Source organism: Endozoicomonas montiporae CL-33, assembly GCF_001583435.1.
Lineage (GTDB): Bacteria > Pseudomonadota > Gammaproteobacteria > Pseudomonadales > Endozoicomonadaceae > Endozoicomonas_A > Endozoicomonas_A montiporae.
In genome coordinates, this window is the sequence record NZ_CP013251.1 from 2,976,229 (window position 1) to 3,206,914 (window position 230,686).

Sequence of the window (230,686 nt, forward strand, 5' to 3'; positions counted from 1 at the left end):
TGCAAGGCCAACATGCTTACATCAGAAATCAACCATCTAATCATCCGTCCTTTGAACATATGACTGATCAGTTTTTCCATTGGCTACACCAACAGTGTCCAAACCCAAATACCAGCTGGCTTATGCCTGAGAGTGTTCAGGGCGATGAAAAAATCACTGTTCCAGCAGGTCGCTACAATACTCCTCCCCATGCCGAACAGATTGGCTTAATAAGCAAGGGGGGCGATGTGTCAGAAGAATTCTCATGGCCTGCTCCGAAGAAAAGCCTTATTCGGGAAGGTATTGACGAAGAGGCGGTGCTGATTGATACAGAGCTCATGAAACAGTTATTTAAAGAGTTTCTTGAATCCCGTACCCAATCTGAACTTAAACCGCCTATCGCTCAACGCAGTCTTGCCAGGAACGGTTAATCAATAAACTTAATGATTAAACGCGATCTTTTTGTGCTATGATCCGATCCATTCAGAGCCTTATGGCTCAGGGTGATGGAGTTCCACCTGCTAACCGCTCCCATAGCTGATTCACATAGCTTTGGCAGCTGATGACTCCTGTGTATTGATTCCCGACCGGGGATGGCACAGGATCATTGTAGCTGTACCTTCCCGGTCTTCGACTGACACCACGGAGACCTTATGAATCTCGGTATTCTCTTTTTTCTGATTCTGTTTGGCGGCTGGACGGCTGGCAAACTGACACAACGCATCAAACTACCTGCTGTACTGGGCATGGTTCTGGTGGGAGTGGCAATAGGCTATTTTTATGGCAATAGCCTGCCTGCATCACTGGATGAAAGCTCAAGCTTTCTCAAAACACTGGCACTGATCATCATATTGCTCAAAGCCGGTCTTGGCATCAGCCGTTCAACATTGAACCGGGCAGGCTTATCTGCACTGCTGATGACGTTTATTCCCTGCATTTTTGAAGGTGCTGCACTCACTGTCATCCTGAACTACTTGTTTGGATTTGACTGGGCAGTCGCCGGATTAACCGGTTTTATGCTGGCAGCGGTATCCCCCGCCGTGGTGGTACCTTCCATGTTAGAGTTACAGTCAAAAGGCTATGGACAAAAAAACGCAGTACCCACTATTGTTCTTGCCGGAGCATCCGTAGACGACGTCTTTGCCATTACCCTGTTTTCGGTCTGTCTCGGGCTGGCCACCGCTGAACAGAGTGTCAGCGTCAGCTCGGCATTACTGGCCATCCCGGTATCCATTATTACCGGACTGGTGCCCGGTATTGTGACAGGTCTGTTGCTGGCATGGCTGTTCAAACGTTATAAAATGCCAACGGTTGAAAAGGTGCTTATTCTTCTGACGATTGCCGTAGTCATGGTCGAACTGGGAGAAATGATCGAAAGTGCCGCCCTGCTGGGCGTAATGACTGTCGGCTTTCTGCTTCTCGAACGGGCTGAAAGCAGTGCAGTCGAACTGTCCAGTCAAATGGGTAAAATCTGGTTTTTTGCCCAGATCATTCTGTTTGTACTGATCGGGATGTCCGTTAATATTGAAGTGGCTATGGGCGCAGGGTTGACCGGCCTGCTGGCCATTACCGCAGGCCTGTTATTCCGATCTCTTGGTGTATTAATTGCCACACAATTCTCTGATCTGTCGTTTAAAGAACGGATTTTCTGCGTCATTGCCTACTGCCCCAAAGCAACGGTGCAGGCAGCACTGGGTGGTGCTGCATTGGCCGCAGGCTTGCCAGAAGGTGAAGTGATTCTCGCACTGGCGGTTCTCGCCATTGTATTTACTGCACCATTGGGGCTAATAGGCATAAACGTCTTTGGAACAAAGCTGTTGAGCAGAGACAACTGATTCTGCCAGACCGTTTTGAAAGTAGACTCCGCTGGTTGGAAATAGCCCCCCAACCAGTCTTCCCAGTCAGCCTCCTAGCGTCTCTGAACAGGACTTTTGCCATCAAGATCTTTTAAAAAGGCCAGCTTGTCCCTGATCTTTATTTCCAGCCCTCTGTCGTTTGGCTGGTAGTAATGTCTTGGCTCCATCCCATCAGGAAAATAGCATTCCCCTGCCGCATAAGCTCCCGGCTCATCATGGGCATAGCGATACTCAGCACCATAACCCAGCTCTCCCATCAGTTTTGTCGGTGCATTGCGCAAATGCAGAGGCACTTCATGGGATGGATTGCCGCGCACATCATCCAATGCCGCTTTCCAGGCCAGATAAACCGCATTGCTCTTGGCTGCACAGGCACAGTAAACGGTAGCATGCGCCAGAGCCAGCAAGCCTTCCGGAGCACCCAGTCGCTCAAAGGCCTGCCAGGCGTTCATGGTTATTTCCAGTGCCCTCGGGTCAGCATTACCAATATCTTCACTGGCAATCGCCACCAGACGGCGAATGATGTACAACGGGTCAGCTCCGCCATCCACCATTCGTGCTGCCCAGTACAACGCAGCATCAGGATTGGAGCCGCGAACCGACTTATGAAACGCCGAAATCTGGTCGTAAAATGCTTCTCCGCCTTTATCAAACCGACGCCCACTGTCTGCAAGAATATCGGTGACGCTGTCTGAACGTATAACCCCGTCATCACTGAGATCAGCGGCCACTTCCAGGATATTCAGAACCCGTCGTGCATCTCCATCGGCATAGCGGATCAGAACCTGCTCTGCCTCCGGTTCCAGCGTGATATTTCTGCCTGCCAGTCCTCGCTCGTCTTCCAGTGCCTGCTGAATAACAAGCTTGAGATCATCGGGCTGCAATGAACGCAATACATAGACCCGGGCACGGGACAAAAGCGCATTATTTAACTCAAATGACGGGTTCTCAGTGGTGGCTCCGATAAAGGTGATGGTGCCATCTTCAATATGGGGCAGAAATGCATCCTGCTGTGACTTATTGAAACGATGCACTTCGTCCACAAACAGAATGGTTTTTCGGTTGTGCATCAACTGTTCGTCTCTTGCCCGATCAACCGCTGCACGGATATCTTTGACGCCGGACAATACGGCAGACAACGTTTCAAAACGGGCATCACACAAACCGGCAATTAATTTTGCCAGTGTCGTTTTGCCAACACCCGGTGGTCCCCAGAACACCATAGAATGAACCGCACCCTGCTCAAGGGCTTCCCGCAGAGGCTTCCCACGGGCAAGAATGTGTGCTTGCCCAAGGTATTCATCCAGATTTCTTGGTCTCATTCGAGCCGCCAGCGGCTCGAAACGAGTAGAATGGTTAGCAGGAGTATCAAAAAGTGATGCCATAGTAACTATTGCCCAATGTAGCTATTGCTCAATGCTATTGCTCAGTACTAGCGGTTTGATCCAGTACATCATAGCCTTTGGGAATCTCTACCCTGAAATCACTGTCACTGATCATGCCATTAAAGTTCACATCGCTCAGTTCTACACGACGGCGACCGCCCAATGAATCCCGCAGTTCAATACTGTTCAACAGGCCATTGCGAAACACAATATCCAGTTTTTCAAACAGGTCAGAATTTCCATCAGGCGTCAGTGCAAATCGTTCCTGTTTATCATCCTGATACAGTCCGATCCGGTAATCTTTCAGAAACTCTTTGGCATCACCACTCAGCAACTGTGCCGGGGTATTGGACATACGGTCATCCTGAACCTGAATAATGACCTGATGCAGGTCTCGATCCACCATCCAGATTTTTTTATCAATAGCCACTACTTCCTGCTCAAACGGTGATGCAGTATTCCAGCGAAACTTGCCCGGACGTTTGATTTGCATGGAACCTGACTCTTCGCGAATACGTCCATCAGAACCAATGGACTCCTGCTTGAACTTTGCCGAGATAGTGCGAATTTTCTCAAGTTTGCGAGTCAGTTTTTCAGCGGCTTTTGCATCATTTTCCTGAACGGCGGCAGTCACTGGTTTAACAGGTGCAGCACCTGCATTCATCACAAGACCAGAGGAACACAGAACGGCAGAAAACAGGGCAAGGTTTTTTAAATGTTTCAACATAAAAGGTAGTAATAACAACTCTAACAACAATCGGTTAATTTTTTACCGGTGGCGGCGCAATGACTTCCCGACCACCATTGTTTCCGGCAGGACTGATGACACCGGCCTGCTCCATCGCTTCAATAATATTGGCTGAACGGTTGTAGCCGATTTTAAATTTACGCTGAACCGAAGAGATAGACACTCGCCGACTTTCAGTCACAAAAGCCACGGCTTCGTCGTATAACGAATCTTGCTCACTGTCACCATCCAGACCGGCACTAAAAGCACTGCCATCCGATGAACCCGCATCCACACCGTTAAGAATGTCTTCAATATAATCAGGGGAGCCGCGTTTTTTCCAGTCTGCTACCACTCTGTGAACTTCATCATCACTGACAAAAGCACCGTGCACGCGTATCGGTACACTGGTTCCCGGCGGCAGGTACAACATATCGCCATGCCCCAGCAACTGTTCAGCGCCACCCTGATCGATAATGGTACGGGAGTCAATTTTACTGGACACCTGAAAACTGATTCGCGTGGGTACGTTAGCCTTGATCAGGCCGGTAATCACATCAACAGAAGGCCGCTGGGTGGCCAGAATCAGATGAATACCTGCGGCCCTCGCCTTCTGGGCAATTCGGGCGATAAGCTCTTCCACCTTTTTGCCAACAATCATCATCATGTCAGCAAATTCATCTACGACCACCACAATAAACGGCAATGTTTCGAGCTCGGGAGGTGCTTCACCACCCAGCGATAACGGTTCAAAAAACGGATCACGCAGAGGCTCGCCCTGACTTCTGGCTTCTTTAACCTTCTGGTTATAGCCTGCAATATTACGAACCCCGAGCGCCGCCATCAGCTTATAACGCCGCTCCATTTCTGCCACACACCAGCGTAAGGAATTGGCGGCTTCTTTCATATCGGTGACAACCGGTGCCAGCAGGTGTGGTATGCCGTCATAAATAGACAGTTCCAGCATTTTCGGGTCGATCATAATCAGCCGCACATCTTCCGGCCCTGCTTTGAACAGCATGGACAGAATCATGGCATTGACGCCCACGGATTTACCGGAACCGGTGGTACCGGCCACCAGCAAGTGCGGCATTTTAGCCAGGTTCACCACCACCGGCTGACCGCTGATGTCGTGACCTAAAGCCAGTGACAATGGAGACTTGGCATGGTCAAAAGCTTTGGCTGAAACCACCTCACTAAAGTAAACAATCTCCCGGTCGTCATTGGGAATTTCAATGCCCATGACGGACTTACCGGGAATGACTTCCACCACCCGAACACTGATAACAGCAAGAGAGCGAGCCAGATCTTTGGCCAGATTACTGATTTTGCTGGCCTTGGTACCCGGTGCCGGTTGAATTTCATAACGGGTAATCACCGGTCCCGGATGCGCTGCCACCACTTCGGCATCCACACCGAAATCTTTCAGTTTGAGTTCCAGTAAGCGGGATACCGCATCCAGATCATCCTGGCTGATCCCCCCGTTAGAGTTAGCCACTTCATCCAGCAAACCCACCGTCGGGAATCGACCTTCCGGCAATTCTTCAAACAAGGCTTCCTGACGTTCTTTACGAGGGTGATTTTCTACGATGACGGCAGGCTGAGGTTTTATCTGAATCTCGACCTTCGGTTCTTTCGATGCTTTCGACCCCAGCGCAACAGGCTCAAGAACCGGTTCTATTTTGTCTTCATCTTCAATTTTGGCTTGCTCTTTTTCCTGAATCTTGCGGGCTTTGGCTTCTGCGCGCCGGTCTTTCCAATGATCCAGAGCATTACGCAGCTGGTTATAGGCAATGATTGCCCAACGTCGTCCATAACTCAGACAACTTGTTAACGTCCAGATCACCAGTCTTCCTATAAGATCAATCACCCGAAACCAGGAAATATCGGTATAAAGCGTCAGACCGGTAATAAACACCGCCAGCAACAACAGGCTACTGCCAACTGCATTAAACACCGGCAAAAACTGTTGCAGAATAATATGACCAACAATCCCACCGGTAGACGACGGTAAGCTGAACAATTCCGGAAAATACAATCCGGCCAGTGCTGCACCCGAGCACAATGCCAGCACCATACCAAAAAAACGCACTGCGAACAGGCTGGGGCTCCACTGCCAGGTTTCGTACCGATAGCGAATAACCAGTGCCACTTTGCCAAACAACACCAATGGAATCATCCAGGCAAACAGCCCAAACAGGGAAAACAGAACGTCGGCAAACCAAGCCCCTACCGAGCCTGCCGCATTGACAACATCAGCGTCAGAGCCTGCAAAACTCCAGCCTGGATCAGACGAAGTATAAGTAAGTAGCGCGGCAGTCAGAAACCCGGCCATCACCAGAAGTACCAGCATGCCAGCTTCCCGAAGACGCAAAGCAAGGGCGTCATTCAGCGACTCGCGAATGGATGATTTCACAAACTTTTTCTTTATTTTTGCCGGTTGTGATCGTTCCGTAGTACTGCGTTTTTTGCTCGAATTCTCAGACATTCCCAGTCTATTAAAAAATAGCCTCGCAAGGGTCCCGGCAACAGGGACTGTTTATGTGTAAGTACTCAACCATACGAAATCATATTTTCTGACTCATTGTTCAGGCACTCTGACTGCGTTGCAACTCTGGTCACATAGCTTGCTATGCTCCCGCCGTTACGCCTTGCAGAGCACCTGCCCAATAAGCCAGAAATCTTCGATTCCGTATGGTTGAGTACTTACATTAAACGATAACACGAGGCATTGACCCGTTGCTATCCAACAGGTCAATGAAAACGGAATCAAGCTTTGCCTGTACAATCAATTCAAGGCAGTGAAACCAGCTTTTCTGCCAGTCGCATATAAAAGTCCGAATTATTCAGATCTTTCACAAAACGTTCCGGAATCCCCTGAATACCATTCATCGCACCCAGCAGAGCCCCCGTCAGAGCCGCTCGTGCCATATTATTACCGCCACCATTAACGGCCGACAGTACACCTTGTTCATAGTTATTCGGGAACCGGTGCATCAGATAATAAGCAGCAGGCAGCAGGTGAGTTAACTGACAATCCATGCCATACACCTGGCTGACATGCAATGCCGGTTCAATTCGAACGACGTCCGGCTGCCAGGCAATGGCACCATTGACAACGGTATGAACGTTATCAAAACCACCGATTAAGGAGCGAATGACAGGATTTTTCAGCTGTTTGTAAAGATATTCCCGAAGCTCTTCAAGCTGCACACCTTTCATAATGGCTTGCAGGGTCAGGGCGTAAACCACCTGATTACTTCGAATAAAATCACTTTCAAAGAATGGCTGCATCAGGTTATCGGCTTCAACAGCCAGGGTTTCCGGATCATCGTAAAACAGCGCAAGAACGACCGCGAGTTGCGCCCCGTCGGAAGTATCCGAGTCTGAAGCCAGTTTACGATCTTCCCAGCTGATTCCTTCATTCCGTCGTTTGATCATGTGCCTGATGATGGATTCCGTGTAGCGACCAGAAAATGATTCACCTGAAAGTGTTTTGAAGAATCCGTCCAGTCTGTGGTGAAAATCAGCCTCGTTGTATTGCGCCGTTGCGACGACAGACTCCAGCAGGAGTGTAAATAATTGTCCTGTTTGGGAGATATCACCTGCCCTCACTCCCTGTTCATGGCGATAACGGCTGATGTCTGCAAAGCTGTGGCTGCCTTTCAGCTTGGGGTCCTGATAATGATCAATCCAGTCACCAAAGTCGTTTCGCAACTCGTTGAGATTGTAGTACCAGTGGGTTCCGAGACCCAGCGCATCACCGGCCAGATAGCCAAAAATTGCACCTTTAACCCGATCGCTGCGATTAATATTATCCGGATAGCGTTTAACGACAGGTTCAGTTGTCTCGCTGACGTTCATACTCTGCACCTCCTCGGTAGCACCGTTATCTTGTACCACCGGACGATCACACCCTACAAGTAACATAACCCAGACTGACACTATAAAAGCTCTGCCTATCAGGCCAGGCTGTCGGTTACCGGTCATTCTCATACTTACTTTCATGGCAGTTCGCGGCTCCGGGCAACACACCGAAAAACATTGAGCATAGAACATCCGGCAAAGGCACGTATTAGTACTTATGTTTTATTTCTAGGTCGGCGGTATGTTAACCCGTTTGTCGTGCTATTTATCAGGAACCGAAAATGCAAGATTCCATCCACGGTCACAACGTTCTTAATCTTATCCGTGAACATAATCAACCCGTCAATATAGACGAACTTTTAACCGCTATCAGTCAGCATTTTGGTACTGAGAGCCGTTTTCATACTTGTTCAGCCGAAGGTCTCAGCGCTGATCAGCTGGTTGAGCTTTTTCTCGCCAAAGGCAAACTGGTACTTGAAAATGAGCAGATTCACTTTGTTGGTTGCCGCTGCAAACACTAATTGACCTGCGTCAGAAGTTCCTGCAATTACACCAAGGGCTTAAATAATCACCGGCCTGACTGTAATCCATTGAAAAACAATAAAAAACATAAAATCACTTAATCAATTGTCATGGTTGGCTCTCTTTTAATGAGAGTCAACAATTGTTCACACCCTTGACATAAGTACTACAGGTTATAATCTGGTGTCATACCCGGACGGTTTAGGGTAGAACTCACTAGAGCCCTGCTATGGTGCGTTATTGGATCTGCGAACTGATCTCATCAGTAAACAGGTCATTTAGTCCTGAGCAAAAGACTGCCAGGGTTATTTTAAATAACACTCTGACTTACTGATGCCCCAGAACGACGTAATCCTGATGACGTTCGATGTTTCTAAGGCAAATGGTCGAGTTTAAAAACGTCATTATTGGAGACCTTCTTACCATGCAACAGAACAAACTGTTTGTAGGTAACCTGCCTTTCAGCGCGAATGAAAATGATTTGCAGATTGCTTTTGAGCAATTTGGAGAAATTGATGAAATCCGTGTCATTATTGACCGGGAAACAGGCCGCTCCCGTGGTTTTGCTTTCGTCACATTTGCTGAAAAAGATTCAGCCGACTCTGCTCTCAGCATGGACGGTAAAGAATTAAATGGTCGTAACATGCGGGTTAATTTTGCGACTGAAAGAAATGGTGGACGCCATAACAACAATAACCAGAATAACAATCGCCGTTTCAACCAATAATAACGATTTTACTTAACTCACCAGTTCAGTGTCTTTGTTATTCCCCTGAGAGGATAACCGGGCTACCGGTTATCCTTCAGCTTATGCAGTGTCATCATTTGATAAACGAATCACACAATTTTCCCTGCGTGCTTTCTCTGCCGCAAAAACCATCTGATGACTTTCCAGTGTTTCATCCGGTCCACTCAGAATGAGATCAGGATTATTACTGGCAACCGCTGAAACAAATGCTTTCACCAATTCGTTATCCCCTCCTGCATGGCCACCTGCTGCAGAGCTGTCTGAAAAAGCATGAGTGTCATAAACCGTTTCCGTGCGTGAAAGAAAATCGTAACAGCGCAATACTTTTCCATCGCCTTCTATTCTTCCATGACTACCAAATACGCTGGTTTTACGATCACTGAGCGGGGTAAAAGCAGTCATCGTAAAAGAAGCGGTCATACCGCCTTCAAATTCCATATTAACCACCTGATGATCAACCACATCATTATCGCAGGCATAGACACATCGACCATAAGGACCGGTTCGCAGGGCTTCAACAATAGTCTCGTAGGAAGGGTCGGGAGTCAGCACATCCCATGGCCACTGCTTCACAAAAGCTTCATCTTCTGCAAAGAACTGTTCAGTCGTATTGTCTTCATCACGGGGCTTATAAACGTTAACAAGATAAATATTTTGGGCTGAGTAAGGACAGGACTCAGACAATTGACAATCAAGGCACCGGTCGCTGCTACCAGCGGGTTTCTGTTCCGGACGAAAATGACTCAATCGGCCAAAGGAAGAAACCTGCCGACAGGGCTTTCCAGCCAGATATCTTAACCAGTCAAGATCATGGCAGGCTTTGGACATTAACATCGGACTGCTGTTCGCTTCATTTCCCCAGCTTCCTCTGACAAAAGCATGAGCCTGATGCCAGTAACCCACTGGCTCAAGATGCTGGATAGAGTAAACTTCTCCGATAACACCGTCATCCAGCAATGCCTTTAACTGCATGGTGTATTGAGTGTAACGAAGCACATGGCAAACACTCAGCAATACGTTATTCTTTTTTACGGCCTCGACGATCGCCTGACATTCCTCAAAGTCCGGCGACATGGGCTTTTCCAGAAGCAGGTGATAACCTTTATTCGCCAACGCCACAGCAGGCGCCTTATGCATATCATCCTGCGTACAGATGACTGCGCTGTCAGCCAGCTTTTTATGCTTCAATAGCGACTGCCAATCAGGAAACACCATTTCATTTTCTATTCCATGCTGCCTGACAAACTGTTCCCTCTGCCCTGTCCTTGGTTCAGCTATCGCCACTATTTTCAGCTGTTCCGGGTAATTCAACGCGTAATTGGCATACGCCTTGCCGCGACTGCCTGCTCCAACAATGACCATGGTGACGGGTTTCATTTGAACACTCCATCCTTGTTATTCATCAATACTGTCGGCTTCGCAAGCCATCAGCATAAACAAGAGCAATCCACGAACGAATCTCTGGTCAACAAAAAAACGCCATGCTGATTACAGTCATGGCGCCGAATAAAACAATCAAAATTAATTTTACTAATTACGCAATCATTTGAATGAAATTTTATCTTTATTTTTTTCCAGCAACGAAGAGCCTACATATTTCACTTCATCAAGACACTCCATTGTCTTGTAAGGACCATGAGTTTCCCTATGATTTACGATTTCCATCGCAATTTTAGGGCCCACTCCGGACAGAGACTCATTAAGCTGCTCGGCTGTAGCCTGATTAACATTCACTTTATTATGGGAAGTTGATGGTTCGGCAAAAGCCGGGATAGAAAAGGTAAAAATCAGAGAGGTAGCAATTGCAGTGATGGTCTTCTTCATAGCTTTTACTCCGTTATCAGCCAGAAAATAAACGAACTCTTTGATCAAGTTCTTATTTAAGGTTTAGATTAATTTGCGGAACGATGCAAAATTTCACTCCCCCTCAATCCCCTGAACGGGTGCAATTGCTCCCCACGAATGACAACCAGGACACATCCAATGCATTTCTTTACCAGAAAAACCACAGGAACTGCACTGATATACCGGCTTTAACTCAAGCATTTTATCGGTCATCTCTTTCAGCAGACGAATACTTTCCAGACTCCCGACTGCAGGATTTCTAAGTTGCAGATTCATCAGGGCATTCAACCCTTTCAGAGAAGGATGCTTTCTTAACTGATCCGTCAGAAACTTCAGTGCCTGCTCATCACCACGATCACTGGCCAGAACCCGGGTCATCGCAAGAATAACAGCTGCCCCCGGTCTTTCATTGAGACAACGTCCAAGATAGGCTGTAAAACCGCGTACATTACCTAAGCGATTATAAGCCTGCTCAAGCAAATCAAGCGTTAACGGAACGTATCGACTTTTCTGCAAAGCCACTTTTTCCAGCGCCTTGATGCAATCGCGATAACGGGCGTCGTCAAACTCCATTCTTGCCAGCAACAATGAAGCCCTGACACAGTTCCTGTCCCGTGTGAAAGCCTGCCTGATCGCTTTTCGGGCAGAGACACGATCATTACGATCAATACAAATCTGTGCACCTTCGCAGTAGAAGTGCGCCAGATCCACTGCGTACTGGTCTCCACCGGATTTTCGTAGTTCTTCCCCGATAGCAACAGCTTTCGACCACTCCCGCTCCTGCTCGTAAATTTTCAGCAGTTGCTGCAGGGCCTCAGAACGATACTCATGGTGGTTTCTGACCATCTCCGACAACATAGCTTCAGCCCGGTCCAGCAAACCGGCCTGCATAAAATCTTTTGCCAGCTCCAGCTGCACCCGAAGCGACTGTGAAGCCGTAAGACTGGGTCTGGCGAGAAGATCCTGATGCACGCGTATAGATTTCTCAACCTCACCACGCCGGGCAAACAAACTGCCTAACGCCAGATAAGTATCGACGGTATCGTTATTCAGATCCAGAGCCTTGATGAATGTCTCAATGGCCTCATCGGTCTGCTCATTTAACAGGTAGTTAAGGCCAACGAAATACTCTTTAGACAGAGGTTGACCTGAGGATCGGGATTCGTTTTTTTTCCGAAGGTCTCGTCGCCCCAACAGATAACCTGCCAGCATGGCCACTACAATCAGAGCCAGCAGTGCAACATCAGGCATTAACTCAGTCCCTTTAGGGCGTTTGCTCTCAACTTCTGCAGCTCTGCATCCCGACGAGCCAGTTTGCGCTGAAAACTGGCATTAGCCAGCCGCAGCTTACCAATCGCTACGAAAGACGCCAGCAAGCCACACATGCCACCGACGATGAAGGCAAAAATAACGGCTGTCGAGGCTTTAAGTTCAGGCAATTGCATACCAGCCAATTGAAATCCAACCAGCTGCGGATTGCTGATCACAAAGTTGACCAGAACGACCAACAAAAAAACCAGCAGAATTAAAACCAGTAGACGCTTCAGCCAAGCTCCCAGCACTGAAACCATAGTAACAACAAACTCCAGATTAATTGACCGGCTCCGAGGCCAGCCAGTTTACTCTTGTCATGCCGGTGAAAAAACGGTTAGACGGAATTATTCACCCTGTCACGCATCTCCTTGCCAGGCTTAAAATGCGGGACGTATTTTCCAGCCAGAGAAACAGACTCCCCGGTTTTCGGGTTTCTGCCGATTCTCGGCGCCCGGTAGTGAAGTGAAAAACTGCCAAAACCGCGAATTTCAACGCGTTCTCCATTGGCCAGTGATTGTGACATTTGTTCTATTATTGCTTTGATAGCCAGCTCAACATCTTTTACAGACAGCTGTTGTTGCTGCTCTGCAAGCCGCTCAATCAATTCAGACCGGGTCATTGCCATGGTTCCTTTCCCCTGCCACTCCCTGATGGAAAGTACTCACCAAACGAAATCCTGCTACCTGACTGATCGGACAGAAATTCCAATTTCATTTGGTAGGTGCTTATTAAATTCCAAAGCCCGTCAACCATTGAAACGCGTAAATACCAACCTATCTCAGTTCTGTTGTGATTTACCCGCGATCGACTTAGGGCATGAAGCCAGTACAGACGATTCCTACCCTAGCTAACCCAAATCAAGAAATCAAGCAAGCTATTGATAAGCCTGCCGAAAATAGTCTCCCAGCGGCATGGCTTCGCATTTTCATCAGACGAAAAAAAACCGCAGGTTTACCCTGCGGTTTTTTTTCAAGCTTTATGGCTTAACAGTCAGATTCTGGATCTTACTTGTTTTCCATCTGGGCTTTGATCAGGTCACCGATAGTGGTAGGACCGGCAGCTTCAGGAGCAGTGTTACGCAGTTCCTTGATAGCCGCTTTATCGTCAGCTTCGTCCTTCGCTTTGATGGACAGGCTGATGTTACGGTTCTTACGATCGATGCTGATGATGCGAGCTTCTACTTCTTCGCCTTCCTTCAGGACGTTAGTCGCGTCTTCAACGCGGTCACGGCTGATTTCGGAAGCTTTCAGAGTAGCCAGAACGTCTTCTGCCAGCTCAACGGTAGCAGCCTTAGCGGTTACTTCCTTGATAACACCCTTAACGATAGAGCCCTTCTCGTTCAGACCAGCGAAGGCGTTGAACGGATCTTCAGACAGCTGCTTGATACCCAGGGAGATACGCTCACGCTCAGCGTCGATAGCCAGGATAACCGCTTCAACTTCGTCGCCCTTACGGTACTGACGAACAGCTTCTTCACCCGCTTCGTTCCAGGAGATGTCAGACAGGTGAACCAGACCGTCGATACCACCGTCCAGACCGATGAAGATACCGAAGTCAGTGATAGACTTGATCTTACCAGCCAGCTTGTCGCCCTTGTTGAAGGAACCGGAGAAGTCTTCCCATGGGTTGGTCTTGCACTGCTTGATACCCAGAGAGATACGACGACGCTCTTCGTCGATGTCCAGAACCTGAACTTCAACTTCGTCACCCAGAGCAACAACCTTGGATGGGTGGATGTTCTTGTTGGTCCAGTCCATTTCGGAAACGTGTACCAGACCTTCAACACCTTCTTCCAGCTCAACGAAGCAGCCGTAGTCAGTCAGGTTGGTTACGCGACCGGAAGCACGGGTGCCTTCCGGGAAGCGGTTAGTGATAGCTACCCATGGATCTTCACCCAGCTGCTTCAGACCCAGAGATACGCGGTTGCGCTCACGGTCGAACTTCAGAACCTTAACGTTGATCTCGTCACCAACATTAACGATTTCGCTAGGATGCTTGATGCGCTTCCAGGCCATGTCAGTGATGTGCAGCAGGCCGTCAACACCACCCAGATCTACGAACGCGCCGTAGTCGGTCAGGTTCTTAACGATACCCTTAACTTCCAGACCTTCCTGCAGAGTGCCCAGCAGCTCTTCACGCTCAGCGCTGTTTTCAGCTTCCAGTACGGAACGACGGGAAACAACAACGTTGTTGCGCTTCTGGTCCAGCTTGATTACCTTGAATTCCAGCTCTTTGCCTTCCAGGTGAGCAGTGTCACGTACTGGACGAACGTCAACCAGAGAACCAGGCAGGAACGCACGGATAGTGTTAACGTCAACAGTGAAGCCGCCTTTGACTTTACCGGAGATAACACCTTTAACAATTTCTTCAGCTTCGAAGGCTTTTTCCAGCTCGCCCCAAGCTTCCATACGCTTGGCTTTTTCACGAGACAGACGAGTTTCACCGAAACCATCTTCAACAGCGTCCAGAGCAACCTGAACTTCATCGCCAACAGCGATGGTCAGTTCGCCCTGTTCGTTCAGGAACTGAGCTTTAGGGATAACGCCTTCAGACTTCAGACCAGCGTGTACAGTCACCCAGTCGTTGTCGATATCGATTACCTGGCCGCTAACAATAGCGCCCGGCTTCATTTCGATTTCTTGCAGGCTTTCTTCAAACAGATCAGCAAAGCTTTCGCTCATGGTCATTCCTATCAATTCGACAGTGTAGTCAGAGCACCCCCGGGGCGGGATGTTGTTCTACCTGCCGGCCACACCGCCAGTCAGTGTGGGTTAGTTTCATTCAGTCCGGAGCTGGAAACACTGGCATTCAGCCAATTCCGGACTCTTTGGATTAATACAGACAACAACCGATCATCTGTACTTTAAAAATAACAGGCTGCCTGACACTGCCAGACAGCCTGTTTATTATTCTCTCATGCTGATTCAGGATTGAACCACCGGGCACGTCAGCTCAGAGCTTCGGATACCGGTCAATCAGATAAGACCTTTCTGTCGCATACCATCCAGTATACGACTAAATACTTCCTGAATGGTCAGACGGGTGCTGTCCAGTTGCAGGGCATCGTCAGCCGGTTTGAGCGGAGCCACTTCGCGATTCATATCGCGCTCGTCCCGCGCCTGAATGTCAGCTAAAAGCTGATCAAAACTAGCATCAATTCCTTTCAGTTGCAACTGGTTTTGTCGGCGTTTTGCCCGCTCTTCGGCACTGGCCGTGAGATAGACCTTGAAGTTCGCAGCCGGGAACACAACCGTTCCCATATCACGACCATCAGCCACCAGACCCGGCGCATGGGCAAAATCTCGCTGACGCATCAACAGTGCCGCGCGAACCTTGGGCTGTGTTGCCACTTTCGATGCCTTTGCACCGACTTCCTCAGTGCGCAGGTTGGCTCCGACCTTTTCCCCTTCGAGAATAATGGTCATACCTTCCCCGTCCTGACCCGGCTCAAACTGCACATCAAGGTGCCCCGCCAACACTTCCAGAGAAGCTTCGTCAGCAAAATCAACACCATGATTAATAGCAGCCAGAGCGGTCAGTCGGTACAAAGCACCACTGTCCAACAAATGCCAGCCCAGCTCTTTTGCCAGAAGGGCTGCTACTGTACCTTTACCGGACCCGCTGGGACCATCAATGGTCACAACGGGCGCATTCGTTCTGTACACCTGAGGTTCAGCACCTCTGCCAGAAGACTGCATGTCCAGCTCAGGGTTATCAGAGTTACTCACTCGTCTTGTCCTTCAACAGATAATTTCAGGCCGACATGACTGGCCAGCCTGACAAAATTCGGGAACGAAGTCGCTACATTAGCGCAATCCTTGATGCGGATAACACCTTGCGCCTGCAGCGACGCTACCGCAAACGCCATGGCAATTCGATGATCTCCATGGCTTTCTACGGTTCCTGCCGCAAAAGGTTTGCCACCTTTGACAATCATACCATCCGGCAGAGCCTCGGCATCAATACCCAGAGCCTGCAAACCATCGGCCATTGCCTGTATCCGGTCGCTTTCCTTGACGCGCAACTCTTCAGCACCGCGCAGAATGGTCTCACCCCCGGCACAGGCTGCTGCAACAAACAACACTGGAAACTCGTCAATAGCCAGAGGCACAAGGTGCTCGGGAATTTCAATCCCTTTTAGCGGCGCGTAGCGCACACGAATATCGGCAACCGGTTCACCACCCACCAGCTTCTCATTCGACAGACTAATGTCCGCACCCATAAGACGCAGAATATCCAGCACGCCGGTTCGGGTCGGATTAATACCCACATGAGGCAACAGCAGATCCGAACCTTCCGCGATACTGGCTGCCACCATAAAAAACGCAGCGGATGAGATATCAGCGGGCACATCAATTTTGGTAGCGGTCAGCTTACCGCCCCCGCAAACAGATACCCGGTCACCATCAACGGCAACAGGATACCCGAACCCGGACAACATTCGATTCGTATGATCACGCACAATTCCCGGAGCAACCGTAGACGTTTCACCTTCCGCATACAGTCCGGCCAGCAGCAGGCAGGACTGCACCTGTGCGGAAGCTACCGGCAAATCATAGTGAATGCCGGACAGTTTTTGACCACCTTTAATCACCAGAGGCGGACGACCACCTTCTGACGTTTCAATGGCAGCGCCCATTTCCAACAGAGGTTTAACCACACGATTCATGGGCCGACCCGACAAGGAGGTATCGCCCGTCAGGGTGACATCAAACGATTGCGCAGCCATCAGTCCGGACATCAGACGCATGGCTGTTCCGGCATTGCCCAGATAGAGAGGCCCCGGAGGTTGCTGCAGACCGTGCATACCGACGCCATGAATGGTAACCCGTCCATCGTGCGGACCTTCAATATCCACCCCCATGTCACGAAAGGCCTGCAACGTGGCCATGGCATCCTCGCCTTCCAGAAAGCCATCCACAACGGTTTCGCCCTCAGCGAGGGCCCCCAGCATAATAGAACGATGGGAAACCGATTTATCACCGGGAACTCGCAGTTCACCAGAGACTTTACCACCCGGCTGGGCAACAAAGGTTTGCTGTACTTCATTCATAGTTTTAGAGTCACTCAGCGTGGTCATATAGGCTCTTCTTTCCAACAGGCTGGTAAAGTGTCGCCGAGCAGTGGATGCCCGTTCAAAAATACCCAGCATGCGTTGGCTGTCTTTATTAATAATGGCGTTCCGAAGCCCTTCAAGACCTTCTGTAAAACGATCCAGCGCCTGCAACACGGCATCCCGGTTACCCAGGGCAATATCATGCCACATAGTCGGGTCACTGCCGGCAATCCGGGTAAAATCCCGAAAACCTCCGGCAGCGTAACGAAATATTTCCTGATTCTCCCGGTTCCCTGCCAGCGTATCGACCAGAGAGAAAGCCAGAAAGTGCGGCAAATGACTGGTCAAGGCCAACACTTCATCATGGTGAGCCACAGCCATGGTATCGACGTGCGCCCCACACTGCTGCCACAGCGATTTAACCAGACCGATTGCATGAGCATTCGTGTGCGGAAGCGGTGTCAGTATGACTTTATGACCTTTAAACAGATCAACCTGCGCAGCCGTGACACCACTTTTTTCAGAACCGGCAATCGGATGCCCCGGAACCAGACTTGCAGGCACTTCACCAAACAGTTGTCGTGCAGATTCAACCAGGGAACCTTTGCAACTTCCAACATCGGTAATGACCTTATCTTCAAGAGGCACCGCCAGCAGCTGCCTGAGCACTGCCGGCATGGCCAGCATCGGAACCGCCAGCATAATCACATCTGCACGGCTCACACCCTCCTGAAGGTCATAACAGGGAGAGTCAATCAATCCGGTTTCAACAGCGATATCAACAGAGTCCCGGTGACGATCAAAACCCGCCACCTCATTACACACTCTTTTTGCCTTTAACGCTGCTGCAAAAGAACCGCCAATAAGACCCAGCCCCAACACCAGAACATTAATGCTCTTGTCCTTCAACGTCCAATTATCCACTAGATTACCGCTTCTTTTACTTCAGCCAATGCTTGCAGAAAACGATCATTTTCTTCCGGCAGACCTATGGACACCCTTAAATGCCGCAGCATTCCATAATTGGCAACAGGGCGAACAATCACCCCTTTCTCCAACAACTTCTGATAAACCACCATGGCATCGCCACCGGTATCAAAAGTAATAAAGTTTCCTTTAGAAGGTATGTAGGCAAAGCCCTGATCCTGAAGACCAGTAGCTACCTTTTCCAGCCCTTCAGAGTTCAATGACCGGGAGCGAGCCAGGTAGTCCTCATCTTCCAGAACAGCAACCGCTGCCGCCTCACCCAGATTATTCACATTAAACGGCTGTCGTAGCTTATTTAGCACGCTGGCAATATTCTTACTGGATACGGAATAACCGACTCGACTACCCGCAAGGCCATAGGCTTTAGAAAAGGTTCGCGTCACCACCAGATTGGGGTATTGGTTCAAGAGAGCGATACCGTCAGGATGTTTTTCATCCTGCACATATTCAAAATACGCTTCATCCAGAACAACGATAATATCGTTACGCACCTTGTCCAGAAAACACACCAGCTCATCCCGGGAAAAAGCGGTTCCTGTCGGATTGTTAGGATTGGCCAGAAAGATCATGCGGGTATCTTCCCGAACCGCATCAGCCATCGCTTCCAGATCATGCCCCCAGTTTCTGGCTGGCACAACAATACTTTCGGCACCGGCTGCCTTCACAGCAATCGGATAAACGACAAACGCATATTCCGAGAAAACAGCCGACACTCCAGGTTTTAACCATGACTGCGCCAGCAGCACCAGTACGTCATTGGAACCATTGCCGAACGTTATCTGCTCCGGCAGAACCTGCAATTTCTGACTCAAAGCCTGACGCAGATTAAACAGGTTACCATCCGGATAACGGGCAATATCTGACAGTTGTCGCTTAATTGAAGCCAGCGAAGAAGGTGCCGGCCCCAATGGATTCTCATTACTGGCCAGCTTGACTATATCCGCTTCATCCAGACCCTGCTCTCTTGCCAGCTCCTCTATCGGTTTACCCGGCAAATAAGGGCTCAACGACCTTACCCCCGAAACGGCCAGCTCGACGAAATCACACCCCATAAATCACCTGTTCACTTATTTTTAAAGTACACCTTTAGGGTAAGAACCCAGCACCTTCAGATCGTTAGCGCGCTCTCCCAACCGCTCCAGAACAATATTGACCACAGGGTCATCGATATGCCCTGAAAAATCGATAAAGAAGACATAATTCCAGGTACCACTGCGCGACGGTCTGGTCTCAATTCGGGTCAGGTCAATATTGTGCACCTGAAAGACCTCCAGAATAGCATGCAGAGCACCGGGCTGGTTTCTCATGCTAACGACGATGGATGTTTTATCCGCACCACTGATCTGCACATCCTGATTACCAATAATCAGAAAGCGGGTTGAGTTATCTGGCTGATCTTCAATTTTCTCGGCTATTTTTTCCAGACCGTACATTTCTGCGGCCATATCTCCGGCAATAGCTGCGGCATTCCACTCACCCTTGATTCGGCGGGCAGCTTCAGCATTGGAGTTGACTGCAACGCGTTCCGCCATTGGCCAGTGAGCATCCAGCCATTTACGACACTGCGCCAGTGACTGGGCATGAGAATAAATACGGGTGATATGATCCCGACGGGTGTTTTCCGACACCAGCATGTGCTGGTGTATTCGCAACACCACTTCACCACAGATTTTAAGATTGGAATCCATAAAGCTGTCGAGGGTATGACTGACGACACCTTCCGTGGAGTTTTCCACCGGTACAACGCCATAATTGACCGCACCGGCGGTCACTTCACGAAACACCTCATCGATGGCTGACATAGGTACACAGACAGCCGAATGCCCAAAATGCTTAATCGCTGCCTGCTGAGTAAACGTACCTTCTGGCCCCAGAAACGCCACCTTTACCGGTTCTTCCAAAGCCAGACAGGCCGACATAATTTCCCGAAACAGACGCGCCATTTCTTCGTCATCAAGTGGCCCGTCGTTGCGATCCATTACACGACGCAAAACCTGTGCCTCACGTTCCGGACGGTAATAGACAGCATCCCTGTTTTGCTGCTGCTTAACCTGCGCCACAGCCTGGGCACACTTTGCCCTGTCACTGATCAGCTTCAGGATTTCACCATCGAGCTTATCGATGCTCTCGCGCAGCTCTGCCAGCTTGTCATCTGTCATAGTTATTCTCAGCTCTTTTTACTGCAATCAAACACTTTCAGACAGCCTGATGTCTGCCATCTGAAAGCCGGATAGTTGACCAAAACCTGTCAGCCATAACGGCGTTCAAATTCCTGCATAAAGCTCACCAGCGCATCCACATGGCTCTCCGGTACTGCATTATAGAGACTGGCTCTCATGCCGCCCACTGCCTTATGCCCCTTGAGATAAAGAAAACCTTCCTTTGCGGCCTCTACCAGAAATACAGCGTCCAACTCCGGATCTGCGAGAGTAAAAGGCACATTCATACGGGAACACCAGCAGGGATCAATATTATTGCTATAAAAGCGCGTACTTTCTATCTGCCCATACAGCTTGCGAGCCTTTCGCTCGTTAATTTTATCCATTTCCGCCAGTCCGCCCCGACGTTTCAGCCACTTAAACACCAGCCCTGCCAGATACCAGGCGAAGGTCGACGGCGTGTTGTACATGGAATCCTTACTGGCCTGCGTGGCATAATCCCAGACTGCCGGGCAGGCAGAGGTATGCTTTTCCAGCAGGTCATCGCGCACAATCACCACCGTCAAACCAGCTGGACCGATGTTCTTTTGGGCACCGGCATAAATCACACCAAACTTGCTGACATCAATGGGTCTGGACAAGATGTTGGAAGACATATCGGCTACCAGTGGCACATCACCGGTTTCAGGAATATAGGGAAATTCCAGGCCACCGATCGTTTCATTCGGCGTGTAATGCACATAGGCCGCATCACTACTGAACCGCCACTGCTCCTGTGAAGGCATCTGCCGGAATCCGGACAGCTTGCCATCAGCAATAATATTCACATTCAGGTAACGCTGGGCTTCCTTGATGGCAGACTGCGCCCAGTGACCACTGTTGACGTAATCCGCACTTTTTTTACTGCCCTTGAGGTTCAGGGGAACCGCGGCAAACTGCCCACGGGCACCACCCTGCAGAAACAACACCTTGTAATTGGCAGGAATGTTCATCAGATCACGTAAATCCTGCTCGGACTCTTCCGCGACCTTAATAAACTCTTTCCCCCGGTGACTGATTTCCATCACCGAAGTTCCCATTCCATTAAAATCGAGCAGCTCTTCTCTGGCCTGCTCCAGCACTTCTCTTGGAATAGGCGCAGGGCCGGCAGAAAAGTTAAATACCTGTTTATCTATTGTTTCCGGATTATCCATCGTTACAGGACCAATAATATTATTCACAATTTACTCTCCAGACTGACTCCAAGCCGCCGCATCCATTACCTCCCCAGTTGTAACGGATATACCCATCGCCTTTGAAGATGTGGGGGGTGTTGGCTGCTCACGGCAACTGCTCCTGCGTTGCTCTAGCTCCTGCATCCATGCAGTCGTCACTCACCCCGATCACCTACTATTCGTAGGCTCACGGGGCTTCACTCCTTTGCCGCCTACCCACATCTCCAAATCCAACGGGTATATAGAAATTACGACAGACAAACCAATGGTGACAGACAAAAACGCCAGCATTGAACGCTGGCGTTTTATTCAGTCAGACCTTTCAGTCATCTTGCCCGGTAGTGCCGGTTTCTTCAGTATCTACAGAGACTTCTTCTGCATTTACGTCTTCACCATCTGGCACTTCACCATCCAACACTTCATCATCCAGCAAGCCACCTTCTTCAGGCTCTTCCACCCGGGCAACGCCTACCAGCTTCTCGCCTTCCTGAACCTTGATCAGGGTGACGCCCTGGGTATTACGACTCATAACAGAAATTTCGTCAACACGGGTGCGCACCAGGGTGCCCTGATCGGAAATCAGCATCACCTCTTCGCCATCCTGCACCTGAATCGCACCAACGATATGACCATTACGATCAGTACACTGCATGGAGATAACGCCCTGACCACCACGACCGGTGATTCGGAAATCTTCCACACAGGTGCGCTTACCAAAACCATTTTCACTGGCGGTCAGAATCTGCGCACCGTCTTCTGGAATAATCAGGGAAATGACGCGCTGATCATCGTGCAGTTTGATACCGCGAACACCACGGGCGGTACGTCCCACCTGACGCACATCGGTTTCTTCAAAACGAATAGCCTTGCCCGCATTGGACAACAGCATGACCTGTTTTTCACCATCCGTAATCTGGGCTCCAACCAACGTATCGCCTTCTTCCAGACCCAGCGCAATCAAACCACTGGTACGTGGACGGGAGAACTGCTCCAGCGGCGTTTTCTTCACGGTACCCTGGGCAGTCGCCATAAAGACGTAATGCCCTTCTGTATACTCTTCCACAGGCAGCATGGCAGTGATGCGCTCACCTTCTTCCAGCGGCAGAATATTCACAATCGGACGACCACGGGAGGTACGACCGGCTTCCGGAATCTGGTAGACCTTGAGCCAGTACACCTTACCTTTACTGGAGAAACACAGAATCTGGGTATGCGTGTTCGCCACCAGCATGTGTTCAACATAATCTTCTTCTTTCACAGAAGCCGCTGACTTACCACGACCACCACGACGCTGCGCCTGATAGGTATCCAGTGTCGTCGTTTTCGCGTAACCGCCATGAGACAGGGTCACCACCATGTCTTCTTCATCGATCAGGTCTTCAACGGTCAGATCGCGTCGGGAGCTGGTGATTTCAGTACGACGCTCGTCGCCGTATTCTTCCTTCACTTTTTCCAGCTCTTCACGAATCACTTCCAGCAGACGAGCCGGACTGGCCAGAATGTGCAGCAATTCGGCGATACGCTCAATCAGATCACGATACTCTTCCAGCAGCTTATCGATTTCCAGACCGGTCAGGCGGTTCAGGCGCATTTCCAGAATCGCTTTCGCCTGTGCCGGAGACAGGTAATACTTACCGTCTTCACGCATTCCGAACTGCTCTGGCAGGTCCTCAGGGCGACAGGCATCAGCCCCTGCACGGGAAGCCATCTCGTTCACATAACCCGGCTCCCAACCTTGCGCCATCAGTTTTTCCTGAGCTTCGCTGGAGGTCGGAGAAGCTTTGATCAGCTCGATCATCGGATCAATGTTGGACAGCGCGACTGCCAGACCTTCCACCAGGTGACCACGTTCACGGGCTTTACGCAGTTCGTAAACGGTTCTACGGGTCACTACCTCGCGACGATGGCGGATAAAAGCTTCCAGCATCTGCTTGAGGTTCAGGATCTTCGGCTGACCATCCACCAGTGCGACAATATTAATGCCAAACACTGATTCCAATTGGGTCTGGGCGTACAGGTTGTTCAGTACCACGTCAGCATTTTCACCGCGACGCAGCTCAATAACAACACGCATGCCGTCTTTGTCTGATTCATCCCGCAGTTCGCTGATGCCTTCGATTTTCTTGTCTTTGACCAGCTCGGCTATTTTTTCGATCAGACGCGCTTTGTTCAGCTGATAAGGCAGCTCAGTAACAATAATCGTACTTTTATTACGCTTTTCATCGTGTTCAATGTCAGCACGGGCACGAATATAGATACGACCACGACCTGAACGGTAAGCCTGCAGAATACCCGCACGGCCATTGATGATGGCTGCCGTCGGGAAGTCCGGACCCGGAATGTATTCCATCAGGTCATCAACAGACAGGCTTTCATCATCAATCAATGCCAGACAGCCATTAATGACTTCGGTCAGATTGTGAGGAGGAATATTGGTCGCCATACCCACAGCAATACCGGCCGAACCGTTCACCAGCAGGTTTGGAATACGGGTAGGCATAACGGCAGGAATTTGCTCACTGCCGTCGTAGTTGGGTACGTAGTCAACGGTTTCCTTATCAAGATCCGCCATAATGTCATGGCTGATCTTTTGCATACGAATTTCCGTATAACGCATGGCCGCTGCGGAATCGCCGTCAACGGAACCAAAGTTACCCTGGCCGTCCACCAGCATGTAGCGCATGGAGAAAGGCTGGGCCATACGTACGATAGTGTCGTATACCGCGCTGTCGCCGTGGGGGTGATATTTACCGATTACGTCACCCACCACACGGGCGGATTTTTTATAGGGCTTATTCCAGTCATTGCCCAGTTCGTTCATCGCGAACAGTACACGCCTGTGCACAGGCTTCAGCCCGTCTCGCACATCAGGCAAGGCTCGCCCGACGATAACACTCATGGCGTAGTCCAGGTAGGACTGCTTGAGTTCGTCTTCGATGTTTACCGGAAGAATCTCTTTAGCGATATCTGTCATGGAAACCCAGTCGTCCTTTTGCTTGCGTCTGCCAGACACCTGCTGGCATCCATTCCGAACCCCTTTCAGCAAATAGCCCGGAGCTATCGACTGAAAGCAGCCCTACGTGCGGCAGACTTGAAACCCGGAGATCGATCGATGAAAACTGCCAGACCAATGATTTAACATGTTGTTTCCCCAGCTACGTTAACAAACGAACTGCCAACAAACGGGGTATCACGATAAAACGGTGCAGCTTGCGATTCTTTCGGTACTCTGGTTCCGATTCATTCGGTCATCGTGGTTTCAGAAGCAAAACCCGACCTGGATGACCGGCAACAAAATTTGGTGTCAATAAAGACGAAATAATACCACAGACCTGCCTGAAACTGCGAGTCAAACACACTTCAGGGCAACTAACAGAGGTAAACTATCGTTCAACTTCTGGTTTGAGTCTGTGAAATCGTGGAATACCTGAAGCTTGTGCCTGAATCATTCTGAACCACTGACTGAACTATCTACTGAACTATCTACTGAACTATCTACTGAACTATCTACTGAACTATCGCATCAGCATAGGTATAATCCCCAAAATACAAACAATGATGTTCTGCAGAGCTTCCCGACAGAGAACGCCTCGACAGAATAGCGACAAGACCGGAACCCGTTGTACTATGACGCACCCTTCAGATCCCCGTTCACCCAAGCCAGAGAACCATTCTGTGAATAATGTTGATCCAGCCGAGATCGCCAAGTTTGAAGAGCTAGCCAGTCGTTGGTGGGATATGGAAGGCGAATTCAAACCACTGCACGAAATCAATCCGCTTCGTCTGAATTACATTGATGAACGGGTCGGTCTGGCCGGCAAAAAAGTACTGGATGTCGGTTGCGGTGGTGGAATTCTCAGCGAATCCATGGCGCTGCGCGGCGCCGATGTCACCGGTATTGATATGGGCGAAGCGCCTCTGTCGGTTGCACGCCTGCACAGCCTTGAAAGCGAAGTTCCCGTGACTTACCGGAAAATAACGGTTGAAGAACTGGCCGAAGAAATGCCCGGTAGCTTTGACGTGGTGACCTGTCTGGAAATGCTGGAACATGTGCCGGATCCCGGTTCTGTGATTCGTGCCTGCAGCAAACTGCTTAAGCCCGGTGGACAGATTTTCTTTGCCACTATTAACCGCACACCCAAGGCCTGGCTATTTGCCATTGTCGGGGCTGAGTATGTACTGAATTTGCTGCCCAAAGGCACCCACGAACACGGCAAATTTATAAAACCCTCTGAACTGCACGCCTGGATGCGTAAAGCGCAATTGCAGCTACACCATATCACTGGCATGGTGTACAACCCGCTGACCAGAATTTATCGGTTAAAGGACGGTGATACGGATGTTAATTACCTGATGCACGGCAGCAAACCCGACTGACTCTTTCAGATAGAATCTTTTTTCTGCTGCAATCCTCAAAGTTACTCTACACGGAGACATTATGCCGCACACGAAATATGCCATTGAGGGCATATTATTTGACCTTGACGGAACGCTGATGGATACCGCCAGTGACTTTGTGACAGTGGTACACCAGATGCTGAGTGACGACAAGCTACCTTTAATGGATGCCAGCATCATTCGCAATAATGTATCCGCTGGTTCCCGTCGTCTGGTTGAACTGGCTTATCAACTGGAACCGGGCACCGATGACGTTGAACATCACCGCAACAGGCTACTGGACTACTACGACCGTCTGATCAAACAATCTGACCGCAGCAACCCTGCGAAGCTCTATCCGGGCATGCACACACTTCTGGACGAACTTGATAACAAAGGCATTCCCTGGGGCATTGTCACCAACAAACCCGAACCTTACGCCCACATTCTGGTTGAACAGAGCCAGCTGATGCAACGCTGCCATACCCTGATCTGCCCGGAAAATGTCAGCCAGGCCAAACCCTCACCTGAGTCGTTGCTATTGGCCAGCAAGCAGGCAAAGTGTTCACCCGAAGCCACTGTTTATGTCGGTGATCACGAACGGGATATCATTGCCGGCAAACGTGCCGGAATGTTTACTGTCACCGCCCACTATGGCTACATCACGCCCCGGGAACAGCCGTTCAGCTGGCAGGCCGATCTGGATATACAAAATGCCGACGAGCTATTGCCCTGGCTGAATACACACCATTGGCAGATTCCGGCTAACCGCTAAACAAAAAAGGAGTTATCCACGATGTTTAAGTACGACGCTCCACCCGCACTATTAAAAGACAAAATTATTCTGGTGACAGGAGCCGGAAGTGGCATTGGCCGGACCGCTGCCCTGACTTATGCAAGTTACGGTGCAACTGTCGTTTTACTGGGACGAACCACCAGCAAGCTTGAGGCTGTCTACGACGAGATAGAAAGTAACGGCTGGCCACAGGCCGCTATTTATCCCATGAATCTTGAGGGTGCCAGTGAGCAGGACTATGCCAACCTTGCAGCCACTCTGGAACAGGAGTTCGGTCATCTTGATGGCCTTCTGAATAACGCCGGACTGCTGGGTGAACTCAAACCCATTGCCCAGTACGATGCGGAGACCTGGCAGCGGGTCATGCAGGTGAATCTCAATGCGCCGTTTCTACTGACCAGAGAGTTACTACCACTGCTTCGCAATGCCGACCACGCTTCGGTGATTTTCACTTCCTCTACCGTCGGACACGAAGGACGCGCCAACTGGGGCGCTTACAGTGTTTCCAAATTTGCTACAGAAGGATTAATGCAGACACTGGCGGATGAAGAGGATGGCATCAGTCAGGTGCGCGTCAACAGTCTGAATCCGGGCGGAACCCGAACCGCCATGCGCGCCACCGCCTTCCCCGGAGAAGCAGCAGACGCCAGACCGGCTCCGGAAGAGATTATGCCACTTTATCTCTACCTGATGAGCACTGACAGCATCAATGAGAGTGGCAAGGCTTTCCACGCTCAGCGCTAGGAGCCTGTCGTACTTACCACTGTCAAAAAATATTTGTCACAATTAACCCATTCCTGAGCCCTCGACTAGTTTTATTCGTCTAACACACCAAACAAACGAATAAGCTACCGAGGGACATATGCTGACTATCAAAACAGCGTCAACATTTCTGTTTTGCGCTGCCCTGTCCGCCCTGTGTTGGTCAGACCAACCCGACGACTATTCACAAAAGGACCTGAACGAGGAAATCGTCATTGCCGGTCACTGGCAACACTATGCGCCGGAATACGACGCCCTGTTTTATCAGGCGTTCAACACTGCCCGGCAAAACCTGCCTGAGCTTATTCAAAAAGCCCCTCAGGGCAAAAAGCTCGCCATCGTCACTGACATCGACGATACCCTTCTTGAGGGTGTCACCTATTTCACCAGCCTCCGGGGAACCGACCAGCAGCGAACCACTGAACGCTCGATCCGGTGGTGGCAGAATCAACCGACCTACGCCCTGCCCGGCACCGTGCGTTTTTTTAACGACGCGCACAACCAGGGCATTGAAGTGTTCTACATCAGCGGTCGTTACAACGAGGTCAAGGAAGTCACGATCAAACGATTAAAAGAGTTTGGCTACCCGGTGATCGATCAGAACCATGTATTACTGCAGGAAACGGACTACAAAGTCCTTAGTAAAGAAGGTAAACGACAAGCCATCCGGGATCAGGGTTATCAGATACTCATGGTGTTTGGTGACCAGCTGTCCGATCTTGGCGAATCGCCCGATCACGACTACCGACTGAGGCGTCAGTGGGTCATTGACAATAAAGCGCATTTTGGTCGCGACTGGTACCTCTTACCCAATGTCGCGTATGGCGCCTGGGAGGAATCACTTGCCCCTGATTACAGCAAGATGACACCTCAGGAAAAGCACGACAGCCGCCTTGCTGCTCTGGGCAACAGCCGTTTTCATGTGATCACTGATCAGGATTACGCCCGGCACCTGACCCTCGCCAGTGTCTGGACGCACACATCAGCCGATTTCACCGCCCTGTGCTATCAGGCTTATAACCGGGCCGGGCAGTTAATCAGCAAAACGTCATCCGACCTCTATAACAACCCGGTTATCATTGCCGACATTGACGGAACCGTGCTTGACTTCACCCCTGCCAAAGCCAATCTGACCAATACTCCCGCTGACATCCGGACTCCCTTTGAACAAAACGGGTACCTGACAGAACATCAATATTCCAAACCCATTCCGGGAGCTGTCGATTTTCTCAATGCTGCCAGCCAGAAGGGGTATGAAATCTTCTACGTTTCGTCTCGCCCGCTCTCAACCACGCCTGCCCCTGAAAACAACAACATTGAAAAAGCCACCATCGACAAACTTTCTGAATTCCACTTTCCCTTCGCCGACCAGCAGCATGTCCTTTTGAAGGAGGAATTCTGTTCGAGCCACGGGAAGGAAGACTGTCGCAAAGAGCACAAACGTACCGCCATCCGGAACGGTGCAGTCGATCACAAAAAACACGACATAGTGATGATAATTGGCGACTTCATGTCCGACTTCAGCCTGACTGAACAACAATTAAGCCCAGACCAGAAAGAATCGGTTGCGGCTGCTGCACAACAGTTTGGCAACGACTATATTGTTATACCCAACCCTCTGAACACCATCTGGCAGCGACAGTTCTACAGCAGGGAAGCCAACAAGCAGGGCAAGGATTTCAAACGGATGAACTGGTCAGAGCAAGCAGAAATCCGACGTTCACTCACTCGGGACTGGCCTGACAAGTTTGCGTCAGACCATAAATCAGAGTGATATCGATTTGGCAGGACCGGATACCATGAAATTCTTCAGAAGCTTCACCTGGATACTATTCCTGATAGCTCAACTTGTTCCTCCTTACGGACGAGCTCAGTCAGAAGTAAAGCTTTCTTCTGGTTATGGGTTTCCGGGCGGTGGACTGACGATCAATGAAGGCATCATCAAAAAACACTGGTTTCTTTATTACCCGGTGCCGGAGGCAGGCTCAACAGCAACAGATACCAATGTTAAAGACATGCACGCAGCACAGATTCACTGTGAAGCGCCTTCTGCTCAAGCCATGACAAGCGATCAGACGGGAAATCTGAGATGCTCTGTCGTCTATTACCTTCAGGGAAGAAACGAAGCCCGATTTGATGGCAAGGGGTATGCATTTGAAGTGACAGCCTCAATGAATGCCGATATTACCCAGTCAGCCAAGCCTTTTGAAACGTCCATTAATGCGTCCAAGGTGCATAGCAGCAAACTGATCGACCCGGTGTTAATCCGCTACAAAGACTACCGCTTTGTGATTGGCAGAAAATCCTGCGCGCCCGATACCATCAGCGCAATCCAGGGCTCGACACCCGATGCTGCAGAGAAACGTAAACTTCTGTTCTGCGGTGTCGGACTTAGTATGAAAAAAGATCACAGCACAGGCGCACTGAGTGACTGGATTGAGCTTGACGATCCCTTGCTGTCAAAAAGCGACAGTGACAATATTGCTCCAGAAGTGTTCTGGACTATTCGTAATAACCACTTAATTCTGGGAGGCCGACAGTGGCACCAGGTCATAGAACCAAAGACCAGCTATGAAGTCAGTAAAGCCACCTATATGGAAAAACTCAACTGGGTATCAGAAATTGACCAGGCCATTAAAAATGACAAAGAGCAACCTCTCGACGAGACTGACCTGAGTACATTGAAAAACCGTATTACCAAAGCATTCAGTAACTTTGAGATTTTCCCCCTTACCTGGGCCGAAAGAATCAACGCTCCTGACCACATTCTGGGCTCCGGCAATTATATAACCCTGCAGCCAGACATTCTTTTCCCCAACGACTTCCCCGGACACATGCTGGTTCACGTCCGCACTCGTATTGAATTCCCCGGGGAAGAAGCACAAAAGGCAGCGCCTATACCCTTTCCCGAACAAAACGGGATGGCTTACTCAGTCATTCTGAAATGCCACCACCACTGGGGAAAAATGAACTGCATCCCGGTATCTGTATTCGATAACCCGTGGACAAAGAACACTCTGCAGGCATTTAATGATGACTTTAAGCCACTTTACTTTATTGGTCATATCGCACCATCCGGTTCATTCAAGCCCGGCAACAGGCATCAGCTGTACCTCTACAGTACCCGGCTGTACCAGCATTTCACTGCCGATGACTTCTCTTCCAACACGATTGATAAAAACAACAAAACCCTTCTGTTACAGGTGCCTCCCGCAAACTCACAGTTCATTTCTGACACGACTTATCCGTTCTTTGACCCGTTCACGACCAGCAATCCGGCCTATGACTGCGCCCTGTTTGCCACTACGATACGAACAAAAAATCAATCCGGAATCGCTATCCTGTGTCTGGATAAAAGCAAGCTACCACCACAGAAAACACACAGATAAACCATGTGAAAATCATCACTTCCCTACCCCGTTCGGAGGCAGTGGAACGCTCTGCTGCTATCATTTTATAAGAGTTTAAAAATATTACTTTAATATCAGGGAGTTATAAAACGCATGTCAGGCTCAGGCTCAATTGATTCAGGAAGAATTTCTCCAGCCAATCTCGGCTTGAAACCGGATGTATCGCCTGTCTCCGAGAAAAGTGTCTATGTACCACCAATAAACCGGCAGGTACGGCGCTCAACAGGAGGAAAAATCAAACGCCCGGCACCGCCTCGTCCGCCCGGACCTCCAACAAACATTCAAGATCGGCACACAACCAAGGTGCCCGCAGATCAGGTCAAAACGGTTTTACCTCGTCCGCAATCAGCAGTACAACAGCCTGATCAGCCAGCAACACCCCAACCTGCAAATCCATCACCTCAGCAACGCCAGCTTTCCTCAAAATTAGACAATTTAAGCGGCAGGCTGGAGAAACTGCATGACGGGAGCACTGAAGTCACGGACAGAAGCTCAGCTTCCGGGCATAAGAGCCAGGTCAAAACCATGGAGAGTCAGGTTAAGCAGGCAAAAGCAACTGTCAACGAACTCCACAGCCTGATTAAAGAGATGGAATCCGCCGAACCTCCTGTACCTCAGGACAGCATCATGCGCGCCAAGGGGAAAGCATTAACCGCCCGAAAAACCCTCGGTACAGCAGAATTCAAATTGAGAGACGCCAAGGCCAAACTGGAATTTTTTAACTACCACAAGAAGCAGACATCAGAGCTCGGCAAAAAGCAGCGGAGTTTAAAAAACGATTTTGCCCAGCTTGATGTCAGCATCAACAAAAACGCAAACTCATCAAAAGAACATCAGGTTGTCGTTAAATTCTATGAAAAGCAGGTATCCATTGCTAAATCAGCATTAAGCAATGCAGACAAGCTGATGAAGGCTGAAGGTAAAGCCCATGAAAACAAAGTTGATATGGGTAATCACTTTCGAAGTGAAGTTCAAGATATAAAAGCCAGCATTAAAAACAGCAAGCTGCCAGCACTGCAGCGACAGCTAAAAGCTGCCAAAAAGAACCTCTCTGAAGCAAAACACAGGGAGAACAATGAAAAGCAGCAGGAATTAAAACAAAAGAAACAGGAGAAACAAGAAGCTGCCCGGAGAAAAGCAGAAGAACAGCAGGAAGCAGCACAGAGAAAAGCTCGTCAGCACCAACCGGATCAAACCAGAAAACATCAGGCGCCAACAAAGCCGCCTGCAGAGCAGCAAAAAGCTGCTGCTCCAGCACAAACAAATCAGCAACGGACATCCAATGACTCACGCGCCAAAAGAGTTGTCAAAGCGATAACCCCTAATATGCAGAACTTTTTGAGGGGCGTAAAAGGCATGTCCGCAACCGCTGTACCATTGAGAACCGTGATGCGAATGGCTCAAACACCAAACGATTTCAAACAGGCTCTGGCCGATATTCGCGAATCGGTAAGAAGCAATACTATCGACAAACAAACCGCCGCGCGCTTACGATCTCAATTGTGCCAACAAGCTGCAACCAAGATGAGCAACCCTGATTTTGTCAAGAAAATCGATAGCGTCTTTGTTCGACATATGATGTACGGCCAGCATCAGGAAAAAATGCTCGACAACTACGCCGCATCTGTAGAGACTCTGGCGAAACGACTTCCCAGGGGCTAACCCACTGCTTCCAGACTGTCATATAGTCCATTTAAACATTGTCCGCTTTTGGTGAATTGATTAGCTTATCTGCCAGCGACCCACAGAATAACAATAATCAGGAGCAGCCCTGCAAAACAGTCCGTATCTTTTGCAGGCAGATAACAACAGTCATGAATAATCTTCTGAACAAAGCCTTTAGCCCGGCCAAACTGGGTAATCTTGAACTGCGTAACCGCATTATCAAAGCCGCTACGTTTGAAGGAAAAACTCCGGGCGGTATTCCCGGTGATGCCCTGCGCCATTTCCACAAGCAACTTTGTAAAGGTGGCATTGGTATGACCACCCTGGCGTATTGTGCGACAGAAGCCGATGGCCGCATCAATAATAAAATGATGTATATGGGAGATCATATTCGCCCCCAGCTGACCGATATTATTTCCGACCTGAAATCAACTGGCGCCAAAGTGTCAGGGCAGATGGTACACTGCGGGCACTTTTCCAAAAACACCGATCTGCAACGACTGAAGCGCCCCAAAGGCCCCTCACCCATGTTCAGTGGCATCGGACTGACTGCCGGCATGCCATGGACTGACGGCATGACGGAAAAGGACATTGATTACCTGGTTGACACCTATTACAACGCCGCCCTGTTTATGAAAGAAGTCGGGTTTGACGCTATTTAAGTGCATTTCGGTCATGGTTACGGCATGAGCCAGTTTATCAGCCCGAAAACCAACAAGCGCACCGATAAATACGGAGGCAGCCTTGCCAATCGTATGCGCGTCCCGCTACGAGCACTGGAAGCCGTGAAGAAAGCAGTAGGCGACGATATTGCCATACTGGGAAAAATGAGTCTGACCGATGCGATAAAAGGCGGGCTGACGGAAGATGAAGCGGTAGAAGTAGCGGCCCATCTCGACAATGGCGGCATTGATGCCTTAATCACCAGTGGTGGCACCAGCAGTTACAACGTGATGTATATGTTCCGTGGTGATTCCATTGCCGACGGCATGGCAGAGATCATGCCAAACCGTATCATGAAGTCAGTATTCAAAGTCGTCGGCCCCAGAATCTTCAAATCCTACCCTTATGAAGAACTCTACCTGCTTGAGGGTTGCAAACGGGTTCGGGACCGGGTTAAAAACGCCCAGCTTGTTTACATCGGCGGTTGCCATACGCCAGAAAGCATTGAAACCGTCATGAGTGAAGGTATCGACTTTATTCAGCTTGGGCGCCCCCTGCTGAAAGATCCAAACTTCGTTAACAACGCTATGGCTCAGGGCAAGAAATACGTCAATGGTTGTACACACTGCAACAAGTGCGTGCCTACCATAGAAGCACCGGAAGGTATTTCCTGCGCGCTAAATCACTGACCATTTCGCCCGTATTTGCTGAATGAGTACGGGCGACATTAATACAACCACCACTCTTATTTTCAGTGTCCGTAAGCAATGCATAAATCCATTACACATTTGCTATCACCTCTGGTATTCCTGTCAGGCTGCTTTTCAGTTCAGGCAGAGACACTGCAACCGTCCAGCGCTGAGATACAGCCTGAACAACCCAACATCATTATCATGGTGGCAGACGACATAGGCTTTGCTGATCCGGGCTTTCGTGGCTCGGGCATAGAAACACCCGCCATCGACAGTCTGGCGGCAGACGGTGTGACCATGAACCGTTTTTACACCGCTCCCATTTCATCACCCACCCGGGCAGCATTGATGACGGGAAGAGACCCGATCCGACTTGGTGTCGCCTATTCCGTGGTTCTGCCTTGGGACAGTGGCGGAGTGCACACCAGTGAGCATTTCATGCCGGAAAGCTTTCAGGCAGCGGGATACCAGACCGCCATGATGGGCAAATGGCACCTTGGGCACTCTCAGGAAAACTTTCTGCCCAATCGCCGTGGCTTCGATTATTTCTACGGACACCTGCACACCGAAGTGGGTTACTACCCGCCCTTCAGCCTGCTCGGTGGCAAAGACTTTCAGGAAAATGGCAAAAGCATCGATGCTCCGGAAGGCGCAGAAGGCTATTCCACATTTTTGCTGGCAAACAAAACCTCTGAATGGATTAAGGAACGGGACAAGAGCAAACCATTCTTTCTCTACCTGCCTTTCCTTGCGCCCCATGAACCGCTGGAAGCACCCCAGACACTCATTGACAAATACGCCGACCTGAAGGATGAGCGCGGGCCAGCCCGAAGTCCATCAGACGACATATCCAAAGTATCAAAAATGACTGGCACCAAAAGCCGACGACCACTCTATGCGGCTGTGGTAGACGCCATGGATCAGGCCGTTGGCAAAGTTCTGAAAACACTGGATGACGAGAACATTGCCGACAACACGATTGTCATGTTTTTCTCCGACAATGGCGCTACCCGGGTTCATGGTCGCGGAGGCGGTGATAATGCCCCATACCGGGGTGGCAAAGGTGAAGTTTACGAAGGTGGAATTCGGGTTGTTTCCGTCATGCGCTGGCCCGATAAAATCAAATCCGGCACAATTCTGAACGATACCATGACCGTCATGGATGTTTTTCCAACCCTGACAGCTGCCAGTCGTGTAAAACCACTGAATGACTACAAGCTGGACGGTATCAACATGCTGCCAGCCCTGACTGAAGGCAAAACCGTTAAACGAAAAGAGCCTGTCTTCTTTACATCGGAGATTCCGCTGTACAACTCTTTTGGTTACACCACAATCGATGGTGACTGGAAACTGGTGCAATGGGTGACTCAGGAGCCAATGTCCACCTCGGTCACACAAGAGCTTTACAATCTGGCGGATGATCCGGGTGAATATAATGATCTGTCCAGCAAAGAACCCAAACGCGTTGCCAAAATGAGTCAGCAGATTCTGACTCGCCGGGCACTGCATCCCATTAACGGCGTTCGGGCAAGAATTTCCTCGCCTCCCGGCTGGCGTCCACCCCTCGATTGGGCAACCTATCCCAGACCATCAACAGAGCTTCAGGAGATTCCTGCTACCAGCATGGCCCCAACCAGAACGTCGGAACATGTGCTGGACTATCTGCATGACGAACGCGGGCGGCTCATTTATAACTGCGAACCGACCCATGTGCCTTTTGTTGGAGGTGTGTGCATCCCCTGATTTATCTCAGGTTCCAGCAGAAGGAATAAACGAGAAGAGGGCTCACTGCCACCCAAAGCATGCAGCAATGCTGACAGTGAACCATATAGTCTGCTTTTAGCTGACTGCTGCCGCAGCAGCTACACCTTTTTCGGAATAAAGCCCCTGCGTCTTCGCCATTTTCCGGGCAATCAATGGTGCCGTCCACAATGATGGCAACAGTACCAGCGACACCGGTACCGCTGTCACAACAATGAACGACTGCAGAGCCGATACACCACCATCGCCCACTGAAATCAGCAGTGCTGCCACAACGCCCATGATAATGCCCCAGAAGATTCGTACAGACGACTGTGGACTGTCATGACCGGTCATTACCATGGAAATGGAGTACGTCATGGAGTCGCCGGTAGTCGCCACAAACAATGTGGTTAACAGCAAAAAGAGTACAGATATCACTGTTCCCATGGGTAACTGCTGGGTAATGGCAATCAGCGCCGCGGGCATATTCAAACCGGTGAAAGGCTCTGAAATGACGCCCGGATCTACCATCTCAAACTGCAGACCACTGCCGCCAATAATCGTAAACCAGAAGCAGGTAATGACCGGAGCCACCACAGAGATCATCAGTACCATTTGACGAATGGTACGGCCACGGGAAATACGTGCCACAAACATAGCCATCAACGGGCCATAACCCAGGAACCAGCCCCAGAAGAATACGGTCCACCAGCTCAGCCACTCGGTATCACCACGAAAGGTAGCCATCTGGGCAAAGTTTTCCAGATACAGGGCAAAACCGTTAAAAAAGCCTTCAAAAATAAACGCCGTCGGACCAAAAATCAGTATGTAGGTAATCAGCAAACCGGAAAGGACAATGTTTGTCCGGCTTAAAATCTGAATGCCCTTGTTTACACCACTGATAGCAGACAGTGTATAGATAGCAATCAGTACCGCCAGAATCATCAGCTGTGTCGCGAACGTATCAGGAATACCAAACAGCGCCTCAAGCCCAAAACTGACCTGCAAACCCAGAAAGCCAATAGGACCCACGGTTCCGGCCACCACCGCGATTACGCACAAAGCATCAACGGCTGCCGCTGCCCGGCTGTTCATAATTTTATTGCCGAAAACAGGATAGAGCAGCGTACGAGGTTTCAGAGGCAGACCTTTCTCATAATGGAGATACATATAAACGATCCCGGTCAGGCTACCCAGTATCGCCCAGGCCAGAAACCCCCAATGCATAAAGCTTTGTGCCAGTGCCTGATAGGCTGCGTCTGTCGTACCGGCATCGCCACCAAACAACGGCGGCGGAGCAACAAAATGCGCCATGGGCTCTGCCGCTGCCCAGAACACACCACCACCGGCCAGAAGCGTACACATCAAAATAGACAACCATTTGAAGGTGGGTATCTCGGGTGTTTTCAGCCCACCCAGTACCACAGACCCCGTGCGCCCGACTGCCAGCACCAGCGCAATAATAAACGTCAACAACAACAACGCCTGCCAGTATGCGCCAAAGTAATGAGTTGCCGCCGCAAAGGCGTTATTGACCCAGCCTGTCACCAGCCCAAGATCATACAGCGCCAGAACAGCAAACAGCAGCAGTGCCCCGCCACTGATCATAAACACTGGCAGGTCAACACCTTCCAGCCATTTGGGCTTCATGGGCTTGTCTATACAGACAGCGTTGGAATTTAAAGCAATATCGCTCATATTTACTCGTTGGTTTTTAAGTATTCTAAAATTCGGTCTGCCAGAAATGAGGTCTTACACTGCGCACGGATACCGTATACTCGCGTTCAGGGAGTATAGTGGTGAATTAGCAGTAGACGAGTAGCCTCGGCAATAAGGCAGCGATCAATGATTCGGATGGGATAGCAACATCAGCAGGCTGCTGAAGTTCGCAGGGGGAAACTTTGCCGAAAACCGACAACAGACAGCTCTCACCAGAACCTGTTAACGGTTCGGGTTCAGAGATCAGAAATCTGTCTCGGGTGCATAAGATCAGGAAGGATGGGCAATAAAAGCCTGAATTAGAAATTAAAATAACTCATGTTACGCACCCCTTCATCGACTGAAGTTTCTGGAACGATGATTTCAATGCAGTGAGATAAAGCTTTGCCCGCAACTCAAAATGGTTTAAATCAAGCTTATTAGCCAGCACCTCGAGACGAAATGCCGAATATATCGACATAAACAGATGATTACTCTGCGTCAAAACTGTATAAGTCGGTGACTTGGCCATTGACGCATTAGATTTGAGTGTTTTATGGAAGACTTCAACTTTCCACCGTTTTTTGTAGATCGCCTTCAAAGCCTCTGCGTCACACTCAAGATCACTGCATATCAGATAGAGAATGCCCTTACTGCCATCTTTGTTTGTAAAGACCTGCCGGAACAGCAGAACGGGGAAGTCCACGCCTGCAATCCAGCCTTTGATAGGCTTTTCTTCTGAGAAATCAATGGAATCTATGCGCTGTGAGCGCCCCCGACTTTTATCTTCCTCACTCAGCGAAACCTTCCGGTTTGACTTGCTGGCCATGACAAAATGCTTATCGCATTCGTGTCGTATATACAGCATGTTGTCGTTAGAACAGAACCAGCTATCTGCCAGCACGTAACGAAATTTGAGCTGATTATCACAGCAAACTTTCAGCATCTCCCGAAAGTCTTCGTTCTTGGTGGTTTCAGCCTTGCGTTTAACTTTTTTAGTTTTTACGTCGGAGTATTGAATAGGCTTTTCGATAAGCTTGTAGGCCACGGGAATAGAGATATCACCGACATGGTAAACAAAGTTGAGAAGGTTGATACCTTTTACCGAACGACCAAAGGTGTGATCAAAGTGCCATGCAATCAGGTCGTTCTCATCAGTGTAGAGTTTCTCCTGAATAGTGTCGTCGGCAATAAGTACTCCATCATCGCGCTCTTCCTGACGCACAACGGCTTTAACATGGTGCCAAAGAGTCTTACTGTCGAAGTGATTACGGGACAGAAGGCGTGTTACCTGATCATGGCTGTATGCGCCGTCCAGCAAAGATGACAGCTGTGTAGCTGTCGTTTTGCCGAATGAGGACAGCAGGTAATCGCTATACAGCTCAAACAGCTCTGTGTTCATGCTCTAAAGCATGGCAGATTTTTCTGGGTGCGTAACATGAGTAAAATAACAATGCGCCGGCAGCCAGACAAAATAAGTGGATCTTCATAGTGCTATCACCTGTAAACTTCACCATTCTGGCGAGGGTTGTGAATACCAAGAAGATCTTAAACTGCCCTGGCACTGTCTGCGACTGCCCTAACAGCAGCCCTGAAGGCCGAGTATATTAAAGGATTTTGACCAAAAAACAAAGGTGACCCGACACCTACCACAATATCGAGCCACCTCCTGACCGTTTCCGGTCGTGGCACTGCTTACAGTGAAGCAGCTGTAAAACCCGGCTTCATAGTATCACTCAGAAAACAATCCCCTATCGTCAAAAACCGTAGATAAACCTGTCAAAATCGTTCAGTCTGCACGAACTTTCCCTCAAACCACTCCGCCATACCTGCATATAAAGTCATACACAAATCACTCCAAACTCCTTGCCCTTCGGTGATGAAATGGTTTTATGGTAATTACACGATAACAATACAACCAATCGACCAGACAACTGCAAAAAACCTTTACGCCTTCCCTGCTGTTTTTCATAATCAACGATTAACCTCATTCAACTTGTAAGCCCCTGCTGACAAACAGGCTTACCTGCTTATCGGAGTCAGGATTGAACCCCACCCGAGACATTCCCGCGCTGGTCAGCGAGATTCTGACCAGCGGACAGAAAATTCAGTTACAACCGGCAGACCTTGCCTTTCTGGCAGCACTACGGTTCTGGAAAGATCAGGAATCCCAGCCCGAGTTCAGTGAAGAAGAGCTGCATCTGGTGTTTGAAACCGTTGACCGTCAGGATCTCGGTGCTCTGGAAGACAGCCGGCAACGACGTTGTAACGACACACTCCGCCGGTTGCTGGAACAGCACCTGCTGATCTGCCTGGAAAGCGGAGGAAAACGCCCACACGCCTACTTGTTACCACCCGTGTCAGAACAGATCGTTGAATCCATCTGCACCGGACTGGATGCCTCTCAAACCGCGCTGCGAACATTGTTCACAACGGTTGCCGGGCATTTGCAGGAGATTCACGAGGCCGCCCGACAGGACGGTAATGACCAGTTCTGGAAACTTCAGATCGAAGCACCACTGGACATCACAGTACGTCAACTGGTCACGGCCATCGACCACCGCCAGCGCCAGCTTGATACCGAAGCCATTACCACTCGAAAAGAAGTGGTTTCACTGTTAAAACACGATTGGCAAAACGCCATTGCGCGGTGTGAAGCCCTTCTGGTTGACACACAGGAACGCCTGCAGGATCTGCAACAATTACTCTTGGCTTCCTGTCATGAACTCCGACAACTGCTGGAAAGCATTGGACAACATTGCGAAAAAGCACAGCGGCTATCAGCAGTGCAGTCCGTTGTCCGGTTGGAGCACCATCTGGATCGTATTGAACACTGGAGCAGTGAGCGGCTGGAACACTGGGAAAACTTCCACCAGCGAACCCATCAATACCTGCGTCAGTTTATCAATATGGACGAACGCAAAGCCCTGATGGAGCGCACTCTGGATGCCCTTCAGCGCTACGATCAACACCCCTGGCACTTGCGCTGTGCCGGCGATGAACCACTGATCCGACTGCGTGAAATCGAAACGTTCAGTCGCCAACAAGACAACACCGGCATCATTTATGAAGACGACACCATGACGGAAATGGATGATCTGGATGCCCTGAAGGAAGAGGTGGTCTGCTGGCTGAGAAACCTTGTAGACGACAAGGGCTATCTGCCCAGTTATGAAGAAGCCATGTCACAGCTAGCCGGTGAAATCCCCGTTTACCGCCTGCACCAGTCGGCTGGCTGGCTGTTTGAAGCGATGACACGACTGGGTAGCCAGCAGGACAGCAAAAAGATACCTGACACGGTCTGGCATGAAATTCTGGCCGGCTTTGAAGTAGAAAGCCTGACTCTTGACCGCCACAAGACCCCAGAAAACGAATACAGAGAATCTGCCCTTGAACATTGAGCATACATTGGCTGAGAGTCAGAAAGACTCGCCCTATAACAACCTCGCTGACATTATAAACGACGACCTGTTTGCCGAACTGGACAGCCGCCTTCGCCGCGGTGAACATATCGACAACCGTCACACCCACTTTTACGCCATGCTGCAAAATGGCGAACACTGGCTGATGCAGCACTACCGTCGCTACGGTGTCGATCTGGTCAGAGCACAGGAAGACTTTTACTATCTGCGCCCCAATCTGGGCAGTAAAAACCTGATTCGCTCCCGCAAAATAGACGAACTTGGCATGTTACTGGGGCAGCTGCTGGCACTGTACCATCTGGACCCTGAACAACTGGAAGGCAGTGGCTGGATTACCGCAGATGCCATTTACGAACGCTTGCGCCTTCTGATCGATGAAGAACGACTGGCAAAACTGCTGGATCGGAAAAAACTCGACACCCAGCTGGATCGCGACAAAGGCATGGAGGTCCTGAAACGCTCCCTGCGACAACTGGCACGACTGGGCATGATTCGTCTGGAAGGTATTCGTGCCGACCAGATTCAGACCCAGTCTCCCCTGATGCGTTTTATTGAGCCAGTGCGTTCAGCAGCTCTGACCCGTGAAGCACTGGAACAACTGGTGGCCACCGGCAGTGTTTGTCTGGAAGCTGACGATGAAATCGCAGACGACGACCAACCTGCAACAGCATCAACCAAACAGCAACAGCAAACGACAGAACCGGAAGCACAGCAGGAAGTCACTGAAGGCGGCAGCAAATGAGCCAGAACCCAAAACGTACAACGATTAAAAGCCTGACGCTGGTCAACTTCAAGGGCATCTTCTTCAAAACCCTGTCCATGCACTACCTGATGAGTAACCTGATAGGTCATAACGGTGCAGGCAAAACCACAGTAATGGGAGCCCTGCTGATCAACCGGGTACCCGACAATCGTCTTATACGTCTGCGTAACAATTCGGACAGCGGCTCCGATCGCAGCGACAATGGCGTCTGGGGCCGGATTGATCAGGGCGTTTGTTATACAGTTGTTGATTATGAACGTTACGACGGTCAACGTGTTATTGCTGTCGTGCAACTGAAACGACTGGGCAAGCCCAGAGTTGAAATCAAGCTGTCTGCGATCACCGGCATTGATCACGACCTTCCGGTACGAGACCTGCTGATGAAACCAACTGGCGAAGGACGTTATGAACCACTTGAAGGCAAAGCCCTGAAGCAACACATTGCATTACTGGGCGGTCATCACGAAAGTTTTAAATCTCTCGGCCTTTACATGGCCTGGCAGTTTGACCAGCGTATTCTGCCACGCCGCATGGACAGCAGTCAGGATCGTCAACGTTACTATCGAATGCTGGAAACCAGCCTGTATGGCGGCCTTTCCTCAGAGCTGCAAAAAGGCCTTCGGGATTACCTTCTACCCTCCGACAATCATGTCCGCACTTCGGTCAGCTCCATGCAGAACGCACTGCAGGAAACCCGAAATACACGACAACAGATCGATTCAAGCCGAAGCAAGCGGGAGTTCATTAAAACCCTACTCGAATCCAGCTACGCTCTGGGAGAAAACACTCTGGCACTGGCAGAGCAACGTCACAACCAGTTGCAACAACAACTTCGTCAGGCTCGTCAGGAGCAGGACCATCTGGAATTTCAACTGGCTGCCGGTCAGCAACAGATTGAAGCACTGGAGCAGCAGTCAGAACAACAGAATGAGACCCGGGAACAGCTGCAACAGCAAGAGCAAGTACTGCGAAACAGTGTCGAACAGTCCCGAGAACTGGATCGCCTGCACACCGAACTTGAGCAACTGGGAGATGAAACGACCCAACTCAGGGAGCACCTGCAGGAACAGTACGGTCACCAGGCCCTGCTGAATGAACAAAAGCAGCAACAGTCCAATGTCGTTCATCAGTTAGATGAAGACCTGAACAGTCTGGTCAAACAATTATCGGATGCCAAAGCGGCTTATTCTGAAGAACTGAGAAAAGCCGGTCTCTATCAGGAAGCCGTTCGCAGCCTGGATGAATCCCGCGAATTACTCAACGAACCTACGCTAGATAGCGAAAACCTGACTCACTTCCTGCAATCCATTGTCACTGAGCAGGACAATCTGCAGGATCATTACCACCACCAGCAACCCATGCTGAAACAGATGGAACGTATTCGTCAGCAGTTTGATCAGGCCAGAAGCATCTTACATACTTTTGATGCCAACAATGACCAGACAATCACAGACGATACGATTTCCTCGCTGACAGATCAGTGGTTGCAGTCCGGGCGAGAAAAACGCCAGCTTGTCAGCCAGAAAGCACAACTTCGTCAACAGCACCTGACACTGAAGCAACAAGAACAACGTCGTCAATCCCTGCTGGACGAGATGAAAAAGCTGCCAGATTTATGGCAAAGCTCACTCAAGGACGAAGACAGCTGGCAGGCCACCCTGGCACAGGCCAATGAGCAGCAGTCTGAACAAATCGCGTTAAAAGAAACCTGTGACTTCCAGCTGCAGGACAACCGCGTGCGTGAAATACAGCTTCGCAATGAGCTGAAACAAGCGACAGAGAACCACCGACAGTGGTCAGACTTTCAGCAGTTGTATGAAGCGTTTCAGGGATTATTGCCTGAACAGGCTTTAACACAAACTAAAGACCTCAGTCAGGCCCGTCAGTACATTAGCTCAGAACAACAACACCTGAACCGGCTTGATTTACAGCAAGAGACTCGTCTCGCCACAACCCGCCAGCACCTGCGGGGACTGGAGCAACTGGAATCAGAAGACGATTCTCAGCTGCAACGTCTGGCAGAACTGACCGGTGGGGAAATTGTCAGTCGCTACTTTGATGACGATGATATTTCCATGGAGGAAGCCGCATGGCTGGAAGCCAAGATGGGGCCGCTGCGTCAAGCTCTGATGGTCAGGGATATTGAAGCTGCCGCTAGTATTATTCGCAATGAAACCGAAAGGCCAGAACATGTCTGGCTGATACAGGGATCAGCTGGCGACAGCTTCAGTGAAGATGACTTTATTACTGCACCCATCGATCAACCGGAAGACGGCAACATTCTCGTTAACCTGTCTGATCGAATAGCCCGAGTCAGCAAAGAACCCGAGTTCCCGACCATTGGCCGACTGGCAAGAGAGAATCAACGACAGAGACTGATTGATCAGGAAGAACAACTACTGGATGAGCGACAGGCTCTGGCGGTCAAGCGCAAACAGTTGCAACAGGCCAGTGACCTTCTGGATCAGCTGGCAGGTGTCAGCCGCTGGCTGGATCAAAGCGAACCACCGGTTCGCAAACTGGAAGAGCAGCTTGAAACCGTGGAGAACACGCTTCACACACTCAATCATCAAAACAACCAGCTTCAACAGCACCTGAATAACCTGCTACCCGTCATTCAGTTTCTGGAATATCGCCAGCCTGATGCCAGCCTGCTCAGTACTGCGCCCCTGAAAGATCATCTGACGTCTATTGAACAACAGCTGGAACAGATTCATCAGGCTGATGACTGGCTGGCACAGTTTAATGACTCGCTGAATCAGCTGGAACAGCTGCGACTCTATCTTGAGCAAGCTCCTGTCAGCAATCTTGAGCAACAACGGCAGAAGCTCAGTGAAATGCAGTCCAGAATCAGCCTGCTGAGCAAACAGAAAGATCAGCTGCAAAGCACAGAACAAAAGCTGCCCTATTTACGCCACAAGGAATCGGAGTCCCGTAAAAACAGCACCAGCGATATACAACTGAAGATCAGGACAGAGTGGGAAGAAAAAGACTCCCGCAAGCGTTTCCAGCAGCAGGAGCTGGATCAACTGAATGGACAACTGCAGGCGCTTGACAGAAACATTGCCACGGATGAAGAAATCATCAAACGCAATGAAGGTCAGATCCTGCTGAAGCACAATCAGATAAAAGGAATTAACCTGGAGTGGTCCTCTACTCTGGTCGATGAACATCAGGATGCGCTTGAGCTGCTGCTTACCCAAAAAAGCGACCATGATCGTTCAACTCAGCACCTTGCCACAGAGCTGGCTAACCAGAAGCTTCAACAAAAGCAATGTGAAGAACAGGTAGCGACTACCCAATCAAAGCTGAAAACACTGGAACCTGCCAGCAACCATGCTACTGAAGACTGGAACAGCCTGCTTGAATGTGCTCGTGAAACCGGCCTTTATAATCGTCTTTATAAACAGCACCTTCAGGAAAATGACACTGACTTTCTGGTCAATCACATTGCCAACGCCCGGGCCAGCTTACAGAATGCATTGAAATCGGAGAGCCATTCGGCACTGTACCAACAAATTCAGTCCGCAGAAGCTGGCAACCTGCCCCAGCTGTTTAATTTGGTTTCTGCGACACAAATATTGCTGAACGAGCGAATGGACAAGAGTCTGGCAACCGCTGATGATCCATTAGAAGCTCTGAACCAGCTGGAAAATCATTTAACCAAACTGGAAACCCGGCTGGGTGATGCTGAAAGTCGTTTTCTGGCAGAAAGTGACAGCATGGGTCGTCATATTGAACAGAAAATCAATATGCAACGACGGCAGATTATGCAACTCAACTCCGCACTGTCGAGCGTGCATTTTGGTACGATCCGATCAATCAAAGTCGAGCTTGAAGTAATCGAAACCCATGAAAAGGTTCTGAACGCTCTGCAAAACCGCTTTTACGGCGACCTGTTCAGACAGTCCGATCTGAGTATCGAAGACGCCCTTGCGGAAATCTTTAAAAAAGAAACCGGCGGTACGATTACGGGCGAAAGACTGCTGGATTATCGGGAATACATTCGCCTTAAAGTCTTGATTAAACGAGCGGGCAGTTCACAGTTTGAACCCGCCAACCCAACCAACCTGTCTACCGGTGAAGCCATTGGCACCGGTCTTGCTGTACTGACCATGGTGCTGCACTCATGGGAAGTCGCTACACAACGCAATCACCAGAAAGGACACTGCGCCAACCGCCTGCTGTTTCTGGATGAGGCTGCCCGTCTTGATGCTCGGGCATTAGCAACATTGGAAGAACTGTGTGAAAACCAGTCTCTGCAACTACTGATTGGCGCACCGGATAATGTGCAACCCAAAAATGGCGTCACCTATCGTATGGTTCGCTTAATGGAGCCTCATGAGCATGTTATTTTCTCGGCGGTCAGAGGCAAACTGCCGAAGGTAGAAGTCGCCTGATAAAAACATTTCCGGCTGATCGCTTAGCGGTCAGCTGGAAGCCATGCCACATGGGTTTTATTCAAATCAGACACAACGAAAAAAGCCCTGCTAATTTCTTAGCCCGGATATTTCATAAACAAGCAGCAACTACCATCCCATCCTCTTAATTTTGGACTTTTCCGCAAGCCTGTTGCTCTGTTAACCATGTGAAAGACATTGCAGCCCATACTTGCTTACAGATTAGACGCTAATCAACGAATCCTGCTATTTCAGGATAACGGAAAGCCCCAAGGCTCTTTCATCTGGTTGCTATGTACCTTGATTGAGTCTTATGAAAGTTGCTACCCCGGTCGAAGTATCGGCATCTGGTAAAAGACTTCTGTCACATGCTGCAAAAGCCTCTTGAATGGGCAGCTACGCGGCAGATGAAGTTTAATTCGGTCTTTATATTCAACCACTTTGACTGCAACTTTACAGAGCTTCATGATCACCGTTGATGGCTGCGCTTTTTCCAGCTCCGTACCTTTCAAAGTCTTGGTTCTTAACTCATAGTGCAAAACATAAGCGGCACAGGCATAAAACATTCTCAAATGGTTAGCCAAAAAGCCCTGATCGGACAATCTGTCGCCGGACAGATCACTTTTCAGATGTTTGATGAAGTTCTCATCCTGTCCTCTTGGACAGTAAAGCTCTTCATAAATTACCTCTGGAGAAGCTTCCTTCATCGACGTCACAATGAAACGAGGGTTGTCGCCTTTTTGGTTGACCTCCGCCTTGTAAATTATCCGGGTATCGAGACCTTTCCAGCTCTTGGCCTGGTATTCTGCTTCCCCGTAAAGTCTGAGCCGATCAGGTTCTGGCATGTTGTTCAGTCTTGCCAGCTCAGTCTTGACCTTCAGAGCTTGACGCGCTTCATCCAACAACTCTTTGGCTTTTGGCCGCAAAGCCGTTTTGTGGCCTGCACCTTTGCCCAGGACATAATCCGAATGAGGGGCATTCTGAACCACCCACATTAACTCCGGTTGAGCGAAGTGGCTGTCTCCCCGAACCAGTAGATGGGTTTTCGGCCACTTTTTCCGAAGCAGCCGAATGACCCGTTCGAGAATGGCTGCATTTTCCTTGCCCGTTGGGGTTTTCCCCGGACGAAGAATCGCCGTAATCAGCTTGCCGCTGAGTCCCTCAAAAATCATCAGGGGCAAGTAGCAGTAGTCCTGATATTTGGCATTAAACAGGTTCATCTGCTGGCCACCATGAGTAATGGCCGGTGTATGATCAAGATCGATAACGATCACCGGAGGTGGCAGCTTGTAACTGCTGATAAAGTGATGCACAAATGCTTCAGCCATCCTGTAAATGTCGGAGCGGGTCATAGATTGTCCCAGCCGGGTAAAAGTGGGCGCTGATGCGAGATGGTTATCGCTGTCCAACGGATTGCGACCAGTGGCCAGTTTGAACATAGGGTCTTTACGCAAACGGTTACTGTCGTTGGCATCTTCATAGCCGCAGGCCATTTGCAGAACCCGCTGAACCAGAAGTTCTTTCAGGGAGTGGTCGATATAGGATTGATGGCGTCTGTCATTGATGGCATCAGTCATTTTGCAGATAAGACCGCTCTGCAGAATGGTTTCCCGTAGCAGCAGAGTGCCAAAGTCAGAAGATAACTCCCCACCATTGAAGTCTGCCCGGATGGTTTTTCCATTTGAGGGATGAAAACGAAGCTGTTCTTGTGTAGATTTGGGCATGGCAAGTTCCGGTTTGCTTCTTCCGAAGCTTTCTTTTGTTCGACCCAATTATATCAAGTGATTGGGCGGAACTTGCCTCCTTTTATGAAATATTCGGGTTAGCAGGGCTTTCCAATATGGCGCGCTCGGGAGGATTCGAACCTCCGACCGCCTGGTTCGTAGCCAGGTACTCTATCCAGCTGAGCTACGAGCGCGCGAATTTTTTTCATTTAAGCAATCTGGCGGTGAGGGAGGGATTCGAACCCTCGATACGCGTTAACGTATACACGCTTTCCAGGCGTGCTCCTTCAGCCACTCGGACACCTCACCGTTTTGCTGTTCGCCTCAGCAGCGAACGAGGCGTAATGTATAGAAACGACGATCAGTTCACAACCACATTTCGTTAAAATGCGGAAAATAACTAGACACGCGTTTTAGAGGCAACCAGTTGATATTGCTATTAAAAATATCTTTTAACAAATCATTGGTCTATGGAAAGCCCGTCTTGTGCAACGGAAACAACACTGATTTAATGCGCTTTCATTTGCCCAAAGGTTGCTGCCCGCAGTTCAATGAATGTCTTAACCAGTACTCCCGTTGCCCACTCTGACACTGTTCACAGAATGCCAGAGTATGCTCCTGAGACTCTGGATCAATACGATCTTCAGATCTGGCACAGCCGTTATCACTGCCCACTGCACACCTGGTTATCACAGGCCAGAGTCAAAACGAACAGCAACTCGATAACCTGCTATTTCATTCTTTATATTGAGTATCGGGACTTCAGCCGCGCCAGCCGCTATAGCGAATTCAGTTTTAACTCTCTGGAAGAAGCTCTCAGGTTTCGTTCAGAGCGGGCCGAGACGATTGAACTGAAAAGCATCAGTCCCAAAATGACCAGCCGCTACCCCATTATACCAATTCCGCTTTCTAAATGTGACTATGAGCAAGTCATTCTGGGTCGCGGTACAATACCCTAAAGGGCATAAAGGCGGAACGACGAGTAATAGCCAGCTATTGCGAGGAGTTCCAACGCAGCTACCGTGATTCAGAATGGCTGCGCAATTCATGTTTAGAAAGTGGAATTGGTATTAAACCCTTACCGGATAAACCCTCTTTTTAGAATGAAGAACCGGGCTGACTAAGAAATGTCAGCTCTTCCGGAGTGCTTTCCCTGCCGAGAATCTCATTGCGATGTGGGTAGCGCCCGAATCGCTGCACAATGCCCTGATGCTTTCTGGCAAAATCCAGTGATCCGGACAGGTATTCCTTTAGTGCCCCGTCAGTCTGTTCCACCAGACGTGCAAACCATTCAACACAGTCATTTTGATCCGACAGTTTTTCGCTGTGCATCAGGGGCATAAAAAAGAAAGTCTGCCACAGGGGTGGCAAATCAGAATAAGCGCCTTCGTTGATACCCTGCTGACAGAGTTCAAGAGCTTTCTGATCATAATAAAAAGACCGGGGGTCTCCACGGTACATATTGCGGGGAAACTGATCCAGACAGATAATGGCAGCTAACCGGCCTTCAGCCTGTTCCGACCATTTATCGCCAAGCTGTTGGTGTACGTCTGTGACCAGTTCGGAAAATCTTGAGGTTATCTCCGCATCGGCCGCCGGGTCTTTATGCCACCAGCGTTTGATTTGCGCCTTTCCCAGTGTTTCACCTGCAAACCAGAAATCCAGAACCTGCTGACTGCTCATTAATGTGTCTCCTGTAAGGGCATCACTTATCCATGGCAAGCACGATTCAGTAAACCATACTTAAACACAATCACTATTGAAATTACTCAGGATGACTCCAAATAGTCATTATCCGTTTCAACTTATCAAACCGGCTATCGAACATCATGACAGACCAGGAACCCATCGATCCAGAAGTTATTTCTGCTGATGAGCAGGATGTAGAAACAGGCACCACACTGGTTCTTCCCGAGCACGCCCTTCCCGATAAACTGTATCTTATCCCTGTATCCAACCGGCCGTTTTTCCCGGCACAGGTACAACCGCTGGTGTTCAGTTCGGAAGACTGGGAAGAAACCCTGCAGCGGGTTAGCCAGAGCCCCCATAAAGTAGTGGGTCTGAGTTATGTCGCAGGCATGCCGGGGGATGGCAGCAAGATCGATCCGGAAGAATTTCCCGAGATGGGCTGCACGGTGAAAATTCACAATGTCGTCGGCGAAGGCGATCAGATTCAGTTTATCGCCCTGGGCATGCAACGTTTCCGTATTAAGCAATGGTTGCGCAAACGCCCGCCTTATCTGGTTCAGGTGGAGTATCCGGATAATGTTCAGGACGACAGCGATGAAATTAAAGCCTATGCACTTGCTCTGATTCAGGCCATTAAAGAGCTGATTCCTCTGAATCCTCTCTACAGCGAAGAACTGAAAAACTATCTGAACCGATTCAGCCCCAAGGATCCTTCTCCACTGGCCGACTTTGCAGCTGCCATCACTACCGCACCCGGACAGGAGTTGCAGGAAGTGCTGGAAACCCTGAAGGTTCAGCGCCGTATGGAAAAAGTGCTGGTACTGATTCGTAAAGAGCAGGAAGTCGCACGACTGCAGGGCGAAATCAATGCCGAAGTGAATCGCAAGATCAGCAAACATCAGCGCGAATTTTTCCTGCGCGAACAGCTGAAAATCATTCAAAAAGAGCTGGGCATTTCCAAGGATGACCGAACTGCTGAAATTGAAACCTTCGAGTCGCGTCTGGAAACCCTTGAAGTCCCCGAAACTGCCCGTAAAAAAATTGACGAAGAACTGAAAAAACTGTCCATTCTGGAAGTGGGTTCACCGGAATACGCCATCTGTCGTAATTATCTGGACTGGGCGACGTCTGTTCCATGGGGACGCTACTCGGAAGACAACCTTGATCTGGACTTTGCCCGCAAAGTGCTGGATGAAGATCACGACGGTCTGGGCGATGTGAAAGACCGGATCATTGAATTTCTGGCAGTGGGTGCTTTCAAAAAAGAGATTTCCGGTTCCATCATGCTACTGGTTGGCCCTCCAGGCGTTGGTAAAACCTCTATTGGGCGGTCAGTCGCCAAATCCCTCGGGCGCAAGTTTTATCGCTTCAGTCTGGGCGGCATGCAGGATGAAGCCGAAATTAAAGGCCATCGTCGTACCTATGTTGGTGCCTTGCCCGGCAAGCTGGTTCAGGCTTTGAAAGAAGTCGATGTTGCCAATCCGGTCATTATGCTGGATGAAATCGACAAGATAGGCGCTTCCTATCGTGGCGATCCTGCCTCGGCGTTGCTGGAAGTACTCGACCCCGAGCAAAACAGTGAATTTCTTGACCACTATCTGGATATGCGCATAGACCTGTCCAAGGTCTTGTTTGTCAGCACCGCCAATCAGCTCGATACCATTCCCGGTCCGTTGCTGGACCGGATGGATACCATTCGCCTGTCCGGTTATATCACTGAAGAAAAGCTGGCCATTGCCAAACACCATCTGTGGCCAAAACTGCTGAAAAAGGCAGGTCTGAAAAAGGCTCAGTTAAAGATCTCCGACGCCACACTCAAAGTCGTGATTGAAGGCTATGCCCGTGAAGCCGGTGTTCGCCATCTGGAGAAACTACTCCAGAAAATCATTCGCAAGGCCGTTGTGGTGCTTCTGAAAGGCAAGCAGAAAAGCCTCAGCGTCACTATCAAAGGTCTTGAAGAGTACCTGGGCGCGCCTTATTTCCGTCAGGAAAAATCCATTGAAGGCGTCGGTGTTGTGACGGGCCTGGCATGGACCTCCATGGGCGGTGCCACCTTGCCCGTAGAAGCCGGGCTGGTTCATCGTCATCGGGCAGGATTCAAACTGACCGGCAAGCTTGGTGATGTGATGAAAGAGTCGGCAGAGATTGCTTACAGTTATGTCTCCAGCCAGACCAGCCAGTTTGGTGCCGACGAAAACTTCTTTGAGAAAGCCTTTATTCATCTGCACGTACCGGAAGGCGCAACACCCAAGGATGGCCCCAGTGCCGGCGTAACCATGGCAACCGCCCTGATATCTCTGGCACAGGGCAAACAACCCAAATCCATTGCCATGACCGGCGAACTGACGCTGACCGGACGCGTTCTGGCCGTTGGAGGCATTCGGGAGAAAGTGATTGCGGCACGCAGGCAAGGCATTTCAGAACTGATCCTGCCTGAGGAAAACCGTCGTGATTACGATGAGCTGCCGGACTACATCCGCAAAGGCATGAAAGTCCATTTCGCCAGCGTTTACGATGATGTTTATCAGATCATGTTTGCCAGAAAAGGCGCTCGCAAGGCAGTAAAGAAGAAAACCAGACGCTAGGGAATCGTCTAAAAATAACTTCCCGATTTGCTGCAATCATCAGCCAGTAATGGCTTGAGGTAAGTGATAGTGAAATACGGAACTTATTTTCAGACAAATCCTAAAACATACTGTGCCGCCAGTATAAGGCGGCACAGATTTTTTTCTTACGCTCTAATGAACGAGGGCAACCCCCGTTTGGACACATGAGTGAGCAGGTATATTTATAACGCTTCCCACTCGTTCTGTCCAAAAATCCCCGAGACTAAAAACGCATATAAAACCTGCTTTTTATTTATACGATTGATCAGGTTACAGGTTGCTAGACTTTACGAAGGTGCACACACAACACATAACAACAGGACAAGGCTGTTTTCAGCCCGACAAGCATGGAACCAAGCAGCAAATCAACCTCATCGATACTCTATGATGCACTGGAATACCAGCCTCTTGAAGACGACCCCTCACCAGAGTCCCCATCACCAGAGGGGGCACACAAGCACAGAAACGTTGATACCATTGATCTAAGTCAGGTATTCAAACAAATCCCCAGCCAGAAAGATGATGGAACCCATGGTTCTTTTACCCCTCTGCGGAAGAAGCAGGTTGATGTCCAGACACCTCAGCCCGGACGATTGCAACAGGCAATGGGCTGGATTTTAGGCAAGCCTTCTGAACATGCCTCAGCAACAGGAAAACCAGCCCGTCAGGACATCGATAAGCCACATAAGGAAGGCATACAGTCCCACTGGATCGTTGAAGGCATCAAGAATTATCTGGTTCGCCCTGTCGCAGATTTTCTGGTTAAGCCGCTGGCTGAACGAATCGTAAAGCCGGTAGCCAATCAGGTCATTGTCAAACCGTTCAAAAAAATTATTTTGCCTCAGGCTCAGAAGCAATTTGCCAATCTGGTCAGACACCAGTTACTGGATAAATGGGCCGGTGTCTCATTTGATATGAACGATGAGATGTGGCAGAAAATATTCACTGATTTGCTGCTGACCACATTTAAGGATCTTGATCCGAAAAAAGTCGGAGTCTACCAGAACGTTAATATTCCCAAACTGACTATCCAGACCCAGAACGGGCCACTGGTTGTATCCAATCTGTCGTTGTCGGTCTGCCTCAAACCGCCCGCCAGTGAAAGCACAGACATTGCAGATCAGCAACGTCAGACGACTATCAGCATCCACCGGGTACGCTGCGAGGTTGACATTCCTGTGGAGTATCAGGAGGAACCTGTTTCCCTCAAGCTGTCCACCAACCGTGGCAAGGTTCACATTGGTACCGATATCGGTAAATTTCTCAATCTGACATCCGCTTACACCTGGATGAGAGAAGGCAAGAACAGCCCAAACCTGCCCCGTGACCAGACCGCTGTTCAGATTTCAGTGAAAGAACTAAAGGTGGAATACAGCAATACCAATACAGCTTATGACGTTGACGGAAATTATATTGACCCGACCGCTAAACATCCTGTACTGACGGAGTTTGGCAAAGGGACGGCGACATTCAAAGACCTTGACCTCCGCAGAAAAGTTAACCTGATCCATCAGGATGCAGAGCAATCAGCGGTCACCACACTGGGCGGTATGGCCGTTGATTTTGACAGTGATCAGGCACGACCGGCTGTGGTTGCCCTGAACAAAATAGAACTGTCTGATATGGACGATGATCATAATGGCTCTCTGGGCTGTGAACTCACGCTTCAACCAAAACACCTCAGGCAATCATCTTCCATTCTTATGCGTCTGGTAGGCGTATTACTGGGCGGTACGACTAAAATTTCCCTTCATGCTCCAGTACGCGGCGGGGATATTGCCCTCAAAAACCTTAAACACACAAAGAAACAACTGGAACAGTTACCCGAAAGCAAAAGACAGGGTAAAGGTTATATCGATATTGAAAGCAGTAACCCGATCATTAAATTGATACTCGGCCCGCTTTTGCGTTCAAGGTTCACAAAAATTGTCAAAACATCAGCCGGAACCGCCATTCAAGTGGGCGCCCAGATGGAGGTTCAACTACCAGGTTTAATTCCCGCCAGTGGGCAAAAAGACGATGATGGCAGTTTTGTTATGACCGAGCTGTTTGACCAGATTGGCGGCGACTTACTCAAGGGCTGGTCTTTAATTAACTCAAGACTACTGATCTGCCCGAAACGACTGGAGAAAATGTGTGTCGAAGCCAGTCGGGAAAAAGTAACAGACTCCTCCCGACCCAGAAAGTCAAGCGCACTGATGAGATACCGCAAAGAGCTGAAGCGTCGCCAACACCATAACGAAGCACTCAGAGCCAGTCTTGCTATCACCACGCCCAGTTATCGAAAATTAATACAGAGCTGCGAAGATCCGGCTGAACGAGCTGAATACTATAAGATCGCCCATGAACTGGCAGAGGTAGACCCGCCAAAATCGATCGCGATATTTGCGGCACTGTTGCAAAGAAAACATTATGCCGAAGAGCCCAAAACCGCTGACCCGGGCTGGTTAACCCAAATAGCTCTGGATATTGACCGCGAAGAACCTGATAGCATTGAACTGATCATTGATACATTGTCATTCGCTTACAAAACCGACCCTTTTGCCGGCTCAGATGCCCTCTGCCATCTACTGCGTCTGGTTAAAGACGGCCGATGCCCTGCCAGCGTTGTCACTGAACTGGTTCATCAGAATATCAGAATTGGTCGATTTGATGACTCTCCCAAAGCACTGGCGCAGACTGTCACTGCCATTGAGCAGGTCGTTGGTAAACAGATTCGCGGGCTTCTGAAGAATTACCCCACCAGCGCCCTGGTCAAACTGTCAGATAACGATGCTGAAGCTGCAACACTGGTCGATCAAACCAGCAACCTGATGCAACGGTATAACCTGCCCGTTCCGGCGGCTAAATTGCATCTGGAAATGAATGAAGAGTACGCTGCTGAACGCATTCTCGAAGCCGCCATCCAGAACAATGATCCACAGGCTCTCAGAGCCCGGATACGCTGGGAAGTCGCGGATGGGATGATTGGCCAGCCAAGGTATGAAGACGCAGCCAAACTGTTGCTGGAAACGCTTTCACAGCCGGAACTGCCAGAAGACATGATGAAAGCCGGGCAAGAGGCTCTTCAGGAACTCTGGGAGACCGCCCATGACAACCCAGACGTTGCGGCAGCATTTTGCTGGCCATTTTTCACGAAAGATGACCACCCCTACAACCAGTTCGTTCAACAACTATTTTCGATACCTCGCGACCTGACACTTGAGCCTTATGACTTCGTCAACCGAATACATGAAATTCGTCCATTGTTGGCAGACGCCATCAAGTCAGATGACATTTCATACAGTCAGCAAAAAATTCTAAGACATTTCGATAAGCTGCTTAACAACCTTCAAGCGCAATATGACAAAGCCCGACTGTCGGGCCATTTAAAACAGCAGTTTTACAGAATGATTGAGGCTGGTGAGAACCCTCCGGCACTGGCCGGAGCCACAATCAGAATCAATATGAACAGGGATAAGAACCCGACCGAAGACGTCTTTAGTCCGGAGGCTGAAATCAGCACACCGACAGAAGACCCGTCAACATTACCACCGAAAGCAGGGATGCTGTATGAACAGGCTTGGGCAAAACAAAGGCGCCACGTCCAAACTACTGACAACCGCCGTAAGGGCTGAAGACGAAACACCGCTACCCGATAAAGGCCGGCTCCCTAGCGGGCAGGAAGTCATGCCTGCAGAAGTCTCAGCACCTCTCTCAAAAGCAGCTGCTAAGGCAGAGTTTCTGGACGGAATGCCAGACCTTGAACAACGTCGTATTGATAAGCGGGAGCAGGAAATCAACCGACTGAGGGTTGCTGTCGAAACGCCAGACAGTGCACTGTTATCACCACAAATTACACCAACGACAAAAAACCATGAGGCTCAGGCTGAGCCAGAGTCTGATGCAGACAATTCTAATCATGTTGAGAGTGCCCCGGAGGCCAAACTGGAGCCTGTCGCCTATCAATCTAAAAAAACCGTTTTATCAAAACTGATCCGTAATATTGCCAAAAAAGCCATCGCCTCTACGGATCTGCTAGGCGACAGCAAAGACATTGAAGAAAGCAAAAAACGTAAAAAGGCCGCCAAAAAGAATTATGAAAAAGCGCGCGAACTTTGTGTAGCAACAGAGGATCGTATTGAAACACTTAACAAAAAAATTAAAAAACTTGAAGCTAAATTAAAAGAGTCGAAACTTTTTACCTCATCCAGAACCAGAAAACTTCAGGAAAAAAGGCAGGAGCTGGCAGAAAAAAATAAGTCATTGCCAACACTACGCGAACAGACCGCCCTCTGTTTTGGCCAGTTTAACGCAGCCGTTCAGTCCTATGACACTCTCGCTGGCAACGGCAAAAAGCTGATTGATTCTCTGTCCAGATTTCTGGCTTCTGTCAGAAGCTTTTATGCCGCCACTCACTCCAAACAGGAAAAAACCAAAGATGTGCGCATGGACATTCCTGTAGATCATCTGGTGCTTAATACACCTGACGGACAGGTTCAGCTCAATAATGCCAGACTCAGTATCGCCGGTATCGATTTTGTCAAAGGCCCCGGCGGCAAGATGTGTCCTGTTTTCAAAATCGCCCAGCTGGAAGCCACCACCGCTGTTGACATGCCGGATGGCGAGGTCATTAATGCCAGGATCTCCGCAAAAGGCTTAAAAGCAGGACTGTCAGGCAGCGTTGGACAGATGTTGTTTAATTACATCACCGCTTCTAACCCGCTCTCCGCAGGCTATGGCTTGTTGACAGAGATCGGAAATGTCACTCAGGTACCGGATTTTGTGTCCCTGAGTGCACAGGATATTAGTATTGAATTACCAGAATTCACCACGGGAACCGCTGCCTCCATTATCAAAAACATTCAGGCATCCCCCGAACCCGGGATTGATGCTTTATTTAAAAAACTCAACTTCCGGCTGTCAGCCAAAGTGGATAATGTTTCCGTCAGCACCCGCGGTAACCTGAAAGCAGGCGGCACATTTTCTGGCATTGAAGTCGATTATCGTCCTGAAATCCCTACTGCACAGGCAACATCGAAAAAAGGCACCACTCCCGGACAGTTATGCGTTCAATGCAGTAAGGCAGAAGTCGGAATGAGCAACGCGCTGGCTGCAATCAACGAACTTCAGCAAGTACTGACCCCATCCAGTCCTTTTGGTCAGTGGCAGAACATTGCCCTGCCCTTGAATCAGCCTCCGCCTTACGCCGATGGTCCGCCTCCACCTTATTCTAAAACCGAACCGGACAGTCCCGAGTTTCCCGGCTTGAATCCCGACACCGAACGCCCGGCTCAAACAAAGACCATAAAAGCCGGTGACCTGATGTCATTGACGGGAAGAACAGGTTTCTCGGCCAGCGACATAACACTGACCATGAAACGGGCCGTAGAAGGCGTTGGCACTCAAAATGTACGCCTGTCAGGCAATGACCATATTGATGCCAGCATAGACAAGCTGACTGTGATGAATCAGGGTGATATGGCAGCAACTCTCATCGCTTCAGACATCAACAGTCATGTCACCCTGAGTGATGGCACTCCCCTGACAACGACTAATGACCTGAACCTTAAACCCGCTGAACTGAACGCCGATATTGCCGCAGGGCACGTGAAAGTCAACATCAGTGCCCCCACCGGTAAAATGGTAGAAAGCGCTTTGGGTGACAGTACTTTTATCAAAGGACAGCTGGAACTTGAAGCTGTTGAGCCGTTCAGCGCGAGTTGTATCAAACGGGGTGACCAGCTCACCGTTAAAAGCACTGTGCCAGCACTCAGGGCTGATGTGACACAGCCCTTTTTGCTTTCCCGAAACGGCAATGGCGTGCACCTGCCCGAGGGGCATGTACAACTGAAAGGCAATGTCGAAGTTCTCAGCAATAAACAGGTGGCCACCATCAAGCCGAATCTGGCTCTGAACAGCGAGGACAACCTGGAACTACTGATCGACGGCCACAATATTCCACTGGAACTCAGCACAGCCATCTCGGTGGAAAAAGCATCCCCCCGGTTATTTGTTCGGGAAGACCCGCAAACCGCTGTAAAAACCATGACACCGGTTATTTCCAGGGGCGAACTGAATTTTGACCGTTTAAAGGCCGGTCCCATTAACATTGGTCAGATAACAGTGGCACTGGATGGGGAGAACTTCGGCTCACTCCATATCACAGAAGCCGATGTCAGCCTCAAGGCTGTGACCGACCTGATCTATCCACCCGTTCAGGAAAACAGTACCAGCGCCATTGAACTGCCAGCGCCCATGAAAAACCCGATTGTCAAATGGCTCATTAAACGCATTGCCCGACATCAACATCTTGTTTGTGATGCCCAACTGAAGATCATAGGAGGCGCGGTAGACTTAAAGCAGCTGGATAAAATCGATCTGAAGCTGGTACCAACATCGGAATCGCGCTTTAACCGCTTTATCAGCTGGGCGCTTAACAAAGTCGTACGCCGCTACACCAAACAATTGCTGCGCTTTTCACTGGCTGTTGAAGAACGAAAGTTTGATTCTTTAACTGACGGCTCTCAGGCAACCGCAACGGAACATTCGCTCTCCGCAGGATCTGAATCCAGTTCCAAAACAGACGTTACGGTTCAACGTGTACCTGTACTGAAACTACCAGCGCCCATTGGCATCGATGTTGCGCTGCCTCTGCCCGTTGATTGCTTCCGGACCGAAGACAAAACGATTTCCCTGTCTTCCCTGCTCAGGCAAAACACGGGAGCACTGGTGGTCGCCGAAGCCGATATTGAAGCCTTTGAATCCGCATTGAAAGAAGTCGATGCTGGCAACCCTGCCGCGGTTAACCGGCTAATGGAGTTCATTGAACAACATCATAATGACCCGGCCTATCAGGGATTCATTCACCTGATCGCCAGACAGTTCCCGATTCAGGCCATTGAACAAATGTTTCAGAAACAACCGGACATTAAACAGTCTCTGGCTCCAAAACTTCTGGAGTGTGCCGATAAGCTGCTGTCACACCCGGAACTTTGCATGGAAGCGGCTCACATCAGTCAACTGGCAGGACAGCCCCTTAATCTTGCCAGAATTAAACAGGTCATAGCGCAGGCAGATGACAACCCGCACATCAACCTGACCGGGCTGGCTATGCAGCTGGAGACAGCACTCAATAGGCCGGATCTGGCGAAATCCTGTTATGAAAAAGCCCTTGAGCGAAACCCTGAAGACCCTCTGGCCAATCGTTGTCTGGGGAAACTGTTACTGAATGAACAATGCCAGAGATTCAATTTCAATGATGTACACGCCGCTTATGAGCACCTGCTAACGGCATGGCGGGCTGGCGACCGAACCATAAGCCGGGAGCTGGAACAGCTTGAGCACTTTAACAGCCAGAATCTGGATGCCGCACACAATGCGATCATCGGCAGAGCAGCCAAGCTGAGGCTGGGTATGATCTGTCTGGAAGAAGAAAAGGATCATCACGACTTTACCATGGGTATGTCGCGTCTCGTAGAACTGGCGCGCCAGACCAATGATCCCCTGATACAGCAACAGGCCGTTAAACTGATTGAACACAGACGCTCCATTGGCGACCTGACCTTCCACACCGTCGACCCGAAGGTATTTCAGGAAACCCGGAAGCAACTCGATGCGGCTTATCAGCACCTCAGAAAGCTGAACATCAAAGCCCTGCAGCCGTTCGCCAAAGAACTGGGCATTAAGTGCCTGTACGGCAGTCACGGTGCAGTACAGAATCTTGATCTGGCTTATCAGTTATTGCTGGTTGCTGACAGTCAGGGTGACCACGAAGCGCATTTCCATCTCAGGCTGGTGCAATCCGCATTTAAGCCCAAAAAGCAAAGGTTTTATGACCAACTGAAAGCGGCTGCGGCTTCCGCCGCCTGAAACGGATATTCAGGAACGCCCGGATTTCAGATAGCTTTTAACCGTGTTAACAACGGCCTGTGTCTGGCTATCTATCTCGAGATTAACCCGGTCTCCAACCTGACACCGTCCAAAGGTAGTGAGCTTCAGGGTTTCCGGAATCAGGTGCACACAAAAACGGTTGTCTTTGACTTCCTCACCAATCGTCAAACTGCAACCGTTCAGGGCAATGTAGCCCTTGGGAAGAATATAATCGGACCAGCGGCCATCAAACCGGAAAAACACGGTGGTGTTGTCAGGCGTTTTAATGACCTCGTCAATCACTACCGTATCGTGAATGTGCCCGGACAGCAGATGCCCGCCTATTTCATCACCAAACCGGGCTGCACGCTCAATATTGACCGGAGTACCCTGTTCCAGGTCGCCCAGATTGGTAACGCGGAGTGTTTCCTGCATGGCGTCAAAGGTGACATCCGAGTCATTGAAAGCCGTTACGGTCAGACAGGTGCCGTTAATGGCAATGCTGGCACCGGTTTCCAGACCTTTCAGAAGCTCTGCCGGTAATGCCACAGAAAGCGTGGCAAACTGCTCCTTTGATTCAATACAGCTGACTGGAAACACACCCTTGACGATTCCGGTAAACATATAATTTCTCGTTACTGCCTGAAAAACAAGAAGATCATCTTAACACCCCTTTTCTTCAGCTTGCTACTGCCTGAACAGCCATAAGGCGCTCCAGAGCGGTTATGCTGTCAGGTGTATAATTTCTGTGAAAGCGATTGGACAGAATATGTTCCGGTTTTTCACGTATCACCGCCGCCACTTCTTCTTCCTGCAGTGTCAGCTCACCGTCATACTGACAGCTGTACACCTTCCCCCAGACCCGACAATCGTCACTGTGAAAATAAAAATGGCAATGCGCCGTCAGAGGGACACCGGAAATACCCAGCTCTTCTTCCAGTTCGCGGTAAGCGGCTTCATCATACTCTTCCCCTGCTGCCACAACACCTCCGGTGGCCGGATCAAAATAGCCGGGGAACAGGTCTTTGGTCATGGTGCGTTCCTGCACGTACAACCGACCCTGAGTATCAAACACAAAGACGTAGGTTGCTCTGTGACACAACTTTTCAGCTCGCATCTGCTGACGACTGACGACATCGGTAATATGATTATGTTCATCAACCACAACGACCTTTTCATCCGCAGGCTTTTCATCCGCAGGCTTTTCATCCACATTGGATAATTTGCTGAAGCTGGAGGGTTGACTGTTCTCGATACGACGGTCTGACATCGGACTGCATCCTCTGGGCAATTGTTATTATTGTTGTTCTGGTTTCCAGACTGAAAAACTCAATCATCATACACTGGCAACCCACATATTAGAGAGCAAAACGACATCAGGCAATAGCCGCCCGCTGTTGTTCTGTCAGTACAACAGGGCGTACCAGCTCAGTAAAATCTTCCCACTCCAGTACCAGCAGTTCTGAAGCATCACCACTGTTAAAGGCCAGTGTTTTACCTGCTTTCAATGTCTCCATGGCATAGACCGGTAACCCGTACAGATTTCCAAACGGCGGCACCGCACCCGGTTCACAGGCAGGAAAATGGTTGGCAAACTCGTCTTCCGTCGCCAGCTCTGCCGTGTGGCTGCCTGCCGCGTGACGCAACATGCTAAAATTGACCCGCTCCGTGGCTGGCAACACACACAGAGCCATTTTTCCATCCAGTTTAATCACCACCGTTTTAGCCACCTTGTGACCACTGATATGCGCCTGTTCAGCCACTTCCTGGGCAGAAAAAGCAGGCTTGTGTTGCTGAGTCCTGTAGGATACATGATGAGCCGCCAGGAACTCGGCTACTTTCTGAACCAGCATGATGGATACCTCACGGGCAATGGACATCGAAAAAGGAAAGCAATCAGGATAAGAGACGAATGATCAGGATGTCCGGAGTGGAAAAAATTCCGAGTAAAGCACGGGAACATAAAGCAGAGAAAGTAAACCCAAACACTCTGAATTTGTCAGAGGAATCACGATTCGTCAAGACTGATAAATTTTATACCAGACTCATATAATGAATCGGTAGTCGATACATTCCCGACCAATGACTTCAGAGGGCTCCATGACAGTCAATAAAACCTCTATCTACACCGTCACCACTACGGTTAACCCAGTGGGCACCATGCGTGTATTATCCAACCGGGAAGTACAAAAGCTGCAGGATACCAGCAAACGCGGCTTACACAGACTGTTCAGGCAATGTGCACTGGCCGTGCTGAACGGTGAACATGAAGGCGACAGCGCCGAAGAGCTGATGGCCATGTACAGGGATTTTGATATTCGCATCATTCAGGAACAGAGAGGTCTTAAGCTTAAACTCCTTAACGCACCGGCAGACGCATTTGTCGCGGGGAAACTGATTCGCGGTGTGCGTGAAAACCTGTTCTCGGTTTTGCGCGACATTCTTTACGTTTCGGCTCACATTACCGAAGACCCGCGCTTCGACGAACGCAGCACCTCCGATATCACCCATATGGTGTTTGAAATTCTGCGGAATGCCGACGCCTTTCTTACCAAACATCTGCCGAACACTGTCGTGTGCTGGGGAGGGCACTCCATCAGTCGGGAAGAATATGAATACACCAAACGGGTTGGCTATCAGCTTGGGTTGCGGTACATGAACATCTGCACCGGTTGCGGTCCCGGGGCCATGAAAGGCCCGATGAAAGGCGCTTATATTGGTCACGCCAAACAGCGGGTAACATCGAGCCGCTTCATTGGCCTGACAGAACCCGGTATCATTGCCGCCGAATCACCCAACCCCATCGTTAACGAACTGGTCATCCTGCCTGACATCGAAAAACGCCTGGAAGCTTTTGTACGACTGGGACACGGTATTATTGTCTTCCCCGGCGGGCCTGGTACCTGCGAGGAAATTCTCTATATTATTGGCATACTGCTGAATCCGGCCAACAAGGACATTCCATTTCCTCTTGTATTTACCGGCCCGGCATCGGCAAAGCCTTATTTTGATCACATCGACAGTTTTATCGCCAAAACGCTTGGCCCTGAAGCCCAGGCACTGTATCAGATCATTATCGACAATCCGGTTGAAGTCTCCCGAACCCTGCGTACAGGACTGGAACAGGTGACCCGGTTCCGACGCAAGCACGGTGATGCCTATTACTTCAACTGGCTACTGACCATTGATGAGCAGTTCCAGAAAACCTTTGAACCCAACCACAACAGCATGTCAGCCCTGGAACTCAGTCTGTCACTGTCCACCCATGAACTGGCTGCCAACCTGCGCAAAGCCATGTCCGGCATCGTCGCAGGCAACATCAAGGAAGAAGGCGTGGCTTCTATCCGTGAGCACGGCCCTTTCCAGCTCAGCGGTGACGAAACGTTAATGAAAGAGATGGATGCCCTGTTGCAATCGTTTGTTGATCAGTATCGAATGAAGCTTCCCGGCAGCCATTATGAGCCCTGCTATGAAATCGTCAGCAGCTGATCACTGAATGTAAGAAGCCGTCTGACAAACAACTGAAAGAGAGAGAACGGGCGAGTGACCGAACCAGCCACTTGCCCCTCGCCCATAGTTCGACAGTGCGGCTTCCACTTAACTTACACTGCACTATCCGATATACTGCCCGCGCCACCGGAGTCGATGGTCAGGTTTTCAGCCCGAAAAAACCATAAAGCAATCAACAATGCCCTGCCACCGACAACACTGGCTCAGCCGGTTGCCAGCCTCCATAAAAATACAAATAACAGGGCGACCGGTACAGGACTGAAGCACTCAGCCCTGTTTTATTTACAGCTGCACAAGGACCTGCAGTAACTGTGCAAAACATAATTTTCATCAGGAACATCTGCATCTGATCGCCATCGCGTCCTCACTCGACGAAACATCACGATCAGGCAGCACAGATGAGAGGGTATATACGTGCTAGAAGCCTACAGAAAACACGTCGCAGAGCGTGCTGAAGAAGGTGTCCCACCAAAGCCGCTGAATGCTGAACAAGTCACCGGCCTCATAGAGCTGCTCAAAAGCCCTCCTGCCGGTGAAGAAGCGTTCCTGCTGGAACTGCTGGAAAACCGTATCCCTCCCGGTGTCGATGAAGCTGCTTATGTGAAAGCAGGATTTTTGTCCGCCATCATCAAGGGGGAAGCCCAGTCACCGCTGATCACTCACCAGAAAGCCGTTGAACTGCTGGGTATGATGCTGGGCGGCTATAACATTGAAACACTGGTTGGCCTGCTCGACAGTGCCGAGCTGGGTGAACTGGCTGCCGAACAGCTGAAGAAAACCCTGCTGGTATTCGACGCCTTTCACGACGTTGAGGAAAAGGCAAAAGAGGGTAACAGCAATGCCGTTGCCGTCCTGAAGTCGTGGGCGGAAGCCGAGTGGTTTACCCGGCGTGAGGTGGTGCCTGAAAGCATTAAAGTGGCCGTCTTCAAAGTGTCTGGCGAAACCAATACCGATGACCTGTCACCTGCTCCGGATGCCTGGTCTCGTCCGGACATTCCCCTGCACGCACGCGCCATGTACAAAATGACGCGGGACGGTCTGGAGCCGGAAGAACACGGCGTCACCGGTCCGCTTGAGCAGGTTGAAGCGGTTAAAGCCAAAGGGTTGCCTGTTGCCTTTGTGGGTGATGTTGTAGGCACCGGTTCTTCCCGTAAGTCAGCCACTAACTCTGTATTGTGGTTCTTTGGTGACGATATTCCGGGCGTACCCAACAAGCGTGCTGGCGGCATCTGCATTGGTGGCAAGGTAGCTCCAATCTTCTTCAACACCATGGAAGACGCTGGCGCACTGGTGTTTGAAGCACCGGTTGAAAAACTCAATATGGGCGATGTGATCGAAATTCGTCCTTATGATGGCAAAATCCTGTCTGAATCCGGTGAGGTTCTGTCCGAGTTCGCCCTCAAATCCGACGTCATTCTGGACGAAGTTCAGGCCGGTGGCCGTATCAACCTGATTATTGGTCGGGGGCTCACCGAAAAAGCCAGAGAAGCTCTGGATCTCGGTCATTCCGAAGTGTTCCGTCGCCCAGTTTCACCTGAAGATTCCGGCAAAGGTTTCACTCTGGCTCAGAAAATGGTCGGCAAAGCCTGTGGTGTCACCGGTATTCGTCCCGGCACTTACTGCGAACCCAAGATGACTACCGTTGGCTCGCAGGACACCACCGGCCCCATGACCCGTGACGAGCTCAAAGACCTCGCCTGTCTTGGATTTTCTTCCGATCTGGTCATGCAATCCTTCTGTCATACGGCAGCCTACCCCAAACCTGTTGATGTCGAAACACACCACACGCTGCCTGACTTCATTATGAATCGTGGCGGTGTGGCACTGCGTCCGGGTGATGGCATCATTCACAGCTGGCTGAACCGGATGTTACTGCCTGACACGGTAGGAACCGGTGGTGACTCCCACACCCGTTTCCCACTGGGCATTTCTTTCCCGGCCGGTTCCGGTCTGGTGGCTTTTGCTGCGGCTACCGGCGTTATGCCTCTGGACATGCCAGAATCCATACTGGTGCGTTTCAAAGGAGAAATGCAGCCCGGTGTCACACTCCGGGATCTGGTTCATGCCATTCCTTTGTATGGCATTAAGCAAGGCCTGCTGACGGTTGAAAAGAAAGGTAAAAAGAATGCCTTCTCCGGTCGTATTCTGGAAATCGAAGGACTGGAAGATCTGACGGTTGAACAGGCATTTGAATTGTCCGATGCCTCGGCAGAGCGCTCTGCAGCGGGCTGTACCATCACTCTGTCAGAAGCTTCGATTACTGAATATCTGAAGTCCAACGTCACCATGTTGCGCTGGATGATCAGTGAAGGCTACGGTGACCCACGTACTCTGGAACGACGCGCCCGCAAGATGGAAGAATGGCTGGCAAATCCATCCATGATGCGTGCTGACAAAGATGCCGAATACGCGGAAATCATCGAAATTGATCTGGCGGACATTAAAGAACCTATCTTGTGTGCCCCGAATGATCCGGACGATGCCCGCACGCTCTCGGATGTGGCCGGTGATAAGGTGGATGAAGTGTTCCTGGGTTCCTGCATGACCAACATTGGTCACTTCCGCGCTGCCGGTCGCCTGCTGGAGCAGAACACCGATCCGTTGAAGACCCGCTTCTGGATGTCTCCGCCCACCAAGATGGACAAGGCACAACTGGAACAGGAAGGTTTCTACGATATCTACAAAGCCAGCAATGTCCGGACAGAGATACCCGGTTGTTCACTGTGCATGGGTAACCAGGCACGGGTAGAACCCGGAGCCACGGTACTGTCCACCTCAACCCGTAACTTCCCTAACCGGTTGGGTGATGGTGCAAACGTCTACCTGTGCTCGGCGGAGCTGGCATCCGTGGGGGCAATCCTTGGCAAGATTCCAACCGCTGAAGAGTACATGGCATTTGCCCGAAACCTGGACGCCATGTCTGCTGAAGTTTACCGGTATCTGAACTTTGATCAGGTCGAGTCTTATCAGAAGGCGGCAGACGATATTATCGCCAGGGCCAGCTGACTTAATAAATAGTAAGCCCAACCCGGCATTTAATGATTAACGCCCCATAAAACCCCTGCTCTGACAGGGGTTTTTCTTACCGATCAGGAGCAGGCTATGAAATCGCCACAACTGACACAGGCATTCGCAGACTGGGTACTGGAAGAAATTCCTCTGCTAAGGGCGATGGAACTGACGCTGGACGAATTCAAAGACAACCGGCTGACCCTGAGCTGCCCACTGGCACCGAATATCAACGACAAAGGCACTGCATTTGGCGGCAGCATTGCCACCATTGCCACCCTGTGTGGCTGGGCGTTCACCATGCTGCATGCCAAAACCCTTTGTGACGAGCCTGATGCGGTGATTGCCGAACAAAGCATGCAATACCTCAAGCCCGGCCACTCTGCGCTAAAGGCCGTTTGCAGCTCAACCGTTCCGGACACCTTCTACAGCCGTTTACAAGAGCAACGCAGTGCACGTCTGGAATTGGAGGTTGAGGTATTCAGCGACAGTCAATTGATAGCCACTTTTTCCGGTCTTTATGTTGCCCGCCCGCAACGGTGACAAATACCCAACAGTTTATACTTTGGGTATTACAAGGACTTCATTATAAAAATGTTATGACCCCCCTGTCAGGCAGCCGAGCGCGTCCAAAATTTCAGAGGCTCAAACAAGGGCTGGCGAATCTATTCAAAGGATGGTTTAAAAACAAGCCTGTTCGTGTGTTGCCCAGTCATGTTGGTCGTTCGCTCAGTGATGCACCTGACTTGAGTAACCCGCAGGATCTGAGAGAACGCGCTACCAGCAAGAAGAGACCGCTTTTCGGCTTGTCTTCCCGTTCACACGCGCGGAATCACGATCAGGCATATCACCACCATTTAACCAACGCCCGGCAATTGATCTCTGATATAGCCAGAGAGGCGTTCAAAGCAAAAGTAAAGGCCTATAAAGACGGCAATGTCGGGCTGATGAAGCTGATGAACCAGCTAAAGAGCCATGCAGATCAACAGGACTGGGAATCCGTAGAGAACCTCATTGAAGCTCATCAGGAGCGTTCGGCGATTAAACCTTTTTCGATCTATCGACGACAATGCAAAGCGCTGGCTGAAGCAAAACGGCTTACCCCAGCACCTGCTGAGGAAACCGCTGTCCCTGACATTCGATTAAAAGAGCGCAACATTTCCCATACTCCGGTCGCCATGCCTTCAGCAACACTCTCTTTGCTGAGCTTCAAAAACGGTCAGCTCAACCTGTTCGGCGGTGACATTACAAAAATCAATCATAAGGTTCATCCCAATATTAATACCATTGTCTGCCCGCATCGTTCAGACAAACGACAGACAACACCTATTCTCGACACTCTGGCAGGCGTGGAACCCGGACTCAGACAACGCAGCCTTCTCGATCAGCTGGATAGACTGGAAGCCGGTCAGTCACTGTTCACCGATGCCGGAGATACATCCAAATTGGGATTCAGACAAATTGTACATACTTTACTGCCCGAACCCTGGGACAGCCAGCCGGAAGCCCGACTGTTCAGCGCTTATATCAACGCCATTAAAACCGCTCACGAGCAAGGTTCCAGAAGTATTGCCATTCCGATACTTAGTCGCTATCTGAACCTGTCGGTACAAGATGAAGCCAGAATTGCCCACCTCGCTATTACCTACTATCTGAGCGATCCTGATACCAAACCATCGCCACCCTCCATCTATCTGGCCTTTCCGGAAAACGAGGTAGGAGACGCGCTTCGGGAAGAACATTACCAGCTCAATATGAAAGATCCTGTCCCTGACAAACAGCCCGCTTCCCCGTCACCATTGATGGTTCAAGCCCAGCTGGAGCATGCACTCAAGGACATTTTGCCTGAAAAAGATAATATGCCCATTGCAGGCAGAATGCGATGGCTGACAGAAGAAGTCGATCGTATCATTGAACTGATCAGAGACAATCAGGATCCCGGGGCTGCGAGCGATGAACTGATCCAATATCTTGATTCGGCAGCACTCTATTTAAATGTCAATGCACACCACATGAATCCGGAAGACCAACTGTTGGCTCGTAAATTTCTTGGTGACCTGAATATAAAGCTTGCGCCTTATTACAACGCTGGATAGCTGCCCCAATTGAGAATGATGTCAGAGTGATTTCAGCTTGTTCTTCAATTCATTGATATAACCGGACTCTACCGGCTCTTTACTGGCATAACGACACTGAATGTATTCTTTTACAAATGCCCACACAGCTTCAGACAGTTCAGGATGTTCCGCTTCAATACGCTTTGCCAGACTCCATTCGCCTTCACCCGCTTTTATCTGAACGCCTGAACGTTGTAGCCTGCCCAGAAACTGACTGTATAACCGAGTCAGTTCGTCTTTGCTATCCCGGTGGTATAACAGCATTAGACTGCTAACTAACAGCACCATAAAAATAACCGACACCAGCAAGCCGGTTTGCTGCCATTGAGGATATCCACCCCCAAGTAGCCCTTTCAGTAAAGCCTGCTGCTGTTCACGTTGATAATCAATGACTGTTCGCTGCCAGCGATACTCGAGGTTTTCATAAAACAGCCTGAACTGATTCAACAAGGTGACATTACGAAAATGAAAAAGCGACAATGGCTGTTCATCAAGAAAACCGCCACCCAGACCCAATGCTGACTGCAAACCCCCTGAAATACGCTCTGGAGCAATCGCATTGGTCGGGTCATAACGCACCCAGCCTTTTCCGGACACCCAGATTTCAGCCCAGGCGTGGGCGTCAAACTGTCTTACCTGAATCATATTCTGCTCCGGCTTGAGTTCCCCCCCCTGATAACCGGATACCACTCTGGCAGGCACTCCGGCTGCCCGCATCATAAAAACAAAAGCGCCCGCATAATGGGCACAAAACCCCTGTCTGGCAGAAAACAGAAAGCGATCAATACTTTCACCCGCCATCAGTGGTGGCGACAGGGTGTAAGCAAAGTTCTGCTCCTTAAAGTACTGCAGTATACGTTCAGCCAGTTGTTGTGGCTGACCTTTGACCGACAACATCCACCGCCTTGCCATTCTTCGGGTTTGGGGATTACCTCTGGGTAACTGCAGATTATGCCTTCGCAACCAGTCAGGCAAAACCGTCGAAAGCCCTGACTCTTTGCCTGAAAACGTGCTGCTAGAAAACGTGCTGCTGGAAAAGGAATACACCTGACGTTCATACAGCTTGCTGCCAGCCTCAAGTCGTAACGTTCGCATCAGCAGATAGTTTTTCAGGTTCCGGGTAGCAGGCCCCAGAGTCACCAGCCAGGGATTACCGGTTGCTTCAAGCAATACCTCGTAACGATAGCCATCCGGCTGCGATGACCACCATTCCACCGGCTGTCGCTGATCCTGCTGCCATTCGGTGACAGCAACGCCTTTGCTGACCAGATCGGCCGTTGACGACTGATACCAGCTTTTTCCATCAAACTGATCCAGCACCACCATGCGCCAGTAGCGTTCCTGCGCCATCGGCAGACTACCTTCAAACACCGCGCGGAATGCCAGTTCGTCAGACTGACTAAGTCGGGCGATATCCCCGGGAGCCATACGATCACTGACGCCTGTAGTGGCACTGTAATCCGGCTGAGGTACCGACCATAAAGGATCAAGCCGGGGAACCAGAACAAACAACACCACAGTCAACGGTGCTGCCTGAAGTACCAAAACCAGACCGTACTTTAAACTGTTTTTTACCGGTAAAAGTTCATTACGACGATACAGTCCCTGCTGGGCAGCAATCAGTATCACCAGACACAGAACCAGATAACCCGCCTGCAACAGACTCTGGGAAAACAGTGCACTGGTGGTCACCACAAAGAAACCGATGTAGACCACCACCAGAGCGTCACGCCGTTGTCGCATTTCTAACAGTTTGAGCGAGTAAGCACCGCCCAGCACCGACACCATCGACTCCAGTGTCCACAAGGGTTGAAAGCTGACGGCCACCGTTCCCAGTGACAGGGCAATCAGCGCTGAACGCAACCAGAGGGGCGGCCAGAACAAGCGCCCGTACCATAACGCCAGCCGCCAGATAAAACAAAACAGAGCAATGACAAACAGAGGGATGGGCAATACGTCCCGCAACGGCAACAAAACCATGACCTGAGCCACCAGCAGCCAGACCACTGACGTACGACTGATACTCTGTTCCAGTCTGTGCCCGTCAGACATTCTGAGTATCCAAATCGGTTTGAAACAATGAAAGAGACTGCAGGCAGTCATACAGATGTCGCTGTCCCGTAGCCGGGCTGATCCAGACACCAGGCAGTTCAAGCCCATAAGGCTGCTTCTGTCGTTCACATCGCAGACACCAGCCCGTAAGAACGGATAATTTAGCTTCCACCCCATAGCCTGGAGCGTCGTTTAATGACAAAACACAATCCTGGCCTGCAGGCTGATCAAAGGTTTTCGTGTTCAGCTCATGGCGACGGGCATAGCCTTTCCAGTCCACATGCCCGCTGGAATCTCCAGCCTGATAGCGACGCACACCGGCAAACTCTTCCAGTCCGGACATCATGGTTCCAGCCCGACTGCCATCGGGGTTCCGGCTCGAAGGAAGTGGGTGACCATCATCAATCAACGGAAAAACCAACACACCCGTGTCCAGAGGCTGCCAGCTCCAGGTTTTGCATAATCCCAGAGGATAAAGGCTCTCAATCCGCAGTAGTCCCGGCGCCAGCCAGCCCCGCTGATGCCCTGTAACATGCAGGTCGATCTGGGTAGCTCCCCGAGTATCAACGATTAAATATTCATGTTCGGGCCAGCCCAGTTTAATAGCAACCCGTTCGCGATCATGCCCCTCAATCTCAACGGTGACTCTGACTGCCTGTCCAACATGAGCCGCCTCACCACCAAGGCTACGAATGGTCAGTCCGGCCAGGTTCCTCCAGGTGTGGAATATGGCGAGCATAAACAGACTGACCATAAAAAATGCCATAGCCAATGCAAGACTGTTGACGTAATTCACTGCCATCAGAAACAGTAGTAAAGCGACCAGTAGCCAGATCATTCCGGGCAGGCTGGGCAGAATGTATATACGTCTCTGATCTAATGTGACCTGCCTGACAGGTGTCCTTTTTCCCAGAATGAATTGCGAAATCCGTTGCCGGGCTTTATGCATTCGCTGTTTAAATGGCCTCATGCTGAAACACCTCAGCCTGCCACATCAACACTGGCCAACAACGCCTGCGCTGACATTCCGGCTTCACGCCCCATCAGGCGATGTTCAGCCACTGAAGAAAAGACTGCCTGCAGGTCTTCGGGAATCGCGTAATCTCTGTCGTGTAACAGCGCCCAGGCTTTACTCGCTTGTAACAGCGCCAGACTGGCCCGCGGAGACAAGCCGGTCACAAATTCACTGGAAAGTCGTGTGGCAGTGACAACACGTAACAGGTATTTCAGAAAATGGTCACTGGCATGAACGGCTTCCGTCTGCAGCTGAGCATTTTTCAGCCCATCGGAGGACAATACCGGCTGACATTGCTGCAGCTGGCTGCGTCCGGCTTCACCTTTCAACAAGGATAATTCTGACGCCTGATCCGGATACCCCAGCTGAATGCGCATCAGAAAACGATCCAGCTGCGACTCAGGAAGGGCAAAGGTTCCCTCCTGAACGGAAGGGTTCCGGGTCGCAATCACAAAGAAAGGCGATGGCAACGTCAGGGACCTTCCCTCAACCGTCACCTGTCGTTCTTCCATCGCTTCCAGCAGGGCACTCTGGGTTCTGGGCGAAGCCCGGTTGATCTCGTCAGCCAGTACCAGCTGGGAAAACACCGGACCTTCATGAAAGCGGAAGGACTCGGTCTGTTTCTCAAAAACAGAGACACCAATGATATCCGCTGGCAACAGGTCACTGGTAAACTGTATGCGCTGATAGTCCAGCCCCATCACGGTCGCCAGACCATGAGCCAGTGTAGTTTTGCCCATGCCGGGCAGGTCTTCCACCAGCAGATGTCCTCCCGAAAGAAGACAGCAGACAGCCAGTCGCACTTCGTGCTCTTTACCCTTAATCAGATCATTAAGACCATGAATGCACTGGTGCAACTCATTCATTCAAGTGAACCTGTTATTGTTATTGGTGGTTATGAGAGAGACCTGCCGATTATTATCGGCAGGTGAGGCTGGTTTCAAGCAACTCAGGAGCCTGTCCGAGATTCGTATCATGAAAGCACAAAAGCCTTTCTTCAAATTTTTGGCATTAAAGCTGGCTCAGTCCCCTTTCAAGATCACGCTTGAGGTCCTCAATATTCTCCAGACCAACCGCAATGCGTACCAGATTTTCGGTAATACCTGAGCGAGCCTTGTCTTCATCAGACAAACGACAGTGTGTCGTGGTTGCCGGATGAGTGATGGTCGTCCGGGTGTCTCCCAGATTCGCGGTACGGGACATGATCTGAACATTGTCCAGAACCGTCCAGGCCTGTTGGCGCCCGCCCCTGACTTCAAAGGCCAGTACACCTCCAAAGCCTTTTTGCTGCCGTCTGGCCAGCTCGTGGCCGAGATGTGAAGGTAGCCCCGAATAATGCACCACCTCTACCGCCGGATGCTCATTCAGCCACTGTGCCAGAGCCAGAGTATTACGACAATGGGCTTCCATACGCAGGCTGAGTGTTTCCAGCCCCTTATAAAAGTTCCAGGCATTGAAAGGGCTGAGGCAGGCACCGGCGGCCCGTTGCCATAAATGCATCTCTTCGATCAACTCTGCCTTGCCCACCGCAACGCCACCCATACAACGCCCCTGACCGTCAATGTATTTGGTGGCAGAATGCACAACAATGTCAGCACCCAGTTTCAAGGGTTGTTGGAGCGCAGGCGTGCAGAAGCAGTTATCAACCATCAAATAAGCGTCGTTTTCATGGGCAATGCTTGCCATGAGTTCGAGGTCAACCACTTCGCCCCGCGGATTGGAAGGCGTTTCAAGAAACAGTAACTTTGTTTCCGGGCGCATGGCGTTGCGCCACTGTTGGTAGTCGGTAAAGTCAACAAACGTGGTTTTGACGCCAAACTTGTCCAGGTATTTGGCAAAAATCGTGAAGGTCGTCCCGAACACACTGCGGGAACAGATAACGTGATCGCGAGCCTGCAACAAGCCCATACACATTCCCAGTATGGCTGCCATGCCCGACGACGAGGCACAGGCCATTTCCCCACCTTCCAGTGCCGCCATACGGTCTTCAAACATTTTGATGGACGGATTGGTATAACGGGAGTAAACATTGCCCTCTTCGTCACCGGCAAACACAGCCTGCGCCTGGGCAGCACTGTCATAGGCAAAGCTGGAGGTAAGATAAATCGCCTCGCTGTGCTCCCTTTCACCGCTGCGAATCGATCCTGCACGAATAGCCTGTGTTTCAAAGGCCCAGTCCGATGTTATTTTGTCGTTATCTTTCATGGAATTTCCCGAGATCAGAGCTGACAGCCCGTGTCTGAACACCTGTAAAAATAAAACAGATCTAATACCAACCCGTTCGCAATAGCGAAGGAAGTTTAAAATAACGAAATTAATCCGGCATTAACAGTACCAATTAGGTAGATTCCGATAATTCACCGAAAAGCTGTGACTGGTTGTAATATGTTAAACTGTTCTGTTTTTTTGAATGTATATCTTGCGCTTCTATAGCTTTATAGCAGTGCCAGTTCATTGAAACGCATCAGGAACCGGAGTCATGCGCCCTCACCTGTTATTAATCGATGCCCTGAATCTTATTCGCCGGATCCATGCGGCTGTAAAAGCGCCCGACGACAGCAGCCAGGTGGACGGAGCTATTTCTTCAACGGTTTCATCTCTGTCAAGAGCGCTGCATGACAGTCAGCCCAGTCACGCTCTGGTGGTTTTTGATGGCAGCCCGCCCACCTGGCGACATGAGTTGTACCCGGACTACAAGAGCCAACGCAAACCCATGCCAGACGTGTTGTATAACCGTCTGGGTGATTTTAATCACGCCTTTTTGCAGATGGGTATCAAGACCTTTCGGCGTTCCGGTCTGGAAGCCGATGATGTAATTGCTTCCATAGCCTGTAAAGCCATGGAGGCAGGGGTTGCCGTGACTATTCTCTCGACAGACCGCAGCTTTCAACAGCTATTAACGGTTCCCGGCATAAGATTGCGAGATCATTTCCAGAAGCTGGATCATACTACTGAAACGGTCTGCCAACAGATGGGCTTAAAGCCTGAGCAACTGGTCGATTACTGGGCCATGGCCGGCAACGGTGATATCCCAGGCGTCCATGGTGTCGGCAATAAAGGGGCAGCCAAACTGATGCAGGAGTCTGGCAGTCTGGAACACGTTTTTCAGCAACAGGAACCAAAAGGAGCTGCAGCCAAGGTCTGCGATCAAAAAGATCAGGCTCTGCTGTCACAACGTCTGGCAGCGCTGGCGACCACTCTGGAGCTGGGTGTACGCCTGAAAGACCTGCGCTATGTCAGGGAGTGACATCCTGTTTGTCCTCAGCCGGTAAATCCTTTCGCCACCAGGTACTGAAAGGCGTGGAATAAACCGGTGATGTTTTCGGCCAGGCAAAGACATCCCTGTGGGCAACCCGCATCGAATCGGAATACCACTTGGGAATACCGTAATGTTGCCAAAGCAACATTCGATCAAGGCTCCGGGTCAGCGATTTCAGTTCGTCACTGCTTTTCGCCTGAGGAATTTTGTCCAGTAACACGTCAATGGCCGGTTGTTTGATACCGGCAAAGTTGTGACTGCCTTCGGCATCTGCACGCTCTGAATGAAAATAGTCAAACAGCTCGGAATCCGGTGCCAGCGACTGGGGGAGTATGCGTTCGACCATATCATACTCGTGCGCCCTGAGCTGGCGAATGTACTGTGCAGCATCGGCTCTGACCAGAGTCATTTCAATTCCAATGGTTGCCAGATTCTTTTTCAATGCCGTCAGGTAAGTTTCCGAGCTGGCCCCTTTTTCCAAAAACGAAAAACGCATAGGTTTACCGGTTTCCCTGTGTATCAGGGTGTTACCTTTCAGCGTCCAGCCTGCGTCTTTTAACAGTTCAAGCGCCCGCTTCTGCTGTTTTCGGACAGAACCGTCGCCTGAGGTAAAAGAGGGTTTGAAGGGTTGTGTTAATAATTCAGGCGGTTGTTGTTCTTTCGCGAGCTTCAGCCACTTCATTTCTTCCTTGTCCGGCACACCGGTTGATGACATGGGTGAATTGGGAAAATAACTGGCAGAACGCTTGTAGGCACTGTAGAAAATGGACTTATTGACCCACTCATAATCAAACATCAGGCTGATGGCTTCCCGAACCCTCCGGTCATCGAACGGTGCCCGGCGGGTATTAAAAAACATAAATGAGCTGCCATAAGCCATCTGATGGGGAATCAGCCTTTTTCTGATCTTCCCTTCCCGAACCGCGGCAAAGTCATAGCTGGTATTCCAGTGTTTGGCGATGACTTCAAGGTGCAGATCATGCCCACCCGCCTTGAACGACTCGAAAGCCATGTTGTAATCACGGTGGAAGTGAAGCGTGATTTTGTCGAAGTTGTAACGCCCTTTGTTGACGGGCAGATCTTTGCCCCAGTAATCCTTGACCCGACTGAAGGTTACCGAAACTCCGGGTTTTACCCGGGTAATTTTATAAGGACCACTGTGCAGCATGGGTTCCAGTGTTGTCTTGCTGATGTCGTGTTTGCTCCAGTAGTGGCTGGGCAGCACAGGAAGTTCAGCCACCCGCAGCAGTTGTGACCGGGTGCCGGTCTGTTTGAAGTTAAAACGAACCTTATGCTCATCCAGTTTTTCTACGTTTTTCACCGGTTCCAGTTGCATTCTGTAGCGGGGGTGGCCTTTTTCGCCGAGTTCCCGAAAAGAAAACACAACATCGTCTGCAGTAATCGGCTTGCCGTCGTGGAAGCGGGCTTCCGGACGAAGTTCGAAGACGATCCAGCTATTATCGTCGGCGTATTCTACCGATTTGGCGATAAGGCCATAGGCTGTCTGTATTTCATCACCGGAAGGGCTGTACTGCCCGGTTCCTACCATCAGCGGCTCATTGAATTCGGAAAAGCCATAACGCATGTAGTTGTAGGAAGGCGCAAGGGCAGGCGTGACACCTTTGGCTGAATAGGGGTTCAGAGAATCAAAGGTACCGTGAACAAACAGGCTGACGTCACCGCCTTTTGGGGCGTCGGGGTTTACATAGTCAAAATGTTTAAAATCAGGTGGATATTTCAGCTCGTCAAATCTGGATAAACCATGGGAACAGTGGGCAACAGGAGGCAGTGGTTTGGCACCAGCAATGGCTGCATAGCCAACAATGAAGAGTATCAGAACCGAAGACAGCGCCAGCCTGAAGCAAGTAAGTAACGGCATATTGACTCGTATTATTTTTTTAACGAAGAGTCACTATAGCAGCTCTTTAACGCCCCAAAACTGAAAAGAGCCAACCTCCCGAAAGAAGTTGGCTCTTTTCTTATGAAACAGTTCAGTGTTGCGGTGTTAAGCGACTGCGGGCTCCAGATCAGCCTGAAGCTGCCGCGATTCGTAACGCGTCCACAGTAGTTTTGCCATACCAAGATAAAAGGTCAGACCACCAAAATTCACCAGCAACGTAAACACTGGATGAGCCTGATCTCCCAGATCCTTTCCATTGAGCCAGTCAGCCATCAACTCTGGTGCAGGAATACTGGTCACTACGGCTGCCAGCAGAAAAACAGCCAGCATGGCCGCGGCAATAAACAACGCCAGCTTGTCGGACTGAACCATTTTGAACTCTCTGGGCATGGCTTTATTGCCGATTCTCAGGCCCATATAGCCAAGAATCAGGAAAATGGTTGGCACCAGCAGGTTAAGCGCTGACATGGAGATGATGGTCTTCATCAGGGTTTCCACCGAGTCAATACCCAGTGTCGGTACCATAAACAGTACACTGACCACCGCTGCCTGAACCCAGAGCGCATTGGCAGGGATATCATTATCATCACGTTCAGTCAGTTTCTCTGGCAATATACCTTCCGGCAGTTCCGAGAACATCACCTGAATGGAAGAGTTCACCCACACTGCCAGACCACCCAGAGTAGCGATCGCCAGGGTAATGCCGACAATATTGACGATCCAGTGGCCAATACCCAGCTGCTCACCTAACAAAAGGAACAGGGTAAAGATGCCATTGGTCAGATCCAGATTATGCTGTTCAACGATGAGCGAAACCGCATAGCCACCCAAACAGTAAAGTGCACCAATCATCAATGCCGCAACAGTGATGGCTTTAACAAAGGTTCTGCTGCCACCTTCAGTGTCGCCAATATAAACACCTATGCCTTCACCACCCGCGAAAGCAAACAGCAACCAGCCAATCATCACCAGCGTGTTCCAGTCGGAAAAACTGGGCAGGGTGTCTGTAACGGTGATGCTCTGTGCAGGTGCATTACCCATGACAAACACGGAAACGAGAGCAGCGATGATAAATAGCAGAGACAGTCCCATGGAAGCGACTCCCGCCACCTGAGCCAGTTTGGACAGGAATCCAACACCTTTGGTCACTGCAAAGGTCACCAGCCAGAAAACGGCAATGCAGGTTATAGCCAGCGCAAGTGCAGAATCCTGTCCAAAGAAGTTACTGCCCATTATCCCCCAGCTGAAATACACCACGAGAGTGCTGGTGAGGACAGTAAAATAAAACATGTTGGCAAAGAAATAGGTCCAGGAACCATAAAACGCCCACTTGGCACCCATCGTGGATTCAATCCAGCTGTATATACCGGCTTTTTTACCGGCATTGGCGCTGGCCATTTCACCCATCATCAGCACCATCGGCAGAAAGTAAACGACTGTACCCATCAACCACAGCGAGATACTTGCCGGACCCAGCTCTGCATACTGGTTAATGACATTGCGGAATCCGAACACACAGGTAAGCGTCATCATGACAAGGGTGCTGAATCCAATGACTTTCCGGCTCTCTGACATAGTAATCCTGTATTCTCATGCACGGCCGAAAGAGTATCTGCCGTTATATCACGGCAGTGATTATGCAGATTAATAGAATAATTATTCATAAGAAGTAATCCTTAATCTACTGTGTAGTAATTACCTCTGGCTACCAATCCCCCGTTTGGATGTAGGTCATTATACGAACATTCAGATAGTCTTACGCTCGTAAACCGGAATGCTGACTTTTAATAAACCAAAAAAAACCTGCACGACGGCAGGTTTTTTGGTTAAGCAGTAGTGTGCGTTATTCAGACCACTTCTTCTTCATTATGAATATCCATAATTGAATCGCTCTGCTCACAAGCACGGGTCTTCTCGTTTCGGTTGGCAGCCAGTCGGGACAGGTACTCATGATTAATGCCACCTGCGACATACTCACCATCAAACACCGAACAGTCAAAGTCATCAATATGCGGGTGCAACGATGAGACCGTCTTCTTCAGATCCTTAAGGTCCTGATAAATAAGACGATCGGCACCGATCTCCTGCTCTACTTCCTTTTCTGTGCGATCATAAGCAATCAGTTCTTCGGACGTAGGCATATCAATGCCATAAACATTGGGGAAGCGAATCGCCGGAGCGGCAGAGCAGAAATAAACCTTACGAGCGCCACTCTCCCGGGCCATTTCAATAATCTGCTGGCAGGTGGTGCCCCTGACAATGGAGTCATCAACCAGCAGGACATTCTTGCCTTTGAATTCCTGACCAATCGCGTTGAGTTTCTGCCGGACACTTTTCTTTCGGACTTCCTGACCGGGCATAATAAAGGTACGGCCGATGTACCGGTTTTTCACAAAACCTTCACGGTAAGGCAACCCTAACCGGGTAGCGATTTCTAATGCTGAATTACGGCTGGTATCAGGGATGGGCATAACTACGTCAATGTCGTGATCCGACCACTCGCGCAGAATTTTGTTTGCCAGAGTTTGTCCCATGCGAAGATGAGCCTGGTAAACAGAAATGCCATCAATGATTGAGTCGGGGCGAGCCAGATAGACATATTCGAACATACAAGGACGATTCACCCCTTCAACACACTGGAAAGTATGAAGATGGTTATTTTCATCAACATAAACACACTCACCGGGCAGAACATCGCGCACCCGTTCAAAACCCAGTGCAGTGATGGCCACCGACTCTGAAGCAAACATATACTCAGCGCCGTTTTCAGTCTCCCGTTTGCCAAACACTAGCGGCCGAATGCCATACGGGTCACGAAATGCCAGCATGCCATGCCCATTAATCATGCTGACAACGGCATAACCACCTTCGCAGCGCTGATACACCTGCTTAACCGCTGTGGATATGTCTTCAGGCCTTAATTCGAGCTTGGCCACTTTAGAAAGTTCGTGAGCCAACACATTCAGAAGCACTTCAGAATCAGAGCGGGTATTGATATGTCTAAGATCGGTTTTGAACAATTCTTCCTTAATGGCCTCTGCATTGGTCAGATTACCATTGTGTGCCAGTGCAATGCCGTAGGGCGAATTGACATAGAAAGGTTGGGCTTCTGCAGAGCTGGAAGTCCCGGCGGTGGGGTAGCGCACATGGGCAATACCCACATGACCACTCAGTTTTGTCATATGCCGGGTACGAAATACGTCTCGCACCAGCCCATTATCTTTTCTCAGGAAAAAATGACCATCACCCAGAGTCACCATGCCTGCTGCATCCTGCCCCCTGTGCTGAAGCACGGTCAGTGCGTCGAACAACAGCTGGTTAACATTCACCGTTGCCGAGATACCGACAATTCCACACATTTAAAATATCCTCAGGCTTGATCAATGGTGCTGAGCAAAACGAAGGTTGAATGCCCCATGGGGCTTAGAACTCGTCAAGGCTCATAAGTTCCGAACTGCTTGGAACATGACCAGGATGACCGGATAAGCTCTGGAAGAATTTGCCTGTTCCCTGAAGCTTATTCGGTTATCACTGGAAAGAGCCCGTAAAGTACCACGACTGAGGAGATTAGGACAGTCACAAAGACGGCAAGCGATGATAAGTCGCCTGCGCCCGGTTTCAAGGTTGGAGGGTATTAAAAGGAAGTAGCAGGAGTGGTTTGCATCACCGGAGAAACGATCTGCATAACCGTCTGCTTTGACCAGTCAGCAAGCATCATAAAATGAGGAAGAAGTGCTGAATTCTTCCAGGCAAGATCATCTTCCAGTGGTGCAAAGCTCATCAGACCGACCAGAAGTATAACCATCAGGCAGCCCCTTAAAGCCCCAAACACCATGCCCAGAAGCCGGTCTGTTCCCGTTAATCCGGTAGCCTGAACCAAGGTGGCAAATATTTTATTGACCAGACCACCCACCAGTAACGTTGCGATAAACAGCAAGACACTTGCTGTGATCAAGCGTAAAGAGGGGGTTTCGATAAAATCATTCAGATAAAGCGAGAGACTGCCACCAAAAGACCAGGCAATAAACAGGGCTGCAATCCATGTTAACAGCGAGAGAACTTCTTTAAAGAAGCCACGTTTGAGACTGATCAGTGCAGAGACAATGACAATGGCAGTGATGATCCAGTCAATCCAAGTGAAAGTCAAAAGTCAGGTTCCCCAAGGCTGATGATGAGAAGTCTATTACTGTGAAAAGGGTTAACACCGGTAACAAACTCTCTCTTTCTAAAGAGTTCAAAAATCTACTGGCTCACCAGAAGACTCATCAGCAGGTATTCTATACAACTCACTATAGGTGTGACCAGTCACGCTCGAATCAACTCTCGACTCCCTGTGAGGTTAGCCAGAAATAATGGCAGAGTAAAGGCCAGCAACATTCCTCCCGGATACTCATAGAACCGGTTGCCATCAAACAGCAGTGTGACCATCATCCCGATGACAACATAATCCCAGGCATTTGCTTTCTGCTTTCTTAGAAAAATGTCACAGGGACGCTTGAAAACACACAGCAGAAAAAGTGCTAACCCAATAAGGCCTCCAAAAAATAATGTACTGATGTAAATGGAATGCCAATGAGCGATTTTCATTCCACGCCACACAATATTGCTTGGGTCTGCTGCAATGCCATGTCCAAACCACAATGTCTGCCATGATGCAGTAATCACTCTATACGCTTCTTGATAGATCTCGAAGCGACCTGCGTCGGCTCGAACAAGCAACTCCTGTAAATAAAGGCTAAGTCCGAGTTTTTCCCCGAAAAAAAGATAAAATAACCAGCAAACAACAGCCCCAAAGGTAATACAAAGCAGAATTAATTGATGCGAGAATCGATGCCATACACTGCTGAAGAGAAGCAAGCCACAGCCAGTAAACAGACCTAACAATGAACCTCGGGATTTAAAACACAAAATGGCAACAATAAGAGCAAGAAAGAGTGCTCCTGCAAACCACTTATATAGACGATTCTGGTCAATCATTAATGAACAGGCAATAATACCCGCTGCAGCCAAAAACCAGGTAACCACATTATAATAACCAAACACTCCAAATGGAGTACCTGAATAGTGTTGCTGTATAGATCCCCATTTCATGATTATCATCACGACAAGTATGACTGCAGCCACTACGAAGCACCATTGCAACACAACTAATTTATTTGTCTGATATCGAATCACACTGAACACAAGATACAGCAGAGCAACAGTCGCCAGCAATTTTGCAGCCATGTTATGCAATTTATGAGAGTCAGACCAGTAGAGACTTATGGTCAACCAGAGAGTCAGCAAAAGGAATAGCTGTACAAACCTGACACTCAAAAATTTTTGCGCATCTTTCCAGCGAATACATAGCAATACAGGTATACAAATCCATATTCTGTAAAAATTAACAACCGTCTTTCCATTATCTAGTAAAACAGATATGGCCAGAAGAAAGAGTACAAAAAACCAGCAAAAGGTTACTGTTATCTTCTCTTTTAGAGAATGAATAAAATGGAAGAAAGCATTCAAAACCGCACTCCAGAATTCAGCCATATTTAATATGCATTTGGACCAGTGAAACCCCTAAAAACAGTTAAGAAAATAATTTTCAAATCCAGTAAAACAGACCATGAATTAATATACTTTAGATCCATCTCGACACGTTTCTGCATTTTCTCAAGAGTATCTGTCTCGCCACGATAGCCATTGATCTGTGCTAACCCCGTAATACCTGGCTTGACCTTATGGCGTTTCATGTAGGAATCGACCAACTCTTTATAGTGTTCATTATGTGGAATAGCATGAGGCCGTGGGCCAACAACAGACATACTACCCTCAAGAACATTAAAAAACTGAGGCAGTTCGTCAAGACTGGTTTTTCTTAAAAAGCTACCCACCGGAGTTAAACGTCGATCGACCTTTACAGCCTGTGTAACTACTCCCTGATCTTCACTATGGACATGCATAGTTCGGAATTTATAGACATTAATATTTTTGCCGTTAACACCTAAGCGTTTTTGTTTAAAAAATATGGGGCCATTTGACGTCAGTTTAACAATCAAGGCAACAGGTACCATGATAGGAAATAGCAAAATAATAGCTATCATGGACACAAGAACATCTTCAATGCGTTTAACAGCTGAAGTCCATTCGTTCAAAGGCGAGCAACTCAGATCAAGAGAGTAAAAGCCAGCAATAGGTGTTATACGATGATTAAGTAATTCTATATCCCTTAAACCTGGCATGTAACGTATGTCCATTGTATAAAAGCGAAGAGTAAATAAAAGCTCCTCAATAACACTGCTGTCTTTTAACGGTAGACATATCCAACACTCATCAAAATCGTGATCGGCGTCAACTTGCTTCTTAACTAGTCCTGTAAGCGCGGATAAATCACTATATTCAAGGCAAGCATCCAGCCTGTACCCCCATTCATTATGCTCACCTATTTCACTCACAATCGAATGAAAGTTACGCCCTCTTCCAATGACTAAAACACGTTTTGAATTTCTGCCTCTGATACGAATTGAACGCAAGAAGGCTGTTATCAGAATTCTAAATAAAACACTGAATAAAATAGAAGAGATAATCCACGAGCCCAACCACAGGCGTGAATATTGTTCTGTTGATTTTGTCATAACTAAAAAAGCGACCAGCAGAATGAAGGATATAACCCAACTACAAACAACTATTGTAAGAAAATAAGATAAGGATCGCCCCCTCCAGGACTGGTAAACTCCAAGCAAAATGGAAACTGAAACCACCAAAAAAGCATGGATAACACTGAGCGATTGATAGTCAAGACTGGTTACCACATGACCAAACCTCAACCACAGAACCGTGTTGCCGGTCAAATAGGTTATTATGACATCTAATAAAACAAATAGAATTGCAGGAATATTAGAACGACTTAACGAGAATTCGTAAGACATATTATTATATCTGTTCTCAGCATAATTTATGTGTGTGATAACTCAGTTGAGAAATTATCAGAATAGTGTTTATCCCAACATTGAAAAGCAAATTGTAAAAATTCTTGCCGAAATCGCTCAGAAGAAAACTTCAGTGCATGCTCTCTTATTTCTTTGGGAGAGAGCAAAACCGTTCTATCAAAATCCAAGACTGCTTTTTCTATTGATTTTGCACTCTGTTCGTAAAAGAATATTCCTGTCTTTTTATGAATAACAGTCTCTAATAAGCCACCTTCTCCATAGGCTATAACGGGGGTACCACAAGCCATAGCTTCGACTGGAGCTATACCAAAGTCTTCCTCCGCCGCAAAAACAAAAGCGGAAGCTTTTTTTATTAAGTCTTTAAGTACTGCAAATGGCTGATGCCCTATCAAGGTTATATTACTCGATTGGAGAGACTGTAACTTTTTATAATCAGGCCCATCACCTATTACAATAAGCTGTTTATCCGGCATTCTCGAAAATGCTTCAACAATCAAGTCAACTTTTTTATAAGGTACAATTCTGGAACATGTCACAAAGTAATCTTTTTTAATTTCACTCAATTCAAAATCATCAACTGATACATTAGGGTATATTGTGTATGAACTTCTAAAATAAGATTTTTCTATCCTATTGGATATATAATCTGAGCATGCAATAAAATAATCGACATTTTTAGAGTTCGCTCTATCCCACATCCTGAATCTACTTAGATAATGACGCAAAATAAATATTTTTATACTACTAAAACCAGTACCCGATAAGTATTGCTTTTGCAAATCCCAAGCATATCGAGCAGGTGTATAACAATAGCATATGTGTAACTGGTGAGGAGCTGTAGAAACACTTTTTGCAACGCAATGACTGCTTGAAATTACAATATCGTACTTCTGCAAATCAAATTGCTTTATAGCGATTGGAAAGAATGGCAGGTAGCTGCGATAATTAGATTTTGCCAGAGGGAATGACTGTATAAATGTTGTTTTAACCTTTTTATTTCTTATAAAGTCCCTCTTATCATCATCAATAAAGTCGATTAATGAAAACAGGTCTGCTTCAGGGAAAATATTTAAAATTTGCTCAAGAACTCTCTCAGCTCCTCCATAAGTCACTAACCAGTCATGAACAATTGCCACTTTCAATTTTGGGACATTACAGGTGCCCTCTTCTTTCTTCAAAAGCTTTCTGTAAAACAAGCTGCACCTCCTCTGCTCTCCTTTACCAGGTAAAAGCCATAAAAAAACCGTTAACATTTAACTTCAAAAAGTACTCCTTTTTACTTCAAGAGCTTCTTCAAAAACCGACCATAAATCCCTTGCTGCTTTTTCCCAAGTAAACCTTGTAGCATTGTTTTTAGCTCTCGCAGCCAGCAAATCTCGCTGTTTTGAATCCATCATAGTTCGCAACCCTGATGCAATAGACCTGATACTGTATGGATCAATAAGGATACCAGCATCACCGGCCACTTCGGGCATAGATGAGGTATTGGAAGTCAATACAGGGACACCAAAGGAGTTAGCTTCCACTATTGGCAGGCCAAATCCTTCATAGAGTGCAGGCATCACCAAAAAGCTGGCATGGGCATAAAGGTTAGCCAGCTCATCTTCAGATACATAACCCAGTTTACGTACATGGTTTGACAGGCCATAACGAGTAATCAGGTTTTCAACGTTCACACCACCCCATCCCTTGCCACCAACAATGACCAACGGATACTTTTGCTTTAGATCTTCATCAAGGATTGCATAAGCCTGTAAAAGTCGATTTAGATTTTTTCTTGGCTCAAGCGTCCCCACAAAGAGGAAGTAATCCCTTTGAATGGCAAATTTATCCAGTATTTCAAACGTTCCATGGGTTGGTAAAATAGATACGCCAGGATAAACAACCCGAACCTTATCAACGGCAAAGGGGTATTCTGTGACTATAGCTCGCGCAGTACTTTCAGAATCCGCCACAATCCGGTCAGCCAGTTTAACCGCCTGAGGCATTAATAATTGCTCCATCATTCGGCTAAGCGGTCGCATAGTCTCTCCGGCATGTTTCCAGACTAAATCATGGATCGTCACAACCTTGGCCACTGACTCAGGCAAAAACTTTGGCAAACGGTGAGTAGCTCCCCAAAATACATCTACATTATCCTGGTTAGCCCAGGTTGGCAGAGTTGTCTGGGACCAGAGCATTCGGGCAGCTCTGTTTTTGGAGTTAGCGGTTCGCAGGGTGACATTTTCTGTAGTCCAGTTATATTGACCAACTGGACTACCACAGTAAAGAAAAAACTCTCCCGGTAAGCTAACCAACTCCCTGCTCAGCTCTCCGGTATAGCGACCAATTCCTGTTATTTGCTCCGATAGAAGACGGGCATCAATCCCGATACGCACTTCACTGACCTTCTTTATACATCCATTCCAAAGTTTCACGCAGGGGAATAGTACCAATATTGCCTACTGCTTCCAAAAGCTTGCGGTTATCGCCACGGAGAATTTTTATCTCATTATCCCGAACAAAAGCAGGGTTCACATTAATGCTTATGGAGTAACCAGCAATATCAGCCATCATAGATAAAATTTGTACCAGACTGGCCGCAACACCAGAGCACACGTTGAATGTTTCTCCTGCATAGCAACCATTCAGAAGGCACTTATAAACGCTGGCAACCATTCTGACATCAGAAAAGTCTCTGGAAATATCGATATTCCCCAATTCAATGCTTCTTTCACCACGCTGAAAATGAGAGACAATTTTGGGAAGTAGAAAATTATGAGACTGACCCACGCCAGTATAGTTAAACGGCCTGACAATTGTTAAAGGGAGTTTATCCATCCATAACCGAGCCATATACTCCATGGCCAGTTTGCTTATGGCATAATCATTAACAGGCTCTGGGTAGGTCAATTCATCAATAGGATCTACCACCGCATTTCCATATATATTGGCACTGCTTGTCAGTAAGATAGATTCTGGCACTTTACTGGACTCAGAAAGAGCCTGTAGTAAATTCCTTGTCCCTACAACATTTGTGCGGTACATGGCATCAGCGTCATCATGGGCAACAAAAGTTACTGCAGCAAGATGGGCAACATAGTCAGGTTTAACCTCACTGACAAGATTGCGAACCTGCTCAAGGTTACAAAGATTTACTGCATATTCCCCCGGCAGCAGGCATGGCTCGTGACCATACACCGTACCAAATACCCGATGGCCAGAGGCCTCCAACTCAGCCGCCAGAAACCTCCCCGTGAATCCCCTTAAGCCGGTGATGAGTACGGATGGCATTTTAGAAAGAGCTCCCCTCTTGAACACGACGCAAATCGGCTTTTACCATCATGGCACACAGTTCTTCCAGCGTGGTTGTCGCTTCCCAGTCCAGATTTTTTTTGGCTTTTTCCGGATTACCAATCAAAAGGTCTACCTCTGCCGGACGATAGAATCGTGGGTTGACGCAGAGGATCGTCTGACCAGTAGCGGTATCAATGCCCACTTCATCAACACCCTCACCTTGCCACTCGATATTAATATCCAGAGCCTTGCAAGTCATTTCAACAAAGTCACGAACCTTTTCTGTACGCCCGGTCGCAAGGACATAGGTATCAGGCTGTTCCGCCTGCATCATAAGCCACATGCCTTTTACATAATCTTTGGCATAGCCCCAATCTCGTTTAGCTTCCAGATTTCCGAGATCAATGTGAGATTGCATACCGAGCTTTACACGTGCCAGACCATCGGTAATTTTGCGGGTTACAAACTCCAGCCCACGCAGTGGAGATTCATGGTTAAAAAGGATGCCACTGGCACCAAAAATATCGAAACTTTCACGATAATTAACCGCCATCCAGTGGGCATAGACTTTTGCACAACCATAAGGGCTTCTAGGGTAAAGCGGAGTAACCTCGGATTGGGGAACCTCCTGAACAAGGCCGAACATCTCAGAGGTGGAAGCCTGGTAGAACTTGATCTTTGGATTCACGATACGGATCGCTTCCAGAAGATTTACCGGACCAATACCTGTGATCTGAGCTGTAGTTACTGGCTGGTCAAAAGAAACGCCTACGAAGCTCTGAGCTGCAAGGTTGTACACTTCATCTGGCTGAGTTTGTTCCAGCAAACGGATGCTTGAGCCAAGATCTGTTAGATCATATTCCAGAAGATGCAGGTTAGGGTGATTACGGATTCCAACTTCTTCGATACGCCAGAAGTTTGTTGAAGCAGTTCTTCGGTAAGTACCATAAACTTTATGACCCTTCTCTAAAAGTAATTGCGCAAGATATGCGCCATCTTGTCCAGTAATACCGGTGATAATAGATGCTTTCAAAAGAAATCCTTATTATTTAAATAATTAAAAACGTATATTAAGTTAAAAGTGACCAGTTCATTAATACCGTAAATATGTTAATTAACGCAAACTGCAACATGGCAACCAATATTCTATGAAGCATATACAAACAATTTACCGTAACGATATAATGATGCATTTTTGTATTGAGGAGATAACCGTAGGGAGATCAACAGTTGTATTTCAGCACGCTTATTAGTATTGTCTATCATCATACTATTATGATCAACAAAGATTATTGAGAGTTAATAGAATTAATTGCATTATAAACAGAAGTTGCTGTTTCACTCCATGATTTTGTTTTATATTCATCTTTAATACGCTTTGTAAGTTTTATCCTGTAATTTTCATTACTAATCAAATTCATTATTGTTTCCGCCCATTGATCTGGCCTCCATGGGTCAGCGTACAAAACTAAGTCTTTGCCTACTTCAGGGAGTGAACCTCCATTGGAACAAACTACTATTTTACCTAAAGACAGAGCCTCTCCAACTGGTAGACCCCAACCTTCATAAAAAGAAGGGTAAACGCAAAAAACAGCATTTTCATATAGCGTTAACAATTCGGCATCTGAAACACTGTTTAATTGAATAATAAGGCCCTGAATACAAGGGTCAAGATCAATATCATTCAGTAAGTCATTAACACCCCATCCTGGCATACCAACAAAAACTAGTTTAGGTAATTTTTCATAGTCTCCATTTTGACAAAGCATATGATAAGCTCTGTACAACACTTCATGATTTTTTCTTCTCTCAATAGTTGATACATAAAGAATAAAAGGCTTGCTAACAATATTTTGTATAGTCTCACTAATATCAAGTTTATCAGCCTTAGTCACTGTGTCTCCTAATTTAATTACTCCCGTTGGAACCTTGCATCCACCAGTTTTATCAAGAAATACTTTTAAATCATTTTCACTTTGTTGAGATATGCATAGTATTAAATCAGAGCCATCAGCCACGTCAAGAAAATATGAAGGAAATATTTTAGCGATATTTTCAAGGCAATATTGTGGATACAAAATAGGTATAAGATCATAACAGCATGTGATTATCTTTATTTTTTGTTCTTTTCTTAAATAGAAAAAATTCTTGTAGTACTCATAGTTCCAATCAGCACCAAAAGAAATAAAAATGTCTCCTTCATGGAAAATAGATTTTGACTCTGTCACTAATTCAACTTTATTTTCTTTGCAAGCTTCCAAAGATTTTTTTTCAAAGGACCAAATTCTTTTCTTTATATTGCGAAAAAAGCTGAAAATTTTAAAAAGAGGAAAATATAAATTTCTCATTAAATGAAATAAATAATATTTACTCCACTTAGGTGATAGATATACAATGCCATGTGCGATAGATAATAATGCATCCCTTTTTGATGTCACTGTGGATGAAAAAAACTTATTTTCATCTTTTATTTTATCAACATGGTCTGAAGTAGATAAGCTTGGTTTTTGATCATATTCAACAAAGGAATTTCCATTCCATAAGCACTCTCCAAATGAGCCTTGAGGGTATAGTTTTTTTAAATGCCGCTTTAGCTCAGCTTCAACGCGTACAATGCCAACCGCCGGGCGGTTCCATGCAGCACTTGTTGTTACGTTTATCCATATTTTTTGCCTTCTTTCAGATAACATGCTCTCATCACTTTGTTAAAATATTTTTTGCCAATATAGGTAAGTTTTTTAAACAGTTCTTCCATAGAACACGCTGTCGTTTAGATTTAGCTTTTTCACTTAATACAAAAGGTTTAAGATTCATAATATGGCGCAGAGCTTTCTTAAAGTCAGCTGGGCCATCTGCTATAAAAACGCCCTCATCTCCAATAAAGTCTTCAAAACCTCTCATAGCTACTGAAGTAGAAATAATGTATTTACCTGAAAGTAATGCCTCTGCTGTTTTAAGATTTGTCCCTCCCCCCTGTGTTATAGGGAGAACACAACAATGTGACAGCTCTACGAGACTGCAGAGTAGTGGCTCGTCTACTTCACCTGTTATAAGCAAACGTTCTTTCAGATTGGCTGATTTAGCTAGCCTTTCATCAGCCATGACAGCTGGTCCTACATTCCCTACCACAACAAGTGCTTCTTCTGGGTTCAAAGACCCAAAACCGTCACCAAAGATTTTATAAAACCCTGTTATATTTGGAAGATGAGCACTACCACAGAAGATGGCATACTTCTTTCCTTGAGTTGCCTCTCTGGCCTGAGCAATGCTATCAACTGACACTACCCTATCACTAACACCATTTTGTGCAAGAATAGTTGGTTTATCTGTTTGCTTGCGCATCCATTGTAAATCATTTTTTGAAACGCAAATAACACCATCTACATTATTGATAACTTCTTGTTCAAGACACCGAACTAAAGAAGCAGCTTTCTTAGCTGTGCTTTTGCCCAGAAATGTCTCTATAATTTCTTCTTTGAGTTTGTATTCAATATTCTGTGAGCCATAAATTATTTTGGTATGAATTTTTTTTTCTTCAATATATCTTTTCAAAAAGGAATAAAGCCAAGGCTGCTCTAAATGAATTATGTCAGGATTAACACGTATTTTGGCTAAAAGTTTATCGTACCAAGCATTGTCAGATAAAAATAATTGGTTCGTAGCATAATCTTCCATGTAGCGAATATCTTCAACCACGTTCCTTAACAGATCAAAGCCAGGGAATTCCAAAAAACCTTGTTCTTCGGGATAGTGATCATTCCCTAAAACCCCTGCGACATCGACATTATAACCAGCCGCTTTATAAGTCTTAACAATATTGTGAACTCTTAACTGCCCACCATGCAGTGGGTTCTTAATTGGGTAATTACAAAGAACTAGTATATTCATCATTATTTATTGAAAGACCTAGTAAGATTAGATATTTTTTTCAGTGCACAAGTGATTTTCCATGACCTACTCAGTAGTATCTCATTCTTGAATTCAGATAAAGATTCAACTTCTTGTAAGAGCCTTTCTATTTGATAATCTTGCTTTTCAATATTCTTGGACAAACAAGCAACATCATTGGACAAATGAGCAATATCATTGGATAAATGAGCAACACATGATTTCAACTTTCTATCCTCCGTATCATAACCCCAATAACCAAAAACATCTCTAAGGAGGTTAGTTGTTATTACAGAAGAAAGTTTTTTACCTTCTTGGCTATTCTCTAAGTTGCAATCAAGTAGATCACTTAACCATATGCTCTTTTTATTTATAAGGCTTTTATAACTGATAGCGTTTCTAAAACGTTTGGCTCTATTTTCAAGGTAAAAACTTTCTAATCCAAAGTATCGCGCCTCAACCAGAATAGAAGAACTAATAGCGCAAACTGCAGAAACTCTATTTGAACAGAGTAACTCATATGCAGATGAGGAATCGTCTATTTCAACATCATAACGGTTGCTTAATTTTTCATATAGCTCATTGTCATGAACATGAGGATGTTTACGGTATAAAATATGAGAATACTTTTCCGCTAAACTATCAAGAGTATCAAAATAAGACTCTACTGTTTTGAACTCATTATCAAACCACACACTTTTATCGTGTGGCATTTGCCCAAAAAAAAACAAGGATGACTTTTTTTTACTGTTATTTATATTGCCATATCTTAGCTGCAAAAGGCTGGCACATAAATTAATATATTCATCAGTTATTGAAAGGCTGTTAGTATTGCATTCAAATGAAGAGTCTAAAGAAAAGTATAAATCATCTAAAAACCGTAATGGATGTATAGAAAAATTAATCCACTTGATGTTTTTTTTATCTAAGTATGACAAGTAATAATCTGGTAATTCAAAACCAATAATGGCTGTGTCAACCAAGTCAATATTATCTAATCGATGTATTTTTTTGTTTTGAAAAGCCTCCATCCATATTTTTATTTCAATGTCAGATTCTTTAAATACTTTATTCTCATCAGTAACAAGACATGAGCAATCAACACCTAGACTAGAAATAATGGGGGAAAATAAGTGATACAGTCTATATACGTTACGATCCTGACAGCTCCTATATAAATCACCTAGAAAAATAACTTTACGTATCATTCAAAGCCACCTTCTGTAGCAGATATATATTAACCTGTCCCTCTACCCCTGGAATCAATTCCATATCTTTGCTCTGCAATAGCTCGAAGGTGTTCACACCCGAAGATGAGAATTTATAAACATTTTGGCCGTAGGTTTTTTTTACTTTAAATTCATTAGGTAAGAGCTTCAAAAAGTCTGAGTTCTTATAATGCCTAAAATGAAAGTGATGTGGATTCTTTTCTAGAGGATGTATGTTCTGGTTAGGGATAGATACTAAGAGCAGCCCACCAACCTTCAAACTACAAAAAATATTATCAAGCATTAATCTATCATCTTCCACATGCTCTAAAGACTCAAAACATATTACAACGTCAAAAATATTTTCTGGTAACTTAAAGGGAAATAACTTGTATGAAAATAGTGTGTTTGGAAGAGAATAATACTTATTAGCTGAATCAATTGCTTCCTGGGAACCATCTATTCCAGTTATATGTAAATTTTTAATATCGTTTGCTAATGAGTATACACCGTATCCATTACCACAAAAAACATCAATAGCACTTATTTGTTTATCGCCAAAATATTCTTTGATGACCTTCTTGGCGAGTTCGTATCGTACTGTGTGATCAAGCCGAATATCCTCAAGAGCTATTCCAGTTTGCCTTTCACCGCTATGTAATGAATAATCTTTTTCTGAGACAACATTATTTGATAATTTATTTGATTCCATTTCCTTATTATCAAAGTGATAGCTTATGAATTTCAACATCCGCCGGAGCATAAAAAATACCACCAAAATTATTATTCAAAAGTTCAATTGGAGTATTTATTGCTATTTTTCTAGCACAAAATACTCTGTCGTAAAAAATCGGAGAATTAAAATCAGGTTTTATTCCTATATCAATCCGATAATCGCCAGAATAAAAAGGGATAATTATTTTCCACGTAATAACAATGCAGTCACCTCTTTGCATTGATGGTAGTTTCTTAGAATAATAATTTGAATTGCAACTCAATATTGGATAACCTGACTGATCACCTAAAAGTAAACCGACAGAAGCTCCTTCATTTACATCAGCGTTAGCTTGTATTGATGCTCTAAAGATAACGGTGTCTTGGGGGTTGCAATTATTAATTGCACAACCATTCTCGTCTAATGCCTGAAATGATTTAAATTCTAATTCCATAGTGCCAGCTGATTCAAGAGCAACAGAATTCTTTCTTAAATCTTCATCAATTTGGTAATGATTTGTTTTTTTACTATCAAACACAACCTCTTTATGATTTTTTCTGCTTACTTTCAAAGCTTGGTCATTTTGATACAGGTCACATATCTTATCAGTGTTGCCGTACCCTTTTACATAACTATCTGCTAAATATAAAGTTCTATTGCAAAACTTCCTAACTTGACTCAAAGAATGACTCACAAACAAAATAGCCACTCCTGAATCAAGTAAATTTTTCATATGTTGTATGCATTTGGCCTGAAACGAAAAGTCACCCACACTTAAAGCTTCATCAACAATCAAGATATCGGGAGAAGTCATTGTCGCAACAGAAAAAGCAACCCGTGCCTGCATACCACTGGAATAAACTCTCACAGGTTGATCTATATAGTCACCAACCTCAGCAAAGGCTTCAATCTTCGGCATCAGGATTTGAATATCTTCAATACTTAACCCCATCAATTGTCCAGACATAAATATATTTTCACGTCCAGTAAAGTCAGGATGAAAGCCCATGCCTAACTCTAACAGTGCAGCTACTCTACCATTGACTTCTACGGTTCCTGTTGTTGGCTGCGTTGTGCCAGTTATCATCTTTAACAGGGTACTTTTACCTGCCCCATTTACGCCAATGATCCCTACCGCTTCACCAAGCTGAATTGTGAAGTTAATATCCTGCAGCACCCAGTGTTGGCTGTGGCGTTGTTTTTTACCAGGCAAAAACCATTCCGCTAACCGATCCCATTTACTGTGGTATTGCTTATAAGCTTTGCCTAAATTCTTAACGGTTATAGCATTCATCAAAGCTCATCCACCATTTCACTAGCATGTTTACGGAACAGAGTAAAACCCAGGCCACAAAGCAATATTCCCAAACTTAAAGCTGGAAGCAACCCATACCAGTCAGGCCATACTCCATCTACAAGAATGGTTTGGCATGCTTTTATTACACCTGCCAAAGGGTTAAACACCATATAGGGCTTTACCCACTCCGGAAGAATTGATGGCGGATATACTATAGGGGTAAACCAAAACCAGAATTGCAAGATAACTTCAAACAAATGCCCAATGTCACGGAAGAAAACATTCAGTACACCCAAGGTTATACCTAAGCCAATAGCAAAACTGACCATAACCAGCAGAACAGGGATAAGTGCAAAATACACAAAACCCGGAAATAGCCCGGTTACTATGAGAAAGACGGTAAAAATTGAAAATATAATCAGAAAATTCAATAAGGCATTACACACCACTGTGACAGGCAAGCATAGCCTTGGAAAGTTTATCTTTTTTAATAAATTAGCATTTCCAATAAATACATTTTGAGCACGGCTGGCAATTTCTGAAAATAAGCCCCAAGTCAAAATACCAGCACAGAGAAATACGCTATATCCCATACTGTGATCAATATTTGGTAATCTGGCATGCATTACTTGAGAGAAAACGACAGTGTAAACAATAATCATGGCGAGCGGGTTTAGCACACTCCAGGCTGCACCCAAAAGAGAGCTTCTATATTTCATCTGAAACTCTCTTTTTATATTGCTAAGTATAAAGCCACGATATGCCCACAGTGATTTACAGACAACAGTTAGCATTGTTTTATATTTACTCTAATTTTTTAAGTGAAATTGGATATAACAGCTTCGATATCAGCCAATTTTTTATGAATAATGCGATTATCTGCTTTTGTTTCTATATTAACTCTTAGTAATGGCTCAGTATTTGACGTTCTGATATTCATACGCCAATTACTAAACTCCATACTTACTCCATCACAAGAGTCAATTGTTAAAACCTCCTTAGAAAAGTGAGTTTTAACCGCATCAATACAAAGTGTACTATCTTTTACTCTGTAATTAATTTCACCACTGCACAGGTATGCCTGCATACGCTCTTCCATAAGTTCAGAGAGAGTCTTAACGGTCGTGCAAAGCAGTTCAGCCACAAGCAACCACGGAATCATCCCACTATCACAATAAGCAAAATCCCTGAAATAATGGTGCGCACTCATCTCACCGCCATAAATAGCATTTTCCATACGCATCCGTTCTTTAATAAAAGCATGTCCAGTCTTTGATTGAATCGGAATGCCATCATTCTTTCTAACTATATCTATAGTATTCCAAGTTAGTCGAGGATCATGAATAATTTTCTCACCTGGAGATTTTTTTAAAAATGCCTCAGCCAGAAGCCCAACAATATAATAACCTTCAATGAAATGACCATTTTCATCAAAGAAAAAGCAACGATCAAAATCACCATCCCACGCAATACCCATATCAGCCCCGTGTTCTTTTACAGCTGACGAGGTTGCTTCACGTTTTTCCGGGAGCAAAGGGTTGGGAATACCATTTGGGAAAGTTCCGTCTGGTTCATGATGGATTTTAATGAATGTAATCGGTATATTTTCTTTTTTAAACCGCGATTCTATAGCATCAATAACATGACCAGCAGTGCCGTTTCCGGCATTTACAACCAGCTTCAAAGGTTTAATGTTCTTATAATCAATAAAGCCCAGCACATGTTCTACATAAGCATCCAGTATGGAAAGTTTTGTTAAAGAGCCCCGGGTAGCTGATGTTGTAAAGTCCTGATTTTCAGCAATTCTTTTTATTTCTTTCAACCCAGTGTCTCCACTGACAGGCTGAGCACCTCTCCCCACAAATTTCATGCCGTTAAAGTCAATCGGGTTATGGCTGGCAGTGACTTCAATGCCGCCATCTACATCAAGATGAAACGCTGCAAAATAAACTTCTTCTGTACCTGTAGTGCCGATATCAATAACATCAGAGCCTGCATCCATCAGACCTTTGGCAAGGGCTAGTTTCAACGCCCCACTACTCAGACGAACATCACTGCCAACCACCACTTTTTTAGCGTTTAAATGCTGAGCATAAGCACGACCAATTCGATATGCGATTTCTTCATTTAACTCTGTTCCCAGCCTGCCCCGAACATCATAGGCTTTAAAACATGTAAGACTTGTCATTCCGCCCTCCCATAAAGATCATTCAAGCGAACAATATCATCCTCTCCAAGGTAGCTGCCTGTCTGTACTTCAATGAGCTGTAAAGGAATTTTACCCGGATTCTCAAGCGCATGAACTTCGCCAACAGGAATATAGGTTGACTGATTTTCTGTTATTAAAAGCTCTTTATCCCCAAGTGTCACTTTCGCAGTCCCACTGACAACAACCCAATGCTCTGCCCTATGGTGATGTTTTTGAACAGATAGTTTCTCACCAGCATTAACCGTAATTCGTTTTACCTGAAACCGTTCTCCTGAATCAACCGAGTCATAAAAACCCCAGGGTCGATAGACTTTTCTATGCACCAGGGCTTCAGCCCGGTTGTTTTCCTTTAATGTTTTTACAACCTTTTTAACATCCTGAACACAGTCTTTATGAGCAATAAGAAGAGCATCGTCGCTTTCTGTAATAACAAGATTTTCGACTCCAATAGCTGCAATAAGGCTTTTCTCAGAGTGTACATAACAGTTTTCTACATTATCTAAAATAACATCACCCTGAACCGTATTATTGTTGTCGTCTTTTTGTCCTAACAGCCATAAAGCTGACCATGATCCTACATCACACCACCCTGCATCCATGGGTACAACCACTGCACTGTTTGTTTTTTCCATAACAGCGTAATCAATGGAGTTATCGGGACATTGTTCTAATGCCTCTTCGCTCAGGCGAATGAAGTCTCTGTCTTTAACTCCTGCTTGATAAGCACTGACACAGGATTCATGTATGGAAGGCTCCAGAATGTTCAACTCACTCAAGTACTGTCTTGCACTGAATAAAAACATTCCTGAATTCCAGTAATAATCGCCTGAAGCTACGTAATTTTCTGCCGTGATTTTATCTGGCTTTTCTACAAATTTTTCAACAGGCTGAACGCCACTGTTACCTTTGGACTTAATGTATCCATAGCCCGTTTCAGCGTGTTCAGGTACTACACCAAAAGTCACTAACTTGCCTTCAAGAGCAGATTCTTTTGCCAGCAGTACAGCCTGCTTAAATGCGTTGGCATTGATTATTACATGATCTGCAGCCAGAACTAACAACAGTGCATCTTCCTCAACATCTAGTGAATCTAATGCGTTAAGTGCTGCCACAGCCACGGCAGGTGCAGTATTACGAGCAAGTGGTTCAAGTATGATACTGTCTAAACAGATACCTGCATCGCGACTCTGCTCAGCAACAATAAACCTGTGCTCTTCATTCGCCACTACAACCGGCGGTGAATATATTTCAGATTCACAAACTCGTTCCAGTGTGTTCTGCAGCATAGTCTTATCACCGAACAGTGATAAAAACTGCTTAGGATAAAAAGCCCTGGACTGAGGCCAAAGGCGACTTCCATTGCCACCCGATAATATTATTGGTGTTATTTTCATGTTGATAACCTTATTAGTGCTTATGCATCAACTTTAATTTGGTAAAACGAAAAGCAAAGCTGCTCTTCAATTCTGCACTTTGAAAACCCTTTTTATACTCCTGCATTCTTATATGGCTATAATGACAATGTTCAAACGGCAGCATAATAGAAGGAGATCAGAATATGCATGATGAGACTCTGTACGAAAAAGATTTCTACCAGTGGACACAACAGCAAGCCGCACTCATTCGTAAGGGCCGACTGGGAGAACTTGATTTGAACAATATTCTTGAGGAAATCGAAAGCATGGGCAGAAGTGAACATCGCCAGCTGGGTAACTGTCTGGATGTTTTACTGATGCATCTTCTGAAATGGCAATATCAGCCCGATCACCAAAGTTCTAGCTGGAGAGGTTCTATAGAAGAGCAACGAGTTAGAATTCGTAAACTCATCAAGGAGAACCCAAGCTTAAAGCCCAAAGTACACGACACTTTGCAGGAAGCTTATGCGCTGGCAAAAATTGGTGCCTACAAGGAAACCGGGCTCTCGCAGGACGTTTTTCCTAAGCACTGTCCTTGGGATTACGATCAGATTATGGATGAAGCTTTTTGGCCTTAGAAGGTAGTCACCGTGTTGGGAGGCGCTTCGCTTGTCCCAACCTACGGCTTGAACAGCCCTTCAAGATCATCCAAAGAATAACCTTTATAGTTAATCTCATATCCCTTCAGTTGCTGGCAAAGCTTAACGGCTTTTTCGCGTAAATGGCTTAGCCGAATATTCTTTGGGTTTCGCTTAACCTCTGCGATCAATACTTTCTTTTCCAGGTCATTCACCGCTACCACATCAATTTCATTCTGATTGCCGCGTTCCCAATAACTGCCCACAATATTGTAATCGCCACTTTCAGCCAATGTTTGCCTTATGACCTGCTCAAGCCATTGGCCACTCCAGGTGGGGTAGTCGCGTTCAATCACCTGATGAATAAAACGGTAATTACCAATTTCAATAGCACTGCGGTAGCGGTAAATAAAACGAAACCAGAATGCAAGAAAAGCATCTGCAATTCGGTACTTGACTAAGCGTGTACCTGGCTTTGAGAGTACTGGCCTGTGTCGCTCTATAATGTCAAACTCATTTTCCAGCCTGTCCAATTGAGGCCCTACCGATACTTCCAGTAACGACTCTATTTCCGGACGACTCGTAGAGCCTGAAGCAATTGCGGCAAGAATGGAAAAATAGGAGCCATGTTCAGGGCCAAATTCTTCTGCTAAACGATAATGGCCTTCTTCTATGATCAAGCTGTGCTCATTGATGAGCCCTTGCCAAAATCCCTCAGTCGTTTGTAGATTAGCTAACCATTCAAGGTATTTAGGTACACCACCACTCAGCATGTACCATTGTAATAAGGTTTCGGGAGAAAACTGTTTTCCGTCGTGTAAAATTTCAGCTATATAACGCGGACGCAAGGGTTGAAGGTTAATTCGATGATCCGCACGACCAAACAAAGGTTCCCGGCTGTCCTGAAACAGCCTCGTCATAACACAGTATAAAGAGCCACAACAAATCAGATGCATACGGCTCTGTTGTTTGTAGCGATCCCATAAATCCTGAAGCTCTGAAAAAAATGCTTTATTGACTCGATTAAAATCCTGAAATTCATCAAGTACGACTGTCAGTGGTGAGGTACAGCTGTATTGAAGCAGGATTTCCATCACCTCCCGCATTCGCCTTGGCGTACCAAACACAGGAACGTTCAGTACTGTGCGAATTTGTTCTGTAAACTCTTCACACAGTAAAGGCTCCTGCTTGCGGGAGACAAACAAATAAATAGAAGGATGATTTTGGTCTTGTGAGAAAGCCTGATTCAGTAACGCGGTTTTACCTACACGTCGCCTTCCTACCACCAGAGTCATCGCCGCTGATCCAGAGCTAGCTTGATGACTCCAGTCTATGAGCTGCTGGAGCTCGTACTCTCTGTTATAAAATTTCATTAACATTACCGTAACTTTCGCTACAGTAAGTTTATGATATTTTTACTCGGTCGTCATTTCTGAGTCATACTTCTGGCAATAAATCCTTACTCTATTTGCAATATCCAACAACACTGGTGTGTACTGCAGTACTTTTAGAAATATAGAACTCAGCGCTTCAGACTGATATTCATGAGCAATCGTATTACGAAGCTCACGGATATCGATGAACTCCATTGCATCATCTATCAAGCCTTTCTTTTCGGCTCGGTTTATACGATCCCGAACAGTTCCAGAATGATCAAGATCGATAGTGTCAATCAATCGGAAGATCTTTTGCAGCAAAATATCATCAAGTCTTGCAAAGCGAGCCGTTAGTGATTCAAACTTTTCAAGATCTTCAAGCTTTGGCAGAATATTTTTTTTCAGCTCCAGCTGCTGACATCGTGCATAAGACCAACTTAACAGCGCTTCCATTTGCTTCATGGATTCCAACTGCTGGTTCAATAGCAGAAATTGATTCACCTTCTTATTGGGCACTTCTCTTTCACCCTCTAGCTTACTCATAAGCGTACCCCTTCCGACAAGGCTATACGAGTAAAGGGGTCACTATCATCAGCCGCAATCACAAGGTCAATCTTCTGCTCACCGATCAGATCATAAAGCCCGATGCGAATTTTCGACTTATCCATAAATGTCAGTATCTCTGACATGATTAGCAAATCGATATCACCACCCTTGGCCTGATCGTCCACTCTTGACCCGAACAACCAGATTTCAGCGTTCGGGTCCAAGCCATATATCACTTGCCGGATTGCATTTAATTCGTTCTCTGTCAGCCGCACAATTCATTACCTGTATTGATAATCGGGCTATAATAACAACCTCGTACAGAAGCTGAAAACGCTTTATCGCTTTAGAGAACGGTTAAATAACATTCAGATACTTACTCACGGTTTGGAAAGAGCCAACGATTAATAATCGATCAGCAGAGGAGAGGTCATTGATGATATCATCCCTATCAAGGGCTTCGTCCACGCTACCGCCACAAGCCTCAATGGCATCTTTCAAATCAGACGCACACAGGGCTCGTGGCGAGTCGAACTCGCTGACAATCCACTCATCAATAACAGGCGTTAATGTGCTGACTACAGATTTATAATCTTTGTCTCTGTACATCGCGATCAACGCACGGGTTTTGCCCGGCACAGGGTCTTGTTCTAGTTTCTCTCTCAGCATGCGCGCAGCTTGCGGGTTGTGGGCCACGTCAAAGACTACCTGCACATGGTCGTTATTTTTATTGTTTACGACCTTTTTCGTATATCTGCCGGAGAGATGCGCTCTGGCTATCCCTTCATTTAGTTGATCATACGACACCGGATAAGGCAATAGTTTGACCGCCTGAACAACGGTTGCTGCATTATCGATAACCAATTGTGGTGTGGGTATTTCTTGGATATTTTCTTCAACCCCTTGCCAGTTCTTGCCTTGCCAGCACCAACTTGTATTTTCATCGGTTAATGTAAATTCCTGCTCTCGCCGATAAAGTGGTGCACCAACCTCTTTTGCGTGTTCAATAACGGACTCGGGAACCGGTGAGTCACCATAAATAGCTGGAACATCAGGTCGCATAATACCTGCTTTTTCTTTGGCAATTTTCTCAATCGTATCCCCTAACCATTCCTGATGATCGAGGTCAACTGTTGTGATTATTGAAAGGTTGGGATCTATGGCATTGGTCGCATCCAGCCTGCCGCCAAGACCCACTTCCATAATGGCAATTTCAACACCGGACTTTTTAAAACAACAGGCAGCTACCGCGACTGCAAACTCAAAGTAAGTGAGCCAGTCACCCTGCCTGTGCTTGTCTACAGCGCAGAAAGCTTCGTAAAGGTCTTGGTCTGAAGCTTCTTCATTATTAATGTTAATTCGCTCATTAAAGCGGTGAATATGAGGGGATGTGTATGTGCCGACAGAGTAACCGGCACCTGTTAACACGGACTCTAACAAGGCAACGGTTGAGCCTTTGCCATTAGTGCCTGCAACGGTTATGACATAGGGAGCTGGCGTTAAAAGCTCTGCACGAGTTAGCACATTGGTGATTCTGGTTAACCCAAATTCTATATTGGTTTCCGGGTGTGTGGTTTCCAGCCAGTAGAGCCAGTCGTTTAGATGTGTGAATGATTTTCTAGACATAAATTAACGAATTGTGATGAATTTCACATTCTCCGTAGCATTGAAAAAGTCAGGCCTGAATAATACCAATTCCGCTTTCTAAATATGACGATGAGCAAGTCATTCTGGATCGCGGGACAAGGCGGAACGACGAGTAATAGCCAGCTATTGCGAGGAGTTCCAACGCAGCTCCCGTGATTCAGAATGGCTGCGCAATTCATGTTTAGAAGGTGGAATTGGTATCATTACATAATGAGCATGAGCCAAAATCGCTTGCTTAAACTCGTCAGAAACGTCTTTCCAGACAAAGAGGTCAACTCTGAAAGGCAGATTACTTTCTTCAAAGGCCTCACGAAGCTCTGATACTTCGGATGCTCGCTGGTTTGAAGTGAATAAACTAAATCAAGGTCTGATGACTCAGTAGCCAAACCATTCACGCGAGAGCCATAAGCCCAAACCTTGTTGTCAGGTATAAACATTTTTAGTAATGACTCCAGTAGCACCTTCTGCTCTGGAGTGATACCCATTCTATTGTTCGACTTCATCGTTCCGGCTCTGTATTTTTCATGACTACCGATTACCAGTCATTGTCTGATAATATTCAACGCAATGACTGCATAACATAAGAATAACCAATCCGCTCCTGCTCTAACCTTAAATTTTCACCTTGTCGGTTATTTTGAAGGTCATCAAGCAGCTGGGATTCAGGCTGTGTCAAGTTATCGGGCGAGCCGTTAAATCGTTTGGATTCAGCCTCCTGAACACAAAGGTGCTTATGCTCATCCAGTGTTGTCTGATCCATTAACAACGATTGGGTTTGAGGGAACATACTCCGAACCACCGAGAGAATGGAAAAACCGTGAGTGTCAACATCGCCCCAGTAAGTGATCTGTTTGTCTTTCAACCATTCAACAGAACCAAGAGAGCGAATACCGTAGCCCAAACCAAATATCACCATGGCATCTGTCACAGCTGGAAAGGTCAAACCATTCACCTTATTTTCAGTGATATATACAGTACTCACCGGTTGCTCAACAAACTGTGATAAAGGAACGCTCATATCCGTAACGGGTTGATCACTGTCGAGCAGCCTGAAACGAATTAATGACTCATCAAAGCGCAAACCATAACGGCGTTCAAAGCCGTTTTCAGACAGGCCTGTCACTGAATCATCAAAGTCTTCCTCTTCGAGCACCAGGGTCAAGAGTTCTGTCAGTATGCCCTTGTGATTTTCAATAAACTTGGTATCGACTCCCTGTATATCAAGCTGTCGTATATAGCGATCAGGTCTTGGTCGAATCTGAAAGTATCGACAGACCTTAATGAGTTGATGCCAACTTTCAGCGTATTCCAGAGCTTTGAGTGGTTTTCGGGATAAGAACTGCATTGCATCCGGCAACTGTCGCCGCGTCATACCCGCTATTTCATCAAACTGTCGGAAGGCTGTTTTTCTTCCAATAAAATCCAGCCAGTCGTTCCGATCTTCAAAAACAATTTTATGGGGTAAACGCTGTTGACCCAGCTGATTATGGTTAATGGTTTTGTATTCCAGCTGGTAACCGGTTCCCTTTTCACTTTTTGAATGGCTGCTCAGCGTTGCAATCCAATCACGTATTTTGCCAAAATCGCTGGTTAGCGTTCGGCCTGACGGAGTCTTGAACGGTATCTCCAAAGGAAACACCGTTTCATTTGCCAGCCATTCTCTTAAAAAGCCCCCGGTTGACCAGGGGCGCATCGCTTTCTTCAGCAGTTCCTTTTGAGTGATCATCTTAATTCAATACAACTTCTTCAGATGCCTGCTTTTGTTCCGCTATTTGCTGCTTCTCTTTGCGGTATTGCTCAATGGAAAGGTTTCTCAGTACCGAGTTGCAACCACCTTCGTTATGAACAAAATGCACCGAACTGACATAGTCTTCGATGACATGAATCTTTTGCAACGGCGTCACAATCAGTAACTGCAAATTGAGCTTTCGGAACAGCTCCAGTCCATAGCGTGCCGATTCGTCCGACCCACGCCCGAAGGCTTCATCAATCATGACAAAGCGGAAGGATCGTGAACGGGTTTCACCCCATTCCAGCCCGAACTGATAAGCCAGTGCCGCCGCAAGAATCGTGTAGGCCAGCTTCTCTTTTTGCCCGCCGGACTTACCTGCGGAATCCGAGTAAAACTCTTTTTCAGAATCATCTTCACGATAGCGTTCTGAAGCATTGAACAAAAACCAGTTACGAACATCGGTGACTTTCTTTGTCCATCGCTTATCCAGATCGGTCTGCCCTTCCCTGCCATTAAACCGTTCTATGATGTCTTTGACCTGAATAAACTTGTTTTCGGCATAGGTTTCCGTGTCATCTGACGACAGCGTACCTCCAAGGCAATTTCTCAAATCAATTTTAAACTGATTAATTTCGGCATCCCGGTGATTATCGGCCACCAGCCGGATATACGTGCCATCGCTGTAGTCTATGGTCGAAAGCGAGCGGTTGATGGTGTCAATCTTATCCCGAATGGTTTGCTGCTGCTGATCCAGCCAGTTCTGGAACATCGCCATATTGTGAATGGTGCCTTCATTCAACATTTGCTTGAAGCGCCCTTCATGCCTTGGCAAATCTTCACCCGCCAACGTCTTGAGCATTTCACCAAATTCACCGGCAGAAGCCATAGAAGCATCCACTTCTCTGGTTTCATTCGGATAAGCATTTTTATAATCAGCCATCTGTCCGGTAATGTTGGACGACAGATTTCTTGCACCACGCTCTTTAGTGTCAAGCCGGTCTTGCAACCATCGACGCAGTGTTACCTGAGAGCTGTCACAGTTTTCGATAGTGATTTTTTTATTATCCAGCGCCTCCTCTTCCAACTCTTCCAGTCGTTCAAAAATGCTGGCTTTCACATCTTCAGGCAAATCACCCAACTGTTGTTCAGCTTGCTCTTTCAGGGTTCTGTCTTGCTTCAGCTTCTCAATGGCGGCACCAGACTCTTTTGTGAGTTTGCGCTCGAGCGTTTCTTGCTCACGAATTTGAGCTTCTGTCGTGATCAAACGCTCCCTGAGTGTTTTGAGAATATCCGAACCTGCTTCCAGTTCTGCTTTTTCTTTTTCCAGCGATTGAATGGTTAAAGCTAGTGGCTGCCAGTTAATATCCCCAAAAGACTGGTAATTTAGCAGCAGTTCCAACTTAATCTGACTGTCACCAAGCTTTTTAAGCCTTTTTGTAAATTCACTCTGGATACCGGCAGCAGTCTGAATCTCTTTTTCCATGAGATTGCGCTGAGTTTCCAGCGCTAATATCTTCTCACGGTTACTCCAGCCCAAAACAAAGCGAGAGCGATCATCAATACGATATCGGTCGTCCTTTTCATGACGGCTGCCACTGCTTTTAATCTGACCTGTCGCAGTGATGCAGCGGGACTCTTTTCGGAATTCATCAAGAGTATCGCAGCATACATAATCAAACCGTTGCAGTATTTCCTGTTCTAGCCAGGTGTAAAAACCACTGTCGGTTTTGATAGAAATTTTCCGGCTGAGTGATCGCTTATCGACTGTATTATGGGGGTGCTTGGCAGGCGTGCGTACACGGTAATACACCAAACGCCCTTTCAGATGAGTCTTGTCCACATAATGTGCAACCGCATTATAATGTTCATCAGGTACCAGCAAGCTGAGTGCAAAGTTATGCAATACACGCTCTACAGCGCCTTCCCAGTGCTTTTCTTCCTCTCGAACCTGTAATAATTCACCTGCAAAAGGCAGCGTGTCTTCGGTCAAATCAAGAGCACTGCATAAAGCTTCCCTTATGGTGAGGTTTCGACTGGGAATATTGGATTTACGACCTTTCAGGGAATCTATTTCTTTTGACAAGCTTTTATGCTCATCTCTCAGCTGCTTCAAGCCAACCGCTTGCTCTACCTGCTCGTTTTGTAAATCAGTTTTCTGCTTTTCCAGTCTTTCCTGACTTTCTGTTGCTTCTTCACGGTTAGAAAAGAATTCGTTGTCGTCTTTTGGGTCTGGCATATCCAGAAAACGACAGAGTGCTAAATAGTCATCATTGCTTTTAACCAGCCGGTCTTTTTCACGTCCCAAGCGGTCAATTTCCGTTTTTAACTCGGACAGCCGCTGACCGCCATTTTGCTCAATGGATCGCTCGGTTTCCCGCAAACCCGCCCTGAGATTCTCCAAAGAGTGCAGCACTTCATCTAAACGACTTTCCAGCTTTTTCTGATCCAGCTCCCGTCTTTGAATGCGCTGACCCAGCAAGGCAATCTTTTTGTCCGCAAAATAGGCGTACAAAGCATCCCGACACTGTTTAAAAGACTGAATTTCACTTTCCAGCGTTTCATAGCGCTGACAGTCGTCCACCATCGGCTGCAGCTTTTCAATTTGCTGACGAGCCTTTAACACGGCTTCATGGGCACGATTGAGGTTGTCAAACTGACGACTCAGCTCTTCTACCCGTTCTTCAACATCGGTACTTTCAAGCATGTGATGACGAACAAAATCAGTAAGATTGCCCACCGATTTCATGGATACCGTCTGATACAGCAAATCCATCGCCTGATCGTTTTCAATACCCATCTGACGACGAAATTCAGCCTGATACTGAGAGAAGCTTTCAAATACTTTGGTATGCTCAAGCCGCTTTACTTTCTTTTTAAGGTCGGTAATGTCGCTGCCAAAGCCACTAAAATGCTTGCTGATGGTTAGCGGCTTACGAGCCACAATAAAAAATCGCTCAGGCGAATTGTTATTGTCCCTGCTCCAGAACACCTGGGCTAACGTGATGGTTTGATCAAACCCTTCATTCACAAAGCGAGCCAACAAAACGCTGTAACTGTTGTGATCACGCAACGCAACCGCTTTGGCTGACAAGGTGTCATCGTCTTTGGCGCTCTTGAAATAACCTCTAACGTAAGAGGTCATATTACGTTCACGTGTCTCTGCGCCTGCTGCCTTGTTGTAGGTAATCTTCTGACTGGGCACCAGCAAAGTGGTCATCGCATCCACTAGCGTGGACTTGCCTGAACCAATATCACCTGTCAGCAGACTATTGTTGCCATCGGGTTTGGTTTTCCAGATTTTTTTGTTGAACGTGCCCCAGTTCAACACTTCCAGTCCGTGTAGACGAAAACCAGCTTTGGACTGATCTTGTGAAAAATCAAGCGATTGATTCTGCATGATCCTGATATACCTTTAACTTTTCATTAAAATCTGCCAGCCAGTCAGCATCCACCAGCGCCTTGATGATTCGTCGAACTTCCCATGCAGGGGGATTGGTGTTCAGCTTTTTCAAAAAACCAAATTCAGTGACTTTGTTTATATAGGTGTCTATCTGATCAAACAGCCGTGCTTCATTGGCTCTATCTGGAAGAAACACCCGCATCATTTCGACAATTTGTTCACGCGTTAAAATCAAACGGGCTTCACCGCCTCCTGCGTCTTGTTCTACCATTTTTTTGCGCAGCAACACACACAACAAGCTGATTGGGAAACTCAGAGGTCTTCGGGCCACAAGTTTTGGAACGTCACGTTCTTCGTCGTTCAGTTGTTTGAGAAAAGCATAGCCTTCCGCTTCATCGACAATCAGATCCAGCCCCATTACGGCTAGATAGTCAATGACTCTGGCATACAGTTCTTCCAGTTGTTGCCAGACATCGGGGTTTTGATCCCGGTAGACCACCCCTTTCATCAAGTTGACCACTACAGTGCCCAATACAGGATCATTACCCGATGAATCATTACTCTCAACATTCGTGCTCACTTACAGTTCACCTTCTTTGGGAGGCCGGGAGCCTAAGTCATCCCCACGAAAGTGGGAATCCACCACGAACAGTGAATCCCCGCCTTCGCGGGGACGACGCGGCTATATTTTTACCTGCCGCTAACCTTAATGGGTAAAAATCACCAATGGCATGGCGGCTTCTTTTTGGTGCCCACCCGTATCGTGCCAAACAATAATTTCAGTCTCATCCGAATTAACAACGGCATGATCAGACTCTGAAGCAATGTGCAAATAAGCCACCACTTCACTCAAACCTTTTTCAACAGGATGTAATTTCACCAACTCTGCCAAACTGATTTGTTTCCGGTTCTGGAGGGCAAAACGAATACGTGCCTGCAATGCCCTTTCATCCACATAATGCTGCGTATACAGAGCGCTGGTATCAAAGTCTGCCTCGCCCTCTTCCGGAGTTTCGCTAATAACAGGTCGAACCGCAGGACGGAACAAGCCTCTGGACATAGGTAACTCAACCGCCGGTTTATTTAATGATAAAGTGGTAAACAGCTTATCGGGTGGCGGGCTTTGTCGAACAGCAATCGCACTTTGTTCTATCTCTCGAACAATTTCCATAATACGGCGGTTTTCCAGCCATGCCTGATCATCGAGATAACGTCTTAATTGTTCAACCAGCTGAGCACAAGTGCTATTCACTTTCTCACCGGCTTCCAACAACCTGAAGCGAATCTTTCCCAGCAATTCATCATGCTGCAAGCTTTGAATTTCAGGTAGCGCCAACACTTTCTCCAGTGTTTGTTGCAACTCATCCTGACTGGCCGGTGACATCAGCCATGTCCAAAACGCTTTAAAGCTTCGCCCCTGATCCGATTCACTGATGGCATCCTGCTCGGAGAATATGTCATCCAGCATTTGACCTTTGCCACTGCTGGCGGTAGTGATACGCTCTCTGACACCACGGTCAAGGTTTCGGAAGTTTTCTTCCACCTGCCTGAAATCAGACAACAGCTGTCTGGCAGTATCTTCTGCCTGAAGGAATTTCTCTTTCACACGAGTCGGATCATGAGGTGCCACATGCCCGCTTTTAAGACTGGCAATTTCTCGTTCAAGCCTGGCTTTTTCCTGCTCCAGACGATCTATTCTTTGTTGTGGATCAGTTTCTGTGTCTCTCGCCACTTCACTGAGTAAGCGAAAGACTGTCAGCAATCGGGACTCGGTACCCACAAACTGTTTATGCTCAAAGCTGCTGACCCATTCTATAGCCTTTTCCGTAGAGGGCGTTAGGTCATAGAGAGGTTCATCACCGACTGCGGCAGCCGGATAATATTTTCTAAGGTAGCCTTGCTCACCAGAAGCCCAATCGCTTAAATACTCACGACCTTTTCTGGGAAAGCGGTTTTCTCCGGTAGACTCACGCAAATGATGCAAGTAGTCGTCCAATTGAGTCGCCAGAATTTCAGCAGCAATAGAACGCTTATTCGTAAGAATAAAGGACTTATAGAGGAAACTGATAATTAATGGAGCGCTATCTGCTTGCAACAAGCGCCATGAAGGATGTGTTCGAAGACCAACGAGACGATTAAAATCCATGTTCTTTGATAATCAGGGTGAAAGAGTTATAGGGCAAGATAGCAAACTTTAAGAAGGGCTGACAGTTGTCATGTCGGGAGTCGCTTCGCTCGTCCCAACCTTCGATCAGATCACGCTTTCATCAAACCTCTGCAGCTATAACATCATAGTCAGAAGCTTCTTCAAAGGCACTGTCTGCTTCAGATTCTTCAGCCGTCATACCCACCATCTTTCTGTAGATTCTGGCGATGGTTGAACGCATTTCAGAGCGATCAACAATCATATCAATCGCGCCATGTTCCAACAGAAACTCACTGCGCTGGAATCCTTCGGGCAACTTTTCCCGAACCGTCTGTTCGATGACTCGAGGACCCGCAAATCCGATCAAAGCCGCAGGCTCAGCAATGTTCAAATCCCCAAGCATGGCCAGAGACGCTGATACACCGCCGTATACCGGATCGGTCATTACCGAGAAGTAGGGAACACCCTTTTGGCGCATTCGCTCCAGTGCAGCACTGGTTTTTGCCATTTGCATCAGCGAGAACAAAGCCTCCTGCATGCGTGCTCCGCCACTGGCAGAGAAACAGACCAATGGAATTCGCAGCTCAAGAGCCAGTTCCGCAGCGCGGGCAAACTTCTCTCCAACCACCGATCCCATTGAACCGCCCATAAAGGCAAATTCAAAAGCACAGGCGACAACCGGCAGATTTTCCAGTTTCCCCTTGCAGACAACCAGCGCATCTTTTTCACCGGTGGCTTTCTGTGCGGCCGCCAGCCGGTCTTTGTACTTTTTGGAATCTCGAAATTTCAGTTTATCGACAGGTTCAATATCGGCAAACAGCTCTTCGCGATTTTCCTTATCCAGAAAATAATCCAGACGTTTGCGGGCAGATATGCGCATATGGTGCGAACACTTGGGGCAAACATCCAGGTTCCGCTCCAGCTCGGGGCGATAAAGTACAGAGTCACACTTTACACACTTTCGCCACAGCCCTTCAGGCACGTTACTGCTGCGTTTCTCACTGGAAGAACGCGACAGTGAAGGAATCAGCTTATCGACCAACCAATTACTCATTAATGCTTCCTGTCTGTTTCTCTGAAAGCACGACAGCATCCGGCCACCATGCTCCCAACAGCAGGGCGCACCTGCTGCTTCATATCGACTCTGTCAGCGGTTATCCATGGCATTACGCATCTCAGACACCCGAGAGCCTACTCGCTGCATACAGGCTTCACCTTCCTGATCGAACTTGGCCAGCTCAGACACCAGGGCCGTGCCAACAATCACAGCATCTGCAGCCTGACTGATCGCTGCTGCAGACTCACCATCGCGAATACCAAAACCAACACCCACAGGCATATCGGTAAACTGTTTAATATGAGTCACTCGCTGCTGTACGCCGGAAATATCCAGCTTTGCTGAACCGGTAACCCCTTTCAGGGAGACGTAGTAAATAAAGCCCGAAGCCACTGAACAGATTGTCTTGATTCGTTCATCCGATGTCGTTGGTGTGATCAGGTTGATCATATCAATGCCTTTCGGTTTGATCTGTGCTACAAAGTCATCAGCAAACTCTGGCGGCAAATCAACCACCAGCACACCGTCTACACCGGCTTTCGATGCTTTTTCGGCAAATACCTCATAACCCATGATTTCAACGGGATTCAGGTAGCCCATAAGCACCACCGGAGTCTCATTATCGTTCTCCCGAAAGAGACTTACCATTGAAAAAACGTCATTCAATGTAACACCGTGTGATAAAGCACGCAGATGAGCTTTGGCAATCACCGGTCCGTCAGCCACCGGATCAGAGAACGGAAAGCCCAGCTCAATCACATCGGCTCCGTTCCTGACCAGCTCATGCATCATTTCTACCGTGTTACCGGCCGGATCTCCTGCAGTAATGTAGGGCACCAATGCTTTACGGCTCGCTGAGCGCAACTGGTCAAAACGTTGTTTAATTCTCATTATTACTGCTCCTTATCCCTGCAGACCACTTTTACCATCAAGAGCAAGACCATCAATAGCCGCAACGGTATGGATGTCTTTATCTCCACGACCAGACAGGTTGACCACAATCACCTGATCTTTTTCCAAGGTCGGAGCCAGCTTCTCAACATAGGCAAGAGCGTGAGAACTTTCCAGTGCCGGCATAATACCTTCCATCCGGGTCAGGTTGCGGAATGCTGCTAACGCTTCATCATCGGTAGCGTAAACATACTCCGCACGCCCAATTTCCCGCAGATAACTGTGTTCAGGGCCGACACCAGGGTAATCCAGACCGGCAGAGACCGAGTAACTTTCGGTAATCTGACCATCGTCATCACACATCAGGAAACTGCGCTGCCCCTGGAATACGCCTTTACGATCACCCGCCATGCGGGCAGCATGCTCACCAGACTCTATCCCGAGACCGCCGGCTTCAACACCGTAAATTTTAACGTCCTGATCGTCAATGAACTCGTAAAACAGCCCCATGGCATTAGAACCGCCACCAACACAGGCCACCAGAGCATCAGGCAGTTTGCCGGTCATTTCCTGGCACTGCTGTTTGGCTTCACGACCAATAATACTCTGGAAATCACGCACCATTTCAGGATAAGGATGAGGACCACATACTGTGCCAAGAATATAGAAAGTCTCTTCCGGTCTGGCGACCCAATCTCTCAGTGCCTCATTGATGGCATCTTTCAATGTCTGGGAACCACTGGTGACCGGGATAACCGTAGCACCTAACAGCTTCATGCGGTAAACGTTCAGCGCCTGACGTTCAACGTCTTTAGCACCCATATACACCACACACTCCAACCCAAGACGCGCTGCAACCGTAGCAGTGGCAACGCCATGCTGACCAGCACCGGTTTCAGCGATAATACGGGTTTTCCCCATATGCTTTGCCAACAGAGCCTGACCCACAGCATGGTTAATCTTGTGGGCACCGGTGTGATTAAGGTCTTCACGCTTCAGATAAATCTGCGCACCACCCAGCTTTTCAGACAAACGTTCGGCATGATACAGAGGAGAAGGGCGACCTACGAAGTGTGCCAGATCCCGGTCAAAGTCTGCCTGAAAAGTCGAATCCCGCCAAAGCTCTCGATAAGTTGCTTCCAGCTCCTGCAGGGCGCTGGTCAGTGTTTCTGCAACATAGCGACCACCGAACTGACCGAAATGGCCACTGTTATCCGGCTGTTGGTACGTTTCCTTATCAAGTGTCTTTTGAGACTTGCTCTGATCCGACATTTTCTACCTGCTATTGCGCCTGCAATTGTGTCTGCTGTGCGCTAATTAGACCATTCTCACTCACGACCGCCCGGACAAAGGCCCGAACCGCATCGTGATTTTTCACTCCGGGTTTCGTTTCCACACCGCTACTGACATCGACGGCATAGGGTGAAACCCTTTTAATGGCTTCAGCAACGTTGGTTGCCTCCAGCCCGCCAGCCAGAACGACCGGCTTTTCCAGAGAGTCGGGGATTAAACGCCAGTCAAATGACTCCCCTGTTCCTCCCGGGACCCCTTTGCGATAAGCATCCAGCAACACCCCGCTCGCTCCGGGATATTGCGCTACCGCTTTTTCTAACGACATTTCCGGGCGCACCCGCAACGCCTTTATATACTGTCGATTCCACTGCTGGCACCAGTGATCCGGTTCATTTCCATGAAACTGCAGCAGGGTCAGTGGCACCTGTTCGAGCACACTTTGCACAAAGTCATCGTCTGCATCAACAAACAAACCCACCACTGAAATAAAGGGCGGCACACAGGCTGCAATTTCCCGTGCCTGCTCGATGCTGACATGCCTTGGGCTTTTTGCATAGAACACCAGACCGATTGCATCGGCACCTGCATCAACAGCTGCCAATGCATCCTCAACCGTGGTAATACCGCACACTTTGATCCGGGTTTTATGAACCGTGCTGGCTAAATTCATCGAAGAAGTCAGAGACATCGCCTTACTGCAGAATGGTAAAGAGAATCGATAGTAGCAGAAACCGAACTTTGTTGTCTTCCATCAATTACACAGCCTTCAAACCATCACCAGGGCAACAGTGGTGCAACAAAATGCGGATTCGGCTCGCTGTCCGGCAGTCCAAATACTTCAGGATAACCCACATCCACAAAATACAGACCGTAGGGAGGCGCAGTCACACCGCCTTCAGTCCTGTCTCTTGCCTCCAGTACTGTTTTTGCCCAGTCCGGTTCATGCTTGCCGGCACCAATAGTCATCAACACACCGGCAATGTTTCGAACCATATGATGCAGAAACGCATTCGCCTGAATATCAAGCACAACCAGGTGGCCATGACGGCTAACCTGCAAGCGGCTAATGGTACGAACGGGATTTTTGGCCTGACACTGAACTGCACGATAAGAGGTAAAGTCATGTTCACCCACCAGATGACAAGCTGCAGATTGCATCCTTTCAATGTCCAGCGGGCGATAATTCCAGGTCACACCTTTAGGCAAATAAGCCGGACGAATCGGGTGGTTATAGATCACATACCGATACCGGCGCCACTGAGCTGAAAAACGGGCATGAAAGTCATCCACTACAGGTTTTACCCAGTTGATGGCCACATCATCCGGCAGATTGGCATTTGAACCATAGGTCCAGCCACGTTCACTGCGCACAGAATCCGAGTCAAAATGAATAATCTGGTTAGAACCGTGCACGCCAGCATCGGTCCTGCCTGCACACACGACAGAAACCGGATGGTTGGCCACTTTAGACAGAGCAGCTTCAACAGCAGCCTGCACAGTAGGCAAACCGCTCTTCAGGCTCTGCCAGCCATGATAATGGGAACCGTCGTATTGAACACTGGCTGCGTAACGGGGCATGAACACTCAACTTGAATACAAAAACAGCGAATGTAATAACTGATGCTGCATTTTGCAAACCGCATTTACCGTCAGCGAAGCTTCCCCAGCGAAAAAGCATAAAAAAAACCGGCTCTTCATGACAAAAAGCCGGTTTCCTGTTTAGGAGACTGAGTGATTGCAGTCAGCTATCAAGTCCTTGGAACAACGCCTCGGCTTCTTCTTTCTGCTCATCGCTGCCGCTTTCCAGAACTTCCTGAAGAATCTCGCGAGCGCCTTCCTGGTCACCCATATCAATATAAGCCCGGGCCAGATCCAGTTTGGTAGAGACTTCGTCCTCGTCGGACAGGAAATCCAGATCATCATCTTCATCCAGCGCTGTCTCAAAGTCATACATACTCTCGGATATTGCTTCATCGACTGCTGCCTCATCGTCATCAGGCAGGAAATCAAGTTCACCTGAATCCGAAGACTGCTGATTGGTTTCGGCATCATCTTCGAGCTCCAGATCATCTTCAAGTTCTAAGTCGTCCAGATCAAGATCGGGCAGATCGCCATCAACTTCATCATCCCCGAGATCAAAGTCCAGATCATCGCCGGGTTCATTTTCTTCGGGCTCTTCATCCCCGTCCAGCTCTCCCAGATCAAACTCCAGCTCATCACCGCTATCTTCACTGAGATCAATATCACCCAGACCATCAGCAACCGGCTGCCCTCCTTCCTGCATAAAGGCATCTGCAGAGAAGCGCGCTTTGAATACATCCGCCTCGCGGTTAGCTTCTTCATTTCCCAACGCTTCCAGATCCGCCAGTGCGCCCCTGAAGCTATCCAGGTCATTGGCCTCGGCATGGACTTCCAGAAGTTTCAGGCGCAAGTCAGTGCGCCCGGGCTCGGCCGCGATTGACTTGTTCAACAACTCAGCCGCTTGCGGGAAGCGACCATAGGCAATGTAAATATCCGCTTCACTCAACACATCCTGAGTCTGCTGTACAGTTTCTTCCGGCTCTTCTTCGATGAGAGCTTCTTCGTCAATTTCCAGAGACTCATCAAGTTTCAATTCATCATCATCTGAAGCCAGGTCGTCTCCCGTTAACGGGATATCTTCCACCACATCGTCTTTGTCATCAAAAAACTCTTCATCCTGCGATTGCTTGCGACGACGGTAAACAATAAAGGCGGCAATCAGACCAACGGGAATCAGGGCAGCCAGTGCCAAAAACAGCAGATTACCTGTCAGAAAACCCATAAACCCATCATCTTTTGGTGCAACGGGTTCAACTGCCGGCTTTGCTGGTGCGGGCGCTGCTTTTACCTCATTTTCAGTCGTTGTGGTTGAAGCCTGAAGCGCAGCCATCTGATCATCCTTCAGAAGGATCAGCTTTTTCAGGGTTGCGATCTGTTCCTCCAGATCCCGGAGTCGGCTCTTCTGTTCATTGTTCTCACGACTCAGGTTATCCATCTGTTCCCGGGTCATTCGGAGCTGATTCTGTAAGACGGCGTTTTCAGAGCCGTTACCACCACCGAGATCCTGCCCTGCACCGGCAGAATTATCCGAACCAACAATGCTCAACCGACCATCGTCTGACGCACCACTGCCGGTACGGTCCGCAGTTGAACGACGACTGGCGTCCAACTGTTCCATACGGGCCTGCCATTCACGATTCTGCCTTGCCACATCCGCAACAGATTCCTGATAACTGACAGAGGTAATTTCGTCATAATCAGGAATACGCAGGACCTGCCCCTTCTTGAGCTCATTAATATTGCCCCGCATAAAAGCCCCGGGGTTTTTACGCTGTATGGCCACCATGGTCTGCTGCACTGACAGCTCTCCGGACGGCCTGACAGCCCGGGCTATGCTCCACAGGTTGTCATTAGGCTGAACCTTATAACTTTTTTCCGCTTGTACGACAGAGCCATCCTGTCCGGAAGACATGGCCTGACGTGCATTTGAAACAGGCTGATCATTAATCGTCCGGGTTTGAGGCTGGTAAACCGGTTCTCTGGGAGGAAGATAGTCTTTCCTCTGAATACTTGAAGGTTCAATATAAGGTCCGGGTTGCTGAATGGGCGGGCGGGTTCTGGCTGGTTCAACCGGTTGCGCAGGCGCTTCACTGAACGAAGGGGGGTCAAGCAGCAACGTATACTCTCTGAGCAGCCTGCCGCTGGGCCAGTAGACTTCCATCAAAAAGTTAAGATACGGTTCCCGAACGGCGTCAGCACTGGTGACATGAATATATCCAGTCCCATCTTCACGAATTTTTGTTTTGAAATTAATACCTGACAAGGAAAGAGGACGATCAATGCCTGCCCGCTGAAAATCACTGCGACTGGCCATGGTGGGCAGAATTTCGTTGCGGGTAAGATCCCTGAGTTGCAGTAGTTCTATTTCAGCGTCCAAAGGCTGGTTCAGGGTTGAATGCAAGGTCACTTCACCCAGCCCCAGAGCCTTTGCCAGGCCCGGAGCCAAAGCCACTGCTATAGCCGTAACTACTACAAGCTTCTGTAGTTTCATCATGAATCCTTGTTGTTTTTTACTGGAAAAGCCTGCAGACATCGCAGTAGGCCTCTCTCTTTTCCAGAATTCAACCTGCCCCTTTTTTGCAGATGTAGTCTTCGTCGGCAACCACGACAAAAACTACAATCTGGATTTATTGTTCTTTCTTCAAACAGGAACAATTCGGGACTCTAATTATTAAAGCTAAGGTATCATTTTAAAAAGTCTTTTAGCAATATTTCTGCCATGTCAATAGTGCTCATGGCCGCACGACGTACAGGGTCTGCCACCAGCCACAACGCCAGCTGCCCGGCAAACCTTGCCTGCTGCCGGATTCGCCCGACAACAATGGTATCGTTTCCGGCAACGGTCTCAACGGTAGGAAAGTCATCTCCTGCCGTCAGCTCCACGCCCTGAATATCTGCCAGCAACTCCCTGACTGTATCTGCCTCAGCCGGTTTATCGAGTTCCAGTTGAATGGAAAGGCTGTCACCAAAAAAGACCGGTACTCTGACACAGGTTGGATTGATCCGAACATCTGAACTGCCAAGACCTTCAATCAGTTCGGAAATCATGCTCTGTTCTACAGAAGTACTGCCGTTACTGTTTAGCTCGCCCACCTGTGGCAACAGGTTAAACGCCATGCGTCCGCCGGATACAGGTTTGCCATTCAGCAACTCGATGGTCTGCTTTCTCAGATCATTAATGCCATCATTACCCAGACCCGATACCGACTGACACACAGTGACACTGACCGAGTCAATACCCAGAGCTTCTTCCAGCGGTTTAAGTACGGGCAGCATCAACGCCGCCGGGCTGGACGGAACAACCGCTACTTTTGCTTCTCGTGCAGCTTCTATCTGGTCGTCATTAATTCCGGACATCATCAATGGCCCGGCCTGGCTGCCGGATCGGCCATCCATCACAAAACACCCAGCCTCAGTGGCTCTGCCAACCAGTTCATCAGAGGCTTTGCAGCCAACTGGCAGAATCAGCAGGTCAGCATCGATAAATTCGAACCCTTCCGCCTTCAGCAGCTCGACCTCCTGATCCTGAAAGCTGACGGCAGCATCCGACTCCGGGTCTTGTGCAATGGCATACAGGTTGCCAACCGGAAACACACGTTCATCCAACAGAGCCAGCAGGGCTTCACCATTCAGGCTTTGTGCGTCATATACCACTACATCGAACAGTTTGTTCATGCTTTCTCTCTACTTACTAGTGCTGAAAAGCGCTAATATCCATACATCATTATACTTGCAGAGGTCGAGCCCTATAAGTCCACTTGAAAGGCTTGGCCATCCTCTCATTGAAGAAATCTATAAAGCCATGAAGTCTGGTTTTCAGGTCTTCAGTTGATGTAAATGTGCCTCTTTTCAAGAACCGTCTCACCAAAATTGAAAACCAGATTTCAATTTGGTTCAGCCATGACGCATGCTTTGGTGTGTAATGGAATATAACTTTATGGGATGGGTCACTGAGGTAAGCCGCCCGAGTCTCCATATTTTTCAAAATACCTGACTTACCCTTGACGCCGAGTTCATCCGCTGGTGTGTTTCGATAGCTGCAACCTTCATGACAGCCGCTTCTGACATATGGGTATTCAATCTGTCCATGACCAGGTGCCAACCTGCCGCATTTGGATCGCTGGTTAAAACAATATCCAGCCAGTCAGAAAAATCTTGCTCCGTTCGAGTATCTCGAATAAGAGGAATTATTTTTCCTGTAACCACATCCATACCGGCCAGCAAAGCCTGCGTACCATGACGTGTATACTCAAATTCACGCTTTTCTATGTGACCCGGTTTGACCAGTTTGTTTGGTTTCACCGGCTCCAAAGCTTGCATACCTGTCTTTTCATCAAAAGAAACGGTATTGATGCCTTGTTCAGCGCGTTCAACTGCTTTCTGGTAGGTGTCACATATATCAGCGCAACGGATTTCAAACTCCTCGTCTTTTGGAGTATCAACCCAACCCTTGACCTTATCTGGACGAATGTCGGCCTGATTTTAAAAAACGCCCCACCTGCCTTTGTGAGATAGATGGGACGATTTTTGTGTCAACTGCCGCCATGGCTAATGAGTTTTCTGACCAGTGGCTGAAAGGGTAGCCATGATCTTCTGGCTTGTCGCAAGACAGAGCAATAATCTGGCAAATCTGCTCAGCAGTAAACTTAGGTGGAGTGCCTGGCCTTGGGGCTTCTTTTAGCTTTTCCAGAGTGGCCTGTTCATCGGATCGCTCGACCCAGTGTTTACGCCAGCGGGTAACTGTTTCTCTGGTGCATTTTAATTTTTTAGCTGTTCCGAGTAAGCTTTTTCCTTCTGCGCCGGCCAGTATGATTTTAGCCCTGAGGACAAGTGATTGACCACTTTTGCGCTTTCGAATTATGAGTTCAAGGTCTTTACGCTGTTGGTCTGACAGGTGGATTTTCTGGGTGTGTTTTGACTGCATCCGTGCTGCTTCTAACAAAGGAAAAGTTGTAAAACGGGTGCAGATCAAAACACAATTTCAGGTGCATGCATATTAGAGCTTTCCAGCACTAGGTATTGCTTTTCTCAAAGGCGCGGAATGTATCAGAAGCCACCACAAAAGTCGTGTTCAGCGAGTCATACCAATGCCGCTTTTTAAATATGACCATGAACAAGTCATTAAGAATCGCGGGACAATCCCCTGAAGGGCATAAAGGCGGAACGACGAGTAATACCAATTCCGTTTTCTAAATATGACCATGAGCAAGCCAATCCAAATCGCCGGGCAAGGAAGAACGACGAGTAATAGCTAGCTATTGCGAGGAGTTCTGACGCAGAACCAGCGGTTTGGATTGGCTGCGCAATTCATGTTTAGAAGACGGAATTGGTATAATAGCGAGCTACTGTCGAGTCAGCGGTAGGAACCTCCCCTTCCGCTGCTCACAGAACCGGACTTGAAAGTCTCCCCTCATCCGGCTCTTCTTATCCAACCGTTGGTCTCTGGCAAATCCGCCAGTGAACCATTAACGCGGGGACTCTTTTCGCAATACTTGCCAGCCATCGACCGGCTCTGGTCTTGCGTCCCCTCAATTTCTTGTATTTACCCATAGCCCGGCGAACGAGGGTGTCCTCCACATAGTGTCCTCCACATAGTAAAGGGCTTTCTTCGCAATCGAGTGCCAGAACTTACCAAAGTAGCCTATCCAGCCCCGCACACCATACTGGAAAAAGGCCAGTGGCAACAGGTTCAAACCCTTGAAATACCAAGCGATGGTCTGGATGCCCGGCTCAAAGATTTTGGCTATGTCAAGTTGTTCAGGACGATACTAAGAAGCTGTTCATGATCTTTTGAGGAAAGCGAAAATGGTGAGAAATTGTTGCTGTTTTTTGATCTCATGAGGCGCGTAGTGGTGCTACGCAACGAATGAGATCAAAAAACAGGGGCAATTTATCGACATTTGCAGCCCTCAATAAGATCGTGAACAGCTTCTAAAAGACCAGTGTCGCCATTACGTGATTTACTTGCCGGAAAATGCGCCTTTTCAACGCGATGACTTCATCCTGATCCATGATCGGCACTGGCAGATTGAGCAGTTTCACAGAGCAATCAAAAAAAAAGTATGTCAGATAGAGCATTTTCAGGTACGTAATGAACAGCCCGTAAGGACTCACATATTTGCCAGCATTTGAGTTTTGTTTATCTCCGGAAGATGCAGATAGCGCAAGAGTTTACGAATATTTATCCGCACCAACGAGGGTTGTTTAAAGAGGTGGTTGGCGCTTTCATTAAGTCTTTTGCAAAGGGAAAAGACTCCCTGCTACCAAAACTGCAGGCTCCATCAATGCGTAAGTCCTGATAGGTTATAAAAAGCTGTTTTATAACTCATATTTATACTATTCGCCGTAAAAATAAACACTATAATCTGCGCACTTTTCCTCAGGTGTTATGGATTCTGTATTTATGTTTAATCAGGCAGTAGCTGGCAAGGTGGGTTTCCAGACAAATCTCCCTGTAACTCGATACTGCGCACAGGTTGAATTTTGGTCATTGTTAGTTAAGGAGTCTAAAAATGAAACGGGTCTTAAAGGCTTTACCGGTTTTAGTGTTCTCAGTTACCTGTATGCAACTTGAAAAGTCCTATGCGAAAGGTGAAGAATCTGAACTCTTTACTCCTTCATCTTATTATTCTTCAAAGCGAGGACGAGTTTTGTCGCAAGTGGTTTCAAGTTACTTGTCTGTATCTTCACTAAGTGTTTACAGGGCTCTTGTGATCTCAGGAATAAGTCTTGGAGCAGGTTTTGGAATAGGTTATTCCGTAAAAGCATCTGAACATTCAAACCCAGAAGGATCATACACTGCTGATACCGCTGAAAGTATGCATTCCCCTGATAAATACAATCACACCGGGAATAGCTCTGCCGAATGTACTCACAACCAGTCTGGCCACGCCATGCCGTTGGTTCCCGAGGATTATCAGCAGTCCATCATCCAGCAATACAAGCTGATTCGTTTTGATATCAGTGATGACACACACAATTCTGACACAAAGAAAAAGCCAGGATATTTGTGGGCACGGGCTACTTTTCTTGATGCCCGTCCTCAGCACCTTGATCAAGACGACATCCGGCCAGCACTGTTTCCATTGAACAGTGGCTTTGATCCGGCTTTTCCCTATGGGAGGGCAAAGCAACTCTGTACTTCTCCATTACCGGAGCCTTTTACCAAAGATTTACGCTGCAATGATAATGAGCTAACCGGATTCTGTCGTATCAAGTTCCTTCAGGATGATGGCGAATTCGGAACACTGGTGGGCATGCTGGCCAATACTCCGGATGCTTACAGTGGGTGTCTGTTATCAAGCCGAGAGTCAGATCGATTTCTGGAGTCGCTGGGGGCTGAAACTCTGGTTCCAAGGGACATACTGGTCACTGATCGAGAGTATTACCAGATTAATGTCTTTACTAAAAAGGTGTCCTATGAATTTCAGGATCAGCCCAGAAAGCAGATACCATTTGCATCAACGGTACTGCTGTCTGGAAGTCTGCGTCACGAAACCTTATGTAAAAACGATGGTAGTCCCGGAACCCAATGGTACACCGACGGTGTTGCTGGTGATGGATATGGATGTGCAGGCTTAACGCCTTACGGGGACGAACTTGGCGATATTTCCTATTTTGTGCCGGTTCGACTGAAAGCCAGTGCCGTCAGGCGATCTGCTGTAACCTGGCAGGAAGTGCCATCAGAGAAGTGGCAAGCACCTGCTAACGAAGAAGTTAAGGAGTACTTCTGTTCCCCCAGAAAACCGTTCAAAGAATTCATTCTCGGTTCGGTGGGTGGGGAAAGAGGACGTAAGTTTTGTCGGTACATCGATACTACAGGAGAAAACGGCTTTGTCGCTACTACTAAACGGGGACGTATCGCGTCTGATTATCTGACCCCTCATATTGATAAAAACGTCGGCTGGGAGGCTTTTGCTGGCAATCTGCCAGAAAAAGCCGTTATTGCTGGTTTCAGTTTCTCAAATCCCAACAAAGTCAGCACGGATCCGGTCTATTTTTGCCGTTTTACGAATAACGGGTTCAGTACTTACGGCAAATATTTTGAGAAGGGCAAAGTCTGCAAATCTTCATTTGCAACGCCGGGCGGAAATTCGCATGCTCTTGTCGATTCAAAAAACTTTGAGATTTTGGTCACGCAATAACTGGCTTTGCCAATAAGGAATAGTCTAAAAATAACTTCCGCATTTCCGTCATCCCCGCGAAGGAGGCTGTCGCAAAACCCTACACAAGCAAGTATGATTCACCCATACTTGCTCTCTTGCCTGTCACATGACTACCAAACAAAAAAAACTGATAGATCGAACACCCCAGTTCAATCTTTTCCTTCAGGAACATGATTGTCCGGAAAAGCCTGAAGCAACTATTGCGTTTACAGGAGCTGAAAGGCGTTTTGTTGCCCCCAATCCTGAAGATATCACGGTGGGAAACGTCCTACTAAAACAGTATCTGGAGCAGGCCGGGCAGCGAACACCCAAGATTGTTGCTGACATGCTTGATCAGCAAAATTGGTCGGCCTTTGAGGAGCGTTACGCCAGCTCAGGCCGGCCGCCCTAAGCACCACGCAGCATGATGGGGCTTATTCTTTACGGCATTATGCAAGGCGTAACCCCATTACGTGCACTCGAAAGACTGGCTCGGCTGGATCTGGGTTGCATGTGGGTCAGCGGAGGTATTCACCCAGACCATGCCAATATTGGTCGTTTCATCAATATACACGAAGCTTCATTAACCGGTGATTTCTTTGATGAAATGGTTCAGTCTGTTCTGAAGGAAACAAACTCAGGAGGTCAGCGCCTGGCAGGAGATGGCACGACTATCGAGGCAGCTTGTTCCAACTACAACCTGATTAAAGAAGAAGCTGCCAGAGCTGCACAGGAAGAAGCCCGCAAGCAAGCAGACAAAGCCCCGGAAGATCCCAAATAGCAAGCACATCTTGAGCACACGACAAACGTCTTGGACACTCTGGTTGAGCAAAAGCAAAGCTGCGAGAGTCACGGACGAAAAGCAGATCAGACCAAAGTTAGCCCAACAGAACCGGAAGCCACTGTTCAAAAAATGAAGCGTAATCGGGGTTACGCACCCGGTTATACACCATCCATCCTGACGAACGAAAAAAGAGTAGTAGTTGCTCTGGCCGTTGACCCGACCAATGAAACTGCTGTGGTTCCGGAAATGCTGGATCAGACGGCTCGCACAACTGGTCAGACCCCGGAAGAGTTTTTGGTGGACGGCGGGTATTGCAATGAAACGGTTATTTCAACCACTTTAGAAGGGACATCAGCCTGCTTTGTTCTGCCGGTAAACCATCTGAAAAGCCTGTAAAGTGTAAGCGGTTCCATAAGATCCACTTCCGCTATGATCAGGCTGAAGATTCTTATATTTGCCCTGCCAGCCAAAAGCTGACGCTCTTGTACCCCCCTAAAGATCCATCTGCACCCAGCCGCCAAAGAGGTGTTCAGGCAAAGGAAGGCAATGGTTGAACCCGTTTTTGGCTACCTTAGAACCGTACAAAATCTTAACCGCTTTCGACATCGGGGTTTGAGCTCAGTTAAGCTGGAGTGCAGTTTACACCTGCTGGCCTACAACCTTAGCCGGGTTGTAGCAGCCCGTTTTTGGATTTATTTGATGCTGTTATCAGGCTATCAACGCCATAAAAGCCTTTTTGCGGTCTCTGGTATTGGATTAGACAGCCTCAGGCAGAAATTTGTATAAAATTACAGCATTTTGTGCTGAGACTGTTTTCGCCAGCGAAGTAGGGCTTTTGCAACAGCCTCCTTCGCGGGGATGACCAGCTGAACGGAAAAATGGGGAAGTTATTTTCAGACAAATCCTAAGCGTTTACAGCCTCCTCCTTTTTTCGCAGAGGATCAGAGGGTTCAATGTCTGACTCCAGTTCAGTAATTTCACGGCTAATAGTTTTCTGATCACAGCCCAGCACTTGGGATATATAACCAATGCCACCATGACCGAGTTTGAGAGCTTCAATAGCAGCATAGTGCCGACGATCCCTTTCGTTGAGCGATCGATAAAAAGTTCTCATGCGTTTTTTCACTAATGAGGGGTACGTGGCCATAGTCACCTCCAGCAATGGTTCAAAGTATTGACCATTGTCTGAGAGGTGCAAATCGGGAAGTTATTTTTAGACTATTCCTAACTCATGAATCAGAAAGAGACAAAGCGATTGCAACTCATTCGCTTTGTCTCTGCAGGCAGTTAAGTCTCTGCAGGCAGTTAAGAGGTTATATCAGGAAGGAATGCGAGTACCCTATACCAGTATATTCAACATTCTGCGCAGTGGTTCTGCCGCTCCCCACAGCAACTGGTCACCCACAGTAAATGCCGACAGATACTCATTACCCATATTCAGCTTACGCAAGCGCCCTACCGGAATATCCAGTTTGCCGGTCACGGCAGCCGGGGTCAGTTGTTGCATGGTGACATCGCGATCATTCGGCACCACAGATACCCAGTTGTTTGACTCAGCAATAATGCTTTCAATATCCGACATGGGAATATCCCGATTCAGTTTCAGAGTCAGTGCCTGACTGTGGCAACGCATGGCACCAATGCGAACACACACGCCATCAATGGGAATAATGCCACCGTTGTATAAGCCCAGAATCTTGTTGGTTTCTGACTGGGCTTTCCACTCTTCACGACTCTGACCATTATCCAGCTGCTTGTCGATGTAGGGAATCAGGCTACCTGCCAGCGGTACACCAAATTCACTCTGAGGCAAATCGCTACTACGCAACAGCTCCGAGGTTTTCCGGTCAATGTCCAGAATGGCACTGGATGGATCGGCCAGTTCACTGGCAACATTGTCACGAATACAACCCATCTGGTTGATCAGCTCACGCATGTTGCGCGCACCGGCACCACTGGCGGCCTGATAGGTCATGGCACTGACCCAGTCCACGAGACCTTCCCTGAACAATCCACCCACTGCCATCAGCATCAGACTAACCGTACAGTTACCGCCAATATAGTTCTTAACACCCGACTCCAGCGCCTGATCAATCACATGCCGGTTGACCGGATCCAGAACAATCACACTGTCGTCATTCATACGCAGGGACGAAGCCGCATCAATCCAGTAGCCATCCCAACCGCTGTCACGCAATGGCTGAAACACCTGTCCGGTGTAATCCCCACCCTGACAGGAAATAATGATATCCATTTCCCGCAGCGCATCGATAGAAAAAGCATCCTGCAAAGGCTGAACCGGCTTACCCACATCCGGGCCAGGCTGTCCATGCTGGGACGTGGTAAAAAACACCGGATCAACGCTGGCGAAATCATTCTCTTCGCGCATGCGCTCCATCAGCACCGAGCCAACCATGCCCCGCCAGCCGACCAGTCCGACTTTTTTCATACTACTCTCCTTGAAATTCAACGGTTCCCGTCCCTGCAAATCAATAAAGACGGGAACTTACTCATTTTTTCAGCAATATTATTCACTACTGCAAGCATTGAACCACAGCGTCACCCATCTCAGCCGTCGTCACTACACGACAACCTTCTGAGGCAATATCACCCGTGCGCAAGCCCTGATCCAGTACTTCACCCACCGCCTGTTCAATGGCATCTGCCGCCGCTATTTCGCCGAGAGAATAACGCAGCAGCATAGCCAGAGACAGTATCTGCGCCAGTGGGTTCGCTTTGCCCTGACCGGCAATATCAGGAGCAGAGCCATGCACCGGCTCATACATACCCTGATTCTTTTCATTCAAGGAAGCGGAAGGCAACATACCAATGGAACCGGTTAACATTGCCGCACAGTCGCTCAGAATATCGCCGAACATATTGCCGGTCACCACCACATCAAACTGTTTTGGCTCACGCACCAACTGCATGGTGGCGTTATCAACATACATATGACTCAGCTCAACGTCACTGTAATCATCTGCCATGCCTGAAACCAGCTCACGCCACAACGCAGTTACTTCCAGAACGTTGGACTTATCCACCGAACACAGTCGTCCATTGCGTTTCTGCGCCGCCTCAAACGCTACTTTAGCGATGCGTTTGATTTCCGATTCCCGGTACACGTAGGTGTTGTAACCTTCCCGTTCACCATTTTCCAATGTGCGCACACCGCGAGGCTCACCAAAATAAATACCTCCGGTAAGCTCCCGAACAATCAGAATATCCAAACCGGCCACCAGCTCGGCTTTCAGGCTGGACGCTGCAGCCAGCTGTGGAAACAGAATAGCCGGACGCAGGTTGGCAAACAGGTCAAGTTCAGAACGAAGCCCCAGCAAGCCTTTTTCCGGGCGGTTTGCCATGGGCTGATCATCCCACTTTGGACCTCCCACGGCACCAAACAGAATGGCGTCGGACTGTTTTGCCAGTTTCAGTGTTTCTGCGGGCAAAGGTGTACCTTCGGCATCAATGGCAGCACCGCCCACCAGCGCATGACTGACTTCAATATCCAGACTGAAAAGTTGTTTAATAACATCCAGCACTTTCAGCGCTTCCGCTACAATCTCGGGACCAATACCATCACCGGGCAAACATAAAATCTGGCGACTCATTATTTTTTTCTCCTTAGGGGGCTGTGCGAGAATAGCGCCCGTAGCGAGGATGGCAGAAAATTGAGAATGAAAAGTCGGTTTTGTGAGGAGAATAGCAAGCTATTTGACGAACAAAAACGACTTTTCAGACCAATTTGCTGCCACCGCAGTAGGGCAGTCTATTCTCGCACAGCCCCCAAGCCTTTACTTAATTAAACAGCCATGGCTGTGCGTCAATATGCTTTTGTTCAAACGCCTTGATGGCATCACTTTCCTGAAGGGTCAGCCCAATGTCGTCCAGACCTTTTAACAGGCAGTCACTGCGAAATTCGTCTACGGTAAACGACATCTCCTGACCATCTTCGAGCACCACTATCTGACGCTCAAGGTCAACGGTTAACTGATAGCCTTCATTACTTTCCACCAAAGCGAACAACTGTTCTACCTGCTCTTCAGACAGCGTGATCGGTAACAGACCATTCTTGAAACAATTGTTATAAAAAATCTCGGCAAAGCTCGGTGCAATCACGCAGCGAATACCAAAATCATCCAGCGCCCAGGGAGCATGTTCACGACTGGAGCCGCAACCAAAGTTCTGACGCGCCAGCAAAATAGAGGTATCCAGATAACGAGCCTGATTCAGCACAAACGATTCATTCAAAGGTCGCTGACTGCAATCCTGACCGGGCTGACCTTCGTCCAGATACCGCAGTTCATCGAACAGGTTAGGACCAAAGCCTGTCCGCTTGATGGATTTAAGAAACTGTTTGGGAATAATCATGTCGGTATCGACATTGGCACGATCCAGCGGTGCCACAATACCCTGATGAACGGTAAATGCCTTCATGACTTAAACCCCTTCTTCCACAACTTGTTCCATAAATGGTGCCATCAATTCACGAACATCCGTGAAGTGCCCTGCCACTGCTGCCGCTGCTGCCATAGCCGGACTGACCAGATGCGTGCGACCACCAAAACCCTGTCGTCCTTCGAAGTTTCGGTTGGATGTCGAAGCACAATGTTCGCCAGCGCCCAATTTATCGGCATTCATTGCCAGACACATGGAACAGCCCGGCTCACGCCACTGAAGCCCCGCTTCGGTAAAGATAAGGTGCAAACCTTCCTGTTCAGCCTGCGTCTTGACCAGACCGGAACCCGGCACCACCAGTGCTTCTTTAACACTCTGCGCTACCTTACGACCTTTTACGACAGCTGCCGCTTCACGCAGATCTTCTATACGGGAGTTAGTGCAGGAGCCAATAAAAACACGGTCAACCGGAATATCAGTGATCTTCATACCGCCAGTTAGCCCCATGTATTCCAGCGCACGACCATAGCCTTCTGCTTCGCTCGCCTCTGGCACACAGGCATCAACAGGTAATACCATTTCCGGTGATGTGCCCCAGGTGACCTGAGGCTTGATGTCTTCCCCTTTGAGCACCACAACCTGATCAAATACGGCATCATCATCAGAGTGAAGATCAGACCAGACCGAAACGGCCTGTTCCCACTGTTCACCAGCTGGCGCAAATGGACGACCTTTGACGTATTCCAAAGTGACGTCATCCACTGCCACCATACCGGCACGAGCACCTGCTTCAATGGCCATATTACAAATGGTCATACGGCCCTCCATGCTAAGAGCCCGAATCACATCACCACCAAACTCAATGGCGTAACCCGTACCACCGGCAGTGCCGATCTCTCCAATAATCGCCAACACAATATCTTTGGCAGTGACGCCGACACCCAGCTCACCGTCCACACGTACCAGCATGTTTTTCATTTTTTTGGTCACCAGGCACTGGGTGGCCAGTACATGCTCAACTTCCGAAGTGCCAATACCATGAGCCAGCGCACCAAAGGCACCGTGGGTTGATGTGTGGGAATCACCACACACCACCGCCATACCCGGCAGGGTGGCACCCTGTTCCGGGCCAATCACATGCACAATACCCTGACGTCGATCCTGCATATCAAACTGGGTAATGCCAAAATCATCGCAGTTCTCATCCAGTGTTTTAACCTGAATTCTGGAAATGGGATCAGCAATCCCTTCAATGCCACTTTCACGTTCAGCTGCCGTTGTCGGCACATTGTGATCCGGGGTAGCAAGATTGGCATTGATGCGCCAGGGTTGGCGACCCACCAGTCGTAATCCTTCAAAGGCCTGCGGAGAGGTCACCTCATGCAGCAGATGACGATCAATATAAATCAGGGCAGAGCCATCTTCCCGTTGCTTGACGAGATGACTGTCCCACAGCTTGTCGTACAGGGTTTTGCCTGACATAGCGCTTCCTCCCATTGACGATTCCCCTTGTGAACACTGCTTTGCTGCTACGAAAAAACAGTAGCGAAAGCAGCATTAATAATGATTATCTTTGTTCTGGCTCATCCTAGAGCGAATCATTGAATTACTCAAATTCATCTTTTTTATGCTATTAATAACAATATGGAATAGTTAAATCTCCACGAGACTAGAACACCTTTTTATGGATATTCCCAGCCTTACCGCCTTTTTGTCGGTTGCCGAATGTGGCTCCTTCTCCATGGCTGCCGAACAGCTGCATCTGACCCAACCCGCCGTCAGTAAGCGGATTGCCAGTCTGGAGCAGCAGCTGGGCACGCCCTTGTTTGACCGGAAAAAGTTTGACCGGAAAAACACCTCCGGCAGTCGGCGAACCCACCTGAATGAAGCCGGTCGCACATTGTTGCCCAAAGCCCGACAGATGCTTGAATTGATGCAGGATACACGACAGCAGATAACAAACCTCAAGACCCAGATCAAAGGACCGCTGCGTTTAGCCACCAGCCATCACATTGGTTTAAGACGTCTACCTGAAGTCCTGAAAAAATTTGCCCGAACCTGGCCAGATGTGACACTGGATATAAAATTTGTCGATTCAGAAGCGGCTTATGAACTGTTGCACCGGGGCGAAGTGGAACTGGGGATTATTACGCTGGCGCCCGCGAATCCGGAAGGCGTTCTGTCCCAGAAGTTATGGAACGACCCACTGGTCTTTATGGCTTGCAGGGAACATCCGCTGGCGCAGATAAAAGACCGGATCTCACCCAGAGCTCTTTGTCAGTATCAGGCGGTATTACCCGATCCCGGCACCTTTACTTACCGACTGGTACAAAACCTGTTTGACCAGCAGGGACTGCCCCTGCAGACCGCCATGTCTTCGAATTATCTGGAAACCATACGAATGCTGACCGCTATAGGCATAGCATGGAGCCTATTGCCCAAATCCATGCTGGGTGAAGACCTGGTTGAATTAAAAACCGGTGTTAAACCACCGGTCAGGGAGTTAGGCTACATTCGGCATGAGCACAGAACCCTGTCGAATGCAGCCAGAGTCTTTCTGGAGCGGCTGGATAATGCTCAAGTGGAAGTGACGGAGGTGACGGTCACCGACACGTTATCCTGAGAGCCTGCTTTGTATGCCAATTCCGCAAGATGCGCTGCAATGGCAGCATTGGTCATATCTTCCTTACCAAGGGCATTGGTGACCACCTTACCCACGGTTTCAGAAGTGGCAACATCAAACAAACCATCACAAGCCTGTACCAGTTTAAAACCTGCCCAACCAGCAGCGGGCCTGGTCAGCTTGGTCACCTTGGGTCTGGCACTTATAGCACCATAGGAATAGTGATCCCCCATACTGCGTGCAACGGCAGAGCCGCCACTGACACGCCATGCACCAGACATGGCCTGATAGGCCTCACCACCACGCTTTTCAATACCTTTCTGGTATTTTTTATCATCAGGCTTCGCATCTTCACTAAGCTGTTTCACACCACCATCGGGTGCTATCAGAACCGCCCTGGCGTCGCCGAGGTTGGCAGTCCAGAGATCATCACCGACCTGAAGCACCACGTTAGCCGTTGTACCTGAAATGGGTTGATCCGCAGGCGGTTTATAACTATTACTCGCATCCACAAAGGCTAATTTAAGGGCGTTCATCATTCGGGTATCATCAAGAGACCTTGGGTTACCTTCCTGCAGGCGTTTTTTCAGGAACCTGACCAGATTTGTTTTCGCATGCCTTGCCGCCACATCACCACCATGACCGTCAAATACCCCGGTTAATTTGATGGTTTTTGTCCCTTCACGGGTTTTTATCCGGAATGTCGTGCAAAGAACCTCATCTTCCATCTCTTTGCGGCGACCTTCACAATGCGCAACCCCGGTAGATGTCTGGGCTTCGGTATGAAATTCAGACGCCCTTTCCCTTACATCACCGTCCTTGACCTCAAAAGGTTCTAACTCGATTCGCCCCTGTTTCAATCCGGCAATGTCACTGATTCTTTCGTCAGATGCCTTTCCCCATCGCTCATCCGCCAGTTTGTCAAACTCAACAGCTGCACGGATTTTAAAGTCCTTGATATCTTCTCCCTGTTTAATCTTCTGTTTAGCTTCTTCAAGCAGCTGATTCTCTGTCTTCTGCTGATTATCTGCAGCTTTCATTTCATGTTGAAGTTTCGAGGCAACCACTTCAGGATCAGTGACAACGGCATACTCAAGCTCAAGGTTGTCCTCTATTCTCAGAGGGTCAATTTTTTTATCTCTCCCAGTCATATACGCACGCCAGTTATCTTTTACCGTTACCGGTATGACCCAGGTGTTTCGAGCCGCAGTTTCTCGGGTAGTTGAGTGCGCTTCAATAAAGCTAGCCGCTTCTTTGACCGTAACGACTTTTGAGTCTTTAGAAGTCACGGAATCATCAGGGCGAACAGAATTCTGTATCATGTAGCCCAGGTGTCTGACAGCAGCACTCCGCTGCTGGAGCGTCTTGTTCTCAAGTTCTTTCAAGGTGTAATCAACCCGACCCTTCAGTGCCGGGATCACTTTAGCCACCACTTTTAGAAACCTGGCTTTCCATTTACCTGCCTCACCGGTGCGGAAGTGACCATTATCAAGCCTCAGTAACGCATCCTCACTGCCAGCCGTCCTTTCAGCCAGTCTTTTTAACTGCGCCGTATTTTCCGAGAATTCCTGCCGCACCGGCGGTAGAGAGGGCTTCCTGATCATAGCCCGAATATTTCATAAAAGGAGGCAAGTTCCGCCCAATCACTTGATATAATTGGGTCGACCAAAAGAAAGCTTCGGAAGAAGCAAACCGGAACTTGCCATGCCCAAATCTACACAAGAACAGCTTCGTTTTCATCCCTCAAATGGAAAAACCATCCGGGCAGACTTCAATGGTGGGGAGTTATCTTCTGACTTTGGCACTCTGCTGCTACGGGAAACCATTCTGCAGAGCGGTCTTATCTGCAAAATGACTGATGCCATCAATGACAGACGCCATCAATCCTATATCGACCACTCCCTGAAAGAACTTCTGGTTCAGCGGGTTCTGCAAATGGCCTGCGGCTATGAAGATGCCAACGACAGTAACCGTTTGCGTAAAGACCCTATGTTCAAACTGGCCACTGGTCGCAATCCGTTGGACAGCGATAACCATCTCGCATCAGCGCCCACTTTTACCCGGCTGGGACAATCTATGACCCGCTCCGACATTTACAGGATGGCTGAAGCATTTGTGCATCACTTTATCAGCAGTTACAAGCTGCCACCTCCGGTGATCGTTATCGATCTTGATCATACACCGGCCATTACTCATGGTGGCCAGCAGATGAACCTGTTTAATGCCAAATATCAGGACTACTGCTACTTGCCCCTGATGATTTTTGAGGGACTCAGCGGCAAGCTGATTACGGCGATTCTTCGTCCGGGGAAAACCCCAACGGGCAAGGAAAATGCAGCTATTCTCGAACGGGTCATTCGGCTGCTTCGGAAAAAGTGGCCGAAAACCCATCTACTGGTTCGGGGAGACAGCCACTTCGCTCAACCAGAGTTAATGTGGGTGGTTCAGAATGCCCCTCATTCGGATTATGTCTTGGGCAAAGGTGCAGGCCACAAAACGGCTTTGCGGCCAAAAGCCAAAGAGTTGTTGGATGAAGCGCGTCAAGCTCTGAAGGTCAAGACTGAGCTGGCAAGACTGAACAACATGCCAGAACCTGATCGGCTCAGACTTTACGGGGAAGCAGAATACCAGGCCAAGAGCTGGAAAGGTCTCGATACCCGGATAATTTACAAGGCGGAGGTCAACCAAAAAGGCGACAACCCTCGTTTCATTGTGACGTCGATGAAGGAAGCTTCTCCAGAGGTAATTTATGAAGAGCTTTACTGTCCAAGAGGACAGGATGAGAACTTCATCAAACATCTGAAAAGTGATCTGTCCGGCGACAGATTGTCCGATCAGGGCTTTTTGGCTAACCATTTGAGAATGTTTTATGCCTGTGCCGCTTATGTTTTGCACTATGAGTTAAGAACCAAGACTTTGAAAGGTACGGAGCTGGAAAAAGCGCAGCCATCAACGGTGATCATGAAGCTCTGTAAAGTTGCAGTCAAAGTGGTTGAATATAAAGACCGAATTAAACTTCATCTGCCACGTAGCTGCCCATTCAAGAGGCTTTTGCAGCATGTGACAGAAGTCTTTTACCAGATGCCGATACTTCGACCGGGGTAGCAACTTTCATAATACTCAATCAAGGTACATAGCAACCAGATGAAAGAGCTTTGGGGCTTTCCGTTATCCTGAAATAGCAGGATTCGTTGATTAGCGTCTAATCTGTAAGCAAGTATGGGCTGCAATGTCTTTCACATGGTTAACAGAGCAACAGGCTTGCGGAAAAGTCCAAAATTAAGAGGATGGGATGGTAGTTGCTGCTTGTTTATGAAATATCCGGGATAGGTAATGTCCTTGGTTTTCAGTTTATCCAGAGTCACTACTCTTTAATCTAGGAGGCTGACCGAGAATAGCGCCCGTAGCGAGGATCGTAGAAAATTGAGGATAAAAATTCGGTTTTGAGAGGAGAATAGCGAGCTATTTGACGAACAAAAGTGGATTTTTAGACCAATTTACTACGACCGCACGACGGCATGGATGCCGGAGCTAGGAGCCTGTCGGACTTACCACTGACCTACTGCGAAAAAGCCGGATTTGGCCATTTTTGACGATCCTTTTCGTTGAATAGCTCGCTATTCGCCTCAAATGATCGTCAAAACTGTCTCAAACCGGTCTTTTTCTCGCTACGGTCGGCTAAGTCCGACAGGCTCCTAGGGCAACGCAGGAGCAGTTGCCGGTAGGGCAGACTATTCTCGGACAGCCTCCTAGTCGTCCGTTCATCAGTATTTCCAAGGGTTAACGCAAATCAAGATTTTGCAGCTTCAGGACGATATTAATACCAGAGTATATATTTGCTTCGGAGGCAGCTTTGTCATCACCTGTTCAACCCGGACCCGGTAGCTCAGGCCAACTATTCAATACCAGTGACAACAATTCTGGTTCTGAAGAAAACAGGAAAGCCCCTGACCGGAAACAACTTCCCGGGAGCAATGATGATTATCCAACAGCTTCGAGCAAACCTGTCCGGAAAAGAAACGTCAGTATCGACGACAGGGCTTCAAAATTATGCCGTACAAGGTCAGACTCCTTTTCAGGTATGTATACGTGGAGTCATCCTACCCAGTTGAGTCGCTCTTCTTCGATTGATAGCATCAAAGAGCTGTATAGCGATCCCTTTGATACAGACTTTTCAGGTTCTGACAGTGAAACATCTGTACCTTTCAAAACAGTTTCCGTAAAAGACGATGAACAAACGATGACTGTCGCAATGTCTGCGAAGCGCGCGCAACTATTAAGTGAGTTAGCCACAGGTCTGTCAAGTGATGTGGATTTAAGCAAGGAATATGAAGCAATGGTGAATAGAGTGAAAAGCTATTCTGCCTCTTCCGCCATATTAAAGCAGCCTGACCAATGGCCTGAACAGGAAATCATAAGTCTGTGTCAGGAGGCAATCGATTACACGCGCACCCAGAAACTCGCAGAGCCTACGCACTCAAGAGACCCAAGATGGCCATCTCTGCCTTCAGATGAAATGACTGCATCGGACAAAACTTACATTCATGAAATGGTAGTGGGCCAGAACTGTTATATCGCGTGAATATTGACCCCAAACTCAACTTTATTAATCAATAATCCAATAACAATATCGTGCATCTTTTCGAGCTTTGAAAAACAAATTGTCTTTCTGGCCAACCGTTTAATCCAAGTCCGAAAATTAAGGTTTTTACGCTCTATCTTCTGAGTGTTTGCTTTACCAATAATATGCATGTTTTCATCAAGGTGTCGCTCATAGGCTCCCCAATCATCGGTGTAAAATTTATTAATACCAAATGGCTTCAGAAGTGTTTTGAGTTCTTTAAAAACTTCATCTTTCCGTTTTCCGAAAACATAAGCAAGCACGGTATTTGTAGCGTGATCAACAGCATACCAAAGCCAGCGTTGGTTCGATTTATCATGAACATACGACCACTGCTCATCTAGCTCAGCCTCTTGGCAGACAAGCCCTACATGAATAATCGCATCTGACTTGAGATCAATAGTTTGAATATTTGGGTTGACCTTTACCAGACCGCTTTCTTTTTTTTTAGAGTCTTTATTACTGTTGTCTTGCTTATTCCGAGTACTTTACTTGTATCCCTGATTCCGCTGCCATTTATTGCCATATCGATGATTTTTTCTTTAACGCCAGGCTCACAGGCCTTGTAGCGATATTCAAGCATGAAGGTTTTGATTTCACATTTGTCATTACAGCAATAGTATCGTGGAACATCATGAGTGCTGTATCCGAAAGGCCGAACTTGGTTACTGCCACATGTTGTACAGAGGACTTGCGTAAGGCACATTTTTAAACCGCATTTTTCAAAGTTGCCGAATGTCGTATTTTAGCAGACAGGGCTAGAATCACAGAACTGTGCCACTACCCATGAAATCAATCCTCTTCTTAATCTCTGCCACGAGATTGCTTTTTTTTCCAGTGAGAAGGTATTAACGGAAAATCAGCGAAACCACCTTTTCTCGCAACTGGTATCCTACATTGTTACGGATCAGAAGCTGGCAAAGTGTGGCGATTTCGCACATGTAGCGGTCAGCCATCTGCTGCCCAGGTTAACTGAATATCAACTGCCAGCCCGTCTGGTGATGATGAACATGATTTTTAAGAGGAACCAGCGGACAGACCCAGACGAAGCTGAAACGTTTACAGGCAATCATATTGTCCTTCTTGTTGTGCCACAAACGGATAAAGTAGATGGCAACGAGCTTGATAACCCTGATGCCATCATAGTTGACCCCATGCTGGGAGTCATAACAGAAAAAAGAGAGCTGGAGATTAGCTATGCCATCAACATTGAAAAAGAAATGAATTTTTCCGACATTGACCAGTTGCTGCTCTCATATGCCTTTTTTGATGAAGTGGAAAAGCCAGAGAGTCTGTGAAATACAATACTCTCAAGGATATGATGGGATGGCATTAGCAAAAATCAGTTTTCACATGACTGAATGAAGCTGTTTATCTGCCCGTTCAAATATTTTTTCAACGCATGACTTATTTTCACTTTCATTAACGCATCGACCAGATTATAGTCACTTCGCAATTCATACACATGGAGTCTGTCGCATGTTCAAAGCACTCGTTCTTGAACAACAGGACAAACAAACCCTGTCTTCCATCCAGCAACTGGATGAATCCACCTTACCGGAAGGTGACGTACTGGTCGCCGTCGATTACTCATCCCTGAATTACAAAGACGGACTCGCCATTACCGGCAAAGGTAAAATTATTCGCGACTTTCCCATGGTACCGGGCATCGACTTTGCCGGCACCGTGATCGAATCCTCCGGCAGCGACTTCAGCGAAGGTGACAAGGTCGTGTTAACCGGCTGGGGTGTCGGCGAAAATCACTGGGGCGGTATGGCTGAAAAAGCCCGTGTCAAAGCCAGTCAGCTGGTTAAGCTGCCCGCCGGGCTGGATGAACGCAAAGCGATGATGATTGGCACCGCAGGTCTGACCGCCATGCTGTGTGTCATGGATCTGGAAGCAGCTGGCATTACGCCTGAAAAAGGTGAAATTCTGGTCACCGGCGCCAGCGGTGGTGTTGGCAGTGTTGCGGTCAACCTGCTGGCGACACTGGGCTATGACGTAGTAGCCGTTTCCGGTCGCCCTGAAAACACCCCTATGCTGGAAGCACTGGGTGCCAAACGCGTGATGGACCGTTCCGAATTTACTGAAAACGCCCGTCCGCTGGATCGCCAGTACTGGGCAGGTGCCGTAGATACAGTGGGCAGCTCTGTACTGGCTAAAGTTCTGTCTCAGGTAAAATACGAAGGCGCTGTCGCAGCCTGCGGTCTGGCTGGCGGTTTTGATCTGCCAACCACTGTCATGCCTTTCATTCTGCGTGGCGTGAAGCTGCTCGGCGTAGACTCTGTCATGTGCCCGCTTGCCAAGCGTAATGAAGCCTGGAAGCGACTGGCCGAGTTGCTGCCGGAATCCTATTACGAAGCCGCCTGTACTGAAATTGCTCTGGAACAGGTAGCAGAACAGGCCGAAGCCATCACTCGCGGTCAGGTGACTGGCCGTACCCTCATCCGTCTCAAGTAAACCTTTGACGACCATGGATTGAATGCATTAACCAATGTATTCAATCCATAAGCCACCTGCCGTATTTTCTTCTAAGATTATCCTCAGACACTCTCCTAGTCTGTCGCACATTTCACTGCACGGACTTCCCGTATCTGATGCCGGATAATGAACATACGCCCCGTTCTCTATGTTATTGGTCTGTTTTTAACGGTTCTCTCGCTGCTCATGCTGGTGCCTGCTTTTTACGACTTTCTGGTTCACGAACCAGGTAAGTTTGCATTCGTCTGGTCTGCAGCCGCCACCGCTCTCACAGGGTTAATACTGTACGTCTGCTGTCGAACAAAAGAGTTCAACCTGAAATCGCGGCAGATTTTTCTGCTGACGAACCTCACCTGGCTGACCCTCAGTGCCTTTGCCGCCCTGCCCTTGTGGATACAGCTGGACATCAGTTATACCGATGCCTTTTTCGAAACCATGTCCGCCATCACCACCACCGGTTCAACCGTGCTGACAGGGCTCGATAACATGAACAAAGGTGTGTTGCTGTGGCGCTCATTATTGCAGTGGCTGGGTGGAATCGGCTTTATTGTCATCGCTGTCGCGGTTCTGCCTTTTCTCAAAGTGGGCGGCATGCGCCTGTTCCAGAGTGAATCATCAGACTGGTCAGATAAAGTCATGCCACGCTCTGGCAGTATTGCCAAGCGCATTGTTTGCATTTATCTCGGGCTAACCATTTTTTGTGCTTACCTGTTTTTTCTGGGCGGCATGAACGGCTTCGAAGCCATTAATCATGCGATGACCACCCTGTCCACAGGCGGTTATTCCACCTCGGACAACTCAATGGGGCAATTCACAAACCCCTTTATTCACTGGAACGCCACCCTGTTTATGCTGTTAGGCGGCTTACCCTTTGTACTGTTTGTGAAGTTTCTCAAGGGTGACCACAAAGCGCTTATAGAAGACACTCAGGTGGTAAACTTTGTGCAGTTTTTGCTGATCATCTGGATTGGTTTCAGTATCTGGCTGTTCATGCACTCCAGCTACAACTTCTTGGAATCCCTGACACTGGTTGCCTTTAATACGACATCCGTCGTCACAACCACGGGCTATGCCCTGACCGACTACACCTTGTGGGGTGGCTTTGCCGCCACCTTTTTCTTCTTCCTGACTTTTGTGGGTGGCTGCTCAGGCTCGACCGCCGGAGGCATAAAAATATTTCGCTTTGAAATCGGTGCAAAACTATTGATGATTCAGCTCAAACAGCTGGCACACCCCAGAGCCTGCTTTGTGCAAAGCTATAACGGACAGCAAATTGGCAGCGATATTTTACGTTCACTGATTGCTTTCAGCTTTTTCTTCGGGCTTCTGGTCAGCCTGCTGACCCTGTTGCTTAGTCTGCTTGGACTGGATCTTGTCACCAGCTTAAGTGGCGCAGCCACCGCCATTGCCAATGTTGGTCCCGGTCTTGGTGACATCATCGGGCCTGCCGGAAACTTTGCCTCTCTGCCGGATGCAGCCAAGTGGTTACTCAGTCTGGGAATGCTGATGGGACGGCTGGAAGTTATCACCGTTCTGGTGCTGTTTACGCCTCAGTTCTGGAAGGGCTGAACCATCAGATTATGGCTAAAACACATTGTTACAAATGTTACAGAGCCTTACGGCAAAAAATGACCTAAATCATGCGGGATTCTAACGCGATCTTGTAGTATCCTTGCCGAATTCCCATTTTGTTGTTGTATTTTCATTCGTTTTGAATCGTCCTGAAAATACTCTGTAGACCGAGTCCCTCAAGCGAACCGATGAACAATATTCTTCCTACCCACCTGGTCAGCCAGTTTCGTCAGCGCGCGGAGCAACATCCTGAAAACATAGCTCTGCGTTATTCCCGTGGCGACCACTGGCATGACATCCAGTGGCGTCAGCTCCTCGAGTCTGTGAATCAGACCAGTCTGGCTCTACTGAATGCCGATCTGCCCATTCAGGGTAATGTTGGTCTGTGGTCGCGTAATATGCCCGAGTGGACGATTACGGATTTTGCCTGCATGCAGGTACGTGGCGTCAGTGTGCCACTGTACCCGACCAGCACTCCGGATCAGGTGCTTTATATTATTGATGAAGCTGAAGTTGAAATACTGTTTGTTGGTGAACAACCCCAGTTCGATGGCGCTCTGGAGCTGCTCGGTAAAGCGATCCATCTGAAAAGCATCATTGTTTTTGATGACAGTGTCGATCTGAAGGGCTGTGAAAGCGCCCAGTACTTCAAAGACTTTCTGGCAAACGCCAAAACAGCTACTGCCCAGCTGGAAGATCGTCTAACCAGCCGCAATATGGACGACCTGTTTACCCTGATTTACACCTCCGGCACAACAGGCAATCCCAAAGGCGTCATGCTGGACTATGCCAATATGGCCGCTTCATTCGATGCCCATGACAAGCTGATTCACGTCGATCATACAGACTCCTCACTGGCACTGCTGCCTTTGAGTCATATCTTTGAACGTGGCTGGTCTGGTTACGCTCTGTGTCGTGGCGTGGTGAATAACTATGTGCGCGATCCGGCAGAAGTTGCCAGCATGCTCAAGGCCGTCAAACCTACAGTGATGTGTTCAGTACCCCGCCTGTTTGAAAAAATCTACACCGGCGTTCACACCAAGGTCGCTCAGGGGTCGCTGGCAAAGAGAATGATTTTCAAACTGGCAGGCAAAATCGGTTACAAAACCATGGATCTGCATCGTCAAGGCAAACCGGTACCGGGCTATTTACAAAGCCTGAACCGGTTGGCCGACAAGCTGGTATTCAGCAAGATCAAAGAAGGTCTTGGTGGTCGCATCCGCTTCATGCCTTGTGGCGGTGCGCGACTGGACGACGATATCTGTAAGTTTTTCCACGCCATGGGCATCAACGTCAAAATCGGCTACGGCATGACCGAAACCGTTGCCACCGTCACCTGCTACCGGGATACCGGCTTCCAGTTTGGCAGCTGTGGCAACCCACTGCCGGGGGTTCAGGTCAAAATCGGTGACGGCGGTGAAATTCTGGTGAAAGGCGGTATCGTGATGCGCGGTTACTACAAGAAACCCGAAGAAACGGCCAAAACCTTTGATGCCGATGGCTGGCTGAAAACCGGCGATGCCGGTCTGGTTGACGAAACCGGACAGCTGCGCATTACGGACCGCATCAAAGAGTTGATGAAAACCTCCAACGGTAAGTACATTGCGCCTCAGCATATTGAGGGCACGCTAGGCAAAGATCGCTTTATTGAGCAGATAGCAATCGTTGCTGATGCGAAAAACTATGTTTCAGCTCTGATCGTACCTGCCTTTGAAGCACTGGAAGAGTACGCCAAGGAAATGAACCTGAAGTACGAAAACAAGATGGATCTGATTCGCAATACTGACATCCAGAAACTGTTTCAGGAGCGTCTGGACAGCATTCAGAACGAACTGGCCCGTTTCGAACAGGTGAAAAAGTTCACGCTGCTGCCTCGTGAGTTCTCCATCGAACTGGGTGAAATCACTCCGACCCTGAAGCTGCGCAGAAAAATCATCATGGAGCGATTCAAGAAGGAAATCGACGCCATGTACGGCAAGCCAGCCACCAGCCATTAAGCAAGCTTTTCTGTAAAGTCCTTTTGCGTTCATGTTAAGGCTCTGAACGGATGTTCAGAGCCTTTTTCAATTCTCAAGCCTGCAATCTCGCCAAATAGCGGTAATCGCTACTTGAACAAGATTCCAACGTCCCCTATTCTCCGCGCCTTTATATTTTTGTTAGGAAACAGGCAACGAATATGGAAACTGTGAAGAAGTACAACTTCACTTACGAAGACATCCACAGCACCATCAAGGATGCATCCGAGAATATCACCGAGACCGGTTACCAGCCTGACTACCTGCTGGCAATTGGTGGTGGCGGCCTGATTCCTGCCCGCATCATGCGTACCTTTATCACCCGTCCCATCCTGACCATTGCCCTGTCACGCTACAGTGACGAGATCGGTACGGCTCCGGCTGATACTCCGATCAAGCTGCAATGGCTGGAAGGCGAAGTGAATCTGGATGGCAAGAAGGTTCTGGTGGTCGATGAAGTAGACGATCAGCGTACAACTCTGGACTTCACCCTGAACGAGCTGATTGAACACTACCCGAATACCGAATTCTCGGCATTTGTAGTCCACAACAAACTGAAAGAAAAGAAAGGCCATCTGCCGAAAAAATTGAAGCACTTTTTCGTCGGCAAGGACATCAACGATTACTGGATCAACTACGCCTGGGATGCAGAAGACATCTCCACGTTCGGCCAGTAATAGCAAAAAGCCCGCAACTGCGGGCTTTTTTATGGCTAATAATTAATCAGCAACCGCTGGCGGAATCAGCGGCGCACTACTGACCACATCCGCATTCTGCGCCCTGTGACGCATAAAGTGATCCATCACAGTAATGGCCATCATCGCTTCAGCAATAGGCACTGCACGAATCCCCACACAGGGATCGTGACGTCCCTTGGTCACGACTTCTATAGGCTCACCATCAACATTAACCGAGCGTCCCGGAGTGGTCATGCTGGACGTTGGTTTCAGAGCGATATGGGCAATCAAATCCTGCCCGGAGCTGATTCCGCCCAGCACGCCACCACCGTGGTTGGATGTAAATCCTTCCGGGGTGATTTCATCGCGATGTTCGGTGCCTTTCTGCTCGACACAGGCAAAACCGTCACCAATCTCCACACCCTTCACGGCATTAATGCTCAACAATGAATGCGCAAGATCCGCATCCAGCCGATCAAACACCGGTTCACCCAGACCAGGCTGAACACCGGTCGCCATTACAGACACCCTTGCACCGATGGAATTGCCATCGCGACGAAGGTCATCAATCAACTGTTCCATGTCCGCTACCTTGCTGGCATCCGGACAGAAGAACGGGTTCTGCCGTACCTGTTCCCAGTCAAACTGCTCAACTTTGATCGGCCCCAGCTGCGACAGGTAGCCTTTAATCTCTACGCCCCGGGTTGCCAGAAACTTTCGGGCAATGGCACCGGCTGCCACACGCATGGCAGTTTCCCGGGCCGATGAACGACCTCCGCCGCGATAATCGCGAAAACCGTATTTATGAGCATAGGTGTAGTCGGCATGACCGGGACGATAGCGATCCATGATGTTGGAGTAATCTTTGGAGCGCTGATCCACGTTTTCAATCAGCAGACCAATAGGTGTGCCGGTGGTTTTACCTTCGAACACACCGGAAAGGATTTTCACCTGATCCGGTTCTCTACGCTGTGTCGTGTATTTCGAGGTACCGGGTTTGCGTAAGTCCAGATCTTTCTGGATATCGGCTTCCGTTAACGGCAAACCGGGAGGGCAACCATCCACAATGCAACCCAGTGCAATACCATGCGATTCACCAAAGGTGGTCACCTTGAACAGTTGACCAATGCTGTTCCCCGCCATCGTCACTCCTGTCAGGCTGCTGCAACCGAGCAGCCATTTATCTTGTTTTTAAAAAATGAGGTCAATTCAGGCTGTCATACGACTTTTAAAGATATCCTGATGCTCACGACACTGTTCAGCAGTCAACACCAGCACGCCATGACCACCTTCGGCAAACTCGGGCCAGACAAACGGCACTTCCGGATAAACCGCCTGCAATGCCCACTGACTGTTGCCTACTTCCAGTACCAGCAAACCACTGTCTGACAGAAAATCGGCCGCGCGCGCCAGAATAATACGGGCCATATCCAGACCGTCATTACCGGCAGCCAGACCCAGCTCCGGCTCATGCCCGAATTCTTCCGGAAAGTCTGCCATATCCTCCGCATCCACATAGGGCGGATTGCTGACAATCAGCTCGTAACGCGGGTGCTCCGGACTGTTATCCAGCGCTTCAAACAGGTCAGACTTAACCGCCTGCACCCGCCCCCAGAGTTCATGCTGGTCAATATTGATATGCGCCACGTCCAGCGCATCATCGGAAATATCCAGCAGATCCATCGACGCTTCCGGCCACTGATGAGCCATGGCAATACCGATACAACCAGAACCCGAACACAAGTCCAAAGCACGATTCACTTCAACATCGCCCAGCCACGGCTGAAACTGGTGATTAATCAGTTCGCTAATGGGAGAGCGCGGCACCAGTACACGTTCGTCCACATAATAAGGCTGACCACAGAACCATGCACGATTCAGCAGATACGCCAGAGGTTTGCGTTCCTCAATACGACGCCTGACCAGTTCGGCCACCGACTGCTGCTCTTCCGTCGTCAGACGACAATCCATATAAGATTCGGGCAAGTCCCAGGGTAACTGCAGTACCTGCATCACCAGATGCATGGCTTCATCCAGGGCATTATCACTGCCGTGTCCGAAAAACAGTTCAGCTTCATTAAAACGGCTGGCAGCCCAGCGAATAAAATCCCGGATACTGGCCAGACCATCATACGACAGGTTTACAACCTGTCCGTTTGTTTGTCCGCTATGGGATGATATGGATTGAGTCACAAAGTCTCCTACGGGAGGCAAAACACCATAGTCTTGCATAGAACGCAAAACCAGCCCCCCTCTCAAGGCAAGATGCGCCAAGATAGCACAAAGCGGGATTTGACGGCAGTGTTTTCCCTGAAAAGCCAGGACGCTGTCCGAGAAAGGAATCGTTCGATAGCGAGGAAGAAATGTACTCGTCTCTGTAAATAGCGGCACAGAACAAGGTACAATTCCCTGATCCAGATCAAACTGCTAACGACCAACGTGTGCCCATGTCCGACCATGACAATGATGAAGACCCTCAGCGCCTGTTTGAACAGGCCATGCAGGGTGTCCAGCCCATCAAAAGTAAAAAACGCCACGACCAGCAGCGCAAGCCGTCTGCTGGGATTCCCATAAGTACACTGAATACCCGGCGTGCTGCGGCACAACGAGCCGACAGCGGTGGCGGCGCAGCACTGTCAGAAGCCTGGGTAGAGCCGGTTGATCCGGAGCAGCGGCTTGATTTCGCCCGCCCGGGACTGCAGTTGACCCGGCTGCGTCAGCTACGTCAGGGAATGATCTCCATCCGCTACCAACTGGATCTTCACGGCTACAAGATTGAAGAAGCCCGGGATCTGATCTCGGAGTTTCTGTATTTCAGCAAAAGTCAGGGGTATAACTGCGTTCGTATTATTCACGGTAAGTCACATCGCAGCACCGACCGGCAAAACACTCTGAAAAGTCATGTGAATCATTGGCTCAGACAGATTCCGGATGTGCTGGCCTTTTGTTCAGCACCGCCATCAGAAGGCGGCACTGGCTCGGTACTGGTATTGATCAGAAAAAAATAGTCAGAAAAAAACAGTCAACCTTCACATTCAGCATCTGCTTCCAGCAGATGCTGAATCCCCTGATTGGCTTCCCACTCGTCCAGTGCGGCAGCGGCTCTTTCCTGCCCGGTTACCACCACTTCCTTAAACCGGTGAAACTCATAAAACTGGCAAATGTTTTTAGGCACAGTCACCAGAATATCCGGCACGTAACCGGCCATCTTGTAGCGGGTCAGTGATTGCTGCATAAGCTCCATGGACTGGTTACTGACATCCAGCAGCCCCATGGATTTTTCCAACCGTTTCTTTTCATTTTTCTGCTTGGGCACCCAGCGATTCAGCAAGCCGGTAAATAATGCGCCCTCTTCTTCATCAGGAGTTTCCTGTCGATCAAAGTCCGGTTCAGGCTCACCCAGCACATTCACCGCAATCACCAGATCGGCCAGTGCAGCCCCTGCCGGAGCAAGAGGTAAAGGATTAAGCACTGCGCCGTCTACCAGTAACTGATCGTGCATTTTCACGGGTTTGAATAAAGAAGGGATGGCACAGGAAGCACGAATGGCAGTAATCAGATCACCGCGCTGAAACCAGACTTCTTTGCGGGCAGTCAGGCTGACAGCAACGGCTGTATAAGGCACTGGTAAATCCTCTATACGACGGTCACCAACAATCTGCCGGATACGATCAAACAGCTTGTCACCTTTAATCATGCCAGGGTCAAGCAGGGAGACATCCAATAGCCGGATCATATCAAGATAAGCCAGCTTTTCCGCCCACTCACAGTATTCATCCAGTTTGCCTGCTGCCCAGACACCACCGATCAGAGCGCCCATGGAAGCGCCTGAAATCGCTGTAATCTCATAACCTCGTTTAAGCAATTCCCGAATAACACCGACGTGGGCGATGCCTCTGGCACCGCCACTTCCCAGAACAAGGGCGACTCGCTTAGCCATAATAATTCTCGATAATCTTGTTTTGATTCAGCATGAGTAATTCATCTTTAATAAAAACAAATGCCTCAAAAGAGTCAACCGACATTACCTGACGTATAAGTTTGAAACACACCTTCCTTTCTTTTGTTCTACTCTAGTTATTCACTGTTTAACTTTCTGTTTTTTTATCAGACCGTCCATGAAACGAACCGTTCCGTCACCTCTTTACCCCGTCGAAAGGTAAGGAAAATGATACGCCCCCACCTGCCCCGATTTCTGACAACAGGGTTAACCATAGCGTTCGTCGTCTATGTACTGACGGGCTGCAGCTTTGAGTCTTCTCCCATTCTTCACCCTAAAGGGCCAGTGACTGAAACCGAAAGGGATCTGATGCTGCTGGCAACAGGGATCATGGCGTTTACCCTGATCCCTGTCTACCTGCTGACCTTCTGGTGCTGCTGGCGTTATCGGGCAGACAAAAACGGTTGTTACCGGCCGGACTGGCACAAAAGCTGGCAGGTTGAACTGTTCATCTGGACCGGCCCGGTGGTGATCGTAGCGATTCTTGGCTACCTCGTGTATGTCTACACTTACCGCCTTGATCCGTACAAGGCATTAGACAATCAGCAAAACACATTCAAAGTACAGGCGGTTGCCCTGAACTGGAAATGGCTGTTTATCTATCCGGAACAGAATGTGGCAACGGTGAATGAACTGGTCTTCCCCAGCCACCGCACATTAAGTCTTGAAATCACTTCGGATACCGTCATGACGTCGTTTATGATTCCGGCTCTGGGTGGCCAGATTTACGCCATGGCGGGAATGACCACTCACCTGAATCTCCAAAGCTACAAATCAGGGCGATTTACCGGCAGAAACACCCAGTTCAGTGGTCGCGGCTTTGCAGGCATGGTGTTTGATGTGCAGGCTCTGTCCAGGCATGACTTTGAACGCTGGCTTGAAACAGTCAGACGCGCAGACAACACCCTCGACAGCCAACAATATCTGAACCTGACTCAGCCCGACACCCATCACCCCGTTGAATACTTTTCTGCGGTAACGCCAGACCTCTTTGACAAAATCATTGCCCGATACGATGAAAAGGCTGATGAAAAAAGCAGCGCCCTTCCCAAGCCTGAACCCTATAACGTGGAGTAATGCATGTTTGGCCGACTGACGCTTGAGGCTTTGCCATTTTACAGCCCGATTGCCATTGCCGGTGCTGTGGTAACGTTTTCCGGCTTTGCAATGGTTGTACTGCTGGTGAGCTGGAAGCGGCAGTGGCGTTACCTCTGGTTTGAATGGCTGACCAGCGTTGACCATAAACGCATCGGCGTGATGTATATCGTTCTGGCGCTGGTCATGCTGGTGCGAGGTGTCATTGAAGCCGTCATGATGCGGGCACAGCAGGCCATGGCGTTGAATAGCGAAGGTTATCTTCCTCCAGAGCATTTCGAACAACTGTTCAGCACCCATGGCACCATCATGATTTTTTTCGTGGCGATGCCTTTTCTCACCGGTCTTATTAATGTGATTGTTCCACAACAGCTCGGTGCCCGGGATGTTGCTTTCCCCTTTATGAACTCGGTCAGCTTCTGGCTAACAGCGGCAGGAGCAGCACTGGTGGCTATTTCATTGGTCATTGGTCGTTTTTCTACCGCAGGCTGGACAGGGTACCCACCCTATTCCGGTATTGGCTACAGCCCCGGGGTCGGGGTGGACTACTGGATCTGGGCGCTACTGATCAGCGGCGTAGGCAGTACGCTGACCGGCATTAACTTTATCGTCACCACGCTTAAATGTCGGGCACCCGGCATGAGCCTGATGAAAATGCCGATGTTTGTGTGGACATCATTTTGCACCAGCATACTCATGGCGTTTTCTTTTCCGGCGTTAACCGTTGTCGCCATTATGCTCGGGCTGGACAGAACGCTGGGAATGCACTTTTTTACCAACGACATGGGCGGCAACATGATGAATTTTGCCAACCTGATCTGGATATGGGGACATCCTGAAGTCTATATTCTGGTGCTTCCGGCTTTTGGCGTGTACTCGGAAGTCACCGCTGTCTTTTCAAAGAAAAGACTGTTTGGTTACCGTTCTCTGGTGTATGCCACCGCAGCTATTGCGCTATTGTCGTTTACAGTCTGGCTGCATCATTTCTTCACCATGGGGTCCAGCCCCAATGTTAATGCCGTGTTCGGGATAGCTACCATGATCATTGCCGTTCCAACCGGTGTAAAAATTTTCGACTGGCTATTCACCATGGTGCGCGGACGCATTACGTTTCATCCGTCTTTGCTCTTTACCATCGGATTTATTCTTACCTTTGTGATAGGTGGTATCACGGGGGTCTTGATGGCAATTCCGCCGGTGGACTACCTCGTACATAACACGACCTTTCTGGTGGCGCATTTTCATAACATGATTATTCCCGGGGCACTGTTTGGTTATTTTGCCGGTGTTCAGTACTGGTTTCCCAAAGTCTTTGGCTTCAAGCTGAATGATTTCTGGGGCAAGCTGGTGTTCTTCTTCTGGTTTGTCGGGTTTTATCTGGCCTTTATGCCTCTGTATGCCGTTGGTTTGCTGGGTATGCCCAGACGACTGGTTTCTTATACCAACCCCGACTGGCAGCCTTTTCTGATCACTGCCTTCTGTGGCGCCGGATTTATTCTGGCAGGGCTTTGCAGCCTCTTTATGCAGTTTTATGTCAGTTACCGTGATCGCGAGAATAACCGCGACCTGACCGGTGACCCATGGGATGGCAGAACGCTGGAGTGGGCAACATCTTCCCCACCGGCACCTTACAATTTTGCACGCATTCCAGCAGTCACCGATGTCGATGCTTTCTGGGTGATGAAACAAAACAGTGACTTAAATTCCGAACCCAAACCCGGGCACTATGAATCCATCGTTATGCCAAAAAACACCGGAGCAGGTGTCATCATTGGCGCATTTAGTTTTGTGCTGGGGTTTGCGGCTATCTGGTACATCTGGTGGCTGGCAGCAGTAGCGACTCTGGGAGCGATAGCGATGCTGATTATCAGAAGCTGCAATGATCATTCTGAAGACGTTATATCGTCAGCTGTCGTATTTAAAACAGAGCATGATCGCTGGTTGCTGGCGCAGACTAAAGGGCAACCAGCCTGTGATGGAAAACGACTATGAATGCCAATGCAAATCAGGCACTACTCACCGAACATCAGACTGAAAGTCTCAGCAACAAAGCCTTTGGTTTCTGGCTTTACCTTATGACCGATGCTTTGATTTTTGCTCTGCTGTTCGCCACCTATGTGACCATGTTCAGAAGTACTGCGAGTGGCCCGGAGCCATCGGAGCTGTTTGATCTGAAGCATGTTTTTCTGGAAACCGTTTGCCTGCTGCTTTCCAGCATTACCTTTGGTTTTGCCTATCTGGGAGCTCTGGGCAAACACCGATGGCAGTCGGTTAACTGGTTGCTTGTGACACTGATCTTAGGTGTTACTTTTGTTTATCTCGAAGTGGTCGAGTTCATCGGGCTTATCGAGAACGGTGCCGGACCACAGGCCAGCGGTTATCTGTCTGCTTTCTTTACGCTGGTCGCCACCCACGGGATACACGTCTCTGTGGGTATGCTGGGCATTATTATTATGATGTTCCAGATTCTGAATAAAGGTCTGACGCCTTCGGTCAATTCCAGACTGTTTCGTCTGGGGCTGTTCTGGCACTTTCTGGATATCGTCTGGATTGGTATCTTTTCCATCGTCTATTTGCCGGTGTTTATTTAAATTCTTCAAATAGCAAACACTGTTAAGCAGGGGTTAAATTGTGAAAATTCTGGAAGTCACCAGAGATAACCATCATATATACGCGAATCTGTATCAGGGTTACTCTGCCGAATTCTCGAAAATTGTTCAGGAGAAGCCGGATAAAAATGGTTTATATGAAATAGAGCCAAAGATCGAAGGTCATGTATCCGGATACTTACTGTTTATTGATGACACACCGGCTGCACTAACAGCCATTGCCAATAAGCCGGACAAACGCTTCGAAGTCTGTGACTTCTATGTGCTGCCCTATTTCCGTAAAAACAAAGTGGGCAAACGCTTCATTTCAGAACTCTTCAAAAAACTGGGCGGAAGCTGGGAAATTAAACAAGTCGCCGGTGCAGACCATGCAGTGAGTTTCTGGCGTGATGTCATTAACGACTATACATCCGGAAATTACCTGGAAGATATCTATCAAGATGAACGCTGGGGAACTGTCACAAGACAACGCTTCACTCATCCGAATAACCCCTGAGGCTCACCAGAAGAGCTAACGAAAAGAGCCCCCCGGAGGTAGCCATGGAAACACATCAACACAGTTTGAAAGACTATCTGACCGGGCTATTGCTGGCCGCTGCCCTGACACTGATTCCGTTCTGGGTGGTCTGGACCGGCGGTTGGTCAACCCGGGCCATGTTTACCACCATTACAGCGTGCGCATTGGTTCAGGTACTGGTGCATTTGCGGTATTTTCTCAATATCAGCGTTGCACGCACAGGCAAGGATTATCTGTCAGCGCTGTTGTTTTCCGGCGTGCTGATCATTCTGATGGTAGGGGGAACCATCTGGATTCTGTTTGACCTGAATTTCAGAATGATGTGACGGGTTGTCAATACAGACCTGCCAGAGAAACAGGCCTGTTGCGCAATAATCAGTGAGTGATGACCAGCGGACAATCATGGGCAGGATGCCTGCTGACAGACACCTCGATATCAAACACTGAGCGTATAATGTCCGGCTTAAGAACCGTATGAGGCTCCCCCTGTGCCACAAATTCACCCTGTTGCAGTATGAACAACTGATCCGAATAACGGGCAGCAAGATTAAGATCGTGCAGAATAACCAGCACACCAACGCCTTCATCATCAGCCTGCTGACGAGCTACCTTCAACGTTAATTGCTGATGAGCAGGGTCCAGTGCTGATGTCGGTTCGTCCAGTAACAGGAATCGATCTCCGTGCGAACACTTATCCCAGATCTGTACCAGCACTCTCGCCATATGAACCCGCTGCCGCTCACCACCAGACAAGGTTGTGTAATGCCGGTAGCGCAGATGCAGCCCGTCTACTTTCTCCAATGCCTGTTCAACGGTTTCAAGATTGCGCTGATGATCAGTGGAACAGGGCGTTCTGCCCAACAAAACAACCTCTTCCACCGTAAAAGGAAAGCTGAGAGACGAAGACTGCGGTAATACGCCCAACATCAACGCCTTTTGCTGCAAAGGCCAGTCGTCTCTCCCATTGACAAGAACAGTGCCAGACGACAATGACATTTCACCACTGACCGTCTTCATCAGAGTACTTTTACCCGCGCCATTAGGCCCCAGCACTGTGATCACCTGACCCGGCTGAACCTTCAGGCTGATATCACTGAGCAGTGTTTTATCGCCAATAGTTACTGTGGCCTGTCGTATATCCAGTGTCATCAGGCAATCCTCTTGCGTTGCTGCCACAGCAGGGAAATAAAGAAGGGGGCCCCCATCAGGGCAGTCACAATACCAATGGGCAGTTCAGCCGGACTGACAATCACTCTGGCAATCATATCTGCCACTAACAACAATGCGCCTCCAAGCATGGCTGATGCCGGCAACAGGACTTTATGATTGGGTCCTACCATCAGTCTGATAAGGTGCGGCACCACCAGTCCGACAAAACCGATGACACCAGCCACCGAGACAGATACGCCCACAGCCAGCGCCGTCAGCAATATCAGTTTAACCTTTACCACCTGTACATTGATGCCAAGGTGACGTGCTTCAGACTCTCCCAGTAACATGGCATTGAGCACATCACCATAGCGGCAAAGTAACACAACCACCGGCCCCAGCAGAGTCAACGACAGCAATACGCCATTCCAGGTCGCCCCGGCAATACTGCCCATTTGCCAGAATGTCAGGTTACGAAGAGAGCTGTCATCAGAGATATACGTCAGAATGCCCAGACCTGAGCCAGCCAGTGCGGAAATGGCAACCCCTGCCAGAAGCATGGTCGCTACCGACGTGCCGTTTGCCGTGGTGCCCATTTTGAACACCACCCAGGTAGTGATCACACTGCCAGCAAAGGCCATAAAAGTGATGGTGTAGTTTTGCAGCAGTGGTGGCAGGCTTGAAAAGATCAACCCTCCCAACACAATGGCAACACCGGCTCCAAGCGCTGCACCACTGGCAACACCGATAATACTGGGGTCCGCCAGAGGATTCCGGAACAACCCCTGCATGGCGGCACCACCTACTGCCAGAGAGCTTCCCACCAGCACCCCAAGCATCGTTCTGGGTAGTCGGATAGATTCAATAATCAGACGGGTGGATTCGGGAAGGTCGGCACTGATAAGCCCCATACGATCCAACAGAAGGCTGACAATATCCTGTGGGGCGATAAAAACCGGACCAACACCGATGGACAAGACAACCGTTAATGGCAGGATAATCCCAAGCCCCAACAACAGCCCTTCAGACTTTCGACTACGATTCATTTTGATTATCCGGGAAATTCCTGTTCCATGACTCGATGACTATTTCAACAGACATACGTACTCAGCTACAAAAGCAGCCGGCCAAAATACTAAATGATAATCAGTTGCACTACCAGCAGGCCGTTAGATTAAACACTGATTGTTCCAGTTAATGATCTTGCAAAGACCCGACAAATAAGAAGCATTACAGACAACATACGCAACAGGTTAAGGACATTCACGTAAATTCGCTTTTAATCAATGATTCTGAATCTTCATTCTGACAAAATGCACTTCCGGCACTATTGTTCAAAATTTCAGCTGTCATTTTCAATAAAATGAATTCATCATCTATATTCATCAGCCAGATTGATGCATTCATTTTTATAACCCGCGACGGCTTAACGGAGTTTAAATGTCGGAACTTGCTCAGGACTTTGCGCACTCAACCGTACCAGAGTCGTCTCGCAAAGGATTTTTCCCCATTCTTGTGGTCATGGTTGGCTTTACCTTCTTCTCTGCCAGCATGTGGGCCGGTGGCACTCTCGGTCAGGGGCTGACATTCAGCGAGTTCCTTCTGACCGTTATGGCAGGTAATCTGCTACTGGGCATTTACACTTCTGCACTCGCCTTTGTGGGCAGTAAAACCGGCCTTTCCACACACCTTCTGACCCAATACGCCTTTGGCAAGCTGGGCGCAAAGTTTACCTCACTGTTACTGGCTTTCACCCAGGTAGGCTGGTTTGGTGTCGGGGTCGCCATGTTTGCGCTGCCGGTGAATCGCGCCACCGGCATTGATGTCAGTACGCTTGTTGTCGTATCTGGCGCACTGATGACCGCCACCGCCTTTTTTGGCTTCAAGGCTCTGACCATTCTCAGCTTTATTGCCGTACCCGCCATTGTTCTTCTGGGTGGTTTTTCAGTCAGCCAGGCTATGGCCGAGGCCGGCGGTCTGCAGGGATTGTTTGCTATCAGTCCTGAACACAGCATTGGTTACGCCGCTGCGATCAGTATCTGCATCGGATCATTCATCAGTGGCGGTACACTCACTGCCGACTTTACCCGTTTTGCCCGCACCCCGAAAATTGCCGTCACCGCCACACTGCTGGCTTTCTTCCTTGGCAACACCCTGATGTTCAGCTTTGGTGCGATTGGCTCCATGGTCGTCGGACAGGCTGACATTGCCGAAGTGATGTTTATTCAGGGACTGATTCTCCCTGCCGTCATTACCCTTGGTCTGAACATCTGGACTACTAACGATAACGCCCTGTATGTCTCCGGTCTGGGTCTGGCATCCATCACCGGTAAAAACAAAAACCTGATTGTTATCATCAACGGTATTCTCGGTACCGCCTTTGCTATCTGGCTGAACAACAATTTCGTTGGCTGGTTAAGCCTGCTGAACCTGACGCTGCCACCCATTGGTGCCATTCTGCTGGCCGATTACCTGTTTGTTCGCAAAGGGCATTACCCGGCCTTTGAACATCATCGTTTTGATGCACTTAACCTGAACGCCATTCTGGCCTGGGCTCTGGGTGTGCTGGCAGCGGGTTATCTACCGGGCATTGCTCCGATAAACGGTGTACTTGCAGCCGCTGCCTGTCATATCCTGATGCAGAAATTTCCTCTGACCCGTAACTGGACACTGACTGATGCGTCTTGAAAACGTTCGCCTGCACCAGCAGGCTGACTTATACGACATTGTTATGGAGAATGGCTGCATCCAGTCCATTTCTCCGGCTGGCTCTGACCGCAACGTACCGATGGATTCAATGGATGCCAAGGGTCGCCTGGCACTGCCACCATTCGTTGACCCTCATGTTCATCTGGACACCTGTCTGACGGCGGGTGAACCGGTATGGAATCGTTCGGGCACACTGTTTGAAGGCATTCAGAACTGGTCTGAACGTAAGAAAACACTGACTCACGACGATGTAAAGTCCCGCGCCACCCGTGCGCTGAAATGGTACATCGGACAAGGGGTTCAGCATGTCCGCAGCCATGTTGATACCACTGACCCAAGCCTGACCGCTCTGCATGCACTGCTGGAACTGCGGGAAGAAATGCGCGAGCTGATCGACATCCAGCTGGTTGCCTTTCCGCAGGAAGGTATTCCTTCGTTCCCTAATGGCAAGCAACTGCTGGAACAGGCCATGCAGCTCGGTTGCGATGCCGTGGGTGGTATTCCGCATTTTGAATACACCCGCGAATACGGCATTGAATCTTTGCATACTGTGTACGAACTGGCAGAGAAATACGACGCCCTGATCGATATTCATTGCGATGAAATTGATGACGAACAATCCCGCTTTGTAGAAACCGTTGCCTGTCTGGCTCTTGAAAGAGGCATGGGGCAACGTGTGAGCGCCAGCCACACCACGGCAATGCACTCTTACAACAAAGCCTATGTCGTAAAACTGATGCGCCTGCTGCAAAAGTCCGGCATTCACTTTATTGCCAATCCGGTGACCAACCTGAATCTTCAGGGGCGAATGGACACTTACCCCAAGCGTCGTGGCATTACCCGCATTGAAGAACTGCTGGGCGCCGGTGTAAACGCCTGCTTCGGTCAGGATGACATTGTTGACCAGTGGTTCCCGATGCAGGGCGGCAATATGCTTCAGGTGTTGTTTACAGGACTGGTTGGCTGCCAGATGACCGGCCTGGACCAGATTAATCAGGGTATTGAACTGATTACCAGCAACAGTGCCAAAGCCCTGAATATTCAGGATCAATACGGTATCGAAACCGGCAAACCCGCCAACCTGATTCTGCTGGATGCCGAATCAGTGTTTGATGCCGTGCGCCGTCAGGCCGTTGTGACTCATTCCTTCCGCAAGGGCAAGCTGATTGCCTCCACCCAGCCTGCCACCACCCTGATTCATCATAATGGTCAGCAGGCGGTTGATTTCTATTACAATCAGCGCTGATACCATCAACGAAGTGGGCATTACCCACTTCGCCAAACCTTGAACTAATACCAATTTCACCTTCTAAACATGAATTGCGCAGCCATTCTGAATCACGGGAGCTGCATTGGAACTCCTCGCAATACCCAAAGAGCACAAGTAGCTCTCTATTACTCGTCGCTCCGCCTTTATGCCCTTCAGGGAATTGTCCCGTGACCCATAATGACTTGCTCATGGTCATATTTAGAAAGCGGAATTGGTATAATACAGATTGCGAGAACAACACAGAAAATAATTGGTGTGAGTACTGGAACGACTCATAGAAATTTAAGGTTTCGTACAATTAGCTGCTAATGAATAAGCAACCGTGATATTCAGACAACAACCGACTTTGTATTCTTGATTCTAGGAGCCTGTCGGACTTACCACTGACCTACTGCGAAAAAGCCGGATTTGGCCATTTTTGACGATCCTTTTCGTTGAATAGCTCGCTATTCGCCTCAAATGATCGTCAAAACTGTCTCAAACCGGTCTTTTTCTCGCTACGGTCGGCTAAGTCCGACAGGCTCCTAGGCAGGCAATTAAATCTGTGACTATATTGGAAGCTGTTATTAAAAATCACATCAAATAAGATGCTTAAAGTACACGGTTCACTGCCGGTTCTCAGGTTTCTTTGTCTCTGCTTTGTGATGCAGCAGGCAGTCGCCATGAGCAGTCATGCTGAGCACAAATCCTATAATATGCTGATACCCATGCTGGCTATGAGCTACTGGCATGCTGCTCAGAATAAGCCACTCATTCCAAAACTTAATCAGGCATCACTGACTGAGCAACAGTTCCCGAAAAACTCATGCCCGGTTGATAAGATCGTTTCCGTCGTTGCTCCACACTATCATCAGAAGACGCTGGAAGTATTTCTGGCTAACCATTATTTCTGGCAGTCTTCAGGACAGAACACCTTTTTTGAACTGAAAGCATTTCATTTGCCTTACTCCATGACATACGTTGGTCCAGATGGACACTGCCACCAACATTGGATTATTCAGGGTAGCGCCAAGCAAAACACCTTAACTGACATTGACCCCGGGGACCCGGAAAACAGCAACACGGAATTATCCTTGAATGATAAGTCGGAAGTCCCCCTTCCATTTAATGTTACCCGATCATTAGAGAACCATTATGACCTTGATCCAATAGAAAACCCGTTAACGAATCTTTTTCCAGATCCCTATCCCCTTACAATCAAATACTCTGATTCAGGCATTCCTGTTTCATTTCAGGATTCCATCTGGTTACGGATGAATCCGGAAGAATCGATAATTCTGTTAGCTTCAGAGTTTCCCGCAGTAGTAAAAGTTAGTCATCTAACCGATGAAACCCGGCCTCAATTCATTGCAGCCGAGTCTATCGATAATGCCACCGGCAATATCCACCCAGTTTTCAGGTTATATAACAAAATACAGGCTCAGGTATCCGAAGATCCACTGCTAAGGTTTCTGGCACTGATTTACGGGGCTGCCTTTCATGTGCTGGATAATAATGGTCAGTCATCGTACATCATCCATCGCAATGGCAAACTGGTCTTCATCAGTCAGGCTGTGTTGCGTCTGTGGCTTAGTCGGTACCGTCAAAGCCGGCTTGAATCGCTGTATCCGGAAATTTTCGGCCCACAACTACCAGCGGGTGGCGGCTGGCATGAATGGAACCGCTATGTTCGCAAGAAACCTGTCGGAGAGGGACAATCAAGGAAAGGGGGTAACCCCGGGGATAGGAATAGGAATAGAAACGATGCTCACTCAGCAAGACGGCCCGTACCGGTGAAAAACAATGCCCTCCCTCAAGACCCTGCCAGACAGGCCCGCTTTGTAACTTCAGGAAAAACCGGCGGCAAACCATCCATTGAGCTCAGAGAAATTTCTGAGCAACTGAAGAACGCTGAACAACTATGCGATGCCAAAGAGTATGACCGGTCTATTGGCGTTCTGATTCGAACCGCCTTACGCATGAATAGCGCAAACATCGATAAACGTCATGACCTTCGTAAAAAGCTGAATGGCATCCTGAACAAAGCCATACTCAAACAAATGAAGACCCATGTTTTTGGTGAAGCCAAGCGCAATAATCATCAACAGGCTATTCAAAACTTGCGCGCACTGAAAATAATCCCCTTTGATATGCTGTCTGAAGGCCATATTGTCAGTATGGAATCAGCAGCCCATGTCAGTGGAATAAAGCTTTTCGAAGCAAAAATTGACGGCTTACATAAGCAATTAAATGCCGGTGCAGACGAAAACCAAATCAGACAAAAGGCTATGGCTCTGTATCAAAGCCATCGACAAGTCCTGTCAGAAGTAAGGCGTAACGGTCTTGCCATAGCCTGGTGTCAGTCGTTGAGACCCTTGCTTGATGAAATCAGTGAACTTCAGAATAACGAACCACTGCGGGCCTTCAATAAACTCGGCCCTAATGTCATCCCTTATGTCGATTTACTTGGCTCAGATCACAATTCTTGCACAGTTACTCGACGAAGGGTTCGGGCAATTCTGCCAAATGTCATCGACCAAACTCTGACTGCTCTCGAACAGGATCCGACACAACTCTCACGTTTGCTTGAATTCCGTATAGAATGGGTACTCATTACTGCCAAACAAAAAAGATTGATTGATGAAACGGCGCTGGAAAAATTAACAACTCGACTAAGCACCCTGCAACAATCCTATTCTGTATCCCCTGAAAAGCACTTTCAGATCAGATTCAGGGCACTGTACGAACAGAATCATTCTGAACAGGAAGCAGAACATCAACTTAAGGGCTCCGTTCTTTATCTGATGAATCAGGTGGATAACTATCTCACAAAGGGTGACTTCGGTAAGGCCATGGGGCTGATTATTGCAATCCATAAAGAGACTAAAAATGCACTGCCTTACGGTACCAAAGCAAGACTGTACAACCAGTTGCGCGCGGCAGCCTACCCGTTGCTGTACGATTTAACACTGGTCATCAACGCCCGTTCAGCCCTCGTTAACGTCCCGAATATCTTTAACGAATTAAAAAGCAGACTTGGCGAACTCGATCTACAACTGGCAGCTTCCCAAGTTTATAGTTTGTCCTGGATGGGTAATTTGTTTGTTTGGGTGAAAGTCTCATACTGACCATTTTTTCTGGGCTTGCCGTCCGTGGTTTATACAGCAGCTACAAATTTTCTCTGGACTTACATAGGAACGGCCAAACACCGCTATGATCGTTACTGTAAAAGATACCGCAACAGTGAAAGGCCGCCCCGATGCAAGTATGTCAGCCACTAGCTGAAGCCGCCAATTTTTCTTGTCATGCTATCCAACAGCTTGAGCAAAAACTGGCCGTTCTTCGTCAGGAACACAGCCCAATCAAGCACTTTGAAGACTATGAAGGTGAGATCCATAAACTCTTTATCGAAGCAGAGCAAAGCGTTCTGGCAGAAGACCTGACCGGGCTTGATATTGACGTTCCTGCGATTGAGGTAAGCGGTGTCTGTTACCATCGGGTGTTGCGATCTTCAGAAACTTATCAATCCGCTGTCGGCCCTGTCCGGGTTTTGCGTACGCTCTATCGTAACGGTAAGGATCACTCTATCATCCCTTTGGAGCTACAGGCAGGTATTGTAGAGGGGTATTGGACACCAAAAGCAGCTAAACAAGCTGTCTGGATGGTTGCGCAAATGCCTCCCGGAGAGGCTAAAAGCCTACTTGATCTGATAGGGAACATGACGCCCTCGGAAAGCTCTCTGGCCAGACTACCCAAAAAGTTCAATGCGCAGTGGGAACCCAATAGGGAAGCCTTTGAAGACTTTCTCTGGGAAAGCGTCAAGGTTCCTGAAGAAGCTGTGACTGCCGCCGCTTCTCTTGATGGCGTCATGTTGCCGATGAAAGATGGTAAACGTCAGGAAAAGCGGGAACAGAATAGAGTCGATGGCAAGCGAACCCGTGGCCCTGCTGGCTGTCAGGAGGCCAGTTGTGGAACATTGTCGTTTTACGATGCACAGGGTGAACGCCTCTCAACGGTCAGGATGAGTCGAATGCCTGAAAGCAAGAAAGTGACTTTGAAACAATCACTCTCCGCACTCCTGAGCGAAGCTCTTCGACAGAGGCCAGATCTGACGCTTGTTAAAGTCGCTGATGGGGCAAAAGACAACTGGACCTACCTTGCCAATGAACTCCCTGAAGGTCACGAGGTTGTAGACTTCTATCATGCCGCAGAGCACCTGAAGAAAGCGTTTGACCTGTCCTATGGTGAAAACAGCAACAAATCCAGAGAAAAGTTCATCACCTATCGCCACATCCTCAAAGAGGAGCCCGAAGGTGTTGAAAAAGTCATCAAAGCTCTGGCTTACCAGCATAAACGACACCCTCGTCGATCGAAGTTGAAAACAGAGCTGGAGTACTTCAGAAGTAATCGAACCCGCATGAACTATGCTGAACACTTGTCGCACAACTTGCCAATAGGCTCAGGGGTTATTGAGGCTACTTGTAAAACCTTGGTAACGCAGCGAATGAAGTGTTCTGGAATGAGGTGGCGGCATCCCGGAGGCCAAGGTATTTTGACAGCAAGGTCATTAATTCAGAGTGGCATGTTCGACAATGGCTGGAAGTTACTGGCGGTGACCTACTGCGCCAAGGTCACGGAAGTGGGTATGGACAATGTCATCCCATTCCCCATGCAGAAAGGTGACTTGGAATTATAGTACCAGTCAATATGAGACTTTCACCCATTTGTTTCCTGCCAAACCTGCTACAAGGGTTCAGGAGGTTCTGCACAGCCACCATCAGAGGCTTCTGGAAAGTCAGAGGCAAATCGATGCAATAAGCATACTACTGGAACAGGAAAACTGGCAGGAACATCTGCCATCAATACCGGATGGCAAAGCTATTCACAGCGAACACCTTGAACAATGGCGCAATCTTGTCAATCAATTTGTCAGTAAGGTAATCAGTGCCAGTCAGGCTCAGGAGAGCCTCAATGAACTGAACCGGGCTATGGAGCTACTGAATGTGCCTACCCACCTTCAACCATCTTGTACAGAGAGCACCAGAGAACAGATAGAGACCCTGAGACAACGGCTGCAAATGAGTATAACCATTCAGGCTCAGCTTCAAGACATTCAGGCGAATAGGAACAGTGATGTCAATGTTGCAGTTCAACAATTATTTCAACTGGGTACTCTGTCTCAGCATCCCGTATCTGATCAGACCCAACAAATGATCGCTCAAGAAACAGAGGCCGTTGCCCGGGAAATGATCCGTCAACTAGAGCTGAATCTTCAATATTCACCACTGGACAACTCTCCTCTGAATCACTTGAAAAAACTTGAGTCAATTCACCCTGAAACCTTAAGCCAACTACACAACAGCATTGAAGCACTGTCAGAGCAATACACTCAGACAATCCGGCTTGATGCGAAACTGGATCAAATTAGCAGCATTGAAAACCCTGGAACTCTGCTGGAAAACCTGAAGACTGTGATCAATCAGCAATTCCCGACGAATTAATTCAGCCCAACAGTACCAAGGTCTGAGAAGGACCCATAAAAAAGCAAATTCCTGAACTTTGAGCTAAATTTCATGCAGTACTCATTCACTGTCGTATTTCTATGCCTGCTAAGCAAGACAAAATTTTGGTCGATCGGTTAATCAATACTGTTCGCCAGCAAGCATCCCTAATACCTGATCATCGTCCCAATAATTGCAAGGAAAAAATTCTTCTCTCTGATGCAATAATGTCCGGTCTGGCTGTGATGCACATGAAATGCCCTTCACTTCTGAGCTTTGAGCATGAATGTAAAAATCCAAGGGTTGTTCACAACCTGCGCCAGATGTACGGCGTTCAGCGTATTCCCAGTGACACCCATCTGCGGGAGATACTTGACCCTATTGAAACTGATCATTTCAGGCCATTTTTCAAGTCACTCTTCTCTTACGTCCAGAGTTCGAAGTGGCTAAAAAAGTTTCAGTATTTTGAAGAAGGCTATCTGGCTCCAGTGGATGGTACAGGGCATTTCGCTTCAGGCAAGATTAGCTGCCCTGAATGTTGTATCAAAAAAGCCGATACTGATACCCCCCAGTATTACCACCAACTGTTGGCTATATGTCTGGTCAAGCCCGGACAAAAAGAGGTCTTGCCTCTGATGCCAGAGCCTATTACCAAGCAGGTCAATGCTTCTAAAAACGATTGCGAAAAAACCGCACTAAAGCGGTTGCTGGAAAACGTCTACAGAGAACATCCCAAACTAAAACTGGTACTGACATTTGATGACCTGTATTCAGATGGGCCGACGATAAAAATGGTCAAGTCTTATGGGTACAGCTTCATTATGGTGGCCAAGGACAGCGACCATGCGTCATTGGTTGAGGCGGTTGATACTCTGGATGCCAGGGGTGAGGTTAACCGTTATGAATACGTTGATGAGGACGGCTACCGGCACTGGTTCAGATACGTCAACAACGTTCCCATCAACAAGAGTCACAAGGATGTTCTGGTCAACTATCTGGAATATGTTGAGATTAGCCCCAAGGGCGAGAAATACACCAATGTCTGGGTAACAGATATCCAACTGACTGACGACAGCGTCACCAGAGTGATGCGCGGAGGCCGTGCGAAATGGAAGATTGAAAATGAAACCTTCAACACGCTCAAGACACAGGGTTACCACCTCGAACACAACTACGGACACGGCAAGGAGCATTTGGCTACAAACTTTGCCTGCCTGACGTTTACCGCCTTCCTTATTGATCAGATAGAACAGTTAGGGTGTTGCTTGTTTCAGAAAGCCTGGACGGCAAGCCACTCTAAAAAAGCGCTTTGGGAGCATATGAGAAGCCTGTTTCAGTGGTTTTTCATTGACTCTTGGCGAGACTTTTTTATGGCAATAATCTCAAGAACCTCTGAAGGAGTTGGTCATAATATCCGTTCTGTTATTCCAGATACTTCATAGCTGCCGGGGTGAGCCTGTGTCTGAGCGAAAAATTCATCCAGAATGTCAGCTTTGGGCTGAAGGTTGTTTGCTGCAAATCCGAAAAATGGTTCACCCTGCAGCAGGGTATACGTCTTAAGGCGTATATTTGTCGGGAATTGCTGGTGATCAATTCATATGACACGGATACTCTGCACAGAAGAGCAGAACCATTAGATAAACTGCTGCAACGTGTCATTAAACACCAAACAGTCACCATTTCGGAAACAAGTCAACTCAAAGATCAATGGCATACTGGCGTTGAAATGTTGTCTTCACTTCAACAGTTAATAGAATTACAACCGACTCTTACCTTGCCTCAAAGTCAAAGGCTGCAGCAGGAATTGGAAGAGCAGCTTTGGACTAACTTTACAACACTGTTTTCTATCACTACTCACCCAGCAGCAACTATTTTTGTAAGACAGCATACTGGCAAACTGTACCCAAACCCCGAAGCTGTATTCTATCTGGCCAAATTAATGGAAAATAAAGATTATCGAGGTGCTGCACATGGCCTTTATAGACAATTGGCAGAAAAATCGGATGATCAGGCCATTAAGGAACGCTGTAATGGGAATATGCAAAGACTTAAAAACAGCAGTACTTCAAACCGTTGAACTCTCGTTGAACTCTGCTTTTTATACCAATTCCGCTTTCTGAATATGACCATGAGCAAGTCATTATGGGTCACGGGACAATACCCTGAAGGGCATAAAGGCCGAACGACGAGTAATAGCGAGCTACTTGCGCCCTTTGGGTATTGCGAGGAGTTCCAACGCAGCTCCCGTGATTCAGAATGGCTGCGCAATTCATGTTTAGAAGGTGGAATTGCTATTACTTGTCGATTGAACACTAAAAACACCGAGGTTAGGTTAAATCCTGCCTGGCTCATACGACCACTACTGTACATAAAGCACTCTGCCAGTTATGAACTAGACTTCCTCCCGTGCATAAACATTTATGAAAAATAGCATCGGGAGACGCTAAGGATGTACCCTTCGTTTTTGACTAATCCAGTATTCAGATATCTTGCCATGGCAGTTTTGATGATTGCCGGCTCCAACGCTTATTCTTTGTCACCAGAGACGAGTGACCAACCAAGCATTGCCTTTGTTGGTGCCAGCTTCACCGCAGGAAAGGGTAATGATCTCGATTTCCACACGACTATGAGCGACTATTTCAAGAAGCTACATTATAACCAACCATTACAGATACACAATTTCAGCCCGAATGGCAGCTTCAATCCTGTATTTGCCGCCCTTGCTTTAATGGACATTATCGATAAGCCTGTAGAAAGCTTGAGCCAACAAATTACAGAGGCAGCTAAGAAAAATCCTCAATTCATTATTTCAATTGACGGACTGTTCTGGGTCGCTTACCACTCTGAAAAAGACGTTATGCAAAGACTGGAAAAAGCTCTTGCTTTTTTATCAGAATCAAAACAGAACTATGTTCTCGCCCTGTTACCTCACACAACGGTCACATCACTCATAGCTGATTACACTCTTGAGCCGTCAACGGTTGCAAAAGCCAACAAAAGACTGAAAGAATGGGCCCTTGAGCAAAACAGTAAAGGCCAAGCAAAAAGCAAGATACTCTTGCTGGATTTGAATCAATATTTCACACATACAAAAACGTTCAACTGTGGTGTTGAGTTAGGCAAAAAAACCAAAAAATCCATCACTTCCAAAGACGGCCTTCACCCTAACGAATCTGGCTACTTATGCCTCACCAGCAGATTGCTCGATGAACTCTTCAACAGTGATATGAAACTGTTTAACGACATAGCTTCCTATCTGGATCGCTCAAAGCTGCAACGCTTTAATCAGGCACACAGTGAACTTTAACCTTTGTCTGCTGTTATAACCGAACTTACCCGCTAAAATGATCAGGATAAAATTCACCCGAACATCACAATAACAACTGATCACCCATGGAACACAACAGCTGGCAAAACCGCTTTCAAACCATACGCTCAAACAAAGTGTTTGAGCTTACGGTCATTTCCATCATCATCTTTTCGGCTCTGGTGATTGGGGCGAAAACCTACGATATTCCTGATGATGTCTCTCGTCTGGTCACTATTCTGGACTGGGGCATCACCCTTTTTTTCCTCATCGAAATCAGCATCCGGTTTCTGGCAGAAGAGCACAAGAAGAACTTCTTCAAATCAGGCTGGAATATCTTCGACACACTGATTGTCGTTGTCAGCATCATTCCCATCGAGAACACCGATATGGCACTGGTTGGCAGGCTCGTTCGTATCTTTCGTGTACTCAGGATGGTCTCCATCATCCCCGAATTACGATTACTGCTGAATTCGCTGCTGAAAGCCTTACCCCAGCTAGGTTATGTGCTGCTGCTGATGTTTATTATTTTCTACATCTATGCCGCCATTGGCAGCACATTTTTCTACGACATCAACAAAGAACTCTGGCGCGATATTGCCGTGAGTATGCTAACCCTGTTCAGGGTCATGACGTTTGAAGACTGGACCGATGTGATGTATGAAACCATGGAAGTCTATCCATTGAGCTGGGCGTACTTCCTGAGCTTCATCTTTTTTACCGCCTTTGCTTTCCTGAACATGATCATTGGTATCGTGGTCAATGTTCTGGAGGATGAACGACAGAAAGATCGTAAAAAAGCACAGGAGGAAAGGGGTGAACCCACACTGTTGGAGCTGCAGCAGCAACTGGATGAGATCAAACAGTTACTGCATAAACAAAAACAATAGCTTACGACGCGACCGGATGGCTCTCACTAAAGACTTCAACCAGCGCCTCACGGCTTAGCTGTCCCTGAAGGTCGCCATGCTCGTCCACCACTGGAAGATGATGATCCGCTTCCAGAGTATCGGGCAGAGCCTGTTCAATCAGCATATCCGGCGTGACCACTGGCCAGTCTTCAAACAGATCCGGCACCAGCTCGCCATGGGCGTTTTTTCTCGCTGCCTGCTCTAGGGTTTCCTGCAGCAGGCCACCCTGATAGCCTTCTTCCGTGACGTAATAGCCGTAATCTTCCGGCAGTTTTTTCATCTGATCCAGCGCTTCACCGATGGTTTTTGCAGTGATGCGGCTGATCGGCGGATTCATTACCGTTTCCACGGTCAGGGCACGCGCCCGATTGACATCCCGAACAAAGGCTTCAACGTACTCCGTTGCCGGTTCCAGCAAGATCTTTTCCGGTTTTCCGACCTGCTGAATGGCACCGTCTTTCAAAATGGCAATACGATCTCCAAGCCTTAACGCTTCATCAAGGTCGTGAGTAATAAACACAATGGTTTTATGCAGCCGGTCCTGAAGTTCTATTAGCAAGTCCTGCATTTCACTGCGGATTAGTGGATCCAGCGCCGAGAACGCCTCGTCCATTAACAAAATGTCAGCATCGGTACAGAGCGCCCTTGCCAGACCAACCCGCTGCTGCTGACCACCCGACAACTGACTGGGATAATGCTGCTCATAGCCCGCCAGCCCTACCGTTTCCAACCACTGCTGTGCCTGTTGCAGTCGTTCCGCTTTTTTAATGCCCTGCACTTTCAGCCCATAGGCAATATTTTCCAGTATGGTCTGGTGCGGCATCAGTGCAAACCGCTGGAAGACCATGGACAACCGATGGCGGCGAAACTGTACCAGCTCTTTGTCAGACAACTGCAGTACATCCTGACCACTGACCACCAGCTTGCCACTGGTAGGTTCAATCAACCGGTTGAAATGTCGGATCAAGGTGGACTTTCCTGAACCGAACAGCCCCATAATAACAAACACTTCACCGGCAAAAATGTTCAGATTAATCGCCTGCAGTGCCAGTGTATGACCTGAATCCTGCAACAGGCAATCTTTATCAACCCCTGATCTGACCCGCTTTAACGCCTCTTCAGGATGAGCACCAAAGATTTTGTACAAATCCGTGATACTAATGAGTGGCTCGCCCTTATTGCTCAAACTGCTGCCCTCCATACTGCTGCGCCCGCTTTGCCCAGGACTGGGATACCCGGTCGAAAATAATGGCAAGCGCCACGATGGCCAGACCATTTAATAATCCCAAAGTGAAATACTGGTTAGTAATGGCTTTCAATACCGGTTGCCCCAGACCTTTTACCCCGATCATGGAAGCAATAACAACCATCGCCAGCGCCATCATAATAGTCTGATTAATGCCTGCCATAATGGTCGGCATCGATAAAGGCAACTGCACCCCCACCAGCCGCTGCCAACGGGTGGCACCAAAAGCTCTGGACGCTTCCAGCACTTCTTTATCCACCAGTCGAATACCCAGGCAAGTCAGACGAATAACCGGAGGAATGGCATAGATAATGACCGCGATCAGCCCCGGTATTTTGCCAATGCCCAACAGCATCACCACCGGAATCAGATACACAAAAGCGGGCATGGTCTGCATCACATCCAGCAGTGGCGTAACGAGCTTCCGAACCCGATCCGACAGTGCCATGGCGACCCCTACCGGTATGCCCAGTACAATAGCCAGCAGGGTGCATACGGTAATCATACTCAGCGTTCGCATGGTGTCCTGCCACATGCCAAAGTAACCGATAAGTAACAGCACGACAGTGACCGCCGAAGTCAGTTTCATTGAACGACTGGCAAGAAAAACAATACCGGCAATAACACCCAACACCAGCCACCAGGGAGAACCGGTGAGTAACTGTTCAAACCAGACCAGAAAGTCCAGCAAGGGATCAAACAGGGCTTCGATGGAGTCACCGTGCTCTCTGGAAAAATCGCGATAGAGTCCATCCAGCGTTTTTCGGATAGACACCAACTGTTCGCGTTCCATCTGCGGAAAGCGGTTCCACCAGGTTGATTCGGACATTCTATAAACCTCCGAAACTTATAAGCGTTTTAATGCCTGCAACACCTGATCAGCCTGTGCGCGAGTCAGCCAGAACTGCCAGACAGCCTGATGCTCTTTGAGAAAATACTCCATGGCCATTTCACCATCGGCCTGGTTGTCTTCCATCCACGCCAGCAGTTCATTCATCTGTTGATTGGTAAAAGAACGCTTGCCCAGATACTCAAGAGCCTCGGGGGACTGTCCGGCAAAATCAGCCGTTACCAGCGTATTAACCGGCGACGGTGGGTACATAGTTGCTTTTGGTGTCAGACAGTCGGCCTGCGTTGTACAGTTAAGAAATTCTTCCGTATCAGCTCCGACACCAAAATCAACCTTCACCATTTTGTACTTGCCCAACACGGCAGTGGGTGCCCAATAGTAACCAAACCAGGGCTTCTGTCGTTCATAGGCACGGGCGATAGAACCGGAAAGCGCGGCACCGGAACCCGGATCGATCAGGTCAAAGCCTGCCTGATCCAACTCCAGAGCCCTAAACAGGTTGCCTGCGGAAATCTGGCAGTTCCATCCTGCCGGGCAACCATAAAACGCCGACTTGTCCTGATACTCGGGATGGCTGAATAAATTCGTGTGTTTAAGAACACCGTCAATGGTTTTCAATTCCGGATATTCCTGCACCAGATAGTCAGGCACCCAGAAACCTTCCTCACCGCCCTCAGACAGTGTTTTACCCACCACAACAAGACGTTTTTCGCTGATTCCCTGATCAATGGCCTCCTTCATGGAATTACTCCAGAATTCAGGCGCAATATCTGGCTCCCCTTTTTCGATCATCGAGGCTCCGGTGGGCATGGTATCACCAGGCACCAGTTCAGCTTTGCAGCCAAAAGCATGATTTAGTACAAACTGATCGATGTGGGCCACCAGAGTGGCAGAGCTCCAGTTCATATCCGCCAGTGTCACCGAGCCGCATTGGCTTTTTTCCGATGCGGCAAACAAGTGAGCAGAGGCTGACAGGGTGAGAGTGAGACAGGCGAGACGGGTAAATTTCATAATAAACCGGATGTTTTTATTCTTATTGACTATCTGGCCTTCAAACTTACACATCAAATAGTTTTAATTCAAACAATTATGATGGTTATTTTTCAATGGCGCTCTTTTCGATGACGCCCTTCTCGATAAGACTTCCGATAACACACTTCCCGATAACACAGTGCTGGTTGGGTTAAACCGGCGGGGTTTCGATATCCAGCAGAGGCGCCGCATCAATATCTTCTGCATCCATCATACAGGCAACCCGTTGAAGGGAAGACAAAAGCTGGGTTTTCTCCCAGCCATCCATCGCTTCAAAACGTTCTATAAATTTGTCATGCAGCAGAGTAGGCGCTTGTTCCAGAACCGTGCGACCTGTCTCTGTCAGACGAGCATTGACGATTCTGCGATCCACCAGACTGCGAACACGCTCAATATAACCACGCTGTTCCAGCCGGTTCAGAATGGTGGTAACCGTCGCCTGGCTCAACAGTACATGGTTGGAAATCTTCCGGACAGTCACATCGCCCAGCTCTTCGATTGCCTTCAGAATCATAACCTGAGGCGTTGTTAAGCCACACTCCCTGATCATTCGCTTGGAGTGCAGGTCTGTCGCGCGGATGATGCGCCGCAATGAAACCAGAACATCGTTCAGGTAGCAGGTTTCCGACATAGAGATCTCTAAAAACTCGAGTAAACAATTAGGAACGAAGGTCCGTAACCACGTTCACGCAAATATAATAATGACAGAAAATCTTATAACGCTAATCACACAGAAAAAACAATAGATATTTTCTGCGACACATAACCACTCAACAAATATAGTTTGACCTCTAATGATTTGATCTATAATATTTCGGTTCCCCTACCTCGGATAGACAAAAACACCTACAGCCCTGTCCTCTGGTTGTCCACTCCCTTCATCAAACAAACCCTGCATTATGCAAAACACCTCATCATCAAAATCTATAGATCATACTCTGAATCCACCCGTTTTTTTCGGTTCCGCCATTCTGATATTTGCGCTGGTTGTCTATGCCGTTGCTTTTCCTGCCAGCGCCAGCGATTTGTTTTCCCGGATGCAGGCCAGCATCAGTAACAACGTCAGCTGGTTTTATGTACTGGTCGTTGCCCTGATCCTGCTCTGTGTCACGTTCCTGGGTATCTCCCGCTATGGCGACATCAAGCTGGGACCGGATCATGCCGAACCTGACTTCAGCTTCGGCTCCTGGTTCGCCATGCTGTTCTCGGCCGGCATGGGTATTGGTCTGATGTTCTTCGGCGTTTCGGAGCCGGTCATCCATTTCATCAGCCCACCAGTGGGTGATCCCGGTAATCTGGAAGCCGCCAAGCAAGCAATGACGCTAACCTTCTTCCACTGGGGTCTGCACGCCTGGGCGATTTATGCCATTGTCGCACTGATTCCGGCCTTCTTTGGCTATCGCCATGAACTGCCTCTGACCATGCGCTCTGCCCTCTACCCCATTATTGGCGACAAGATTTATGGCCCGATTGGTGACGCCATTGATATTTTCGCCATCCTCGGAACCGTTTTCGGGGTTGCGACCTCATTGGGACTGGGCGTTATGCAGGTGAACTCAGGTCTGAACTATCTCTTTGATCTGCCTGTTAGTCCAATGACCCAGGTCGTGCTGATCATCTCCATCACCGCTCTCGCTACAATCTCCGTAGCCACCGGCCTGGACAAAGGCATTCGTCGCCTGTCCGAAGCCAACCTGTTACTGGCTGTTATTCTGGTCGCCCTGATTATTATTCTTGGGCCCACCGTACTGTTACTGCAGATGTTTGTGCAGAACACCGGCGGCTACCTGTCCGGCATTGTTGATAAAACCTTTAACCTCTATGCCTACGAAGGCAACGATTGGATCGGCGGCTGGACCCTGTTCTACTGGGCTTTCTGGCTGTCCTGGTCACCGTTTGTCGGCATGTTCATCGCGCGGATTTCCAAAGGCCGTACCATTCGCGAGTTTGTCACCGGCGTTCTGTTCGTACCAACCGGCTTAACCTTTTTGTGGATGACCGTGTTCGGCAACACGGCTATCCACGCCATTATGAACGACACTGCCGGACAACTGGCAACCGTCGTACAGAATGATGCTTCGCTGGCTCTGTTCACCTTTCTGGAGATGTTCCCATTCTCTGAAGCTCTGTCGTTTATTGCCATTCTCATGGTGGTCATTTTCTTTGTGACTTCATCCGACTCCAGCGCCATGGTGATTGATATTCTTGCTTCTAACGGCAACGACCACCCGCCACTGTGGCAGAGGGTATTCTGGTCTGTCCTGATTGGTGCGGTCGCCATGGCGCTGATGCTGGCCGGTGGACTGGAAGCACTTCAGGCAGCGACCATTGCCAGCGCCCTGCCGTTCTCGATTATTCTGATGATGTCTACCTATGGATTGCTCAGGGCGCTGGCGATTGATGCCGCTAAAAAGGAAAGCCTGAGCCAGACCAATCTGGCACCGGTTATGTCACAAAAATCCGTTTCATGGCAAACCCGCATCAATAATCTGGTTCACTTCCCCCGTCGGGCTCATGTGAATCGCTTCAACGAACATGTGGTTATACCCGCCATGGAAGCCGTTGCCGGTGAGCTGACCAGTCAGGGTATTAACACATCGGTTGAACTGGAGTCTGAAAGCTCTGCACCCACCCTGAATATCTTGCACGGTGAAGAAACCGACTTCAGTTATCAGGTGTATCCAAGGGCGTATCTAAAACCCAGCTTTACACTGGATGAAGACGACGATGAAGAGCGCAAATACTTCCGCGCCGAAGTCTTTCTCAGAGAAGGCGGACAGGACTATGACATCATGGGCTGGAGCAAGGAACAGGTGATTGCCGATATTGTCAGCCAGTATGAAAAGCACCTGCATTTCCTGCATATGGTGCGATAAACAAAACAGAGACCTCTTATAAAAAAACGGGAATCAGGTTCATACCTGGTTCCCGTTTTTTATTCGTATGGTTGAGTAGTTATCAGAACAGACGATTAATGCCGTCTAATGCCGCCACCCGGTAGGCTTCTGCCATGGTGGGATAGTTGAATGTTGAATTTAAAAAGAAGCGTATGGAGTTAGCCTTGCCTTTCTGAGCCATCACCGCCTGCCCGATATGAACAATCTCTGACGCCTGGTCACCAAAACAGTGTATACCCAGCACTTCTTCGGTATCCCGGTGGAAAAGGATTTTCAGCATACCCACCTTTTCACCTGTAATCTGCGCCCGCGCCAATCGTGAGAATAACGCCTTGCCCACTTCATAGGGAACCGAAGCAGCTGTCAGCTCTTCTTCCGTTGCACCCAGCGAACTGATTTCCGGAATGGTATAAATACCTGTCGGCACTTCACTGACATAGCGCCATGCCTCACTGCTGCTGGCATTGCCTGCTGCAGAACGCCCCTGATCATAGGCCGCACTGGCAAGACTGGGCCAGCCAATCACATCACCGGCCGCCGAGATATGGGACATGTTGGTGCGGTACTGCTGGTCCACTTCCAGTTGACCACGACTGTTGGATTTCAGCCCAATCAGTTCCAGTCCCATATTCTGGGTGTTGCCGGTTCGGCCATTGGCCCAGAGCAACAGATCCGCTTTCAGTTTTTTGCCACTCTTCAGGTGCATCACCACACCATCATCCAGAGTCTCAACTTTCTGGTACTCTTCGTTGTGACGAATGATCACATTCATTTTACGCAGCTGATAGCCCAGAGCATCGGAAATTTCCTTGTCGAGGAAAGACAGCAAGCGGTCACGGGTATCCACCAGATCAACCAGAACACCCAGACCGGAAAAAATAGAGGCGTATTCCGAGCCAATGACACCGGCACCGTAAATAATCATACGACGGGGGGTATTGGTCAGTTCCAGAATGGTGTCACTGTCAAACACTCTTGGGTGAGTAAAATCAACATCCGCAGGGCGATAGGGTCGGGAGCCGGTGGCAATCATAATATTGGTAGCATGAAGGCGCTCGATATTACCGCCATTTTCAATCACCTCAATGGTATGCTCATCCACGAATGTGCCGCGACCGAAATAAAGGTCAATACGATTACGGGAATAATACATGGTGCGTGACTGCACCTGCTTCTGTATGACTTTTTCAGCACTTTTCAGTACTTTCGGAAAACTGAACCAGCGTGGATCACCAATCTCCCGAAACAGTGGGTTGGTGTTAAAATCCATGATCTGTTTGACCGAATGGCGCAGCGCCTTGGAAGGAATGGTGCCCAGATGGGTACAGCTGCCACCGACAAACGGACTCTGCTCAACAACCGCAACCTTTTTTCCCAACTTCACCGCATTCATCGCGGCACCTTCTCCGGCAGGGCCGGACCCCAGGATCACCAGGTCGTAGTTGCTCACACCCATCCTTTAATTACCCCTTGAGATTGCCGCTTTTATCGTTGTATTGATGTCTATATATAATAATGCGTTTTTTTATTATACAAAGTGCAGGATTTATGAGTCTGACACTCCCCGCCCGACGCTTCGCTTTGGGCGAGGGTTCTTGAATCACTCCAAGAACCTTCCTGTTTCAACACGCCTTCCCTAGGAGCCTGTCGGACTTACCACTGACCTACTGCGAAAAAGCCGGATTTGGCCATTTTTGACGATCCTTTTCGTTGAATAGCTCGCTATTCGCCTCAAATGATCGTCAAAACTGTCTCAAACCGGTCTTTTTCTCGCTACGGTCGGCTAAGTCCGACAGGCTCCTAGATGGTTGCTTATACCCTAAAGGGCACAAGCGCAGCTATCCCCGTTCCAGTCGCTCCACAGGCTAACCCCGCCAGTCCGGCGGTTTTGATGTTAATTGCTGCCGCTATATCTCTATCCCAATGGGTTTTGCACTCAGGACAATCCCATTCACGGACAGATAGCGGCATACTTTCATGGACGAATCCGCAACTTGGACAACGCTTTGAACTTGGGAAGAACCGGTCTATCTGAACAACCAGCCTTCCTGCCCACTCAGCCTTGTACTGCAACTGGCGGACAAATTCACCCCAGTTTGCATCGGCTATATGCTTTGCCAGTTTCGGGTTCTGGATCATGCCTTTCACATTCAGGGACTCTGCACAAACAACTTGGTTCTCGTTTATGAGTTTGCGGGATGCCTTGTGGGTCGCATCCATCCGGCAGTCAGCGATCTTCGCATGGAGCCGAGCAACTTTGAGCTTTGCTTTAGCTCTGTTGCTGCTGCCTTTCTGCTTTTTCGCCAGCTTACGCTGAAGGTAGGCGAGCTTTCGCTCGTAGCGTTTGGTATGCCTTGGATTACCGGATTTTTCGCCGTCTGAAGTGATGAACAGATCATTCAAACCTAAATCAATGCCCACTGTCTTGTTACTAATGGGCATTGGTTTAGCTTCAAATTCACACAGCATGGAAATAAAGTACCTGCCTGCACGATCTTTGCTAATGGTGATACTGGAAGGCTCTGAGGATAGCTCCCTGCTCCAGCGTATATTCAAAGCCTCTTTGCTCTTGGCAATGAATAGCTGACCATTTTTTACACTGAAAGCTGCTTTGGTTAAGCGAATGCTCTGCCTTGCATTCCTATTCTTGAATTTTGGGTATTTGGCTCTGCCAGCCCAGAAATTCTTGAATGCTTCCTGCTGATCTCTGAGCGTTTGTTGCAGGATGACGCTGGAAACATCTTTCAAAAATGGAAATTCGGACTTAAGCGACACAAGACGTTTTTCAGCTTGAGAGTGAGAAATGCTGCTTCCGTCCTTGTAGTATGCGTCGGTACGAAAACGCAGAGTATCGTTGTAGACAAAACGAGCGCAACCAAACGACTGAGCAAGTAGCTGTGTTTGCCCAGGTGTTGGATAGAATCGTTCTTTATAAGCTCTCTTTATCTTCATACGAGGCATTTTACAAAAAGCACTAACTTTCGTAAAGTCTGATAGTTCTTATCAGTCCTACGGACTGACCGCTTGTATCACCGCCCGATTGGGCGATGCTTTACGCGGAGTTTAATAAACACTTCGTCTTTAAACTGTGGTCAAGAGTCACTTAGTGACTCCCGACTACGGTTTAAGTCCTTTTTCCATCAGACTTTTTTGTGTGCGGTCGCGTCGTAGAACATATCGTCCATATCCACCTCGTCAAAGGCATCGCGGAACGCTTTTTCTTTTTTATCGCCACCGCCACAAATCACACAGCCATCTTTCAGTCCCAGTGTGCTGAGACCACCACAGGAGCCTTTGATGGGCTTGTTGGAAAAAATGACACCAACAGCCATCATGGCGATCAGTGCCAGAAAGACACAGAATGTAACCAGCATCATAGTCATGGCCAGTACCTCCTACTCTAAGTCAGGACAGAAGGCAGTTTGTCATGGGCTGCCTTCATCGAAATTTCACAAAACAGCAAAAACCACGCTGCTTCTACTTTTTACGTCAGTTTTGCAGATAAGGTTTAAACGCCTCACTGCTCTGTGATTTAAACCCGCCATCCTCTGAATGATAGGTGAAGTAAGCGGCTATCCCTTCGCGGTTTGCCAGCGCCAGCCCTTTTTTGTCCCCCAGCACCATAAACAGGGTCGCCAGAGCATCACCATCGGCTGCCGTATCGGCAATCACGGCCACTTCTGCCAGACGACTGACTTCAGGACGGCCAGTATGGGGGTTGATCATATGGGAGAACTTCTGACCATCAATCTCAAAGAAGTTCAGGTAATCGCCAGAGGTCGCCAGAGCCCGATCACCAATGGTCACCACCAGAGCCGGCATTCCACCCGCTGTCATCGCAGGCCCCCGAATACCCAGACGCCAGGCTGTTCCATCAGGCTTGCGACCATTCACCAGCACCTCACCGCCAATTTCAACCATGAAATTATTGATACCACGATGCTTCAAAGCGTCTCCGGCTTTATCAACCCCGTAGCCTTTGGCAATGGAACTGAGATCCACAAACAGGTCTTTTTCCCGGGTCAAGATGTCCTGCGCCGTGTCAACCGTCAGGTATTGATACCCGACACGATCCAGCGCTGCATTAATGGCATCATCGCCTGGTACTTCTGTTGGATAGTTTGCCAGCATCCAGAGTACCGGATCAACCTGTCCGTCCTGATCGGCCGGTAGCTTTTTTTTCGGCTGTTTTTTGTCTTTATCGCTGGGGCCAAATCCCCAGAGGTTCACCAACGGGCCAACGGTGACATCATAAGCACCATCGGAAATTCTGGAAAAGTGCAAACTGCGATGCACCAGATCCACCAGTTCATCGGATGCCTTAAACGGCTTACCCACCGGCGCACGGTTGAACTGCATCAGTTCAGAGTCCGGACGATAGGTAGACATCTTGTCGTTGATATCTTCCAGAGCCCTTTCAACATCTGCCTGCACGTCTTTCACCGGATCAGAAAACAGTGTCGCTGCATAGGAAACACTGTAAGTGGTTCCCATGGTATGTCCATGAAAGTGCTTGAGCCTTGGCCGGCTGCCAATAACATAAAGTGCCGCTATAAGCAGGACCATGCCCAGTAGCAGCGATCGTTTATAAGATCGGGTTAACAACATCTCACCTCTGCGTATTCTTCCCGTTTTATCCGGGGAGCGCAGTTTAACACCGTGATGCGACGGCCGTCATCCGTACAGTTCATACCCTTTCCGTTTTCTGATCGGTTGACCGGGCTATCAACTTACAACGTCAATTCTTCCTGAACCTCTCCCAGCACATGACTGGCTTCATCAAAGTCATAGTTTTCAACGCGCCTGCACAATTCATCCAGCTGCTCCTGCCTGACCATACCCGACAGTCCCTGCATCAGTTCCGGTAAAGAGTCAGCCGCATCGGCATCGCCTTCCTGCAGCAGAGTCTGCATATGACTCAGCAGGAACGACAGTCGCTCGGTTTCCACCCGACCTTCGCCATAGCTGTAGACCGCAGGTTCGGATTCGGCCGTCACAGATTGCAACCCGCCCATCACTTCATTAAACCGATTGTGCAAGTTGACCAGCAGTTGCTCCGACGGTCTCTGGTCTGAATTGCGTAGCTCGGCTTCCACGGCACCGGCTGCCTGTTGCAGGGCTTTCGCACCCAGACTGCCAGCCGCACCTTTCAGTCCATGGGTCAGAAAGCGCGCACCATTCCAATCGTTGCGGTCAAGACACTCTTCCAGCTCCTGCCAGTCGGTGTGCTGATCCTCATAGAAGTTTCTTAACAGACGATCATACAGTTTGCGATTGCCCATTACCCGGGCCAGCCCTTCTTCTTCATCGATACCGGGCAAGCCATTTTCTGAAGTAGATTCAACAGAGTCGGTGGGCAGTGGTTCAGTGCTAACAGAATTAACCTGAGCCATTGCTGCTGATGTACTCTTTTCAGCCTGAAGCCACATTTCCAGCTTCTGTCCCAGCTCTTTGGGGTCTAGCGGCTTGGCAATATGATCATTCATGCCCACCTGCAGACAGCGTTCGCGGTCACCGGTCATGGCATGGGCGGTCATGGCAACAATGGGCAGGTCACTCTTGCCCGGCAATCGTCGTATAATCCGGGTGGCCTGATAACCGTCCATTTCCGGCATCTGAATATCCATAAAGACCAGATCGTAATGGTGCAGCTCAATGGCATCCACGGCTTTCTGCCCGTTGTCCGCCAGCGACACCTGCAGTCCGAAGCCCTCCAGCAACTCCCGCGCAACCTGCTGGTTGATTTCATTATCTTCCACCAGCAAGACGTGCCCGCTGAATGTTCTTTCAGCATCTGAATCCGTATCGGCATCTCTGCGCAACAACAGCTGCTGACGATCCATTGCCCTCAACATGGTTTCGATCAGTACCGAACTGCTGACCGGCTTAATCAGGAAAGCGTCCACCCTGCCAGTGGCTCGCGCCATGACTTCTTCACGCCCATAAGCCGACACCATAATTAATGATGGGCATACGGTCAGATTCATGTTGCGGATGTGCTCTGCCAGTTCCAGGCCATCCATATCCGGCATACGCCAGTCCAGCAACGCCAGGGTAACGGGGTCATCACCCTGCTGGTTATGCTCTCTCAGAAGCATCTGTGCCTGCTCACCATTTTCAGCTTCCAGCACCACACAACCAAACACTTCCAGATGACTGGTCAACAGAGCGCGGGCGTCGTCTTTATCATCAACCACCAGTACTTTTATTCCCATTAATGCAGAGGCAGACGATTTAAGCGATACGCCACGCCCCAGATCAATGACAAATCGAAAAGTACTGCCAACGTCCAGTTCGGAAGTGACAGAGATTTCACCGTTCATCATTCCCACCAGACTGCGACAGATAGCCAGCCCCAATCCGGTACCTCCAAATTTACGCGTGGTCGAGCCATCGACCTGAGAAAAAGACTCAAACAGTCTGGACTGATGTTCAGGGCTGATACCAATACCCGTGTCTTCTATTTCAAAACCCAGACGAACGGACTCGTCATCGCCGGATTCCAGCTTCACACGAACCTGGACACTGCCATTCTGGGTAAACTTGACCGCGTTATGGGTCAGGTTCAACAAAATCTGCCCCAGACGCAGCGGGTCGCCTTTTAGTAACCGTGGCACATCAGGGGCAATGTCATAGCTGAGGTCGATGCCTTTTTCGTCGGCTTTAAGAATGGCGACATTGTACAGATCCTCGAACACATCACCGAGATCAAAATCAATGCGTTCCATGTTTAACTTGCCCGCTTCGATACGGGAAAAATCGAGAATATCGTTGATAATCCCCAGCAGCGCATGCGCCGAGGATTGAATCTTGGACACATAGTCATTCTGTTTGCCGGTCATTTCAGTCTTCAGAACCAGATGACTCAAACCAATAATGGCGTTCATGGGCGTGCGAATTTCATGACTCATATTGGCCAGGAAATTACTCTTGGCCTGATTCGCCTGGTCCGCTGCTTCCTTAGCTTTATGAAGGGCTTCTTCCGCCTGTTTGCGATCAGTAATATCGCGCCCTGTTGCAAACAAAAAGCCTTCGCCTTCGTACTCCATATAGTTAGCCGTCACTTCCACCGGAAACACCCTTCCATCCCGTGTTTTCCGAAGTGTTTCATAGGTCAGCGCCTTGCGCAGGGTCAGCTGATCCCACAAGCGGCTCCAAGAACTGGCGGTAACCGCCGGGTTAATGTCCATGATGGTCATGTCCATCATTTCATCAAGGCTATAACCCAGCACTTTACAAACAGATTCATTGACATATTTATGAGAACCATCACGACGGAACCAGTGAATATGGTCGCCGGCATTGTCCAGCGAAAAGCGCGCCATGGACAATTCACGTTCACGGATCCGCTGTTCGGTAATATCGATCAGGGTACCAACTGCACGAAGCGGCATGCCGCGGCTGTCACGGAAAACCACCTTGCCCTTACTGCGCACGGTGGCGTAACTGCCATCTTTGCGTCGTATACGGTATTCACACTGGAAGCTTTCATCGGAATGACTGAACTGGCTGTTGAAAAAGTCTAATGTTGCCTGCTTGTCATCCACATGTATCTGACGACGCCACGCCGTAGGCGTGTTGCCCAGCTCACCGGGCTGATAGCCGAGCATGGTCTGATACCTTGGACTCAGGTAGATTCGCTCATGGACGATGTTCCAGTCCCACAGGCCATCCGAGGCGGCATCCATGGCCAGCTCATAACGTTCTTCACTCTGCCTGAGTGCATTATCAGCCTGCTGCCGCGCCCGTGCGACGGCAATCAGTTCACCGCCACGACGCAGCAGTTCAATCTCATCAGCTTGGGGCAATGCACTGCTGTTACGATTCAGCAGGCACAACCCGCCCACCTCATCACCAAACAGCACCATCGGGACATAGACGACATTCTGAACTTTTTCAGCGTCCCAAATAGCCTTGCACTCATCAGGCATTCGGGTGTTATCGGTTTTATCACTGGCATAAAGAATGTCATCACTCAACAGATGCAGATAATCTTTCAACCGGTAACGACTTGCCGGATCGTAGACATGCGGATCAAAGGAGACTCTTTGAGACCAGAAGTGTTCAATAAGTCCATTTGGATAACTGCCAGTGACCAGCAGGCAACTCTCAAAACCAAGGTTCTCGCCAACACTTTTCAGGAAAAAGTTGATGGAATCATCCACTGAACTTTCCATAAACTGCCGGGAAATATGGCTGAACAATCTGTCCAGGTCAGCTCTTGCCTTAAGCTCTTTTTCAGCCCGTTCACGCTCGGCAATTTCCAGGGTTAAACGACGATTCCAGTAAATAATCAGTATCAGGGTGACCACTACCAACAACAAACCTATGAACAGTTCCTTGTCGGGTGCCCAACTGATGGTACTGACACTGACCCAGCGCGCCTGCAGTGCAGTCAGTTCATCGCTGGTAAAAGAGTTGACAGTTTTATCCAGAATTGTGCCCAGTACCGGCCAGTCGTTGCGACTGCCAACCGCATACTCATAGCTAAATCCGGCTTCACCCACGATGTGAATATTGGTCAGTTTGAGCCGTTCCAGCTGATAACTGGCGGTGGCAAGATTGATAATAATGGCATCGAGGGAGCCGGTTGAGATCCTGTTTAAACCATTAGCTGCGTTAGGCACCGGCTTAAAGTCAATCTCGGGCACGCGCTCGCGAAAATATTCAAACGCCGCATAACCGGGAATATAACCAACCGTTTTTCCCTTCAGGTCAGGCAGTGAACGGATAGACGTATCAGAACTGCGCGCAAGAATAACGGTGGGTACGGTAAAAACAGGCTTGGTAATATCCAGATAACGCGATCGTTCATCTGTGCGTTGAACCATGGGCAACAGATCCAGTTCCCTGCGATAGGCCTGACCCAGCACTTCGCTGAAGTTGTTGCTTTCTTCAATCTGGATGGTAATACCCAGTCGTTCTTCGATCAGCCGAATAAAATCAACAGCAATCCCCTGAATATCCCCCTTGTCATCCTTGAAGGCTAGTGGCGGGTTATTGGTATTAAGCACCGTTCGCAGCACATGATGCTGCGCCAACCAGTGACGTTCATCTTCCGTCAGGTTAACTGCAGCCCTGGGGCGATTGAAATACCGGTTGTCACTGTTCGGAATCCAGCTCTCTTCAATCGCACGGAATTCATCGCCGGTGATACTGCCCAACCCGTTGTTAATCAGTGGCAAGAGTTCATCGCCCCGTTCAGCCAGTACCGCAGCAGCCACCGCTTCGTTCATATTAATGTACTTGCTGGAATTCACCTCTCCGACCAACCCCATGGCACTCAGGGCTGATTCCACCACTTCCGGCTCTGCAAGAAAAACCTCCACTTCACCACGGAACAGCAACTCAATCAGACGAGATACATTGTCTGCGGGCACTGTAACGGCATCAGGAAACCAGATGTTCAGAAACTCTTCATTACTGGACTTGCTGACCACACCTATTCTGCGCTTATCCAGATCCGCTCCCGGATCTCTCTGCCCCGGCACATTGCGATAATACAACCGTGACACCAGACCGTAATACGGCGTTGACATACGCATCCATTCACTGCGAGCCCTTGAAGGTGACAGGCTGCCATGGAAATCGGCTTTCCCCGTCCGCAGGTCAAGAATGGTTTCATCCCTTTCTGCCATACGGAAACGAACCGGTATTCCGGTTTTTCTCGACCACAGACGCCAAATGTCTACAAACATACCGGCAGGCCGACCCAGCGCATTAATAAAAGACAACGGTGCTGTATTACTGACCAGCGCAACCACGAGGCTTTCTTCTTGCGTGGTGATGCCAAACCATTTCTGGGAAAGCAGTTCCCAGCTTTCTGAACCGATTTCGTCAAGCCCTCGCTGAATCAAAGACCCCAAAGCCTTTCGATCAGGATTGATTGCAGCCACTAATCTTTGTTCCGGATAGTTGATTTCTTTTTCTATGTTGAAATCAACACTAATGCCCCGGGCGCTGAGGAAATATCTGAGAACATCACTGTTCCCCAAAAACACCACCAGCTCCCGGTTAGAGATACTTTTAATCATCTCATCCAGCGACGGGTAAGTTCTGACATTAGCATTAGGATATTGCGATTTAACCAGCTCCTCGCTGACACCATCATCCACGACACCCACCGGATAGGTTTGCACCGTATCAATCAGGGCTTTGTCTTCCAGATCGTTCCGGACAAAAAAAGCAGGTCGGGTTGTGATAATTTCCTGCAGTTGAAGATTACTGCCCAGTCCCCTGTCTTCCGGTCCCAGACTGGCGATAATGTCGATATCATTGTCCTTTAAGCGACGAACAGCCTGTTCATGATTCATTGGGTAAAATCGCAGAGGCACCCCGACTTCCCGGGACCAGGTACGCCAGGCATCCAGCATGATGCCATCCGGCTCGCCCGCGGCATTGGTAAAGCTCCAGGGAACATCATCTGCAAGGTATGCCACTTTAAGAGGCGAAAAATAAGAGCTGTCTTCCAGTGAGCGGGCAGACTGCCAGGGCAAGGCCAACAGAGCCAACAGCAAAACCGGCAATATTGCAGGCCTTTTGGTGGACTGAAGCCTTACAGATAAAACCAACAGACATTGCATCAGAAACAGAAAAACCGGAGGCAGCAGCAGACAGGATTTTTTGTTGGGAACGTAAGACATAACCGTCCAGAGTGACCTTACAGGGAAGCCGGCCTATTGTACTGCTTTTTACTGACAGAACCACTGAGTAATAAGCGAAATCCGCTACTGATCACCGTAGAACATCTCGATTCAAAACAGCTTTCACGTTCCTAAATATCATGGGCAGGAACAGACTTTAAGAAGCTGCTCTTGCGACGATTCAACCCAACCTGAGAGCCCGGCTGCTAAAATTAGCAATGAACTGCAGGGACAAGCACTATGGACAATGAAACCGAAGATAATGCCCGTAACGCCGTAGAAGAAGGCAAAACCGCTATTGAACAGGCAACAAATCTGCTAAACATGATGTCAGCTCTCCGTGGCAAACTGAACATTCAGGATGGTGCAGGCCAGCGCTACCTTGAAAAAATCAAGCCCGACATGGCGCAACTGAAAGAAGCAGAAACTGAAATACTGTCCAACTACTCCGGCAAACCCGCCACCAAACAGAAAAAGCGCAGAAATAATATGATGAGTGCCCTGCATCGCCATGGACGGGCCTGATCGGCCCATTCATTTCCTGACGTCGCGTTTTTCATACCGTCCTCTTGATACAACTCTATTGACAGTCCATGCTGTTGAATGCTCCCATTTCCAGCAATTCAACAAAAAGTTGTCAGAAACGAAGTGTTCACCATTTATCACTCCAATCAGCTTGATGTGCTGAAAGATCTGCTGGTCGAACTGATCCGGCGAGACCCACTGTCCAACCCGTTAGAAGATGAGCAGATACTGGTGCAAAGCCCCGGTATGGCTCAATGGTTGCGTCTGGCACTGGCTGACGGCTTTGGCATTGCTGCCGCCACCGAATTTCCACTGCCCGCCAGTTTCCTATGGAAAATGTTTGTTCAGGTACTGCCCGATGTTCCGAAGCGCTCGACCTTTAACAAAGAAGCCATGACCTGGAAGATCATGACGCTTCTGCCAGAGATGATCGACCAGGACAGCTTCGCCGACCTCCGGCAATACCTGAGCCATGACCACGACGGCGTGCGCCTGTTCCAGCTGTCCGAGAAAATTGCCGACACCTTTGACCAATATCTGGTTTATCGTCCGGACTGGATTGCTGAATGGACAGAGCCCTCATCAACAGGCAACCACCCGGACAGCATTGCGGCTGAACAACCCTGGCAACCCGAACTCTGGCGAGCACTGGTGCAAAAAACGGAAGAGCTGGGGCAAAACCACTGGCATCGTGCCAATATGCACCACCGTTTTCTGGAAGAACTCTATGACGGTGATCACAAGAACAAACTCCCGAAACGCCTGTTTGTGTTTGGCATTTCTGCCCTGCCCCCACACTTTGTTGAAACCCTGAAAGCACTGGGTGAGCAAACCGATGTGCATATGCTGGTGTGCAACCCCTGCCGGTATTACTGGGGCGATGAGAAAGACCCTAAATATCTGGCACGCATGACCGCCAAACAGTTTGCTGCCAACCAGCTGGTGCAGTCCCTGCCTGCTGTCAGTAACAGCCAACAGAACGCTTTTATTCATGAAAGGCTGTCACTGGATAACCCGAACCGTTCTGGTAACCCCCTGCTGGGTTCCATGGGCAAACTGGGACGCGACTATCTACACCAGTTGCACGATCTTGACGCACCGGAAATCAGTGCCTTTGTGGATGGTGATCACCACTGTCTGTTACACAGTCTGCAAAACGATATTCTGGAACTGGCCGAACCTTCCGGCAAAAGATCCATCAGCCCGACAGACCAGTCCCTGATGCTGCACAGTTGTCACAGTCCTCTCAGGGAGGTAGAGGTGCTGCACGACCAACTGCTGTCACTGTTTGAGCAGAATCCAAACCTGACCCCAAGGGATGTGGTGGTCATGCTGCCTGATGTTGACCAGTACAGCCCATGGATTCAGGCCGTCTTCGGCGGTATCGGCAATCAGGAACCTGACGATTCGCGCCGTATACCTTTTTCCATTTCTGACCGCAGTGCCCGCAACGAACACCCTATTCTGTCCGGACTGCTGCATCTTCTGGATCTCGACAACAGCCGCTGCACAGCACCTGAGCTGTTGGAACTGTTGGAAATTCCGGCTCTGCAACGCCGCTTTGAATTGTCTGCCGATGATCTTGATACCCTGCGTCGCTGGGTGGACGAAACCGGCATTCGCTGGGGCCTGAACCCGGATCATCAGGCACACTTCGACTTGCCCCGAAGAAGTGAAAATTCCTGGCTGTTTGGTTTACGTCGTTTACTGCTGGGCTATGCCATGCCGGAAGCCTGTGGACTGTACGACAACATTCTGCCTTTTGAAGCGGTGCAGGGTATGAGCGCACGCCTGGCCGGACAACTGGCAGAATTCGTTGATCACGCCGACCACCTCGCTAAAACCTTACGACAGGAACGTTCCATTGAAGAATGGACAGCTTACATTCACGATATTAACGATCGGTTCTTTCTGGCGGATGAAAACGATGAATACGCGCTGAAACTGGTGCATGAGGCACTGGAAAAATTGCACGAACAACTGGATGACGCAGCCTACAGCCAGCCTCTGACCCGTCCGGTATTATTGAGCTACCTCGGCGATCGTCTGTCTAGCCAGCGCAGCAGCCAGCGATTCCTTGCCGGTCAGGTGAATTTCTGCACCCTGATGCCCATGCGTTCCATTCCCTTTAAAGTGGTCTGTTTGCTCGGATTGAATGACGGTGCTTACCCTCGCAGCATCGCTCCAACCGGTTTTGACCTGATTGCAAAACACACTCGTCGGGGCGACCGCTCCCGACGGGAAGATGACCGTTACCTGTTTTTGGAAGCCTTGCTGTCTGCCCGTGAAAAACTGTACATCAGTTACGTGGGGCGTAGCATTAAAGACAACACCGAACGTGTGCCTTCGGTACTGGTCACCGAACTGATGGACTACATTGACCAGAACTACTGGATTGACGACCTCGGCATTAAGGAACATCTGCTGACAGAACAGACTCTGCAACCCTTTAGCCCCGACAACTTCACATCAGACAATCACAACTCTCGATTCAGCTCTCAATTCAGCTATCGGTTCAACTATCGATTCAGCTATGCCAGAGAATGGCTACCTGTTGCCCGGCGGGACGATATTGAAAGCCATGCATTTATAGGTTCTCCACTACCGGAACAACACGACAAGCAAGATGTACTGGAACTCAGCGAGCTGCTGCGGTTTTACCGAAACCCCTGCAAGAGTTTCTGCAATCGTCGTCTGAAAGTCTTTTTTGAAGACGATGATGACACCCTGGAAGACACCGAGCCGTTTATGATTGACGGTCTGGATGCCTATCAACTGAAACTGCAGATGCTCGACGACCTGCTGGAAAAAGATCACACGGACGATGTCCGCAAAACTCTGAAAGCGATTGGGCGACTCCCTCACGGAGCCTTTGGCGACCTCCTGCTGGAAGAACATGAAAAGAGCCTGACCGGACTGTCGGAACAGGTAAAATCTCGCACTGCCAACATCAATGACAACAAAAATGCTAACGAAGAAAGCGTTGAGATTAACCTGAATTTTGGAAATATTCAGCTAACCGGCTGGCTGAAAAGTATCTATAACAACAGTCTCATTCGCTATCGCCCTGCAAAAGTCAAAGGTAAGGACCGTATGCTGAGCTGGATCGAGCACCTGTGTCTGTGCGCCTGCTCAGATCAGCCTGCCATTACCCATCTGCTCAGTCTGGAAAAGCCGCTGATGTTCCATGTTGTTGAGCAGGAAGACGCCGTGGAGCTGCTGCACGAACTCGTTCGTTACTACCAGCAGGGACAGAATGAACCTCTGGCATTCTTTCCTGAAACCGCCTGGAGCTGGTTGTCTGCAGACGAAGACAAGGCTGAAGCCGCAGCCAGAAGCGCCTATGAAGGTGGCTACACCCATCAGGGTGAACGACGCGATACCTATATGAACCGTTGCTACCCTACTTTAGAAGCCGCCTATGATGATATGACTCAACTGGCACAGACCTTTATGCAACCCATGCTGGCTTATCTGGAGGAAGTAAAATGACAGAACTGTCCCAGATGAACGACATCAAGCCAGTCAACCTTGATGCATTACATTTCCCGCTGCATGGCAACCGACTGATTGAAGCCAGTGCAGGTACCGGCAAAACCTACACCATTGCCAACCTCTATCTGAGACTGGTGCTGGGACATGGCGATGATCATTCGGCACATCCGAATCCCCTCAGTGCCGACCGGATTCTGGTGGTCACCTTTACCGACGCTGCCACAGCGGAGCTGCGTGATCGTATCCGGGCAAGACTCCACAAAGCCCGTCTTGATTTTATGGAAGGACAGTCCGACGACGCTTTCATACAAACATTAATCGAAAGTCTCGACCGTCGGGAAGAACGCATTGCCCTGCTTCTGGCCGCAGAACGACAGATGGATGAAGCCGCCGTGTTTACCATTCACGGTTTTTGCCAGCGAATGCTCAGACAACACGCCTTTGAAAGCGGCACCCTGTTCACCAGCGAGTTAATTACCGACGAAACCAACCTGCTGCAACAGACGGCAGCCGACTTCTGGCGTCGTCATTTTTATCCGGTGGAAAAGCCCCTTGCCAGTCTGACGCGTGATCTCTGGAAAACGCCAGTAGAGCTGCTGGGTAATATTCGCAGCTGGCTGGGCAAAGACAGTCTGGAAGTCATTCTCGGCAGTCTGCCGGACTCTGTTGATACATTCAGGAAAACCTATCTCGACCGGATTACGGCAATAAAAGCCCTCTGGCAGCAAGACCAACAAAACATTGAAGATCTGTTGCGCAGTACCGGACTGAAAAAGAACAGCAGAGCCCTGTCACGCCTTGAAGCAATGAATGAGTTTGTTGCCAGCAGTGGCTTGCAACCTGTTCTGAGCAAGCAGAAAGATGGCTGGGAAGTCTACAGTACAGAACGCCTGAAAAAAGACACGACCAAAGCAGGTACAGTACCAGAGCATAACGTTTTTAATCTGATTGATCGGCTGATTGAATTACCCCTGTCGGTTAAAGAAGCCTGGAGCGGCATGATTCTCAATCAGGCGCTTGCCGAGATTCGTACAAAAGCCAGAGAACTGAAACAGCGACAACATCAAATGTCGTTTGATGACCTGCTGATTAATCTTGGCAAAGCACTGGATAACGATACAAACGGCACTCTGGCTAATGCCATTCGGGAACAGTTCCCGGTAGCCATGATCGACGAATTTCAGGACACCGACCCGCTGCAATACCGTATTTTCAGTCAGATATACGGCGATGGCAGTTCGCAGAATGCCGGACTGTTTATGATCGGTGACCCGAAGCAGGCCATTTATGCCTTTCGCGGGGCCGATATCTTTACCTATATGCAAGCGCGACAGCAGGTATCAGCCCATTACACACTGGGCACTAACTGGCGCTCCACCAGCCATATGGTTAAGGCCGCCAATACACTGTTCACCCGGGTTGATAATCCCTTCCTGTTTAACGATATACCGTTTTTGTCGGTAGACGCCTCGCCCAAAGCGGATAGCGCCCGCCTTCTACTGGAAGGCAAGCCGGTGCCCGCCCTGCAACTGTGGCATCAGCAAGGTATTGAAAAACCGGTGGTCGGCAGTGACGACTACCAATCCGTCATGGCTCAGGCCACTGCCAACCAGATTAACCGGCTGTTGACCGATGCAAATATCAACGAGTGTGTGATTGAAACAAACGGTAAAACAGCACCGCTTCAGGCGGGCGATATTGCGGTGCTGGTTCGAACCGGACGACAGGGGCTTAAAATCCGTGATGCCCTGAATGCACAAAATATTGCCTGTGTGTATCTCAGTAACAAGGAATCCGTTTTCGACTGTCAGGAAGCCACTGATTTACAGCGCCTGCTGGCTGCCTGTTTGTCTCCCACCGATGAACGAACACTGCGTTCGGCACTGGCAACCCCGCTGCTGGCGCTGTCAGCCCCAACCCTTGACCAGCTGAATCAGGATGAAGACCTCTGGGAGCGACGGGTGGAAGAGTTCTCCCGCTACAAGGAAACCTGGGATCGCCTTGGCGTTCTACCCATGCTGCGTCAGTTGATACATAACAACCGTATTGCCGAACGCCTGCTGGGTGACAGCAGTCTGGGTGAACGACGACTGACGGATTTATTGCATCTTGGCGAACTCCTCGCCAGTGCCAGTCAGGAACAAGAAACACCCCACGCCCTGTTACGCTGGCTAAGTGAACATATCCAGAGCCCGAATCATAATGCCGATGAACAGCAGCTTCATCTGGAAAGTGAACGCAATCTGGTCCAAATCGTCACCATCCATAAATCCAAGGGGCTGGAATACAATGTCTGTTTCCTGCCCTTTGCCTGTGACTTCAAGGAAGCGAAAGACCCCGTTTTCCACGATCAGAAAAAAGGCAGAACCCAGCTGGATCTTTCCGGAGAAAGTGACTCCGTTGCAAAAGCCGACCATGAACGTCTAGCAGAAGACCTGCGCCTGATGTATGTGGCTATAACCCGATCCGTACATTGTTGTTACGTAGGCATCGCTCCTCTTAAAAAAGGTCAGGCGGGCAAAAACCCGGTCACCGATTTGCCTAAAAGTGCTTTGGGACAGCTGCTGGACAAAAGCGATTTCATCACCCCTGCTGACCTGACCGCTCATCTTCAGGCTCTGGATGAAGCTCATGAGTTTATCGAGCTGACACCTCCGCCACTGGATGCACTGCCAGCGTTTAAGCCGTTAGACGACCATACGGAAACATTATCCGCCAGAACCTTTCATGGCCGCATCCAGAAAGACTGGTGGGTCACCAGCTACTCGGCCTTGTCCAAAACTGCACACGCGGCCTCCGGCCAACCACAGCCCGCTGCGAACAACGAACAACCCGGTCTGGATATGGAAGTACAGGAAGAAGCGGCCGTTAAATCGGAATCACCACAATTTGAGCATTCTATTTTCACCTTTCCCAAAGGTGCCCGCCCAGGAACGTTCATGCACACCCTGTTTGAACGACTGACTCCCATTAACTCGACACCGGAACAGATACCACAATTCGTACAGGAGCAGTTGCAACTGGAGGGGCTTGGAGAAGAGTGGACTGACACACTGGTCACTATGCTTACCCATTGTCTGGATGCGCCACTGGACGGTCAGCAGTTAACACTGCGCAACTTGCCGGAACAGGCGAAAAAGATTGAAATGGAATTTTACCTGCCTCTGTCCAGACTCAAAGCCAACGAACTGAACCAGTTGCTGCAACAATACGATCCGCTGGCTACAAAGGCTGCTCCTCTTGGCTTCTCAACCCTGCAGGGCATGTTAAAAGGTTTCATCGATCTGGTGTTTGAATACGAAGGACGCTGGTACGTTCTCGATTACAAATCCAACTGGCTGGGAGAACAGTACAGCGATTACAGTCGGGCCCGGATGGAACAGATGATGATCGAACATCGCTACGACCTTCAATACCAGCTCTACAGTCTGGCTCTGCACCGGTTGTTGAAAACCCGACTGCCCGGCTACGACTATGAACACCATTTCGGTGGTGTCATCTATCTGTTCCTGAGAGGCGTGCAGAGCAATGACAGTGACCAACACGGTATTTACGACACACGTCCAAAGAAAGCTCTGATAGAAGCAATGGATAAACTGTTTGCCGGTGAAACGGATGGAGGAAGCCACTGATGACTGTTCAACCATCCCCGGTATTACAAGCTCCGGTACTCCAAACTCTGGAATCATTAAAAACCGCCGGTGCCATTCGTCCGCTGGATTATCAGTTTGCTCGTTTTCTGCAGGAAATGGGTGGAGAACCGCTGACGGTTCTTGCGGGGGCGCTGGTCAGCCATGAACTGGCCAGTGGTAATGTCTGCCTGCCATTAAAAGACATAAACACACGTTCATTGTTCAGTGTTGAGTCAGAATCACTGCAGGCTCTGGAGCACTTGATAACATCGAGTAACTGGCAGGACGAGCTATCAGCCTCACGACTGGTTTCCGACGGCTCTGAAAACAGCCCGCCAGCGCCACTGGTGTTGAACAGAAACCGTCTGTACCTCTATCGCTACTGGCAGTACGAACACCTTGTATCAGAACACCTGCGCAATAAAGGCGCCCGAACAGCAGATTCAGCAACGGTTAAAACCATACTGGATCGACTGTTTCAGAGAGATTACACACTACTGTTCAAGCAACTTCAGGCAGCTACCGACCTGCAGGCAACGGTTATTAAATGGCTGGACATTGTCAAACCGGATTCACTGGACTGGCAAACCATCCAGCAAACGATTGGCAATGCCCGTTCTGGAAATGACCTTGCGCCTTTGGATCAGCTGATTCCAGATCACACCTGTCTGAACTGGCAGAAAGTCGCCGCAGCTCTGGCAGCTACCCAGTCTTTCAGTGTGATCAGTGGCGGACCAGGCACCGGTAAAACGACAACCGTCACACGGTTGCTGGCTATGCTGGTTGAACTGGAACAACTAAGCTCTGGCAAAGCTCCGGTTATACGACTGGTTGCCCCAACAGGCAAAGCCGCTGCCCGTCTTACCGAATCTATCGGTGGAGCACTGGAACAGCTGAATTGCAGTGAAGCCGTTCGTAACAATATACCCGGTGAAGCGGGCACACTTCACCGACTGTTGGGTGTTATTCCTAACAGTACCGAGTTCCGGCACCATCAGGATAATCCGCTGCATCTGGATATTCTTGTGGTCGATGAAGCGTCCATGGTTGACCTGCCGATGATGACCCGACTATTGAGCGCGCTGCCTGATGATGCCCGAATCATTTTGTTGGGCGACCGGGACCAGCTCGCCTCTGTTGATGCAGGCAGTGTGCTGGGTGATATCTGTGCAGCAGCGGGTAACACTTATTCAGAGACTCAACAGAAACGTCTGCAACAGCTAACAGGCTATGACCTGAGCACTGAACGACCACCGACCAATGCCAGTATTCACGACTGTTTTTGTCTGTTGCAAAAAAGCTACCGGTTTGATGCCTCTTCCGGAATTGGTCAGCTGGCAGCCTCTGTCAACGCTGGCCAGATCAGAGAGACCAAAGCAGTTTGGGAGGCTGGCTTCAGCGATATTCGCCGTCATCTTCTGAACGACAGTGGCTATCAAACGATGCTGCAACTCTGCGTCGATCAGTATCGCCCGTACCTGCAGGCAATCAAAAATGACCAATCTGCCAGAGAGATACTGTCGGTCTTTAACCGCTTCCGTCTGTTATGCGCCCTGCGTGAAGGAGCCTGCGGAGTAGAAGGTTTAAATCTTGAAATCCGCAACGCCCTTGCCCGTCACCGCTTGATTGAGCGGGAGACATTGTGGTACCCGGGCAGGCCGGTTCTCATCACTCGTAACGATCATGGTCTGGGGCTGTACAATGGCGACATTGGCATCACACTTGCCGATGAAGACGACCGCTTGCGGGTTGCCTTCCAACTGCCCGATGGTTCGCTGAAATCTCTGTTACCCAGTCGTCTGCCTGAACACGAAACCGTGTTTGCCATGACGATTCACAAAAGCCAAGGCTCTGAGTTTGCCCATACCGCCATGGTTCTGCCCGACAAAATCAATCCGGTTCTGACCCGGGAACTGGTTTACACCGGTATTACCCGCGCCAGGCAGGAACTGGATATTTTTACAACAGAAGTCGTATTCAACCAGTCCGTCAGCAGGCCGACCCAACGGTCATCCGGCCTTAAAGAGCGGCTGCTGGCATAAAGAAACTCAGTCGATTGGATATCACTGTCACCTTAAGCGTTATCGTGGCAGTGATTGGTTGCTTCTGTCTTTTTTACAGCTATCACCTTATCAACGTCTTTAGTCGTATAATTTCCCAAACAGGTGATAGATATGAAAACCTGAGTTTTCTCCCTTTTTCCTCGCTCTGGAAATATTTTGTCAAAAATATTGAATTGACTAAAAATAAGAAAAAAGTTTTATTAACTTATCGGTTGTCCAAGGTGTTTTTCAATTATTTTTTATGAAAAATAGACGTAAAAAGCTATCAATTTGTTACAAAAAAATATTATTAGAAATAATTTATGTCATTAATAATTTTCAATGCTGTGGACACTTTTTCTTCAGTAGTACTAGTGAAAACCACTGATAACAAGGGGTTTGCTGCAGATTTAATTTACTCGTGCAAACTTTTTTCAGATATAAGCTAGTCATTTTAGTTATATTACTCTGCAACCCTTGGTATTAATGATCAATTTTTACCTTCATGCCAACTCTTACGACTTGAGGCGTATATTTAACGGGACGAGCTGCTTATCTCTCATCTTTAATGGCCTATATTATGCTGAATTTAAAGCGTGAAAAAAGTATCAGAAAAGGACGTTCTTTTCTGAATGCAGGTTTTCTTTCTTCTATTATCTGCATGTTGCCAAATGGGCAAGCACTGGCAGAGGGTTCCAGCATCTGCAAAAGCCTTATGGATAAAAATGCACTAGCGACTTGTAAAAAGATGCTGAAGTTATATCCGGGCGTCTATTCCAGTGCTACCCACCTGGTCGCTGGTTCTTCGCTGCCAACCGTCACCCATTCAGATAATGGTAAAATGTTTATCATTTCCGGCGATCAGTCTTTGCCCGGTTCGATTGTGGTTGATGGTGCATCCAATATTGCTTTTGTCGGAGTTACAAATACCGGAGGTGCAGGTCCACTATTAACTATTGCTGACAGTGCTTCCAATACACTTGATTATTTCATTCATACAAAGAACGGGAACAATCTGTTGTTTAAAAACTTCAGAATGGATGGGAGTCGCAATCCCCCAAACTATGACCTTAGGGATTATCTACATATTCAGGGAGGGAGTAATATTACTTTTGATCAGGTAAAAGTACAGGAGCATGCCTCAATTGGCAGCCAGTATATAGACGCCACCAATGTTGGGGGCAAATTGTCGTTTAAAGGTTGTGTGTTTGACCACGGTAGTTCCAATGAGTTTCTGACATATGAGGCGTTCAAACTCGAAAATTGTGATAATTTTGAATTTATTGATACTGATTTCAACAATATTGATTTCAGTCATGAAATGTTCAAACTGAACAATCCCAGAGTATTTACCTTCAGCAACACAAGTCTGACAGCAAATACAAATATCGCCCTCGGATACAACTACACCGGTCTGCGTATTAACTTTTTATTCCCTGTTGATAATGTGGCCGGTCGGTTTGAAGGAGTATCTTTACGCAGGGGTTCTGACAGCTGGCCAACAAACTGGCCAGAAATTATTATCACCGGTTCATCCGGAACCAATGGCAACATAATTGTACAGGGATCATCGTTTCAGGCTTCAGATATCGACAAACGCGGATTATCTTCCCTTAATGCCATTGATGTTGCATCATCATCCAGCGTACATATCAGTCCTTCGACGACAGGTGCTATCGTTGCCATTTCACCTTCCCTTCCTGCTGGAACCGGTGAGCTGGTGCTCTCAACCCGTGGAACAATTACCAGCAAACCGCAGTCGTCCATCCCATATTTAACCGTAGCCCCCGTAGCCGGTTCTGATCAAGTATTATCGTCTGATCATATCAGCATGACTTCGCCAGTTATGAAAGTGACATCGACAACTACCGAGTCATCTTCCTCGCTCAGTATTCGGTTCGGGGTGACCAGTACTTCTGCATTGCCAACCCTGTTGACGGCTAATTCAATCTCGAATAACAGATCAGCTTCTGAATTCGGGTATTCAGGTTCAGGTTCAGGTTCAGGTACTGACTCGACTGTTGGTACAGTGTTAGGCTCTGTTACTGCACTAGCTCTTACAGAACTGGTTACCTTAGGGGTGTCAGGTTATATATGCTCTCTTCGCTCCCCGATAGCATGCAAAGTATTTAAGTATGCATCCTTTAAATTAGGCACCAAGTTGAATTTCTATCGGACTGCAATGGGAACGGGTCCCAATTACCGTTATTTCGACAATGAGGATTTTATGTTGAATCACATGCCTAACTTAAATAACAAAATCTATTCTCCGCCTGAAGAGCCTATTCGCTAATGACACTCACTGACTTAAGGGTAAAAACCTTGAAAATAGTGACTTCCGGGGCTGAATCATTGAGCCATTCATGAAGTCATATGCCCAGCAGCAGTCGATTTTACATGGCCACAAATTTTTCCAAGTACCTAGCACGCGGTATTTTCTCCAAAATGTAGCCAGTCCGGCTCAGCTACAACCCTCTATTTTCAAGGGGTAAATGCTTAAGTCAGTGCCATTGGGGTTGGTTTCCCTATCCTTAGAATTCTTGTTCTTATGTGTCTTGGCAGTGGGGCTCTGCTGGATTTTGAGGTAGCACCCTATGAAGGCAAGGAAACAGGAGAGCAAGCTTTGCTCAAAAGGGTAGTGGGCCAGAACTGTTATATCGCGTGAATATTGACCCCAAACTCAACTTTATTAATCAATAATCCAATAACAATATCGTGCATCTTTTCGAGCTTTGAAAAACAAATTGTCTTTCTGGCCAACCGTTTAATCCAAGTCCGAAAATTAAGGTTTTTACGCTCTATCTTCTGAGTGTTTGCTTTACCAATAATATGCATGTTTTCATCAAGGTGTCGCTCATAGGCTCCCCAATCATCGGTGTAAAATTTATTAATACCAAATGGCTTCAGAAGTGTTTTGAGTTCTTTAAAAACTTCATCTTTCCGTTTTCCGAAAACATAAGCAAGCACGGTATTTGTAGCGTGATCAACAGCATACCAAAGCCAGCGTTGGTTCGATTTATCATGAACATACGACCACTGCTCATCTAGCTCAGCCTCTTGGCAGACAAGCCCTACATGAATAATTGCATCTGACTTGAGATCAATAGTTTGAATATTTGGGTTGACCTTTACCAGACCGCTTTCTTTTTTTTTAGAGTCTTTATTACTGTTGTCTTGCTTATTCCGAGTACTTTACTTGTATCCCTGATTCCGCTGCCATTTATTGCCATATCGATGATTTTTTCTTTAACGCCAGGCTCACAGGCCTTGTAGCGATATTCAAGCATGAAGGTTTTGATTTCACATTTGTCATTACAGCAATAGTATCGTGGAACATCATGAGTGCTGTATCCGAAAGGCCGAACTTGGTTACTGCCACATGTTGTACAGAGGACTTGCGTAAGGCACATTTTTAAACCGCATTTTTCAAAGTTGCCGAATGTCGTATTTTAGCAGACAGGGCTAGAATCACAGAACTGTGCCACTACCGCCTCGTGATCACTCTATCTATTTACAAGGCAGTACTCACACCAACCTCTTTGAGCAAAAATTGATCTATATCAAAAAACAAAACCTTTCGATCTTTTGCGAAAATTTACATGACATAGATCAACATATAACCAGCCCTGTGCAGTGTGATAATTGAGCAGTTACTACAAAGTTTTACGGAGCCACTCTTACATGCAAAAGAGTACAACACGACTGCCGTCCATGCTGCAGGTGACCCTGGTACTGGGTACATTCCTGGCGCTGGCATTCTCTTTTACTTCCAAACTGGATCTGCCTATCCAGCTGGCACTGTGTATCGGCTGGTTCCTGGCCATGGGTCTGGGTGTAAAGCTGGGTCATAGCTATAAAGAGCTGGAAGGTGCTGCGGCTGAAGGTATCTTTAAAGGTACCGGTGCTATCCTGATTCTTCTGGCAGTGGGCGCACTGGTGGGTACCTGGATTGCTGGCGGTATCGTACCCAGCATCATCTACTACGGCCTGATGTCCATTCACCCATCCATTTTCCTGCTGGCAACCCTGCTGATCTGCACCATGACCGCTCTGGCCACCGGTACTTCCTGGGGTGCTGCGGGTACCGCCGGTATCGCCATGATGGGTATCGGTCAGGGTCTGGGTGTTCCGGCTCCTGTCACTGCCGGTGCCATTCTGTCCGGCGTTTACTTTGGTGACAAACTGTCCCCGCTGTCTGACTCCGTTATTCTGGCTTCTTCCATGTCTGACGTGGAAATCGTTGACCACATTAAAGGTCTGCTGCCCATCAGTCTGTCCGCTTACATTCTGACTGCCATTGCCTTCACCTTCTACGGTTTCCAGTTCGGTGGTAATGCCGATATGGCACAGGTTCAGGCCGTTATGCAAGTGATGGAAAGCCACTTCACCATCTCCCCGCTGGCCTTTGTTCCGGTACTGGCGGTACTGTTCATGCTGTCCCGCAAGATGCCTTCCTACCCTGTTATCATGTTTGGTGCTGCACTGGGTATGCTGTGGGCGATCCTGTTCCAGGATCGTACACCGGTTGAAGCTCTGAGCAGCATGTGGGCACCTCTGTCCATGGAATCCGGCAATGCATTTATCGACAACATCCTGAACCGTGGCGGTATGTCCAACATGCTGGGTTCTGTTGCAGTGATCATTTTTGGTCTGGGCTTCGGTGGACTGCTGGATAAAGTGGGCATTCTGGAAACGGTTGCCAAACAGTACGAAAACCGCATCACCAACGAAGGTAACCTGACCGTTTACACGGTTGTGACCGCGTTCTTTGCCAACGTATTCGGCAGCGCCATGTACGTTTCCCTGATCCTGACTCCGAAGATCATGTCCGGCAGCTATGACCGCATGAACGTTGACCGTCGTATGCTGTCCCGTTCTGCAGAATGTGGCGGTACACTGACGTCTGGTATGGTACCATGGAGTGACAACGGTATTTTCATGGCCGGTCTGCTGGGTGTTTCTACCTTCGAGTATATTCCTTACATGTGGATGAGCTTTATCTGCATCGGGCTGGTAATTCTCTTCGCCTACATGGGTAAGTTCCGCCCACAGGACAACAAGTACGTTAAGTCTGCCCAGCTGACTCCAAGCATGGCCTGATAGTTTTAACTAATCTTTACGACCATGAACACATAGCCGCACTGTTAGTGTCATACCATTAACAGTGACTGCTTCTGAAGGGATTGGTATTCATAATACGCTCGGTCAGTTCACTGCTCCGGGCGTTTTTTGTCAGAGAGATGATGATGAAAAAGATCTACGTTGCCTATACCGGCGGCACCATTGGCATGAAGCCAACGGATTCCGGCTACGCACCTGCAGAAAACCTGATGGGTCTGCTGGAAGAAAAGCTGCCAGCCAATGTACGCACCAGCCTGCCGGACTTTGATCTGGGTGAATACGAGCAGCTGATTGACTCCAGCAACATCCGTCCGGATAACTGGAAACAGATCGCCAACGACATTGCCAGCAAATACGACGACTATGATGGTTTTGTGGTACTTCACGGCACTGACACCATGGCTTACTCCTGCTCCATGATGTCCTTTATGCTGCGTAATCTTAGCAAGCCGGTTATCTTTACCGGTTCCCAGATTCCTCTGTGCGAAGCCCGCACCGACGGTCTGGAAAACCTGGTGGGCGCTCTGAGTCTGGCAGCAGACGAACGCATTAAAGAAGTATGCCTGTACTTCAATGGTCGTCTGATGCGCGGTAACCGCTGCCGTAAGCAGAACGCTTATCTGTTTGATGCCTTCGACACCCCTAACTACCCATGGCTGGGCCGTGCCGACATTAACATTGAGCTGGACGAGTTCCTGCTGCACAAGCCGGAAGGCAAGCCTGAATTCCTGCTGGATTGCGACTCTGAAACCAACGTCGGTATTCTGCAGCTGTTCCCGGGCATTTCCGCCGACTGGATTGAAAGCATTCTGCAACAACCAATGAAAGCCTTCATCATGCGTACTTACGGCACCGGTAATGGCCCGGACGGTGACCAGGCTTTCCTTAATGTTCTGAAGAAAGCCACCGACGATGGCAAGCTGGTCGTTAACCTGACCCAGTGCCATCGTGGCACCGTGCATCAGGGTAGCTACGCAGCCGGTTCTGCGCTGGCCAATGCCGGTGTTGTAGGCGGGCTGGACACCACCACCGAAGCCATGTTCTGTAAGCTGCACCATCTGTTCTCCAACGGTCTGACCGTTGAACAGGTTAAGGAGCAACTGGGGCAGAGTCTGGCGGGTGAAGTGACGCTGCCATAATCGATTAAGCTTAATTACTGATGGCAAATTGTGTATACAAATGCAAATTGCCATCAGTAGGTTGCGAAGTTAAGATTTTTCTACCACGATTATCTTACGCTCAGTTTCCCCATCAGCTGGCTTATCCATATTAACCAAATCAGACAGTAACGACAGAATTTCAGTCCCCGCTACCTCATAAACCCCAAGGAGTGGATGAGCAACAGTGACCATCACTAGCATATTATCCATCACTATTGGCGTCAGCATCATCAAAGACGTACCAGTTGATAGATTCATTATTACAATGAGATTTCGATTTTCATTGAGGTAGCTACCAATACTGTTAATGGCTATTTCTGGATCATCATCACGGCCTAATTGACCCAGAAGGCCATACTTTTCACTGTTGTCCCGAATAAAGTGTCTGCTTTGTTCACCTCTACGATCTTGCTTCAGATAATACTTTTTCCACGCCAGCGCTAACTGGCTTATCCATCCAACCTGAACACCAGCAATTGCTTGAGTTATTTTTTCTGCTGAAAAGCGGTTAAAAACTGACTGCATTTTTTCTACTGGTTCTTTGCTTGCTTTCAGGTTTTTAATGACTTCTTCACGGTTTCTGCGTTCGCCGAAACCTTCACACTCCTCAACTATACGATCCAGAAGCACTTTAACAGCATTCTCTTCACTCAACCCTCCAATCAACCCCTCATAGAACGCCCTATTAGCAGGGATGCTGGAAAGAATGTCAGAAAGCTAATTTGATCCGAATATGACACCCCACAAGTATCTGAAGAGCAGGGGTCACCAGTCGTACCGCAGGCAGCCGCTGCACAAGCTCCTTCATCAGCACAACTATCAGTCTTGCTTGTTTTTTTCGGCTTCGTAGTCTTAGAATCTTCGCAAACGACAAGCTTCTTTATACCCGCGACAACACTCTCATCAAGGGTTACAATCACTGCCGCATCAGGTCCTGGCGCACAGGCTCCCAGAGAATCCTGATCACTTTGTTTGTTTTTACAGCTTTCACAGATTCCCCGCTCATACTGATTCAAAGGCTTATTGCATTCAGTGCAGTTTTCAGCGGCGAATACATTGAAACAGACGAATAGACAGAGTAGAAAAAACCAGAAACGTACAGAAGGGCTAATTAGACTTATCATGAATCGAGACCTCCCTATTGCAAGGAGGCTGAAGCATAGATCATTTTTATAGGAGTGCTGATCATCTGACCAGCACCTGTCAAGCTAGTGAAACATCAATGCTCAAACGACATCAGGCAAGCACCAGTTCACGGCAGGAATACCATGAGTGGTCAGATAATCATTGGCCTTTGAAAAGGGTTTGCTGCCAAAAAAACCACGATACGCCGACAGGGGTGACGGATGCACCGACTTGATAACACAGTGTCTGGACGCATCAATAAAACGCCCTTTACGCTGGGCGTAACTGCCCCAGAGAATAAAAACGAGGTTGTCGCGTTTTTCATTCAGCTCGGCAATAATGCGGTCGGTAAATTCTTCCCACCCACGCCCCTGATGCGAGGCTGCCTGCTTATGCTGAACCGTCAGCACACTGTTTAACAACAACACACCCTGCTGTGCCCAGCTTTCCAGACAGCCATGCCGGGCAGGTTCAATGCCCAGATCCGACTGCAGCTCTTTGTACATATTCACCAGTGAAGGCGGAATGGCGATGTCGGGGCGAACCGAAAACGACAGTCCATGAGCCTGACCAGGGCCGTGGTATGGGTCTTGCCCAAGAATAACGACTTTAACCTGCTCAAAGGGTGTCAGATTCAAAGCCTGAAAATATTCATCACCACGGGGATAAATGGTTTTTCCTGCGGCTTTTTCTGCCAACAGAAAGGCTCTCAGGGTCTGAATGTATTCTTTATCAAACTCATCCTGCAGGTGAGCCTTCCAGGTGGACTCAAGCCTTACTTCACGCATGCACTCTCTCCCGACGCGATACTTATACCCGTCGCTCAAAAAAAATTCAGCAGGATTATAAAAGCAATTACCTGATTCAGCCATGAATTCCAAGCGTTTCTGCGAGCTGTCTGCCTGTTACCGGACCGGCTGACAACCCTTGAAGTGTCTGTTCCGTGAGTGCCGTATGCAATGCCAGCCCCAACAACATTCGCGAAACCAGTTCAGCATTAGTAGCCGAAGATACAGCGCCGCTGTCCACCAGCTGTTCAAAACGTTTCTTTAACAATTCTCGTGCCCGAACAAACCGCTCTTCCTTCTGAAATGCCTGAGCATCCGGGGACTGTAATTGAAAGACGGCATAAAAGGGCAGAACCATCCGGTAAAAGTCTGTTGCGCTGCTGTATACATTCTCCAGCCAGTCTTCCAGCTTTTCAGCACTGTCTTCAATGCATTCAATTAAACGACGCTGCTCAGGCAGATGGTGACTGATCAGGGCTGCTATCAGCCCCGCCTTGTCACCAAAATTATTAAAAACACTGGCTTCCGTTACTCCGGCCTGTTCTGCAATACGACGGGTTGTTAATGCCTGCGCACCACCTGAACTGTAGAGTTGCTGAGCAGCCAGCAGAATTTTTCCCTGACTCTGGGTCTTGCCATGACATCAGCTCCTGCTACACGCTCGGCTTTTACAGGCTGCCGGTTACTATGGATTCAGGTTCCGGCTCATCCCAGACCGCCACCAGCCCCATCAGCGTTCCCACATACAAAGTGCCATCAGGCCCAATGGTTATGGGTGCCCAGTTATTGTCAAACGCCTTACCCGATCCGGTGCGAACCTTGAATCGGGTCTCACCGGTTTCCAGACTAATGGCTGTGACATACCACACCACTTCACCACTGTCAGGCTGTTGCTCAAAGGTATAAACATAAACAAGCCCGTTACCGGCCGACAGCTTTGGCACCACCGAAGGAACTTTCTCCTTTGAGTGCCAGACCAGATCACAACCCGATTCGTCCTCACGTACATCAATACGGCTGACACCACCCCGAATAGCCGACCAGTCTTTCTGTTGATAGGCATTGGAGTAACCCGCATTGTTTTCAATAATAATGCTGCGATTAAAACCAATCATCGAATTGTCGGTAGCCGAAAAACCTTGTTCAAACAGTGGCACTGAACAGATCAGCCGTTCGCCATTGAATGTTGGCTGACGACGATAGACTAATAAATTGATCTGCCCATCGGCATTATCAGTAATGGTGACATACTCTTCACCCAACAAGGTCGGCGTGGTGCCGGAGCCCTGATTAATAGAACCCACTTTCCTTTCACTGCCACGGTCGTAGGCTTCACGCCACATGATTTCAGGTTTGCCATAAAGGTCAGTGGTCAGGGCATACATGGCATGATCGCTAACAATGTAAACGGCCTCAGGAGCCACTGAAAAGCCATTCTGTATCTCTTCACCTTCCAGATGGATGTTTTTGACACGCCCTGTATTGGAATTCAGGGTGCCAATGCGTCCCTTCCGGGTAACCCACCAGATTAAACCCTGCTTGTCAGGCATTACTGCCGTTATGGGGTCACACTCACCAGACGGAAACCAGTTACCCCAGTCCTGACAATCGTTGGGCACCTGTTTACTCAGATCCCAGCTGCCATCCAGAGAAAACTGCCATTGACCATCAGGCTGTTGATAATGGCTGAGGCGGACAATACGCTGTTGGCTGTCTGCCAGCACCACACGATCCTGATCATCCAGATAGTAATAGGCTCCGCCGGAACTGTCGGTCATCACAATGGATTTATCCATATTCACCAGCGCCTGAAAAGTACTGGGCCTGCCTGGCAGCTTAAAGACTGCCAGCGACTCCAGCGTTCTCGGTGCCAGCAGCTCAATGCGAAAGCCCGCCAGCGAGGCGCACAGTGCCAACAACTGACCCTGTTGGTTAAACGTGATGGTGGCACACATGCCCGCACCCAGTCTGGAACCGCGACGAGTCTGCATCTGTGGATTGATTCCCAGTGGACCGGCAGCCATATGTACATCGGAGTTGAAGCCATCGCCATGAATGGTGCTGGCTCCATGACCGGCCATAAAAGGGTGCTGACTGACGAGGGTTTCTACCGGGTTAGCCCGGGCAGCCACACCAATAAAGGCAGTTCCTCCAGTTCCTTCACTGACAATGGTTTTGGGTTGCTGGGGCGGTTGACCACAGGCTGCCAGTAAGAGGCTGACAAGGAATATCCACAACGTTTTGGGGAATGAACAGAGTGCCATTTCGAACCTTTTTTATTGTTTTTATTGCATCACTATAAAAACGAAATGGAAGGGCAACCTACTCCATTTGGACAAGAAGACATCTACCTGCTCAGCCAGTATTAACAAGCAACCCGTTTTGCCGACAACTCCTTTGATTGCCCAAAGGAGTCATTATGAAACGCGCCCTTATCAGCCTTTTACTGACATTCGCCAGCTTTACTGCCACAAACCTGCTCGCCAGAGACAGCGTTGAAAGGCGACTGGTTATTGAAGTTGGCTCCAGTGCCATCAAATACGCCATTGCCGATGTCAACAGTAGCACTGATACCATTCTCGAAATAAAAGATCAGGACAGCATTGCTTTTCGCTTACACGACAACGTGTTGAATAATGACAAACGCATTATTGATTCAGCCACACTGAACGCTATCTCGGATATTTTTCTAAGACTGAAAGACAAGGCCAGTTATTATCACACCCGCCATATTAAAGTGGTGGCCACAGAAGCTGTCCGGATTGCCAGCAACAGGGTCGAGGTTGAGTCGTTACTTCAGGGAAAAACCGGTTTTGTGATGCAGGTTCTGAGCCAAGATGACGAAGACCGGATGGATTATTTCACCGCTCTGCGTGTCAGCAAAAAGCCCGGCAAACCCATTGTCTGGGATATAGGCAACAACAGCTACCAGCTGATTGCCAGTGACTCTGAGGCAAACTCTTCCGGATACAACCACCTCGCTTACAAGGGTGATTATGGCTCCCGGTCATTTTTCCGTTATCTGCTGGAAGTGGTTCAGGGCAAGAGTCTTGAGGAGAACAGCAACCTGCACCCACTGACCAGAAACGAATACAAAGAAGCCCTCAGGTTTGCTCACCATCTGGCGGAAAGAACACCGAAAATGATCCAATCACAAATCGCCAGAAATAATGGCGAGGTGGTGGCTATCGGCAGCCTGTTTCAATACAGTCTGCTGGAAGCAATAAAGGCCGAGCCCGATCAACTTCAGGTTACGCAGAACGAAGTAAAAAGATTTATTGAGCGTGCTCTGGAGCTGGAAGAGACGGAACACCACAAAGATAGCAAAGAACTGCAGCTTAACCGGCTGGGATTTCGTCAGCATGAAGGCTTTTCCCATTTGACGCTGTCCAACGCCATCATGGTATACGGTTTTATGCAGGAACTGGGCATTCTCAGCCTGACCGTGGCAGACCGCACCAGCACCGACAGCATTCTGGAGTACAGCCCGTTTTGGCAGTAGACGGACTGTACTCAGGATCAGCCGCTTTTCTCTACTTCAGCATCAAACTGATCTGACGGACTAACCGGTCACGAATCATATCAGTATCCAGTTCATCACCAGACTGAACCATACTCTGGTATTCAACCTGCATAATGACCGCTGCAAATAACTGAGCGTCAATGGCAGGCTGTTCAGAGCCAACACGTCCGAAAAAGCTTTCCAGACTGTTCAGCAGATAAGACTGGTGATTAAACGCCACCGGACGCAGGTTTTCATTACGCAGGCATTCCAGCTGGAACGAACGCTCTGCAATCAGGTAATCCCGATGATCTTTCAGCTGAGCCACAATGTAATGCACCGCCAGATCGACCATTTTTCCGACGAATACCTGCCGGACTTCCTGACTCAGGCAGGCCGGATGCTGTCCATCAAGCAAAGCCAGAGCTTCCTGCAGCTTGGTATCAGACTCTTCCCAGAAGGCTTTGAATTTTTCAGCACCCATTTCTACAAATAGGGTAAAAGTGTCTGTAATCAGGTCTGAAATATCCTTGAAGTAATACGTGGTGGCTGACAAGGGAACATCAGCTTCCTTGGCAACCGCACGGTGACGTACACCCCGGACACCATCGCGCACAACAATGCGCAGTGCCGCTTCAAGAATAATGCGCCGACGCTGTTCACTGGTAGCGCGACTGGTTTTTCGCCCCTGATACTTCAGGGCTTCATTTCCATTTGACGATCCGCTGGAGGAGGTTCCATTGGCTTTACGGGCCTGAGAAAGAGAGTCGCTCACTACTTCACAGTTCGTTTCTTCCATTTGGAAATGCCTTATACCGTTTAACCATTCTGTTCAAATAAGACCTCACTAGACCTGCATTACAGATAAATGCACGGACAGTGATGACCTGATCGATTTATTGTTGTGTTGCAATACCTGTATTCAGGCACTGCTGAACATCTCATGCCCTCATAAAAAGCCGACTAAAGGTAACCACGACTGCCTCTGAGAGTGAGATGGTGAAGGAGTATAGAATCTAAACGGCACTTATGCCCAAAGTTCGTTCATCTGGCTGCCTCAGAGCTATTTTATTAACGATTCCAAAAGTCTCAGGAGCCTTTTATTCAGCTATCTTAAGCGAGTCTCCGGAACTACTCTGATCGAGGGGATAACCATGAAAGACACAGCTATGAGCCATGCAGAAAAACTTGGCCTGCTCAGGGGAGCCTTGCTGGAAGTGCTTGGCAACCACGATGCCACCAAGGTGGGTGATTATTTTACCGATGATGCGGTCATCATAATCAATGAAAAGCGACTGGAAGGGAAACAGCAGATTTCTGACCGGCTGAACTGGATCAGAGCCAATACCGGCAATATATCAGTCACGATCCACCGGGCATTTTTCCATGAAAATCAAGGATTTGACCATCACACCACTGAAGCGGTTACAGCGGATGGCGAACCGGTCACGTTTAAAATATTTGGTTATTGCGAACTGCGTGACGGCAAAATATGCCTGTATGAAGACGTAACGATACAGACTGCAGGCAAAGAAGCCATGCATGTCGCGACTTCTAGCCGAATATAAAAGCACCCGAATAAAGAAGTACTCGGACATAAAAGAGCTTTTTCAGCTTTAGAAGGGATTAAAGAACCGGTAGTGGCACAGTTCTGTGATTCTAGCCCTGTCTGCTAAAATACGACATTCGGCAACTTTGAAAAATGCGGTTTAAAAATGTGCCTTACGCAAGTCCTCTGTACAACATGTGGCAGTAACCAAGTTCGGCCTTTCGGATACAGCACTCATGATGTTCCACGATACTATTGCTGTAATGACAAATGTGAAATCAAAACCTTCATGCTTGAATATCGCTACAAGGCCTGTGAGCCTGGCGTTAAAGAAAAAATCATCGATATGGCAATAAATGGCAGCGGAATCAGGGATACAAGTAAAGTACTCGGAATAAGCAAGACAACAGTAATAAAGACTCTAAAAAAAAAGAAAGCGGTCTGGTAAAGGTCAACCCAAATATTCAAACTATTGATCTCAAGTCAGATGCAATTATTCATGTAGGGCTTGTCTGCCAAGAGGCTGAGCTAGATGAGCAGTGGTCGTATGTTCATGATAAATCGAACCAACGCTGGCTTTGGTATGCTGTTGATCACGCTACAAATACCGTGCTTGCTTATGTTTTCGGAAAACGGAAAGATGAAGTTTTTAAAGAACTCAAAACACTTCTGAAGCCATTTGGTATTAATAAATTTTACACCGATGATTGGGGAGCCTATGAGCGACACCTTGATGAAAACATGCATATTATTGGTAAAGCAAACACTCAGAAGATAGAGCGTAAAAACCTTAATTTTCGGACTTGGATTAAACGGTTGGCCAGAAAGACAATTTGTTTTTCAAAGCTCGAAAAGATGCACGATATTGTTATTGGATTATTGATTAATAAAGTTGAGTTTGGGGTCAATATTCACGCGATATAACAGTTCTGGCCCACTACCAAAGAACCGATACAGCTGGCCAACCCTGACCAGCTGTACCGAAAGGCATTATACCTGTGGACGCATGTGTGGGAACAACAGCACGTCACGAATAGAAGGCGCATCGGTAAACAGCATCACCAGACGGTCAATACCAATACCTTCACCGGCCGTTGGTGGCAGGCCATATTCCAGCGCATTGATGTAGTCTGCATCGTAGTGCATGGCTTCATCATCACCGGCATCCTTTTCAGCCACTTGCTGACGGAAACGCTCCGCCTGATCTTCCGCATCGTTCAACTCGGAGAAGCCGTTGGCAATTTCACGACCGCCGACAAAGAACTCAAAACGGTCCGTCACAAACGGGTCTTCATCACTGCGACGAGCCAGCGGAGAGACTTCCGTTGGGTACTTGGTGATGAAGGTTGGGTCCATCAGGCGATGTTCAACGGTTTCTTCGAAAATCTCGATCTGGATTTTGCCCAGACCCCAGATGTCTTTCACTTCGATGCCCAGTTTCTTAGCCACTGCCGTCGCAGATTCGATGTTATCGATGTCCGCTGCCGTCAGCTCAGGGTTGAAATGCAGAATGGACTCGAATACCGACATGCGGGCGAAAGGCTTGCCGAAGTCCAGCTCATTACCCTGATAGGTCACTTTGGTGCTACCGGTCACGTCTTCCGCCAGCAGACGGAACAGCGTTTCGGTATGATCCATCAGGTCAATGTAATCCGCATACGCCTGATAGAACTCAATCATGGTGAATTCAGGGTTGTGGCGGGTAGACAGACCTTCGTTACGGAAGTTACGGTTAATCTCGAACACACGCTCAAAACCACCCACAACCAGACGCTTCAGGTACAGTTCCGGTGCGATACGCAGGAACATATCCATATCCAGAGCGTTGTGATGGGTCACAAACGGACGCGCTGTGGCGCCACCCGGAATGGTCTGCAGCATTGGCGTTTCTACTTCCATGTAGTCATTCTTGTGGAAGTAGTCACGGATCACCTGAATGATACGGGAGCGCACGCGGAACGCATCGCGGGACTCATCGTTCATGATCAGATCCACGTAACGCTGGCGGTAGCGCATTTCCGTGTCGGTCAGACCTTTGTGCTTATCAGGCAACGGACGCAGGGATTTGGTCAGCAGTTCAACACCTTCCATATCCACATACAGATCACCTTTACCGGAGCGCTGCAGCGTACCTTCGGCACCAATGATGTCACCCATATCCCAGGTTTTGACTTCCTTCAGGGTGTCCTTAGCCAGAACCTTGCGGTTCACGTACACCTGAATGCGACCGGATACGTCCTGGATTTCCATGAACGCACCACGGTTCAGCATGATGCGTCCAGCCACTTTCACCTTGTGACCCGTTTCCAGCAGTTCTTCCTTACCGGCATCCTTGAACTTTTCCTGCAGGTCAGCCGCATAGGCATCACGACGAAATTTGTTCGGGAAGGCTACCCGCTCAGAGCGAATAGCAGCCAGCTTTTCACGACGCAGGGCAACCAGACGGTTCTCTTCCTGCGCGTCGATCATTTGTTCTTCAGACATTGCCTTACCAAAAAATTTTCCAAAAAGTCTTGCAAAAAGGTAACGATTACAGCCCCTGCTTCAGGCTGGCCTCGATAAACTTGTCCAGATCCCCGTCCAGAACGGCCTGCGTGTTGCGGGTCTCAACGTTGGTACGCAAATCCTTGATGCGGGAATCGTCCAGCACGTAGGAACGAATCTGGCTACCCCAGCCAATATCCGACTTGGTATCTTCCAGCGCCTGGGCATCGGCAGTACGCTTCTGCATTTCCTGCTCATACAGCTTCGCTTTCAGCTGCTGCATCGCCTTATCTTTGTTCTGGTGCTGGGAACGCTGGTTCTGGCACTGCACCACAATACCGCTGGGCTCGTGGGTAATACGCACCGCCGAGTCAGTGGTGTTTACGTGCTGACCACCCGCACCACTGGAACGGTAAGTATCGATTCGCAGATCAGCCGGATTGATTTCAATTTCGACATTGTCATCAATTTCCGGAGACACAAACACCGAAGAGAACGAGGTATGGCGACGATTACCGGAATCAAATGGAGACTTACGTACCAGACGATGTACACCCGTTTCAGTGCGCAGCCAGCCAAAGGCGTATTCACCGGAGAACTGAACGGTTGCGGACTTAATGCCTGCCACATCACCGGCAGAGACTTCAATAATCTCGGTTTTGAAGCCTTTCTGTTCACCCCAACGCAGGTACATGCGCAACATCATGTTGGCCCAGTCCTGAGCCTCTGTACCACCGGAGCCGGACTGGATGTCCAGATAAGCGTTGTTCGGGTCCATTTCGCCGGAGAACATACGCTTGAATTCCAGAATTTCAAGCTTCCGGGTCAGTTCGTCCAGCTCTTCCACCACACTGTCTACACCCTCTTCATCCTGCTCTTCCACGGACATATCAAGCAATTCCGTGGAATCTTCCAGACCCGAGGTCATGGCATCGATGGTGGAAACAATACCTTCCAGAATGGAACGCTCTTTACCGAGCGCCTGAGCGCGTTCCGGTTCGTTCCACACATCCGGATCTTCCAGTTCCCGCTCTACTTCCTGCAACCGTTCGCTCTTGTGAGCGTAGTCAAAGATACCCCCTAAGCACGTCCGTACGTGCCGTCAGGTCTTTAATACGTTCCTTGATTGGATTAACTTCAAGCATGACTCTCTCGCTCGGTAAATCGCTCTACTGGATATCAGTCGCCGGTTAATTAACAAGGTTGGGTGCCTGCTGACCGACGAAATAGAAAAGTTAGCCGGTTATTGTAACTGATGCGGCCATATCTGGGAATCACCGATCTTCTCAAGCACCTGATAATCCCTATTTTTTCTGAAGCTGAACATTCATCCAGCAAATTTTGATGAATCGGGAACCTTTTAGGAACCTCTGTGTCAAAACCCGTTGCATGAGAACCAACAACAAGAGACGTTCATAATGACAATGAAAAAACTGGCGGCTTTCGCCCTTCTGCTTCCCCTGACCCTCATCAACGTTCCAGCCTTTGCCGGAGATGAAGAGCAAACTGATGAAAATAACGGTGAATGGGTACATAGCTTTGAATGGACTCTGGCTCATAACGAACAAGAGGATGATAATCAGAGTGATTCGGAAAAGCCGAAGTCGCCTGAATTTACTCTGTCAGAAAATGATGGCGCAGAGTCTGAGGATGACTCTGGCGAGGAAGATCGTGGGTAATACCATAACTTCTAAAAACAAGGCGGTTTATTCGAATTTGGTAGCCGCCCTGTTTTTCCTATAAAAATCATTCGGTTAGTCATAATCACCTCTCTTGACGTTTTTTTATCCGTTCACACCATACAGAAATAAAACGTCAAAGCAGCCCCTCTTCATGCACTGAAGAAGTTTACCCCATGGAAAATGTCTGACAGCGGCTTACTCTGAAATAAAGGTAAGGATGCATTAGCAGGAGTTTTCCGTGAAAGGGATTGATCCAAATTCTTCTAACGTCAGTACTCAGTACCCCAAGCAGGAGAAACCTGCTAAAGCTGAAGAAACACGTGAAGTTAAGATTGGCGATAAAGAAGCCAAACTCAGTACGCCTAAAAAATGGTTGAACAGACTGATCTCTGTACTCTCCACGCCCAGTGAGTGGGGCCGCTCAATCAAGGCAAAACTAAAAACGATCAGCCCCTTTCGACACACACCTCAACCTAAGGATCAACCGCCAAAAGCCGAGGGCACCCCACTTCAGGAACGCTCGGTTACTACTGTAAACGGCAGCGAGACTCCTTCAGTCAGAAGGGGTCCTCTACCCGCACCACCTGTTTCGGAAAGGCCAGCCTTAAAACCTAAACCTCGCACTTCGAACGGACCTGCTTTACCGCCCAGATCGTCTAATCCAGACAGCCCTGCTTTAAAACCTCGACCTTCCGGTTCAAACCAACCTCAGCCAAGGAAGCCCGTTCCTGAAGTGATGCCCCAACCGAAGTCACTGGTAGAGTTTGGAACGCATTTTGCCAAAGGTGATTATTTTGATCAGACCGGCAATATTAATAAGAATCTCGTTAAGGTACATTTGGGACGGTTAAGTAAAGAGCAGCTGAGACCCGTTAAGAGTAATGATGCCTTCAAAAGTTTACCTCTGAAATCAAAGACATTGGTTCAGGAAGTGTATGCTGAGAAAAAAGTGACTGAAGAAATTGCCAAGATATCGGATGGTTCACCGGAAGAGCGACAAGAAAAGTTACAAAATCTGAGAGAAAGACTCGGAGTACTCTATACCAATAAAGAAACAGGACAGCCTGCAGAAACGTCTCGACTTCTTGTGAAAGAGTTTGACCGGCAGCTGTTAACTGAAAAATACTCAGCAGCCTATGATGCAAAAACAGAGCTTGATCCAAAATTACAAGACAACTTTCCAGACGATAAGGAATTAAAAGAAAATCTTACAGAAGAAAATAAACAAATCCTTAGAAACTACGCACGGCTGAAGCTGGACTCTCAAGATATAACTGAAGCACTCACTGCACGAGCTGATAGAACACAACGCTTTCAGTCTGAGGCAGTACCCAAATTCAGGGACATAGTCTGCGATAAGGACAGCTGTGCCGCTGAACCAAACCATCTTTATCACTGCAATACTGTTGAGACACCTTCGGGGACCTACGTAGCGGCTCAAGGCTGCGTAGAAGAAACAGAGGCAAACTTTATTTCTATGCTGGCATACCAGAAATCAGCTATATCCGTTTCACTGGTCAGTAAAGAGGAGCTTGATGCCCCAAAAATCACTCCAGACAACCCAATTGGAAAAAAATCAAACAAACGCACAACAAGTGCAGGCCCTCGAAATGTTGGTGAAGAAAAAACCTACAACAACGTTACGGTAAAGCTCGAAAATCAATTTTGGTTGGATGATGGAAACATAAGGGTAGATGTACTTAAACTGGATGGAGAGCAACACTTTCGAGTTTACGATACCGGTTGGGAAGATCACACTTCCGGCAACCCATCAAGACTTGCTGCGCTCTCAGTACTTATTGAGCAGTTAAGACAGGACCCTTCCGTCGCTGATCGTAAAGATAATCCGACAATCGTTAACTGCAATGCTGGCATTGGACGAACAGGCACACTCATTACTCTTAATAGCAGTACCAGAGAGTATCTTGAACATGGTCAGGTGACTTCAAATGTTGACGACGTCATACTCAAGGCCAGAGAAACACGCAAGTCATTTGTTCAAACTGCCGGGCAACACAACACGCTTAAAGCCTTACATCAGGACTTACCTTCCGTACTTAATCCATTACTGAATGCAGCCGGGCTGGAAGTGCCCGAGGTTGTTCACGAAGCAGTTGCTGATAATGAAGCCGATGTTTACGAAAATCTCAGACTCTCTCCCTCCGATTCAGAAGAAGCCGCTGAAGCCGAGAGCATTGCATCATCTCAACATCAAACGTCGGGAACAGTTTCAACCGCTAAACAATTTATGGAACGATTTACATCCGGTGAGTATAATCACGAAAATTTCTGGGACGCTGTTTCTCAGGATATTTCAACAATCCACAATTCTACTCAATTGAGAATCCTCACCAGCGAAATCAGCAATTTCGCCAAAGACTATCCAGAGTATGAAGAAGCTGCAATGGAAGTGCAGAAAATAGTTGACCAGCAAATGGAAAGTATTGCCGAACCTGGCAGCGTTGTTGATAGCATCAACAAACCTCCCATTCAGGTTCGTTAACCACTGTTCACAAATCAGGTATGTCATCTAAAAATATACCTGATTTCTGGTTTACCTAATGCCACACTCAACTTGACTTTTCTGACAACAAAGTCTTCTACAGACGTTTATATAATTCTTTTGTCACGTTTAATATTGTTGTCTATAACATTACTTCGCCGTCTAATTACGAGTGAATGTCTGATGTTATTCCGCGCTCTGAAAAAAACAGGGCTAATCGCCTTGTTTATCATTTCTGTTTTCGCTCTTCAAGCACAGGCCGAGAATGAATCTACCCATGAGTACCGAAGACCACCGAGCATGCTTCCTGAGAACATCGATAAGCTAAAACCAACTGTCCTATTGTGCTTCGTCAGGGAAGATAAAAAAGAATACGACCAGACCCAGAACGTCAGAGAATGTAAAGAATATATTGGCTATGTCACTAAAGCATTGCCTGAAACAAACAGCGCCCATGTCTGCAAATATGATGTCAATGGAACTGAAATGACTGAGTACACACACTTCGAGTGGCTGGACGCTGACTTCTACGCAATTGATGGATTCATGCATTTCCATGCATCAACCGTTACGATTCCCGGTTCGGAAGATTATTATTACGCCATGAGGCCTTCGAACCGTCCCTCTACAAATATCGAACCCATTTGCGCATTTGTGCACAAAAAAGAAGGTAAAATATCTTTTGGTTATGAACATAACGATAATGGCAATCTGACCTGCGGAAAACAGAAGATTGTCAGAGCAGTGTATAACCATACTTACGAAAGAATTAACTGTGCAAAAGCACCACAAGATTCCGGCTTTTCACTTCTTGAAACAATGCCCAAACCCGGTGGCGCACCAGGCTCATGCCCTGACGATGCAGTCACCACAAAGTGTCGTGATTGTAATGGTGACGGCTGTGGTGCCTTCAAGTGTTCTGCATTTACACATTGGGACACATGTCCGGACGACACTCTCTGTGGTTATGAAAAATGTGTAGGTGGATTTTGTCCAGACAAACCATGGTGTAGACCTGCAGAGAAATCTACACAGAAAACTATGAAAGCTGACGAATTATAAGCAGAACACCTGACATCTGCTAATGCAGGATGGCTGATAGCCATCCTGCTATCAAACCACCATCGTCTTGCTCGCTTTAAGCAACAACCGTAAATCTACAAAACCGCATGCTCCACTTCCTGCCTGAAAGGCGGCAAAGAGTTCAGAATCATACGACCATACCTTTGCGTCACCACCCTTCGATCCATGAGGGTAATGCGTCCGGTGTCCTGCTCAGTTCGTAACAGGCGACCACAGGCCTGCACCAGTTTAATGGCAGCATCTGGAACGGTAATTTCCATAAACGGATTACGCCCCTGAGCTTCCAGCCAGTCAGCCAGAGCCGCTTCGACCGGGTCATCCGGTACTGCAAACGGAATCTTGGCAATGACCACATGCTCGCAGTATTCTCCGGGCAAATCGATACCCTCAGCCAGACTTGCCAAACCAAACAGAATGCTGGTTTTACCTTCATCGATGTTTTTACGATGCAGCTTCAGCAGCTCTTGCCGGGAGTAGTCATCCTGTAAAAGAATCTGATCCCGCAGCGCCTGTTCCAGCCCGTAATACACATCGTTCATCTGTCGTCTGGAAGAGAATAGTACCAATGAGCCTTTTATACCCTGAAGCAGTTCCGGCAACATCTCGACAATTTCCTCAGTGTGCGCCTCACTGTCACGAGGGTTGGACTCCATCGCTGGAATCACCAGTCTGGCAGCCGTCGCATGCTGAAACGGGCTGGGCACAATGACACACTTCGATTCTGATGGAATGCCGGAACGCATACGATAACGGTTAAAGTTACCCAGAGCGGCCAGAGTTGCAGACGTCACGATAGAGGCATAACCCGGGTTCCACAAAGTCTGCCACAACGTCATAGACGACAGAATAGGACTGCTGAACACTTCCAGTTCTTCACCGAACGAGCCTTCCGTCCATTTCACCCAGCGAGCGCTGGGCGGCTCACCTTCCGGATCAGGCAACGAATAGGTCAGCCATAACTGAAACTGGCTTTCCATGCGCATCTGCATAGCGCCAATTTCAGGGTATAACTGTTCGGCCTGCCAGCGATCAATTCCGGGAACATCACCATCCATGGCATCGTTCAGGTCTTTGGCCACTTTTTCCAGCATGCCACTGCAACGACTGAAACCGGCTTTCAATACTTCTGCCTGCTGACGGATAGCAGCCGGTACAACACCTTCCGGAAAACGATACACGGCAACCGTTAAATCACCCTGCACTCTGGGCTCAAACGTCGCTTCCCGATGCAACATTTGTCGGGTATGTCCCAGCGCATTCACCAGTTGATCAAATTCCGGTTGCAGCTTTTCCAGACGTTCCCCCAGCTCACCGGGCAAGGCGTTCTGACCCAACACTTTCTGCAAATGTTTTCCGGCCTTTTCCAGCCAGCTGGCCGTTCCTTTCAGACGGGCATGACAGGCAAAGTGATCAATAGCCTTATCCGGCAGGTGATGGCCTTCGTCAAAAATATAAATGCAGTCTTTCGGATCAGGCAGAATTGCCCCACCGCCCAGCGCCAGATCAGCCAACACCAGATCATGGTTGGTCACCACCACATCGGCCTGATCAAGGTCATTGCGTGCCTTGTAGAACGGACACTGGTTGAAATAACCACAACGTCTGCCACTGCACTGGGCATGATCGGTGGTAATCAAACGCCATTGCTGGTCTTCCAGAGCCTCCGGCCAGCTATCGCGATCACCCTGCCATTTTGAAGCAGCAAACTCTTCCAGCATATGCTGATAGAGCTTCAGTGCCGTTTCATCCTGTTCTCCGGCACTGCCTTCTCCGGCAAACATATCCATCAGCGAAGCCACCGACTGTTCTTCCTGCAGCAGTCGATCCAGTTTGCTCAGGCAGGCATAACGCCCGCGACCTTTTGCCAGGGTAAAAGAAAATTTCAGGCCGGTTTTAAGAATGATGTCCGGCAGGTCTTTGCTGATAATCTGTTCCTGCAACGTGACCGTCGCCGTTGAAATCACCAGTCGTTTGCCTGCAGCTTTCGCCATGGCAACGGCCGGAATCACATAGCCCACCGTTTTGCCGGTGCCGGTGCCGGCTTCTATCACGGTCACCGACGGGTCCGACGTTCTTCGCCCTTCACTGTCGGTGTCAATATCCCCCAGCGCCCGGGCAATTTCAGCAATCATCTGCTTCTGACCGGGACGAGCCTGCAGCTGCTTACTTTTCAGAAAAGCACTGTAAGCCGTCTGGATGGTTTTTTTCTGGGATTCTTCAAGCACTATCTTCTAGCTCACCCTTTAAGTACTCAACTACGTAAGTTCACTCATCAGAAACAGCCACATCGGGCAGCCGTTTCATTAATGTCATTAAATGAAAACCGCCGAAAACAATGATCAGCAGGCGGTCTTTGACCGAAAGAGGAGACCCCAGAGCCTGAAAGCGTCGCCCGAAAAACCACTGTTCCAGACCATGCACCAGCAGCACCAGGGGCAACAGCCACAGCAGAACAGAGTAGAGAGGTTGGGCAAAGGGAATAAACAGGTTGCGAATGGATCCCAGCCAGAACAGGCCGATGATAAATTTCCCCGCTTTCACAATGGACTCCTGTTGGTCTTTTTCTGACAGGGAGTGTAACGAATTTATGCCAATGTTTCCTGTACATCGAGACAGTATTTTCTATTGTGATCGTTTACAAACCACTTATGGCAGGGATATAGCCATGGTTTACACGCGACTCTTTATGTCATTACCGCAACTTATGTTATCGCGGCAACTCCCGGCGAAACACCGGGAGACAACCCTCAACTTAACCGCAGCACTTTTTATATTTTTTACCGCTGCCACACAGACAGGGATCATTACGCCCGGGCATGGTTGCCGGAATATCCGGATAAATGAAGTACCATTGTCCATTCTCCAGAATAAAATCAGACGTTTCGTGGTGAGCCGACTCACCAGAGCCATCACGGTACCATGCCTTGAACTCGACAATGCCTTTCCTGTCTCCGGCCTGACCCGCTTCGGTTCGCAACACATCAAGGCGAGTCCACTCCGTGCTGTCTGCACGCTTCATAATGCCGGCTTTATCCAGCCCATCGTGCTGACGGGGCCAGGTGGTCTTTAGCAGATAATCCACCTTCTTCAGATAATAAGCACAGAATCGTGATCGCATGAGCTGCTCGGCTGTAGAAGCCGCTTTGCCATTATGAAAAGATTGACAACAATGCAGATAGGTGTGACCACTTCCACACGGACATAATGACTCGGGTGATATAACATTCATAGTCAATCGGTATTGCTCATTGGAATTGCTCATGGGTATTCGGGTCAGTGTGCCTACTATGATCTTCTGTCGTCAATATGTGGTTACTTCTATTATGGTTATCTTCAACCAGTCATCAAAACCAAGCCTTAACTTATCCGGAGTCTGTTGCTAAAACTCAATAAAGGCTGAAGAAGTCTACTAAAAATTAATATTAATTTAAGTTCGGATTATAAAGACATGCCAGACAGTGCTTACTATCAAGTATTTTCACTGCTACAATTCGTTACGCTCATCAAATCCCGATTATCAGACAGAACTCATATAACAGGATTCATTCTATTAGCACTCTCTCTGAAACCTGTAATGACAAAGGCAGATTCGGAATACCATACGTCGGATCAATACCTTTCCGAAAAAGACCATTTTGAAGCCCGATTAATTAACGACTTTAATTGTAAAAAACTATCAGACACCGAGTTACAAAAAGAACTTGATGCACATTCAAAATTATTACTAAACAGTCTTTTGGGTGAAAAGCTATTAACAACCCCATGGCTTAGCTGTACTCCAAGAGAAGAAAATGACATGGATAGCCAATGGGGCTCAGAATCAGATCCGGCATTTCCTGATAACACAGAAAAACATCTTTTGTTCAACCGAGGAGCCTCTGAGTCAGGTGTTCTTAATGCTATACCCTTTATAATGCCTGTCCTCCTTTTTTCGTTAGACCATCTTAACATCAAGGGAAAAACCGGTTACGACTCTTATGCTTTACTGCATCATTTACCGGTAGGACTAGGAGCCAGTTATTATTATCTAACCAGACAGCAATCTTACGAAGAAAGGGTATCCAGTGGCTTTCAACCCGAAGGATCCGGAGACACAATTATACCCTTAATGAGCCTCGGCTATGCCATTTACGAATTTATAGATTCAGTAATAAATCGTAGCCCTGAATATTTATTTCATAGCAGTTTTTTGATTGCAGGAATATCCTCAGCTCACTATTATGGCATGATCTCAATGGTGACAGACGGGCTGTCAATGGAACTGTCTTCAATAGCTCTGCACTATTATCACAAACACAAAGGAACATCTAATTTTAACAGATACACTGTAGTCTACTTTATTTCCAGGTATGGAATGTACGGACATATATCTTATTCTATAGTAAATGCCTTCCTGACAAATAACGACTATGAGCACTATCCTTTATTAACTGGAGTTACGCACCCTCTACGAATCATCAAGGTTTCCGAACGAGGTCATTGCTCTGTAGCCCTGATTCCTTCGTTTAAGGTGCGTAACATCAGTTATTAATACAACTCGCAACGCCCGCCACTATTATTTCAGCATTCAATTTTGCCATGACGTACGGGTTAATTTTAAAGTTTATTAAATCGAACTCTCAAAAGTAGATAATCAGATGACGTCAAACATCATTCACAACTGTTCTATTTTCATACTAAAGTCTGCAAAATAAATCATCGTAACGATGAGAACACAGTCAACCAAGTCATTAGAGTTTGGACAAACCTGATCAAAATACACCCGCAACAAGCTACTCAAATGGGGCTGTTCACAGAATCCAAAATTAGTACTAGCGTCTACACCACACTTAATAGTAATGTGGCTCACTGCGGACACTGCACACCATGAATGGATAGAAGAGCAAAAACATTGTCAGAGAGCAACACTTGCTGGCAAATGGTCTGGGTAGAATGGAAGGCTGAAAGCCGGATGGTCTACTCGCTGAAATGATCTGTTAGCTATCCATCCATGGCTGAATAATAAATATAACCACAACAGAGAGCGACCTATGACAGTACTAAAAACATTAGGTATGGCTATTTTCGGGGCAGGCATCGCGGTTTCTTCCGTCAGCGCCAATTCTCCAACCGTTCAGCAACAGTTTGTGACCATTGGCACCGGCGGAGTAACCGGTGTTTATTACCCAACCGGTGGCGCAATCTGCCGTCTGGTTAACCGCTCCCGTAAAGACACTGGCATTCGTTGCTCTGTGGAATCCACCGGCGGCTCTGCCTATAACCTGAACACCATTCGCGCCGGTGATATGGACATGGGCATTGTTCAGTCAGACTGGCAGTTCCATGCCACCAACGGCACCAGCAAGTTTGAAGCCAATGGCCCGGACAAAGAACTTCGTGCCGTGTTCTCACTCCATCCTGAAGCCTTTACTGTGCTTGCCCGTAAAGACGCCAACATTAAAACCTTTGAAGACCTGAAAGGTAAGCGCGTCAATATCGGCAATCCAGGTTCTGGTCAGCGCGGCACCATGGAGCAACTCATGGCAGCCAGTGGCTGGACAACAAAAGTCTTCTCTCTGACTTCCGAGCTGAAATCCTCCGAACAGGCCAAAGCGCTGTGCGATAACAAAATCGACGCGTTTGTATTCACTGCCGGTCACCCCAGTGGTTCCCTGAAAGAAGCCACCACTTCCTGTGATACCAACCTGGTCACCGTCACCGGTCCAGCCGTCGATAAACTCATCAGCGAAAATCCTTACTACCGTACCGCCACCATTCCCGGCGGCATGTATCGTGGTAACGATGCAGACGTCCAAACCTTTGGTGTCGCCGCCACCTTTGTTGCTTCAACCCGTTTGAGCGATGAAACGGTTTATCAGGTAACCAAGTCTGTATTTGAAGACCTTTCTACCTTCAAACAAATGCATCAGGCATTTGGCACTCTGAAGAAGGAAGAAATGATTACCGATGGTTTGTCAGCACCTCTGCATAAAGGCGCTGAACGCTACTTTATGGAAGCTGGCCTGATCAAGAAGTGATTCTTGTTCGTCAATCATGAATGGTAAAACCCGGTTCACCGGGTTTTACCGTTGTTTATGGAATTCATCGATTAACGTTCAGGTCAGGTTTTCCCATGGAAGTCAAAACATCAAAAGAGGCTCTCAGGGAGGCTCAAAAAATTGCCCAGCAATCCGACCAGGGGGCACGAAGCCCGGTTGGTCTGACAGGAAGACTCATCCTTGCCGTCACACTCTGCTGGTCTCTGTTTCAACTGTGGTACGCATCACCACTGCCTTTTATTTTCAAATTCGGTATTTTCAATGACACTCAGGCCCGGGCCATTCACCTGAGCTTTGCGGTCTTTCTTGCTTTCATGGCGTTTCAGGCACGGCGCAAGTCGTATCGTGACCACGTTCCTGTTTACGACTGGATGATGGCACTCCTTGCCAGTTTCAGCTCTGCCTATTTGTACATTTTCAGCTCCGAGCTGGCTTATCGCTCGGGTGCTCCAACCACCATGGATCTGTTTGTTGCTGCTTCGGGCATTATCCTGCTACTGGAAGCTACCCGTCGTGCACTGGGACCTCCCCTGATGGTCGTTGCACTGGTGTTTATCACCTATGCCTTTGCCGGTCCCTACATGCCGGATGTCATTGCTCACAAAGGCGCCAGCTTTAACAAAGCCATGTCCCACTTCTGGATCACAACCGAAGGCGTCTTTGGCGTTGCCCTGGGGGTATCCACCAATTTTGTTTTCATGTTTGTGTTATTCGGTGCCTTGCTGGAAAGAGCCGGTGCCGGTAACTATTTCATTCAGGTTGCATTTTCATTGCTGGGTCATATGCGCGGCGGCCCCGCGAAAGCCGCAGTGGTTTCTTCCGGCTTGAGTGGCGTTGTATCCGGTTCATCCATTGCCAATGTCGTGACGACCGGCACCTTTACCATTCCACTAATGAAGCGGGTCGGATTCCCGCCCCACAAAGCGGGCGCTATAGAAGTTGCTGCCTCCACCAATGGTCAACTCACGCCCCCTATTATGGGAGCAGCCGCTTTTCTGATGGTAGAGTATGTGGGGATTTCCTATCTGGAAGTGATCAAGGCGGCACTCCTGCCCGCCATCATCTCTTACATAGCCCTGTTTTATATTGTTCACCTTGAAGCAGTAAAAGCCGGAATGGAAGGCTTGCCACGCAAACATACCCGTACCAAACTGCAGGCATTACTGTCGTTTACCGGAACCTTTGCCGGACTGTGTGTAATGGGTGCTGCCGTCTATTACGGCATTGGCTGGACACGGGGCTATATGGGTGACTATGCCATTTATGTGATTGGCAGCGCCTTACTGCTAAGCTACGTTGGCCTCGTTAAGCTGGCTTCACTGCAACCCGACCTGCCTCAGGATACCGAAGCCACTCTCAGCCACACCCCCGACCCCGGCCCGACACTGAAGCGCGGCCTCTACTATCTGTTGCCGATTGTCGTACTGCTCTGGTGCCTCACTGTTGAACGCTTCTCGCCCGGCTTATCAGCCTTCTGGTCAACACTGGTGATGATTGTTATCACTCTGACCCATAAACCATTACTGTCGTGGTTTAGAAAGCAGCCAGACGTGAGTGAGATAAAGCAAGGCTGGTTCGATATGCTGAACGGGCTGTTGAGTGGTGCCCGCAACATGATCGGTATTGGTGTGGCTACGGCGACCGCAGGTATTGTGGTGGGTGCCGTGACCCTGACCGGCATCGGGCTGGTCATGACCGAGTTTGTGGAATGGATATCTGGCGGTAACGTCATTCTGATGCTGGTATTCACTGCATTAATCTGCCTCGTTCTGGGCATGGGTCTGCCGACCACCGCCAACTATATTGTTGTCTCCACCCTGATGACGCCCGTCATTGTGACGCTGGGGGCCCAGTCCGGGCTGATTGTACCACTCATAGCCGTTCACCTGTTTGTGTTCTATTTCGGCATACTGGCAGACGACACGCCACCGGTCGGTCTGGCGGCTTTTGCTGCTGCTGCCATTGCCCGTTCCGATCCCATCCGCACCGGTATTCAAGGCTTTACCTATGATATCCGTACTGCGGTTCTGCCGTTTATGTTTATTTTCAACACCGAACTGTTGTTGATCGGAGTGGACAGCTGGCTGGAACTGGTGCTCGTTGTCGCCAGTGCCCTGACCGCCATGCTGGTATTCGCCACGGCAACGCAAGGTTACTGGCTCACTAAAAACCGCTGGTATGAAACCATTGGGCTGCTGCTGATTGCCTTTACCCTGTTCCGCCCCGGTTTCTGGTGGGATCAGATCTATGATCCTTACCAGACATACGAAGGAGAACAGATTGTTGCCGGACTGGAAAACGTGCCTCTGAACGATGAGGTACGGCTGTGGGTATCTGGCGAAAACCTTGATGGCAGACTCGTCAGCAAACTCAGCATTCTGCCTACAGGGCCAGAAGCAGGTGCAGACCAGCAGCTGAGATTCATGGGACTGCAAACCTATGAATCAGACGGTGAACTAAAAGTGGATATGGTCAGCTTTGACAGTCCGGCAGAGTCAGCTGGCATTGACTTTGACTGGAGCCTGAACCGTCTGGAAGTAGACGTTCAACGCCCGCCAAGACAGTTGATCTGGATTCCGGCTCTATTGCTTCTGGGGCTGATATTTTTGGGACAACGTCGGCGCAGTGCAATACCCGAACCGGTCTCTGCAACCTAGTGCTGAAAAGCGCTAATATCCATACATCATTATACTTGCAGAGGTCGAGCCCTATAAGTCCACTTGAAAGGCTTGGCCATCCTCTCATTGAAGAAATCTATAAAGCCATGAAGTCTGGTTTTCAGGTCTTCAGTTGATGTAAATGTGCCTCTTTTCAAGAACCGTCTCACCAAAATTGAAAACCAGATTTCAATTTGGTTCAGCCATGACGCATGCTTTGGTGTGTAATGGAATATAACTTTATGGGATGGGTCACTGAGGTAAGCCGCCCGAGTCTCCATATTTTTCAAAATACCTGACTTACCCTTGACGCCGAGTTCATCCGCTGGTGTGTTTCGATAGCTGCAACCTTCATGACAGCCGCTTCTGACATATGGGTATTCAATCTGTCCATGACCAGGTGCCAACCTGCCGCATTTGGATCGCTGGTTAAAACAATATCCAGCCAGTCAGAAAAATCTTGCTCCGTTCGAGTATCTCGAATAAGAGGAATTATTTTTCCTGTAACCACATCCATACCGGCCAGCAAAGCCTGCGTACCATGACGTGTATACTCAAATTCACGCTTTTCTATGTGACCCGGTTTGACCAGTTTGTTTGGTTTCACCGGCTCCAAAGCTTGCATACCTGTCTTTTCATCAAAAGAAACGGTATTGATGCCTTGTTCAGCGCGTTCAACTGCTTTCTGGTAGGTGTCACATATATCAGCGCAACGGATTTCAAACTCCTCGTCTTTTGGAGTATCAACCCAACCCTTGACCTTATCTGGACGAATGTCGGCCTGATTTTAAAAAACGCCCCACCTGCCTTTGTGAGATAGATGGGACGATTTTTGTGTCAACTGCCGCCATGGCTAATGAGTTTTCTGACCAGTGGCTGAAAGGGTAGCCATGATCTTCTGGCTTGTCGCAAGACAGAGCAATAATCTGGCAAATCTGCTCAGCAGTAAACTTAGGTGGAGTGCCTGGCCTTGGGGCTTCTTTTAGCTTTTCCAGAGTGGCCTGTTCATCGGATCGCTCGACCCAGTGTTTACGCCAGCGGGTAACTGTTTCTCTGGTGCATTTTAATTTTTTAGCTGTTCCGAGTAAGCTTTTTCCTTCTGCGCCGGCCAGTATGATTTTAGCCCTGAGGACAAGTGATTGACCACTTTTGCGCTTTCGAATTATGAGTTCAAGGTCTTTACGCTGTTGGTCTGACAGGTGGATTTTCTGGGTGTGTTTTGACTGCATCCGTGCTGCTTCTAACAAAGGAAAAGTTGTAAAACGGGTGCAGATCAAAACACAATTTCAGGTGCATGCATATTAGAGCTTTCCAGCACTAGATATAAGAATCGACATGCAGCGGCTATAGCTTCTCGATAGTCGCTGCAATAGCTCTGTCTATATTATTCTCTGCTGTAAACAGTCCCACACTCGCCGATACCTTCTGATAGAAAAGAGTGATGATTCCTATGAACGACCCGATCAGTCCGGTAGATCTTGTCGGCACATCTACCTGGCTGGCACTACAAAAAAATAATACATGGTTAAACGACTCGACAGGCATTTGCCACCTTCGGGGAATACGCCGATTGATAAAATCACTGCCATTTCTGGGCAGGCTGGCAGCACCCAAGGCCAGCCAACCATCCCTTGATCATATTAAGCAGCAATTGCGCAACAGAAATATTTCCGAAACCGACATCAAACTATTATTGAAAGCAGCCAACATCGTCAAGCTGAGCTGCTATGGCGGGCTGCTCACCGAAAAGCCTTACAAAGCAGTTAGCAAAGAAACATTACTCAACCTTGTCAATCTTGCTAACAAAAGCCGTGGAGAGTTGTTGAGTAAGGCTGGCGAAAAAAGCCGCGGGGCATTGGGTCGATACATTCGCAATGAACATCAGGAAGCCGGTGCCATTGGCTCCAGCCTGAGAGTGATTCCTGACACATCGGAAAACCCTGTCCTGCCACCATTGAATACGCAAAAACGCATTCCGATCACTCGTCGCTCCACGACGACCAGTGAACAGCCACCTGCAATAAAAACACCGACAGACGAAGAAGCGGCAAAGAAAAAACCTGTCCGAAAAATTATCCCTTTGGAGGTTCAGTTCACACGTCTGTTTCTTCAACTGCAACTGAAAGATAAACGGTTAGAACAAAAACACCTTCAGACACTCATTAACTTAGGAGTCCTTCACAAAGATAACCTTCACGGGAATGATGACCCGGCCATCGAGCAGCTGACTCAGGAAGCCTGTAAGGCACTCGGATTCGATCAGGATTGAACCCTTTCCAGGCGCCCTCCATCCAACCGATACACCGCATCCATTTTCTGCAACAAACTCTGTTTATGAGTAATCATCAGCACGGTGCGATGTTGGTACACTTCCAGAAGGCGATTCAGCAACAGCTGTTCACTGAAACGATCCAGACCTTCCGAGGCTTCATCCATAATCAGAATTCTGGCTGGCTTCAACATGACACGAGCAATAGCCAGACGACGCTGCTCACCTCCGGAAAGCGTGATTCCCCCCTGCCCCAGCCACAAATCAAGGGGATTTTCCTTTCCAGAAAGCGCCTCACGAACGGCCACCAACTGGTTTAATCCTGTCGTCTGCAACAGTTCTAACAATCGATCATCACTTGCCTGAGGATCAGCCAGTTTCAGGTTATCCCGCAAAGTAGCACTTAATACATGGGTTTTCTGCGGTACAACAGCCAGCATCCGATAAAGCGACTTCTCGCTGAACGCGGTCACCGGAACACCGTCAACCGACACCCGCCCACTGTCACAGTCGTGATAGCGGGTAAGCAATCCAGCCAGTGTCGATTTTCCACAACCGGTTTTACCCAACAAGGCAACATGGTGACCGGCAGGAATATCCAGAGTCACCTCATTCAGTACAGGTAGCTGATCGTAAGCAAAGCTGACCCGGTCAAACACGACATGTCCTTCTACCTTTGGCTCCTGCTGACCATAGGCCATCGGAGGCTGATCAATCACTTCTTTCAGCTGGCCTGCGGCCTGTGTTGTATAACCCAGAAACTGGAAAGCACCGGGCACCGGCATCAATGCTTCAAAACCTGCCAGCACTGCAAACACCGACATCACCATCACCGGACCGGAAATGACGCCGGCCTGATACTCACCTGCTGCCAGATACAACATCAAAACCGCAGAACTGCCGGCAGCAAAGGTTAACAATGCAGAACCCAAGCCTTCCAGCTTCGACAGCATCGCCTGATGCTGGTGCAGCTGCTGTTCACGGTCATTGATCTGCTGACGAAACTCCGGCTCGGTTCCCACAATCTGAAGCTCTGCCATGCCCTGAAGATAATCCAGTGCTGCCTGTCGCAACTGTTGCTGGCTGATGCCTTTTGCTTTGCTACTGTGTTTCCCCAATGCATAGAACAGGGGCGGCAGCACCAGCAACCAGCCACCCATCATCAGCAAAACACCCTGACCCAGTACTGTACTGAACCAGCTCAGACCCAACGACAGAATCAGAATCACCACGACAGCCGCCAGAATCGGGCTGAACATTCTCAGATACAACTGATCCAGTGCGTCAACATTAGCCACCAGCCGGTTTAACAAATCACCTTTACGGAACTGCTTTAACCGGTGCAAAGGCACAGGGGCCAGACGATCAAAGAACCAGCCTCGCAACCATGCCAACAATTTGAACGTGGCATCGTGACTGACCAGTCGCTCGAAGTAACGGGAAGCCGTTCGGGCAATAGAGAAACCGCGAACACCTGCGCCGGGAGTAAAGAAATTAAAGCTTTGTGCCGTTGCCAGCACCAGACCGGCAATTGCAGTGGAAGTAATAAACCAGCCAGAAAGAGCCAACAAGCCAAGACTCGCCAGTAACGTGGTGATCGATAACAGTACGCCCAGTGACATGGCACCAGGATAGCGACGATAGAGTTTAATAAACGGCAGCAGGTTACCCATTGATCACTCCCTGTTCCTGATCCTGTTCCTGTTTCAGTTCGGATACAAAGCGGAAGTAGCGATCATTCAGGGAAGCGTCACCTGTCTTCAGCGTTTGAGGTTCTCCGGCTACGACCAGCTTGCCACGTTCCAGCATCAGAATCCGATCCATGGAATCAATCTGTTCAAGACGGTGCGTCACGGTAATCACGGCACAATCCGCTGGAATGACTTCCAGAGCATCCAGAACCAGCCGCTCACTCAGGGCATCCAGACTGGCTGTGGGTTCATCCAGAATCAGCAGTTTTACGGGTTCAGCAATGGCTCTTGCCAGAGCAATACGTTGCGCCTGACCCACGGACAGATTGCCACCCTGCTCTTGCAACCGCGTATCAATACCCGACGGCAGTCTTTCGATAAATTCCATGGCCTGAGCATTATGCAAAGCAGTGAGCACCTGCTCACGACTCAACTCACGACCAAAACACACATTATCGTACACAGTTCCATCAATAATTAATGGCTGCTGCCCCAGCCACGCAATGTTCTTTCTCCAGGATTCGGGAGACACCTCTCTCAGCTCACAACCATTCACCTGCAGTTGACCGCTGTAGTGCCAGAAGCCCATAAGGGTGTTAATCAGAGTGGATTTACCCGCACCCGAAGGGCCGATAATCGCCAGTCGTTCTCCTGCACTGACCGAAAAAGACAGGTCGGAGAGCAGAGTCTGACCACCCGGAGCCACCACTGACAAACCCGACACATCAATGCTCACTTCATTAACGTCAGGCAAAATCGCAGTGCCTGTCAGGTGCTCAATATCATCCTGCTCCAACACCTCAATAATGTCAGCGCAGGCACCGACTGCCCTGGCCTTGGCATGATAGTGAGTGCCCAGATCCCGCAGTGGTTGATAGAAATCCGGCGCCAGCAACAATAAAAACAAACCGGTAAACAGGCTGACACCCGTACCATAACTGCCAAAATCCAGATAACCGAGAAAGCTCATACCCAGATACACAGCCAGAATGGCAATGGAAATCGAGGCAAAAAACTCCAGCACGGTAGACGACAGAAAAGCCAGCCTTAACACCTGCATGGTTTTAACCCGAAAATCGTCACTGGCCTGTTCCAGTTGCTGTTTTTCATAAGTGCTGCGCTGAAACAACCGCAAAGTTTCCATGGCCTGAAGACGATCCAGAAAGAAACCGCCCAGACGATTCAATGACTCGAAGTTGCGACGGTTAGCCTGAGCCGCTTTCAATCCGACCAGAATCATAAACAGAGGAATCAGTGGAGCCGTGCCAAGAAATACCAGACCGGCCACCCAGTTAAGAGGAAAAGCGACAACCACAATCACCAGAGGAATCAGGGCGGCCAATGCCATCTGCGGCAAATAGCGGGCAACAAAATCGTGCAGCTCTTCGACATGCTCCACCAGCAGGGTTGACCAGCTGCCCGCCGGACGGGTAGCAATGGTCACCGGCCCCTGTCGTTGCAGCTTTTGCAACAGGGCAGAGCGAATGCTTTCACGCACCTGAACGCCTGCATTAAAGCCACAGACTTCCCGACCCCAGTTGCAAATCGACCGCACCAGCAGCACCAACAAAATGGCACCTAACGACGTGGTGAGTTCTGAGCGCTGTACACCATTCATGACCAGCTTGTGGATGCTGTCTGCCAACAGTGCAGCCTGAACAATCAACAACAGACCACTGCAAAGACCCAGCAAAACAGAGGCTATTAACCATTTTCGGGCAGGCGATACCTGTCCCATTAACCAGCGATAGGCGGCCTTTTCAGCCAACCTGTCCGTCGAACTGCTCATATCAGACGAAACTCTCAAACGCTTAAGAAGCTGTTCATGATCTTTTGAGGAAAGCGAAAATGGCGAGAAATGCAGCCCTCAACAAGATTGTGAATAGCTTCTGACACTTCGGAAAATACAGAGTCGCACTGTAACAGATAGCACCGTTATTACCACAGTACAAAATTTAATTATTTTTCATAAATGAATATTATAAGCCACCATTTAAGGCCGCTGGGAACCGCACTATAATGCCCGACTGAATTGAAATGCGTCCGGATTATGCTGTCAACTATTCGAATTATTCTGATTAACACCTTCCATCCCGGCAATATTGGCTCTGCCGCCCGGGCGATGAAAACCATGGGGTTGAGCGACCTGTGTCTGGTCACGCCACAACGTTACCCGGATGCGGAAGCCGATGCGATGGCCGCCGGAGCCATGGACGTTCTGGAAAACGCCCGTGTGTTTGCGTCGTTGGATGACGCCATTGCCGATTGTTCCTTAGTGATTGGCACCAGTGCCCGCTCACGCAACAGTGCCAGCAACCGTCCTATGCTGGAAGCCGAAGCCTGTGCCGAAGCTCTGTTGAAAGAATCGATGAACCAGCCGGTCGCCCTGGTGTTTGGTCAGGAAACCATGGGACTGACCAACGAAGAACTGGAAAAATGTCACTTTCACACCTGCATTGATGCCAATCCGGATTATCCGGTACTGAATGTGGCCTCGGCGATCCAGATCCTCTGTTACGAACTGCGTAAGGCTTCGGTTCGTTTCGAACAGGCAAACATTCAGCCAAAGCAGGCCCACTACCCGCTTCAGGAAGAACTGGAACGATTCTACCTGCATCTGGAGCAAACCCTGACAGATATCGATTTTATTATTCAGCAACACCCTGGCAAAGTGATGAAAAGACTTCGTCGTCTGTTTAACCGCGCACGCCCGGAATCAAAAGAACTGAATATGTTGCGGGGTATTCTGTCCAGTGCCCAGAAAGCCAGTGTTGCAAAAGACAGCACTAATGATTGAAGAACTGCAACCGGTTGCCTTTCCACTGGTCAACCGTTTTTTTAAAGCCAACGGCCACAAAGGCAAAGCCCGCTCCGACGAGCGGGTGTTTGTCGTCCGTCAGAAGGGTGAAATTATTGCAGCACTCAGAGCCTGTCCGCGCTCACAGGGTTATTTACTGCGCAGCGTCTGGGTGGCGATATCAAGGCGAAAGAAAGGCTTCGGACTTAAGTTAACGAAAGACACCATTAACGCCTTATATCCCGCCAGTTGCTGGTGTTACCCTTATGAGCATCTGAAAGAATTTTACACTCTGGCTGGCTTCAGAGAGTTAACAACAGACAATGTACCCGATGATATCTCTATCCCCTGGCAAAAATACCGAATTCATAATCAGCCATTTTTGCTGATGGGCATTAGTGATTCAGCTCATGAACCTTTCAAGCCTGAAGAATGATCACGTTCTGACAGCCAGCGGTCTTTACTGATTTGCAGCTCACCCAGTTCACTGTCATCGTAAGATTCAAGCTCGCTAGAAGAGACTTTACCCCCCTGATCCCACGAAATAGTGTTCATTCTGGTCAGTCCGCCCCACTCCGTCACACTGAGTGTCTCATCCGGGTTAATCTGTTTCAGGGGAGCATCAGGACTTCTATTTTCGAACAGATAATAATCTTTGCCAGAGAGTTCAAATACCTCATCCATGCGATTCAGCGTCCATGGTCCGGGACTATGAAGCGTAAGAACAAACCGGAGGTTTTCGGTATTCTCACTGATCTGTTCCTGCCAGTCTTCACGATATAAACCCTGCTGCGTTGCAGGAACAGCACCGGTTACTTTTTGATAGAAATATCCGGGGAAGCGGGCCACATCGGCCAGCGAAACAAGGTTTTTATTGCCCTGCCCATGGGTACAGTAGCTTAACTCGCGGGGAGTCATTTTAAGACCTGATGGTGAAATAGCTACAGCTCTTTTGCTCCAGCATGAATAGCCATCGGTCTCTCTTGACCAGACGACATAAGGCAGATCTTTAAACATAACGGCGTGACAGTATTGATCCAGTAGAATGTACTGAATCTGATGGCTATCAGGTAAGGATGCAAACAGATCATTGTTATAACCTGACTTCCAGCCTTCAGCTAATATAATGCCGTTCAGTGCATACAACTCATCAAATTTCGAAGGAGGATCGGACACCCCGGCTGCTTTCGTATCACTGTCTACATAAACACCACCGGATATCTGTGCCGCTGACCGGAGAAAGTCAGCCGCTGCTGCAAAGTTACGCCGCCCCACAAGCTTTTCCCGATAATAGTCCAGAAGAGTTTTTTTGAAAGGTTCTGCTTCGTAAACGCCTGCACGCAGAACGGGAGCCTTTTCAGCGGCATCAGTGACTACGGCTGCATTCAAGTTTTTCAGATAAGGCAGGTTATAACGCTCATGGAACCGGTCGTAACACTGTTTGTTAACGTTATCGAGCTGGCTGAATAACAACCAGTCTTCACAAACCTTTATTTTGCGCAGTGAAATATCTTTTTTCTCTGATTCACAACACAACGGGGAACTATGCGTTTCCAGTGCCAGACCTTTGAAGCAAGAACCCTCACCGAGTGCGAGCTGACAGCACGCTCTATGCCAGATAATAGGTTTGTTTACCCAAACATTGACCTGCCAGCCGCTGGCCGCAAACTGTTTTGAGAAAGACAACATATTGGCAAAGCGATCATCAGGAATTTTGCCTCCATTCATCTTACCCAGCCAAATTGTGTTTACCTTTCTGGGCACAGCAAAAGGCGCGAAACCTTTTGATTTGCCATCTTTCCCGGTAACAGCATATTTAAAATCAGATGGTTCACGATAGCTGGGTACATCGGTGCTATTTCGCTTGTTATGAGCAGAAACTGACGGATCCATCATCATTATCTTCCCTGATAGTGATAGCAAGTGCTTCTAATCATAACCTCTTGCTAAAATCGTATTTTGTGACAAGAACTTTCAAAAGTATGCATCTTTTCAGAAGCGGTTCATGATCTTGAGACCGTAATAAACTCAACAAGTTCCAAGTGGCTAAAACTGCTATCAGATGAACCGCTAACTAAGATTCAACCAATCTGTTCAGACGCTCAATTTCTGCCTTAAGTACCATCACTTCATGCTCAAGCTCTTGAATACGTTTTTTGTCATCCGCAACAGCCTCCACAGCACTGACAGGCACCTCAATATCGCCCGAAAACAGATGCGCAAACCGCGACTCCCGCTTGCCGGGTTCTTTGGGTAGTTGCTTAACCCACTCTTTTTCCGCCATATCCTGCAGGACAGCTTCAACCTGTGACACATCGGAGAATTGAGCTAGACGACCGGTACGGCTGCGAATTTCACCCGGTGTCTGGGCACCGCGCAGCAGCATGACGCAGATAATCGCCCGCTCCTGCCCGGAACACTTCAGGTCACTGAACAGGGTATTGCAGAAACGGTGACGGTACTTGGAGGTACGGGAGCCGCCTTCCTCACTGACCAACCGTTCTTTAATCAGATCGTCCAGCGTGCTTTTTACCTCGGCAGCCGTCAAAGACAACACCGGATCCCTGTTACTTTTCTGATTGCAGGCATTCAGCAGGGAATTCAGTGTCAGAGGGTAAAGATCAGGCGTTGTGCTTTCTTTTTCCAGAAGGCAACCAATCACCCGGGCTTCATTCAGTGTCAGATGCAAATCCACAATAAAATTCCTGAACAGTGGTCTGTCGATGCTATATCGGTGCTGTATCGGTACTATATCGGTACTATATCGGTACTATGTCGGTACTATGCCGGTACTATGTCGAAAGGTATAGCAGGTTGGAAATGATTTACATCAATAATAGAGGTCAATAGGTTATACCAGCTCCCAACCATCATCCGGACGTGAGGTGGCTGGTTTACCACCAGCCAGTTGATTGAGGTAAGCCTTGTCATGTACAAAACCACCACGGGCAATGGTGAGCCTGGCAAAATTATCGTATATGTCATCGTAGGAGCAAAAGCGCACAGCCTGTCCCGCAGACTTCACAGCCGTTGCATCGCCTGAAGTCGATGGCATATCAGTGCTGCCAAACGCTTCACCGTAGGGGTCATAAGTTAAAAAACCCTCTACCTTTTTGCCTTCCCTGACAATGGAAGCGGGTCCCAAAACAGCAACAGCGTGATCCGTAGGTGTGCCGGACGTCGCATTCAGTTTACCCTGCCAGTCGCCACGGGTACCCAAAATGACCGGTATACCCTGCTTAATGTTGCAAATGATCAAATCCTTGTTCAGTTCGCTTTTCAGATCATCGCCACGCACATCAAAAAGCTCCTGACTGTCAGACTGTTTAAACGCGGAACCTGGTGATTTGAGTTCCGGCATCGGTGGCAGGAGATTGAAAGCCAGAGACATATCAATGCGATCGATTAAACAACCGGATTTTTTGTTGCTGGTCAGCAGTCGTAATAACCCCTCAAGGTGATCACCGCCTTCCGAAAGCTCTGATTTCATCCTGGCGACATTAGCACTCTGCTCCAAAAGAAAAGCATGACACGCTTTTTCTAT

Annotated in this window: 179 protein-coding genes, 2 tRNA genes, 3 pseudogenes and 1 riboswitch (2 of these 185 running past the window's edge); of the genes and pseudogenes, 77 read left to right on the forward strand and 107 right to left on the reverse strand. The window is 48.4% G+C overall.

The window, feature by feature from the left end:
- Together EZMO1_RS13740 and EZMO1_RS13745 are read left to right on the forward strand one after the other, a co-directional pair.
- On the forward strand, window positions 1-410 hold the 3' portion of the coding sequence (locus EZMO1_RS13740; RefSeq protein ID WP_152556998.1) for a hypothetical protein. The gene continues 352 nt to the left of window position 1, outside the view; the window shows 410 of its 762 coding nt (coding positions 353-762); its start codon lies off the left edge, out of view; it ends in the stop codon at window positions 408-410.
- Window positions 411-472: 62 nt separating this feature from the next.
- A riboswitch (Fluoride riboswitch) is annotated at window positions 473-558 on the forward strand.
- 74 nt (window positions 559-632) lie between these two features.
- Window positions 633-1,814 (forward strand): cation:proton antiporter, encoded by a 1,182-nt coding sequence (locus tag EZMO1_RS13745; RefSeq protein ID WP_034872816.1) that lies wholly within the window; start codon window positions 633-635, stop codon window positions 1,812-1,814.
- A 74-nt stretch (window positions 1,815-1,888) separates the two neighbouring features.
- Here EZMO1_RS13745 and EZMO1_RS13750 read toward each other — a convergent pair whose 3' ends face one another.
- From EZMO1_RS13750 to EZMO1_RS13765, 4 genes are all read right to left on the reverse strand, one after another.
- Window positions 1,889-3,220: a replication-associated recombination protein A gene (locus tag EZMO1_RS13750; protein WP_034872815.1), complete on the reverse strand. Its 1,332-nt coding sequence runs from the start codon at window positions 3,218-3,220 to the stop codon at window positions 1,889-1,891.
- Between the two features lie 34 nt (window positions 3,221-3,254).
- A complete protein-coding gene (lolA, locus tag EZMO1_RS13755) occupies window positions 3,255-3,947 on the reverse strand; it encodes an outer membrane lipoprotein periplasmic chaperone LolA (RefSeq protein ID WP_051789278.1) in 693 nt (230 codons plus the stop codon).
- A gap of 34 nt (window positions 3,948-3,981) precedes the next feature.
- Window positions 3,982-6,363: a DNA translocase FtsK gene (locus EZMO1_RS13760; protein WP_461781977.1), complete on the reverse strand. Its 2,382-nt coding sequence runs from the start codon at window positions 6,361-6,363 to the stop codon at window positions 3,982-3,984.
- A 377-nt stretch (window positions 6,364-6,740) separates the two neighbouring features.
- Window positions 6,741-7,892, reverse strand: coding sequence for an ADP-ribosylglycohydrolase family protein (locus tag EZMO1_RS13765; protein WP_222842114.1), 1,152 nt, complete (start codon window positions 7,890-7,892; stop codon window positions 6,741-6,743).
- A gap of 203 nt (window positions 7,893-8,095) precedes the next feature.
- On the opposite strand from EZMO1_RS13765, the gene EZMO1_RS13770 reads away from it, so the two are divergent.
- Window positions 8,096-8,335: a YecH family metal-binding protein gene (locus EZMO1_RS13770; RefSeq protein ID WP_034872814.1), complete on the forward strand. Its 240-nt coding sequence runs from the start codon at window positions 8,096-8,098 to the stop codon at window positions 8,333-8,335.
- A 425-nt stretch (window positions 8,336-8,760) separates the two neighbouring features.
- Window positions 8,761-9,063, forward strand: coding sequence for an RNA recognition motif domain-containing protein (locus EZMO1_RS13775; protein WP_051789521.1), 303 nt, complete (start codon window positions 8,761-8,763; stop codon window positions 9,061-9,063).
- Window positions 9,064-9,144: 81 nt separating this feature from the next.
- Here EZMO1_RS13775 and EZMO1_RS13780 read toward each other — a convergent pair whose 3' ends face one another.
- The 5 genes from EZMO1_RS13780 to ihfB all read right to left on the reverse strand — a co-directional run bounded on the left by EZMO1_RS13780 (window position 9,145) and on the right by ihfB (window position 12,862).
- Window positions 9,145-10,461 (reverse strand): Gfo/Idh/MocA family protein, encoded by a 1,317-nt coding sequence (locus EZMO1_RS13780; protein WP_034872812.1) that lies wholly within the window; start codon window positions 10,459-10,461, stop codon window positions 9,145-9,147.
- Window positions 10,462-10,626: 165 nt separating this feature from the next.
- Window positions 10,627-10,908 carry a ComEA family DNA-binding protein gene (locus EZMO1_RS13785; protein WP_034873483.1) on the reverse strand — a complete coding sequence of 94 codons (282 nt, stop codon included), beginning with the start codon at window positions 10,906-10,908 and terminating at the stop codon, window positions 10,627-10,629.
- Between the two features lie 93 nt (window positions 10,909-11,001).
- On the reverse strand, window positions 11,002-12,180 hold the full coding sequence (gene lapB / locus EZMO1_RS13790) for a lipopolysaccharide assembly protein LapB (protein WP_034872810.1): 1,179 nt from the start codon (window positions 12,178-12,180) through the stop codon (window positions 11,002-11,004).
- Window positions 12,180-12,500, reverse strand: coding sequence for a LapA family protein (locus EZMO1_RS13795; RefSeq protein ID WP_051789275.1), 321 nt, complete (start codon window positions 12,498-12,500; stop codon window positions 12,180-12,182). The genes lapB and EZMO1_RS13795 overlap by 1 nt, the downstream gene beginning before the upstream one ends.
- Before the next feature lie 77 nt (window positions 12,501-12,577).
- Window positions 12,578-12,862: an integration host factor subunit beta gene (ihfB, locus tag EZMO1_RS13800; protein ID WP_034873481.1), complete on the reverse strand. Its 285-nt coding sequence runs from the start codon at window positions 12,860-12,862 to the stop codon at window positions 12,578-12,580.
- A 197-nt stretch (window positions 12,863-13,059) separates the two neighbouring features.
- On the opposite strand from ihfB, the gene EZMO1_RS27325 reads away from it, so the two are divergent.
- A complete protein-coding gene (locus EZMO1_RS27325) occupies window positions 13,060-13,230 on the forward strand; it encodes a hypothetical protein (RefSeq protein ID WP_222842115.1) in 171 nt (56 codons plus the stop codon).
- 17 nt (window positions 13,231-13,247) lie between these two features.
- On the opposite strand, the gene rpsA is transcribed toward EZMO1_RS27325, so the two are convergent.
- The 7 genes from rpsA to gyrA form a co-directional block, all read right to left on the reverse strand.
- A complete protein-coding gene (gene rpsA / locus EZMO1_RS13805) occupies window positions 13,248-14,924 on the reverse strand; it encodes a 30S ribosomal protein S1 (RefSeq protein ID WP_034873480.1) in 1,677 nt (558 codons plus the stop codon).
- Between the two features lie 294 nt (window positions 14,925-15,218).
- Window positions 15,219-15,941: a (d)CMP kinase gene (cmk, locus tag EZMO1_RS13810; RefSeq protein WP_051789519.1), complete on the reverse strand. Its 723-nt coding sequence runs from the start codon at window positions 15,939-15,941 to the stop codon at window positions 15,219-15,221.
- Window positions 15,942-15,967: 26 nt separating this feature from the next.
- Window positions 15,968-18,223, reverse strand: a complete 2,256-nt coding sequence (locus EZMO1_RS13815; RefSeq protein ID WP_236631931.1) for a bifunctional prephenate dehydrogenase/3-phosphoshikimate 1-carboxyvinyltransferase — start codon at window positions 18,221-18,223, stop codon at window positions 15,968-15,970.
- Window positions 18,223-19,293, reverse strand: a complete 1,071-nt coding sequence (gene hisC / locus EZMO1_RS13820; RefSeq protein ID WP_330217106.1) for a histidinol-phosphate transaminase — start codon at window positions 19,291-19,293, stop codon at window positions 18,223-18,225. The genes EZMO1_RS13815 and hisC overlap by 1 nt, the downstream gene beginning before the upstream one ends.
- Before the next feature lie 66 nt (window positions 19,294-19,359).
- The gene (pheA, locus tag EZMO1_RS13825; protein ID WP_086936415.1) at window positions 19,360-20,445 is read right to left on the reverse strand and encodes a prephenate dehydratase; all 1,086 of its coding nucleotides are present in this window, start codon (window positions 20,443-20,445) and stop codon (window positions 19,360-19,362) included.
- 89 nt (window positions 20,446-20,534) lie between these two features.
- Window positions 20,535-21,638: a 3-phosphoserine/phosphohydroxythreonine transaminase gene (gene serC, locus EZMO1_RS13830; RefSeq protein WP_034873477.1), complete on the reverse strand. Its 1,104-nt coding sequence runs from the start codon at window positions 21,636-21,638 to the stop codon at window positions 20,535-20,537.
- A gap of 343 nt (window positions 21,639-21,981) precedes the next feature.
- The gene (gene gyrA, locus EZMO1_RS13835) at window positions 21,982-24,633 is read right to left on the reverse strand and encodes a DNA gyrase subunit A (protein ID WP_034873476.1); all 2,652 of its coding nucleotides are present in this window, start codon (window positions 24,631-24,633) and stop codon (window positions 21,982-21,984) included.
- Between the two features lie 653 nt (window positions 24,634-25,286).
- Between gyrA and ubiG the strand changes: the two genes are divergently transcribed.
- The 8 genes and pseudogenes from ubiG (at window position 25,287) to EZMO1_RS13875 (ending at window position 35,767) form a co-directional block, all read left to right on the forward strand.
- A complete protein-coding gene (gene ubiG / locus EZMO1_RS13840) occupies window positions 25,287-26,036 on the forward strand; it encodes a bifunctional 2-polyprenyl-6-hydroxyphenol methylase/3-demethylubiquinol 3-O-methyltransferase UbiG (RefSeq protein ID WP_201772132.1) in 750 nt (249 codons plus the stop codon).
- 61 nt (window positions 26,037-26,097) lie between these two features.
- Window positions 26,098-26,811 (forward strand): HAD family hydrolase, encoded by a 714-nt coding sequence (locus EZMO1_RS13845; RefSeq protein ID WP_051789274.1) that lies wholly within the window; start codon window positions 26,098-26,100, stop codon window positions 26,809-26,811.
- 21 nt (window positions 26,812-26,832) lie between these two features.
- A complete protein-coding gene (locus EZMO1_RS13850) occupies window positions 26,833-27,576 on the forward strand; it encodes a YciK family oxidoreductase (RefSeq protein WP_034872805.1) in 744 nt (247 codons plus the stop codon).
- A 118-nt stretch (window positions 27,577-27,694) separates the two neighbouring features.
- Window positions 27,695-29,368, forward strand: a complete 1,674-nt coding sequence (locus EZMO1_RS13855; RefSeq protein ID WP_034872803.1) for an HAD family acid phosphatase — start codon at window positions 27,695-27,697, stop codon at window positions 29,366-29,368.
- 25 nt (window positions 29,369-29,393) lie between these two features.
- Window positions 29,394-30,983, forward strand: a complete 1,590-nt coding sequence (locus EZMO1_RS13860) for a hypothetical protein (protein ID WP_145912602.1) — start codon at window positions 29,394-29,396, stop codon at window positions 30,981-30,983.
- Between the two features lie 546 nt (window positions 30,984-31,529).
- Entirely contained in the window at window positions 31,530-32,666 is a 1,137-nt protein-coding gene (locus EZMO1_RS13865) for a hypothetical protein (protein WP_145912603.1), read from the forward strand.
- 152 nt (window positions 32,667-32,818) lie between these two features.
- Window positions 32,819-34,021, forward strand: a pseudogene (locus tag EZMO1_RS27650) (NADH:flavin oxidoreductase).
- 78 nt (window positions 34,022-34,099) lie between these two features.
- Window positions 34,100-35,767: an arylsulfatase B gene (locus EZMO1_RS13875; RefSeq protein ID WP_082211572.1), complete on the forward strand. Its 1,668-nt coding sequence runs from the start codon at window positions 34,100-34,102 to the stop codon at window positions 35,765-35,767.
- Between the two features lie 96 nt (window positions 35,768-35,863).
- Here EZMO1_RS13875 and EZMO1_RS13880 read toward each other — a convergent pair whose 3' ends face one another.
- The gene (locus EZMO1_RS13880; RefSeq protein ID WP_051789273.1) at window positions 35,864-37,465 is read right to left on the reverse strand and encodes a BCCT family transporter; all 1,602 of its coding nucleotides are present in this window, start codon (window positions 37,463-37,465) and stop codon (window positions 35,864-35,866) included.
- A 337-nt stretch (window positions 37,466-37,802) separates the two neighbouring features.
- Window positions 37,803-38,867: an IS701 family transposase gene (locus EZMO1_RS13885; protein ID WP_034873259.1), complete on the reverse strand. Its 1,065-nt coding sequence runs from the start codon at window positions 38,865-38,867 to the stop codon at window positions 37,803-37,805.
- 643 nt (window positions 38,868-39,510) lie between these two features.
- On the opposite strand from EZMO1_RS13885, the gene EZMO1_RS13890 reads away from it, so the two are divergent.
- Genes EZMO1_RS13890 through mukB form a run of 3 tightly spaced genes read left to right on the forward strand, consistent with a single transcriptional unit; the run spans window position 39,511 to window position 46,050 of the window.
- Window positions 39,511-40,866, forward strand: a complete 1,356-nt coding sequence (locus EZMO1_RS13890) for a hypothetical protein (RefSeq protein WP_034872798.1) — start codon at window positions 39,511-39,513, stop codon at window positions 40,864-40,866.
- A complete protein-coding gene (locus tag EZMO1_RS13895; protein WP_051789272.1) occupies window positions 40,856-41,629 on the forward strand; it encodes a chromosome partition protein MukE in 774 nt (257 codons plus the stop codon). Before EZMO1_RS13890 ends, EZMO1_RS13895 begins: the two co-directional genes overlap by 11 nt.
- Window positions 41,626-46,050 carry a chromosome partition protein MukB gene (gene mukB / locus EZMO1_RS13900; protein WP_034872797.1) on the forward strand — a complete coding sequence of 1,475 codons (4,425 nt, stop codon included), beginning with the start codon at window positions 41,626-41,628 and terminating at the stop codon, window positions 46,048-46,050. Before EZMO1_RS13895 ends, mukB begins: the two co-directional genes overlap by 4 nt.
- A gap of 323 nt (window positions 46,051-46,373) precedes the next feature.
- Here the strand turns inward: mukB and EZMO1_RS13905 are convergent, their stop codons facing one another.
- The 3 genes from EZMO1_RS13905 to EZMO1_RS13915 all read right to left on the reverse strand — a co-directional run bounded on the left by EZMO1_RS13905 (window position 46,374) and on the right by EZMO1_RS13915 (window position 48,083).
- Complete coding sequence (locus EZMO1_RS13905) at window positions 46,374-47,774, reverse strand: IS1380 family transposase (protein WP_034873155.1); 1,401 nt, start codon at window positions 47,772-47,774, stop codon at window positions 46,374-46,376.
- A gap of 117 nt (window positions 47,775-47,891) precedes the next feature.
- Window positions 47,892-47,968: transfer RNA gene (locus EZMO1_RS13910), tRNA-Arg, on the reverse strand.
- Between the two features lie 25 nt (window positions 47,969-47,993).
- Window positions 47,994-48,083, reverse strand: a tRNA-Ser gene (locus EZMO1_RS13915).
- A gap of 242 nt (window positions 48,084-48,325) precedes the next feature.
- Between EZMO1_RS13915 and EZMO1_RS13920 the strand changes: the two genes are divergently transcribed.
- The gene (locus tag EZMO1_RS13920; RefSeq protein WP_034872795.1) at window positions 48,326-48,733 is read left to right on the forward strand and encodes a hypothetical protein; all 408 of its coding nucleotides are present in this window, start codon (window positions 48,326-48,328) and stop codon (window positions 48,731-48,733) included.
- A 139-nt stretch (window positions 48,734-48,872) separates the two neighbouring features.
- Here the strand turns inward: EZMO1_RS13920 and EZMO1_RS13925 are convergent, their stop codons facing one another.
- The gene (locus EZMO1_RS13925; RefSeq protein WP_034872794.1) at window positions 48,873-49,457 is read right to left on the reverse strand and encodes a DUF924 family protein; all 585 of its coding nucleotides are present in this window, start codon (window positions 49,455-49,457) and stop codon (window positions 48,873-48,875) included.
- A 146-nt stretch (window positions 49,458-49,603) separates the two neighbouring features.
- On the opposite strand from EZMO1_RS13925, the gene lon reads away from it, so the two are divergent.
- From lon to EZMO1_RS13940, 3 genes are all read left to right on the forward strand, one after another.
- Window positions 49,604-52,048 carry an endopeptidase La gene (gene lon, locus EZMO1_RS13930; protein WP_051789271.1) on the forward strand — a complete coding sequence of 815 codons (2,445 nt, stop codon included), beginning with the start codon at window positions 49,604-49,606 and terminating at the stop codon, window positions 52,046-52,048.
- Between the two features lie 368 nt (window positions 52,049-52,416).
- The gene (locus tag EZMO1_RS13935) at window positions 52,417-55,686 is read left to right on the forward strand and encodes a hypothetical protein (RefSeq protein WP_034872793.1); all 3,270 of its coding nucleotides are present in this window, start codon (window positions 52,417-52,419) and stop codon (window positions 55,684-55,686) included.
- Window positions 55,622-59,920 (forward strand): tetratricopeptide repeat protein, encoded by a 4,299-nt coding sequence (locus EZMO1_RS13940; RefSeq protein WP_034872791.1) that lies wholly within the window; start codon window positions 55,622-55,624, stop codon window positions 59,918-59,920. Before EZMO1_RS13935 ends, EZMO1_RS13940 begins: the two co-directional genes overlap by 65 nt.
- A gap of 9 nt (window positions 59,921-59,929) precedes the next feature.
- Here EZMO1_RS13940 and EZMO1_RS13945 read toward each other — a convergent pair whose 3' ends face one another.
- The 3 genes from EZMO1_RS13945 to EZMO1_RS13955 all read right to left on the reverse strand — a co-directional run bounded on the left by EZMO1_RS13945 (window position 59,930) and on the right by EZMO1_RS13955 (window position 61,800).
- Complete coding sequence (locus EZMO1_RS13945) at window positions 59,930-60,544, reverse strand: riboflavin synthase (RefSeq protein WP_034872790.1); 615 nt, start codon at window positions 60,542-60,544, stop codon at window positions 59,930-59,932.
- A gap of 55 nt (window positions 60,545-60,599) precedes the next feature.
- Window positions 60,600-61,190 (reverse strand): NUDIX hydrolase YfcD, encoded by a 591-nt coding sequence (yfcD, locus tag EZMO1_RS13950; RefSeq protein WP_082211570.1) that lies wholly within the window; start codon window positions 61,188-61,190, stop codon window positions 60,600-60,602.
- A 106-nt stretch (window positions 61,191-61,296) separates the two neighbouring features.
- Window positions 61,297-61,800, reverse strand: coding sequence for an aminoacyl-tRNA deacylase (locus tag EZMO1_RS13955; protein ID WP_201772129.1), 504 nt, complete (start codon window positions 61,798-61,800; stop codon window positions 61,297-61,299).
- Window positions 61,801-62,020: 220 nt separating this feature from the next.
- Between EZMO1_RS13955 and ppnN the strand changes: the two genes are divergently transcribed.
- The 5 genes from ppnN to EZMO1_RS13975 all read left to right on the forward strand — a co-directional run bounded on the left by ppnN (window position 62,021) and on the right by EZMO1_RS13975 (window position 68,535).
- Window positions 62,021-63,409, forward strand: a complete 1,389-nt coding sequence (gene ppnN, locus EZMO1_RS13960) for a nucleotide 5'-monophosphate nucleosidase PpnN (RefSeq protein ID WP_034872789.1) — start codon at window positions 62,021-62,023, stop codon at window positions 63,407-63,409.
- A gap of 156 nt (window positions 63,410-63,565) precedes the next feature.
- Window positions 63,566-63,739 carry a hypothetical protein gene (locus tag EZMO1_RS26865; protein WP_160174000.1) on the forward strand — a complete coding sequence of 58 codons (174 nt, stop codon included), beginning with the start codon at window positions 63,566-63,568 and terminating at the stop codon, window positions 63,737-63,739.
- 105 nt (window positions 63,740-63,844) lie between these two features.
- Window positions 63,845-66,436 carry a bifunctional aconitate hydratase 2/2-methylisocitrate dehydratase gene (gene acnB, locus EZMO1_RS13965; protein ID WP_034872788.1) on the forward strand — a complete coding sequence of 864 codons (2,592 nt, stop codon included), beginning with the start codon at window positions 63,845-63,847 and terminating at the stop codon, window positions 66,434-66,436.
- Between the two features lie 96 nt (window positions 66,437-66,532).
- On the forward strand, window positions 66,533-66,982 hold the full coding sequence (locus EZMO1_RS13970; RefSeq protein ID WP_051789269.1) for a YiiD C-terminal domain-containing protein: 450 nt from the start codon (window positions 66,533-66,535) through the stop codon (window positions 66,980-66,982).
- A 56-nt stretch (window positions 66,983-67,038) separates the two neighbouring features.
- Window positions 67,039-68,535, forward strand: coding sequence for a macro domain-containing protein (locus tag EZMO1_RS13975; RefSeq protein WP_034872787.1), 1,497 nt, complete (start codon window positions 67,039-67,041; stop codon window positions 68,533-68,535).
- A gap of 21 nt (window positions 68,536-68,556) precedes the next feature.
- Here EZMO1_RS13975 and EZMO1_RS13980 read toward each other — a convergent pair whose 3' ends face one another.
- The 4 genes from EZMO1_RS13980 to EZMO1_RS13995 all read right to left on the reverse strand — a co-directional run bounded on the left by EZMO1_RS13980 (window position 68,557) and on the right by EZMO1_RS13995 (window position 73,828).
- A complete protein-coding gene (locus EZMO1_RS13980; protein WP_034872786.1) occupies window positions 68,557-70,608 on the reverse strand; it encodes a transglutaminase TgpA family protein in 2,052 nt (683 codons plus the stop codon).
- Window positions 70,601-71,578 (reverse strand): DUF58 domain-containing protein, encoded by a 978-nt coding sequence (locus tag EZMO1_RS13985; RefSeq protein ID WP_082211568.1) that lies wholly within the window; start codon window positions 71,576-71,578, stop codon window positions 70,601-70,603. The genes EZMO1_RS13980 and EZMO1_RS13985 overlap by 8 nt, the downstream gene beginning before the upstream one ends.
- Before the next feature lie 11 nt (window positions 71,579-71,589).
- Window positions 71,590-72,489: an AAA family ATPase gene (locus tag EZMO1_RS13990; protein ID WP_034872782.1), complete on the reverse strand. Its 900-nt coding sequence runs from the start codon at window positions 72,487-72,489 to the stop codon at window positions 71,590-71,592.
- A 145-nt stretch (window positions 72,490-72,634) separates the two neighbouring features.
- On the reverse strand, window positions 72,635-73,828 hold the full coding sequence (locus EZMO1_RS13995; RefSeq protein ID WP_051789268.1) for an O-succinylhomoserine sulfhydrylase: 1,194 nt from the start codon (window positions 73,826-73,828) through the stop codon (window positions 72,635-72,637).
- 274 nt (window positions 73,829-74,102) lie between these two features.
- Here EZMO1_RS13995 and EZMO1_RS14000 point away from each other — a divergent pair, with 274 nt between their 5' ends.
- Window positions 74,103-74,870: a 5'-3' exonuclease H3TH domain-containing protein gene (locus EZMO1_RS14000; RefSeq protein WP_034872780.1), complete on the forward strand. Its 768-nt coding sequence runs from the start codon at window positions 74,103-74,105 to the stop codon at window positions 74,868-74,870.
- On the opposite strand, the gene EZMO1_RS14005 is transcribed toward EZMO1_RS14000, so the two are convergent.
- From EZMO1_RS14005 to EZMO1_RS14095, 18 genes are all read right to left on the reverse strand, one after another.
- Window positions 74,860-76,761: an extracellular solute-binding protein gene (locus EZMO1_RS14005; RefSeq protein WP_082211567.1), complete on the reverse strand. Its 1,902-nt coding sequence runs from the start codon at window positions 76,759-76,761 to the stop codon at window positions 74,860-74,862. The two genes, EZMO1_RS14000 and EZMO1_RS14005, sit on opposite strands and share 11 nt — an antisense overlap.
- A gap of 126 nt (window positions 76,762-76,887) precedes the next feature.
- Window positions 76,888-78,315, reverse strand: coding sequence for an amino acid permease (locus EZMO1_RS14010; RefSeq protein ID WP_222842116.1), 1,428 nt, complete (start codon window positions 78,313-78,315; stop codon window positions 76,888-76,890).
- A 314-nt stretch (window positions 78,316-78,629) separates the two neighbouring features.
- Window positions 78,630-80,141, reverse strand: a complete 1,512-nt coding sequence (purF, locus tag EZMO1_RS14015; RefSeq protein ID WP_034872777.1) for an amidophosphoribosyltransferase — start codon at window positions 80,139-80,141, stop codon at window positions 78,630-78,632.
- 275 nt (window positions 80,142-80,416) lie between these two features.
- Window positions 80,417-80,929 carry a CvpA family protein gene (locus EZMO1_RS14020; protein WP_034872775.1) on the reverse strand — a complete coding sequence of 171 codons (513 nt, stop codon included), beginning with the start codon at window positions 80,927-80,929 and terminating at the stop codon, window positions 80,417-80,419.
- A gap of 158 nt (window positions 80,930-81,087) precedes the next feature.
- The gene (locus EZMO1_RS26870) at window positions 81,088-82,314 is read right to left on the reverse strand and encodes an O-antigen ligase family protein (RefSeq protein ID WP_034872773.1); all 1,227 of its coding nucleotides are present in this window, start codon (window positions 82,312-82,314) and stop codon (window positions 81,088-81,090) included.
- Window positions 82,315-82,316: 2 nt separating this feature from the next.
- Window positions 82,317-83,693: an undecaprenyl-phosphate glucose phosphotransferase gene (locus tag EZMO1_RS14030; protein ID WP_082211566.1), complete on the reverse strand. Its 1,377-nt coding sequence runs from the start codon at window positions 83,691-83,693 to the stop codon at window positions 82,317-82,319.
- A 26-nt stretch (window positions 83,694-83,719) separates the two neighbouring features.
- Window positions 83,720-84,910, reverse strand: coding sequence for a glycosyltransferase (locus tag EZMO1_RS14040; protein WP_236631930.1), 1,191 nt, complete (start codon window positions 84,908-84,910; stop codon window positions 83,720-83,722).
- Window positions 84,911-84,973: 63 nt separating this feature from the next.
- Window positions 84,974-86,149, reverse strand: coding sequence for a glycosyltransferase family 4 protein (locus EZMO1_RS14045; RefSeq protein ID WP_082211565.1), 1,176 nt, complete (start codon window positions 86,147-86,149; stop codon window positions 84,974-84,976).
- Window positions 86,094-86,987, reverse strand: coding sequence for a GDP-mannose 4,6-dehydratase (locus EZMO1_RS14050; protein ID WP_034872769.1), 894 nt, complete (start codon window positions 86,985-86,987; stop codon window positions 86,094-86,096). Before EZMO1_RS14050 ends, EZMO1_RS14045 begins: the two co-directional genes overlap by 56 nt.
- Window position 86,988: 1 nt before the next feature.
- The gene (gene gmd / locus EZMO1_RS14055) at window positions 86,989-88,023 is read right to left on the reverse strand and encodes a GDP-mannose 4,6-dehydratase (protein WP_034872767.1); all 1,035 of its coding nucleotides are present in this window, start codon (window positions 88,021-88,023) and stop codon (window positions 86,989-86,991) included.
- Between the two features lie 256 nt (window positions 88,024-88,279).
- A complete protein-coding gene (locus EZMO1_RS14060) occupies window positions 88,280-89,680 on the reverse strand; it encodes a glycosyltransferase family 4 protein (protein WP_051789265.1) in 1,401 nt (466 codons plus the stop codon).
- Between the two features lie 7 nt (window positions 89,681-89,687).
- Window positions 89,688-90,881, reverse strand: coding sequence for a glycosyltransferase (locus EZMO1_RS14065; protein WP_051789264.1), 1,194 nt, complete (start codon window positions 90,879-90,881; stop codon window positions 89,688-89,690).
- Entirely contained in the window at window positions 90,881-92,086 is a 1,206-nt protein-coding gene (locus tag EZMO1_RS14070; RefSeq protein ID WP_034872766.1) for a polysialyltransferase family glycosyltransferase, read from the reverse strand. The genes EZMO1_RS14065 and EZMO1_RS14070 overlap by 1 nt, the downstream gene beginning before the upstream one ends.
- Window positions 92,076-92,798, reverse strand: coding sequence for a class I SAM-dependent methyltransferase (locus EZMO1_RS14075; RefSeq protein ID WP_160173999.1), 723 nt, complete (start codon window positions 92,796-92,798; stop codon window positions 92,076-92,078). The genes EZMO1_RS14070 and EZMO1_RS14075 overlap by 11 nt, the downstream gene beginning before the upstream one ends.
- A gap of 10 nt (window positions 92,799-92,808) precedes the next feature.
- Window positions 92,809-94,095 (reverse strand): ABC transporter ATP-binding protein, encoded by a 1,287-nt coding sequence (locus EZMO1_RS27805; RefSeq protein ID WP_051789262.1) that lies wholly within the window; start codon window positions 94,093-94,095, stop codon window positions 92,809-92,811.
- On the reverse strand, window positions 94,095-94,817 hold the full coding sequence (locus EZMO1_RS14085) for an ABC transporter permease (protein WP_420809907.1): 723 nt from the start codon (window positions 94,815-94,817) through the stop codon (window positions 94,095-94,097). The genes EZMO1_RS27805 and EZMO1_RS14085 overlap by 1 nt, the downstream gene beginning before the upstream one ends.
- A 98-nt stretch (window positions 94,818-94,915) precedes the next feature.
- Window positions 94,916-96,286, reverse strand: coding sequence for a phosphohexomutase domain-containing protein (locus EZMO1_RS14090; protein WP_034872763.1), 1,371 nt, complete (start codon window positions 96,284-96,286; stop codon window positions 94,916-94,918).
- Window positions 96,283-97,701, reverse strand: a complete 1,419-nt coding sequence (locus EZMO1_RS14095; protein ID WP_034872762.1) for a mannose-1-phosphate guanylyltransferase/mannose-6-phosphate isomerase — start codon at window positions 97,699-97,701, stop codon at window positions 96,283-96,285. The genes EZMO1_RS14090 and EZMO1_RS14095 overlap by 4 nt, the downstream gene beginning before the upstream one ends.
- 164 nt (window positions 97,702-97,865) lie before the next feature.
- Here EZMO1_RS14095 and EZMO1_RS14100 point away from each other — a divergent pair, with 164 nt between their 5' ends.
- Window positions 97,866-98,300 (forward strand): DUF29 domain-containing protein, encoded by a 435-nt coding sequence (locus EZMO1_RS14100; protein ID WP_034872761.1) that lies wholly within the window; start codon window positions 97,866-97,868, stop codon window positions 98,298-98,300.
- Between the two features lie 41 nt (window positions 98,301-98,341).
- Here the strand turns inward: EZMO1_RS14100 and EZMO1_RS14105 are convergent, their stop codons facing one another.
- From EZMO1_RS14105 to EZMO1_RS14195, 19 genes are all read right to left on the reverse strand, one after another.
- Window positions 98,342-99,673 (reverse strand): ATP-binding protein, encoded by a 1,332-nt coding sequence (locus tag EZMO1_RS14105; RefSeq protein ID WP_034872760.1) that lies wholly within the window; start codon window positions 99,671-99,673, stop codon window positions 98,342-98,344.
- Window positions 99,674-99,715: 42 nt separating this feature from the next.
- Window positions 99,716-100,219: a hypothetical protein gene (locus EZMO1_RS14110; RefSeq protein ID WP_051789260.1), complete on the reverse strand. Its 504-nt coding sequence runs from the start codon at window positions 100,217-100,219 to the stop codon at window positions 99,716-99,718.
- Window positions 100,216-100,446, reverse strand: coding sequence for a nucleotidyltransferase domain-containing protein (locus EZMO1_RS14115; protein ID WP_236631929.1), 231 nt, complete (start codon window positions 100,444-100,446; stop codon window positions 100,216-100,218). Before EZMO1_RS14115 ends, EZMO1_RS14110 begins: the two co-directional genes overlap by 4 nt.
- A 133-nt stretch (window positions 100,447-100,579) precedes the next feature.
- Window positions 100,580-101,848, reverse strand: coding sequence for a bifunctional tetrahydrofolate synthase/dihydrofolate synthase (folC, locus tag EZMO1_RS14120; RefSeq protein WP_034872758.1), 1,269 nt, complete (start codon window positions 101,846-101,848; stop codon window positions 100,580-100,582).
- A gap of 224 nt (window positions 101,849-102,072) precedes the next feature.
- Window positions 102,073-102,372 carry a nucleotidyltransferase domain-containing protein gene (locus tag EZMO1_RS28185; protein ID WP_051789259.1) on the reverse strand — a complete coding sequence of 100 codons (300 nt, stop codon included), beginning with the start codon at window positions 102,370-102,372 and terminating at the stop codon, window positions 102,073-102,075.
- A 56-nt stretch (window positions 102,373-102,428) separates the two neighbouring features.
- Window positions 102,429-103,595: a DUF3322 domain-containing protein gene (locus EZMO1_RS14130; protein ID WP_034872756.1), complete on the reverse strand. Its 1,167-nt coding sequence runs from the start codon at window positions 103,593-103,595 to the stop codon at window positions 102,429-102,431.
- 1 nt (window position 103,596) lies between these two features.
- The gene (locus EZMO1_RS14135; protein ID WP_051789258.1) at window positions 103,597-106,998 is read right to left on the reverse strand and encodes an ATP-binding protein; all 3,402 of its coding nucleotides are present in this window, start codon (window positions 106,996-106,998) and stop codon (window positions 103,597-103,599) included.
- Window positions 106,979-107,581, reverse strand: a complete 603-nt coding sequence (locus tag EZMO1_RS14140) for a DUF4194 domain-containing protein (RefSeq protein WP_034872755.1) — start codon at window positions 107,579-107,581, stop codon at window positions 106,979-106,981. Before EZMO1_RS14140 ends, EZMO1_RS14135 begins: the two co-directional genes overlap by 20 nt.
- Before the next feature lie 126 nt (window positions 107,582-107,707).
- The gene (locus EZMO1_RS14145; protein ID WP_034872754.1) at window positions 107,708-109,147 is read right to left on the reverse strand and encodes a DUF3375 domain-containing protein; all 1,440 of its coding nucleotides are present in this window, start codon (window positions 109,145-109,147) and stop codon (window positions 107,708-107,710) included.
- Window positions 109,148-109,268: 121 nt separating this feature from the next.
- Window positions 109,269-110,201, reverse strand: coding sequence for an acetyl-CoA carboxylase, carboxyltransferase subunit beta (gene accD / locus EZMO1_RS14150; RefSeq protein WP_034872753.1), 933 nt, complete (start codon window positions 110,199-110,201; stop codon window positions 109,269-109,271).
- Window positions 110,202-110,294: 93 nt separating this feature from the next.
- A complete protein-coding gene (trpA, locus tag EZMO1_RS14155; RefSeq protein WP_034872752.1) occupies window positions 110,295-111,098 on the reverse strand; it encodes a tryptophan synthase subunit alpha in 804 nt (267 codons plus the stop codon).
- Window positions 111,099-111,107: 9 nt separating this feature from the next.
- The gene (gene trpB / locus EZMO1_RS14160; RefSeq protein ID WP_034872751.1) at window positions 111,108-112,367 is read right to left on the reverse strand and encodes a tryptophan synthase subunit beta; all 1,260 of its coding nucleotides are present in this window, start codon (window positions 112,365-112,367) and stop codon (window positions 111,108-111,110) included.
- 10 nt (window positions 112,368-112,377) lie between these two features.
- Complete coding sequence (locus EZMO1_RS14165) at window positions 112,378-113,076, reverse strand: phosphoribosylanthranilate isomerase (RefSeq protein WP_236631928.1); 699 nt, start codon at window positions 113,074-113,076, stop codon at window positions 112,378-112,380.
- Between the two features lie 86 nt (window positions 113,077-113,162).
- Window positions 113,163-113,966 carry a tRNA pseudouridine(38-40) synthase TruA gene (truA, locus tag EZMO1_RS14170; RefSeq protein WP_034872749.1) on the reverse strand — a complete coding sequence of 268 codons (804 nt, stop codon included), beginning with the start codon at window positions 113,964-113,966 and terminating at the stop codon, window positions 113,163-113,165.
- 163 nt (window positions 113,967-114,129) lie between these two features.
- Entirely contained in the window at window positions 114,130-116,463 is a 2,334-nt protein-coding gene (locus tag EZMO1_RS14175; RefSeq protein ID WP_160173998.1) for a motility hub landmark protein FimV, read from the reverse strand.
- Window positions 116,464-116,654: 191 nt separating this feature from the next.
- Complete coding sequence (locus EZMO1_RS14180) at window positions 116,655-117,644, reverse strand: aspartate-semialdehyde dehydrogenase (RefSeq protein ID WP_034872746.1); 990 nt, start codon at window positions 117,642-117,644, stop codon at window positions 116,655-116,657.
- A 49-nt stretch (window positions 117,645-117,693) separates the two neighbouring features.
- On the reverse strand, window positions 117,694-117,945 hold the full coding sequence (locus EZMO1_RS28190; RefSeq protein ID WP_034872641.1) for a transposase: 252 nt from the start codon (window positions 117,943-117,945) through the stop codon (window positions 117,694-117,696).
- Between the two features lie 5 nt (window positions 117,946-117,950).
- A complete protein-coding gene (locus tag EZMO1_RS27345) occupies window positions 117,951-118,289 on the reverse strand; it encodes a transposase (protein WP_034872640.1) in 339 nt (112 codons plus the stop codon).
- Window positions 118,290-118,425: 136 nt separating this feature from the next.
- Complete coding sequence (locus EZMO1_RS14195) at window positions 118,426-118,893, reverse strand: helix-turn-helix domain-containing protein (protein ID WP_034872639.1); 468 nt, start codon at window positions 118,891-118,893, stop codon at window positions 118,426-118,428.
- 694 nt (window positions 118,894-119,587) lie between these two features.
- Here EZMO1_RS14195 and EZMO1_RS27350 point away from each other — a divergent pair.
- The 7 genes and pseudogenes from EZMO1_RS27350 (at window position 119,588) to EZMO1_RS28200 (ending at window position 123,683) form a co-directional block, all read left to right on the forward strand.
- Complete coding sequence (locus EZMO1_RS27350) at window positions 119,588-119,755, forward strand: hypothetical protein (RefSeq protein WP_222842118.1); 168 nt, start codon at window positions 119,588-119,590, stop codon at window positions 119,753-119,755.
- Between the two features lie 142 nt (window positions 119,756-119,897).
- Window positions 119,898-120,261: pseudogene (locus EZMO1_RS28195) on the forward strand (transposase); the annotation flags it as partial.
- Window positions 120,262-120,787: 526 nt separating this feature from the next.
- Window positions 120,788-122,113 (forward strand): DUF3421 domain-containing protein, encoded by a 1,326-nt coding sequence (locus tag EZMO1_RS14210; protein WP_145912604.1) that lies wholly within the window; start codon window positions 120,788-120,790, stop codon window positions 122,111-122,113.
- Window positions 122,114-122,240: 127 nt separating this feature from the next.
- On the forward strand, window positions 122,241-122,525 hold the full coding sequence (locus EZMO1_RS27355) for a hypothetical protein (RefSeq protein WP_051789256.1): 285 nt from the start codon (window positions 122,241-122,243) through the stop codon (window positions 122,523-122,525).
- Between the two features lie 12 nt (window positions 122,526-122,537).
- A complete protein-coding gene (locus EZMO1_RS27360; protein WP_051789255.1) occupies window positions 122,538-122,894 on the forward strand; it encodes a transposase in 357 nt (118 codons plus the stop codon).
- A 30-nt stretch (window positions 122,895-122,924) separates the two neighbouring features.
- Window positions 122,925-123,293: a hypothetical protein gene (locus EZMO1_RS14225; RefSeq protein WP_034872738.1), complete on the forward strand. Its 369-nt coding sequence runs from the start codon at window positions 122,925-122,927 to the stop codon at window positions 123,291-123,293.
- Between the two features lie 150 nt (window positions 123,294-123,443).
- A complete protein-coding gene (locus tag EZMO1_RS28200) occupies window positions 123,444-123,683 on the forward strand; it encodes a transposase (RefSeq protein ID WP_034872736.1) in 240 nt (79 codons plus the stop codon).
- A 118-nt stretch (window positions 123,684-123,801) separates the two neighbouring features.
- Here the strand turns inward: EZMO1_RS28200 and EZMO1_RS14235 are convergent, their stop codons facing one another.
- The 5 genes from EZMO1_RS14235 to leuC form a co-directional block, all read right to left on the reverse strand.
- The gene (locus tag EZMO1_RS14235; RefSeq protein WP_034872734.1) at window positions 123,802-124,044 is read right to left on the reverse strand and encodes a hypothetical protein; all 243 of its coding nucleotides are present in this window, start codon (window positions 124,042-124,044) and stop codon (window positions 123,802-123,804) included.
- A 192-nt stretch (window positions 124,045-124,236) separates the two neighbouring features.
- Window positions 124,237-125,346, reverse strand: coding sequence for an aspartate-semialdehyde dehydrogenase (gene asd, locus EZMO1_RS14240; protein WP_034872732.1), 1,110 nt, complete (start codon window positions 125,344-125,346; stop codon window positions 124,237-124,239).
- Window positions 125,347-125,431: 85 nt separating this feature from the next.
- A complete protein-coding gene (leuB, locus tag EZMO1_RS14245; protein WP_034872730.1) occupies window positions 125,432-126,508 on the reverse strand; it encodes a 3-isopropylmalate dehydrogenase in 1,077 nt (358 codons plus the stop codon).
- Between the two features lie 187 nt (window positions 126,509-126,695).
- Window positions 126,696-127,334, reverse strand: coding sequence for a 3-isopropylmalate dehydratase small subunit (gene leuD, locus EZMO1_RS14250; protein ID WP_034872728.1), 639 nt, complete (start codon window positions 127,332-127,334; stop codon window positions 126,696-126,698).
- 3 nt (window positions 127,335-127,337) lie between these two features.
- On the reverse strand, window positions 127,338-128,777 hold the full coding sequence (leuC, locus tag EZMO1_RS14255) for a 3-isopropylmalate dehydratase large subunit (protein ID WP_051789254.1): 1,440 nt from the start codon (window positions 128,775-128,777) through the stop codon (window positions 127,338-127,340).
- Window positions 128,778-128,979: 202 nt separating this feature from the next.
- On the opposite strand from leuC, the gene EZMO1_RS14260 reads away from it, so the two are divergent.
- Window positions 128,980-129,918: a LysR family transcriptional regulator gene (locus tag EZMO1_RS14260; RefSeq protein WP_034872727.1), complete on the forward strand. Its 939-nt coding sequence runs from the start codon at window positions 128,980-128,982 to the stop codon at window positions 129,916-129,918.
- Here the strand turns inward: EZMO1_RS14260 and EZMO1_RS14265 are convergent.
- Window positions 129,873-131,522 (reverse strand): PP2C family serine/threonine-protein phosphatase, encoded by a 1,650-nt coding sequence (locus tag EZMO1_RS14265; protein WP_082211560.1) that lies wholly within the window; start codon window positions 131,520-131,522, stop codon window positions 129,873-129,875. The genes EZMO1_RS14260 and EZMO1_RS14265 overlap by 46 nt on opposite strands.
- Before the next feature lie 100 nt (window positions 131,523-131,622).
- Between EZMO1_RS14265 and EZMO1_RS14270 the strand changes: the two genes are divergently transcribed.
- Together EZMO1_RS14270 and EZMO1_RS14275 are read left to right on the forward strand one after the other, a co-directional pair.
- A complete protein-coding gene (locus EZMO1_RS14270) occupies window positions 131,623-133,023 on the forward strand; it encodes an IS1380 family transposase (protein WP_034873155.1) in 1,401 nt (466 codons plus the stop codon).
- 1,003 nt (window positions 133,024-134,026) lie between these two features.
- Complete coding sequence (locus EZMO1_RS14275) at window positions 134,027-134,500, forward strand: hypothetical protein (RefSeq protein WP_145912605.1); 474 nt, start codon at window positions 134,027-134,029, stop codon at window positions 134,498-134,500.
- Here the strand turns inward: EZMO1_RS14275 and EZMO1_RS28205 are convergent.
- Window positions 134,488-135,245, reverse strand: a protein-coding gene (locus EZMO1_RS28205; RefSeq protein ID WP_420809906.1) for an IS1 family transposase whose coding sequence is annotated in 2 segments (ribosomal slippage) — window positions 134,488-134,978 and window positions 134,978-135,245 — 759 coding nt in all. Because the reading frame shifts where the segments join, the coding sequence is not laid out codon by codon here. The two genes, EZMO1_RS14275 and EZMO1_RS28205, sit on opposite strands and share 13 nt — an antisense overlap.
- 295 nt (window positions 135,246-135,540) lie before the next feature.
- Here EZMO1_RS28205 and EZMO1_RS14290 point away from each other — a divergent pair.
- The 5 genes from EZMO1_RS14290 (at window position 135,541) to EZMO1_RS14310 (ending at window position 141,284) form a co-directional block, all read left to right on the forward strand.
- Window positions 135,541-135,837, forward strand: coding sequence for a hypothetical protein (locus EZMO1_RS14290; protein ID WP_034872724.1), 297 nt, complete (start codon window positions 135,541-135,543; stop codon window positions 135,835-135,837).
- A gap of 181 nt (window positions 135,838-136,018) precedes the next feature.
- Entirely contained in the window at window positions 136,019-136,999 is a 981-nt protein-coding gene (gene acuI / locus EZMO1_RS14295; protein WP_034872723.1) for an acrylyl-CoA reductase (NADPH), read from the forward strand.
- Between the two features lie 147 nt (window positions 137,000-137,146).
- Window positions 137,147-138,589, forward strand: coding sequence for a TrkH family potassium uptake protein (locus EZMO1_RS14300; RefSeq protein WP_034872721.1), 1,443 nt, complete (start codon window positions 137,147-137,149; stop codon window positions 138,587-138,589).
- Window positions 138,590-138,780: 191 nt separating this feature from the next.
- The gene (locus EZMO1_RS14305; protein WP_034872719.1) at window positions 138,781-140,589 is read left to right on the forward strand and encodes an AMP-dependent synthetase/ligase; all 1,809 of its coding nucleotides are present in this window, start codon (window positions 138,781-138,783) and stop codon (window positions 140,587-140,589) included.
- A gap of 179 nt (window positions 140,590-140,768) precedes the next feature.
- The gene (locus EZMO1_RS14310; RefSeq protein WP_034872717.1) at window positions 140,769-141,284 is read left to right on the forward strand and encodes a phosphoribosyltransferase; all 516 of its coding nucleotides are present in this window, start codon (window positions 140,769-140,771) and stop codon (window positions 141,282-141,284) included.
- Between the two features lie 42 nt (window positions 141,285-141,326).
- Here the strand turns inward: EZMO1_RS14310 and aroC are convergent, their stop codons facing one another.
- Window positions 141,327-142,427 (reverse strand): chorismate synthase, encoded by a 1,101-nt coding sequence (aroC, locus tag EZMO1_RS14315; RefSeq protein ID WP_034872715.1) that lies wholly within the window; start codon window positions 142,425-142,427, stop codon window positions 141,327-141,329.
- A gap of 66 nt (window positions 142,428-142,493) precedes the next feature.
- The gene (gene prmB, locus EZMO1_RS14320; RefSeq protein WP_236631926.1) at window positions 142,494-143,477 is read right to left on the reverse strand and encodes a 50S ribosomal protein L3 N(5)-glutamine methyltransferase; all 984 of its coding nucleotides are present in this window, start codon (window positions 143,475-143,477) and stop codon (window positions 142,494-142,496) included.
- A gap of 254 nt (window positions 143,478-143,731) precedes the next feature.
- Here prmB and EZMO1_RS14325 point away from each other — a divergent pair, with 254 nt between their 5' ends.
- Window positions 143,732-144,292, forward strand: coding sequence for a Smr/MutS family protein (locus EZMO1_RS14325; RefSeq protein ID WP_034872713.1), 561 nt, complete (start codon window positions 143,732-143,734; stop codon window positions 144,290-144,292).
- A gap of 14 nt (window positions 144,293-144,306) precedes the next feature.
- Here the strand turns inward: EZMO1_RS14325 and EZMO1_RS14330 are convergent, their stop codons facing one another.
- The gene (locus tag EZMO1_RS14330) at window positions 144,307-145,224 is read right to left on the reverse strand and encodes a patatin-like phospholipase family protein (protein ID WP_034872711.1); all 918 of its coding nucleotides are present in this window, start codon (window positions 145,222-145,224) and stop codon (window positions 144,307-144,309) included.
- A 228-nt stretch (window positions 145,225-145,452) separates the two neighbouring features.
- Between EZMO1_RS14330 and EZMO1_RS14335 the strand changes: the two genes are divergently transcribed.
- The 5 genes from EZMO1_RS14335 to cyoD are packed head-to-tail and all read left to right on the forward strand — an operon-like array spanning window position 145,453 to window position 149,831.
- Window positions 145,453-146,361 (forward strand): COX aromatic rich motif-containing protein, encoded by a 909-nt coding sequence (locus EZMO1_RS14335; protein WP_082211558.1) that lies wholly within the window; start codon window positions 145,453-145,455, stop codon window positions 146,359-146,361.
- A 3-nt stretch (window positions 146,362-146,364) separates the two neighbouring features.
- Window positions 146,365-148,371 carry a cbb3-type cytochrome c oxidase subunit I gene (locus EZMO1_RS14340; RefSeq protein WP_034872709.1) on the forward strand — a complete coding sequence of 669 codons (2,007 nt, stop codon included), beginning with the start codon at window positions 146,365-146,367 and terminating at the stop codon, window positions 148,369-148,371.
- Entirely contained in the window at window positions 148,368-148,970 is a 603-nt protein-coding gene (locus EZMO1_RS14345; protein WP_034872707.1) for a cytochrome c oxidase subunit 3, read from the forward strand. The genes EZMO1_RS14340 and EZMO1_RS14345 overlap by 4 nt, the downstream gene beginning before the upstream one ends.
- Window positions 148,971-149,010: 40 nt before the next feature.
- The gene (locus EZMO1_RS14350) at window positions 149,011-149,484 is read left to right on the forward strand and encodes a GNAT family N-acetyltransferase (RefSeq protein ID WP_034872706.1); all 474 of its coding nucleotides are present in this window, start codon (window positions 149,011-149,013) and stop codon (window positions 149,482-149,484) included.
- A gap of 44 nt (window positions 149,485-149,528) precedes the next feature.
- Window positions 149,529-149,831: a cytochrome o ubiquinol oxidase subunit IV gene (gene cyoD, locus EZMO1_RS14355; RefSeq protein WP_034872705.1), complete on the forward strand. Its 303-nt coding sequence runs from the start codon at window positions 149,529-149,531 to the stop codon at window positions 149,829-149,831.
- Window positions 149,832-149,880: 49 nt separating this feature from the next.
- Here cyoD and EZMO1_RS14360 read toward each other — a convergent pair whose 3' ends face one another.
- Together EZMO1_RS14360 and EZMO1_RS14365 are read right to left on the reverse strand one after the other, a co-directional pair.
- The gene (locus EZMO1_RS14360; RefSeq protein WP_034872704.1) at window positions 149,881-150,654 is read right to left on the reverse strand and encodes a heme ABC transporter ATP-binding protein; all 774 of its coding nucleotides are present in this window, start codon (window positions 150,652-150,654) and stop codon (window positions 149,881-149,883) included.
- On the reverse strand, window positions 150,654-151,700 hold the full coding sequence (locus EZMO1_RS14365; protein ID WP_034872703.1) for a FecCD family ABC transporter permease: 1,047 nt from the start codon (window positions 151,698-151,700) through the stop codon (window positions 150,654-150,656). The genes EZMO1_RS14360 and EZMO1_RS14365 overlap by 1 nt, the downstream gene beginning before the upstream one ends.
- 394 nt (window positions 151,701-152,094) lie before the next feature.
- On the opposite strand from EZMO1_RS14365, the gene codB reads away from it, so the two are divergent.
- The 9 genes from codB to EZMO1_RS14410 all read left to right on the forward strand — a co-directional run bounded on the left by codB (window position 152,095) and on the right by EZMO1_RS14410 (window position 164,310).
- Window positions 152,095-153,342 carry a cytosine permease gene (gene codB, locus EZMO1_RS14370; protein ID WP_034872702.1) on the forward strand — a complete coding sequence of 416 codons (1,248 nt, stop codon included), beginning with the start codon at window positions 152,095-152,097 and terminating at the stop codon, window positions 153,340-153,342.
- Complete coding sequence (codA, locus tag EZMO1_RS14375) at window positions 153,332-154,609, forward strand: cytosine deaminase (RefSeq protein WP_034872701.1); 1,278 nt, start codon at window positions 153,332-153,334, stop codon at window positions 154,607-154,609. Before codB ends, codA begins: the two co-directional genes overlap by 11 nt.
- A 611-nt stretch (window positions 154,610-155,220) precedes the next feature.
- Window positions 155,221-157,740: a hypothetical protein gene (locus EZMO1_RS14380; RefSeq protein WP_222842119.1), complete on the forward strand. Its 2,520-nt coding sequence runs from the start codon at window positions 155,221-155,223 to the stop codon at window positions 157,738-157,740.
- A gap of 131 nt (window positions 157,741-157,871) precedes the next feature.
- Entirely contained in the window at window positions 157,872-159,308 is a 1,437-nt protein-coding gene (locus EZMO1_RS14385; RefSeq protein ID WP_034872942.1) for a hypothetical protein, read from the forward strand.
- Window positions 159,309-159,336: 28 nt separating this feature from the next.
- Window positions 159,337-160,113, forward strand: coding sequence for a hypothetical protein (locus EZMO1_RS14390; RefSeq protein WP_034872698.1), 777 nt, complete (start codon window positions 159,337-159,339; stop codon window positions 160,111-160,113).
- Between the two features lie 101 nt (window positions 160,114-160,214).
- Window positions 160,215-161,555, forward strand: coding sequence for a transposase (locus EZMO1_RS14395; RefSeq protein ID WP_145912517.1), 1,341 nt, complete (start codon window positions 160,215-160,217; stop codon window positions 161,553-161,555).
- Window positions 161,556-161,563: 8 nt separating this feature from the next.
- The gene (locus tag EZMO1_RS14400; RefSeq protein ID WP_034872697.1) at window positions 161,564-162,190 is read left to right on the forward strand and encodes a hypothetical protein; all 627 of its coding nucleotides are present in this window, start codon (window positions 161,564-161,566) and stop codon (window positions 162,188-162,190) included.
- A 417-nt stretch (window positions 162,191-162,607) separates the two neighbouring features.
- A complete protein-coding gene (locus tag EZMO1_RS14405; RefSeq protein WP_034872696.1) occupies window positions 162,608-163,420 on the forward strand; it encodes an SGNH/GDSL hydrolase family protein in 813 nt (270 codons plus the stop codon).
- A gap of 86 nt (window positions 163,421-163,506) precedes the next feature.
- Window positions 163,507-164,310, forward strand: coding sequence for an ion transporter (locus tag EZMO1_RS14410; RefSeq protein ID WP_034872695.1), 804 nt, complete (start codon window positions 163,507-163,509; stop codon window positions 164,308-164,310).
- A gap of 1 nt (window position 164,311) precedes the next feature.
- On the opposite strand, the gene EZMO1_RS14415 is transcribed toward EZMO1_RS14410, so the two are convergent.
- The 4 genes from EZMO1_RS14415 to EZMO1_RS14430 form a co-directional block, all read right to left on the reverse strand.
- A complete protein-coding gene (locus EZMO1_RS14415) occupies window positions 164,312-165,517 on the reverse strand; it encodes a quaternary amine ABC transporter ATP-binding protein (RefSeq protein WP_244886699.1) in 1,206 nt (401 codons plus the stop codon).
- Entirely contained in the window at window positions 165,507-166,406 is a 900-nt protein-coding gene (locus EZMO1_RS14420; RefSeq protein WP_034872691.1) for an ABC transporter permease, read from the reverse strand. Before EZMO1_RS14420 ends, EZMO1_RS14415 begins: the two co-directional genes overlap by 11 nt.
- Window positions 166,407-166,424: 18 nt before the next feature.
- A complete protein-coding gene (locus EZMO1_RS14425) occupies window positions 166,425-167,438 on the reverse strand; it encodes an ABC transporter substrate-binding protein (protein ID WP_034872690.1) in 1,014 nt (337 codons plus the stop codon).
- A gap of 172 nt (window positions 167,439-167,610) precedes the next feature.
- Window positions 167,611-168,090, reverse strand: a complete 480-nt coding sequence (locus tag EZMO1_RS14430; RefSeq protein ID WP_034872687.1) for a MarR family winged helix-turn-helix transcriptional regulator — start codon at window positions 168,088-168,090, stop codon at window positions 167,611-167,613.
- Between the two features lie 268 nt (window positions 168,091-168,358).
- On the opposite strand from EZMO1_RS14430, the gene EZMO1_RS14435 reads away from it, so the two are divergent.
- Complete coding sequence (locus EZMO1_RS14435) at window positions 168,359-170,335, forward strand: BCCT family transporter (protein WP_086936416.1); 1,977 nt, start codon at window positions 168,359-168,361, stop codon at window positions 170,333-170,335.
- Window positions 170,336-170,417: 82 nt separating this feature from the next.
- Here the strand turns inward: EZMO1_RS14435 and sthA are convergent, their stop codons facing one another.
- From sthA to EZMO1_RS14460, 5 genes are all read right to left on the reverse strand, one after another.
- Window positions 170,418-171,812, reverse strand: a complete 1,395-nt coding sequence (sthA, locus tag EZMO1_RS14440) for a Si-specific NAD(P)(+) transhydrogenase (RefSeq protein ID WP_034872684.1) — start codon at window positions 171,810-171,812, stop codon at window positions 170,418-170,420.
- Window positions 171,813-172,168: 356 nt separating this feature from the next.
- Entirely contained in the window at window positions 172,169-173,308 is a 1,140-nt protein-coding gene (locus EZMO1_RS14445; RefSeq protein ID WP_034873445.1) for an RNA-guided endonuclease InsQ/TnpB family protein, read from the reverse strand.
- A gap of 188 nt (window positions 173,309-173,496) precedes the next feature.
- Window positions 173,497-173,739, reverse strand: coding sequence for a (Na+)-NQR maturation NqrM (nqrM, locus tag EZMO1_RS14450; RefSeq protein WP_034872682.1), 243 nt, complete (start codon window positions 173,737-173,739; stop codon window positions 173,497-173,499).
- Window positions 173,740-173,845: 106 nt separating this feature from the next.
- Window positions 173,846-174,850 (reverse strand): FAD:protein FMN transferase, encoded by a 1,005-nt coding sequence (locus EZMO1_RS14455; protein WP_222842120.1) that lies wholly within the window; start codon window positions 174,848-174,850, stop codon window positions 173,846-173,848.
- Window positions 174,851-175,086: 236 nt separating this feature from the next.
- Window positions 175,087-180,999 carry a response regulator gene (locus EZMO1_RS14460; protein WP_051789252.1) on the reverse strand — a complete coding sequence of 1,971 codons (5,913 nt, stop codon included), beginning with the start codon at window positions 180,997-180,999 and terminating at the stop codon, window positions 175,087-175,089.
- A 240-nt stretch (window positions 181,000-181,239) separates the two neighbouring features.
- Between EZMO1_RS14460 and EZMO1_RS14465 the strand changes: the two genes are divergently transcribed.
- The 5 genes from EZMO1_RS14465 (at window position 181,240) to EZMO1_RS14485 (ending at window position 192,986) form a co-directional block, all read left to right on the forward strand.
- Window positions 181,240-181,524, forward strand: coding sequence for a hypothetical protein (locus EZMO1_RS14465; protein WP_034872680.1), 285 nt, complete (start codon window positions 181,240-181,242; stop codon window positions 181,522-181,524).
- A 123-nt stretch (window positions 181,525-181,647) separates the two neighbouring features.
- Complete coding sequence (gene recC / locus EZMO1_RS14470) at window positions 181,648-185,016, forward strand: exodeoxyribonuclease V subunit gamma (RefSeq protein ID WP_034873443.1); 3,369 nt, start codon at window positions 181,648-181,650, stop codon at window positions 185,014-185,016.
- Entirely contained in the window at window positions 185,013-188,651 is a 3,639-nt protein-coding gene (recB, locus tag EZMO1_RS14475) for an exodeoxyribonuclease V subunit beta (protein ID WP_082211556.1), read from the forward strand. The genes recC and recB overlap by 4 nt, the downstream gene beginning before the upstream one ends.
- Window positions 188,651-190,693: an exodeoxyribonuclease V subunit alpha gene (gene recD / locus EZMO1_RS14480; RefSeq protein WP_051789250.1), complete on the forward strand. Its 2,043-nt coding sequence runs from the start codon at window positions 188,651-188,653 to the stop codon at window positions 190,691-190,693. Before recB ends, recD begins: the two co-directional genes overlap by 1 nt.
- A 568-nt stretch (window positions 190,694-191,261) precedes the next feature.
- Window positions 191,262-192,986 (forward strand): hypothetical protein, encoded by a 1,725-nt coding sequence (locus tag EZMO1_RS14485; protein ID WP_034872679.1) that lies wholly within the window; start codon window positions 191,262-191,264, stop codon window positions 192,984-192,986.
- Window positions 192,987-193,345: 359 nt separating this feature from the next.
- On the opposite strand, the gene EZMO1_RS28210 is transcribed toward EZMO1_RS14485, so the two are convergent.
- Window positions 193,346-194,103, reverse strand: a protein-coding gene (locus tag EZMO1_RS28210; RefSeq protein WP_420809906.1) for an IS1 family transposase whose coding sequence is annotated in 2 segments (ribosomal slippage) — window positions 193,346-193,836 and window positions 193,836-194,103 — 759 coding nt in all. Because the reading frame shifts where the segments join, the coding sequence is not laid out codon by codon here.
- 271 nt (window positions 194,104-194,374) lie between these two features.
- Between EZMO1_RS28210 and nhaC the strand changes: the two genes are divergently transcribed.
- A complete protein-coding gene (nhaC, locus tag EZMO1_RS14500) occupies window positions 194,375-195,793 on the forward strand; it encodes a Na+/H+ antiporter NhaC (RefSeq protein ID WP_034872677.1) in 1,419 nt (472 codons plus the stop codon).
- Window positions 195,794-195,933: 140 nt separating this feature from the next.
- Window positions 195,934-196,953 carry an asparaginase gene (gene ansA / locus EZMO1_RS14505; RefSeq protein WP_244886700.1) on the forward strand — a complete coding sequence of 340 codons (1,020 nt, stop codon included), beginning with the start codon at window positions 195,934-195,936 and terminating at the stop codon, window positions 196,951-196,953.
- Window positions 196,954-197,022: 69 nt separating this feature from the next.
- Here the strand turns inward: ansA and EZMO1_RS14510 are convergent, their stop codons facing one another.
- From EZMO1_RS14510 to EZMO1_RS14530, 5 genes and pseudogenes are all read right to left on the reverse strand, one after another.
- Entirely contained in the window at window positions 197,023-197,628 is a 606-nt protein-coding gene (locus EZMO1_RS14510) for a hypothetical protein (protein WP_145912608.1), read from the reverse strand.
- 572 nt (window positions 197,629-198,200) lie between these two features.
- Entirely contained in the window at window positions 198,201-198,887 is a 687-nt protein-coding gene (gene ung, locus EZMO1_RS14520) for a uracil-DNA glycosylase (protein WP_034873437.1), read from the reverse strand.
- A gap of 76 nt (window positions 198,888-198,963) precedes the next feature.
- Complete coding sequence (locus EZMO1_RS27665) at window positions 198,964-199,245, reverse strand: hypothetical protein (protein ID WP_034872672.1); 282 nt, start codon at window positions 199,243-199,245, stop codon at window positions 198,964-198,966.
- Window positions 199,246-199,419: 174 nt separating this feature from the next.
- Window positions 199,420-199,500 (reverse strand): annotated as a pseudogene (locus tag EZMO1_RS28215) (hypothetical protein); the annotation flags it as partial.
- A gap of 55 nt (window positions 199,501-199,555) precedes the next feature.
- Window positions 199,556-201,151: a hypothetical protein gene (locus tag EZMO1_RS14530; RefSeq protein WP_034872670.1), complete on the reverse strand. Its 1,596-nt coding sequence runs from the start codon at window positions 201,149-201,151 to the stop codon at window positions 199,556-199,558.
- A 155-nt stretch (window positions 201,152-201,306) separates the two neighbouring features.
- Here EZMO1_RS14530 and EZMO1_RS14535 point away from each other — a divergent pair, with 155 nt between their 5' ends.
- A complete protein-coding gene (locus tag EZMO1_RS14535; protein ID WP_034872668.1) occupies window positions 201,307-202,389 on the forward strand; it encodes a Ppx/GppA phosphatase family protein in 1,083 nt (360 codons plus the stop codon).
- 31 nt (window positions 202,390-202,420) lie between these two features.
- On the opposite strand, the gene EZMO1_RS14540 is transcribed toward EZMO1_RS14535, so the two are convergent.
- Window positions 202,421-203,188 carry a TetR/AcrR family transcriptional regulator gene (locus tag EZMO1_RS14540; protein WP_051789249.1) on the reverse strand — a complete coding sequence of 256 codons (768 nt, stop codon included), beginning with the start codon at window positions 203,186-203,188 and terminating at the stop codon, window positions 202,421-202,423.
- Window positions 203,189-203,543: 355 nt separating this feature from the next.
- Between EZMO1_RS14540 and EZMO1_RS14545 the strand changes: the two genes are divergently transcribed.
- Window positions 203,544-203,957, forward strand: coding sequence for a nuclear transport factor 2 family protein (locus tag EZMO1_RS14545; protein WP_034872666.1), 414 nt, complete (start codon window positions 203,544-203,546; stop codon window positions 203,955-203,957).
- Window positions 203,958-204,104: 147 nt separating this feature from the next.
- Window positions 204,105-204,862, forward strand: a protein-coding gene (locus tag EZMO1_RS28220) for an IS1 family transposase (RefSeq protein WP_420809906.1) whose coding sequence is annotated in 2 segments (ribosomal slippage) — window positions 204,105-204,372 and window positions 204,372-204,862 — 759 coding nt in all. Because the reading frame shifts where the segments join, the coding sequence is not laid out codon by codon here.
- Window positions 204,863-204,928: 66 nt separating this feature from the next.
- Here EZMO1_RS28220 and lysS read toward each other — a convergent pair.
- Both lysS and prfB read right to left on the reverse strand, forming a co-directional pair.
- Window positions 204,929-206,422 (reverse strand): lysine--tRNA ligase, encoded by a 1,494-nt coding sequence (gene lysS / locus EZMO1_RS14560; protein ID WP_034872661.1) that lies wholly within the window; start codon window positions 206,420-206,422, stop codon window positions 204,929-204,931.
- Between the two features lie 46 nt (window positions 206,423-206,468).
- Window positions 206,469-207,567 (reverse strand): peptide chain release factor 2 gene (prfB, locus tag EZMO1_RS14565; RefSeq protein ID WP_145912609.1). Its coding sequence is split into 2 segments (ribosomal slippage): window positions 206,469-207,491 and window positions 207,493-207,567, totalling 1,098 coding nucleotides; the frame shifts between segments, so codons are not numbered across the junction.
- 273 nt (window positions 207,568-207,840) lie between these two features.
- Between prfB and EZMO1_RS14570 the strand changes: the two genes are divergently transcribed.
- From EZMO1_RS14570 to EZMO1_RS14580, 3 genes are all read left to right on the forward strand, one after another.
- Window positions 207,841-208,101, forward strand: a complete 261-nt coding sequence (locus EZMO1_RS14570; protein ID WP_034872657.1) for a hypothetical protein — start codon at window positions 207,841-207,843, stop codon at window positions 208,099-208,101.
- A 241-nt stretch (window positions 208,102-208,342) separates the two neighbouring features.
- Window positions 208,343-210,607, forward strand: coding sequence for a protein-tyrosine phosphatase family protein (locus EZMO1_RS14575; RefSeq protein WP_034872656.1), 2,265 nt, complete (start codon window positions 208,343-208,345; stop codon window positions 210,605-210,607).
- A 183-nt stretch (window positions 210,608-210,790) separates the two neighbouring features.
- The gene (locus EZMO1_RS14580; RefSeq protein WP_145912610.1) at window positions 210,791-211,669 is read left to right on the forward strand and encodes a hypothetical protein; all 879 of its coding nucleotides are present in this window, start codon (window positions 210,791-210,793) and stop codon (window positions 211,667-211,669) included.
- Between the two features lie 95 nt (window positions 211,670-211,764).
- On the opposite strand, the gene dinG is transcribed toward EZMO1_RS14580, so the two are convergent.
- From dinG to EZMO1_RS14595, 3 genes are all read right to left on the reverse strand, one after another.
- On the reverse strand, window positions 211,765-213,915 hold the full coding sequence (dinG, locus tag EZMO1_RS14585) for an ATP-dependent DNA helicase DinG (RefSeq protein ID WP_034872652.1): 2,151 nt from the start codon (window positions 213,913-213,915) through the stop codon (window positions 211,765-211,767).
- A 40-nt stretch (window positions 213,916-213,955) separates the two neighbouring features.
- Complete coding sequence (locus tag EZMO1_RS14590; RefSeq protein WP_051789248.1) at window positions 213,956-214,231, reverse strand: DUF1145 domain-containing protein; 276 nt, start codon at window positions 214,229-214,231, stop codon at window positions 213,956-213,958.
- A 211-nt stretch (window positions 214,232-214,442) separates the two neighbouring features.
- Entirely contained in the window at window positions 214,443-214,952 is a 510-nt protein-coding gene (locus EZMO1_RS14595) for a YchJ family protein (protein ID WP_082211553.1), read from the reverse strand.
- Between the two features lie 312 nt (window positions 214,953-215,264).
- Between EZMO1_RS14595 and EZMO1_RS14600 the strand changes: the two genes are divergently transcribed.
- The 3 genes from EZMO1_RS14600 to EZMO1_RS14610 all read left to right on the forward strand — a co-directional run bounded on the left by EZMO1_RS14600 (window position 215,265) and on the right by EZMO1_RS14610 (window position 220,385).
- Window positions 215,265-216,221, forward strand: a complete 957-nt coding sequence (locus EZMO1_RS14600; RefSeq protein WP_034872647.1) for a hypothetical protein — start codon at window positions 215,265-215,267, stop codon at window positions 216,219-216,221.
- 499 nt (window positions 216,222-216,720) lie between these two features.
- Window positions 216,721-217,707 carry a TAXI family TRAP transporter solute-binding subunit gene (locus EZMO1_RS14605; protein ID WP_034872645.1) on the forward strand — a complete coding sequence of 329 codons (987 nt, stop codon included), beginning with the start codon at window positions 216,721-216,723 and terminating at the stop codon, window positions 217,705-217,707.
- A 95-nt stretch (window positions 217,708-217,802) separates the two neighbouring features.
- On the forward strand, window positions 217,803-220,385 hold the full coding sequence (locus tag EZMO1_RS14610) for a TRAP transporter permease (protein ID WP_034872643.1): 2,583 nt from the start codon (window positions 217,803-217,805) through the stop codon (window positions 220,383-220,385).
- Window positions 220,386-220,414: 29 nt separating this feature from the next.
- On the opposite strand, the gene EZMO1_RS28225 is transcribed toward EZMO1_RS14610, so the two are convergent.
- The 3 genes from EZMO1_RS28225 to EZMO1_RS14625 form a co-directional block, all read right to left on the reverse strand.
- On the reverse strand, window positions 220,415-220,666 hold the full coding sequence (locus tag EZMO1_RS28225; RefSeq protein ID WP_034872641.1) for a transposase: 252 nt from the start codon (window positions 220,664-220,666) through the stop codon (window positions 220,415-220,417).
- Between the two features lie 5 nt (window positions 220,667-220,671).
- The gene (locus tag EZMO1_RS27370; RefSeq protein WP_034872640.1) at window positions 220,672-221,010 is read right to left on the reverse strand and encodes a transposase; all 339 of its coding nucleotides are present in this window, start codon (window positions 221,008-221,010) and stop codon (window positions 220,672-220,674) included.
- A gap of 136 nt (window positions 221,011-221,146) precedes the next feature.
- Entirely contained in the window at window positions 221,147-221,614 is a 468-nt protein-coding gene (locus EZMO1_RS14625) for a helix-turn-helix domain-containing protein (protein ID WP_034872639.1), read from the reverse strand.
- A gap of 221 nt (window positions 221,615-221,835) precedes the next feature.
- Here EZMO1_RS14625 and EZMO1_RS14630 point away from each other — a divergent pair, with 221 nt between their 5' ends.
- Entirely contained in the window at window positions 221,836-222,654 is an 819-nt protein-coding gene (locus EZMO1_RS14630) for a hypothetical protein (RefSeq protein ID WP_145912612.1), read from the forward strand.
- Here the strand turns inward: EZMO1_RS14630 and cydC are convergent.
- Window positions 222,645-224,327 carry a heme ABC transporter ATP-binding protein/permease CydC gene (cydC, locus tag EZMO1_RS14635; RefSeq protein WP_034872633.1) on the reverse strand — a complete coding sequence of 561 codons (1,683 nt, stop codon included), beginning with the start codon at window positions 224,325-224,327 and terminating at the stop codon, window positions 222,645-222,647. The genes EZMO1_RS14630 and cydC overlap by 10 nt on opposite strands.
- Window positions 224,320-226,134, reverse strand: a complete 1,815-nt coding sequence (cydD, locus tag EZMO1_RS14640) for a heme ABC transporter permease/ATP-binding protein CydD (protein ID WP_034872632.1) — start codon at window positions 226,132-226,134, stop codon at window positions 224,320-224,322. Before cydD ends, cydC begins: the two co-directional genes overlap by 8 nt.
- A 261-nt stretch (window positions 226,135-226,395) precedes the next feature.
- Between cydD and trmJ the strand changes: the two genes are divergently transcribed.
- Entirely contained in the window at window positions 226,396-227,142 is a 747-nt protein-coding gene (gene trmJ / locus EZMO1_RS14645; protein ID WP_034872631.1) for a tRNA (cytosine(32)/uridine(32)-2'-O)-methyltransferase TrmJ, read from the forward strand.
- Window positions 227,135-227,578, forward strand: a complete 444-nt coding sequence (locus tag EZMO1_RS14650) for a GNAT family N-acetyltransferase (protein WP_034872630.1) — start codon at window positions 227,135-227,137, stop codon at window positions 227,576-227,578. The genes trmJ and EZMO1_RS14650 overlap by 8 nt, the downstream gene beginning before the upstream one ends.
- On the opposite strand, the gene EZMO1_RS14655 is transcribed toward EZMO1_RS14650, so the two are convergent.
- The 3 genes from EZMO1_RS14655 to EZMO1_RS14665 all read right to left on the reverse strand — a co-directional run.
- Window positions 227,551-229,041, reverse strand: coding sequence for a glycosyltransferase family 32 protein (locus EZMO1_RS14655; protein WP_034872629.1), 1,491 nt, complete (start codon window positions 229,039-229,041; stop codon window positions 227,551-227,553). The two genes, EZMO1_RS14650 and EZMO1_RS14655, sit on opposite strands and share 28 nt — an antisense overlap.
- A 175-nt stretch (window positions 229,042-229,216) precedes the next feature.
- Window positions 229,217-229,837 carry a YceH family protein gene (locus EZMO1_RS14660; protein WP_034872627.1) on the reverse strand — a complete coding sequence of 207 codons (621 nt, stop codon included), beginning with the start codon at window positions 229,835-229,837 and terminating at the stop codon, window positions 229,217-229,219.
- Window positions 229,838-229,993: 156 nt separating this feature from the next.
- Window positions 229,994-230,686, reverse strand: partial view of a hypothetical protein gene (locus EZMO1_RS14665; protein ID WP_034872625.1) — the 3' end only. The gene runs 741 nt beyond the window's last position; only the last 693 of its 1,434 coding nucleotides appear in the window; its start codon lies beyond the right edge, outside the window; it ends in the stop codon at window positions 229,994-229,996.

Excerpts from the sequence above, each read along its gene's own strand:
- EZMO1_RS14340 (WP_034872709.1), top strand. The coding sequence starts at position 146,365 with ATGTTTGGCCGACTGACGCTTGAGGCTTTGCCATTTTACAGCCCGATT.
- nhaC (WP_034872677.1), top strand. The coding sequence starts at position 194,375 with ATGCAAAAGAGTACAACACGACTGCCGTCCATGCTGCAGGTGACCCTG.
- EZMO1_RS14300 (WP_034872721.1), top strand. The coding sequence starts at position 137,147 with ATGAACATACGCCCCGTTCTCTATGTTATTGGTCTGTTTTTAACGGTT.
- EZMO1_RS14145 (WP_034872754.1), bottom strand. The coding sequence starts at position 109,147 with ATGGATTTTAATCGTCTCGTTGGTCTTCGAACACATCCTTCATGGCGC.
- EZMO1_RS13770 (WP_034872814.1), top strand. The coding sequence starts at position 8,096 with ATGCAAGATTCCATCCACGGTCACAACGTTCTTAATCTTATCCGTGAA.
- recD (WP_051789250.1), top strand. The coding sequence starts at position 188,651 with ATGACTGTTCAACCATCCCCGGTATTACAAGCTCCGGTACTCCAAACT.
- EZMO1_RS13845 (WP_051789274.1), top strand. The coding sequence starts at position 26,098 with ATGCCGCACACGAAATATGCCATTGAGGGCATATTATTTGACCTTGAC.
- lapB (WP_034872810.1), bottom strand. The coding sequence starts at position 12,180 with ATGCCTGATGTTGCACTGCTGGCTCTGATTGTAGTGGCCATGCTGGCA.
- EZMO1_RS14050 (WP_034872769.1), bottom strand. The coding sequence starts at position 86,987 with ATGCCATCCGTACTCATCACCGGCTTAAGGGGATTCACGGGGAGGTTT.
- EZMO1_RS14605 (WP_034872645.1), top strand. The coding sequence starts at position 216,721 with ATGACAGTACTAAAAACATTAGGTATGGCTATTTTCGGGGCAGGCATC.
- EZMO1_RS14325 (WP_034872713.1), top strand. The coding sequence starts at position 143,732 with ATGTCCGACCATGACAATGATGAAGACCCTCAGCGCCTGTTTGAACAG.
- EZMO1_RS27345 (WP_034872640.1), bottom strand. The coding sequence starts at position 118,289 with ATGCAAGCTTTGGAGCCGGTGAAACCAAACAAACTGGTCAAACCGGGT.
- EZMO1_RS14195 (WP_034872639.1), bottom strand. The coding sequence starts at position 118,893 with ATGCAGTCAAAACACACCCAGAAAATCCACCTGTCAGACCAACAGCGT.
- cydD (WP_034872632.1), bottom strand. The coding sequence starts at position 226,134 with ATGAGCAGTTCGACGGACAGGTTGGCTGAAAAGGCCGCCTATCGCTGG.
- EZMO1_RS14265 (WP_082211560.1), bottom strand. The coding sequence starts at position 131,522 with ATGATCAGGAAGCCCTCTCTACCGCCGGTGCGGCAGGAATTCTCGGAA.
- recB (WP_082211556.1), top strand. The coding sequence starts at position 185,013 with ATGACAGAACTGTCCCAGATGAACGACATCAAGCCAGTCAACCTTGAT.
- ubiG (WP_201772132.1), top strand. The coding sequence starts at position 25,287 with ATGACGCACCCTTCAGATCCCCGTTCACCCAAGCCAGAGAACCATTCT.
- EZMO1_RS13855 (WP_034872803.1), top strand. The coding sequence starts at position 27,695 with ATGCTGACTATCAAAACAGCGTCAACATTTCTGTTTTGCGCTGCCCTG.
- aroC (WP_034872715.1), bottom strand. The coding sequence starts at position 142,427 with ATGGCGGGGAACAGCATTGGTCAACTGTTCAAGGTGACCACCTTTGGT.
- EZMO1_RS14580 (WP_145912610.1), top strand. The coding sequence starts at position 210,791 with ATGTTATTCCGCGCTCTGAAAAAAACAGGGCTAATCGCCTTGTTTATC.
- EZMO1_RS14105 (WP_034872760.1), bottom strand. The coding sequence starts at position 99,673 with ATGAAATTTTATAACAGAGAGTACGAGCTCCAGCAGCTCATAGACTGG.
- ppnN (WP_034872789.1), top strand. The coding sequence starts at position 62,021 with ATGACAGTCAATAAAACCTCTATCTACACCGTCACCACTACGGTTAAC.
- EZMO1_RS14100 (WP_034872761.1), top strand. The coding sequence starts at position 97,866 with ATGCATGATGAGACTCTGTACGAAAAAGATTTCTACCAGTGGACACAA.
- EZMO1_RS14460 (WP_051789252.1), bottom strand. The coding sequence starts at position 180,999 with ATGTCTTACGTTCCCAACAAAAAATCCTGTCTGCTGCTGCCTCCGGTT.
- EZMO1_RS14485 (WP_034872679.1), top strand. The coding sequence starts at position 191,262 with ATGGCCTATATTATGCTGAATTTAAAGCGTGAAAAAAGTATCAGAAAA.
- EZMO1_RS14600 (WP_034872647.1), top strand. The coding sequence starts at position 215,265 with ATGACAAAGGCAGATTCGGAATACCATACGTCGGATCAATACCTTTCC.
- nqrM (WP_034872682.1), bottom strand. The coding sequence starts at position 173,739 with ATGACTATGATGCTGGTTACATTCTGTGTCTTTCTGGCACTGATCGCC.
- lon (WP_051789271.1), top strand. The coding sequence starts at position 49,604 with ATGACAGACCAGGAACCCATCGATCCAGAAGTTATTTCTGCTGATGAG.
- EZMO1_RS14435 (WP_086936416.1), top strand. The coding sequence starts at position 168,359 with ATGCAAAACACCTCATCATCAAAATCTATAGATCATACTCTGAATCCA.
- EZMO1_RS14330 (WP_034872711.1), bottom strand. The coding sequence starts at position 145,224 with ATGGCTAAGCGAGTCGCCCTTGTTCTGGGAAGTGGCGGTGCCAGAGGC.
- EZMO1_RS14380 (WP_222842119.1), top strand. The coding sequence starts at position 155,221 with ATGCTTAAAGTACACGGTTCACTGCCGGTTCTCAGGTTTCTTTGTCTC.
- EZMO1_RS13945 (WP_034872790.1), bottom strand. The coding sequence starts at position 60,544 with ATGTTTACCGGAATCGTCAAGGGTGTGTTTCCAGTCAGCTGTATTGAA.
- EZMO1_RS14365 (WP_034872703.1), bottom strand. The coding sequence starts at position 151,700 with ATGAATCGTAGTCGAAAGTCTGAAGGGCTGTTGTTGGGGCTTGGGATT.
- EZMO1_RS14405 (WP_034872696.1), top strand. The coding sequence starts at position 162,608 with ATGGCAGTTTTGATGATTGCCGGCTCCAACGCTTATTCTTTGTCACCA.
- EZMO1_RS14595 (WP_082211553.1), bottom strand. The coding sequence starts at position 214,952 with ATGAGCAATTCCAATGAGCAATACCGATTGACTATGAATGTTATATCA.
- EZMO1_RS14455 (WP_222842120.1), bottom strand. The coding sequence starts at position 174,850 with ATGGGAACCACTTACAGTGTTTCCTATGCAGCGACACTGTTTTCTGAT.
- cydC (WP_034872633.1), bottom strand. The coding sequence starts at position 224,327 with ATGGGTAACCTGCTGCCGTTTATTAAACTCTATCGTCGCTATCCTGGT.
- leuD (WP_034872728.1), bottom strand. The coding sequence starts at position 127,334 with ATGAAGGCATTTACCGTTCATCAGGGTATTGTGGCACCGCTGGATCGT.
- codB (WP_034872702.1), top strand. The coding sequence starts at position 152,095 with ATGTCGGAACTTGCTCAGGACTTTGCGCACTCAACCGTACCAGAGTCG.
- EZMO1_RS14530 (WP_034872670.1), bottom strand. The coding sequence starts at position 201,151 with ATGGCACTCTGTTCATTCCCCAAAACGTTGTGGATATTCCTTGTCAGC.
- EZMO1_RS14175 (WP_160173998.1), bottom strand. The coding sequence starts at position 116,463 with ATGATGAAACTACAGAAGCTTGTAGTAGTTACGGCTATAGCAGTGGCT.
- EZMO1_RS13785 (WP_034873483.1), bottom strand. The coding sequence starts at position 10,908 with ATGAAGAAGACCATCACTGCAATTGCTACCTCTCTGATTTTTACCTTT.
- purF (WP_034872777.1), bottom strand. The coding sequence starts at position 80,141 with ATGTGTGGAATTGTCGGTATCTCGGCAACGGTGAATGTTAACCAGCTG.
- EZMO1_RS14010 (WP_222842116.1), bottom strand. The coding sequence starts at position 78,315 with ATGATGACGCTTACCTGTGTGTTCGGATTCCGCAATGTCATTAACCAG.
- EZMO1_RS14085 (WP_420809907.1), bottom strand. The coding sequence starts at position 94,817 with ATGAAATATAGAAGCTCTCTTTTGGGTGCAGCCTGGAGTGTGCTAAAC.
- EZMO1_RS13975 (WP_034872787.1), top strand. The coding sequence starts at position 67,039 with ATGACCCCCCTGTCAGGCAGCCGAGCGCGTCCAAAATTTCAGAGGCTC.
- ansA (WP_244886700.1), top strand. The coding sequence starts at position 195,934 with ATGATGATGAAAAAGATCTACGTTGCCTATACCGGCGGCACCATTGGC.
- cmk (WP_051789519.1), bottom strand. The coding sequence starts at position 15,941 with ATGCAGTCTTCTGGCAGAGGTGCTGAACCTCAGGTGTACAGAACGAAT.
- folC (WP_034872758.1), bottom strand. The coding sequence starts at position 101,848 with ATGTCTAGAAAATCATTCACACATCTAAACGACTGGCTCTACTGGCTG.
- EZMO1_RS14360 (WP_034872704.1), bottom strand. The coding sequence starts at position 150,654 with ATGACACTGGATATACGACAGGCCACAGTAACTATTGGCGATAAAACA.
- EZMO1_RS28225 (WP_034872641.1), bottom strand. The coding sequence starts at position 220,666 with ATGGAGACTCGGGCGGCTTACCTCAGTGACCCATCCCATAAAGTTATA.
- EZMO1_RS14425 (WP_034872690.1), bottom strand. The coding sequence starts at position 167,438 with ATGAAATTTACCCGTCTCGCCTGTCTCACTCTCACCCTGTCAGCCTCT.
- asd (WP_034872732.1), bottom strand. The coding sequence starts at position 125,346 with ATGAAAAAAGTCGGACTGGTCGGCTGGCGGGGCATGGTTGGCTCGGTG.
- EZMO1_RS26870 (WP_034872773.1), bottom strand. The coding sequence starts at position 82,314 with ATGGCTGAATTCTGGAGTGCGGTTTTGAATGCTTTCTTCCATTTTATT.
- pheA (WP_086936415.1), bottom strand. The coding sequence starts at position 20,445 with ATGACAGATGACAAGCTGGCAGAGCTGCGCGAGAGCATCGATAAGCTC.
- EZMO1_RS14095 (WP_034872762.1), bottom strand. The coding sequence starts at position 97,701 with ATGAAAATAACACCAATAATATTATCGGGTGGCAATGGAAGTCGCCTT.
- EZMO1_RS14445 (WP_034873445.1), bottom strand. The coding sequence starts at position 173,308 with ATGAAGATAAAGAGAGCTTATAAAGAACGATTCTATCCAACACCTGGG.
- EZMO1_RS14535 (WP_034872668.1), top strand. The coding sequence starts at position 201,307 with ATGAAACGCGCCCTTATCAGCCTTTTACTGACATTCGCCAGCTTTACT.
- EZMO1_RS14650 (WP_034872630.1), top strand. The coding sequence starts at position 227,135 with ATGATTGAAGAACTGCAACCGGTTGCCTTTCCACTGGTCAACCGTTTT.
- EZMO1_RS14385 (WP_034872942.1), top strand. The coding sequence starts at position 157,872 with ATGCAAGTATGTCAGCCACTAGCTGAAGCCGCCAATTTTTCTTGTCAT.
- EZMO1_RS13920 (WP_034872795.1), top strand. The coding sequence starts at position 48,326 with ATGAATGTCTTAACCAGTACTCCCGTTGCCCACTCTGACACTGTTCAC.
- EZMO1_RS14345 (WP_034872707.1), top strand. The coding sequence starts at position 148,368 with ATGAATGCCAATGCAAATCAGGCACTACTCACCGAACATCAGACTGAA.
- trpB (WP_034872751.1), bottom strand. The coding sequence starts at position 112,367 with ATGTCGGATCAGAGCAAGTCTCAAAAGACACTTGATAAGGAAACGTAC.
- EZMO1_RS14655 (WP_034872629.1), bottom strand. The coding sequence starts at position 229,041 with ATGATGATGGATCCGTCAGTTTCTGCTCATAACAAGCGAAATAGCACC.
- EZMO1_RS14005 (WP_082211567.1), bottom strand. The coding sequence starts at position 76,761 with ATGCCGTTACTTACTTGCTTCAGGCTGGCGCTGTCTTCGGTTCTGATA.
- EZMO1_RS13955 (WP_201772129.1), bottom strand. The coding sequence starts at position 61,800 with ATGTCCATTGCCCGTGAGGTATCCATCATGCTGGTTCAGAAAGTAGCC.
- EZMO1_RS28190 (WP_034872641.1), bottom strand. The coding sequence starts at position 117,945 with ATGGAGACTCGGGCGGCTTACCTCAGTGACCCATCCCATAAAGTTATA.
- EZMO1_RS13905 (WP_034873155.1), bottom strand. The coding sequence starts at position 47,774 with ATGCCCAAATCTACACAAGAACAGCTTCGTTTTCATCCCTCAAATGGA.
- EZMO1_RS27665 (WP_034872672.1), bottom strand. The coding sequence starts at position 199,245 with ATGGTTCTGCCCTTTTATGCCGTCTTTCAATTACAGTCCCCGGATGCT.
- leuC (WP_051789254.1), bottom strand. The coding sequence starts at position 128,777 with ATGTCAGGCAAAACCCTGTACGACAAGCTGTGGGACAGTCATCTCGTC.
- EZMO1_RS14130 (WP_034872756.1), bottom strand. The coding sequence starts at position 103,595 with ATGATCACTCAAAAGGAACTGCTGAAGAAAGCGATGCGCCCCTGGTCA.
- EZMO1_RS13795 (WP_051789275.1), bottom strand. The coding sequence starts at position 12,500 with ATGGTTTCAGTGCTGGGAGCTTGGCTGAAGCGTCTACTGGTTTTAATT.
- EZMO1_RS14305 (WP_034872719.1), top strand. The coding sequence starts at position 138,781 with ATGAACAATATTCTTCCTACCCACCTGGTCAGCCAGTTTCGTCAGCGC.
- EZMO1_RS13880 (WP_051789273.1), bottom strand. The coding sequence starts at position 37,465 with ATGAGCGATATTGCTTTAAATTCCAACGCTGTCTGTATAGACAAGCCC.
- ung (WP_034873437.1), bottom strand. The coding sequence starts at position 198,887 with ATGCGTGAAGTAAGGCTTGAGTCCACCTGGAAGGCTCACCTGCAGGAT.
- EZMO1_RS14540 (WP_051789249.1), bottom strand. The coding sequence starts at position 203,188 with ATGGAAGAAACGAACTGTGAAGTAGTGAGCGACTCTCTTTCTCAGGCC.
- EZMO1_RS13985 (WP_082211568.1), bottom strand. The coding sequence starts at position 71,578 with ATGAGGCCATTTAAACAGCGAATGCATAAAGCCCGGCAACGGATTTCG.
- EZMO1_RS14180 (WP_034872746.1), bottom strand. The coding sequence starts at position 117,644 with ATGAACAAACTGTTCGATGTAGTGGTATATGACGCACAAAGCCTGAAT.
- ihfB (WP_034873481.1), bottom strand. The coding sequence starts at position 12,862 with ATGACCCGGTCTGAATTGATTGAGCGGCTTGCAGAGCAGCAACAACAG.
- EZMO1_RS14030 (WP_082211566.1), bottom strand. The coding sequence starts at position 83,693 with ATGTCTTACGAATTCTCGTTAAGTCGTTCTAATATTCCTGCAATTCTA.
- EZMO1_RS14430 (WP_034872687.1), bottom strand. The coding sequence starts at position 168,090 with ATGTCGGAAACCTGCTACCTGAACGATGTTCTGGTTTCATTGCGGCGC.
- cyoD (WP_034872705.1), top strand. The coding sequence starts at position 149,529 with ATGGAAACACATCAACACAGTTTGAAAGACTATCTGACCGGGCTATTG.
- EZMO1_RS14065 (WP_051789264.1), bottom strand. The coding sequence starts at position 90,881 with ATGATGAATATACTAGTTCTTTGTAATTACCCAATTAAGAACCCACTG.
- EZMO1_RS13940 (WP_034872791.1), top strand. The coding sequence starts at position 55,622 with ATGAACAGGCTTGGGCAAAACAAAGGCGCCACGTCCAAACTACTGACA.
- EZMO1_RS13935 (WP_034872793.1), top strand. The coding sequence starts at position 52,417 with ATGGAACCAAGCAGCAAATCAACCTCATCGATACTCTATGATGCACTG.
- EZMO1_RS13775 (WP_051789521.1), top strand. The coding sequence starts at position 8,761 with ATGCAACAGAACAAACTGTTTGTAGGTAACCTGCCTTTCAGCGCGAAT.
- EZMO1_RS27370 (WP_034872640.1), bottom strand. The coding sequence starts at position 221,010 with ATGCAAGCTTTGGAGCCGGTGAAACCAAACAAACTGGTCAAACCGGGT.
- EZMO1_RS13850 (WP_034872805.1), top strand. The coding sequence starts at position 26,833 with ATGTTTAAGTACGACGCTCCACCCGCACTATTAAAAGACAAAATTATT.
- EZMO1_RS13745 (WP_034872816.1), top strand. The coding sequence starts at position 633 with ATGAATCTCGGTATTCTCTTTTTTCTGATTCTGTTTGGCGGCTGGACG.
- EZMO1_RS27355 (WP_051789256.1), top strand. The coding sequence starts at position 122,241 with ATGACTACCAAACAAAAAAAACTGATAGATCGAACACCCCAGTTCAAT.
- gyrA (WP_034873476.1), bottom strand. The coding sequence starts at position 24,633 with ATGACAGATATCGCTAAAGAGATTCTTCCGGTAAACATCGAAGACGAA.
- EZMO1_RS14070 (WP_034872766.1), bottom strand. The coding sequence starts at position 92,086 with ATGATACGTAAAGTTATTTTTCTAGGTGATTTATATAGGAGCTGTCAG.
- EZMO1_RS14290 (WP_034872724.1), top strand. The coding sequence starts at position 135,541 with ATGATGAACATGATTTTTAAGAGGAACCAGCGGACAGACCCAGACGAA.
- EZMO1_RS14110 (WP_051789260.1), bottom strand. The coding sequence starts at position 100,219 with ATGAGTAAGCTAGAGGGTGAAAGAGAAGTGCCCAATAAGAAGGTGAAT.
- EZMO1_RS14335 (WP_082211558.1), top strand. The coding sequence starts at position 145,453 with ATGATACGCCCCCACCTGCCCCGATTTCTGACAACAGGGTTAACCATA.
- rpsA (WP_034873480.1), bottom strand. The coding sequence starts at position 14,924 with ATGAGCGAAAGCTTTGCTGATCTGTTTGAAGAAAGCCTGCAAGAAATC.
- EZMO1_RS27360 (WP_051789255.1), top strand. The coding sequence starts at position 122,538 with ATGATGGGGCTTATTCTTTACGGCATTATGCAAGGCGTAACCCCATTA.
- EZMO1_RS14610 (WP_034872643.1), top strand. The coding sequence starts at position 217,803 with ATGGAAGTCAAAACATCAAAAGAGGCTCTCAGGGAGGCTCAAAAAATT.
- EZMO1_RS13750 (WP_034872815.1), bottom strand. The coding sequence starts at position 3,220 with ATGGCATCACTTTTTGATACTCCTGCTAACCATTCTACTCGTTTCGAG.
- EZMO1_RS14165 (WP_236631928.1), bottom strand. The coding sequence starts at position 113,076 with ATGTCTCTGACTTCTTCGATGAATTTAGCCAGCACGGTTCATAAAACC.
- truA (WP_034872749.1), bottom strand. The coding sequence starts at position 113,966 with ATGCCCCGTTACGCAGCCAGTGTTCAATACGACGGTTCCCATTATCAT.
- EZMO1_RS13780 (WP_034872812.1), bottom strand. The coding sequence starts at position 10,461 with ATGAAACCCGTCACCATGGTCATTGTTGGAGCAGGCAGTCGCGGCAAG.
- EZMO1_RS13990 (WP_034872782.1), bottom strand. The coding sequence starts at position 72,489 with ATGAATGAGTTGCACCAGTGCATTCATGGTCTTAATGATCTGATTAAG.
- EZMO1_RS14090 (WP_034872763.1), bottom strand. The coding sequence starts at position 96,286 with ATGACAAGTCTTACATGTTTTAAAGCCTATGATGTTCGGGGCAGGCTG.
- lysS (WP_034872661.1), bottom strand. The coding sequence starts at position 206,422 with ATGTCTGAAGAACAAATGATCGACGCGCAGGAAGAGAACCGTCTGGTT.
- EZMO1_RS14235 (WP_034872734.1), bottom strand. The coding sequence starts at position 124,044 with ATGGCCACGTACCCCTCATTAGTGAAAAAACGCATGAGAACTTTTTAT.
- EZMO1_RS14270 (WP_034873155.1), top strand. The coding sequence starts at position 131,623 with ATGCCCAAATCTACACAAGAACAGCTTCGTTTTCATCCCTCAAATGGA.
- EZMO1_RS13995 (WP_051789268.1), bottom strand. The coding sequence starts at position 73,828 with ATGAAAGATAACGACAAAATAACATCGGACTGGGCCTTTGAAACACAG.
- EZMO1_RS13980 (WP_034872786.1), bottom strand. The coding sequence starts at position 70,608 with ATGTCTGACGGGCACAGACTGGAACAGAGTATCAGTCGTACGTCAGTG.
- mukB (WP_034872797.1), top strand. The coding sequence starts at position 41,626 with ATGAGCCAGAACCCAAAACGTACAACGATTAAAAGCCTGACGCTGGTC.
- lolA (WP_051789278.1), bottom strand. The coding sequence starts at position 3,947 with ATGTTGAAACATTTAAAAAACCTTGCCCTGTTTTCTGCCGTTCTGTGT.
- EZMO1_RS14395 (WP_145912517.1), top strand. The coding sequence starts at position 160,215 with ATGCCTGCTAAGCAAGACAAAATTTTGGTCGATCGGTTAATCAATACT.
- acuI (WP_034872723.1), top strand. The coding sequence starts at position 136,019 with ATGTTCAAAGCACTCGTTCTTGAACAACAGGACAAACAAACCCTGTCT.
- EZMO1_RS14060 (WP_051789265.1), bottom strand. The coding sequence starts at position 89,680 with ATGTTATCTGAAAGAAGGCAAAAAATATGGATAAACGTAACAACAAGT.
- EZMO1_RS14570 (WP_034872657.1), top strand. The coding sequence starts at position 207,841 with ATGACAATGAAAAAACTGGCGGCTTTCGCCCTTCTGCTTCCCCTGACC.
- EZMO1_RS14545 (WP_034872666.1), top strand. The coding sequence starts at position 203,544 with ATGAAAGACACAGCTATGAGCCATGCAGAAAAACTTGGCCTGCTCAGG.
- EZMO1_RS14310 (WP_034872717.1), top strand. The coding sequence starts at position 140,769 with ATGGAAACTGTGAAGAAGTACAACTTCACTTACGAAGACATCCACAGC.
- EZMO1_RS13865 (WP_145912603.1), top strand. The coding sequence starts at position 31,530 with ATGGAGAGTCAGGTTAAGCAGGCAAAAGCAACTGTCAACGAACTCCAC.
- EZMO1_RS14420 (WP_034872691.1), bottom strand. The coding sequence starts at position 166,406 with ATGTCCGAATCAACCTGGTGGAACCGCTTTCCGCAGATGGAACGCGAA.
- accD (WP_034872753.1), bottom strand. The coding sequence starts at position 110,201 with ATGAGTAATTGGTTGGTCGATAAGCTGATTCCTTCACTGTCGCGTTCT.
- EZMO1_RS14630 (WP_145912612.1), top strand. The coding sequence starts at position 221,836 with ATGAACGACCCGATCAGTCCGGTAGATCTTGTCGGCACATCTACCTGG.
- EZMO1_RS14260 (WP_034872727.1), top strand. The coding sequence starts at position 128,980 with ATGGATATTCCCAGCCTTACCGCCTTTTTGTCGGTTGCCGAATGTGGC.
- trmJ (WP_034872631.1), top strand. The coding sequence starts at position 226,396 with ATGCTGTCAACTATTCGAATTATTCTGATTAACACCTTCCATCCCGGC.
- EZMO1_RS14000 (WP_034872780.1), top strand. The coding sequence starts at position 74,103 with ATGCGCCCTCACCTGTTATTAATCGATGCCCTGAATCTTATTCGCCGG.
- EZMO1_RS14410 (WP_034872695.1), top strand. The coding sequence starts at position 163,507 with ATGGAACACAACAGCTGGCAAAACCGCTTTCAAACCATACGCTCAAAC.
- EZMO1_RS13970 (WP_051789269.1), top strand. The coding sequence starts at position 66,533 with ATGAAATCGCCACAACTGACACAGGCATTCGCAGACTGGGTACTGGAA.
- EZMO1_RS14210 (WP_145912604.1), top strand. The coding sequence starts at position 120,788 with ATGCATTCCCCTGATAAATACAATCACACCGGGAATAGCTCTGCCGAA.
- EZMO1_RS14465 (WP_034872680.1), top strand. The coding sequence starts at position 181,240 with ATGGACAATGAAACCGAAGATAATGCCCGTAACGCCGTAGAAGAAGGC.
- EZMO1_RS28185 (WP_051789259.1), bottom strand. The coding sequence starts at position 102,372 with ATGAAGTCGAACAATAGAATGGGTATCACTCCAGAGCAGAAGGTGCTA.
- EZMO1_RS13885 (WP_034873259.1), bottom strand. The coding sequence starts at position 38,867 with ATGAACACAGAGCTGTTTGAGCTGTATAGCGATTACCTGCTGTCCTCA.
- EZMO1_RS14075 (WP_160173999.1), bottom strand. The coding sequence starts at position 92,798 with ATGGAATCAAATAAATTATCAAATAATGTTGTCTCAGAAAAAGATTAT.
- EZMO1_RS27805 (WP_051789262.1), bottom strand. The coding sequence starts at position 94,095 with ATGAATGCTATAACCGTTAAGAATTTAGGCAAAGCTTATAAGCAATAC.
- codA (WP_034872701.1), top strand. The coding sequence starts at position 153,332 with ATGCGTCTTGAAAACGTTCGCCTGCACCAGCAGGCTGACTTATACGAC.
- EZMO1_RS14625 (WP_034872639.1), bottom strand. The coding sequence starts at position 221,614 with ATGCAGTCAAAACACACCCAGAAAATCCACCTGTCAGACCAACAGCGT.
- yfcD (WP_082211570.1), bottom strand. The coding sequence starts at position 61,190 with ATGTCAGACCGTCGTATCGAGAACAGTCAACCCTCCAGCTTCAGCAAA.
- EZMO1_RS13860 (WP_145912602.1), top strand. The coding sequence starts at position 29,394 with ATGAAATTCTTCAGAAGCTTCACCTGGATACTATTCCTGATAGCTCAA.
- sthA (WP_034872684.1), bottom strand. The coding sequence starts at position 171,812 with ATGGGTGTGAGCAACTACGACCTGGTGATCCTGGGGTCCGGCCCTGCC.
- serC (WP_034873477.1), bottom strand. The coding sequence starts at position 21,638 with ATGGATAATCCGGAAACAATAGATAAACAGGTATTTAACTTTTCTGCC.
- leuB (WP_034872730.1), bottom strand. The coding sequence starts at position 126,508 with ATGAGTCGCCAGATTTTATGTTTGCCCGGTGATGGTATTGGTCCCGAG.
- EZMO1_RS27325 (WP_222842115.1), top strand. The coding sequence starts at position 13,060 with ATGAAGCCAGTACAGACGATTCCTACCCTAGCTAACCCAAATCAAGAA.
- EZMO1_RS26865 (WP_160174000.1), top strand. The coding sequence starts at position 63,566 with ATGGTCAGGTTTTCAGCCCGAAAAAACCATAAAGCAATCAACAATGCC.
- EZMO1_RS14135 (WP_051789258.1), bottom strand. The coding sequence starts at position 106,998 with ATGCAGAATCAATCGCTTGATTTTTCACAAGATCAGTCCAAAGCTGGT.
- EZMO1_RS13875 (WP_082211572.1), top strand. The coding sequence starts at position 34,100 with ATGCATAAATCCATTACACATTTGCTATCACCTCTGGTATTCCTGTCA.
- EZMO1_RS13925 (WP_034872794.1), bottom strand. The coding sequence starts at position 49,457 with ATGAGCAGTCAGCAGGTTCTGGATTTCTGGTTTGCAGGTGAAACACTG.
- EZMO1_RS28200 (WP_034872736.1), top strand. The coding sequence starts at position 123,444 with ATGGTTGAACCCGTTTTTGGCTACCTTAGAACCGTACAAAATCTTAAC.